This is a genomic window from Rhizobium sp. AAP43 (assembly GCF_001296045.1).
Taxonomy (GTDB): domain Bacteria; phylum Pseudomonadota; class Alphaproteobacteria; order Rhizobiales; family Rhizobiaceae; genus Allorhizobium.
In genome coordinates, this window is the sequence record NZ_LJHS01000055.1 from 1 (window position 1) to 168,406 (window position 168,406).

Here is a 168,406-nt window from a genome sequence, read left to right on the forward strand (position 1 = left end):
CGCATGTTCTTTCCAGAAGTAGGTATCTCCACCTTGGCCACCGGCCAGGGTCTGGTTAATCGCGGTTGTCTCGATAGTATCAGCCGCGTTGGTACCTCTCAGCCACCCAGCACTGGTGATTTCGGCTGCCCCCCAGGTTGTCCCGTTGGCGAACAGGATTTGTTCAATAGCTGCACCCGCAAAGTGGTTCTGAACCGTGAGCAATTCACCGGTGGAGTTGACCTTGACTACGAGGTCTCGATCGGCACGCGAAACCGTGACATCTGCGACGTTCAAGTTCGTCAAGACCAGCCTGTCGATGTCTTCGGCGGCGCCTTGATCAAGAACGGTATCATTGCCAAATCCGCTCCCCCATAGATACCTGTCTGAGCCTCTACCACCAGCGTAACGGTTTGACCCGACGGCGGCCTCAAACGTGTCTGCGCCCAATGTGCCTCTGAACCAAGATTCCGTTTCTATCCTCGCTCGGTCCCATCTGGTGCTGTCACGCACAAAGCTTATACGCTCCAGTCCCGTCTCTTGGGACAGGAAGTGATCCTTGACTACGGTACCATTCGTTGAGGCAAGGTCGAGCGACGCTTGTATGATGAGGTCGTTGCCGGCGCGAGAGAACCAACGGCCGCTCGATGCACTCAGGAGTAGCTCATCAAAATCCAGAGCCGCTCCGTTCTCAACTATGAAGGCGTTGCGTCCCGAACTGAGATCGTAGACGTCTGAGCCAGTTCCGCCAGCAAGCGGGTGTTGGTTGCTGCCTGCTACCAGTGTGTCGTTGCCAGTGCTCCCCATGATCCAGGTATTGGCATTGATGTCAGCCGTGTTCCACGCAGATCCATTGCTGAACCGGATTTCCTCGATCGCATAGATAGCCGATATGAAATGCTGCTTAACCGTGAGTGTCTCACCACTTGCCTTGATGGTGAGGATAAGGTCGTACCCTTCCCGCCGAGCGCCGACATCATCGGGAACAAGGTTAGCCAAGACCACCTTGTCTACTTCACCAGCGGTTCCCTGATCGAAAATGGTGTCACTGCCGTATCCGGCGCCCCACCGATACTCATCTGACCCAAGGCCGCCAGCAAGTCTGTTATTGCCTGATCCGACTTCCAGAATGTCGTTACCGGAGGTCCCCCGATACCATGTCTCGGCCTCGACTTTGGCCCGATCCCACGTGACGCCCTCCCCAACAAACCTCACGGTTTCGATGCCAGAGGCTTTGGAAAGGAAATGATCCTTGATCAAAAGGCCATCGGTCCCATCGATCCTGATTTGTCCGCTCTGAATGAAGAGGTCATTCCCCGACCGCGAGAACCAGAGGGAAGACGATGAGGTGAACCGTAGCTCATCCACATCGGCTGCAGCCCCTTGTTCAACGATTGTCCCTTGCCAAGGACCAGTCAGATCATAAACATCTGATCCGAGCCCGCCCGCAAGTGTTTGCGAATAGTAATCCTGTGAGAGAAGGTCATTGCCGTTTCCGCCGCGTATCCAGGCATGCGAATAGATCTCAGGCAGATCCCATGTCGTGCCATCTGCGAAGATGACAAACTCAACCCCGCTTGGAACAAGACTGAATTGTCCTTGAACCCGCAGTTGCTCACCCGTAGCATTAATGGAGACCACGAGATCGTTACCGGAACGCGCGACCGTAACGTCCGAAGGCAGCAAACCCGCAAGAATAAGCTTGTCCTGATCTGAAGGTGAGTTGGTCTCTTCGGCGATCAGATCGTTGCCATAGCCGGAACCCCAACGATATGTATCTGAACCGCGCCCGCCGGACAACTTGTTGTCCCCCGCGAGTACCTCGATCGTATCGTTTCCATCTGTACCGCGGTACCAGCCTTCGGCTTCAATGCGTGCACGATCCCAGACTTCAGCTCCGCTGTTGAAGCGGATTTGTTCGAGTCCGGCCGCGTTGGATAGAAAATGGTCCTTGATAACAAGGGTCGCAATTCCGTGGACTACAACAAGATCTGTGCCTTGGCGCGTGAAGGAGTAGGCACTCGGTTGCCCATCAAGCTGGAGAACGTCTATGTCCCCCGCCTGCCCTTGTTCAACAAGAGTGGTCGTTCCGCTGGAGTTTGACCACGTGTAGACTTGTGATCCTGTCTTCCCCGTTATCGTCTGGTTTGCAAGCTTGCCGAGAGCATTCACCTCGGCAACCTGTGTTTGAGTAATGCCAGTGGTCGGAGATGTTGTCGTTGTTGTCTTCGTCACTTCACCATTTGCGTGGGTTACCGACACTTCTCGATACTCAAGGTATCCGTCGTTGTTGCCATCCCTTTCCAGAACAGTGGTTCTGCCGTCGTGGCTTGTGCGATATGTGCCCTTCGATTTGATCGTGCCATTTGCGTTTGTCTCAGTGATATCGGTGACTTCACTGCCGTCAGGCAGTTCTGTTGTCACCATGGTCACTTCGAAATAGCCATCGCCATCCTGGTCAACACGAACCCTTCTTGTCTGCCCCGATGGGTCTGTGACGGTTTCTGTTACAGCTGGGATTGCGCCGTTCCAGTAGATCTCACCATCTCGTTTTTCGCTATTGGCGCGCGCTGTCGCGTTGTTGGTGATACGTGTCGTGCGTGTTCCCGATGGAGAGGCTAGCTCGGTCACGATCTGATCGGCAACGCCGTCGCCGTTCAGATCGGTTTCTTCCGAGTAAGCCATTCCGTCGGCACTTTTACGGCTCTTGGTCAAAGACTTGACCTTACCCGACTTGAGGTCGGTTTCTGTGATGGCAGTCTCCTCACTGCCATCGGCAAAGAAGGTATTTTTCTGGACTCGCCGGATGTCGACGGTCCCATTGCCGTCCCAATCGAAATCGGTTGTCTTCGTCAGCTGATCAGCCGAAAGGCTTACCACGGTGCGGCTGTTGACGGTGCCGTTAGCGGCATAGCCGGTGGTGGTCGTCAGAGTCCTCCCATCGAGCATCCGCACGACTTCCTGACGCTGATTGACCGTGCCATCCCCGTTGCTGTCGGTAGTGGTGGTGATACGTCTTCCGTCTTCCGAGACACTTTTCTCTACACGTTCCAGAAGTTGCCCGGTGGCCCCCTTGAGGGTCACAATCTCTATCGTGCTACCGTCTGCCAACTGCCGTGTTTTGACTTCCGTGCTAGTTGCGGGCACACCTTGGATGGCGGAGACATCACTTAGTGTCTTGCTGCGGCCATCGGCACTGACGGTCTCAACTGATGTGGAAAGCGTGGTGCCCGCTGCATTCGTCGTAGTCACCGTCCGGGTGGTTGAACCATCCAAGTTAAGGGTGGTGACGTCTGTTCTGGTAACATCGAACGTTCCATTGCCGTCGGCATCGATCCGTATTGTCTTGTTGAGGCCGTTTGCGGACACAAGCGTCTCTGTCAGGTGAGTTTTCTGCCCACCAAGGCGCCAGGTGTCGACCAAGGAAGTGGAGCCATCTGCTTCGAGCTGGGTCGCCTCGGTCCGCGTGATCGTATATTCACCAGTTCCTGTATCGTTAAATTGTGACGTGCGGGTCAGCCCATCGCCACTCTGCACGATTTCGGCCTTGCCTTTCAGGACCCAGGTACCGCCGCTATTCTCGCGATACTCCTTGGTTTGAGTCATTCTGCCGTCAGCGCCGAGCACCGTCGCCTCGACGAGCTGTTTTTCTGCAGTGCCGTTACCATCTGTATCGTAGGTGTAGGTTTTAGTCAGGCCATTGGCACTGACTTCCATCGTACGGCTCTTGGCAATCGCAATGCCATCAGACTTGAAATCTGTCGAGGTTTGAGTGGAGATGCCGCTGGCTGCCAGGGTCGTGACGGTTTTCTGATCGGCGACGCCATCCCCGTTGACATCTTTTGTGATGGTGGATGTCCGCTTGTTGCCGGACACTTCGGACACCGTTTTGCTTTCAAGGGTGCCGTCTCCCTTGTTCACCTGGACGGTTGACCGTGTGGCACCGTCCTGGAAAATCTCGGAGGTCTCTTGAATGCGACGCAAGCTTGCTCCAGCACCATCGGTAAAGGTGATTGTCTTTCGCTGGCCGTCGGCACTCTCGGTCGACGTGCTTCGTTCGACCAATGTAGAGAGGCCTTGAAACTCCGAAAAAACAGTGGTCTTGGTACCATTTGCCGAAAACGTCGTTGCGGTCGTTCGCGTTGAATCAACAGTGCCGTCGCCATTTTTATCGACTGTCTGCGTGATGTTTAGCCCACTCCGATCGGTTGTCAGCGTAGACTTGGACAGGATCGAGTTTGATAATCCGACCTCTGTTATGACAGAGGTCTTGATGCCTGAGACCGACAGTGTCTCCTCGACCTTTCGGTCGGTGACGCCATCGCCGTTTTCATCGATAACCGAGAGGACGGACATCCCGTTCGCAGCGCTTGTCTTGGTCACCTTGGATATGAGGGCGCTGTTGCCATTCCGCTCTTCTGACGTTTCAGAGATAGAGCCGTCAGATGCTAGAGATTTGGCGTATTTTTGCGTCAAATCTATGGTGCCGTTGCCATCCAGGTCTTGGGTCTGACTTGTTCTGTACCCATCAGCGGATGTGCGGGAGGTTGTGATGTTGACGATGGCTGAACCGGCTTTCGTGACCTGAGTGGCCACCTGCGTGCCGTCAGCATCAATGGATTTCGACGTGGTGATCGTTTGATCAACTATGCCGTCGCCATTTTCGTCCACCTCAACGGACGTAACCATGCCATTGGCGCTGACAGATTCAACCTGACGCTTTAGAAGCATCCCGTTCTGGGCCGAGCTGGTGCCAACCTTGATTGTCCTGCCGTCGGTCGGCAGTGTGGTGACCGCGGCTTTGACGATGTCAATATCGCCATCGCCATCCTCATCGACCGACTGATTTACAACCAGGCCGTTGGCAGAGGTTTCCGTCACTGTCTTGCTGATCAACGAGCCGGTGTTGGTGGTTTCACGGACCTCAACTGTTTGAGCTCCATTCGCCCCGACGCTCGTTGCCTCGGTCCAGTCAGTCTGGCCATCGCCGTCTGCGTCTCTGTTAGTCGTAACGGTGCGACGGTCTGAGCTAACCGCTGTGGTTTCGCGCGACAGGATCGTTCCGTTCCCACTCAATCCTTCCACAACAATCGATTGGCTTCCATTGGCGTTCAAGGTGCGGACGGTTCTTGTCGCACTATCGACGAGGCCGTCACCGTTGATATCCGTCGATTGCGCAACAGCAAGACCATTCGCACTCGTGACTACGAGCTCACGGCTGACAAGTGAATTATCCTCCGTTCGTACCTCGATGGAATGGCTAGAGCTTCCGTCTGAGTTTTTATTCGTCGCATCCACGACGATTTGGTCCACCAAGTTGCGACCGAAGCGGTCAAGTTGGGTGGTGGTCGTCAGGCCGTCTGCGGACGTCGTCTTCACACTGCGGCTTATGAGAGAACCATTTGCACTGGTCGACGTTGCGGTCTCGGTCACGACGCCGGAGGCATTCTTTGTTGCGGCAACGACCAGTTCATTCACCCCGTCGCCATTGGCATCGGTAGAGATCGTCCCGACAAGCCCATCTGATGCACGCTGCTCAACGGTCCGGGACAGCAATGTGCCATTAGCGCTCTTGGTTTGCTGCGTGCGGGTCTTGCTGAGATCTGCTGCAATGACGGTGACGTCCGTCATCTCCCGATCGTTCGTGCCATCACCATTCATGTCGAGAAGAACGGTTTTCGAAAGGCCGTTTTGCGAGGTGGTCGTGGTGGTTCGTGTGAACATGGAGGAGTCGCGAGCGGCTGACGTCTCAACGACCGTTGTGTCCCCTGCCCCATTGCGGCTAGTCACCCCAGTCATTGTAAAATCCGTCGTGCCGTCGCCATCGACGTCCGCCGTTTCGGTGCGGCTGAGATTATTGGCGGCAATCGAAACTTCTGTCCGGGACAGGAGCTGGCCAGTTCCGGAGAACACGCTGTCGCGCTCCACGCGACTGCCATCACCATTGCGGATCGTGCGATGCTCGCTCCGGCGTTCGAAAGAGGCATTGCCATCAGCATCGATGTTCATCGTCCGTGTGAGGCGATCGCTGCTGAGCACGTTTGAAACCTGGCTGACGATGCTGCCGTTCTGGGCAAGTTGAGCAATGGTGATGGTCAGGCTGTTGTTTGCGGCAGTTACACGGGTCTCGCGCTCGGTCGGATAACCTCCCCCGCGCTGGTCGCGATCAATGCTAACTGACTTGCCGTCGGAGCTGGTCTGCGTCGTTTTTGACCATGTCAGGATTCCGCCGCCGTCGCGCATCATCTCTGTCTGCGTTCTGGAGCCACCGGCGTTGATCACTGTGACGTCGGTCAGGACACGATCGAGAACGCCATCGCCGTCATCGTCGAAGCTGGTTGTGACCGAGAGACCATTGGCACTGGCCGTGCGCGTGGTGACAGAGACGAGCTGGCCGGCTTTGTCCACCGCCCGGTTCACCACTGTCTTGTTGCCGGAGGCGTCGGTCGACTGTGTTTCGGTCACCACATAACCGCTGGTATCCACGGCAACAGTGACCGTGGCTGCGAGGCCGGTAGAGCCGTCAGTTCGTGTAAAGCTCGTTTGCCCATCAATGGACGAGCCTCCGTCAAATCCGATCTTTGTTTCGTCGACCGCCAGATTGATCGACTGAATTCCGAGTTCTGCGAGCGTCTTTTGGGTGATTGTCCCGTCGGGATTTGTCATCATGATCTTGAATTCTGACCAGCGCGCATCGCCGGCATCCAACAGTCCATTCCCATTGTTGTCGAATACTTGGCGAAGCGCCTGCATGTCCGTCTCGGAAGATGGATCCCAGTCGGTAAAGACCACTTCTTTCCGATCGGAAATCTTACCATCCCCATCGACGTCGATCATCAGGACCCCGTCCCCGGCGCCTACCCAGGCCGTGCGGTACTTGTAACCGTCCCCGCCAATGTCAAGAAACAGGTTGGACGTCGAAGCATCCGTTATCGTCAGACCGTTGCCATTGAGGTCGAGAAACACCGGAACGCGACCCATGCGGCCATTGTTGCCCTTGCTGCCGCCGCTGCTGTCCCAGCCTGAATATGACTTCGAGCTGGAGCTCTTTGAACTGCTGCTTGATTTCGAGGTGCTGGACTTGGACGCGCTGTTGCGTTCGTCGCGCTCTGTGGGAGAAAGTCCACCGCTTGTTTTGCCGGAAGAGGACGTTTTGGAGCCGCCAGAGCTTGAGCCGCCAATTGAGCTCGACTTGCCGCTTGAAGATTGTGTTCGCTCTCCGCCACCAGAACGCCTCTCAGACGGTGAGTCGAGACCCCAACCTGGCTTGGCATAGCTTGTGCTACCGCTGCTTTTGTTTTTCGCGTCCTTCTGTGCTTGCTGTGCACCTTCAGAGGCAGGTCGGGGGCGTGAAGCTGCGGCGTCAACTTGTGCTTGCTGAGCGCCTTCGGAGGCCGGCCTGGGGCGAGACGCAGCAGCTTGGCTTGCGTTGTAATCACGCAAATTGTTCATGCTCGCGATTTCAGATTGGCGGTGGGTTTGTGAAGCGACTTCGTTAGGGAAGTGGGATCCTGGCTGCCCTGCATACCAGTTTTTGAGAGCGGTAGGGTTGCCCATGGCGTCAACTTCCCAAGCATCAGGGTTTGCAATGACCCCGTTCACTGCATTGGCAATGCCATCCTTAACTAACCTTCCGTACGCATCATACAACCTCTCATAAGTGTCGGTTAGATTGTACTTTTCACCAACAATGAAATAGCCGAGCGCGCCACCAATTCCGCCGATAGCCCCGCCTATAGCGGCCGCTTGGGGTCCTAAAGATGTACCGATGGAAGCACCTAATTCGATGCCACCTTTAACGCTAACTAACGCAGCGCCGAAGTCCACAAAGTTGGCTACAGTGCGTGCCTCTTTGTCTTCCGAATTCCAAACATCTATGGAGCGTAGCCCAAGATCCAACGGAAATCCTATCTTTCCAAAAAACTGAACATAGCCCAGCGTTTGGCTAAGTTTCGCTCCGGGACTCAATCCTTTACTAATGGCCTCAAAATCCAATTCTTTGAACTGATTGGAGACAGTCGAACTCCATTTGTTGCGTACCGCGTCGAAGTTCGAGGCAGGCCCATTGTAAGCGTTGTACACAGACCAAGCCGCCCATGAATTAATTGCCGACTCGGCAGAACTCATGAACATGGAAACATAATCATTCCACTGACGATTGATTGAGAAAGTTATTTCATCGGTCATCGCGCTCCCCCCTTTGTCTCACGACCATAAACTCGAAAATAAATCAGTATTATTGCTCCGCTAATGCAAAGCAAACCAAAGAAAGAACCAGGAACAAAGCCCGGAGATCCAACTAAAACGGAGATTGATTTACATCTTAGGCTGCATTCACTTTCAAAGAAATTGTAATTTATGGCGGTAACGCCGATAAAAAACATAATTATCAATCCGATTGCAAATTTTACTTTCTCATTTATGTTTCGAGAAATCGTAATTGTAGCCTTGTATCCGAGCGTCGTTATCAATATTATGTATGAAATTGTTATGGCAAAGCATACAGAAATAATGAATAACACATTCGATGATGAAGCATAATTCGCGTTTATGTCGTATACTGAAATGTAAATAAATATTGAAATACAAGGACAAAAAAGAGGCCCAAAAATCATTGGATGTGTAATTGTTTTTGTTCTTAATTGCATAATAAATAATCGAAACGAAAATAAAAATCCAATTATGAATAGTGCGCCAGAATCAAATATGAAGCTTAATATTTTCACTTCAATTGCTCCCCAGTTCTTTTCCTAAGTAAATATTAATGACTTAGCCATTGTTCGCAAGTCTGTTGCAATATTTACCTAGATACCCATAATTCGCCTATCTCTCATGTCCCGCCTCACTGAGTATGGCGGTTACAGGAGACATCACATAGTCGATGATCCGCCGGCTCTCGGTTTCAATCTCTGCGCGTACTGTCATACCTGGTTCCAGACGCAGCCGCCCTTCCCCTATTTTAAGCTCCGGACTATCCAGCGCGATGCGCGCAACGAAGAAGAGATTGCTGACCTGCGGCAGCCCGGCGGCTGTGGCATTCACCCGCCCCGCAGCCTTGGCGCTGGTATCCTGCAGCGCAAGCGCATTGTCGGCGTTGACTGCATCGTCGGAGAGCGACACGACTTTGCCGCTGAACGTACCGTACCGGGTAAAGGGAAAGGCATCCGCCTTCAGGGTCACAGGCTGGCCCTCGCGGACAAAGCCGATTTCGGACGATGGGATAAGCGCGTCTACCACTACCTCGGTGCCGTCCGGTACAATCACCATAAGTGACTGTCCCGCGTTGACGAATTGTCCGGCGCCTGTCGTCGCCAGCTGCTGGATGGTACCGGCGATGGGTGCCCTAAGTGTGCGTTCGCTCAGGCGGGCTGTAAACTTTACGATTTCCTGATCCAGTTGCTCGATCTGCCGCTCGGCTGCCTGGATGCCCTGGAATTGCTCTGAACGAAAATTGGAACGGGTCTGCCGGTCGAGTTCGCTAAAGTTCTCCAGATTGGCGCGCACCTCGTGCATCTGGCTTTCGTTCTCTGCGAGGTCCGATTGGGCGCGGGCTGTCGCTTCCTGTGCGTTCAGGAGCGCGCCCTTCGAGGCGCTGCCCTGAGCAACCAGCCCAACCAGCATCTCGCTCTTTTCGTTGAGGATCCGGATCAGGTTCCGCTGAGCCTCTGCTACAGAACGGAAGCGCTGTATCCGGGCCTCTGCTTCACGCTTCTGCGCCGAAATTGAGGCGAGTGCCGCATGGATTGTCCCAGCGTCCGCATTGAAGGCGGCGAGTTCACGACTGGCGACGGTAGTGGGGATCTCGGCCGGAAACTCCGGCGCGGCCGGCAGGTCTGGCTGATCGACAGCCTTCAGTGCCGCCCGTCGTCTAGCGACCTCTGCCGCCCAGGAATGCCGAGCAGCCCTTGCCGCATCGAGGCTTGCGCGGATATCGACATCATCCAGCGTAATCAGAGGCTGGCCGAGGGCAACGTGTTGGTCGTTCTCGATATTGATCGAGAGGACACGCCCAGGTTCGGTAGGCTGAACCACCGTCGGCTGGATCGTTGCCCGAACACGCCCCGGCGCGTTGGTGAACACCTGTAGACTGAAGAACCAGCTCCAGAGGAGTGCGCCGGCAATGGTGCTGATCAGCACAAGCAGCAGGACTGGGACTACGCGCGGAACGGGCCTGGCCGCGATCTCGATGGCCGCGGGTAAGAATTCGGCATAGGCGCGATCGGAGCGGATGGCGGTCGCGACCAGATCGATCTCTTTGGGTTTGGCGACCGGATTGGCTCTGGCGTTCATACGAACACCTGCTGGTTCTGATGGTTCAGCATGCGGGCGAAGAAGCCGGCCTCGTCCTTGATGAGATCGCCAGGCTTTCCGTCCTCGGTGATCTTGCCCCGCTCAAGTGAGATGATGCGGTCGCATTTGGTGACAGCGGCCAGACGATGGGCAATCACGATCACGGTTCTCCCCTTGGAGATCTCGCGCATGTTGCCCTGAATTGCCTCTTCGCTCTCATAGTCAAGTGCGCTGGTCGCCTCGTCGAAGATCAGGATCCGCGGGTTGGTGGCAAGTGCGCGCGCAATCGCGATGCGCTGCCTCTGTCCACCGGAGAGATTGGCGCCACGTTCCTCGATTTGCGTGTCATATCCTTCCGGCATCTGACCTATGAAGTCGTGCGCGCCAGCAAGTCTCGCCGCCTGGATGACTTGTGCGCGCGACAGGGAAGGATTCGAGAAGGCGATGTTCTCGTGGATTGTCCTGTTGAACAGAAAGTTTTCCTGCAAGACGACGCCAACCTGTCGCCGCAGCCACGCGGGATCCACTTGGCTGATATCGAGGCCATCGATGAGGATCTGCCCCCGTTCGGGAATGTAGAGGCGCTGCACGAGCTTCGACAGGGTCGACTTACCCGATCCGGATGGCCCGATAATGCCGATCGATGTCCCGGCCTTCACCCGGAACCCCATCCCTTCCATGACCGGGGCACGGTCAGGCCGATAGCGGAACGTGACGTCGGAAAAGACAATCTCTCCCTTCGCCGGGGGTAGCGCGCCGAGCGAACCGTTGCGCGGCTCCTGTGGGTGCTGAAGGATGTCACCCAGTCGAGCTGCGGAGACCTTGACCTGCTGGAAGTCCTGCCAAAGCTGCGAGAGACGAAGGACGGGACCGGTGATCTGCCCCATGATCATGTTGAAGGCGATGAGCGCGCCAACCGTCAGTGCACCACCGATAACCTGATAGGCGCCGAGAAATAGGATCAGCACCTGGACCGTTCTCACGACCCATTGGATCAGGTTCTGGCCAATCGCTGCGACCGTGATGCCGCTGAACGACGTGTGGATGAAGTCGGCGAGCTTGTCTTCCCATTCGGCGCGGACCTGCGGCTCGGCCGCTGACGCCTTGACTGTCTGGATGCCAAGAACCGTTTCGACGAGGAGCTGCTGGCTCAGTGCACCTTTGTTGAACCGCTCCTCTGTTTTACGCATCAGGATCGGCTGCAGAACGATTGCAATGACGACATAGACCGGGATCGACAGCGTGACGATAAAGGCGAGCAGCGGCGAGTAGATGTAGAGAATGCCGACCAACACAAAAGCGAATACGAAATCCAGGCCCGCTGTCAGCGCCTGGCCGGTCAGAAACTGACGGATCTGGTCGAGCTCACGGACGCGTGCGACGGTCTGGCCGGCGGGCCGGGTTTCGAAGTATGAGACCGGCATGCGTATGAGATGATTGAACACCCCTGCCCCAAGCTCGACGTCGACGCGGCTTGCAGTGTGCGACAGTAGATAGGTTCGCAAAAACTCGATCAGGGCCTGGAAGATGTTCACCGCCATCAATCCGATGACGACGGCAGTCAGCGTGGCCACGCTGTTGTGGACCAGAACCTTGTCGATCACGATCTGGAAAAGCAGAGGGGTGGCCAGGCCGAGGATCTGGACAAAGAGCGATGCCAGAAGCACCAGCGCCAGCTCTCGCTTGAATTTCTTCAGGGCTGTCGTGAACCAACTCAACCCGAAGCGATCTGCGAGCCCGTCCGGACGGCGCGTAACCAGGATGAACGTGCCGGTCCACCGCTCCTTGAATTCGTCGGTTGAGATGACTTGTGCCGCCCTCAAGTGCGGGGCGAGGAGTTGGAGTCTATCCCCTTCGACCGCAAGGAGCAGGAAGAAGTCAGAGCCCAGCTGCACGATCAAAGGTCGTGGTGCTGCTAGGAGGTTCGCGAGGCTTTTACCGGCGAACAGTTGTGCCTTAAGACCGACCATGCGGGCGGCCTTCACCAGTCCCTTTGCGTCAATCAACCCGTCGTTCAGGTTGAGTTCGTGACGCAGATGTTCGCGATCAACAGGACGGCGGTAGTGCGCGCCAATGGTCGCCAGGCATTCGAAGCCGGTATCGACTTGTTGAACGTTTTCAGTTTCTTGCTGGACTGTAGTCACGGCAGGGTGAGTATTCACAGTTCAGCTCTGAGCTCTTAGAAATCACAACGTGGAGTAATTGGTATCAAGTAAACCCGATGCACTCAAGAGGTGCGTTCGTTCATTTTTCACAACTACGGGCGTTGCGAGTTACTGGCGCTTTAGCGAGGTGAGAGATTATTCTGTTGTTTTATGAATTATTGCGCGTCAACCGGACTGAGGGAATGTGATGTCCTGATCCACCAGGACATTGAAGCGGTATCCCGGTCTGATCTTGATGGTTGGCTGCATATTAAGATTTTTCGAGATTGTCTGTTCCGCAGCCCGGCCGAAGGACTCAGCGAAATTCCGCCGCGCCGCATCCGATGCTGTGCTCTGGGTGCTGAGTGTCGAACTTTCGGGCACGGCCATATCGATGCCGGTCCCGATCAGTGCAATAAGGGCCGCTGAACCGAAGGTGCGGACATAGTGATTATCGACCTTATCCTTGAAGCCACCATAGCCTTCCGCATCCGCGCCGGCCATTCCCCCGATTTGTATGGTTGAGCCGTTCGGGAAGATGATATCCGTCCAGACAACGAGCACGCGGTTCTGCCCGAACGACACCTTGCTGTCGTAACGCCCGAAGAGCTTCGCGCCTTGGGGAATGAGCAAATGGCGACCTGTTGCACTGTCATAAACGTTTTGACTGACCTGCGCCGAGATGCGCCCAGGAAGATCCGAATTGATCCCCGTAATCAAGGTGGCAGGGATGACCGAGCCGCGTTTGAGTTCGTATGGAGACTGTTGGGGCACGACCTGATTGGGGAGATAGCCAAGCTCCTTCAAATCCGAGTTAAAAAACTCCTCCTTGGTAATCTGCCCGTTTGGATCACCCCCCTGCCCAAGGGCCGCCGACTTCAATGCGGAACCATAGAGATCGGTTGCGGTACTCGACTCCACGGCTGATCTTGTTTGCGTTGTCGCTCCGGTCGGTTGATTGCTCTGCTCAGCAACGTCACTGATGTCGACCTCAAGCGGTGAATCGAGCGCTGCACCCTTCGCCTGAAGGCTTGCCATCCGCTGACGCTGCTGCTCCCGCAAGATCTGTTCCTGCTGTTCGCGGATCATGCGAGCATTCCATTCTTCTTCGGATTCCATCCGCGGCTGGCGGGTGGCACGGGGCTCGCTCCTGACTTCCGGTGCTGGTGCCAGCTGAGCAGGGGTTTGGACGACCGCAGGAGTAGGCTGAAACGTCGTTTGCTCTGCCCGATCACCAATGATCCCGTCTTTCACCCCGCGTTTCATCTGTTCGGCAAAGTTTGAGGCCGAGACGCCGGATGCGTTGTCGGCCGACTGCTGCCCGAACTTGAGGCCACGTGACGACAGGCCATAAATGAGGACTGCGAGGAACAGCGCAATGAGGCCGATGCCAACGAAGACCGGCACGCGATTGAGCCGTTTCATGCCCCGCTGCTCGCCGACGTGAGCAGCATTTCCAAGTTTCAGCGATTGTACCATTTTTGTCTCCCCCTCACTCGAACGCCATGACGGACAGGGGACTGACCGGGGCTGCCGATCCGTTGCTGAGCGAATAGACGCGACCGAGGGCAAGCTTGTCTGTCGATAGTCGGGCGAGCACCTGTCCACCTTCGGAACCGATGAAGTAGCTGAGTTCCGTCGGTTTATTCCCTTTCGCCTCAAGCTTGGATGGGTTGGCGTGGACGACAGTGTAACCCCAACCTTTAAGTGCGGACTCAAGTGCAATGGAGAACTCTGAACTCTCCTTCTCCATTTTGAATGACGAGCCAGGTGGCCCGGCATGTTCGGCAAATCGAGCTGCCATATCGCCAGCGATCGCGCTTGCGGCCGGCCCGGAAATGTCTGCCGATGAGATGCTCGTTGCTGATCCCGTTGGGGTCGTCTGACACCCTACGAGAAACGCGATTGCGAAGAGGGAAAAGAACAGATGCTTTCGCATTCGTTACCCTCCCCGCCTGATCGTAATTTTCTGCTGCCGCCAACCAACTCCCGACAGGAGAACGGCCTTGTCGATATTGTAGTCGACGATCATCATGTCATTCTTCATCCGGTAGTTCACGACCCGGTTCTGGCCACCGGAGACGACAAAGAGAACCGGGGCATCCTGGCCTGCGATCGTGCGCGGAAACTGGATGTACGTCTTTTGCCCATCTGAATAGACACGTTTCGGCCGCCAGGGGGCGTTACCAGTCATCGAATAGGAAAACGAGAGCTGCTCAGGTGAGGTGCCGCCGTCCGCGCCATTCATGGTTTGAATCCGAGCATTGATATCTGCCAGCCTGGTTGCAGCGTCCTCTGGATATTCGAACCCAACGCGCGCCATATACTGGCTCGGGTGGGACTTGAGCTGGATGTGGTAAGTCCGGCGCGAGGTTGTAATCACCATGGAAGTGACCAGACCTGGTTCCGACGGTTTGACGATCAAGTGGATCGCTTGTCCGCCCGCAGCGCCCGAGGTTGCAGGTTCGACCTTCCAACGAACCGTGTCGCCAACCAGAACGTCGCGCACGATCTCGCCACCCTGGAGCTCGATGTCGCAGACCTGCAGAGGCGAGCAGACCACCGATGGCTGAGTCTCTCCAAATAGGAAGATGACCTTGCCATCAGGTCCGCGCGTGACGAGCCCGGTTTGCCCTCTCCATTTGCCTGAGAGATTGGTGGCTTGAGCCTCCTTGTTTGACAGACTTTGTCCAGACGCGGGGACTGTCATCGCAACCGTGGCCGTGAGCGACAGTAGGACGGGAAGGGCGATATGGCTTTTGGCACTGTTCACTGCAGATCTCCTGCCCTTAAAGTTGCGCCGTCCAATCGAAGTCCGTGACATAGACACCGATCGGGTTGAGACGAATGGTTGCTTCATCCTGCGGAGAGGTGATCGACACAGTCGCGATGCCGCGAAACCGGCGTGTTGCTATTTCCTTGCCTTTGCGATCGCGCTCATACTCCGTCCAGTCGAGCTGGTACGTGTGGTTGGACAGGGCCACGATGTTGTTGACCTCAATCGCAACGGTCGCGCTGATGGCCTTTTCGAAAGGCGAGTTACCACGGAACCAGGCATTGACCTTCTGCGTGGAAGGATCACTCGTCCTCAAGTGAGCGTAGGTGCGGTCAATATACTGTTTCTGGACGACCGCATCGGGTGTGATCGAACGGAAGCTCGCGACAAAACTCCCAAGAGTTGCACGCACGACGCGCGCGTCGGCATATTCGATCTGTTGAGGGAAACCGCCGGAGACGGTGTTGCCGAGTTTGTCGACCTCGACGATGTAAGGCACCAGCTTCACCTGAGTGCTGAGATAAAGTGCATATGTAAAGCCGATCACTGCAAGAGTGAGGCTCAATAGGCCGACTGCACGCCACGTCGCTGCAGCCTTAACATAGGAGCCGTATCGTTCCGACCATTCCTGCCGCGCGGCAAGATACGGGTTGTCGGGTGCGCGTTGCGCTGCCATCCAGATGTCCTATCTCTATATCAAGATTTTTTCGGAGAGCCCGAGGTGGTTCCAACCGTTGGTGGACCACCAGTCGAGGCATGGCCTCGGGCCGCGTCGAGTTTTGCGTTCGCCAGTCCAAGCAAGGTACTGGCATGTGCACCGGGCGCACCGATTGCCTTGTCTTTTGCGGCAGAACCTATCGCAGAGAAGCCTGAGCCGAGGCTTGCCCTGGCTGCCTGATATGCCGCTGCGGCCGGTGGAGCGCCTGATGTGTGAGCCGACTTCGCTGCGGCATATCCCGATATGGCAGCGCCGGCGCCAAGCGATATGGCACCCAGTCCGGCCGATGCTGCCTGGCCCCCATGCCGGATTGTCTCCATGCCGCCAGTGACAGAGGCACCCTGAACCACACCCTGCATGATGTTCGGCACATACATAGAGATGATGAACACGACGACGGAAATCCCGGCAATGGCAAGCGTCGTGATGAACTGGTCGGTTTCTGCGGTTGGCGCCTCTGCCAGACCAAGCAGAACTTCGGAACCGATCTTCGAAATCATCACCAACGCCATCAGCTTCATGCCGACACCGAAGGCATAGACGAGGTAGCGGATCGCAAAATCCTTGGTGAAGGAGGACCCGCCAAGGCCCAGCATGATCATCCCGGCCAAGAGGCCGACATACATTTCCACCATGACGGAGACGAAGATCGCAGCAACAAGGGAGAAGCAAATCACGACGATGCCCATGGCAAGGACTGCCGCAATTGCCAGTGCATTGTCCTCAAACACGCCAAACTTGGCTTGCTCGGACATTTGTGCGGCAACCCGGATCCCGGCGTCGAAGACTTCTGCTGGCGATGCCGTCCCGCTCCCAGACCCAATCTGGAAGAGGCTGTCGACCACGGCTTTTGCGAAGGTCGGCCCCTGAGCGAGTACGAAAGCAAAAAAGCCTATGAACATGATGCGGCGGACAAGTTCTGCAAACCAGCTGTCGATTGAGGCGGCCTGGATTGCCAACCACACTGCCGCGATCCCAACCTCGATGCCGGCAAGAATCCAGAACAGTGATCTAGCCGCTTCCATGATGGTGGTTTCCCATCCCTTGGCGGCGGCAGACACCTGGTTCTCGAGTTCTGTCAGGACCTGACCAGTTTGCCCCAATGCCGGCGAAACCAGCACGGTACAAAGCGCGGCGGCCGCTATGAAGGTGCGAATGAGGGACTTCACCATCGCGGTCGCATCTCCTGGCCTTTTACGATGGGAGCCAGGCTCTTCTCCGTCCCAAAAAACTTCTGGCGGGTTGCGCGTTGTTCTTCGGTCATCCCAGGCGTCGTAGAGGGAGATCGCCAGTCAACGTGTACCGCGGCGATTGCAGTGGTCAGTCCAGCGATGGTGATGAGAGTGATGATGAGTTTGATAGTGAGGCTCACCAGCGCGGCTCCATTTTCTGACCTTCTGGAATGTCCTGGACGTTGGCATTGAAGAAAGCCTCACGACGCGCCTGGGCGAGATCCTTGTCGGTTTGCTCGCTCTGCAGCCAAGTTCCCATCATCGTTGTTTGTTGCGAGACGATGCCTCGCAGCTTCTGCATCTGGGCGACCTGCTGTGCTGCAATTTGATGGCCAACCTGCAGTGCCTTCATCTGTCCATCTGCCGACTGAGACATCGAGCGAAGCTCGCTCATCGTCGTCTCCTCGCTATCGAATTGCTCGGCCGTCAGGGAGGCAGCCCTCAGCGTGCCGGAAATCGTGTCGCGATTCGTGTCAGACCAGGCTTGGTAGGTGGTTGAGAAGCTCTCGGCATTGGGGAGAACCGTCTTCAGATCCGCATAGCTTTTAAACCTCTGCTTGAGTAGGTCGTCCGCATTGCCCATGGAAAATGCGATCCCCTGCCCCTGCTCGACGATGTCGCGCAACTGACCGAGGTCTTTCTCCACTTGGCCCCAGACGTGGGAGGGCAGCTGGGCCGTGTTCTGCAGCATATTCTGGTAGATGTTCAGCTGGTTCTGGATTTGCTCGGCAAGCTGGCTGATTTGGGTGATCTGGTTCTGGATCTGCTGACCCGACTGACCGACGAGAGAAACAAGCTCGCCATTGTTAAGGAGCTGCGTCCACTCAGTGGCGCCGCCGGTCGCCGCACCCGCATGGGATTGGGCCGAAGACATGATGAGGTAGCTTGCGGCAAGCAGGCAAGCAAACGCCCTGCCCGTCCGGGAATGCGGGTGGTTTCTACGCATGATGATTGATCCCTCTTTCCTTGAGCCACTGGCTCGGCCAGTCCTTTCCATGTGTCGAGAACAGTTCCCGGATGCGGGTGAGATCTGCCTTGCCTGAAGAGCCGACAAAGGAGAGCGTCACAGGGCCGAGGGCCATGTCGAACAGCCGCCGGCCATCGGCAGAGGCGACGTAGTACTCGCGCTTAGGGATAGCATTCGCGACGATCTCAATTTGTCGCTCGTTGAACCCGATCCGCTCATAGAACTCCCGCGTGCCGGTCTCGCGGGCGGCACCGTTCGGAAGGCAGATCTTGGTCGGGCAGGATTCCTTCAGAACATCGATAATTCCGGATCGCTCAGCATCCGAAATCGATTGCGTCGCAAGAACAACGGCGCAGTTAGCCTTTCGAAGAACCTTCAGCCATTCCCTGATCTTGTTGCGAAACACGGGATGGCCGAGCATCAACCAGGCTTCGTCAAGGATGATGAGGCTTGGCGAGCCATCGAGCCGTTTTTCGATCCGACGAAAGATGTAGGTGAGCACAGGAACGAGGTTTCGCTCGCCCATGTTCATCAATTGCTCAAGCTCGAAGCATTGGAAGCGACCGAGCTCGAGACCATCTTTCTCAGCGTCAAGGAGCTGTCCCATGGGGCCATCGACCGTGTAGTGATGAAGCGCTTCCTTGATCTCGCGCATCTGCACACCGCTGACGAAATCCGACAATGAGCGTCCTGGTGCCGATGCCATCAATGCGATCTGCCTGGAGATCGCGTTGCGATGGTCGGGCGTCAACGCGATCCCCTGCATCGAGATGAGGGTCTCGATCCACTCATTGGCCCAGGCCCTATCGGTGGCAGAGGAAAGGTCAGCAAGGGGGCAGAAGGCGAGATGCCTTCCCTGCCCTGCATCACCGCCAATCTCGTAGTGATCGCCACCGACCGCAAGCGTTAGAGGTTGCATAGAGCAGCCTTTATCAAAGGCAAAGATCTGTGCGTGGTCATAGCGGCAGAACTGGGCGGCAATCAGCGAAAGCAGCGTCGACTTTCCGGATCCGGTTGGGCCGAATATCAGCGTATGTCCGACGTCATCGACATGGAGGTTGAGGCGGAACGGCGTCGACCCAGATGCCACCTGCATGAGCGGCGGTGAGCCCGGCGCATAGATCGGGCAAGGAGCCGTCGGATTGCCAGACCATACTGAATTGAGTGGGACCAGATCCGCAAGGTTGCGGGTGTTGATCAGTGGTTCTCGTATGTTGGAGTACCAATTGCCTGGTAAGCTTCCAAGAAAGGCGTCCGTGGCATTCAAGGTCTCGATGCGTGCACCAAATCCCTCGGCCTGGATCAAACGGCGGACGGCCTCGGCCTTGTTCTGTAAGCGAGCCCCATCTTCATCGAATATCACGATGACCGGTGTATAGTAGCCATAGGAAACCAGCTGCGATGATGCTTCGGCGATTGCATCCTCGGTTTCCGCCACCATGGCCATTGCATCCTGGTCTAGTGAACGCGACTTCGTCTGAAAGATCTGGTCGACAAACGGTCGGACCTTCTGGAGCCATTTCTTTCGCGTTCGCTCCAGTCGCTGCCTCGCTTCTTCGGGATCGAGGAAGATGAAGCGCGATGACCAACGATAGGTCAGCGGCATAAGGTCGAGGGAATTGAGAATTCCCGGCCAGCTTTCTGCGGGCAATCCATCGATGGCGACGACGGCCACGAAACGCCCCTCGATCTTCGGCGTTAGACCATGTTCAAGCTCAGCAGTGGCAAGCCAGTCCAGATACATTGGGATTTCGGGGAGGCGAACAGGGTGGTTCTCGCCCGTTATCGCAAAGCGGATAAACTGAAACAGGTCGTCATAGTGAGCGCAACGGGTGCCGTCCCTCTCGGGTACCTCGCGTGTCTGCATCCGCTGCATTGAAACAACGTTGCAGAGATACTGTTCGATCTCGCGGATCGAGCGGCGGAAGGTGTCCAGCACTGTATCGGCATAGCTCGTGTTGCGGCTCTCCGTATCCGAGTAAACATACCGCGTCAGGCCGGCCTGGCGCGGCTCCGCTGGGCGATAAGTCAGGATGAGCGCATGACGGCTTTCAAAATGGCCGGCTTCTTGGCCGAAGTGGCTGCGCCTTTCCTCATCGATCAAGCGCGTGACCATGTCAGGAAAACAGCTACGATCTGCGGGAGGATATTCGGTGGTGGGCACACGAGCGGCTTCAAACTGGATCATCCAGCCGCTGCCAAGTCGAGATAGGATAGCGTTGATCTGCCTCGAAAGTTCGTTTCGTTCGAAATCGGTGGCGCTTTCGCAGTCGGGGCCGGCGAAATACCAGCCCGCCATCAGGCTTCCGTCCTTCAGCAGCATGATCCCGTTGTCGACGAGACCTGCATATGGGACGAGATCGGCGAAGGATGGACCTGAGATTCTGAAGCGTCGTAGTGCGACCATTTCCGCCTCCTCAGTATCGCCGCCAGGGCGATGAGGTGGGCCGATAGTGAGCGCGGTATGTCAGATGCCGAATGTAGATTCGGCGTATTAGCGGGTCCGCTTTTGCCATCATGCGCAACACACCAATCAGGCCAAGCCAGAGGGCGACACCGAAGATTGCCGAATAGACAGTGAGGACCACGAAAATCAGGATGACAGCTGCAAGGCCCGTCATAAGCACAAGCTCTCGGTCGCCACCTAGCAGGAGGTTTGGGCGAGACAATGCTCGGTGAATGCGATTGCGCCGGAGCGCGCTGGACGCTTCAGGCACAAGCCCACTCCCCTACCTGTTTCGGGGGAAAGACCGGGCATACCGTCACAGGGTTGGACGCTATTGAAGCTCCGGTTGCACCGAAAAGACCGACGATTGTTGTGGCGCCCAAAAGGAGGCCTGCGACCATGACGATATAGATCAGGCGACGAGCAAAATCGTTGAGTTCGCCTCCGAAAATCAGCATGGCACCGGAGATGGCCACTGCAGCGAGTGCGATGTAACCGGCGACCGGTCCTGTGATGGACTCCTGAATCTGCTCAAGCGGACCTTCCCATGGCAAGCTGCCACCGGATCCGGCCCAGGCCGGCCCGGACATCCATGCGATGTAGACCGCAATGGCGATCCCTCCTTGCAGGGCGCGACTATGCTGCATGGCTGTTCTCATCGAGCTGCGGATAGTGTTCGGTCTGATATCGAGACCCGTTGAAACCCTCGACATGGAGGACTTCGCGAACGCGCCTGCCCCGCCCTGCCCGCTCGATCGAGATCACCAAATCCACTGCTTCCCCGATGACCGCCTGCATTGGCTGATGGCTGACCTCGGCGGTTAGTTGCTCAAGGCGCCGTAGCGCTGACATCGCGGTGTTGGAGTGAATGGTTGTGATACCGCCCGGGTGACCCGTGTTCCAGGCTTTGAGAAGGGTAAGAGCCGCACCATCGCGAACTTCGCCAACAATAATGCGGTCAGGTCGCAGCCGCATCGTACTCTTCAGCAAGCGGCCCATGTCGATGCCATCGCTCGTATGCAGGCTCACGGCATTTTCCGCTGAGCACCGGATCTCGGCCGTGTCCTCAAGGATGACAATCCTGTCGTCGGGCGTGGCGCTTGTGATCTCGGAAATTATAGCATTGGCAAGTGTCGTCTTGCCCGATCCCGTGCCGCCGGCAATCACGATGTTCAAACGGCTCTCAATCGCCGTGCGAACAATTGCTGCCTGTGCCTCCGTCATGATGTTGGACGCCACATAGTCCGCCAGAGGTATCAATCTGGAGGCTCGGCGCCGGATCGTAAACGTTGGAGCCTTGACGACCGGAGGCAAAAGTCCCTCAAAACGGTGCCCACCAATCGGCAGTTCTCCTGATACGATGGGACGATCTGCATCTGCTTCGGATTGCAGCGCATGAGCAACCGAGCCAATGACAGTCTCTGCTGCGGTCGCGCTCATTTCGCCTGCTGCTGCCACACCGTGCCCGAGGCGTTCGATGAAAAGCTTGCCGTCCGGATTGAGCATGATTTCGACGACAGTTGGATCTTCCAGGGCAATGCATAAGCGTTCGCCAAGGGCGTCCTGCATTTTGCGTAGGAGGCGTGAGTGCGATTGAAGCATGATGGGCACCGTCATCTTTCGAGGTTTCGGTGGCAAACAAGCTAAATCGGGTTTGAAAGTCGAGGTGCAGATCTGCACCTCGCCCCAGCTGACTGATTCCTGCAGAGTTTGCCCGAATCGGTGAGCAAGCGGCGATGGTGCAACGCGCTGACATGTCATGAGTCACAGGAAATTACGGAGCCCATTCGGGACGTATGTCGCGGTAAAGGACGGAAAAATAACGCTTAGTAGCGCCAGAGCACGAACGAACCGCCGGGAATTAAGGTTTTGTTAACTTTAAATTCCTTGCCGCTTTTGCGGAATCGGCTGATAGTTGCGAAATTGATGGCTGCACGGCCATTTTTTCGAAAGTGTAGCCTTCTCGGGACATAGTTTGCAAAATGAATCAGCCACCGATCAACCGATTTGATTTTGAGATCGCGCAGCAGGGCGCGAAGATCTCCAGCGCGCTGCATATGTTGCGCAGCCAGCAATACCCTCCTGACGCCAGAAAAGGTCTTCGAAAATTTCAACTCGGAGAAGTCGCCGAGTTCATGGGCGTGACGCAGAGTCATCTCCGGCAGATCCACTCCGAAGGGAAAGGCCCCGAGATTGAGTCGGTGTCCGGCCGTCGATACTACACCGCCGAGCAGATGCTGGAGCTTCGGGATTTCCTCGAAGCCAACAAAAAATCGGACAAAAGGGTCTATCTGCCTAAACGCCGAGAGGGCGAGGCACTTCAGGTCGTTTCTGTCGTCAACTTCAAAGGCGGAAGCGGGAAAACGACAACAGCGGCGCATCTTGCGCAATACCTCGCTCTGACTGGTCATCGCGTACTGGCAATTGATCTCGATCCCCAGGCATCTCTGACGTCACTGTTTGGGATTCAGCCGGAATTGGATGAGACATCTTCGCTGTATGAAGCGCTGCGTTTTGATGGCGAGCAAAAGCCAATTGCCGATGTCATTCAATCCACAAACATTCCCGGTCTAGATGTCGTGCCGGCCAACCTAGTCCTGCAGGAATACGAGTATGACGTACCACTCGCGATATCGTCGAAGAATGGTAGCGAAGGTCGGCTGTTTCACATGCGCATTGGGAATGCGTTGAAGCAGGTCGATGATCGCTATGACGTTGTTGTCATCGATTGCCCGCCCCAGCTTGGCTACTTGACGATTACCGCCCTCATGGCCTCGACGGGCATATTGATTACAATTCATCCGCAGATGTTGGACATCATGTCGATGAGCCAGTTCTTGATGATGCTCGGCGGTATCATGACGCCAGTTGCTGAAGCGGGTGCTGAAATCAAAGTCGAGTGGTTCCGGTACCTTGTCACTCGATTTGAGCCGACGGATATCCCGCAGGCGCAAATGGTTGGCTTCATGCAGTCAATGTTCGCCCAACATATGCTCCGAAATCACGTGCTTAAATCAACGGCAATTTCTGATGCCTCGATCAAGAAACAGACCCTTTATGAGGTCGAGCGGGGCGACTTCGTCCGTTCGACTTATGACCGGGCAATGGAAAGCCTCAACTCGGCCAACGGCGAAATTATGGACCTGATCCACGGCGCTTGGGGGCGAAAATGATGCCTTTGTCAGCCGTTCTTTTTCCGAATTTTGTATTGCTCCACAATGGCTTGCACGAAGTGAACACTTGTTCGGAGGTTGGACGTGTCACGAATTAATCCCTTCGCCTCTTTGGATCTCGCCTCGATTCCATCCGGGCCAGCACCTACGAAGCCGGGCTATGCGATGACGGGTGCGGCCAAGACGGTCGTTCGTTCAATAGAAGACCTGGCAGAAAACACTAAGAAGCTGATGGAAGGCGAAGTCATTGTGGAACTCGATCCACAATTGGTCGACGTTTCCTTCGTTCCCGATCGGCTTTCGCATGACGATGAAGAGTTTGAGGAACTGAGGCAGGCGATCGAGGAGACGGGCCAGTCGACGCCTATCCTAGTGCGCCCCAGCTCGACAGATGACCAACGGTACATGGTGGTGTTCGGACACCGCCGCTTGAAGGTCGCCCAAGAGCTTGGGATCCCAGTGAAGGCAGTCGTAAAGAAGCTTGACGACGTCGCTTCCGCTATTGCCCAGGGCCAGGAGAACTCCGCCCGATCAAATCTGTCATTCATAGAGCGGGCGTTTTTTGCGCAAAATCTCTTGTCCTCCGGCATGGCGAAAGAAGTGATCCGATCATCGCTAGCCGTTGATGAAGCGCTGCTTTCAAAAATGCTTGGTGTGGTGGATGTCGTGCCGGCGGCTATCATTACTGTGCTCGGGGCATCCAAGAAAATTGGGCGTGATAAATGGTTGAGCCTACGGCAGCTATTGTTGGCCCCTGCCCTCCTCAAGGTTGCCACCGATTATGTTGGTACCGCCGAGTTTGGTGCAATTGCCGAAGACAAACGCTTTGACGACCTTCACGACTACCTGAAACGCTACAAAGTCAAATCTGCTGCGAAGAAGCCGAAGGCAGCTTCAGCTGTATCCGAATGGACATCACACGACAGTTCCTTGGGGTTCTCGATGTCCGCTAAGGCAAAGAAAGTTTCTATCGAACTTACCAACACTGAAGCCAAGCCTTTCAGCAGCTGGCTCTCAAGCAGGATGGATCGTCTGTATGAGGAGTACAGGCAGTCGAAATCTGATCAAAACGGAGACTAAACCGCAAAAGAAAAAGGCCCCCAATCGGAAAACCGTGGAAGCCTCTCTCGTCATCTGTAGCAAGATCGAGAATCGCATTTCCCGGATTCACAGTCAAGAGCCTTTGGCACCGATTTGGTGAGCGTAATTCTTTTGCCTAAAGAAAGGTGAGAGAGATGCAACGGGGAAATGTAACGACGCCCTTTGGGCGGCGGCCAATGACGCTTGGGCTCGTACGAGCGCAGCTGCAGACGGCCGAATCACGCCCGAGCCGGGGTGTGGACAAATGGAAAGTGTTTCGCGACGTGGCCGAGGCCCGGCCTTTGCTCGGCTTGCAGGACCGCGCCATCGCGGTTCTCGACGCCTTGTTGAGCTTCTATCCGCAGAACGAATTGAAGCCCGACGCTTCGCTGGTGGTCTTTCCCTCTAACGCGCAGCTATCTCTACGTGCCCATGGCATTGCCGGCACGACGCTGAGACGCCATCTGGCGAGCCTGGTCGAGGCCGGGCTGATCCAGCGGCGCGACAGCCCGAACGGCAAGCGCTATGTGCACCGCGACCAGGACGGCGCGATCGAGGAGGCATTCGGCTTCGACCTTTCCCCATTGCTGGCACGGGCGCATGAGCTTGCCGGCATGGCGCAGCAGGTGGCCGAAGAAGCCCGACGCTTCAAGCGGGCCAAGGAAGCGCTGACGCTGTGCCGCCGGGATGTGCGCAAGCTGATCAGTGCGGCCATGGAAGAGGGCGCCGGCGGCGACTGGGCGGCGATTGAGGCCGTCTATGTGTCGATCCTTGCGAAGCTTCCGCGCACACCGAGCCGGACCGCCATCGAAGCTATTTCCGAAGACATGGCGCTCTTGCGCGAGGAAATCCTCAACCAGCTGGAAGATCAGCTGAATTCTGAAAAAACGGACGGCAATGCAGTCCAGAATGGCTGCCACATACAGAATTCAAAATCCGAATCCACATATGAACTTGAACCATGCTCAGGAGAAGAGCAGGGGGCGAATGCCGAGCGAGAAAAGATCCGGGTGGCAGATCCGGTAAAGGCCTATCCGCTTGCAATGGTGCTGCAGGCTTGCCCGCAAGTGATCGATTACGGCCCGGGCGGGCAGATCGGGAACTGGCGCGACCTGATGGCCGCCGCCGTTGTGGTCCGCTCCATGTTGGGCGTCAGTCCCTCGGCCTACCAGGAAGCCTGCGAGGTAATGGGCCCTGAAAACGCGGCCGCGGCCATGGCCTGCATGCTGGAACGAGCGCATCTGATCAATTCTGCCGGCGGCTATCTGAGGGATCTGACACGGAGGGCCGGGCGCGGCGAATTCTCGCTCGGACCGATGATCATGGCGCTGATGAAGGCGAGGGCATCCGAGAGACTGAGGGTGGGATGACTAGCGCATTTCATTCCAGACACCTACTGAAACGACACGGGTGCTCGCTATCCACGAGCGGAGTGGGTTTCGCCGCACGCCTTAGACGGCCGGAGCGGCGCCTGTGATCGCGTGTTTTAGGACTTGGGGGTGACGCCGGTGTGCATGAATTTCTCCGGTCGTCATCCAGGGAGGCTGTACGTCTTCTGTACTTGTCCACACAATGGGCCACCTCCAGCTCAAATTAGGCGAATTCTCGTTGAGTAGCCGTGGGAGTGATAACCTCACTTAAGGACCAAAGAGGTCTCAGCTTGAGGTGCACACAGGAGGCAAGTGAATTGTCAGCCGTTTTTTTTCGTAAATTGTTATTTTAATTCATTGAGTTACAGCGTTTGAACCTTCCTTTTTATCGATTGAGCATGATGCGGGTAGACTTGGGCGGGCTTCCCGTGCATCGGCAAAAGGCGCGGATTGTCTGTGAAAAGAAAATTCGCCGCGGCGAACTAGCGCAAGCCTTTTAAAACACGTCGCTTTTTAAAAGTCATTTTCCCGTGCGGAATCTGAGTCTGCCAGGGAGGACTTCGGCCGCCTTTTTAGACGGGCTCAGGTGAGGAACACAGGAAGTCGTGTGCGCCGATCATGTTCTTGTTCATCTGCGGCGACAGGACCGCTCGACGTTTCTCTCTCGTCCTTTGAAGCTGGAAACGGCGATCGATGACAGGAATCTCCAAAAGACCGCCTTGGGTGACAAGAGCGGACGGAGGTCGGAGGATAGAGTGACCTTGTCCATCAACTGAGACCCAAATCATGGATGAGAACTACGAATTACGATTGTCACGCAGGCAAGTCATGCTCGCGGGGGCCACGCTTTCGCTGGCAACGACAGTTCCGGTCTTTGCCTCGGGAACTTCGATTGTGCACCAACAGGAAGGAAAAATTTCAATGACCGAGAATTTTGTGACGACCAAGGACGGCGTCGAAATCTTCTACAAGGACTGGGGTCCGAAGGACGCCCAACCGATCGTTTTCCACCACGGCTGGCCGCTCTCATCGGATGACTGGGACGCGCAGATGCTGTTCTTCGTCCTCCACGGATACCGCGTCGTTGCGCATGACCGTCGCGGCCACGGTCGGTCGCAGCAGGTCAGTGACGGTCATGATCTCAACCACTATGCCGCGGATGCTTCTGCCGTCTTCGAAAAGCTCGATCTGCGAAACGCTGTTCATATCGGTCACTCCACTGGTGGTGGCGAAGTAGCTCGATATGTCGCACAGTTCGGCGAACCACAGGGGCGCGTGGCCAAGGCCGTACTGGTCAGCGCCATTCCGCCGATCATGTTGAAAACTGCCGCTTATCCTGGTGGACTGCCAATCGAGGTTTTCGATGGTTTCCGTTCTTCCCTCGCGGCTAACCGTGCTCAGTTTTTCCGGGATGTGCCGGCCGGGCCGTTCTACGGCTTCAATCGCCCGGACGCGAAGGTCTATCCCGCAGTCATCGACAATTGGTGGCGACAGGGAATGATGGGCGGCGCCAAGGCCCATTACGATGGTATCAAGGCGTTCTCGGAGACTGACCAGACGGAGGACCTGAAGGCTATCACGGTCCCCACACTCGTTATGCACGGCGCCGATGACCAGATCGTTCCGATTGCCGCTTCGGCAGAACTATCGGTCAAGCTTTTGAAGAATGGCACGCTGAAGGTCTATGAAGGCCTCTCGCACGGGATGCTGACCGTCAATGCAGAGGTCCTCAATCAGGATCTGCTGGCATTCGTGAAAAGCTGAGGCAGAGCCGAGAGGCCAGGACCGCCGCCACGACAGCGGCGGTCTTCAAGCACCACTATTGTCGTCTTCGTCATGGAAAAGGTCAGAACTCACGCGCAGGCGATGCGTGCGAGATTTGGCTTGTAAATGTGGTCTTCTACCGAATAGCGCGTCTCCACTGAGCAGGCGTGGACCCGGCCTTGGCCGTGAAAGTCCTAGTCAGGTGCGCCTGATCGAAAAAGCCACACAGATATGCTATTTCCGAGATCGAAAGGTCGGTCGAACTGAGGAGCTCTTTTGCTCTTTCAATCCTCTTCAGAACTACCCAACGATAGGGCGGGTGACCGAGTGACCGCTTGAAGGCTTTGATGAAATGACCTTGTGAGAGCCCACAGGCGGCCGCAACAGTTGCAAGGGAGAGATCGGCGGCAAGGTCTGCCTCCAGCAGTTCCAGGGCCCGCCTCACCTGCCAAGGTGCAAGGGCTCCATACACCGGCATTGAAGCCTTCACGCTGCCATACGTCGTGCAGAGATGGAACGTCAGAATGGCCGCAACATGGTCCTGAAATAGGCGACTTGTGGCGCCAGGCTGGAGAAGCGCAGGCAGGCGCTGATCAAGCCCTGCACTACGTGATCTTCAATGTGATGCCCGGGTTTTGCCTGCAAGGTTTCGATGTGCTTGCCACCGAGATCTTCCTCATAGGCTTTGAGCGCAGACCGCGGGATGTGGAGCCCCAGACCATCAAATGGCGACTTCATGTCGGCTACCCACGTCCTGCGGTAGTCGTAGATGGTGAAATTGCCGCGCTTTGACAGCTTGTAGTCGACCTTCTTGCCGTCGACCCAGAGATCGCCGTGATAGTCACGGAGATTGTAGGCCAGCAGGAACGCATCTTCACTTACGTGAGGATCCACGAGCCCGTGACCGGGGCTATCGCAGTAAATCCTCGTCATCGTCACTTCAGACTTGCCGAATATCGGAGCGATAACGGCTTTAGCCTCTTTGGTCCGGAAAATGCCCATGTCACGGTTGCTGATCGTCGTCTGGTGCATCTGCCTAACTTGTCGTCCCAATATTCTACAGAAATGGTAACGCGCCGGCTTTGGAGTAGCTAAGCTATCAGTCTGGCAGCACGTCCGCTCCGTCGTTGAGCGTCGTTGTAATATTCCGAAGCTTGCTGGATGGACCGATGACGCGACTGCTCCATGGCTTCAGGGAGAGGAATGCCGCGATTGGCAGCTTCCGTCAAATAGCCTGAGCGCAGGCCATGGGCTGAAAACTCCGTCGGATCGAGTCCGGCCAATTCGGCGCGCTGCTTGACGATGTCGTTGATGGCCTTCGGATCAAGTGCGCGCCTTGAGACATTTCCCCAGCGATCAATGGCCCGGAACACGCTGCCGCTTTCGATCTTGGCAAGCTTGAGCCAGGCATTGAGCGCCTCGATGGGACGGCCGGTCAGATAGACAACGTCCTCGTTGATGGCGCCGCTGGTCTTGGTTCGGCCGAGATGAATGGAGAGGGAGGGCAGGGGAGGGCTGTCCTCGACCTGGAGGGGTTCTTCCGTCTGCAATTGCTCTGTCCTCAGGGACGCGATTTCGCTGCGGCGACGGCCGCCCGAGGCAAAGGCGACCATCAGAATGGCCCGGTCCCGGACATCACGTAGGCCGGCCGTTTGGCACGTCGCCAGGAGGCTTGCCAGTACATCGCCGGTGACCGCCTTCCCGCTCTTTCGTCTCCTCTGTCGCGGCGTTGCTCTGATCGCAAGTTTGATGGCGGAACGGATAGAGGGCGAACCGAAGGAACCCTGAAGCCCACGCCATTTCGTCAGCGTAGACCAGGTGGCTAGTCTCCGGCGAACGGTGTCTGGCGCATGTGGTCCTGCCGTTCGTAGGAACCCCTGAATGCGAAGCTTGTCGTCGACGTCTGCCGGCATGCCATGTAACGGATCCGCCAAGCGCTTTTCCGGATCCCAAAGATGATGAGCGATGAACTTCAGCAGCAGCGCTTCGGGCGCGGGCCAAGGAAGAGAGCGTCCGGTAGCCGCGAGGGACCAAGCCTGTAGGTAGGTAAGATCCGATGAGAGAGCACGAAGTGTGTTAACGCCCATGCCCTCATTGACGAGGTGACGAAGCGTTTCGACATCCTGATCCGTCAACAATTCGGCCAGTTCATCGCGGCGTTCCATGGGGAGCACAGCGGCGATGGTGTCGAGTTCTTGCTCACGCAGAGAGACTGTATCTCTGGTTGATTTGGGAGTTGACGGCTTTCGTGTCACTGCATTTTCCCAGTTTAGCGGCAGGTTGGCAAAAGTTCCGTAAAACCCTCATATTCCGGAACAAAGGAGATTTGCCATGACCTCGATCGTGACAGCAGCTGCCGTGTCGAAGGATTTTGGCGCCTATCAGGCCGCCGCCGTGCGAGAGCCGGTGATCATCACCAAGAACGGCCGACCGCGCACAGTGCTCATGGCCTATGAGGACTATCTTCGCCTCGCCAAGAGGGACCGTCGGGTCGATCTCACGGCTTCGATCAGTGATGACGAGCTTGCCGCGATCGAGGCTTCGACGATGGAGACGGGCCTGGATCATCTCAATGCCGAACTTCGGATGGACAATAATGCTGCCGACTGAGCCGAGGGTCGGCTGGGTTTTCCGTTATTCTTGATCCTGGCATTGGCAGCATCTGGACGGACGGAAAGAGGGTGACAAGGACCGCCCGGCGCTCGTGCTGGCCATTATTGCGACGCTTGACGACGGAACACCTGCAGTACGTGTCTTGCCGATCACGCATTCGCCACCGTCCGATCCGAGCGAAGCAATCGAAATCCCGCCTGCCACCAAGCGCCGCCTTGGCCTTGATGATGAGCGGTCGTGGATCGTGCTGACCGAAAGCAACCGTTTCGTCTGGCCAGGGCCCGACGTTCGCCCTGTTGACAGCGAGTGCGGGTATCACGGGCCGCTACCTCCTGCACTCTTTGAAGAGGTGAAGCGCCGGTTCGTTGAGCTCGCCAGGAGCCAGCGGCACAAGGCGACCATTCGCAGCGACTGAGCTGCTCTCTACTCTTTTGTTCGCCTTCAAATCCGCCCATCCAGCTGACGTTCTCACCGTGATTTGCCCCGAATCTACGCATTCAGGACCCTGAAATCAATCACTTCCGATAAGGGTTACTTATCGGCGGTGAGCCACCGCGGGCACATCAATGAGAAGTAAGGAACTGTAAGCCGTATATAGCTTTTGCTTAACGAATCATTTACTATAAATTCAATGTCTTACGATCCTGCCAAATTGCCCATCCAGAACCTGTTGCGGCCAATCTCAGACGCCGCCGTCGCGCTTGCCCGTCTCGATGAGCGCATCGCTCGCTCTCCCGTCGGCGAAGGCTTTCTCGAACGCTCGCATTTCCTCGATGCGTATGCCTCGCTCTGGGTCGATGGGGAACTTGTCCATCTCGAAGACCTCGTCCTGCATGATGCCCTTCGCGACATCCGCGCACCGACCCACGAACTCACCATCGCCCGCGACATCCTGAAAACCCGCCGTCGCATCGCCGCCCATCCACCCGCCTGGGCGCTCTCTGCTCAAGGCCTCGCCTCCCTCCGCGGGCAGGCGTGGCCTGCAGCATCATCGGGGAACGACGGGGAGGGTTTGCCGGATGGGAATATTGTCAGCGACACTCGGGGTGGGGTAGGGGAGTCCGAAGATCCTGATGCCGACGGTCTTAGTGATGCGTTTGCCGCGATCGATGCGGTTCTTGCCCGCTCGGACGCCGCGATCGAAGAAGCGAAGAAGCCGGGGCGCGCGAAAAACGCTCCGGACAAGGATCCGTTCGTTTACGACCTTGATTGGGATGAGGACGAGCGGCTGGGGGAGTGGCGGGCCGTGCTGGATCGAGCCCAGGACTTGCCGCCGGTTCTCCATGCCATTGTTGCCTTGGATGCCTGGAATGAGATCGCCGTTCTCCAGCACGCACCCTGGCTCGGCAGGCTACTGGCGGCCTCGATCCTTCGTGAGGGTGGCGTCACCACCGGCACACATGTCGCGGCGATCAATCTCGGACTGAAAGCCATTCCCGTCGATCGGCGCCGGCATCGTGATCGTGAGACGCGGTTGCTGGCGATATCAAGAGCGCTGAAAATCTCCGCGGAGACGGGGCTGAAGGAGCATGACCGGTTGGTGCTGGCGCGGCAGATGATGCTGCGCAAACTGGAGGGGCGGCGGGCGTCGTCCAGGCTGCCGGAGCTCGTGGAGCTCGTCATTGCGCGGCCGCTGATCTCGGCTGGGATGGTGGCAAAGACGCTTGAGGTCACGCCGCAAGGCGCGCGGCGGATGGTGCAGGAGCTTGGTCTTCGCGAGATGACGGGGAGGGGGAGGTTTCGGGCTTGGGGCGTAGTGTAGGCCTGCCGGTCTATATAGTTGGGGGTAACGTTGTAGCGCAGGAGAATAATACTGCATGATCTTCTATTGATGATACGATTTCGCCGGGTAATTTAACGTTTCATACAACTGATTCAGTCAAGACTGGTGTCGATGGGTTTTTCATTGATCAGTACCTTGAAGTTCGATCGCTCACGGCAGGCATTGATCATTGGAACTGCAATTCTCATCCACTGCCATAAGCAATGTGACGCTAGACAAAGACGAGGCTCTCAGACTATTGGGAGCCAGCCTGACAGCGAGTTATCATGCATTGGTTGCGGATATCAGAGAAGCTCTCTTTTTGGGCGAATTGCCTGATGTCCCGATAGTCTCGCGCCAGCAAGAGAATGTATGTTTATCGTATCGCATCGAAGGCGACACGTTTTTGGAAGTTGAACCGATCGGCAAGTCAATCGTTCGTCAGAGTGAATGGCAAAAAGCTTATCGTGTTCGGTTGCGAAACATAAGTTCGGCCGGGAAGGTTTTGATATGAGTTTCGAGCCAAACTGGGCTTCTCCTCCAGGTGCCACAATCCAGCGATTGATGGTGACGCGGGAAATTGATGCAGACGATCTCGCTGACGGCCTCGGCCTTGATCGGCCTCTTCTCAGTCTGCTTCTCGAAGGGAACGCCCGGATAACACCGACGCTCGCCTCGGCGTTGGCAGATCAACTTGGGTCTACACCTAGATTTTGGCTTACACGCGACAAAACTTACTTGTCCGATCTAGCGCGCCTCTCGGCTGCTGCTGACACCGATGCTAACTGGGTCAAGGCCATGCCGGTGGCTTCGATGCGAAGGTATGGGTGGATTACCAGGAGCGCGAAGAAGGAAGAACTGCGCGAGGCACTGCTGTCATTTTTTGATTGCACGAGTCTTCCCGATTGGAATTCTCGTTATTCTGGCGGTATCGGCGCGGTTGCTTTTCGACGCTCGTTTGCATTTGAGGCCGATGAGATGGCGACGCTCGTCTGGTTACGGGCCGGAGAACGGCAAGCAGCTACCACTGATCTCCCATCGTTCAACCCAGAAGGATTCGTGAACATACTGCCTCGGCTTCGAAAGCTTTCGGTATTTAAGAAGCCGTCAATCTTTCTTCCTCGTCTGACTGAGGCTTGCCGCTCGGTTGGCGTAGCCGTAACCACTGCACGTGCACCGGACGGCTGCAGAGCGAGCGGCGCGACGTGGAAGCTGGCGAGCGGCAATCCGATTATTCATCTCAGCTTCCGTCATCGAGCTGAAGATCATTTCTGGTTCACCTTTTTCCACGAAGCCGGCCACGTGGTTATGCACGGCGACTCTCACCTTGATCTCGATGGCAGCGATCCGTCTCTCCATGGCTCGTCCAAGGAAGAGATGGAGGCGAACCTTTTCGCTCAGGATTACTTGCTCCCCAGAGAGGTGAGGAATGCGCTGATTGGTAAGCCAAATCCGCGAGCTATTTTGCGTGCCGCGAAAATGGTGGGGGTGTCGCCTGGGATAATCGTTGGTCAGCTTGAGAAAGCGAAGGCACTGGAACCTGGGAAGCTAAGCAGAATGAAGCACCGTTATCGGTGGGACGACAATCCTCACGTTCCAGAGCTAACTAGCCCTTGAAGTAGATGTAGTGATCTGGACTCTTCTGCCAGTTACAGAGGCTGTCTTCTAGGACCTGTTTGCCGACGCTAAGGTAAGCGTCCATCTCGTCGACTCGCTTCTGTAACGACGACGACGAAACGACGGCGGTCGTGCTGTTATGAAAAAGTAGCTTCGCTCCACCAAGAGGACCAGTGGCCCCGACAAGGTAGGTGCTGCCGGCATCAATGGGCGCAAGGTTCAACTTAGCTAACATCGTGAGAAAGTCGAAGTTGCCCAATCTTCCGAAGCCGAAAACTGGCTTGAGCGACCGGTAGAGCTGATCGAACACGTCGGTTGGGTTTTGCCCGTGCGTTTTATGTATGGCTTGTACTCTCGCGGTAAAACCGCCTTGCGCACATTGCCAAGCGTGAAACGAGCTGAAGACCGTGCTGATCGTTTTTGGGTTTTTGCTCTGGTACTGCCGATGATTTGAGAAGCGGCCAGATGCAACCTTATCCTTCAAGGCCGCTCCGTTCGCTACAAGCATGGCATCGAACTGCCCTGCCTGGGCCGAATACGTCGCGAAGTCCCATTTAGGACCATGCCCAAAAGAACCCATGACGTTCGACGCCAGCTTCCAGCCGTCCGTGACATGCTTGCCGAAGTGGGTCGCTACGAATGTTAGCCATACGGCCTCGTCTATTTGCCCCTTTCGGCCCAAGAGAGCGGCGCCCTTAAGAGGGTCGAACAACACATTGTTGGGGTCTAGCCGCTTCGGACTGATATTTTGATTGTTGAGGAGCCGTATGAATTCTATTCGCCGTAAACTCGATATCATCTGAGCGACCCACGTGCTTCGTCGTGCAGCGGTCGTCAATCCAGGGAGCTGACCTTTGTCTGCTTCATAGGCGGCTAGTGCTGCGAGAATGTCGGTTGTCCGATCAGCATGATGGCGCAAGGGCAAATCAGTGGTTCCTCAATATATCGAAAGCTGTATGCTCAGATCCGGCCCACCGATCAACGTGATCGACAACCAGAACTCGGTAGCACGGATGCAGCGCTGAGATCATTCCATCGTAATCAACGCCTTCCACTTTTCCCTTGATGATTGAATGGAGCTTTGGGATCATTGCAAGGTCATGCCAGTATTGCGGAAGAGTGCTTGATGGCTCAAAATCGACATTGCCAGCCCGATACTCGCGCTCACAATTCAAGAATTCTCGGATTGATGGCCACGGATCGCCCGCCGGCATTTTCGGCATTGCAATTTCTTCAAAGGTGCCCTCGTCGCAATACTGCTGCGCAAACGTCCTGGATGCCTTAAACTCGTTATCATCGTATAGGTGAAGACTGGCCACGGAGTGCTGATAAGTTCCAATTTCACATTGCAGCTCGGCCGCTGCGATTTCCTGAAGCATTGTGAAAGAAAAAATGTCGTGCGGTAGCCCAATCCAGGCGTCGTTCGACCGCATATGCACATGTAAGTTAAGTGCCGCCCCGCGGATCACAAAATGGAGCGTGCAGGTGCACGGGATGTCATTACTATCTCTCGCCGCGTCGTCGTTGGAGAATACCTGGATGACTGCGTTACGAGAGCCGGGTCGCTGGCGGAGAAGGTTTATCACGCGATCCCATTGGCTTGCGCCATGCGGTAGAAAGATCCGCTTTCCATATGCCCCATTGGCGGTGATGCCACCATCATCAGAAAATTTGGCGTATATTCTGCCAAGATAGTGCGAGATGAATGCGATTGTGTCGTCGCCGGCGAGATACCAAGCAAGTTCTCCTACCGCGCTGAACAGGATGGATCGGCCCATTGCTCGACTTAGGCGGGCCCTAGGGTCTGTTAGCTGCAGTAGTGCTCCAAAGACCTCAGTGCTGTCTCCCTTCTTTGAGTTTACGCGATTATTCTCGGGATGGTCTCCCAAGAGCTGACCGTAGGTCTTTCTAAGTAGCTTATCGATATGATTTTCTGATGCGTAAAACAACGCCAGTTTCCACCCAATGATCCGGAAGAAAATAGTAAAGGGCGAAGCTCAATACAACGCTGGGTTCGGAAATTTTCGCGTACAGGCGCACTTCCCCTTCATGAACGCCTCTCGATAACGGTCGGGTATCGTCTTGGTCGTCTCGAGTGCTGAATTGAGGTGATGGCATTGAAAGATCGCCATATTTGCTTGGAACCGATAGCGGTCCAGTAGTGCATTGGTGGTCGCTTTATTTTTCTCATCCATGCCGTCGACATATGGATAGATGAAATGCACGCCGAGGCCATTCGGATGGGACATTTCCGAGAGGAAGTCATAGTTCTTCATCGCGGATAATGTCTGTTCAGGCAGATCAGGTTCAGCTCCCTTCTTCCTTAGTGCTTCGAACAGCACGGTGGAAACGCGATACTTCTCATCAAGGTATCGAACATACTTTCCATCAACCTCCTCGAAATAACGCAAGGCATCGTTGACGTGGACAGGCTTAATACCTGTTTGCTTGGAGCCTTCCCAGAATGAGGTGAAGCGCTTTTCCAAGTTCTCCAATTTGCCGTGTGCAATTAGCCGATCCATTTCGGATATGAAGAAGCTGCCCATGGCGATGGTCTCGATTAAAGCTCGTCCAACGATCGTTGCTGGAACGATGTGAAGAGCTGGCTCGGGAAATCTGCACAGTGGGGATAAGTGGAATTTCTGCCTGACTTCGGCTTAGATGCCGGGAACAGGAGATACCATGACGAGACGACCGCGCCGGAACCACAGCCCGGCTTTTAAGGCGAAGGTGGCACTTGCCGCCATCCGAGGTGAACAGACGCTGGTGGAATTATCCCAGCAGTTCGATGTGCACGCCAACCAGATCAAACAGTGGAAAGATCAGCTCCTAGAGGGGGCGACGGGCGTTTTCGGCGATGAAGCCAAGGCTGAACCGGCAGGCCCGACCGTGGACGTCAAAACGCTGCATGCTAAGATCGGCGAACTGACACTGGAGAATGATTTTTTATCCGGTGCGCTCGGCAACGCGGGATTGCTGGGCGGAAAGAAATGATCGACCGCGAGCACAAACTCTCCGTCGTACGCCAGGCGAAGCTTCTCGGCTTCAGCCGTGGCAGCGTCTATTATCTGCCTCGTCCAGTATCCGACGGCGATCTGACCTTGATGCGGCGGATCGACGAACTGCACCTCGACTACCCCGTTTGCCGGAAGTCGGATGTTGCAAGGGCTCTTGAGAGGAGAAGGGTTGGAGACCGGGCGGCTGCACGTCGCCACGCTGATGAAGAAGATGGGCATCGAGGCGATCTACCGTCGCCCGAACACCTCCAAACCAGCGCCGGGTCACAAAATCTATCCCTACCTCTTGCGCAAGTTGGCGGTCACTCGACCCAACCAGGTCTGGGCCATGGACATCAGCTACATCCCCATGGCGCGGGGCTTTGTCTATCTCTGCGCCGTCGTCGATTGGTTCAGTCGCCGCGTGCTCTCATGGCGGCTGTCGATCACGATGGAAGCGGCCTTCTGTATCGAAGCAGTCGAGGAAGCTCTGGCCCGTTATGGCAAACCCGACATCTTCAATACGGACCAGGGATCGCAGTTTACCTCTGTCGACTTCACGGCGGTGCTGAAGAAGGTGGAAATCGCCATCTCGATGGATGGCAAGGGTGCGTGGCGCGACAACGTCTTCGTCGAGCGGCTCTGGCGGTCGATCAAATACGAGGAGGTCTATCTCCACGCCTACAAAACAGTGTCCGAGGCCCGCGCTGGCATCGGTAGATATCTAAGCTTCTACAACAGTCGACGCCCTCATTCATCCCTTGACCGGCAGACGCCGGATCAGGCCTACTTCAACGCGCTGACACCAATTATGGTGGCGGCATAATCGGGGCGGAAATCCACTTAGCGACACGCCAGAAACTGTTCAAACGAACCGAGCCACCTCTATTCGATGCGCCGTATCGCGCAGTTTTCGGCGGCGTGAGCAGAATTCCTTGAAGGGCGACTCAACCCCGAGGCTCTGCAGGCCATGGGCATGGCGGCGCCTACACCGCGCTATGGCGGTGGGGCGAATGCAGAGTATCTTGCCGAACAACAGCGCACGGGGCATCCAACCCATCAGTGAAAATAAATACGCAAGCCATTGAGATGGCATCTTATGCGGCGGTCGGTAGGTACAATGCCTCTAACGCACATATAGCTGCTGGATGCTTAGGTATCCGAATGAGACTCGATCAAGTTAGGTAGATTGCACGTCGCGTCCCACGCCGGACGTTGCCCATGGCAGGCCTTCGTATTAAGCGATGCGCTGAAAAACTGGTTGCCGTCCGCTGACTTGCTTGTCCTAAAATAGGGCGAAACCTCCCACTGCGTAAACGTGGCAGATACTCACCGGAGAGGCATCTGCATGAACGCTATTTGCTGCTTGACAAGGTGCGTGAGCCGCATCAGATTGCACCAATGAATTGTGCTGCGGTAAACAGCTCGCGTTAGCCGTTCTAGTTATCCCGTTCGTGTTCAAGCTTCACTGAGCTTCCCCAGGCGCTTAAAGAAAGCAATACGCACCTCGGATACTGAGATTGGAAGTTTTTCGTTTGGTGCCGTGTATCTCGTCTCAAACTTGCAAGCATTTGTTCATGGAAATTTCGCAAATGAACATTCGGGATGCCCAATCCAATATCATGTAACCGGAGAGTGGAATTGTTTTGGCGGATATTATTATGTTTATCTATTCTGCTTAACGCCGTTACATCTGTATTTTTCATTTCAGTTGGTTATCCTAGAACAAATGTTCCATTTATGTCATGTAGCGATGCTGGAAATGAAATACGGAATAAGATCGCTGCCCAGAAATTTGCGGAAATGAATAAGTATTCATTTGTGATGCTGAACTCATTCTTAACATCCAGCGGATTTGGAATATCGAGCGTCCTCGCCACTGGGTCAGATATCACATTTTCTTACACGACGGATGTCAGGTACAAGATACGTTGCTTGAAATTATTTCCGATTGATAGCTCTATTGTGCGCGTCAATATTAATGCATCGGACTTGCAGCGTGTGGTTCGAGTACTGTAGTAAAACCAAATAGTTACAAGATATGTATAGATAGCGCTTCAGAGGATAAGACTATGGCGAGGCTTTATATTGAGTCAAAAGCTGTGCAGCAGATGACGGTGTGGGATCATCTCTACATCGTTTATGAGGACGATTTCGGTCAGGAGTTTGTTCTGAGAGCTGGCCCTACTAGCGATAGTCCCCTGGATTGGGGCAGCATGGAGGTGGAAATCGGTGTCCCAATGGCTCTGTCAGAAGACGCCCGGCCGATAGAAGATAGGGCGCTGCACGGCAATGCGCTGCTTGATCTTGCGGGGAGAGATGCGACAGCCGTATTCCAAACAATGATGCACCACGCAGGAAATATTGCACAGTCTTTGTTGCCGTATTCCGCAGCAACTCAGAATTCTAATTCGTTCGTGGCTTCGTTGCTGCACGTTGTTGGAATTGATGTGGCCAATGTGGCACCTGATACAGGCGGGATAGACTGGACTCCAGCGTCGGGCAACATTTTGGACTCTATAGAGTTCAACGTGGTAGGAGGCTACGATGATTTTGAGGATCATGGAGATATTCTGCGCGGGGGCGCTCTCAATGATGCAATCTCTGGGCGTGCGGGTATCGATCAGATCGACGGCGGCGATGGTGATGACACATTGTACTCTGGATCCGTCGAAACGCCGGATTCCGATGCTGATTACCTAACTGGTGGAGGCGGAGTAGATAACTTCTACGTTGGTAATTCAGACTACGAAACGGGCCTTTTCCGCTATGATGTTGATTCTGGAGTGATGTACTTCAACTCGGAATCGAGAGGCCGGTACGACGTCATAGTGGATTTCGAGAGTTCGGATGCTATCCATGTTTCAGGATTTGGAGTCTGGGACTATACTGAGTTCTCGAGCATTACTATTGATGATGCCGGTTATGCCATCGACGGAAAGGATGTTTACGTTGCCAACGGCTCGGGACTGGAGTTATTTGCAGTTCGAGACAGCTATTTCGACGTAAATCTGGAGCGCGACATCGATGTTATGGTGTTCTGGTATCAGATTTCTTCAAGAATGTCCGGAATGGATGACGTCCTTATTGATGTAAATATTCCGCTTTTTGCCATCGATTACGGATCGCCGTGGTTTCAACAGTCTTCGAGTAGTAGCTTTTCAACAGCTGATGCAAGCGGTTCATCCGACTCCATAGTGTTCCAGCCCGAGCTAGTGGCGGAGGCCCCTTCAAATGGTTATGACCAATCAGACTTCAGCGAGTTGGATGGCTTAAGCGAATTCGGCGTGAGCCATATAACCGATTCCATCTACTTTGAGGATGGATTTTCTGGGATACAGGTTCACGATGGTTTGGAATCAACCCACCAACGCTTGGATGTCGATGAGTTCCGACTGGTAGCATGAACTCAACCCGATGAATCCGATTCATACGCTCGGGCGGCGGCCTCTGGTCGCCGCATCTCTCAACCGGGTCCGATCGGCGTTGCTCCCGATCGCTGCCATTAGCGCAGCGACAAATTTGCTGATGCTTACTGGCCCGTTGTTCATGATGCAGGTCTATGACCGTGTTCTGGCGAGCCGAAGCGTGCCGACGTTGGTGGCGCTGTCCGTGCTAGCGGTCTGTCTATATGTCTTCCTTGGCATTCTGGAACTTCTACGCTCTCGTATCCTGACACGCGTTGGACAGCGGATCGAGGAGGACCTCGGCGACGCGACCTTCCGCGCGGTGATGGTGTTGCCGCTCAGGATGTCTCGCAAGGAAGCGGTGTCACAGCCGATCCGGGACCTCGAGCAGATTCGGCAGTTCATGGGCGGACCTGGGCCGGTAGCCATCTGCGACATGCCCTGGCTTCCGCTTTATGTCGGCATCCTCTTCCTCTTCCACCCGCTTCTGGGCTGGCTTGCTATTGCCGGAGCGGTGATCCTGATGGCGCTCACGATCACCAGCGAGTTCCTCTTGCGTGATCCGATGCGGCGTATCGCGCAGTTTTCCGCGGCGCGTGCGGAATTCCTTGAGGCTGGGCGACGCAATGCCGAGGCCCTGCAGGCAATGGGCATGCGGGGTGCCTATACAGCTCGATGGCGTGGGGCGAATGCAGAGTATCTTGCCGAACAACAGCGCACGGGGGATGCGACCAGCAGCTTCTCAACCACGTCAAAGATCTTCCGACTGGCGCTCCAGTCTGCCGTTCTTGCACTCGGCGCCTGGCTTGCGATCAACGGGATGGCGTCTCCGGGCGCAATGATTGCAGCCTCGATCCTAACCGCACGGGCATTGGCCCCGATCGAACAGGCAATTGGCCAGTGGCGGGGCTTCGTCAATGCAAGGCAGGCGCGGGATCGACTGTACAAGCTTCTGGAGCAGTTCCGTGAGGATGTGCCGCGCATGTCGCTACCGAAACCAGGGGCTTCACTCACTGTTGCGGGCCTGACCGTCGTGGCGCCTGGTTCCAACACGCCTGTAATCCGCGACATCAGCTTCAGCGTTAATGGAGGGCAGGGTGTCGGCATCATCGGGCCTAGTGGTTCTGGCAAGTCTTCTCTGGCGCGGGCGCTAGTTGGCATCTGGCCGCCGGCGAGGGGCAGCGTGCGACTGGATGGTGCAGAACTTGACCAGTGGGATCCGGAGGCGCTTGGGTCTTCCATCGGTTATCTGCCCCAGGGCGTCGAACTGTTCGACGGTACTATTGCCGAAAACATCTGCCGCTTCTCTACCGACGCGACGCCGGACCACATCATCGAGGCGGCAAAGCTTGCCGGCGTGCATGCTCTGATCCTGTCGATGCCGGACGGTTACGACACCCGGATTGGCGCAAGTGGCGCGATTTTATCGGCCGGCCAGCGGCAGAGGGTCGGGCTTGCGCGTGCACTGTTTGGCAAGCCTTTCCTCATCGTGCTCGACGAGCCAAACGCCAGCCTTGATGCGGCGGGAGAGACAGCGCTGGCAAATGCCATGCTGGCTCTCCGGAAGCAGGGATCGATCGTCATTGTCATTGCGCATCGACCGAGCGCGCTGGCGGCGGTCGATCAGGTTCTGGTGGTTGCGCAAGGCGCCATGGTAACCTTCGGGCCGCGCGACGAGGTGCTGCGCAAGACGACCATGCGGGCGGTGGGCGAGAAATGACAAACAAGCATAGCATGACGCCAATCGCGCGGTCCATCCGGAATTATTCCCTTCTGGCCTTTGTGACCATGCTGATCCTGGTAATCGGCTTCGGCGGCTGGGCCGCAACGGCGAAGCTTTCAGGGGCAGTGATAGGTCACGGTGTCGTGGTGGTGGATGGCAATGTCAAAAAGATCCAGCACCGGGCAGGCGGCATTGTCGGCGAAATCCTCGTTCGCAACGGTGCTCGCGTCGCGTTGGGTGATCTCCTTATCCGGATGGATGACACGATCACGCGCGCCAACCTTGCGATTGTCACCAAGCAGATCGATCAACTGTCCGCCCGAAGACTGCGGCTTGTCGCCGAGCGTGATGGGCTTGCTGCCATGGCTATGTCCGACATCAGCGAAACGGAAGATGGTGGGAGTTATGTCCGAGCCGAGGAGGCGCTGTTTGCAGCGCGCCAGGAGGCGCTTCAGAGCCAGCAAAGTCAGCTACGACAGAGGATTGACCAGATCGGGCAGGAGACTGCTGGGCTCACCGTGCGGCTGAAGGCGAAGGAGCAGGAACTGTCCTGGGTCGAACAGGAGCTCGTGCGGGTGCGCAGCCTCAGCGGCCAGCAGCTCATCCAGTTCAATCGGCTTGCCGAGCTTGAGCGGCTGAAGGCACAGCTCGACGGTGAGCGAGGACAGCTGATCGCCGAAATAGCCCGGGCGGGCACGCGGGTCACCGAGACCGAGTTACAGATCCTCCAGTTGGACCAGGATCGCCGGACCGAGATCGTCACGGAGCTCCGTGATGTCGACAACAAGCTGGCCGAGCTCGAGGAGCAGCAGATCACGGCTGAGGATGAGTTGAAGCGAGTGGACATCCATTCACCCCAAGACGGGATCGTGCATGAGCTTGCCGTGCACACGATCGGTGGCGTGGTCGCTCCGGGCGAAACTGTAATGCAGATCGTGCCCAGCAATGACAGCCTCGTCGTAGAAGCCCGTATTCTACCGGGTGATATCGATCAGGTTCATCCGGGGCAGGATGCCGTTCTGCGCTTTTCTGCCTTTAACCAGCGCACGACGCCAGAGGTTTTTGGCAGGGTGGAAACGGTCACTGCCGATCTCGTGAGCAATCCACAGACCGGCGATGCCTGGTATTCGATTCGGACCCGAATCCCGGTCGAAGAGATGGCCAAGCTCGGGAACCTAACCCTGCTTTCAGGTATGCCGGTGGAGGTGTTCGTCAAGACAGGTGAAAGGACGGCATTGTCCTATCTGCTCAAGCCGTTGTCGGATCAGTTAGCAAGGGCGATGATTGAGGACTGAGGCGTCGGCGAAATGCTAATATTTCAGATACTTAATTGTTTGAGAAGCGCGCATTAGGTTCTATTCCTTTCAAGGCGCTTGGATTTTCTAAAACAAGCGGAGGCGCGGCCGCTTACCATCTCATTGCTGTTGATTGAATTTCATCTCGTCAAGATGGAGATCTGAGGCAGCAAATTTTCCAGACGTAGGGCTTTAAAAGAATAGGCTATTTGCAGTTTATCGTGACAAAGGACAACTCGAGTTTTTCTCTCAGGCAACGGACTATGAGAATGGCCACCCTTTTTGGCCTTTCTGCCTCATGCGATCGGGCGGCGAAGGACATCTCGATCACGAAACGCACATCTTTTGCGAGAAAAGCCCATTTTATCAGAAACGATGGCCGGCATCACTGGTAATCGTCGAAAGTTGCGTAAAAGCATTTTACTTTTGTAATCATTTAATGCAGTTTGAATCAGCTCGGAGGAGCTCGAAGATATGTGGAGGATTACATCATGCGAAAGCTGCTTAAATTATGTCTCGCTGCGACGATCGCCATCGCTAGTGCGTATTCACCGGTTCATGCACAGAGCCTTGAATTGACCATCACGGCGCCAGCAGGCGCTGGCGGCGGCTGGGATTCCGCTTCCCGCTCCCTGCAGGAAGTGATGATGGCCACCGGCGCCGCCAAGAGCGTGCAGGTCGTCAACGTTCCGGGCGCCGGCGGTACGGTCGGACTTGCCCAGTTTGTGGGATCTGCCAAGGGCAGCCCCAATCAGTTGCTCGTTGCTGGCATCACGCTCGTCGGTGCAAGCATTTCCAATGCCTCACCGGTTGATCTGACGCAGGTAACACCGGTGGCCCGCCTGACAGGTGACCCGCTGGTTATCGTCGTGCCAAAAGACTCGCCAATTAAGACGATGGCAGACCTGAAGGCGACTATTGCCAAGGATGTTGCCAAGACCATTTGGGTCGGCGGTTCCGCCGGCGGCGCAGATCATATCCTGGCAGCACTCGTGACCAAGGGCTCTGGCCAAGATCCCGCCAAGGTAAACTACGTGGCCTATTCCGGCGGCGGGGAAGCCCTCGCAGCCATGCTCGGCGGTCAGGCGACAGCCGGCGTTTCGGGTTATGGCGAATGGGAAGGCCAGATCAAATCCGGCGACCTTCGCGCGCTCGCAATTTCTTATCCCGAGCCTATCTCCGGTATTGAGGCTCAGCCTCTCAAGGCACAGGGTTTCGATATTGAACTGGTCAACTGGCGCGGTGTATTCGCCGGTCCCGGCGTTGAGGGCAAGGATCTCGATGCCATCAAGGCTGCGGTCGAAAAGACCGTAAAGTCCGACCGGTGGAAGGAAGTCCTGAAAGCCCGCGGCTGGACCGACTACTACGCGCCATCCGACGAGTTCAAGACGTTTATCGGTTCTGAAACAGAACGGGTCCGCGCCATCCTGACGTCCATCGGCCTTGCGAATTAATCCAATCTGAGAGCGGGAGGCGGCTTGTCGCTTCCCGCCGACGAGGACCATCATGACATCCAAGACATTGTCTGTCGCCAACCGGCCTGCCGCGGTGGTTGCGATCTTCCTGCTTGCCATTGCAGTGATTACATGCTGGGACGCAAGTCACATGAAAGTTCGTGCCAGTTACGGCATGAGTGCAAGTGCTGCATCCTATTTCGTGGCGATCCTGTTTGCCGCCTTGGCAATTGGACATCTCGTCAGCGCTTTCCGGCCACGCGATGTGGAGGCGGAAGTTACCGACTGGAAGGCCGTGAGCTGGATTGGCTTGGGGCTGGCCGGACTGATCGGCTCGATCTGGCTGGGTGGCGGTTTCATCCTTGGATCGACGCTGCTGTTTGCTCTGACCGCCCGTGCGTTTGGTAACAAGGCGATCATCAAGGATCTCTGTCTTGGTGCCATCATCGGTGTGATCATTTTCCTGATGTTCAACAAGCTGCTGACGCTTGCGCTGCCCCAGGGGCCGCTTGAACGACTGTTCTGAGGCTGCCCATGGATTCCCTGTTTTATCTTTTTCATGGTTTTGCGACCGCGATCGAGCCGGCGAACCTGATCTATGCCGCCGTAGGCGTCATTATCGGCACGGCCGTTGGCGTTCTGCCGGGCATCGGACCAGCGCTGACCGTCGCTTTGCTTCTGCCCGTTACCTTCAAGCTCGATCCGGGCGGTTCGATCATCATGTTCGCCGGCATCTATTATGGCGGCATGTATGGCGGATCGACGACGGCCATCCTGCTTAATACGCCGGGCGAAAGCGCATCGGTGGTGACGGCTCTCGAAGGCAACAAGATGGCGCGTTCCGGGCGAGGTGGACCTGCTTTGGCCACCGCCGCGATCGGATCCTTCGTTGCGGCGCTGATTGCCACGATCGGGCTGGCGTTTCTGGCCCCGATGCTGGTCAAGGTTGCCGTCAAATTTGGCCCATGGGACTACTTCGGGCTGATGCTGATCGCTTTCGTCACCGTGTCGGCGACATTCGGCTCTTCTCCGCTGCGGGGACTGACAAGTCTTGCTTTCGGCCTGTGGCTCGGTCTAATGGGCATCGATCAGCTGACGGGTCAGGCACGGCTGACGTTCGGGGTTCCGGAATTGCTTGATGGCGTGGAAGTCACGACGCTGGCTGTTGGCCTCTTTGCAATCGGCGAGGCGCTGATCGTCGCATCACGCCATCTCTACAAGCCGGAAAAGCCCATTCCCGTAAAGGGCTCAATCTGGATGTCGAAGGAAGACTGGAAGCGCTCCTGGAAGCCTTGGTTGCGCGGTACCGTGATCGGTTTCCCGATCGGTGCGCTGCCTGCCGGTGGCGCGGAAATTCCGACCTTCCTAAGCTACAATGTCGAGCGCAAGCTCTCCAAAAAGCCTGAGGAATTCGGGCATGGTGCAATCGAAGGCGTCGCAGGACCGGAAGCTGCCAACAACGCGTCTGCCGCCGGCACATTGGTGCCGCTGCTGACGCTTGGCCTTCCGACGTCTGCCACGGCCGCCGTGATGCTCGCCGGCTTCCAGCAATATAATATCCAGCCAGGTCCGCTGCTCTTCACCCAGCATGCCGATCTCGTCTGGGGGCTCGTCGCCAGCCTGTTCATTGCCAATGTCATGTTGCTGGTGCTGAACCTGCCTCTGGTCGGGCTCTGGGTGAGGTTGCTCAAGATCCCGCTGCCATGGCTCTATGCCGGCATCCTGGTCTTCGCCTCGATGGGAACGATCGCTGCAAACCCATCCGTGGTAGAACTGCTGCTGCTCACCGGCTTTGGCGTCATCGGCTTCTTCATGCGCAAGTTCGATTATCCGATCGCGCCTGCCGTGGTTGGGTTGATCCTCGGGCCACTGGCCGATAGCGCACTTCGCCGGTCCATGCAGATGAGCCTCGGCGATCCGATGATCCTGTTCCAGCACTGGAGCTCTGCGATCATGATCGGCATTGCCATGATCGCACTGGTTGCTCCGTTTATCTTCAAGGGCCTGTCCCGTTTCCAGCAGGATGAAGACTGAGAATTTCTGCGGCGGCTTCACTGGCCGCCGCTTTTTTCGCTTACGCGACGATGATAGAAGGCAGACGAATTCAACAGAGCGAGCCCCATGGCGCGAAACAGTCTGACGCCTCAAATTACCGAAAACATCATCGAATACGCCAAAACAAACGGCATGGGTGAGGGTGACCGCCTGCCGCTTCAGATGCTGGCGGATGCCTTTCGTGTTTCCAGGGCGCCAATCATGGGGGCGCTCAAGAGCCTTGAGGCGCAAGGCATAGTGCGCTCGGAACCCAACCGCGGTTTCTTCCTTGCCGTCGATGCGCAGGCCCTCGATGCCGCCAAACCCACCGGCCCCGGCGATGCGGAGGGCAATGAAGACGTTTATTTCCGGATGGCGGACGACCGCCTGTCTGGAGCGCTTCCGGACAAGGTGAGCGAAAACGAGTTGATGCGGATGTACGATCTTCCGCGTACGAGATTGCTCAAGATCCTGCACCGAATTGCCGACGAGGGCTGGATAGAGCGTCTTCCCGGTAACGGATGGGCATTCACACAGGCGCTCACCTCTCGCAAGAGTTACGAGGACGGATATGCATTCCGTGCCGTCATCGAACAGCAGGCGATGCTCCTGCCGACCTTCGAGCCGAATCAAGAAGGGTTCAAGCGTGCTCGCGAAACCCAGAGCAATCTCCGCGACGGTGGTTACGAAGCGTGGTCACGCGCCGAGATCTTCAAGGCCAATAACGAGTTTCATGAGATGCTCGTCGCTTGCTCGCAGAATGAATTTTTTCTCGATGCGATCCGACGCATCAATCGTCTGCGCCGCCTCATCGAATACCGCATCACGATAGATCGGACGCGCCTGCCGCGGCAAACCAACGAACACCTGCATATCCTCGACCTGATCGAGGATGGACGCAGGAACGAAGCCGCTGCGTTTCTTTACACGCATATCCTTGGCGCCGGACGCATCAAGACCCCGCAAGCCTGACGGCGCCGCCGCGTCTACGCCCGCGAGGCAAATATGCAGGGCAAAGTCAGGCACGTCCTTGCGAAGATTGCATTTTATAGTTATATAATGTCGAAATCGATACGGATGCCTTAGGCCTCCGTCCCTCACGATGACATGTATTGAACCGGGCAAGACACGCGGATGAAAATTGAAATCAATGACGTCTCTTACGAAGTCATAGACCTGCCTGCGGAGGCCGGCGAAAAGCTTGCGCGCATGCCGTATATTCACCGCATCCTGCTGGAAAATGTGATCCGGACCGGAGGCGATGATGCGGCCGGCGCGCGCAAGGCGATCCTCGATTGGGTTGATACGGGCGAAAGCGATGTCGAGATCCCATTCCTTCCCAATCGCGTCCTGATGCATGACACGACCTGTGGCCCGGCGCTGGTCGATATCGCCGGGATGCGTTCGGCCCTGGCGGAGGCTGGCGGCGACCCTTCGCTGCTCAATCCCGTCGTTCCCGTGGATGTTTCGACCGACCATTCCGTCGCCGTCGATGCGTTCGGAACATCTGCTGCCTTGGCCCGCAACATGGCGCGTGAGTACGACCGCAATTCCGAGCGCTACAGCTTCATGAAATGGGCGACCAACACGCTTTCGGATTTCCGCGCCCATCCGCCCGGTACCGGCATCATGCACACGCTCAATCTCGAGCGGCTGGCCACGATCGCAACGCCATACCGCCGCGAAGGACGCCTCTGGGCCGTGCCGGACACGCTGATCGGTACGGACAGCCACACGCCGATGATCAATGGCATCGGTGTGCTGGCTTGGGGGGTGGGCGGCCTAGAAGCGGAAAGCGTGTTTTTCGGCATGCCGGTGGCGCTGCGCGTCCCTGACGTTGTCGGTGTCAAGTTGACCGGCGCACTGCGCGAAGGCGTTCTTGCCACCGATCTCGCGCTCGTCATCACCCATCTGCTGCGAAAGATCGACCTGCAGGACAAGTTCGTCGAGTTTTACGGACCGGGCGTCTCCGCTCTGACAGCGGGAGAACGTGCGGTCGTTGCCAACATGACACCGGAGTTTGGCGCCAACAGCGGCTATTTTCCGATCGATAACAGATCGATCGACTACCTGCTGCAGACGGGCCGCAGCAAGGAGCACGCTCTCTTTGTAGAAGCCTATGCGAAACGCGTCGGGCTGTGGTTCGACCCGCAAGCCAATCCCCGTTATACGTCGATACTTGAACTCGACCTCGACAGTGTCGAGCCAAGCCTTGCCGGTCCCCGCCGCCCACAGGACAGGATTGCGGTCAGCGGCACCCGCGTGGCCATCAGTGATATGAAGACAGGTGCTGTTGCAGTCGAAGGCGAACCGAACGACGGGGCTGTGGCGATTGCGGCGATCACCAGTTGCACCAACACGTCCGATCCCGGCCTGCTCATCGCGGCAGGCCTGTTGGCAAGAAAGGCACGACAGTTCGGGTTGCGCCCGCCGCACTGGGTCAAGACGTCCACCGCGCCGGGTTCTCCAACGGCCGAACGCTATCTGGTCCGCGCCGGGTTGCTGGACGATCTCGAATCCGTCGGTTTCGGCATTGTCGGTTACGGCTGTACCACCTGCATCGGCAATTCCGGCCCGCTGACGGAGCCTGTCGCGAAAGCAATGGCTGAGCGCGGCATTCTGCCCGCGGCAGTGATCTCCGGAAACCGGAATTTCCCAGGTCGCATCCATCCGCAGCTCGAAGCCGGCTTTCTGGCATCACCGCCGCTGGTCGTCGCGTTCGCGCTGGCGGGCACCGTCGAGATCGACATCATGACCGACGTGATCGGTGCTGCTACGGATGGCACTTCGGTAACGCTTGCCATGCTCTGGCCGAGCGCTTCCGAGATTGACGAAGCGCTCACCCTGGCATCCAGCATTGCCGATTTCGCTCCGGCCTATGATGCGGCGGAGGCGAGCAAGGCGTGGAAGGACTTGTCTGCGCCCACGACCACATTGTTTCCGTGGGACGAGAATTCGACCTATATCCGCCGTCCGCCATTTGCGAGTTTCGGCAAGGGCACGCAGCTCGGCACCTATCAGGCGCATCCGATCCTCGTTCTCGGCGACGACATCACGACGGACCATATCTCGCCGGCAGGCGCGATCCCCGCCAAGGGCGATGCCGGCCGTCACCTGATCGAGCGCGGCGAGAACCCGACGGACCTCAACGTCTTCTCATCGCGCCGCGGCAACTGGGAAGTGATGATCCGCGGCCTGTTCACCAACAAGACGGTGCGCAACCTGCTGGGCGATGTTCCGCCCGGATCGACAATCCACTCCCCATCGGGTGCCGTGATGTCGCTCTGGGATGCGGCACAGAGATATCAGGATGAAAAGCGCTCGGTCGTCATCGTCGCCGGCGAGCGGTACGGCATGGGGTCTTCCCGTGACTGGGCGGCCAAGGGTGCGGCGCTGCTCAGCGTTCGCGCGGTGCTCGCCAAGAGTTTTGAGCGCATCCACCGCTGGAACCTGATCGGAATGGGCGTGCTGCCGCTTCGCCTGCCCGAGGGTTTTGGCCCCGATGAACTGGCATTGGTGCCCGGCGATCTCCTGACGGTCGTCGCCGAACCCGACACCATTTCGCCGCGCTGCCCCGTCGAGGTGCGGCTCGAGCGCAGGTCCGGCGAGACGCTGACTTTCTCGGCCAGCGCCGCCATCGAGACCAATGCGGAGGTAAACATTCTGCGCGCGGGAGGAATCCTGCCGATGATCCTCGCCAGATTGATGGCGGATGATCGCCGCAAGCGATCCGACGCCTGATCGAAGGCAGGAGGCTGGGAGAAGAAATGGCAAGTGGTGATATCGCCAGCGCGCGACAGGCGCTTGCGCCGTCGGGCACCCTGCGGGCAACAATCAATGTTGGAAACCCGGTGCTTGCACGGCGCGACGACACGGGTGCGGTAAGCGGCATTTCCGTCGATCTGGCACGTTTGCTTGCAGATGATCTGAAGGTGCCGTTGCAGCTCAGTGTATTCGAGACGGCCGGCAAAGCTGTGTCCGCGGTCGCGGCCGGCCTTGCCGATATCGGCTTTTTCGCCCGCGATCCCGATCGCGCCGGCCTGATCGCGTTCACCGAGCCTTATCTGTTGATCGAAGGATGTTATCTGGTGCGCGAGGGCTCCAGCCTGCAAAGCATTGCGGAAGTGGATGTGCCGGGACTTTGGCTGACGGTCGGTCGGGCGAGCGCCTATGATCTCTTTCTCTCGCGTGAAATCCGGCATGCCGTGATCGAGCGGGCACCGACATCCACGGTGGTCGTCGAGACTTTCTTGCACACAGAGGCGGATGTCGCAGCCGGCGTTCGCCAGCAGCTTGAAGCCGACGCTGCGCGGTTTGGTGGATTAAGGCTGCTGCCCGGCCGTTTCATGGTGATCGAGCAGGCCATGGGGGTGGCGCGCTCGCGTGGAAAATTTGCTGTGGACGTGCTTGCCGACTTCGTTGAGCGCATGACGGCAGAGGGCATAATTGCCAGCCTTCCAAAATCCTGCCAGGTCGCGGAAACGGCTGTTTCTCACGCTCCGAAGAGCTGAGTGAAGGTTTTAACCTTCTCTCACGCCCAAATCTCCGTGTGTGGCTACACGTAGAGCAGATTGCGCCGATCATTGATGATCTTGCTGCAATGGTGTGTAATTTGTATTTTATAATTACATACATCAATATTTAAACGAAGCTGTAATGGTTGCCTGGCTAGTCTCGTCTCTCTGCGTGGAATGATGTCCATGCTCGGCATATCTGCCACTCTCCAGGAGGGGGAGGACATGGGGGAGCTTTCATCAATGAATATCAGCAATCTTTCGATCCTGAAAAAGATCAGCCTTGTGGTCTTGTTGATGGGAGCTGCCGCCGGCGCCATCGCTGCGGTCGGCGCGCAAGGTCTCAACACGCTGGGCGCGTCGTTGCGTGACACCGGTGCGCGAGAGGAAGTCGCCCGCGAGGCCATGGATCTGCGCATCGACATCATTTCCATCCAGCGCATGAGCTACCAGCTGGCAATCGCACCCGAAAAAGCCGCCGACTTCGCCGCAGAGACTGACCGGCGCGTCGCCGAGATGCTGGGCAGGTTGCCGAAGATTGCTGCCACCGCAGATGCTACCGAGACGCAGATCCTCGGCAAGATCCGCAATGCACTGGACGCCTATTTTAACCAGATCCGCACGATGGTCTCTGTTGCCTCGACACCGGCCGGCCAGGATCTTCCCGCAATGAAGGCTGAACTGGCAAAGGTTCTGGAAACTCAGAAGCTAGTGACGGCCACGGTCAAGGAATACTCGACCTATTCGGCCAATACGCTCGCCGGGGCCCGCGAACACGCATTGTCCGCTTCCGGTTTCACAATGATGGTTTTGATGCTGACGGCTGCTTTCTGTATCATCGCCGGCGTGGCTGTTTCCTTTGTTCTCGCCAGACGCGGCATCGTCAATCCAATCCGCAGCTTAACCGCTATCATGACCGAAATGGCCGGTGGCAAGCTTGCCGGCCTGATCCCCGGTACAGCGCGCAAGGATGAGATCGGCGAGATGGCGCGTGCGCTGGAGGTCTTCCACGCCAATGAACAGCATATGCGCACGATGGAGGCCCAGGAGGCAGCCCTTCACGCGCAAAGTAAGGACCTGCAGTCGTCAATCAGCGGCATCGTTTCGGCGGCTGTTGCTGGCGATTTCTCCAGGCGCATCTCGAAATCCTACGACGATGCTGACCTCCAGAATTTTGCAGCAAGCATCAACGAGCTCGTCGCAAGCGTCGATCAGGGCGTAACCGAAGTCCGGCGTGTCATCGCATCGCTTTCAGAGGCCGATCTGAGCCAGGAGATGCACGGTGATTTCCAGGGGGCTTTTGCCGAGCTCCAGTCCAATGTCAATGCGACGATGGCGACCCTTCGCTCCACGATGCAAGGCATCCGCAATGCCGCAGGAACCATTACCGATAACTCCGGAGAGCTGTCTGCCTCGGCAAATCAGCTTGCACGGCGCACGGAACAACAGGCCGCAGCTCTGGAAGAGACAGCAGCGGCCCTTGATGAAATCACCACCACCGTCAAGACCTCGACAGCGCGCGCCGGCGAAGCAAGCCAAATGGTTCGCGAAACCAAGGCAAGCGCCGGCAAGTCGGGCGACATTGTCCGTAACGCGATTGATGCCATGGGCCGCATCGAACAGTCCTCGCAGAAGATCAGCCAGATCATCTCGGTGATCGACGAGATCGCATTCCAGACGAACCTGCTGGCCTTGAATGCCGGCGTCGAGGCGGCGCGCGCGGGTGAGGCCGGCCGCGGTTTCGCAGTCGTGGCGCAAGAAGTTCGTGAACTTGCCCAGCGTTCAGCCAACGCGGCCAAGGAGATCAAAACGCTTATCAATACCTCTGCAGAGGAGGTGAAGGGCGGCGTGACGCTGGTTCTGTCCACCGGGGAGTCGCTGAAGGAAATCGAGTCCTTGGTCAACCGCGTCAATGATCACGTGGTGTCGATTGCCAAGGCTGCGCAGGAACAGTCGCTGGCGCTGGGCGAAATTAACTCCTCCGTCAATCACATGGATCAGATGACCCAGCAGAATGCGGCGATGGTCGAGGAAACCACGGCGGCCAGCCAGGTTCTCGCAAGCGAGGCACGCCTGCTACAAGATAAACTTCAGCGTTTTCGTCTTGAGGCAAGCGCCGGGCAAGGCCGCCAATATTTTCGGGATGCAGCCTAAGGCGAGATTACCCTTCAATCATCGAAGAGGGGAGGTCCTGGCTCACCGGCCCCTCTTCGCTTTTGATTGTCGAGACCTTGGCTTCCCCCGCGGCGAGACGTTTAAGAAACAATGTTTCCAAGTTAGCTAGACATTCCACTGTTTTGCAGGCTCGGGTTGTTTAAAGCGCCCTCGCGGCCAGACCGGTGCATGGGAGTGATTTTCGCATCGAACCCACGGAAAGCGTATGCCGAAAAGGACCAATAAGGGGAGGTCGTTGAGAACCACCAAGCGGCAGACTGCAAGATCGCGGGGAGGTCCGTTTTGCCCCGCCAGGCGCGGAACTATGCCAGGTCGGTCACGCTTTTTCAGGCGAAACCGCGATGCACTTCAATTCCAGAAGGAGAGCGGGATGCGCCAGAGCGGTTACACCAATGGCTGTCCATGTCGACCGGGCTCTTGGCAAGAACCTGTCCCTGACGTCCTTGTAGAGCTGCAGATGATCCGCACTATCGACATGGTAGGTAGTTAGTTCGACGATGTCGTCGAAGGAACACCCTCCTTCGTGCAGTACAGTCTTCAGGTTCTGCCATGCGGCGACAAGCCCCTGTCAAAACCACGGTGGCCGACAAGACCGCGCCATGTCCGCTCGACCGGGTGAACCGGCAGTTTTTCGCGCCAGCGCCGAACAAGCTCTGGCTTTCAGATTTCACCTATGTGGCCCCTTGGCAGGGCTTCGTTTACGTCGCGTTCGTGATCGATGCCTTCGCTCGCCGCATCGTCGGTTGGCGGGCAAGCCGGACGGCCCATTCGGGCTTTGTGCTCGATGCCCTCGACCAGGCACTACATGATCGGCGGCCAGTCCATCGTGGCGGGCTGGTTCACCATTCCGACCGCGGCTCGCAATATGTGTCCATTCGCTATTCCGAACGGCTGGCGGAAGCGGGCATCGAGCCGTCTGTGGGGAGTGTTGGCGATTCTTATGACAACGCTCTCGCTGAAACGATCAACGGTCTTTACAAGGCCGTGCTTATCCATCGGCGAGGACCGTGGAGAAACTTCGAAGCCGTGGAGTTCGCCACGCTGCAATGGGTAGATTGGTTCAACAACCGCCGCCTTCTGGAGCCCATCGGCAACATACCGCCAGCCGAGGCCGAAGAACGATACTATGCCATGCTGGACGCGCCAGCCATGGCCGCATAACTTAAACCAAACGGTCTCCGGCAAAGCCGGGGCGGTTCATCTTGCCCTGAAAGCGGTAGGGTTCAAGATATCGATTGATGATTTCGGCACTGGTTTCTCCAATTTGGCGCAGCTGTCCAAGCTTCCCTATGATTGCTTGAAAATCGATCGCTCGCTGGTCAGAGATATTGCTTCAACCCATGAGACCCGGTAATCCCCCCATTTTTAACGGGGCTCCGCAGTAGAATTCACGCGGCCATTTTCAGTTTCTGCGCGGGCGTTATGCCGCCGATGCCCATATTGGGCCGTTCGTTGTTATAGGTCCATAGCCACTGCGTGGCGAATTCCTGCGCCTCCTCGATGCTTTCGATGATGTATTGGTCGAGCCATTCGTGTCGGACGGTGCGGTTGTAGCGCTCGACATAGGCATTCTGTTGCGGCTTTCCGGGCTGGATGTGGCTCAAAGCAATTCCTTGCGTTGCTGCCCATTCCATCAGTTTGCCACTGACATACTCAGGTCCATTATCCACACGAATGGCGAACGGTTTGCCGCGCCATTCGATGATCTGGTTCAGACTGCGGATGACGCGTTCAGCAGGCAGCGAAAAGTCCACCTCAATGCCCAGCCCCTCGCGGTTGAAGTCGTCCAGGACATTCAACAGCCGGAATTGCCTACCGTCTTCCAAACGATCAGCCATGAAATCCATGGACCAGACCAGGTTCGGCGCATCAGGCACAGTCAGAGCGTCGGGCTTGTCCCGCTTCAAACGCTTGCGTGGCTTGATCCTGAGGTTCAACTCCAGCTCACGATAGATGCGGTATACGCGCTTGTGGTTCCAGCGATGTCCTCGGACATTCCGCAGGTAAAGGAAGCACAGGCCAAAGCCCCAGGTCTTCTTCGCCCGCGTCAGTCCGATCAGGAGATCGGCGATCTGCTCGTTCTCGTCGTTCAGCTTGGCGCTGTAACGATAGCAGGTCTCGCTGACCTCGAAGGTGCGGCAGGCAAGCGCAATGCTCACCCCGTGCAACGCCACTGCTTTCCCGGCCATCTCTCGGCGTTGAGACGGCCGTGTTATTTTTTTCCCAAAGCCTCCTTCAGCAGTTCTGCCTGCATGCTCATCTCGGCATACATCTTCTTCAACCGACGGTTCTCATCCTCCAGAGCCTTCATCTGGCTGATCATCGACGCGTCCATGCCGCCGTATTTGGATCACCATTTGTAAAAGGACGCTGTGCTCATCCCATGTTCCCGGCATAGCTCGGGCACAGGGACCCCACCTTCTGCCTGGCGCAGGATGGCAAGGATTTGCGGTTCGCTGAATCTGCTCGTCTTCATCAAAATCTCCTCGATCATAAAGCCCGAGAAAATTCTACTTTTGAAGCCCGTTAATTTGCGGGGGGATTACCACCCAAATTGTGGTTTCGTCAATAATCGCGATGGCCCACGGCTTAGGGCATGTTGTCGTGGCAGAAGGGGTGGAAGACTATGATCAACTTGAGCACATCAAGCGGCTCGGTTGCGACAGTGTTCAGGGATTTCTGTTCAGCAAACCGCTCCCAATTGGGGAATTAGTTTCAGGGTTTTCGCTGCCCGTGAGCGCTGCATGCTAGATGGAAGAGGAGGGAGATAGCACTTCAAGGCGCGGTACTGCCCACCGAACTTTCTCCCGCGGCGGGCTTTTTCGTCTCCTATCTACAGATTGAAATCCAGCTGCGGTCGCGTGCGCGCATCAGCGCTCGTCAGCGACGACAGTGTCACCCCGAGAAGACGCACCGATCGCCTGAATGGATAGACAGTGGCCAGCAAGCTTGAGGCAGCATCGAGAACGTCGTTGCCGTTTGCAAAGGGAAGAGCGCTGGTTTTGCTTCGGGTCGCCTGCGTGAAATCCGAAAACTTGATCTTCACCGTGACCGTCTTGCCGCTAAACCCCTTGGCCTCGCAGTAGGACCAGACCTTTTCCGCGAGCGGCTTCAGCTCGCTGGTGGCGAGATCCAGATCGTCGATATCTGTCACGAACGTATCCTCGGCGCCGACGGACTTTCGCTCGCGGTCCGGACAAACCTCTCTGGTGTCCAGCCCGCGCGCGATACCGTAGAAATAGGGCCCGGATTTTCCAAAGTGCTGCGTGAGAAACTGCAGCGATTGTGCTTTCAGATCGAACCCTGTCTCGATACCCAGCCGGTGCATCTTCTCTGCAGTCGCCGGCCCGACACCATGGAATTTCTTGACGGCAAGCTGTTCGACAAATGCCGGGCCATTCTTGGGTGTGATCACCGCCTGACCGTTCGGCTTGTTGAGATCGGATGCCATCTTGGCCAGAAACTTGTTGTAGGAAATGCCGGCGGACGCGTTCAAGCCGGTGACGGCCTTGATCTTCGCCCTGATTTCGAGTGCGATCTCGGTGGCGATCGGCATGTCCTTCAGGTTTTCTGTGACATCGAGATAGGCCTCATCCAGAGAGAGAGGCTCGATTAGCGGCGTGTACTCGGCAAAGATTTCACGGATTTGCTGGGAGACGGCGCGGTAGACCTCAAATCGCGGCTTGACGAAGATGAGCTCCGGGCATTTGCGCGCCGCCGTGACAGACGGCATGGCAGAGTGGACGCCGAACTTTCTTGCCTCATAGCTGGCGGCCGCAACGACACCACGCGCGGCTGCACCGCCGACAGCGATTGGCTTGCCGCGAAGCTCTGGATTGTCGCGCTGCTCCACCGAGGCGTAGAACGCATCCATGTCCACGTGGATGATTTTTCGGACTGGGACCGTTTCATTCATTGGGTCACCGGGAGACGGATCCATATTCAGTAAGAACGAAACAAGAACTTATCATCCCAGCTATAAATCGCAACAGCCGAATATCGGGCGTTCTGATGCGATTGACGTGCGGTCAAAACAGGCTGGCCTGGTCGAGCGGTTCTCCATCCTTGGCAACGATCGAAGATCCATAGGGCTCGCGCGATGTCACGATCAGCGCGTCATCCGGGAGAGGGCAAGCGAGATCCTTGGCTTCATCCCAGGGCGCCTCCATCCAGACACGGGTTTGCTCCTGCGTCAGAAGCAGAACAGGCATGGCCTTCTCGTGGATTGGTTTCACAAGCGCGTTCGGGTCCGTCGTCAGAAACGCGTAGAGATCGTCGGTGGTAAGGCCGTCTTTCACCTTCCGCACGCTTTGCCATTGAGGCACATGAATGCCGGCGAAAAACATCAGCGTCCTGGCTTCGTCTCGAGCAAACCAGGCATTGGGGACTTTCCCTCCGTCCGTCTGGCTTTTCGGATCCGGCTCGGCAAAACTCGTCACGGGAACCAGGCAGCGATGTTCGACACCAAACCAACGCTTCCAATGCGGAAAGGTCAGCTTGCGCACATTCGTCGTGCCCCGATCCGCCTCCATGCGGATCAGCTCTTCGAGATCTGCCGGCTTGCCTTTGGCGATCAGCTTCTCGGCTTTTGCCTTGGCGGCCTTTTCAAGCGCGAACCGCGGGGAGGGTAGACCCCAGCGCGCGTGCACAAGCTGTTTCTTACCGTCGGCGGTATTGCGAATGATCGGCCCTAGCTGATCCGGATGTATCTGGTAAGCGTGCATTGGATTGATAAGGCTCTCGACATCCCTTGCCCAGGTGCTGACCCAGTCCTTGTCTTCCATCCGGTAGAGATTGCACACCGATCCGCTCCTATTTCCACATGGCTCGCATTCGTTCCGCGACATCAATGCGTATTTGCTGGACGCTTCGCTCAGACTTGGCGGCCGGCACGGTCGGCCAGGTCATGGCCTCGAAATATTGCAGCAGCATTGCCGGAATGAACCGGGTTCTTGCTGCATAAACGTGCCTGTCGCCCTGGAGGTTCTGTCCACGGGTGAAGAAACGTTGCGGCGTCACCAGCGCCAGATGGTCCCGGGCGCGCGTCATGGCAACGTACAGCAGTCTGCGCTCTTCTTCGAGTTCGTGGGTAGTGCCGGTCCCGAGGTCAGAGGGGATACAGCCGTCGACGACGTTCAAGAGGAAGACGGCACGCCATTCCTGGCCCTTGGCCGAATGGATGGTCGACAGGATCAGATAGTCCTCGTCGAGCAGAGGCACGCCTGCCTGATCGCTGGTGGCATCTGGCGGATCGAGTGTCAGTTCCGTGAGAAAGCGTTCGCGCGAAGGATAGCCACTGGCAATCTGCTCAAGCTGAAGCAGGTCTGCCTTGCGGGTCTCGGCATCTTCGTGAATGCGGTCAAGATGCGGCTCATACCAGAGGCGCGCTTGCCCAATATCTGCGGGCCAGCCTGCGTCCGCGTTGCGCAGGCTCAGCAGCAACCGAACGAAGGATGTCCAGTCGTCGCCTGTCTTCGGTGGGGCTGGGATCTCTGCAAGGGCCAGCAACGGTTCCGGGTCGGCTGAGATTGTCTCCAGAATGGTCCCAGCCGTCTTCGGTCCGACACCCGGCAACATCTGCAGCAGCCGGAACCCGGCCACACGGTCTCGCGGGTTCTGTGCGAACCGCAACACGGCTAGCATGTCCTTGACATGCGCGCTGTCGAGGAACTTCAGGCCACCGAACTTGACGAAGGGAATGTTGCGGCGGGTCAGTTCGACTTCAAGCAGGCCGCTGTGACTGGACGTGCGAAACAGAACGGCTTGCTGTTTGAGCGTCATGCCGGTCTCGCGATTGGCGAGCACCTGGTCGATGATGAAGTTTGCCTGCTCGGTCTCGTCTTTGACGGTGACGAGTTTGGGTCGCTCCAGCGATTGCCGATCGGTCCAAAGGTTCTTGGTATATCGCTCGCGCGCCAATCCGATGACGCCGTTTGCCGCAGCCAGGATCGGCTGGGTTGAGCGGTAGTTGCGATCGAGCGTGATGATGTCGGCGGGTGGGGTGAACGAGTCCGGGAAATCGAGAATGTTGCGAACTGTGGCTGCCCGGAACGAATAGATCGACTGAGCATCGTCGCCGACGACAGTCAAGCCACGGCCGCCCGGTTTGAGCGCCATAAGCACCGAGGCCTGCAGCCTGTTGGTATCCTGGTATTCATCGACCATCACATGATCGAAGCGATCGCTGATGTCTTCGGCGAGAGCCGGATCGCTGACCATTTGCGCCCAGTAGAGCAGGAGGTCGTCGTAATCGAGGACGTTCTGGGCCTGCTTGGCCTCAACATAGGCTGCGAACAACTGTTTGAGCTGCTCTTCCCAGGTGGCCACCCACGGATAATGCTGGCGCAGGATTTCGTTCAACGGCGTCTGCGAATTGACGGCACGGGAATAGATCGAGAGACATGCGCCCTTGGTTGGAAAGCGGCTTTCCGTCTTGGAAAAGCCGAGCTCATGACGGGCAAGGTTCATCAGATCGGCACTATCTTCGCGATCATGAATTGTGAAATCCACATTCAGCCCAATTTGCTCCGCGTAAATTCGCAACAGCCTTGCACCGATTCCGTGAAATGTGCCGGACCACGAGAGCGCGTCGGTCAAGCTACCGGCGTTGGCACCCAGAACCTGCTTGCAGATCCGCTCGACGCGGCGCGACATCTCGGACGCGGCACGCCGCGAAAATGTCATCAGAAGCATGCGCCTGGGATCGGCACCATTGACGATCAGGTGCGCCACCCGGTGGGCAAGGGTATTCGTCTTGCCAGACCCAGCACCCGCTATGATCAACAGTGGACCAGCTTTCTGTTCGCTTGGCAGTCCAATGCCGTACTCTACGGCGCTGCGCTGTTGCTCGTTCAACTTTTCCAGATATGCAGCCGTCATACTGTCCCCTGAGGAAGCTTGCTTGTCCCCCTGCGCGCCGCAGAAGCCAATCGCTCGGTCTGGTCCGTGTTTTTGACCTAGTCGCGTAGCCGAAGGTTATCAGCAGGGCGGGCCGGACTCCAGAACAAATAATGAACGGGTTGAGGCCGGCTGGGAGGGGTCATTTCGATTGGCATGCACACAGTTGGCGAAGCGGTCAATTGTCGTCCGAGAAACCATGCCGCCGAGCAGGCGCTCCCAGGTATGGAACCGGGCGGGACGTCATTGCTACCTTGTGGATTGTATCGTGGGCTGCACGTGTGGGGGCGCTCTTGACGGCCTTGAGCGTCAGCCAATCTCGATGACATCAACCCGAAGGCCTCGTATAGCGAAGTCCCCGCCAACATTGCGGAAACGTGGACCAGCAGCTCATTCAACTGCTGCCGCGGAACTGACGCGCAAGACGCTGGTTGGTCAGGCGGCCTGGCCTGCGAACAACATCTGTCGGATGCTCAGGGCCAGATTGCCGGGCCAAATGACAGGGCTTAAGGCTTGTCCGGCCCAATGTCAGCCTTAAGCGCCGGTGCTTCGACCCCCAGGTTCGCTTTTCTCGACAATCTGAAGCGCCGCAAGCAAAAATTCCTGTGCTTCAGCCCTATCTTCAGCCCGCTCCGACGTGAGCAATCCAATTGTGTGGACGTGAGTGGGGTCTGGCGGCCACGGAACCTTCGACCATGGATCTGAAGCGCCATTGCGTGCCGCGATCGAGAATGCTTGCAACGTCCTGTAAAAGCGATCCACGTCTTGCTTGTCAGTCGGCCTGCGCATAGAGAAATCCTAATCTAGAGATGCGCAACACGTAGAGTCCCGATTTCGCGAGAACAACAATAAATCACCCATTAGTTTTTATATGGTTGGTAAAAAGTAAAGATTGAAGCGAAGCGCCATGCGCCTTGTCGCGGGCCTATATCGCGGCCGGCGCCGTTCCTTCTAAACAAGCGGAGTTCTGCGGTAATTGGTCTCGCCTGCTGCCGCCCGGATCTCTTTTAAGTTATTCATCGCAAACAGCTTTTTGCCCGAAAACCTGTGGCTGCCACGGCCATCGAACCGATTTTATTGATATCGTGATTGCTGCAATCGGCGCGGCAATGCCAAGTTCTCAAATACGCTCAGTCCGACAACTAACATCCAGCTTGCAGCAATCATGGAGCTGAAGGTCTGCTTGAGGCGCGGCCAAGCGTGATGCCCTCCACAAAGCGCCACTGGCCTGTCGCAAAGGGCAGGGGAACACCAGGCGTATGGCGAATGTCTCGTTATGCAGTTTTGCCCCCGAAGGTGCCGGTGGCTCCCTGATGGAGACCAAAAAAAATCTCAGCGGCCAGCGCATTGATTCCGATAGAAATTCGTCTCCATTCTAATGTTCAGGATAATATTCCCAAGCTTCGAGTTGCTTGACTCTTCGATGCGCCGGGAACAGAAGAAGAACATCCGCATTTTGTCCAGCATGATGCTGGTCCTGAATTCCGTCACCACGACCTTGAAGGGAGCCGTGAACAATGACCATTGCCCGCGCCCCGGTGAGGTCGGCTGTAATCGATGATCTGCGCGAGCGGATCTCCGCCATGGAAGGCATCGCTGCCCGCAGAGCCGGCTGTCTGGCTTTCGGTGTGCCCGAGATGGATGCAGTTTTGCCTGGCGGTGGCCTTGCCTATGGCGCGCTCCATGAGTTCGCAAGCGGCGGTGCGGGCACTGTCGATGGAGCCGCGGCCGCTCTTTTTGCAGCGGGAATTGCGGCTCGGACCAAGGGGCCAATCGTCTGGTGTCTCACGCGGCCGGATCTGTTTTTCCCGGCGCTTGCGCAAGTCGGTCTTCATTCCGACCGGGTGATCTTTGTCGAATCCGACAAGGATGAGGACGTGCTTGCAAACATGGAGGAGGGGCTGTCCTTCGGCGGCCTCGGCGCCGTCGTCGGTGAGCTTGTCCGCCTGCCCATGGTTGGATCTCGGCGCCTGCAGCTTGCGGCAGAACGGACCGGCACGATGGCACTGGCCGTGCGCCGTTGGAGGCGGCAGACGGAAGCCAATGACTTCGGCCAGCCGACGGCTTCGACAACACGGTGGAGAGTAAGCGTCATGCCATCCGAAGACCTGCCGGTTCCGGGCGTCGGTCGACATCAATGGTTCGTCGAGCTGATGCGGGTCAAAGCGGGTGAGTGTGCTGAGTTTCTAGTGAGGGCATGTGATGAGCAGGGTCGTGTCGATTTATCTTCCGGATCTGCCGACCGATCGCATTCGCCGCGACGATCCCAGCATTCCGCCTGAACAGGCCATCGCGGTCATTGCCAAACGTGGCGCGAAACGATGGGTTTCTGCTGCCGATGTGGCTGCAAAACAGGCCGGTGTTCGTGTCGGCATGCCAGCCGCCAAAGCCCAGGCGCTTTTCCGCGGACTGATGATGGTCGACGCCGATGCCATGGCCGATGCGGCAGCGCTTGAGCGCATCACGCTTTGGGCGCTCACCGTTTATTCTCCGATCGTCGCCGTCGATGGGATCGACGGCATCGTCATGGACACGGAAGGTGCCGACCATCTTCAGGGTGGGGAACTGCCGATGGTAACGAAGATAGCCAATCAGTTCCTTGCGAGGAAACTGACCGCACGCGTGGCGGTCGCCGACACCTGGGGAGCGGCGCATGCCTGCGCGCGTGCAATCACGTGGGAGACGGTGATCGTGCCGGTCGGACAGACAGTTCGGGCGGTTGAACGATTGCCAATCTCGCTACTGCGCTTGCCCTGCGACATCGTCGGTGATCTTCGCACGCTCGGCTTCCAGTCCATCGGTGAACTGGCCAATACCCCGCGGGCCCCTTTGAACCTGCGCTTCGGTCCTGAGATCGGTCGTCGTCTCGACCAGATGTTCGGGCGGGTTTGTGAACCGATCGAGCCCATTCGCACCGCCGAGTTGGTCGAGGTCACGCGCGCATTCGCGGAACCGATCGGTGCTGCCGAGACCATCAACAAATATGTCGGTCGCCTTGTCGTACAGCTTATAGAGGAACTGCAGAAAAGGGGCCTTGGCGTGCGACGCGCGGATCTCATCGTAGACAAGGTCGATGGTACCCGCCAGGCGATCCGCGCCGGAACCGTCAAGCCGGCGCGCGACGTGGCATGGTTGACCAAGCTCTTCCGCGATCGAACGGAGAAGATCGAGCCCGGTTTTGGCATCGAAAAACTCACCCTTGTTGCCGTCATGGTGGAGCCGCTCGAAGACCTGCAGAAATCGTCGTCCCTGGTGGAAGAAGAGGTGACCGACGTCTCTCCACTGATCGACGTCTATGGCAATCGCGGACACAGGGTCTATCGCCTCGCACCCGTGGCTTCAGACGTGCCGGAGCGCTCCGTACAGCGCATCAGTGCGGCGGCCGACCCGGTCGGGGTGTCCTGGGTTCACCACTGGCGGCGACCGGTCAGGCTGCTTGCGAGACCTGAACTGATCGACGTGATTGCCCTTCTGCCGGACCATCCGCCCGTCTCCGTCACCTGGCGGGGCAAGCGCCGGAAGGTGAAACGTGCCGATGGCCCAGAGCGCATCTTCGGCGAATGGTGGCAGCGCGATAGCGAGATGGAGGCTGTGCGCGATTACTTCGTCATCGAGGACGAAAGCGGAGAGCGGCTCTGGATATTTCGATCTGGTGATGGTGTCGATCCCGAGACCGGCAGCCACCGTTGGTTCTGCCAGGGGATCTTCGCATGAGATATGCCGAGCTCCAGGTGACAACGCATTTCTCGTTCCTGCGCGGCGCAAGTTCGGCGCAGGAGCTGTTCGAGAGAGCGAGCGATCTCGGTATTGATGCCGTCGGCATTGTGGACCGCAATAGTCTGGCGGGGATTGTTCGAGCACTTGAAGCGTCCCGCGGCACGGGTCTGCGCCTGGTCGTCGGCTGTCGGCTCGATCTTGCTGACGGCATATCCATTCTCGTCTATCCGACCGATCGTGCCGCGTATTCCCAGCTGACTCGGCTCATTACGCTTGGAAAGTCGCGCGGCGGCAAGAACAACTGCATTCTGCATTGGGACGATGTGATCGCCTATTGCGATGGGATGATCGGCATTCTGGTGCCCGATCTGGCAGACGAGACCTGCGCGGTGCGGCTCCGGAAAATGCAGGAGGTCTTTTCTGATCGCGCCTATGTTTCGCTTTGCCTGCGCAGGCGCCCCAATGATCAGCTGCGGCTGCATGAATTATCCCAAATGGCTGCCCGCTTCCGGGTGAAGACGGTCGTCACAAACGATGTCCTGTTTCACGAGCCGGGGCGCCGGCAGTTGCAGGATATCGTAACCTGTATCCGGACCGGAAAGACAATCGATGACGTCGGCTATGAGCGTGAGCGTCATGCAGATCGGTATCTAAAGCCGCCTGAGGAAATGGAGCGCCTGTTTCCCCTTTACCCTGAGGCGCTGGCTCGAACGATGGAGATTGTCCATCGTTGCAAGTTCTCGCTGGAGGAGCTGACATATCAGTATCCAGAGGAAGCGATTGTTCCGGGCAAGGACGCACAGGCTTCCCTTGAGCACTATGTCTGGGAGTGTGCCCCGAGCCGCTATCCCGAAGGCCTGCCGCCGGAGGTTCTCAAGACCGTGCGCCATGAGCTCGATCTCATCCGCACCATGAAATACGCGCCTTACTTCCTGACGGTATTCTCGATCGTTCGCTACGCCCGGTCGCAGGGCATTCTCTGCCAGGGCAGGGGATCGGCTGCAAACAGCGCCGTTTGCTACATTCTCGGCGTGACCAGCATCGACCCCTCGACCAATGATCTTCTCTTCGAGCGGTTCGTTTCTCAAGAACGCGACGAGCCGCCTGATATCGACGTGGATTTCGAGCACGAGCGGCGCGAGGAGGTCATCCAGTGGATCTACAAGACCTACGGCCGGGAAAAGGCAGCGCTTTGTGCAACCGTCACCCGCTACAGGGCAAAGGGCGCGATCCGCGATGTTGGCAAGGCGCTGGGCCTTCCAGAGGATGTCATCAAGGCTCTGTCATCCGGAATGTGGTCTTGGTCAGAGGAAGTCCCTGACCGGAACATTCGCGAGCTCAATCTCAATCCCGATGATCGTCGGCTTGCCCTCACGTTGAAGCTCGCCCAGCAGTTGATGGGCGCTCCCCGCCACCTCGGCCAGCATCCGGGCGGCTTTGTGCTCACGCACGACCGACTGGATGATCTCGTCCCGATAGAGCCAGCGAGAATGCAGGATCGTCAGATTATCGAGTGGGACAAGGATGACGTCGAGGCCCTGAAGTTCATGAAGGTCGATATCCTGGCCCTGGGCATGTTGACCTGCATGGCAAAGGCGTTCGATCTGATCCGCGAGCACAAGGATCGCGACCTTGATCTCGCCAGCATCGAGCAGGAGGATCAGGCAACCTATGCCATGATCCGGCGTGCTGACACGCTCGGGACGTTTCAGATTGAAAGCCGGGCCCAGATGGCAATGCTGCCTCGCCTGAAACCACGGACATTTTACGATCTCGTTGTGCAGGTGGCGATCGTGCGGCCCGGCCCGATCCAGGGCGATATGGTTCACCCCTACCTGCGCCGGCGTGAGGGCAAGGAGCCCGTTGAATATCCAACGCCGGAATTGGAAGCTGTGTTGGGCAAGACCCTGGGCGTGCCGTTGTTTCAGGAAAGCGCAATGCGGGTTGCGATGGTCTGCGCTGGCTTCACCGGTGGCGAGGCTGATCAGCTCAGAAAATCCATGGCGACCTTCAAGTTCACAGGCGGTGTCAGCAAATTCAAGGACAAGCTGGTCTCCGGCATGGTGAAAAACGGCTACACGGCCGAATTTGCCGAAAAGACCTTCAGCCAGCTCGAAGGGTTCGGCTCATACGGTTTCCCGGAAAGTCACGCAGCTTCGTTCGCCCTGATCGCCTATGCCTCAAGCTATATCAAGTGCCACTATCCCGAGGTGTTCTGTGCGGCGCTGCTCAATTCTCAGCCCATGGGGTTCTACGCACCGGCCCAGATCGTGGGGGACGCACGGGCACACGGTGTCGAGGTGAGGCCTGTTTGCGTCAACCACTCTCGTTGGGACTGCAAGCTGGAACGGATAGGCGGTACAGATCGACATGCTGTCCGGCTTGGATTTCGGCATGTGAAGGGCCTGGCCTTGAACGATGGCGCCCGGATTGTTGCGGCCCGGATGGGCAACAGGTTTTCGTCCATCGATGACATGTGGCGCCGATCCGGCGTGCCCACAGAGGCGCTCGTCCAGCTCGCAAACGCTGACGCCTATCGCCCGTCGCTTCGGTTGGAACGACGCGACGCACTTTGGGCGATCAAGGCGCTGCGCGACGAACCGCTGCCATTGTTTGCAGCAGCCGCCGAACGCGAGAGGGTGACGATCGCGGAGCAGCACGAGCCGGAAGTCGCGCTGCGGCAGATGACCGAGGGTCACAATGTCATCGAGGATTATGGTCACACGGGACTGACCCTCCGTCAGCACCCGATCGCATTCCTTCGGAACGATCTCGCAGCGCGCAACATCATCACCTGCGCCGAGGCGATGAACGCCAGGGATGGCCGGTCCGTCTATACCGCCGGGCTGGTCCTCGTGCGTCAAAAGCCGGGGTCAGCCAAGGGCGTAATGTTCATCACGATCGAGGATGAAACGGGCCCCGCCAATATCGTGGTATGGCCGACCTTGTTCGAAAAGCGCCGGCGCGTCGTCCTTGGCTCCTCAATGATGGCGATCAACGGACGGATCCAGCGGGAGGGTGAGGTCGTGCACCTGGTGGCGCAGCAACTCTTCGATCTCTCAGGCGATCTTTCGGGCCTGGCCGACCGCGACATCGCGTTCAAGCTTCCGACGGGCAGGGGAGACGAGTTTGCCCGTGGGGGCGGGCCCGAACCACGCGACAAGCCCCGGCCCGTCGTGTCCCCAAGAGACATGTTCACGCCCGATCTTCACATCGATACGCTGAAGGTAAAAACGCGGAACTTTCATTGATTTCGGGCGAGCTATCTGCTGGTCCTGAGTTCAGATCCCGTCAAGAGCTTCGAGTTACGAATATCCGTATGCAGCCCAAAGGGCACCAACCATCGATTTAAAGCAAGAGCCTGAATTATATCCGCGAACGCCGGGTGGACTAATCGTGAGATGAGAGATCCCGGCGGAGAGCTTCTATCAAGCGATCCACCGCGGGGCTGTTGGCCAAAGGGCTCCGAAGAACACCAATCTCCAAATCGTCGAGCCTTGGCAGACCTTCATTTTCCCCGATGATCGTGAGCGTGTCGGGTACACTGCACAGGGCAAGTGCTGCGACCGATAATCCGGTCTGAACCACGGTAATCATACCGAGTAGGCTGGGGCTGGAATAGGTGCAGCGGTAGCTCCGTTCCGCCTCGCTCAGGCCCTTGATCGCGTTGGCGCGCGCCGAGCATGCGTCGAACAGGGCAACTGGCAGCGGATCGTCCCGCCATGCGTCGTGCGTGCGAGAAGATACCCAAACCAGCTTCTCCCGTCTTAATACCTCGATCTTCTGGCCCGGTGCACGGGTGACGATGGCGAGGTCTATGCCGTTTTCGGCAATGGCGAGGTTGAGTTTCCCCGAGGGTTCACAGACCAGCTCGACGACGATCTGCGGATATTCGTTGGCGAACCTTCGCAAAACCTGCGGCAGAAGCGACGCGGCGTAGTCGTCGGGAATGCCCAGTCGGACAGTACCGGCTTCCGGCTGCTTCGTCACTGTCATCCAGGCTTCATCGGAAAGCTTCAACAGCCGACGCGCATAGGAGAGGAGATCGTTTCCGGCCGCGCTCGGGATGACCGCTTTCGGCGTTCGATGGAGAAGTTGTGTGCCGACGGCCTGCTCCAGCCGCTGCATCTGCATGCTAACGGCCGACTGGCTTCGGCCCACGCGTGGCGCGGCACTGGTGAAACTGCCCGTTTCAGCAACGGCCACGAACGTCTGCAGGAGATCGAGATCAAGGACTTTGCTCATATCTCTATCAGCATATCGAATAGCGATTGCCAAATCTATTCGTTTGTTTCACTGGCTTTTCCAAAGGTAAGGTAGAGCTTGGCGGAGTTTTTGGAATATGTCTACCGGATTTCAATCAGAGCCTTTGAAGCTCGCGATGGGTATGGCCGATCATCGGCACAGTCGGTGCGTTTGGCGTGGAGAGTGGCGCTGATCCGGTGACCATCGTATTCTGGCGATGTGTATTCGGGGCGACGTTTATGCTCCTCTGGTGCGTGGCGTTGCGCTACCTTCCCGACCGGTCCCTGTCGATCAGGAGCTTGGTGCTCAGCGCCATGGGCGGCTCATGCCTGGTCCTCTCGTGGGCCGCGTTTTTCGCCGGGCTCGAAATGACATCGATCGCCACGGCGACGATTGTGATGCATGTGCAGCCGTTTATCATCGTCCTGATCAGCGCCTTCTTCCTGAAAGAGCGATTGACGAGCGATCAGGTGCTTTGGATCGTTGCGGCGTTCATCGGTCTCATTTTCGCCAGTGGCGTTGGTGCGGGTGTCGGCCTGGTCGACCGGACCTGGCTGCTCGGGATCGGAATTACACTTATCGGCGCAGTCTGTTACGCATTGACCGCCATGATCGGCAAACAGCTCGCAAATCAGCGACCCGAGGTGACGGCACTTTGCCAGACGGTGATGGGCATACTGATCTTCTTGCCGTTCATCGATCTCCACCAGACGATCACATTGCCCTCCTGGGGATGGCTGGCGGCAATCGGCATCATCCATTCCGGCATCGCCTGGGTGATTATCTATTCCGCACTTCCGAAGGTGCCGACCCCGGTCGTCGCCATCCTGAGCTTCGTCTACCCGATCGTGGCGATCTGTATCGATTGGGCGATCTACGACCATCCGCTGGGTCTTCTCCAGGCAGGCGGCATGATCGTGATCGGCATCGCGACCCTGGGCGTCCGTCTCGGATGGCGGCTAGGCGGAAAACGCAGGTCGGTATCGTCAGGCTACTAGAATCGAATGAACATGAATTCTCAAACATCTTCCCATCAGGGGTTCGGTCAGCGCGCGCTTCTGGTTCCGATGATGGCCATCCTCGCGCCAGTTGTGCTGTCGACGATCGATATCTCGATGACGAGCACATCACTGCCGTCGATCGCGCGCAGCATCGGTATCGCAAGCGCGACGTCTGTGTGGATTATGAACAGCTATTACCTGATCGTGGTCGCAGCGCTTCTGCCATTCGCCGCACTCGGGGAAATCTACGGTCATCGTCGGGTGTTCCTGATTGGAACCATGCTCTTCCTGGTCGGCGCCCTGGCATCGGGTCTGGCAGGGTCCCTGCCAACCCTGATCGGATCGCGCACCATACTGGCGCTTGGATCGGCGGCGATCTCAGCTGTGACACCAGCGCTCGTGCGATTCATCTATCCGCCGTCGCGTCTCGGCCGGGGTCTGGGCACCTACGCCCTTGTAGTGGCACTGGCCTTCACGGCGGGCCCGACCATCGCATCTACCGTTCTGGCTATCGCCGGCTGGCGCTGGCTCTACCTCGTCCACCTGCCATTCGGTGTCGTGGCGTTGGTTGTGTCCGTGTACTACGTGCCGGCCACACCACGCAGCCATAGAAGGTTCGATATCGCATCTGCCAGCCTCAGCGCCGCATTCTTCGCAGCAGCGCTGTTCGCCTTAGCCGGAATAGCTCATCACTTGGACTGGTCGGTCATTGCCCTGTCGGCGATTGCGTCTATTGCGTTGGGTTATCTGCTGCTGCGGCGGGAACAAGGGCGGTCGGCTCCGATCCTTGCCGTCGACCTTTTCAAGCTTCCACTGTTCTCGCTATCGTCGGCTACCTCGATCTGCGCTTTCACGGTCCAGGGATTGGCATTCATCGTGCTGCCGTTTCTGCTCCATGAGCAGTTCGGATTCGGCCAATCGGAGACAGGCCTGCTCATTACGCCCTGGCCTGCGGCACTGGCGGCAACCGTACTGGTCGTCGCTCCTCTGGCGGATCGCTTCTCGCCAGGCATCCTGGCCACTGGTGGGCTGGTCATCCTGGCCGCAGGTCTCGCCAGCGTTGCCTATCTGCCCGTGGATGCCACCTCGATGGATATCGTCTGGAGGCTTGCAGTGTGCGGTTTAGGATTCGGGTTCTTTCAGTCGCCGAACATGCGAGCGATCATGGCAAGCGCACCTCCATCACGCAGCGGAGGTGCAAGCGGGATCGTCGCTGCCTCGCGCCTGTTCGGCCAGGCAATCGGCGCGGCCATCGTCGCGCTGTGCCTCTCGCTTTCCGGTTCCGGCGGTGCGGTTCTGGCGATATCGATCGGCGCGGGCGTGGCGATTGCCGGAAGCTTGATCAGCGCCATGCGCCTGTTGGCGCGGGTCACCAAGGGAACGAGTTAAGTCATGACCCTGAACTGGATACTTTCCGTCGTGCTGTTCACCATCGCGTCTTCCGGCTCGCCGGGGCCGAACAACATGCTGCTGACCACGACCGGCGCCAACCACGGTTTTGCGCGATCGCTGCCGCATGTATTTGGCACGGGCGTGGGCATCTGCCTTATTTTTCTCGGGTTGGCTGCATTTGGCAGCCAGTTGCTACAGAACGAGACCTTCAGGGACGTGCTGAAGTGGGGAGGCGTTCTTTACCTCGCTTGGCTGGCATTTAAAATCGCCACAAGCCGACCCGACACGTCATCTGCGGATGGAGACAGCGCGAAACCGTTGACTTTCTTCCAGGCGATCCTGTTTCAGGGGCTGAACCCAAAAGTCTGGCTGGGCGGTGCAAGTGGCATTTTAAGTTTCGGTTCGAGTTCCGAGGGATGGAGCGCGCTCGCCATGAGCTCTGCATTCGCCGTATTGTTTGCGGTCATCAGCATGCCGTGCGCAGCAGTCTGGGCGCTGTTGGGGTCGTCGGCGCGTTATCTTCTGAAGTCGACCCGTTCGCTGCGGATATTCAACATCTCGATGGCGGCCTTGCTTCTCGCATCACTCGTTCCCGTTGTCTTGAGCTGAAGAATGCCGATAGGGTTCTGTTGAAAACAAGACTACCGGACATCGAAATGCAACCCATTGAAATTATTACTCGTTCCAGGCTTCATGGCCACAAAGGCTCTCTGGGAGGACGTTGCAGCGGACTTCGAAAAGGTCGGCCCGCTTACCTATGCCGACCTCAGCGAAGGAACCTCGATCTCCGACATGGCCGAGCGGGCGATCGAGGCCGCCCCGGAGACGTTCGCTTTGATAGGGTTCTCGATGGGTGGATATGTGGCAAGAGAGATCGTCCGAAAATTCCCCGATCGCGTCCAGACGCTTGTCCTGATCGCTACTTCTGCCCGCGCTGATACGCCGGAACAGGCCCTTAGGAAATCGCGTGCCGCGGACCAATTGCGAGCTTCCAGTTACGCAGGTCTAAGCCGGGGGACTGTATCGCAATCGCTTCATCCTGACCGCGCGACCAATGGCGAGATGATCGATCGCGTCAGGCAGATGAGCATCGATCTGGGCAAAGACGCATTTCTGCGCCAGACCGTGCAGACGCGAAAAAGCGATCTGGACAGGCTCGACGAGATCAGTTGCCCGACACTGATCATCGCCGCCGCGGAAGATCGGCTGAGAAGCCTCGAAGAGGCCGAGGAACTGCAGGCCGGAATTTCAGGCGCGGAACTCTGCGTTATCCAGGGATCGGGGCATATGCTTCCCATCGAAATGCCACAGGCTCTGGTCGGGGTTGTCGTTCCCTGGTTGCTGTCTGCTCCCGTCATCCGGCACGCATAAGCTGGAAGACCTTTCGTATTGTCTCGGCCAATCCTTAGACCGCTTCTATGGAGTAGTGGGCGTTGCGGCGCTTCTGAACTGATGGGGTGGATGCCCCCTCCAGCCGGCATCTGCGTATGATGCCTACCCAGCGCCATTCCGGCGCTCACGGACGGAAAGCAGATGACACAGGTGCATATCCTTGCGATCGACCTCGCGAAGCGAAGCTTTCAAGTCTGTGGAACAGATCGCGGCGGTGCGTGTGTGGATGCCCCCGGTTTGGCAAGGAGATTTTTTGACGGTAGTCCGCGGACGAGGAATTCTATCGGTCGTGTGTCAGGCCTCTTGATGTGGCCTGATTAGCCACGTGCCGGGATGCAGTTCGAAGAACAGAGACCGCATCGGTTCAGAGAGGGGGCATCCACCCCATCAGTTCAACGCCTCCGGTGTCACCCAAAGTGTCAGGCTACCGCGCCGACGAAGCCCTGCCTCATACTCCGCCCAATTCGTCACTTTGAACTTCATCTTGCCGATACGATTGCGGCGGGACGCATAATGTTTGAAAGGCATCGTTGTGGAAGAGGCAAATAATTGTGATTGCCGATCACCTACGAAACCGCAATTAACGGTCCGCGCACCAACGCCCACTGGCGCTAACTCCAATGGCGATTAGCCATCCGCCATAACGAAACGCTATGGCGGCAGAAAGGAGTTGTGTTGGCCAATCCTACCAGCGTGAACCTAGTGTGTTAGGAAGTCAGCATTCAGACTGACACTTAAGAACCGTCAAACGGCAATTCGCGCTTGGCATCGGGCCAGCGTGGTCATCCGAACACGGAGTGGGAACATGACACACAACATCACTCGCAGATTGCTCTGCGTCTCGGCCGCGGTCCTTTCAATTATTGGAGCGATGCCAGGAGGCAATGCACAAGCCGCAGACACAATCAAGCTCGGGCTCGTTGCCCCGATGAGCGGACCGAACGCACGTTATGGCGCCTTTTCGATGCATGGTGCCGAACTGGCCGTGAAAGACATCAACGCCGCTGGTGGCGTCAACGGCATGCAGATCGAGCTGTTCAATGCCGATAGCCAGGGTACGCCCGTGGAAGGCGTTTCTGCTGCCCGTCGCCTGATCGACCAGGACGGTGTCGACTTCCTCATCGGCGATGTTTCCAGCTCGGTCACCCTGGCCATTCAGCCGGTTGCTGAAGATGCGGAAGTCCTCCTGCTGAACGCGGCTTCGTCCAATCCGAAGATCACCTATCAGGCCGGCGTCGGCGGGTTCAAATGGACCTATCGCAACTATCCGACGGACGAAAACCGCGCGCTTGTGATCACCAAGTATGCCGCCGAGAAGCGCGGCTTCACCAAGTTCGCCGTTCTCTCCGTCGACAGCGACTATGGTCGTTCGGCGATCACCTTCACCAAGAAGTATCTGCCCGACTACAAGGGCGAAATCCTCAGCGAAGATTACTACAAGGAAGGCGAAGTCGACTTCCGCAGCGTTCTCGCCAAGATCCGCGATGGCGGTGCGCAGGCGATCATCATGTATGGTCTTGCTGATACGACTCCGATCATCGCCCGCCAGATGATCGAGCTGGGCATGGCCGGCAAGGTGACGCTGATCGGCAATGGCGAATTCAACACGGAAAAGACCATCAAGTCCGGACCGGCCGCCCTTGAAGGCGCAGTCGAAGCCGCTGCATGGCTACCCCAGTTCGATTCTCCCGCGAGCAAGGCCTTCGTCGAGAAGTTCACCACGACCTATAGCGAAGCGCCGAACAACCACGCCTATGTCCACTGGGACACGGTCAATCTGCTCGCGGCCGCGATCAAGCAGGCTGGCAGCGCGGACAAGGTGAAGGTCCGTGATGCTCTCTCTGCAATCAAGTATCAGAGCCCCGTCGGCGAAGTCACGTTTGACGACCACAACCAGGCGCGCCTGCCGATGATCCTGCTCCAGATCGAGAATGGTACGCCGAGCATCAAGGGTGCCTATTCGGCGGACATCCAATATCCTGCCAACTAAGCAGCGGCGAGGAGTGAACCTATGCTCTCGACCATAATCGAGCAGGTCGTCAACGGGATCATCACCGGTTCCGTCTATGCGATCGTCGCCGTCGGCATGACCATGATCTTTGGTGTGCTGAGGGCCATCAACTTCGCCCACGGCGAATACTACATGCTCGGCACGTTCGGAGCCTGGTTCGCGATCGACTATCTCGGCCTCTCCTATGAAGCGTCGATCGTCGTCGGTGTGCTTTCGACGATCGTCGTTGCCTATGTCGTTGGCCAACTGGTCATGCGGCGCATGGTCGGCGCGCCTCCGGAGTCGGGGGTGCTTGCCACCCTCGGCATCGCGCTCATCCTTCAGAACGCGGTTATTTTCATCTTCGGCGGAGGCTACAAGTTCTTCTCAGGCGGCTATATCGAACCGGTTTCTATCCTGGGCTTCAGCCTCGCCCAGCAGCGGGTGATCATTCTGGTCGTGTGTCTTCTGGTGTTCATTGGCCTTGAGCTGATGGTGACCTATAGCCGCCTCGGCATGGCCATGCGTGCAGTATCGCAGAATGTAGAATGCTGTGGCGTTGTGGGCATCGATGTGCCGCAGGTGGTGCTCAGGACATTTATCCTCGGCGCAGGTCTGGCCGCCCTTTCCGGGGTCCTGACGGCACCTGTAAACGTCAGCGTATACGGGGGCATGGGTGAATTGATCACCTTCAAGACGCTCCCGATCATCATCATGGGCGGTCTTGGCAATGTGCGGGGTACGCTGTTCGCCGCCATGATCCTCGGCATCGCCGAAAGTCTCGTGGCCACCTATGTCGGCTTGCAATTCAGAGACACCGTCGGCTTTGCCACGCTGATCCTGATGCTGATGTGGCGCCCGCACGGCCTCTTCTCGACGCAGGCGCGCTTCTAAAAGCCGCGCCCGCCGGATAGTCTCGAACTTCGAGGACCTCACATGTCTCTGACAGACACAGTTCAACCAACACGCAGACGCGATCTACGGCTACCGCTTGCCGTCATCCTGGTCGTTCTCGCTCTGGCGTTTCCGTTTATTGGTACGCGTTACGTCACCCATTCGTTGATCATCGCGCTCATCTTCATGCTGCCGGCCCACGGCCTGAACCTGCTCGTCGGCTATACCGGCCTGCTTTCTCTGGCACAGGCCGCATTCTTCGGTGTCGGAGCCTATACGGCCGGCCTGCTTGCCGTGAATTACGGGACGCCGTTCTATGTCAATATTGTCGCTGCCGGTGTCGTTTCCGGTGCCCTTGCCCTGCCGCTCGGCATTCCGGCCCTTCGGCTGCGTTCCACGTCCTTCGTCATGTGTACGCTTGGCTTTGTGATCATCGGCCAGGCGATTTCCAAAAACTGGATTTCGCTGACGCGCGGCGACATGGGGCTTTCAGGTATTCCGAAGCCGTATTTCGAGCTTGGGCCCTTGTCGTTTACGGTCAGCGGCACAACCAGCTTCTACTACCTGGCGCTTGCCATCGGTGTCCTTGCGACTGTCGCGGTTTGGGCGATCGTCCGCTCGCCTGCCGGCCGCAACATGGTGGCGATTCGGGAAAATGAAACCTTGGCGGAGTCTCTCGGCATTCCCACTTGGCGCTACAAGCTGATCGTATTCATAATCAGCGCCGTCTTCGCCGGCGTTGGCGGATGCCTCTACGCCTACTATCTCACGGTTGTCAGCCCGCTGACATTCCAAATGTACTACTCCACCACCATGCTAATCATCGTGCTCGGAGGCGGGGCTGGCATGATCTCCGGCACGGTGTTCGGCAGCCTCTTGTTTGTCGGATTGACCGAAGCACTGCGAATTGCGCCGGAACTGCGCATGATCGTCTACGGTTGCTGCCTCCTGGTTTTGGTCTTCTGGTTCAAGAATGGCTGCGCGCCGCTGATCAACCGGTTCTGGAATGCGATTGGGGGAGCGAAATGAACAGTCATCTGCCAATTCTCGAGATCCGCAATCTTTGCAAATCCTATGGCGCAATCCGTGCGGTGAACGATGTCTCGATCCAGGTTCAGCGCGGCGAGATCGCCGGATTGATCGGGCCCAATGGTTCAGGAAAATCGACGTTCTTCGACTGCAGTTCCGGCCTTGCCCAGCCGGATTCCGGCACGGTGATCCTGGATGGCCAGGACATCACTGGCTGGTCGCTCAACCGGATTGCGAGGGAAGGGCGTATGCTGCGGTCCTTCCAGAAGACGGTTACGTTCAAGTCCCTCGATATCGAGGAAAACCTGATCATTGCCGGTCAGATGTTCACCTTCCCGACGCTTGCCTCGACCTTCGGTCTCGGAAGATTGTCAAAGGGCCGCATCAACGGTCTTCGTGAGAGGGCGCGCGAACTGATCAAGATGGCGGGGCTTTGGGATGTACGTCACCAGCCGGCGGGAAATCTCTCCGGTGGCCAGCAGAAATTGATCCAGTTTGCCTCGATGCTGATGCCGGAGCCGAAGCTCATCATGCTCGATGAGCCAATGGCCGGCATCAATCCCAAGATCATCGAACGTGTCGTCGACACGATACTTTATGCGAACAAGTCGCTCGGGGTCAGTTTTCTCGTCATCGAGCACAATATCGACGTCGTGACCAGCATCTGCCAGCGTGTGATCGTTCTCGACCAGGGCGCCAAGCTCGTCGAGGGCCTGCCGCATGACATTATTCAGGACCAGCGCGTGAGGGAGGCCTATCTTGGTGGCTAGCTCCAATCTTTTGATCCGTGACCTGCGAGCAGGCTACGGCAATCTCGACATCTTGAATGGTGTCGATCTCGACATTCCGGCTGGCCAGTTCATCGCCCTGATGGGCCCGAACGGTGCCGGCAAATCCACCCTGTTGAAGACACTATACGGCATGACCACCGTCAAGGGCGGCGGCATCGACTGGCAGGGCAAGGACATTGCCGGTGCAAAATCGCGGGCGATCCTCGGGGAGGGGATCTCCTTCGTTCCGCAGGGGCGCTGCAATTTCCCGGTTATGACCGTCGATGAAAACCTGCAGATGGCGGCCTACACCATCCGTGACGCCAAGGTGAAGGCGGATCGAGATTATGTCTATGATCTGTTCCCGATCCTGAAGACGCGCAGGTCCACCCTTGCCGGCAACATGTCGGGCGGCGAGCAACAATTGCTAGAAGTGGCCATGGCCGTTCTGCAGCGACCGAAGGTTCTCCTGGTCGACGAGCCATCGGTTGGACTTTCGCCTGCCGCGATCGGGATCGTCTTTGACGAACTTCTGCGACTGCACGCCGATGGCATGACCATCCTTCTCGTGGAACAGAACACGAAGAAGGCGATGGAAGTGGCGGAACGGGCCGTCATCCTGCGCCTCGGCAAGGTCATCTGGGATGGCCTGCCCAAAGACATTACGCATGATGAACTCGGTGAGCTCTTCCTGACCGGCAAGATGCGTGGCGAGACCGAAGCCGTCCACTGACGGCTTCCAACCCCTTTTCAGAACAGACCATCGAGGAGATCTGCCATGAGCACTTTCGTGCCAGCAACACGCGTTTCCAAAATCAAGGTTTCGCCGAGCACCGCGGCGGCGGCGCGGGCGCGTGAACTCAAGGCTGCAGGTCGAGATATCGTCGACCTCACAGTCGGTGAACCGGACTTCGATACACCGGAGAACGTCAAGGCCGCGGCGCATGCCGCGATCGATCGGGGCGAGACGAAGTACACCGCTGTCAACGGGACCCCCGCGCTGCGCAAGGCGATCATCGGCGATTTTGAACGGCGCCTCGGTATTAGCTACGCCGACAATGAAATCTGCGTTGGCGGCGGCGCCAAGCAGATCCTGTTCCTGGCGCTGATGGCAAGCGTCGAGAATGATGCCGAAGTCATCATTCCGGCGCCGTACTGGGTTTCCTATCCCGACATGGTCATTGCCAATGACGGCAAGCCTGTGATTGTTGAATGCCTGCAGGAAATGGGCTTCAAATTGACACCCGAAGCGCTCGAAAAGGCGATCACGCCGAAGACGCTGTGGCTGATCCTCAATGCCCCGTCCAACCCGACCGGCGCAGCCTATAGCCGAACAGAGCTTCAAGCACTGGGTGAAGTCTTGTTGCGGCATCCACATGTCTTCGTGCTTTGCGATGACATCTATGACCAGGTCTGGTTCCGGGATGAGCCTATGACGACGCTTGCGGCCGCCGTACCTGAGCTGAAGGATCGTATCCTTTTGGCGAATGGCGTTTCCAAGTCCTATGCTATGACCGGATGGCGGATCGGTTACGCAGCGGGACCTGCGCCCCTGGTGGCGGCGATCAACAAGCTTCAATCGCAGATGTCGTCCTGCCCGTCCTCGATCAGCCAGGCAGCGGCCGCCTATGCACTTGCCGGCGACCAGTCGTTCATCGAAACCAGCACCGCCGTCTACAAGGAACGGCGCGATTATGCCTGCGCAAGGCTCAATGCCGTTCCGGGCCTCTCCTGTGCCATGCCGGATGGCGCCTTCTACCTCTATCCTAATTGTAGTGGCGTAATCGGCAAGAAAACGCCCGATGGCAAGCTGATCGAGAACGATCTCGATTTCGTACTCTATCTCCTGGACGGGGTAGGCGTGGCAGCGTTGCAGGGAGCGGCCTATGGGCTCTCCCCGCATTTCCGGCTGTCCTTCGCGACCTCGATGGAGATTATCCAGGAGGCTTGCGACCGCATCGAACAGGCGGTCAGGCAACTTCAGTAATCCTGACAATGCCAGCAGGAGGCCTTGCAATATGCTTCCTGCTGGCCTTAGGTTCCGGCCAAAGGCTTGAGAACCATGAGCGTTGATTTCAAGAAACTGAGAAGCTTCGTCAAGATCGTCGACACCGGCAGCGTGTCGCGCGCTGCGGGCTTGCTACGCATTGCGCAACCGGCCCTGTCGCAGCAAATCGCCTCGCTGGAGGCCCATTTCAAGCATCAGCTTCTGATCCGAAGCAATGTGGGTATCGCGCCCACCGAAGCCGGAATGATCCTCTATCGCCACGCGCAGATCATGCTTCGGCAGATTGACCAGGCACAGACCGATATCGAGCAATCGGCGAAATCCGTGGCAGGTCGCGTGTCTATCGGCCTTGCGACCTATTCTTCGTCGAGTGCGCTTTCGCTGCCGATCCTCAAGGAGATCAGGTCCCGATACCCGCAGATCATCGTCCACATCAATGACAGTTTCGGGCATATCCTCAGCGAACTCGTCATGACCGGCAAGATGGACATGGCTTTGATCTATACCTCCAATCCGATCAAGGGGGTCACTCTGCAGCCCCTGTTTCGAGAAGAGATGTTCCTCGTTTCTCCTGCAAACATGGAGCTACCGGGTGAGGCGGGTCAACCATTGCCGCTTGCGGCGCTCAACGATCGCCCCCTGCTGTTGCCCAGCAAGAACCATTTTCTGCGACGCCTGATTGACGACGCTTTGCATAGAGCCCGCGCGGTTCCCGATGTCGTCTCGGAAATCGAGTCCGTACCTGCTCTAAGTGCGGCAGTTCTGGATGGGCTCGGTTCGACCATTCTGCCTGCTTCAGTCGTCTCCGAGACATCCAGCTTTGCGGGGGCACAGGTTCGTGCGCTGACGACCCCGGTCATTGATGCCACTGTCTCGCTTTGCGTATCGGATCACCTTCCTCTTTCTGAGCCCGCACTCGCTGCACGTTCGATCCTGCTCGACATTGTCGGCAAGCTCCTCGGAAGCCGCCACCCGGGCATACGTCCGATCTGAATCGTCATAAGCAAACCCTATGGCGGCAGACAGTAGTTGTGTTGGCCAATAGAAGCACCCCTCGCCTAACCTCATGACAGACAAGGGTCGGAAGAGATCGACCCCTTCACAGCGGCCTGACCGCTGGTCAAGTCGCATCGAGGGAAACATGGCAAAACTGGCTTTCGACACCGGCGGTACTTTTACCGATTTCGCGCTCCTGGATGACATGGGCGACCTCCACCTTCACAAGGTCCTCAGCACGCCGAAGAACCCGGCCGAAGCGGTCGTGCAGGGCGTTTCCGAGCTTCTGGAAAAATTTGCTGACACCATTTCGATCGAGAAGCTGCAGGTGCTCGGCGCAACCACCGTCGTCACCAATGCTGTTCTGGAGCGCAAGGGCGTGGAGACCGGATTCGTCACCACGGATGGTTTTCAGGATATGCTGCGCATTCGTAACGAAGGCCGCTACGACCTTTATGATCTGAACATCAAATATCCGGACCCGCTGGTCAGCCGCGCGAACAGCTATGGCGCAAAGGAGCGCATCGCAGCGGATGGTTCGGTGATGACCGAGCTCAAGGAAGAGACGGTTCGCGAGATCGCCGGGCGTCTCAAGGAAAAAGGCATTCGCTCCGTCGCAGTCTGCCTGCTGCATGCCTACAAATATCCGCAGCATGAGCAACGCGTCGCTGCGCTGCTGCGCGAGGAATATCCCGACGTCTTCGTGTCCCTGTCTTCGGAAGTTTGCCCGGAGATGCGCGAATTTGATCGCGCCTCCACCACCGTCGTCAATGCCTATACGCGGCCGCAGATGGCGGGCCACGTGGCCCATCTGCAGCGCGAATTCGCGGAAAAAGGGATTGATCGGCAGGTTCTCTGGATGACCTCGTCCGGCGGTCTTGTGCCCAGTCGACGTGCCGCGGAACTGCCGGTACGCCTGATCGAATCCGGTCCTGCCGCAGGGGCCGTGGCGGCTGCTGAATTCGGCCGTACGGCCGGGGAAGACAGCGTGCTCTCCTTCGATATGGGCGGCACCACCGCCAAGCTTTGCCTCATCCCAAATGGCGAGCCGAACGTCGGAACCGATCTGGAAGTTGCCCACTATCAGCGTTTTCGCAAGGGCTCGGGCTTCCCGCTGAAGATCCAGTCGATCCAGATGATCGAGATCGGTGCGGGCGGCGGCTCGATCGCCGCGAAGAACCCGCTGGGACTGCTCGATGTCGGCCCGCACTCCGCTGGCGCCATGCCGGGGCCGGCCGCCTATCAGCGTGGAGGCACTCAGCCGACCGTCACTGATGCGGATATCCTGCTCGGCTACATGGGCACCGAATCCTTTGTCGGCGGATCGTTCAAGGTGTCGAAGGATGCGGCGCGTGAGGCCATGGCCAAACTCGCAACTTCGCTTGACGTGTCGGTGGAACGTTGTGCCTGGGGTATCCACGACCTCGTCAACGAATCGATGAGCAAGGCCGCGGCCATGCATGCTACGGATCTCGGTGTCGATCCGCGTTCGCTGCCCATGGTGGCTTTTGGCGGCGCCGGCCCGGTCCACGCCTATGGCATCGCACGCAAACTGGGGATCAGTCGCATTATCTGCCCGACCGGCGCTGGCGTCAGTTCGGCTATCGGCCTTCTGATCGCGCCGGTCGCCGTGGATCTTTCCGCAAGTCATCCGATGGCAATCGACGCCTGGGACATGAACGCGATGAACGGGCTTCTGAACGAGCTCGCATCCCAAGGCGCGGAAGTGGTCTCGGCTGCGGGCGTTCCCAAGGAAACCATCACGAACCGCTACACGGTCGACATGCGCCATGTCGGCCAAGGGCACGAAATTACGGTCGTTCTTCCGGATCGGAGCTTGCCGCAGGACCAGTTCCTCGAGGAATTGCGCGAGGCCTTCTTCAAGCTGTATCGCGAGCTGTTCGGTCGCACCGTTGCCGCCCCGCTCGAAGTCATCACCTGGCGCTTGCGCGCCAGCGGCGAGAAGGATCAGGTGACACGGCCGCATGAGACACTGGTTGCGGACGCGAAAAAGGGCAGCCGCGCGGTCTATTTCCAGGAAGCCCAAGGCTATCTCGAGACTGCGGTCTACGATCACTACAAGCTTCCGGTCGGCGAAGCCGTGCAAGGCCCGGCCATCGTCGAACAGCGTGAGTCCACGGCGGTCGTTGGACCGAGTGGCGTCTTTCATGTCGACGCTCACGGCAATCTCGTAATCAACATTCTCTGAGGGATCCAAGATGTCGAAGCCCGCTACCGATTTCAACGACCCGATCAATCTTCAGGTCATGTGGAACCGCCTGATCTTCATCGCTGACCAGGCAGACAATGTTCTAGGAAAGACGGCATTCTCGCCGATCGTGCGCGAGAACCACGACTACGTCACCGTGCTTCTGGACGCCAAGGGCCGGGCTCTTGCGCAGTGCACGTGGTCGATTCCTGTCTTCATCACCTCCCTGCCGGCCGCGGCGCAGACTTACTTCCTGCCGAAGTTTCCGGCCGACACGCTCGTCGAGGGTGACGTCTTGGCAACCAATGACCCGGAGATCGGTACGGGCCATCTCCCTGACGTGACGATGATCACGCCGATCTTCAAGAACGGCAAGGTCGTCGCCTATGCCGGCTCCATCGCCCATCTGCCGGATATCGGCGGTGCACCGTTGCATTCCGAGGCGAGCGACATCTTTGCCGAGGGCATCCGCTTTCCGATCGTCAAGCTTCTCAAGGCGGGCGTCCCCAACGAGGACGTTTTCGACATCATCGAAGCATCCGTGCGTCTTCCCACGGAAGTTCGCGGCGATCTGGAATCGATGATCGCTGCCAATGACGTGATGGGCCGAGAACTGGTCAAGTTCCTTGATGAGTATGGGCTTGATGATGTCGAGGGCCTGGCGCAGGCCATTCATTCGCGGTCGGAGGCGCAGACCCGCAAGGCAATCAAGGAATGGCCGAACGGCACCTACAGCGCCGAGGTCCTGCTCGACGGTTACGATGTCGATGTCACGCTTAAAGCCTCCGTCATCGTCAGCGACGATTCGATCCACGTGGACTACACCGGCACATCCGATCAGGTCCTGCATTCGATCAACTGCCGCACCAACTATCGGTATGCCCATTCGGTCTATGCGCTGAAGTGCCTGCTTGATCCGGAAACGCCGAACAACGAGGGATGCATCATCCCGATCACGGATGAAGCCCCTCTGGGCTCCATTCTCAATCCGCAATCATGGACAGCCGGCAATTCTCGAAACCTGATCGGTCATGTCATTCCCTCGCTGATCTTCAAGGCGCTGGAAGGTGTCGTGCCGGACAAGGTCATGGGCGACAGCGGTGGTGCGCCGATCTGGGCGGCGAACTGTGTTGGTCGGCGTGATGACGGCTCGCAATATGGCTCGGTGCAGAATTTTCATGGCGGGCAAGGCGCGCGCTCGGAATTTGATGGGCTGGATACGCTCAGCTTCCCGTCCAACTGCAAGGTGACCGCAATCGAGATGTTCGAGGTCGCTGTGCCCGTACTGACCGAGCGCAAGGAGCTGATTGCGGATTCCGGTGGGGCTGGAAAGCATCGGGGCGGCCTCGGCCAGCGCGTCATCCTGCGCAATCTCGGCCGGAACCCGATGAACATCTATCTGGCGTCTGAACGTGTCCGGCATCCGTGCTTTGGCGTTGTCGAAGGCCAGAACGGCACCGCCGGCAAGGTGATGAAGGACGGGCAACCGCACTTCCCCAAGGGCAAAGTCGTGCTGAAGACGGACGAGCGGCTCGAGGTCGAGACGCCCGGTGGCGGCGGATGGGGACGAGCAAGCGAACGTTCGCATGAGCTCATCGCGCAGGACCTTTCGGAAAATCTGGTTACAGCAAAGGCAGCCAGAGATACCTATGGATATTCCGGAGCGCCGGCCGTGGCCGCTGAATAGGAGGACGTCATGGGAAATCTTTCAGGCAAAATCGCCCTGGTGACGGGGGCAGGGTCCGGGATTGGCCGGGAGACAGCCTTGCTTCTTGCAAAGGATGGCGCAACCGTCGTGCTCGCCGGCCGCCGCCTTGAGCCACTTAGGGACGTCGCGTCATTGATTGAAAAGGCAAGGGGCCGTGCATTCACCCGGGTCCTGGACATCGGTTCGCGAGACGACATCCTTGAGACGGTGAAATGGATCAAGGAAGGCATCGGTGCCGTCGACATTCTTGTCAACAATGCGGGTAGCGCCAGCAAGGTCCTCAACGCGCGCTTCATCAGCGAGGAGGAATGGAATGCCACGGTCAATGTGAACCTGACCGCGGTGTTTAACCTAACCCAGGCCGTTCTCACCGACATGATCGCTAAGGGCGACGGAACGATCATCACTGTTTCTTCGCTGGCTGTGGTCAATCCGAACCTCTTGGGCGGAGCAGCCTATGGTGCAGCAAAGGCAGGCGTGAAGAACTTCATGACCTTCCTGCACAACACCTATCGCAATCAGGGGATCCGGGCGACAACCATCCTTCCGGGCGAGACCAATACGCCGATCATGGACAATCGTGCGCGGCCACCTCTCGAGGCGGAGCGTGCCGTCATGATGGATCCGCATGACGTGGCCCGGGCCATCACTCTTTGCGCGAGCCTGAACAAAAGCGCGGTCATTCCGGAACTGCATATCTGCCCGACCTTCATGCGCGACACGTCCCAGGACATCGAGATCGCACGCTGGGTCGGCGCGCCGGCGGACACGCCGGACATGCCGAAGAAATAGGAGGAATTCATGAACGGGGCGAAGCTACGCTCGCGGCTTTTGGCCGGCGAGGCTGTCACCATGTACAACACCCACCACGTATCGTCAGGCCTGGCATCCCGCCTGATCGAGTTGGGGGCGGACTCCGTTTTCGTTGATTGCGAGCACGGGACCTGGAGCTTTGAAGACGTCCGCATGACCGGACAGATCGTTCGGGCCGCAGGCGGCGCTGCGATCGTCCGGCCGCATTCTCACGAACGACCTGTCATCATTCGCTATCTGAATTCAGGTGCGGACGGCATCATGGTGCCGATGGTCGATACGGCCGAGCAGGCGCGGGCGATTGTGGATGCTGTGCGTTACGCGCTGCCTTCCGATCACGATAAACGCCTTGTCGTCGCGATGATCGAAACTGCGGATGCGATCGATCGTCTCGACGAGATGCTGGCCGTCGAAGGTATCGACGTCTTCTTCATCGGTCCGGGTGACCTGTCTCAGGACATGGGTTTCCCACCAGCACCTCCCTTTGGCGAGCCGCGCCCTACACCTGTGGTGGACAAGGTTGCGGTTGCCGTCGAGAAGATCCGCGAGGCGGGCAGGATTGCCGGCACATTGGTGACTGCCGAGGAGCTGCCACACTGGCTGGAGCGGGGCGTGCAGTATTTCTACATCCACACCGACCCCTTCCTGCGTCGTGGCATTGCCGGGGTGAAGCAGACGCTTAAACAATAGGATGCCATCATGACCAGTCCATTATTTGACCTTACGGGTCGCCGTGCTTTGATCACGGGTTCGTCGCAGGGCATTGGCTTTGCGCTTGCTGCGGGTCTGGCGGCGCATGGGGCTGAGGTTGTGCTGAACGGCCGTGACCGGGTGAAGCTGGATGCGGCGGTGACGTCACTGCAGGATGCCGGTTTCAAGGCCTCGGCGAGCGATTTCGACGTGACGGATGGCGAGGCTGTGGCGGCGGGTGTTGCCGCGATTGAAGCCGATATTGGTCCGATCGACATCCTGATCAACAATGCCGGCATGCAGTTTCGGTCGCCTCTCGAAGACTTTCCGGCCGACAGCTGGGAGCAGTTGCTGAAGACGAATGTGTCGAGCGTGTTCTATGTCGGCCAGGCTGTGGCCCGCCACATGATTGGCCGCGGTCGGGGGAAGATCGTCAACATCGCCTCGGTGCAGAGCGAACTCGCCCGTCCCGGCATCGCGCCTTACACCGCGACCAAGGGAGCGGTGAAGAACCTGACGCGCGGCATGTCGACCGACTGGGCAAAGTACGGCCTGCAGGTCAATTCGATTGCGCCGGGCTATTTCAAGACGCCGCTCAACCAGGCGCTGGTCGACAATCCGGAATTCTCCGCCTGGCTGGAAAAGCGCACGCCGGCCGGTCGCTGGGGTGACGTGGAGGAACTGGTCGGTGCGGCCGTGTTCCTGTCGTCGAATGCTTCCTCCTTCGTGAATGGACACACGCTTTATGTCGACGGCGGCATCACCATTAGTCTCTGAAATGCCGGTCTCTGAAGTGTCAGTCTCTGACGAGGCAGTCTCCGGCCCGGCCTATTCCCCCGGCCCGATCGTGGTGATGGGGGTGTCGGGCTGCGGCAAGTCCTCGGTCGGCGCAAGGCTTGGCGATTATCTCGATGCCGCCTTCGTCGAGGGCGACAGCCTGCATCCACCGGAGAATGTGCGCAAGATGCGGCTCGGCACGCCGCTTGACGATCAGGACCGCTGGCCCTGGCTTGAGCGGATTGGCCAGTTGTTGTCGGGCGGCGGGCAAGGGGGGCTGCCGGTGGTGGTCTCGTGCTCGGCGCTGAAGCGCGCCTATCGTGATCGGCTGCGCGAGCTGGCCGGGCAGCCGGTGACCTTCGTCTTCCTGCAGGGCGACCGGACGCTGCTCGCCGCACGCATGGCGGGCCGCAACCACGACTACATGCCGCTGTCGCTGCTCGACAGCCAGCTTGCGACGCTGGAGCTGCCCCAGGCGGAGCCCGACGTCGTGACGATCGACATCAATCAACCGCTCGAAGCCATCGTCGGACGGGCCATGACCGTGCTTGCGCTGCGCAGCCGAAGAACGAGCTGAACACAACATATCGGAGGACACCATGAGCAAGGCCGAACTCCTTCTGGTCGGGCCCTATCCGGAATGGGATATGGTCGAACTGGAAGCCCATTACACGGTCCAGAAGCTGTATGAGGCAAGCGACCGCGACGCCTTCATCCGCAGCCATGCGGACAAGATCCGGGCCATTGCCACGCGCGGCGAACTGGGCGCCTCGGCAGAACTGATCGCGGCCCTGCCGAAGCTGGAGATCATCTCGGTCTACGGCGTCGGCTTCGATGCGGTCAATCTGGAGGCGGCCCGCGCCCGCGGCATCCGCGTCACCAATACGCCTGATGTGCTGACCAATGACGTGGCCGATCTCGGGGTTGCGATGATGCTGGTGCAGTCGCGCGGCATGATCGGTGCCGAGACCTGGGTGCGCGACGGCAGCTGGGCGCAAAAGGGCCTCTATCCGCTGAAGCGCCGCGTCTGGGGTCGCAAGGCCGGCGTGCTCGGCCTCGGCCGCATCGGTTACGAAGTGGCCAAGCGCCTGAAGGGGTTCGACATGGACATCGCCTATAGCGACGTCTCGGCAAAACCCTATGCGGAGGGCATGACCTATATCGCCGATCCGGTGGAACTTGCCCGCCATGCCGATTTCCTCTTCGTGACGCTGGCGGCTTCTGCCGACACGCGCCACATCGTCGGCCGCCAAGTGATCGAGGCGCTCGGCCCGGAAGGCATGCTGATCAACATCTCGCGGGCGTCGAACATTGACGAGGCAGCCCTCCTGGACGCGCTGGAGAAGGGCACGCTCGGCTCGGCGGCGCTTGATGTCTTCGAAGGCGAACCGAAGCTCGACCCACGGTTCCTGGCGCTTGATAATGTGCTGGTTCAGCCGCATCACGCTTCTGGTACGATCGAAACCCGCAAGGCAATGGGCAAGCTGGTGCGCGACAATCTCGCTGCCCATTTTGCCGGCGGCGCCCTGCCGACCCCGGTGCTGTGAGGAGCCTTGCCATGAAAGCCATCGTCATTCATGCCGCCAGGGATCTGCGGATCGAAGAGCGCGCGGTCGAGGCGCTCGGCCCCGGCCAGGTGGAGGTCGCCATCGAGGCCGGCGGCATCTGCGGCTCGGACCTGCATTACTACAATCACGGCGGCTTCGGCACGGTCCGGATCCGCGAGCCGATGATCCTCGGCCATGAAGTGGCCGGCACGATCAAGGCGCTCGGATCCGGTGTCTCGCATCTGGAGATCGGCGACCGTGTGGCCGTGTCCCCGAGCCGGCCCTGCAATGCCTGCGACTACTGCCTGGAGGGCAAGCAGAACCATTGCTTCAACATGCGCTTCTATGGCTCGGCCATGCCCATGCCGCATATCCAGGGGGCGTTCCGCCAGCGCCTGGTGGCAGACGCCTCGCAGTGCCATCCGGTCGATGACGGCATCTCGATCAACGAGGCGGCGATGGCGGAACCCTTTGCGGTGACGCTGCATGCGGTGAAGCGGGCAGGGCCCTTGACCAACAAGCGCGTGCTGGTCACCGGCTGCGGGCCGATCGGGGCGCTGGCAATCATTGCCGCACGCGCCCATGGCGCACGTGAGATCGTCGCCACCGACGTGATGGATGCGGTGCTGAAGAAGGCGCTGCAGGTCGGCGCCGACCGGGTGATCAACAGCGCCGAGAACCCGGAACGGCTTTCGGACTACGCCGCCAACAAGGGCTATTTCGATGTGCAGTTCGAGGCCTCCGGCAATGAGCGCGCCATGCGCTCGGGCCTCGAAGCGCTGCGTCCGCAGTCGACCCTGGTCCAGCTCGGCCTCGGCGGTGACATCTCCTTCCCGCAGAACATGGTGGTTGCCAAGGAAATCGAACTCAAGGGCACCTTCCGCTTCCACGAGGAGTTTGGCCTTGCGGTCGATCTGATCAACCGACGCCGCGTCGATCTCGCACCGCTTCTGACCGGCACCTATCCGCTGGAAGATGCGGTCCGTGCCTTCGAGGTGGCGGGCGACCGGACGCAGTCGATGAAGGTGCAGCTCGCCTTCTGACCTTACGAAAGACGACAGGGAAACATCATGCAGCAAGCGGAAATCGGTCTGATCGGTCTCGGGGTCATGGGCTCCAATCTCGCCCTCAACATTGCCGAGAAGGGCAATCGGATCGCAGTGTTCAACCGCACGCCGGCGCGCACCGACGAATTCCTCGGTGAAGCAGGCGATCTTGCCGACCGGATCATCGGTTGCCACACGATCGAAGAATTTGTCGCCGCCATCCGTCCGCCGCGCCCGATCATCATCATGATCAAGGCCGGTGAGGCCGTCGACCAGCAGATCGAAGCGCTGATGCCGTATCTTTCGAAGAACGACATCATGATCGATGCCGGCAATGCCAATTTCCGCGACACGGTCGCGCGCTTCGAGCGTCTGGCCGGCACCGACTTCACCTTCATCGGCATGGGCGTCTCGGGCGGCGAAGAGGGGGCCCGCCATGGTCCCTCGATCATGGTCGGCGGCTTGGAGGAGAGCTGGAAGCGCGTCGAGCCGGTGCTGACCTCGATTGCCGCCCGCTTCAATGACGAGCCTTGCGTCGCCTGGCTCGGTACCGATGGCGCCGGCCATTTCGTCAAGACGATCCACAACGGTATCGAATATGCCGACATGCAGATGATCGCCGAGATCTACGGCATCCTGCGCGAGGGCCTGACCCTGTCTGCGCCCGAGATCGGCGAGATCTTCGGCACCTGGAACAAAGGCCGCCTCAACTCCTATCTGATCGAGATCACCGAGAAGGTCCTGAAGGCGACCGACCCGGAAACCGGTAAGCCGATGGTCGATATCATCGTCGATTCCGCTGGTCAGAAGGGCACGGGGAAATGGTCGGCGATTGAGGCACAGAACCTCGCGGTGGCGGCCACCGGCATCGAGGCGGCAGTCGCCGGCCGCGTGCTCTCGTCGCTGCGCTCGGAGCGCTTGGCGGCGGAAAAGCTATTCGGCCTGCCGGCTCTGGCCGAGGCGCCGAAGGACCGCGCCGCCTTCATCGCCGACCTGGAAAACGCGCTGCTCGCCGCCAAGATCGCGGCCTATGCACAAGGCTTTGCCGTGATGTCGGCCGCCTCGGCCGAGTTCGGCTGGTCGCTGCCCATGCCGACCATTGCCCGTATCTGGCGCGCCGGCTGCATCATCCGCTCGCAATTCCTCGACGAAATCACCTCGGCCTTCACCAAGGATCCCGGTGTCGCCAATCTCGTCATCACGCCTGCCTTCTCGGCGATGGTAAAGGAAACCGACGGCGCACTGCGCCGGGTCGTCTCGCATGCAGCGCTTTCCGGCCTGCCGGTTCCGGCGCTCTCCTCGGCGCTTGCCTATTTCGACACCTACCGCCGCGGCCGTGGCACGGCCAACCTGATCCAGGCCCAGCGCGACTTCTTCGGCGCCCATGGCTTTGATCGTCTCGACGGCAAGGTTGCTCTTCACGGGCCTTGGAGTAGCCAGGGGGCGTAGGACCTTTCGATCCAAACGCAATTGGGTTGGATGGGCATCGACCATCCGGATTCAATGGGACCCATCCTTACTGGTGACCACCCGTCAGTTACACCACCCCCTAAGGATACGATCCAGGTTATTCTCAAACGTTCGTTCATCGAAGCCATTGATAACCCAGAATAATGGCTTCTCGCGGGCACCTAGTGCTGGGTTGCAAGTTCATATTGGTTCGGCGCCTGCGCGCCAAAAGTCCCATAATTCAATTATATGCCGCTCGTGTCGATATTTGGCCTAACAGATAGATCGACTGCAAGCAGATTGCTCTCCGCACTGGTCTGCAAGTACAGTAAAAGCAGCGCTTCCCATCGGTTCTCGCTTCAATTTGCCTCAAATCGACCTGATTTGATCATTCGGCGAACAGGATTAGACCGTAATCCGTTGCGCCGTGCATGATATGGATAATGACCACTTTGGTGGGCTCAACGCGATAGAAGATCAGGTAGTTGCCGTGAACGCGTCGACGGATTCCATGATGCTCATAGCGAGGGACGAGAGCGAAGCTGTTGGGATTACTAATAAGATCTTCACATCGGCTCCGCAGCTCTCGAATGAATGAAAGAGCGCGCCGTGGATTGTGCTCGGCAATGTAATCGGCGATCTGCTCAAGATCGCGTTCGGCCTCGCTGGTAAACTCAAGGATCATGCGGAATTTTCGGCTCTATCAGCCATTGCAAGATATTTGGCGTCGAGGCGGTTGAACACATCGTTGGCCGACTTAGTTCGACCGGTGTCCGCATCAGAGATGCCGCGCATGATCGAAGCATCCAAAGCGGCCAGTCGCGTTTCGCGGTCCTGAACCAGTCGTACGCCTTCGCGCAGGACTTCGCTCTTCGAGCCGTAGCGACCTGAATCTACGAGCTGCTGAATATAGCTTTCGAGCTGCTTTCCCAGATCTGCGCTGATCATAAATATCTCCTGCAAAGGTGATCGGTATAAATAGTCGACTTATCAACTATTATCAAGGGAGCAAGTTCTCGCCCCACGGTTCAGCGTTGGCCAATTCCCCCTCTCCCAATGGCGACAAAAGAGAACTTTGGCGACAATCGCAGTCGAGCGAACTCAGCAGAGGGGAATGAGGGGAAATCCTCCGGAATGTGAGCCCTGTCTCGGTCCGGGATGGATTTGCGCTACTCAATCTTGAGAGCGCAAAGGGCAGGTCGACGGTTCGAATCTATTCAAGGCGGAGACGATGTCCGCTCAGGCGATCGACAAACGCTTCAATGCCTTGGCACATATGAGCAACATTGTGGCTGCAGCAACGAATGTGTATGGGACGCCATAAGATGTGGATATCAATCCCCAAGTCCAACTACCTGACATGGTGCCACCATACATAGCCATGAGATAGACCGAAATTGCTTTGCCGCGGATCTCGACGGGGAACATCGCCTGTGCCGTTCCGTTCAGCCCGGAAACGATGAAAGCCCATCCCGTTCCAGTTAATACCATGGCGAGCCAGAGCGCGAAGTAGTTCACGTTGCAGGCTGCCAGGATTAACGCAAGGCCTAGCAGTGCGGCAGCAATACGCGTCAGACGGTCTATGCCAACTCTTGCTTTGAGTGAGGGCAGCAGCATGCCTCCAACGATAGCACCTGCTCCAATTGTGCCCATCAAGAGGCCAACGGACGAGGCATTCATGTGCAGCTCGAGCCCAGCGAACGCGGGAAGTAGGCTCCACATGCTGCTTGCACCAAAGAAAATGAGAAACGTCCGTACAAGCAGTGCTATGAAGCGCTCGTACTGCAAGATGTGGCCAAACCCGTGAGACCTGCTCTTTCTCGGCGCTTTTGGTCGTGTGATCGCGTTAGCTGACGTTGAACGCCACCTCCAAAATACGAAGATGAGAGCAAGATACGAAGCTGCGTTCATCCAGAATATCAGGGAAATGGCCGATATCTGAGCGATGAGGCCTGCTAAGGCAGGCCCTAAGGTCCTGGCGAAATTGAAGCTCATGCCGTTCAGAGCTGCAGCGCTGTGTATTTCCGTCGATTCGACTAAAGAGGATGTTGCCGCTTGCCACGCTGGCATCGTCATGGCTGCGCCGCATCCCAGCAAAAATGTGCCCAACAGAAGTAGGCTTGGGGTCACCGCTTCCAGGGCTATGATTATGCTGAGGCCGAAGGCGGCAATAGCCATCGCCACGTGCGTGGCGAGAAGGTAAGATCGGCGATCAAATCGGTCCGCGAGAATTCCGGCTGGTACGACGAGCAGGAAGATTGGCAGCGTCATCGCTGTTTGAATCAACGCCACCATCTGGGATGAAGAACTTAAATGAACCATCAACCATGCGGCGCCCATGCCCTGCATCCAGGTGCCGAGGTTTGAAATGCCGTTGGCGATCCAAAGCGATCTGAAGCGCTCGTTGTACAGAGGCGCCCAAAGCCGGGCGTCAGCTTCTTCCAGAGGGGAGACGCTCATAGTGCCCACATCGTTTTGGAGTTGAACCAGCTATCCAGGTCTAGCGCCCGCGACCTCAGTTCTTCCTCATTCTCGCCGCCAAAGACGAAACTGGCGACTTCGGCATTTGTCATAGATGCGCCGCCGTAACGGCGGCCGACGACACCATAGGGTTTGTAGATGTCGATCCAGTCATGTTCTGCAGCCAAGGGGAGGCTCTCTAGAACACCATGTTTGGGTGGTATGATTATGCGCGCCGTTGGCCGGAAGTCCGCTGCAGCGCGACGTTCTAATGTATCTCCGCCACCTATCGAGGCCTTGACGTATCCCATCTTCATATTTATGCCCGTCGCAATCAGCACTTCCTCGTTGATCACACCACCTCCCAGACGACTGGCCACTTCACAGAGTACCAGTCGATCATCAGGCGTGTGGAAGATTTGAAGATGGAAAATCGATGTAGCGGGGAAAGGAAGGGCTTTCTCCAGCAGGTATCGTGTGAATTCTTCAATCCTTCCGACGAGCGGGTTGCCGGCATCAAGGCTATGAGTGCCGATAGTCTCTCCTCGGATAAAAGCGAGGCAGTCCTTCAGATAACGGGCTGCATGAATAACTACTGGGCTGCCGTCAACGTATAGCCCGTCGACCCTGAACATCTCTCCCTGCACGAACTGCTCGACCGTGTACCGGAGCGTACTGGACGCACCGCTCTCTAGAAAGGAGACCACATCCTGCTCGGTAGAGAGAACCGCAACGCCTGACGAGCCCCGGCCATCGAATGGTTTGACTACGACAGGCAAGCCGTGTGCGGAGATGAATTCTGTAAGGTCGGTGGCACTTGTGATTTCTGCGAAACGGGGAACGTCAACGCCCCGCTCCCAAGCTCTGCGTTTCATCAAGATCTTGTCTCGGAAGAATTGAGCTGCTTCAGGCATCTGGCCCTGTAACGCAAGCTTGTTGCGGATCCGAGCGGCGCGAAGCACATCTGCTTCAGAGAACGCCAACACGCGACTGAATCTCGTTCGAAGATGTAGATCGATCGCTGACTGCTCGATCAACTCGCTATGCTCGTAATTGTGAAAGAACTCAGACTGCCGGAATGCCCGAGTGGCAAGCTCTTCAACGGCTTTGGAAGTTTCAGCATCGGCGAGACCAGTAAACAGCACGGCATCACCGCCAGTAGCTTCAAGCCATTCCTCCGGAGTGTTTTGCAGCAGCACCTTTGGAGTACACAAAATAAGTGAGGTCATTGATCGTCTCTTGGGATGGTCTGAGATTTAGGCGGCCGAGGATTCCGGCGTCGTAGGAATGCGTGTTGCATCCCCACGGGCTGACGGCACAGCTGCGGAAAGGGTTTGGGCAGTACGCAGGATGTCTTCCGCGCACTCTTGCGCCTCCTGTAGCGGGGACCTTGCGGCACCAGGCGCGGATAGAACGAACGTGTAGAAGCGAGGCCCCTCAATCGGCGTTCCAAGGGCCCAAATGGGCGATGTAGAGTGTCCTTCATGAGATACCAGCCGGTGTTCGGGCGTCACATCAAGTCCGCCCGGTTCGTAGCCACCATTTGTGAATGCTCTCGCCACGCCGGCACGAAGCAGCGCTTGGATGATGCCCCCTCGAAGCGAGACGGCCGGCGCGAGCGGAAGATGTGCATGGACCAATTTGTCGACTTGGCGCGTGCCAGCCGATCCGTAGATTTTAGTTTTGCCGGCTGTTGGAGCTTCCACTGAGAGAGCCCGGCCAAGGCCGACATCCACAATCTCGGCCTCTACAAGTGCCGCCAGTTCTTCAATTTTTTGAAGTGGTGGCCCGACAGCGAGCCGGTTCATGACTGGCACGAAATCCGTAAGGAATGACTGGTGTGATTCCGGCGTAAGCCCGCCATGTTCCACGACATGTCGTAGAATGGGCCGGATGTCGCGCAGCACGTCACAAGCTGCCTTGATTGGGCTGTCAATGTTACCCACACGCGCCTCGTCAACATCGTCACGCATTTTCTTGATCAGCCACTGGCGGTAACGGGTGCCGTCGACCATCACATCTTGCGGCGCTGGTGCTATAAGTGATGCAAGATCCCAACGAGATTCAGTGGGTAGTGCAGCTAGAATAGCCTGTACCTCGGCGGATTTTGGGCCTCCTGAGAGATAGGATACGACATATTTCTCTGCTCTCTCGGCGCACATGGTCCTGCGGATAAGCGTGCTATAATACATCAACTCCATCTCAGAGTTGACCAGCGGCAAAACCTCACGAGCGAAGTCGAGTTTTCGTTGAGTTCTAGAGCCTCCACCGTATGGATCTCGAAGGCGATCAATTGCCTGTGTCGTCAAAAAAAAAGGCTGATAGTCCCAGTTTAGTGGCTTTTGATTGCGTGCTCGTGCGAGCAGAGGCACGCCGCTTCGCGAGAAGCAGACGAGTTTAGGTTCGCGACCAGATGGTCGGTACCTTAATCTCCTGCCCTCGCGTGTAAACTGGCCTCCGCGACCAACTGTTGCCGCTGTGATCGTATCAAGCGCGGTCAATCCCATGCCCTCGATGCCGATTTGATCAGTGCTGCCGACGCGGTCCATCATTCGATCTACGGGGTAAGCGGGAGCATGAACGGATCTCGGTGAACGACCGGGGGCCCCACACGAGGAGTGGCCCGTAGTAATGGCAAGCCCGTTAACTTCGACACGCAGGCCATTCGTGCCGAGGATGTGATATTTGTGCCGGTCAAGCACGCGGATGTCAGTAACCTCTTGCTCATGAAGAGTGACATTGATGCTGTCAGGTAGGTTCCGAACGATGTATTCGAACGCCCAAGAGAGGTATTTTCCCAGCACCGCTCGTGGAAGATAATCGTTTTCATGCACCAAATGATTGACGCCGTCGCCCTCAGTGACCTCATACTGCCGTGCTCGCGCCCACTCAAACAGGGAGGGAGAGCCAATCGGTCGCGTGATGGTTCGTTTGTTGACTCCAAATGCAGTTATCTGAGAGCAGACTGTGTTAGCGAGAAGATACTCTGGCTGATTGGTTGCATGTACTCCGCAACCCGGTAGCCCTGGCTCGAACAGATGAAGTTCAATTGGTTCAAAGTCATCCTGCTGAAGGCTAGACAGTCTCTCCAGCAGAGAGAGACCACGTGGCCCAATTCCTACTATCCCAAGCTTCCAAGGCATCCCGTACCGCCATCTTGTGTGCAACCTGCGGACGATCTCCCATTGATCAATTACATGGTCAATCTTGATTGATTGAATCAATGTATGGTGCTACTCAAAGGCATGGACGAAGCCGGATACATGACCGCGACGGAGGCGGCGGCGGAGCTCGATGTGAGCGTGGCGACGCTTTACGCCTACGTGAGCCGCGGGATTATCCAGTCGGAGGCTCGAACTGGCACGCGGGCAAGGCGGTATCGTGCAGCTGACGTCCGCGCTTTGGCCAACAAGCACAAGGTTGCCACAAAGCATGGTGACTCAAGCAAGCTGCTCTCCTTTGGGGCCCCACTGCTGGATTCGGAAATAACGTTCACCGATGGGCTGAAACTGTATTTCCGCGGGCGCGATGCCTCGCAGTTGGCCGCGAGCAGTGGGAGCCTTGAATCGGTCGCAGCTTTGATCTGGGGTTGCGATGACGCACCAAAACTTTCAGACGGCTCAATTGAGCTCCCCCCAGAATATCTTGACCTTGCCGGAACTGTAGATCCTGACTACCCACTCGTTACCTGCCAAGCTCTGCTGCCTCTAATGGGGCAGAGAGATGTTCGCGCGTATGACTTATCACGAGAAGGTGCATCACGAGCTGGCTTGAATGTACTGAGAATTGTAACTGCCCTGGTGTCGGGCGTGACGCCGACCACCCGCCCAGTACATGCGGTATTGTCGTCCGCCTGGAAGGTCGAAGAACATGCTGACCTGTTACGCTCAGCGCTAATCCTCGGAGCAGATCACGAATTGAACGCATCTACGTTCACAGTGAGGGTAGCGGCGTCCGCCGGGGCGCCAATATACCATGCCGCAGCGGCCGGATTGGCGACGCTGCAGGGCGCAAGACATGGCGGGGAAATTGAGAGGACATATCGTTTGCTGCAGGAGATTCTGGACAGCAGACAGAAAGATGCTGAAGTGGTTGCAGGTTGGATGAGGCGAGGTGAGAGTGTCCCGGGCTTCGGCCATCCGCTTTACCCCTCAGGCGATCCCCGAGCGCAAACTCTGTTGGGTCTATTGAACCGCCACAGCAGCTCCCGCGGGGCAGCGGATGTCATCCAGGCGGTGAATACCGCACAGTCAGTCACCGGCAAGCTATTGAATTTCGATGGTGCCTTGGCGGCGCTTTCGCTACACCTTGGTCTGGCCGCGCCCGCAGGTCTTTGTATCCTTGCAATAGGGCGTGTCGTTGGTTGGGTGGGGCATGCGATTGAGCAATACCACGATCAGCGCCTTATTCGGCCCCGGGCACGATATGTCGGGCTTCGATAGAACGACTGACCTCCTCCTCGGTCTCATTGAACCGCTTGATTGCCATTCTTGGAATGGAGCCTGCGCTGAGGGCTAAACGACTTGCTAAGACGGGTGTCATCCGAAAAGCGCCACGTGCCCGTGAGTTAAGTTACCCAGCAGGATGACGAGCTTGACTCCAGTCGAACAGGTCGATGGTTCATATCCTCTCAAGGCGATGGGTCTTTTCGAATTGCGAAGTTGGGCTCGCAGCGAAGAGAACAACTGGCAGAAAAGGCAACAATAAAATGACGGACAGCACGAAACCTGTTGCAGCGAATACACCGGCGGGCACTCCAGCCGAAGTCTTTGCAACGTTCCTGAAGCTCGGCCTAACATCCTTTGGTGGACCAATTGCCCATCTTGGGTATTTCAGGGAAGAGCTGGTCAATCGGCGGGCATGGCTTTCCGACCATGCCTATGCCGACCTTGTCGCCCTTTGCCAATTCTTGCCTGGTCCTGCATCTAGCCAGGTCGGCTTCGCTCTCGGGATGATACGTGCTGGTTGGCCCGGGGCACTTGCGGCTTTTACAGCTTTTACCCTTCCATCGGCACTGATCCTCCTGGTATTTGCCCTATCGGCTGCAAGCATATCCGGGCCAATCGGAACTGGCGCGTTGCACGGTCTGAAGATTGTCGCGGTTGCCATCGTCGCTCAGGCTGTGTGGGGGATGGCAAAGAACCTCTGCCCGGACAAGGAGAGGTCAGCGATCGCGGTCGCTGCCGTTGCGGTCCTGGCCTTCCTGCCGGGCGCTTTCGGTATGATCGGCGCGATCGTGGTTGGCGCCGTTGCAGGTCTTCTTCTCGGTCGTGGCACGGGCACGCCCGTCAGTGGTCATGTCACGATGCCGGTATCACGCCGCGGCGCAGTAGTGGCACTCATCGCCTTTATCGGCTTGCTGGTGATTCTGCCTTTACTTGCCAAATACGGCCAGACATTCGCTATCGCCGATAGCTTCTATCGCGCAGGATCACTAGTGTTTGGCGGAGGTCACGTGGTCCTGCCTCTTCTTGAGGCCGAAGTCGTCCAGCCGGGCTGGGTCACACCTGATGCCTTCTTGGCGGGCTACGGAGCGGCACAAGCGGTTCCGGGACCGCTGTTCACCTTTGCCGCCTATCTCGGCGCCGCGCTGGGTCCCGAGCCGAATGGCATCGCAGGCGCAATGATCGCGCTTCTGTCCGTCTTCCTGCCCGGCTTCCTGCTTCTCGTAGGCGTTCTGCCGTTCTGGGACCGCTTTCGCTCAATGGCGAAAGCGCAGGCCGTGATGCAAGGTGCCAACGCTGCTGTCGTCGGTATCCTCGGCGCAGCCCTGTATTCCCCAGTGTTCACCAATGCCATCGACAACATGCGCGACTTCACGCTGGCGCTGCTGTGCTTCGTGCTGTTGGTGGCATGGAAGCTTCCGCCGTGGATCGTGGTCGTAGTGGCTGCGGTCGGCGGCGTGGGACTGTCCCTGATCGTGTCCGGCACGAATGTAGTCACTCTCCCAACGTAACGTTCGACTTCTTTCAAGGCAGAGATTGTTCGGCGTGGCATATTCAAGTGGAACGAAGCCGTCACTGCAAGTGATTGCAAACACAGTTGCCACTTCACTGTTGTACTTTATCCATCGATCTGAATTTTCTCTTAGGGGCGGCGGCGAGCAACGGCTTTGGTGCCGAGATTGACTCTCAGAACTGCTGCGTGAATTCACTCATTTTCAGGACTTCTCATTTAACGTCAAATCCGGAAATCTTGTTTTTAAGTTGCCACCTCAATGAGACAGCTCTGACCCGAGCCGATGGCAAAATGCGAGGCATAGATCTTTGTCAAACCTGACATCTTCTTTTTCCAGTATAGCCCTTGGTCTGCTTCTCGTGGCGGTCGTGTCCAGCGCCACCATGTTCGGCCTGATTGAAGGGGCAGGACACGTTGCTTGGTTGCTTGGAGCGACTTTCGCCGCCGGTTTCTTTGCGTCCTGCTTATTCTCGACTGAGCCCAAGGTGTTGTCGGAAAAGGCGGGATTATCTCAGCGACCCGTCGACCTAGATGATCTCACGGGGGCTCTCTCTAGAGGTGCGTTTCTTGATCGTCTCGAGTTGCAAATGAGAATGATCAGGGACGCTGAAAGCAGAAATCAAGCTCCGCCGGAACTGACACTGCTGTTGATTGATGTCGATCGGTTCAAACAGCTCAACGATGGCTTTGGTCACTCGACTGGTGATGATGTGTTGGTCGAGCTCGTGAAGCAAGCACAGACGCGGCCCGGGTGGCAAATCGGTAGGCTTGGAGGAGATGAGTTCGCGGTTCTGGTTGCAGGACATGACCACCGGGAACTTGGAAACAACGTTGCTGCATACTGTGCGGACCTCCGTGATGCCCTGCACAGAAGAAAGGGTATTCTGGCATTTTCCGGTGTCACGGTTGGTGCCGCATCGGCTCCCATGAACGCGAGTTTCGCCGATGAACTCCTGAAACTTACTGACTTGGCTCTCTACCAAGGAAAGAAGGAAAACCGAGGAGGTCTCACTTTCTTCAATCCTGAGATGCGCGAGGAATACGGGCGCGCTCGACAGGTGGCCAGAGATCTGAAGGCCGCGGTCCTATTGGACGAGTTTCAGCTGCATTATCAGCCGATAGTCTCCCGTGAAGGAGAGCTAGCGTCGTTTGAGGCGCTCCTGAGGTGGAAACATCCATTGAGCGGCATGATTCCGCCAGATCAGTTCATTCCGATCGCAGAGCAGTCGGGTATCATAGATCGTTTGGGTGCCTGGGTTCTGAGACGCGCTTGCGAAGACTTGAAATCCGGCGTGATTGAAACGGTCGCCGTCAATATTTCTGGAGCGCAGTTTCGCCACGGTGAGTTGCCCGACCAAATTCTAAAAATACTTCGGGAGGAGGGCGTCAAAGCCGACAAGTTCATCTTGGAGATAACCGAGACGGCCTTGATTTCCGCAACGCCCTTCGTGCTTGAGCAGATCAAAGCTCTCCGACAGCTTGGTTTCAGGATCGCCCTGGACGACTTTGGGACGGGCAACAATTCATTCAATATGTTCCGTTCCATACCGGTCGATATCGTCAAAATCGACAAAAGTTATTCACAAGGCATGGCGACAGATCCCATCGCTCAGGTTTTTGTCACGGCAGTGTGCCAGGTGTGCAAAACGCTTGGAATTTGCGTGGTTATGGAAGGTGTCGAGACAGAAGAACAACATAGCCTCGCACTTCTGGCTGGCGCGGATCGGATTCAAGGCTATCTGATAGGGAAGCCTGCAGCTTTGAGAGATATACCGAGCCGTCGTCGCTCGTTTGGAACTCTGAACTCTCGGATTTGAAGCAGTCTATCGCGCCAATTGCCCTATGAGTTGTTCGTTTTCGCGGATGCCGCGTCATCGAGTGTAGCAACGATCTTGATGATATCGTGTTTTAACGCCTTGAGGCTGGGCGCCTCATCGTATGCGTCATCCTCCTCATCATAGGCAGCGTCCGGGTCAACGGGATTGAGGCGATGCTTGATCGCCAAGGCATATACGGTGTCGAGGATGTGTCTATCCGTAATATCGTCATCGGTCAGCGCGAGCAGAGCGGACCTTACCAATTTTTTGCTGGTGACCTTTGGGCAGCGTTTTTTGATGTACTGGAACAACTGATCCCCGGACAACCCCTCGGTCGCCCCATCGACCAGAGCTTCGTAAACGCGCTTTCGCTTCTCACCCACTCTATAAAACTCCGTGTTGAACCTATCCGGATTAGCCGGAGGTCGTTTCGTTTAGTCACGCAGCCATGGCTGCTTCGTCCAGCATGGGTAGTCCGATCCTCGGCTGTGTCTGGCGGTATATTGCCGATGTGGGTGGGAATGATCAAGGCAACCCTCCTCGTCCGGATGCAGAGTTCGTAGGAGTATTCATGCCAGTCCCAAATGACTGACATGAAATCGGAAGCAGTTATGGAGGTCGCCCACTCTCTGTGGCAGCTATTTCAACCTCATGCACCAAGACCGGATTGTCGGGAAGCGGCCCCATTTCGGGAATAATTTCCGCTTTGCGCCTTCAACCCGGTCATAGAGGCCACCGTCGCGCTTCCATAGAAGAGTCCATCGTGCCGGCTGTCGTGCCGCGTCGCTTGCGCACCAAAAGCAGCCGGATGATTTCCTTGGGGAACGGCGGCTTCGTAAAAACTTTACGACTGGATGGACCTACATCTGTTAGACTCGCATTCCGAACAGGAACGACTTTATGGCAATTCAAGACCGACAGACGCACTGGCAAGGGGTATACACTACCAAGTCTGACAACGAGGTCAGTTGGTATGAGGAGGCCCCGGACCTATCGCTTAAGCTGCTGCATGAAGCGGGACTGATACCGGGAATGTCAGTAATCGACATTGGTGGTGGTGCGTCCCGGTTGGTAGATGCGCTGATGGACGCCGGTCAGGCCCACGTTAGCGTCCTCGATCTTTCTAGCGCGGCCCTCGGGGCAGCCAAGTCCCGACTGGCAGACACGGCTCATGTGCAATGGGTCGTATCGGACGTGACCGCATGGACGCCTGACCGCGAGTATGATCTCTGGCATGACCGGGCCGCTTTCCATTTCCTGACAACAGCCGTCGATCAGCAAGCCTATGTCCGCGTGCTGGCACGGGCACTCAAAGTCGGTGGCAAGGCCGTGATTGGCACCTTCGCAATGGATGGGCCAGAGAAATGCAGCGGCTTGCCTGTTACCCGTTACGATCCGGAGAGCTTGCAAGCTGTTCTCGGCGAACAGTTTGGGCTGGCGACGACGCGGCGGCATGAACACACAACCCCATGGGGGACGGTGCAGAAATTCCAGTTCAGCACTTTTGAAAAGGTCGGAGGCCAAGCGCCCCGCCATTAGCTTTGATCCCATAACGACGGTCCGCTATGGGCTGAACTCGGGCAACATTACGAGAAGCGCGAATTTCGACCATCGGCGGAGGGCACCAAAGATCGGAGCGCGCCCCTCTGGCGGTCCCATTGCCTCCAATTCGGGTGTTCATGTTTCAGACTGGCGCTCCCTGAAAACCGTCATTCAGCTTGCTCGATGGTGGCGATACCGATTGATCACTGACCAAGCGAGAAGCGGATCATGCTTCCGTCTTGAGGCAATGGTCGGCATATCATTTTTGACTGCAGGAGGTTCAAGCCTCCAAAGCGAGAGGCCGTTGAACTATACGGTTTTCCGTTTCGATCTGCCGAAGCTTGTAAAGCATGGCTATTCTGGACCTCTATACAGACGGCGTCGTGACCCCGGCTGATATCGGTCGCTAAACGTTGGGCTTGCGTGGCTTTGTCGCATCTTTCCTGGCCAGACATCCGCTTGGATGTCTGGCCACGCTCACAAATGCACGATACCAAACAATGGAAATATACGCCTCGTCATATGTGTAGCGTTGCAGCCTGAACGCTGAGGTATCCTTGCCGGTTGGCAAGACCGTGACGAAGGTACTGAAGTCAACGTCCCATTCAAAGATCGACAGGAACGAGTGACCTGCAATGTCAGCCACTGATGAAAAAAGCCTCCCGATCAATTTGAATCTGTCCGAGCCAAAAACACCTCGGCAGCGCCGCTGGTTTCGCAAGCGGTACCTGCTGGTGTTGCTGGTCCCTGTCTTCATGTTCTCGGGCGCTGTGCTGGGGATGTATTTTCAGCCGACGGGTTTGCAGAAGTTTTACGCGCTGACGGGGCTTCAACCCGGCGGCGGCTCTGACGCACCCATTGCCTTGCCGCCTGACATCGAGCTGCCGCCCAAAATGGCAGAAACCTTGCTGCCCTCCGATGTGATCGGATTGGCGCGGGTGATGCCCCGTGGCGACGTTTCGGTTGTCGCAGCACCCTATGGGGCTGGCGATGCGCGCATCGCGGACATCCTCGTTTCCGTGGGCGATCGCGTGGAAAAGGGCACCGTGCTGGCGCGGCTCGACAATCACACAGCTCTCGCTGGTGCAGTGCTCACCGCAGAGGCAAATCTCGCCGTGCGCGAAGCAAACCTCATCCAGACGCGGGCGGCGGTAGAGGCAAGCCGCAAGGAAGCAAAGGCAGCACTCGATCAAGCCGTGTCCACTGCCGCAGAAGCTGCATCGACGCTGGTAAGAACGGAGGCGCTCGCCTCGAGCGCCGTCAGCACGCAAGCCGCACTCGATGCAGCCCGCGCCGCGGCAGAGGGCGCCAATCTTTCCGTCGTACGCGCCGAGGCAACGTTGACGCGCTATGCCGCAGTCACGCTGGACGAACAGCCCGATGTGATCGTCGCCCGTCGCAATGTCGACGCCGCCCGATCCGAGCTGGCCCGGGCTCGGCTCGACCTTGCACGTGCCGAGGTCGTGGCGCCCATCACCGGCACGATCCTCGACATCCATGTCACGCCCGGACAGCGACCACCAGCCGACGGGATCATGGATATGGGGGACACGGATCAGATGATGGCCGAGCTTGAGATCTGGCAGGACCGCATCAGTACCGTCATGGTCGGCCAGCCGGTGGAACTGGTAACTCCGGCTCTCGGTGTGACGTTGCAAGGCCGGGTGGACAGGATAGGCCTGACCGTGGGACGGCAGGGCCTGATTTCGGACGATGCTGCGGAAAACAAGGATGCGCGCGTCATCCAGGTCTTGGTGGTCCTGGACGAGGCCTCCTCGGATGTCGCCGCCCGCTTCACAAATCTCGAGGTCATCGCCCGTATTGACACCACGGTACGGGCCAATCCATGAGCTACCTGCTGCAACGCCTGTTCGGGCGGCTGCCCATCGGCTGGCTGCAATTGACCCACAACCGGACCCGCTTTGCGGCGGCACTTGCTGGGGTGGCCTTTGCCAATGTGCTGGTCTTCGTCCAGCTTGGGATCATGAACTCGATGGGTGCCGCAACCTTGCGACCCTATGAATTCTTCCAGGCGGATATCATGATCTCGGCTGGCGATGCGAGTACCCTGACCGACGGTGGCAATGTGGCTCGGCAATGGTTGCTGCAAGCGCTGGGGGATCCGGATGTCGCCGCTGGAATGGGTCTTTTCATCGCCAATGTTCCCTGGGACCGTGGCGAAAAGGACATCAGTCTGACGACCTTCGGCGTGGATCCGATCAAGACCGAGTTTCTGTCTCAGGATATTGCAGGCGATCTCAATCTCCTGCAGGTGCGAGACGCGGCAATACTCGATCGGCTCGCGCGAGGTCTCGCCAAGGACGAAGCTGCTTCAATCCGTCCGCAAACGCCTCAGTCCTTTGAAACGCAAGGCCGTACAATTACCGCCTATGCCACGTTCTCCGGCGGCGGAGGCTTCGGTGGCGATGGCTATATGCTGGTTTCGGACCAGACATTCCTGTCGCTGTTCCCGACGCGTAGTTCCTCGGCACCCGACCATATTCTCCTGAGCCTGCGCTCCAGCGCGCAGACAGACGTCGTAATCGCGCGCCTGAAAACCCTGATTTCCGACCCATCCCTTCGCATACGCAGCTACCAGGATGCAGCGCAGGAGGATCTGCGCTATCAGCAGACGAAGCGTCCGACGGGCATCATCTTCGGGTTCGGCGTGCTGATCGGCGTTCTCGTCGGCATTGTCATCGTCTATCAGGTGCTGTCAACCGACGTGGCCGACCACCTGCGCGAATACGCAACCTTCAAGGCCATGGGCTATGGCCCGCGTTTCTTCCTCGGCATCGTCTTCGAAGAAGCGCTGGTGCTCGGGATAATGGGCTTCATTCCAGGACTTGTTGTCGGGACGACCATCCTGACGCTGATGGGCAAGATTACGACCCTGCCTCTGGGGATGACACCTTCAATGGCAATGACCGTTTTTCTCGGCACCATTGTCTTTTCCGCCCTTTCCGGCGCCATTGCGACCCGTCGGCTTGGCGCTGCCGACCCTGCCGATCTGTTCTAGGAGGCTGCGATGGACAGCGAGACAATCGTCGAGGTGCGTGGATTGAACCATTGGTTCGGCAGTGGCGACGTTCGCAAACAGGCGCTGTTTGATGTGAACCTGACGTTGAAGCGGGGCAGCTTTACCGTGCTGATGGGGCCTTCCGGGTCTGGTAAGACGACGGTCCTTACGCTTGTCGGCTGTCTCAGAGCTGTGCAGGATGGATCCGTGCGGCTTCTGGAGAGAGAGTTGAATGGCGCATCGCAGGCACAACTTGTCAGTTTGCGCCGCCGCCTGGGCTTCATTTTTCAGGCACACAATCTGCATGAAAGCCTGACGGCATTGCAGAATGTGATGATGGGCGTACAGGTGCATGGCGAAGTGGCCGATAGCGCGGCGCAGAGCGCGGCTGAGCATGCGCTTGGCCTGGTCGGCTTGAGCGACCGTATCACGTATCTGCCCGCAAACCTGTCAGGCGGTCAGAAGCAGCGCGTGGCCGTGGCCCGAGCTCTGGTCTCAAGCCCGGCGCTCGTGCTAGCCGACGAGCCCACAGCCGCCTTGGATAAAGATAGTGCGGCGGATGTCGTCGACCTTCTGAAACGCATAGGTGAAGCACGGGGCACGACGACATTGCTCGTTACCCACGACAACCGGATCCTCGACCGTGCTGACCGTATCCTGACCCTGGAGGATGGTCGCATCGTCAAAACAGAGGACAGAATGCATAATCAACGTAGCTATTAGCGTATGCGCCAGACGAGCCGACATATCATGAAGTCAGGTCCTGTGGTTCCACAAGTCCGCCTGATGCAGCAGTACCGTCTTTCAGTGACCTGGATGAGTGATTTGGAGGGTTAGCGGGTTGGATCGCTCCAGTGAGTCGGGATCGGGCACTACGGACACCAGGTGTCCACCTAGTTGCAACTACGACGAGCACGGTCTACAGCGCTTCCGATATGTGAAAATAGCATTGAAAAATGCGATCGTTAGTGTCGATCCGCTCGCATTTTGTTGAATGATGTCCCTCGCCAAACTGGCTGACGATTGAAATTTTGATCATTTGCTGAAAGTTTGTGCTTTCGATCGATCGGAATCATTCAATTGCAGTTCTTACGTTCATTTGGGCCGGCAGTGACTGGCACGGCTCCGATGGAGGCTCTGCGCGCGGGCCTTGGAGCTTTCATCGGGCTTTGGCTGACCGGCTATTTCTTGCTGTCTCCCGGCGCCGATCTCGAATATGGCCTCTACCTTGTCGCACCGCTCGGCGCGAGCGCCGTTCTCCTGTTTGCCGTTCCCAACAGTCCGCTTGCTCAGCCATGGTTTGCAGTCATCGGCAATACTGTCGCAGCTCTTGTCGGCGTGGCCGTCTCGATGTTCATCCACGAGCCGGCGTTACGGATCGCCGTTGCTGTCGCTCTTGCGATCATCGTGACGTTCATGTTGCGAGCGGTACATCCGCCGGCAGGAGCCGTTGCCATGACGGCTGCCATGAGTCCGGAAGCTGTGGAGCATCTTGGCTTCTGGTTCGCGCTTGCGCCAATTGCCACGGGCACGGCCAGCCTCGTCCTGATTGCGATCGCCTATGCCAGGCTGACAGGGCGGCGCTATCCATTTCGTCAATTCGACCAGCAGAACAGGCATGGGACATCTGACAGGATCGCTGTTGAACGGCTGGGCCTTTCCGAAGCTGAGCTAAGCGACATCCTTCAACGGTATCGACAGTCATTCAATCTCGGCGTTGAAGATCTGGCACGTCTTATCGGTGCAGCGGAGCTCCAAGCGGCAGCACACCAGACCGGCACTCCAACTGCGGCCGCCATCATGTCCTCGAACCTGATTACGGTGAAGGCAAACACAGATTTGGGCACAGTCGCTGATCTCTTCCGGCGTCATCGTTTTACATCGCTACCCGTGGTCGACGAGAAGCAGCGGTTCCTAGGCATCATCTTCCAGGTGCATCTCATCAGCCGAGCAAGGGAAGATGCACTTCGCCTTGATCGAGGTCTCATCCCCGCTCTGCGAAGGCTAATAGATCATGAACGGGATAAACCAGTGCTGGCGATCGACATCATGAGTGTCACGGTCCCTCGCGCTATTGCAACAACGCCACTCGGGGCGTTGTTGCCTTTGTTGGGTGATACAGATGTCGATGCGGTTCCCATCCTGGAATATGGGAAGCTCATCGGTATCGTCACGAGAACCGACTTGATCGCCGCGATGGCCCGAGGAATCGCTCGAGCAGACGTTTGATGGCGTCAGTTAGAAGGGCTCAACGCTCCGAACTACGAACGGCATGAGCACCGGCGACGGATCGCTGTGTCGTCCGTCGTGCTTGAGGATATCTGATCTAAGTCGTTTCAGGCCCTCATCCTTTCTCGGACCATGTTGCCATCGGCAGGTGAGGTCAAGCGGAAGCCAAGAAGCAGGCTCTGAAGGATGGCGCTTTCGCTGGCCAAGGCTGCGCCGGCAGCGTTCATCTCTTCCACCATGGCCGCGTTCTGTTGTGTCGATTGATCCAGATGGTTCACCGCGACATTGACCTGCGAAAGGCCGACTGCCTGTTCCTGCGCTGCGATCGCGATGGCGTCCACATGGCTTGCGGCTTCCTGCACGAGCTCACCAATTTCGGCCAGTCCGGTGCCGGTCTCGGAGACCAAGTCGACGCCTTGGCGAACAGCCAACTCAGAATTGCCGATGAGCCCCGAGATTTCCCGGGCTGCCTGCGCCGAACGCTGGGCCAGCTCCCGGACTTCCTGGGCAACCACAGCAAACCCCTTGCCGGCCTCGCCGGCGCGGGCTGCCTCGACGCCCGCATTGAGAGCGAGCAGGTTTGTCTGGAAGGCAATCTGGTCGATCACACCGATTATTTGACTGATCTGGCTCGATGCCTGCTCGATCTTGTCCATCGCCGCCACGGCGTTTTGGACCACTTCACCGGATCGACTTGCTCTTTCGCGTGCGCTCTTCGTTACGCTGCGGGCCAAGTCTGAGCGTCTGGACGTGGCCGTCACATTGGCTGTGATCTGTTCCAGTGCAGCGGCCGTCTCTTCAAGCGAGGCGGCCTGCTGCTCGGTGCGCCTCGACAGGTCATCCGATGCCGAAGAGACCTCGGATGCTCCGCCGGTGACAGTCGCCACCGATTGGCCAACGCCGACCAGTGCTTGCCGCAACTGCACCACAGAGCGATTGAAGTCATGGCGAAGTTCTTCGAACTGCGGTGCAAAGGCCTCGGTCACCTCGCAAAGAAGGTCGCCGGAAGCAAGCTTTCTCAATGCCTGGGCCAGTGTGCCGGTTGCCTTGTTCATGCGTGCTTCGGCCTCAGCCTCCGCTGCGATTTGCATGTTAACTCGGTCGCGTTCGGCCTGGTCGCGCGCACGCTTTGCCTCCAGTTCCAGTTCGCGATTTCGGATCGCAGAAAGGCGGAAGACTTCTACCGCTTTGACCATGTCTCCGACTTCGTCCTTACGGTCGGCAGATTGCCCGGTGGGTTCGAGGTAACCCTCCGCCAATCTGCGCATCGAATTGACGAGTGCCTTCAGCGGACGGCTGATGGTTCCTGCTAGAAACACCGACAAGGCGATGACCAGAATGGCCCCGACAATGCAAAGGATCAGAACCGTTCCGAGCCGAGTGAATGCGGCTGCGGCGATAGCGCGTGCCTCGTTGCCGAGACGTTCGAGGCTTGCCCTTTCCAGAGCCTTCATTGCGTCAATGCGCTGACTGGCGGCTGCAAACCAGCGATCGGCACTCAAGTCGCTGGCCGCTGTTGAACCAGCCCCAATCAAGGTCGATCGCGTGGTTTCGATCTCTTTCAATGCGGGTATGGATAGCTGGGAAGCGTAGGCGGACTGCCGTTCCTTCTGTTGCAGGGCGAGGAAATTGTCGATCAGAATGTTCTGCGCACCAGCCATGCGGGCAAAGGGAGCGATGCGCTCGGGGTCAATGTCGCCTGACGTGATGAAACCGTTGCCGGTGGCGCGCTCCTGGCCCGCAATCTCCTTTGCCTGCATGAGCAGGTTATAGGCAATCATTTCGGCGGCGATCCTCGAGCCGACACCCTGGAGGGACAGTTCCGAGGCGATGCCTGAAAGCTCGCCAATCAGGCCGCTGTAGAAATCGAAGGACTGTTTTCCGGTGAAGGAAAGCTTGTCGATGGATCGCCTGGTGTCGGCGAGGCTTTTCAATGTGTCCTGTGCGAGGCTCCAGCGACGGTTAAGCTCCGTGTTGTCGACGTCCGCCAAGGCATCAGCGAGATCTGGCAATTTTGCCAGAGCCTCATCCGTCATTTGGCGCGCCTGGTCCAGCGGTTGCGTGTCCGTGCTGCCCTTTGATCCGATGTATCCAGCGCTCTGCCCCCGCTCTCCCTGAAGCACGTGGATCATTTCGCCCATCGCCGAAATGTTCTCGCTCACTTTGACGACGATTTGCATCTGCTTGTAGGAGCGCCACGAGTTCAGAAACTCCATCGAGGCAAGGGTGAGTGCTGCAACCAGAGGGATCATGATCGCAAGCCAGAGGCGTTTGCTGATCGAAAAGTCGGTGATGCGCATCTTTCAGTATGTCCTGAGTTGAGGCATCATGCCGAGTATCGTAACATCATGATACGATGTGAATTTTAGTGATTATTTATGTGATTCAGTAAACACTTATCTAATGGATCCGGCGCGGTTTGACGAATGCCAAGCTTCGAATAAATAAACCCCAGCTTGCGTCAATCCACCGCGTATCTGGATCAGGCTTCAGTCAAAAGCTGCACGTCTTACGCGCAAACTCCAGATGCAAGGACGTTGGTCGATATGGAGAGGCGGATCATCGCCCGTCGCCGTGTCGTGGTTTAAGCGACAGCATTCTGTCCATAAGATAGCCGACATTATCGGCTCCGGCACAGCCACTGATCACACATTCATGCATGTCGCAGATGGTGTCACAGGCTTGTTCGCGCTGCGATCTCGAAACGACCGGAGGAGCGAGCCTGCCGCGCTTCATGCCTCGATCCGGCTTCTGGTTCTTCACCATAATCCCTCATCCTCGGTAGGTTTGTTTTAGGGCGTCCCGCCGGTAAACCGTACAAAGAGCACTTCATTTTCCAGATGCATGTGCTGGACCAGGTCGTCGGCAAACTTCTTTGCGCCTGTGTAGAGCGCGCGCCATGAATTGCAGGCACTGTCCGGCAGATGAAATCCGCCCGTCACGTGCTCGAGTTCTGCCAGATGGTCTGCCTCGACGTCATGTTCATGGCGCATCTGTTCAATGGGTCTCGTCAGAGCTTGATGGTCGCCGCGTTCCATGAGCGGGAAGAGCATAAGCTCCTCGCGATGCATGTGGCTGTGGAGGTCGCTCTGGATACGCTCGAGGAGATTTGCCAGGCCGATTGGTGCATCGGGGTGGTCGCCATGCACCCGTTCGACCTTGGCCGCGAGAGGGATCAGCGAGATGAGTTCCGCGCGGTGGGTGTCGTGGTAGCGTGTCCTGATATGATTGATCAGATCAACGGTTCCATCCGGTGCTTCTGTCGCCGCGGCGTCAACAAGGCCCTGCAATTCGCCCACCAGGGTTTCCTTCGAGAGTCCGGCAGCTTCGGCCGCGGCCTCAATGCTGGCAGAGCCACCGCAGCAGAAGCTGATGCCGTGACGACGGAAAAGTGCGGCTGCACCGGGAAGGGAGGTCGCGATCTTTCCGACCGTCTGGCTTGCGTTAAGTTCCATCGAATTCACCTTGCTTGCGCTTCACGCGTTATCGCTGTGGTGCCGACTATGGTGAGGAACGCAGATCCGGTCGTTGCGCTTTCGCAAACAAGATGTGCTCGTCTCCCCTCGCGTATCAGGGCGCGCTGGCATTGTTTTTCGCCCGCGATACCCAGGCCGCTCCCAATCGCGCGTGATGAAAGCCGTTGGAGAAGTTGGCTGTGGGATAAGTATGCCCTATCAAAGCGGCGGCCTCTTCGGGTTCCATGCTGCCCGACAGTGTTTCCTGGAAGATGACGGCGATGCGCGCCATGTCACAGTCCTGTGGTGAGAGACGGAAGGCGTTGACCCCAGCTTCCTGCAACTCCTTCAGTTCGCTGAGCAGGAGTTGGCACGTATGCGACATTGTCTGCACGCCATTGAGCACCAGGAATGACTGGCGATCGAGTGTCTTGATTGACAGGCCGTCGGGCTCTTCGCCACAGACAAACTGGCAATTGTCCTTGATCCTGCCCTTGGAACGGGCATGGGCGCAGCGAGCCGATATGGCAAGCGGCATGCGACCGAATACCATGACTTCGAGAGCCACATCCGGCGCGTCCGCGACGATCCTGGCGATCGAGCTGAAGGGAAGTTCGGGCGGAAGACATATGCGGTCTGCCCCGCGTTGTGCCATCAGGCGTGCAGTTGGACCGTTATAGACATTGACCAAGGGACCGACGAGGTGTCGGCGGCCCTTGATCAGGCCGATTGCGGAGAGATCGTTGACCTCAATGGGGTGGTCCGATGTCTCGATCAGGTCTTTCACGATACGGCCTTCGCGCTCCAGAGTGACGAGCGCCAGTGACGAAAAGGCCACTGACTTTCCCGCCCGTTCCAGCCGTTCCACCACGTCCGCGAGGTAGGGTTCGATGAAGTGCTGACGTTTGGAGCATACGGTCTCACCGAGGATGACGCGATCCACAGGCGCTTCGTCTGCGATCCGCAAATAGAAATCGCGCCACTTTGGGCCGTCCCAGAGATAGTATACGGGGCCCAGTGTCAGTTCAGTCATGCTCATCTCCAGCGCTTCTCATAGGCGCCGACCGTGGTCTTCTGTCCTTCGCTCAGCGCTCTCAGCCGGGCCAATAGGGGTGTACGCCCTGAGGGGGCGGTTGCGAGCGCTTGGCGCAGCGTCGACACGACTTCGGCGACATAGGCTTTGCCGCGCTGGCGTCCTTCAATTTTTAAGGCGGAGACGCCGGCATCCTTCAGAGCTTCTATTTCGCCCATGACGTCGAGAGACACGGGATCTTCAAAGGCATAGCCAAGGGCATCGCCGATGTCGAAGCGTCCCTTGCACAGGGTGGGATAGCCGGCGGCCTCGCCATGGCTGAACCGGTTGATCGTATAAGTACCGAGCTCCGAAACCATGTCGGAGCCGTCCTGTCGGTATCGCACATGGCTCGCGGGCGAGCAGACGCCGTTCATGTTGGGCGATTTGCCGGTGGCGTAGGAGGAGAGCGAGCAGCGCCCCTCGGCCATGATGCAAAGCCCGCCGAAAACAAAGACCTCGATCTCGCATTTGACCTTGCGACCAATACGAGAAATGTCGCTGATTGTCAGCGTTCTCGGCAAGACGACCCTTTTTGCGTCGAAGGCTTCGACGAGAAAATTAATTGCTTCGGGATTGGAAGCAGACGCCTGGACGGAAACATGCAGGCGCTGCTCTGGATAGTGCTCCCTGACATGGGCCATGAGACCGAAATCGGCTAGTATCAGCGCATCGGCACCGAGCCGCACAGCGTCAGCCGCCGCTCTATACCAGATCTCTTCGTCGCCGGCCCGCATGAAGGTGTTGAGAGCGACGAATGTCATGCAGCCTTTTTTGTGGGCATAGGCAATGGCGTCTCGGAACTCGTCGCGGCTGAAATTGAGGCCGGGGAAATTGCGGGCATTGGTCTCGTCGCGGAAGCCGCAATAGACTGCGTCAGCGCCTGCATCGACGGCTTCACGAAAGGCGGCTGGCGTTCCCGCCGGACAGATCAGTTCCATCACTGTATCTCCTTCAGCGACTGGCGTCGTATTCCCTCGACCAACCTGTGAACGATGGGCGCGGCAGGTCCCCCTATCCGCGCGAGATCACGCGGAAGGTCGATATCGCAGTCATCGAGGGCGCTTCTCATCGCAAGCATGGCCTCCATGTCCCCGATCACGCGCAGGTCGCGGGAAAAGAACAGTGCATCAGCATCGCAACGCCCCTCGAGGAGCGCCAGCAGCATGACGAGCGGGGCCTCGACACCCGCGTCCGCCGTGAAGGTCTCGCCTTGGCGCACCACCTTGAGACGAGGCAGGTCGGGCTCGATCAGGAAGATGAGGGGCAGATCAGTCGGAGCAAATGAAAACCGGCTGCTCTTGTATGTGCCAAGGCGCTCGAACATGTCGCCATGGGCTAAGAGGAGGAGCCTGAAGAGGCGACTTGCCACGAGCTCAATCGCCATGAGCGGCATGAGCGGCACGGCTTTCAGCGGGAGAGCTAGAATGGATGTTATCTGCATTGCGCCAATTTTGATGGTTTGAACCGGCGCAAACCTATGAGAACGCCCGGCAATCCAGATTGCTCCAGCGCAAAGACGCAACCGAATTCACAGGTCATAGCGGTCCGCATGACACAGAACGCACCGCCTCGTCGCTACGACGGTCTTCAAGCTTTCATGACCGAACTGGAAAAGCAGGGACGGCTTATCCGCGTCGCGCAGCCGGTGAGCCTTGTTCATGAGATAACCGAAATCCACAGGCGCGTCCTGGCAGAGGGAGGCCCGGCCGTGCTCTTTGAGCGCCCGGTCCGGTCGGACGGTGCAGTGTCAGAGATACCGCTGCTTGCCAATCTGTTCGGAACGCGCGAGCGGATCGAACTTGGCTATGGCATCCCAGGCGGCAAGATCGGCGATCTCGCGGACCTTCTGGCCGAATTGCGCGAACCGAGACCGCCGGCGTCGCTCCGGGATGCCTTGAAGAAACTGCCTGTGCTTCGCTCCGCCATGGCGCTGGGATGCCGTAGGGTGTCTCATGCCGGATGCCAGGATATCGTGTTCGAAGGCGAGGCCGTTGATCTCAATCGCCTGCCGATCCAGTGGTGCTGGCCCGGCGAACCGGCACCGCTGATCACCTGGGGGCTGGTCGTCACCGCGTCGCCTTGTGATCCCAAGGATGTCAATGTCGGCGTCTACCGCCTGCAAGCGTTGGACCGCGGGCGACTGATTACGCGCTGGCTTGCCCATCGTGGTGCTGCAAAACACTTCCGGCAGTGGCGGGCCGTGGGGCGGCATATGCCCATTGCGGTCGTGATCGGCGCTGATCCTCAGACAATCCTCGCAGCCGTTATGCCGTTGCCAGAGACCATGAGCGAGCTTTCATTCGCTGGTGTGCTCCGAGGAAAGCGTAGCCGCGTGGTGCGGGCGCTCACCCAGCCCCTAGATATTCCGGCCACTGCGGAAATCGTGCTGGAAGGGACTGTTTCCATCGCGGAGACTGCGCTCGAGGGGCCTTATGGCGACCACACGGGCTACTACAATTCTGTCGAGCCGTTTCCCGTCATGAAGTTGAGCGCGATGACGATGCGGCAGAATCCGGTTTATCTCTCGACCTTCACCGGCCGCCCCCCGGATGAACCTTCTGTGCTCGGAGAGGCAATGAATGCTCTCTTCCTTCCCCTCGTGAAGCGCCAGTTTCCAGAGATTGTCGATCTCTATCTGCCTCCAGAAGCCTGTTCCTACCGGGCGATCGTCGTCTCGCTCGACAAGCGCTATCCGGGGCAAGCCCGCCGGATTATGCTCGGGCTTTGGTCGATGCTGCCGCAGTTCAGCTACACCAAGCTCATCATCGTGGTCGATGCCGATGTTGACGTCAGAAACTGGAGCGATGTCATCTGGGCGCTTTCCACGCGGTTCGACGCCTCCCGCGATCTGGTGGTGGTGGATAACACGCCCATCGACTACCTCGATTTTGCCTCTCCCAAGCCTGGGCTCGGTGGAAAGCTCGGTCTCGATGCGACCAACAAACTTGGCGCAGAAACCGATCGGGAATGGGGCCGCGTGCTGCAAATGGCGCCGGAGGTTTCGGCGCGCGTCGATGCGATCTGGCTCGAACTTGGACTTGGATCCCTCAAGACAAGGGAAGGTGAGCCATGATGAGGCGTGTCATTCTCGGCATGTCCGGTGCTTCGGGGGCGGCGATCGGTCTTCAGGTCGGTCGGCTCCTGGCGGCCATGGATGATGTTGAACTGCATCTCGTCGTCACGTCAGCAGCGCGCCGGACAATCGCACATGAGGCGGGCAACGAGGCGCTGGGGCGGCTAATCGGGCTCGCCGCTCATTTCCATTCGGAAAGCGATATCGGTGCATCGATTGCCAGCGGATCGTTCCGCACGGCCGGTATGATCGTCGCCCCTTGTTCGATGCGATCTCTTGCCGCTATCTCGACCGGGATCACAGACAATCTTCTCACTCGCGCCGCCGATGTGCAGCTCAAGGAGCGTCGCAGGCTGGTTATCCTTGCCCGCGAAACGCCGCTTCACCTCGGGCACCTGCGCAACATGGTGGCGGTGACCGAGATGGGGGCCGTGGTGATGCCGCCGGTCCCCTCTTTCTACCGCAATCCAGCGAGCGTAGAGGATCTCGTCGCCCATATTGCGGCTCGTGCCGTGGATCTGCTCGGGTTGACGGACGCACCCTTGATGCCGGAGTGGAGAGGGTGAGGGCGCTCATGGCTCCCTCCTATCCCTTTCGCGCTATCAACGGCATGTAAAAGACCACGTATCCCAGAAATGCCACGATCCAGGCAAGGCCTGCGATCGGCAGTAGCAGCATGGTGTGCTGCGGCCAAATTGCGACCAGGATCCTCAGCAGTGCCGAGAGGATGATTGGTGCATAGATGAGCCAGGTTGTCGAGTGCGGGGACGTCAAAGCCTGGCCCGTATGGCCTCTCGTGGCGCGGGTCATTACCGCCAGCGTCACGACCCCGACCCCACCTGTCGTCCAGGCATGGATGCCTGCCGAGGCGAAGCCGGAGTGGTCCAACAGCATCGACAGGCCGGTCAGCAAAAAGCCTAAGGGAATGAAGAGATAGCCGACATGCAGGATCGCCACGAGGGGCTCCCCGAGCGTGCGCTCGGGGCACCATCTTGCCTGTCGCACGAGATGAGCAAAGCTGGCGACGAGCATCGCCAGCCCCGTGGGAAACCGGAGGCTTTCAAGACCGCCGCCGACAGCGATCCACATCGCCAGTGAAAGGCTTCCAAGAACCATGACGGAGAGATCGAAACGGACGAAATTCTGCGGCAGCCGCCCTGGATTGTTCGCCTTCAGCCAGTTGCCGGTAAATGCAGGAATAATGCGCCCTGCAACCAGAGAGATGAGGATGAGGATCGCAGACAGCGCCAGACGGTCGGCCATTTCGACGCGACCGTAGCGCTCGATCTCGTTATGGAAAAACATCTGAGCGGCGCTCAGGAGCGCGAGAACGGCGACGATCTTGTAGTTGCGTCGGTTCGAGGCAGCAACAAGTTCTTTCAGAACAAAGATGGCGAGCACTGGCAGGAAGGCCAGTGCGACGAGTGTCGCGCCGAGCATGCCGGTCCATTCTGAAAAACTGATCGTCAGCCGCCCGGCGATCCAGAGAAGAAACAGCGCCAAAAGCGGTGTGCCCTTCAAACCGGGCCTGCCGGTCCAGTTCGGCACGGCGGTGAGAAGAAACCCTGCGATCACGGCCGGGACAAAGCCGAAGAGAAGCTCATGCTGGTGCCAGGCAACCGGGGGCAAGAGGGTTGGAACATGCATGAAGCCGAGGAACCACGGGACCCAGATAGCGATGGAGACGGCGGCCAAAAGCGCGCTGCCCGGAAAGAACAGCCGGAAGCCTCCAGATAGGAGACGCTGTGGGATGGACGGGCCCGGAAATTTGGTCATGTCAGCACCTTTCCTGATCGACCGTTTCCGGTGACCAGAGCAGAGGAATATAGGCCTTGGCCCAAAGGAGAAATGAGAGCGAGAACAGCGCAGAGGTCAGACTGTAAGCGCCGATGGGCAGGAAGAGGGATGGCGCGAATTCCGGGAGGACCCGGAGAAGCACCGACAGGACCAGAAGGAGGATCGCCATCCGGGTTGTCTTCGAAAAGCGCAGTGGTTGGCCGGTATGGAGCAGGCCTGCAATCGAGAGAACCTGCAGCACACCAAGACCCAATCCCCCCATCAACGCCAGATGCAGTCCGCCCAGCCAGGGCAGAGGCAGGCCAATAAGCGAGAGGCCGCAGACAAGAAGGCCGGTGCCGGCCAGCGCACTCGACAGCCAAAGGCCACCCAGTTCGAAGGAAAGGCCTTCGCGACCGACAAAGCCCTCGGCGACCCGGTCGAGAAAGGCTGCACCTGCAGCAATCATCAGATAGCCGCGCACGGCGTCCGACAGCGTGGCTGCCTCTGCCAGGATGACCAGCATGGCTAATCCCGCCGAGAGATGGATCCGGCCGGGATGCGGTCTGTAGGGCGAGGTCTTTTCCGTCGGATCGAGGATCAGGTTGGTCACCGGCACGGTGATGCGGGCAAGGGCGAGACCGAGCAGGCCCAGAAGCGCGAACCCGAGAATTCGGATCGCACTCTCCGACAGATCGTAGAGTTTCAAGGCCATTGCGATCCGCAGCATGGCCGCAGCCGCGGCAAAGGCAGTGACGAACAGGATAAAGCCCAGGAGATCTGTGCTTTTATTGGTCCAGGACAGGCGCAGCGCATAGGCGAGCAGGAACAGTATCCAGGCCTGATCGAAGATCAGGCCGATGATCCAGGCGTTTTCCAATGCAAGGAGCCCGAGTATACGGGCGAGCGCCCAAAGACCTGCAAGCAGAAACAGGGTGCGTCCGCTGACGCGCCGCGTGTCCGTCCATTCCGGCAGGGCAGATGTCAGGAAACCTAAAAGCGCGCCTCCAAAGGAGCCGACCAGCATTTCCTGGGCATGCCAGTGGCTTGGAAGAGACGTAACTGCGAAGGGCAAATCGAGAGACCAGACCACCACCCAGAGAAACGGCCAGAGGGCCGCATGCAAGGCGGCAAGTGGAAACATCAACCTCAGGCCTTCGGCGGACATGGCCTTGGCGAGATCGGGCGAGGGAAGCATGCGCATGGCTGGAAGCACACTCATGCTAGCCTCCGCTCGTCATGTTCGTCCACGACAGCAAACAGCGGATGATCTGAGATGAGCCGTCGCGCCGTCTCAAATATCATCTCTTCGCTGCGGTTTCCGGGCGTCTCGGGGACGGTAACGCAGTCGAGTATTCCTTGGCCGTGGCGATCGAGAACCGCGATCCGGTGGCAGATCCGCAGCGCTTCATGCAGGTCGTGGGTGATGAAGAGCCCGCCCTTGCCGCTGTTTGAGACAGTCGAGACGACCAGGTCCTGCATCCGTCGCCGCAAGGCCGCATCGAGCGCGGTGAAGGGCTCGTCGAAATAGAGGAAATCGGGATCGCCGACCAGCGCGCGGGCGATCGCCGTGCGCTGGCGCATGCCACCCGACAACTGCGATGGAAACTTTTGCCGGTCGCTTTCTTCCAGCGAGACCCGGCGGCAGGCATCCGCTATCCTCGCCTGACGCACGGGGCGCCGAAGAGCATGACCGGACAGGGCGAGCGCCACATTAGCCTCGACAGTCGCCCAGGGTAGGAGGCGTGGTTCCTGGAAGACGAAAGCGCAGCGAGCATATCCTCGCATGACCTGGCCATGTCGCTGGGTAATCAGCCCGGCTGCAATCTGGGCCAGCGTGCTTTTTCCACAGCCTGACGGCCCAACCAGCGCGACCATTTCCCCTTGGCTGACCTGCAGGCTAACGTTTTCGAGAACGGCGCGGCCGAGAAAGACGTGGCCGACGGCCTTGAGCTGGAGGAGGGTCATCGGCGCACGCCCCAGGGTTGGGCCGCTTCCCGCCATGCCTCGGCTTCGGCGCGCAAGGGCTGAACAATTCCATATTCGACGCTGATCAGGGCGATGACCGAGAGGAGGATCCAGGCAAGTGCTGTTTCCACATCGAGTGCGGAACGGGCATTGGCGAGAGCGCCTCCGATGCCGCCGGCATTGGCCAGAAGCTCGGCCATGACGGCTGCCTTGAAGGCCGTGCCGAGGGCCATGACCAGAGAAGGGAATAGGGAGTGCAGCATTTGGCGCAGCGATATCTTGAACAGACGGACGAGCGGCGACAGGCCGGCCATGCGAGCCATGTCTTCCAACGCTCGATCCCGCGTCTGGATGCCCTCGGCTGCACCCATAAAGACAAGCGGCAAGGCGGCGATAGCTGCGGTGGCAATAACCGTTCCTGCCCCCATGCCGAACCAGATCATCAGAAGGACGATCCATGCGATCGGCGGGACGCCGATCAGCAAGGTCACCTGCGGACGCACGAGGCGCATGATCGCCGGATGATATCCTGCCACCACGCCTGCCATCGTTCCAAACACGGCGGCTAGTGAAAAGCCGGCGAGCGCCCTCAGGCTCGTTGATAGCACCAACATCCGTTTGTCGGGATTTGCCGCCAGCTTGAACAAGGTCTGGATCGTCTCGGCTGGTGCAGGCAACACGAAGCTGCCATAGGCTTCGGCTCCGAGCTGCCAAACGGCGGCAAAGACGGCAAGGCCGCCAAGACCCGCCCAGCCGGACCAGAGAAAGCGCGCGACCCTTCCCGCACGACAAGCCACGCCCATGATGATCCTGCCTTACAGATAGAGTGACGCGTCCGGCATGCGACCGCCCACCATTTCAGGATGCCGCTGTGCCACGGCTTTGAGCAGGGTCTCGATCGGTCCGCGAGCGTCCCGAGCCGCAATGGCGACGAGGTTCGAATAGGGGATCGACGCCTCCAGCACAGGCCAGGGCAGTTCAAGTGCCGATGCGGCCTGGCCTGCAGCCGCTGCCGGGTCGGCGTTTACCTCGACGGCCGCCCGCGCAAGTCCCGCAAGAAGTGCTGTCGCCTGTTCCGGATGATCTTCCAGGAAGCTCTGGGTGACGGCGAGACCAGCCTGGGGCATGACCGGCGTCGTTGCGGTGACTGCGCCCCATTCCTTCTGCATGTCGATGACGCGGTGAAGCGCCTGACCGCCGGTCTTGGCCTTGAATATGGCGGCAGAGACCGCCGGCTCAGGCAGGAGCGCCGTGTCGATACGCCCTGCGAGCAGCATCTGCACGGCTTCGATGGGCGTGCCTGCCCGCTCCACCTTGACTTTGCCGCTCATCCCGTGATGGGCAAGGGCCGCGTCGAAGACGAGTTCCGGTGTGTCATTAGGAAATGGCATGGTTACGCTTTGACCTTCGAGATCGGAGAAGGCGGCGATCGTTTCATCGCGTGACACCATGTAGAGAAGACCGTTAGTCATGACGTTGGCCAGTTTGAGACCAAGCCCGCGTGTATGCAGGTTCGCCGCCGCTGTCGTCGGCATCACCACGGCTTGCATCGAACCGGACGATAGGCCTGCCCGCATTTCATCGGGCGTGCGCCATACCTTAAACTCCACCTTGTCGGCGACATCGCGCAGCAGGCCTTTGCCAACTGCATAGGCGAGCGTGATCGACGGTCCGGCAGGAGGGCCGTAGAGGACGAGGTGGTCAAGGGAGGAAGCGCGTGCCCGCGTGTTGAGAAAAGGGAGGGCAAGGGTCGCTGCGAAGCCAGCGCATAATGTGCGACGAGTTGGTGCATAGCCTGCCGCATCGGCTTCAATAATAACCGTCTTGCTGACCTGTTTCATGTTGTTCGGCATCCCGCTCTACAAAAATTGATTTGAGTACTCATGTTATAGCCCCGCGCGCGCGGATGTTTGACTTAGAGCAAGTAGTGTGTGGAATTGCCGGCTGGAATCGTTCTCAGATGTCGAGCGCGAGGATGGGATCTGCGCCAAACAGTACGGCATGGCCTCCCGCGAGCAGCCAGAATGTGACAAGCAGCGTCACGGCGAGCGCGGCTACCAAATGTCCATCCAGACGCAACTTGGCGCGTCCTGAGAACAGGGCGCTCAACGGAAATATGGATGTTGATCTCTCGATTGGTGACCAGTGGGGCCCCATCCTGCGCCTTGCGCGCTTTTCCGTGACGCCAATACCGACAGCAGAAAACAGGCCGAGCCCGCCGAAGACGAGCAGTGATCTCATGTCGCCGTTAGCCGCGACATGGCCGACAGACCAGAGCAGGAAACCCCATAAGACTGGATGGCGCGTAATCGTCGTTATCGCTCCAGGCACGGTGCCTTTCATGAAACTGACAGATGCTGGGTTTGGGCTGATAAGGCCTGCCGTGACCAGGAAGAGCCCGAGCAGCGACAACACGAAATTGGCAAGGGTGTTCCGCGAATCTGGCCGCCAGAGTTCGACATATTCGGTGCTCCAGGCCGCATGCAGGACCCAAATCAGGAGTGCCACGGATGTTATCGAATAGACCAGAAGGTAGAGCCGCAATCCAAGCGCTGCGGTCAGCTTTCCCCGGATGGTTGGTAAGGCAGGCACCGAATGCAACACCAAGAATACTGCAAGTGCCAGAACGACCTGAGTCATGCTGGGAACACCTGCGTTTCGGGTTCCACGTTTAGGAGCTGCTGCAGCAGCATCTGCTCCGCAGTTATATGGCGCCGGACAGCTTCCTGAAAACCGCGAACCATATGGGCCACCGTTTCCAGGCTCAGCCTGCATCGTTTGCGAGCGACAGCGGCCAAAGTGAGGGATAGCTCACGGGCCGCGCGACGGTCGACGCGATGTTCGGACTTGACCTGATCGAGAAGAAGGGAGCCGAAGCATGAGCCGGCATGCAGCTCAAGGTCGGGATAGAACTTTTGCTCCTCCAGCGTGTGGGCGGCGGCGACCAAAGGTTCAATGTGCTTGGCAACCTTCTGGATACCACGTGGGATCTCACCTGTGTCAAAGTCTGCGGCCAATTCCTCCAGCTTCAAGCAGAGAATGAGAAGATCGCGGTGCTTGTCCTCGAGCGCCCTGACCTCGGTCGCCGTCAGGCTGGATCCATTCATTTTCATGAGTTCCTCCTTATTGGCCAAGAAACAGGACGACGCCGATGGCAAGCGAAGCCAGGACGGCGGCTAGTGTGCCTCCGCCCTGGAGTACGCCCATGCGTTTCAGCATCAAGGCAAAGCCCATGATGATAGGCGTCGCAACGACAAGGCCGATCTGTGCATCCGTCATTTCAGTCGTTTCCTTCTGTTCAGGAAGCAGTCTGCCTTGTCTTTCGTCAGTCTTCTTTGCGCTCCCACAAAGAGCGCTTCGGATTTTTCTTTAGAACCGATCCCGACCAACGGGAGATCTGACCATGGCTATGCAAACGAGCCTCCAGGACGAGGCAAAGGACGACCACCTGCTGCTCTGGATACTGGTGTGGAGCGAGCTGATCGCTTTCGGCATCCTGATCCTTGGCTTCCTCGTCGTGTCGACCTTTGATGCCCAGGCCTTCGAACTGGCGCGTCTGCATTTAAGGCCGGGGATCGCCGGCGCGAACACGCTTATCCTGCTGGTCAGCGGGTACTTTGTCGCCGTGGCGATGCGAAGTCGGCTTGATCTTGAGGCGGTGAAACGGCCGTTGACGATTGCAGCCCTGCTCGGCTTCTGCTTCGTGGCGGTCAAGCTCTTCGAATACTGGGGTGAGGTTCGCTACGCTCAGGATGCAACGCTCGACACCTTCTTCGAGCTCTATTTCATCATCACCGGCTTCCATCTGCTGCATGTCTTTTTCGGCGCTATTGCTCTTCTTCTTGTCGCCTGGCGCCCGGCACGGGAAAACCTCACTCTGATCGCCACACTCTGGCATGTGATCGACCTCGTCTGGTTGGTCATCTTTCCCATTCTCTATCTTGCGTGAGGCTTCTCATGACCCGCAGACAGCGTGAGGATTTGGTGGGTGTGCTCGCCATGCTGATGACCTTCGCAATTGGTGGCGCGATTGTTACGGCGCTCGCCGGTCCAACGATCGTACCGATTGCTGCCGTTCTTGCGATTGCTTTTGCCAAGGGACGGCTTGTGGTTCTCGACTTCCTCGAACTCAGGGGCGGACATCATCCCATGCGGATTGCGCTCATATGCTGGTTGAGCATCATTCTGATCGCCGCACTCTCTCGGTCGCTGGTGGTCCTTCTTTTGGGCTGAACATTCGCGCCGTTGCTTGCCAAAGCGCAAAGAACAACTCCGCTCACTCTCTATGAAAAGGACATCCCGCAGAGCCGGCGAGGGGATCGCCGAAGCCTTCGAGGCGGGGAAACCAGGTCGGGCCTTTCAAGCCTGGCAGACGGAAGGACAAGGGCATGGCAGAGCGCCTGACCAAGACCGGAGCGCGCAACGTCTTCTATGGCGGCTCCATTTTCTTTTTTGCGATCTTCGTGGGGCTCACCGCCCACAGCCATTACTACATCCGCACTACTTCAACAGATGAATCGACGCTGACCGACAGCGTCGCGCGCGGCAAGCATATCTGGGAAAAGAACGCCTGTATCAACTGCCACTCGATCTTGGGTGAAGGCGCCTACTTCGCGCCCGAACTCGGCAATGTCTGGACGCGCTGGGGTGGCCAGGACGATCGCGACGGTGCACGCGAGACGCTTCGTTCCTGGATGGCGGCACAGCCCTCTGGTGTCGAAGGTCGCCGCCAGATGCCGCAATTCAATCTGACCGACGAAGAGATCAACGACCTCGCAGACTTCCTCGAATGGACCAGCAAAATCAAGACGCAGAACTGGCCGCCGAACGAGGCGGGCTGAGCCCTTCGTGACCCAAGGAGACACAAAATGAAATATCAAAGCCAGAAGGTCGCGATGCTGTATTTTTACGGTGCGCTCGGCCTCTTCATCGCCCAGGTCCTGTTCGGGGTCGTCGCGGGTACGATCTACGTGCTGCCCAATACGCTCTCCGAGCTACTCCCCTTCAACATCGTGCGCATGATCCACACCAACGCCCTGATCGTCTGGTTGCTGATGGGCTTCATGGGCGCCACCTATTATCTGCTGCCGGAAGAGGCGGAGACGGAGCTCTACAGCCCAAAGCTCGCCATCGTGCAGTTCTGGATCTTCCTCATTGCCGCCGCCGCCGCTGTCGTCGGTTACCTCTTTGGCATTCATGAGGGCCGCGAGTTCCTCGAACAACCCTTCATCATCAAGGTCGGAATCGTCATCGTCGCCCTGATGTTGCTGTTCAACGTCACCATGACGTCGCTGAAGGGCCGCAAGACCGTCGTCACCAACATCCTGATCTTTGGGCTGTGGGGTGTGGCGATCTTCTTCCTCTTCGCCTTCTACAACCCAACGAATCTGGCACTCGACAAGATGTACTGGTGGTATGTCGTCCACCTCTGGGTCGAAGGCGTATGGGAGCTGATCATGGCCTCGGTGCTCGCCTTCCTGATGATCAAGCTCAACGGCATCGACCGCGAAGTGGTCGAGAAGTGGCTCTATGTCATCATCGGCCTGGCGCTGTTCTCCGGCATTCTCGGCACGGGCCATCACTACTATTGGATCGGCGCGCCCGGCTACTGGCAGTGGATTGGGTCGCTCTTCTCGACCCTTGAAGTCGCACCCTTCTTCACCATGGTCATCTTCACCTTCGTGATGACCTGGAAGGCCGGTCGCAAGCATCCGAACAAGGCAGCTCTTCTGTGGTCGATCGGCTGCTCGGTCATGGCCTTCTTCGGTGCCGGCGTCTGGGGCTTCCTGCACACACTGTCCTCGATCAACTACTACACCCACGGCACGCAGGTGACGGCAGCCCACGGACACCTCGCGTTCTTCGGCGCCTACGTCATGCTCAACCTTGCGATCATGGCCTATGCCATCCCGGAAATGCGCGGCCGCCAACCCTATAACCAGTGGCTGTCGATAGCGAGCTTCTGGATGATGTGCACGGCGATGTCGGTGATGACCTTTGCGCTCACCTTTGCCGGTGTCCTGCAGGTGCATCTGCAGCGCGTGCTCGGCGAAAGCTACATGGCTGTCCAGGACCAGTTGGCGCTGTTCTACTGGGTGCGCCTCGGCTCCGGTGCCGTCGTGCTGGTCTCGGCCCTGATGTTCGTCTGGGCCGTGTTGATGCCGGGCAAGGCAAAAGAGCCTGCCTTCGGCGGCTATGTCGAGCCTGCCGAGTGAAATAGCGGCCCCGCTGTTTCAAACGCGGCAGGGCTCTCCCCAATTTTAAGGATCAGCAACATGAATATCATCGCCCGCAACATTCAGCCGGATATCCCGACCTATTCTCCAGCAGGCAACGAATGCACTCTCTTCGAGACAGCCTGGACGCGGCAGTTGCCGCTTCTCCTCAAAGGACCGACAGGCTGCGGAAAGACCCGTTTCGTCAGTCATATGGCGCAAAAGCTTGGGTTGCCGCTGACCACCGTCTCCTGCCACGACGATCTGGCGGCTGCCGATCTCACTGGCCGTTTTCTTCTGAAGGGAGGTGAGACGGTCTGGGTCGACGGACCGCTGACCCGGGCAGTCCGTGAGGGCGGTGTGTGCTATCTCGACGAGGTGGTCGAGGCGCGCAAGGATGTCGCCGTCGTGCTCCACCCGCTCACCGACGACCGGCGCATCCTGCCATTGGAGCGGACAGGCGAAGAGCTTGAAGCGCCGCCGGCCTTCATGCTCGTTGTCTCCTACAATCCTGGTTATCAAAGCCTCCTCAAAGCGTTGAAGCCCTCGACTCGCCAGCGTTTTGTCGCCATCGAGTTCGACTTCCTGCCCAAGGCAAGGGAGATCGAGGTTGTCTCGGCAGAAAGTGGATTGCCTGCCACGGCTGTAGAGCCATTGGTCGAACTGGCGCGGCGGCTGCGGGCGCTGAAAGGTCATGACCTGGAGGAGGGCGTCTCTACGCGTCTGCTGGTCTACTGCGCGAGCCTCATCGATGCCGGTCTTGCGCCACGCGACGCCGTTCGCGCCGCCATGATCGAGCCGCTGACCGACGAACCTGACGTGCGTACTGCACTCCTGGAACTGGCACAGGCGGTCATCCGCTAGGAGAATGTCATGCTGGACTTTTTGGAGCTTGAGGAGACGGTCGGGCGTGCCTGGCACAGGCTTGCCGGTGATACCCGCACCTGGCCGCGTTACCCCGATGCGGCTGTCCTGCTCGAAGACGTGCTTCCGGTACTCTCTGTCTGCTTTCGGGGCTTCGGCGGTGAACGGACGGTTCAACTGGTACCGGCGCGGGGCAAGACATCGCAACATCGGCTGAAGTTTCGGCAACGCATGGGGCTGGGCGAAGAAAAGCTCATTCATCCGGCGCGGGACGAAGCTAGCGTGATGTTGCCCCCAGTCTTGGATCTCATGCCGGAGCAGTCGCTCAATCTTGACCTCTATGTCTGGCTGGCCGCCGCCATGGCCGTGATGCCGCTTCAACCGATGGCCGAGACTGATCCCCTCAAGGCAGATCTTGCACTTTTGGACGCGGCGTCGGCGCTTGAAGCGCAGGTCCTGAAGACCTTCCCCGGTCTGGTCGATCGCTATAGTCGGCTTTGCCGCGCCCTTCTGTCGGAGCGCCGCCGCGGCTCGCTGCCTCGGGTTGAGGGGCTGCTGGAGGACTGCATCATTGATCTCCTGCGCCGTGGCGCGGGGCTTGCCCCGCTCTCTACAGGCAATGATGTGCCGACGCAGGCGCCTGCAGGCTATCTGCCGATGTTGCCCGTGCCGCTCTGGCCGCAGGCAATTCTTAGGGAGGAATGGGCCGGTCGCCAGGAATTGGACCAGCCGGTCGGCTCCAGCCAGGCGGATGCGCAAGCGGCAGGACGCCAAGCGGCGATCCGCGAAAAGGATTCCGTAGCCAAGGGCGAGCGCAGCCCCTTCATTCTCAATCGTTTCGAAAAGATCCTCGCCATGGCCGAAATGGTCAATGTCGACCGTCCCGCAGACGACAGTGACGATCACGATGCGTCTGCCGCTGACGAACTTGACGAGATGGTGCTTGGTGAACGCAAGGGCCGGCCAGCCGCGAAATTTCGGTTCGACCTCGACCTGCCGCCGGAAGTGCTCATCCATTCCGCGATTGAGGCGGAACTCACCTATCCCGAATGGGACTATAGGCGTGGGGTCTATCTCAAGAACCACTGCCGGGTCATTGCAGGTCCGGCGTCTGACGAAGGCCCTTCGCCTGTCCTGTCGGCAGAGATGAAAGCGCTGGTTCGTCGTGTGCGGCGGCAGTTCGAGGCGATGCGCCCGCGCCATGAGGTGCTGCGTGCACAGGTCGACGGTGCCGATCTCGATCTCGACGCCGTGGTTCGTAGCCGCACGGAACTTGCCGCGAGCGGTGAATGCTCCGACCGCATCCACCTCGCAAGCCGGCCCCAGACCCATGATCTCGCAGTGACCCTGCTGGTCGACGTCTCATTGTCGACTGATGCCTGGTTCAACGACAGCCGGGTTCTTGATGTCGAAAAGGAGGCCCTGTTGGTGTTGGCCGAGGGGCTTGCCGCCTGTGGCGACATGCATTCAATCCTAAGCTTCACGTCGAGACGGCGGGATTGGGTGCGTGTCGAGACGATCAAGGACTTTGACGAGCCGATGAGTGCGATAGTGCGCCATCGCATCGCCGCGCTGAAACCCGGTTACTATACCCGCATGGGAGCAGCACTCCGTCACGCGACGGCCAAGCTTGCCGAGCGCCCCAATCGCAAGCACTTGCTGCTTGTGCTGACCGATGGCAAGCCGAACGATGTCGATCACTATGAGGGACGTTTTGCGCTTGAAGACACGCGTCGGGCCGTGAGCGAAGCAAGGCGACGTGGCATCCATGTCTTCGGCGTCACCGTCGATCAGGATGCCAAAACCTATGTGCCCGCCGTCTTCGGCCATCACGGCTATGCCGTCGTGCCCGATATCCGGCGCCTGCCGGCAGCCCTGCCGCAGATCTACCGCGCGCTCGTTCGCTGATCCGCGATCGCGCAAAGGGAAAGCCCGGACCGAGCAGTCGGACCGGGCTTTCTGGTCTATCGCCGTTTTGTCTCAGGCCGCGGTGGCGTGTGTTCTGCCCGCTTCTCCCAGATAGGCGTCAAAGCAGGACGCTACCGTTCTGACCAGGAACCTGTGCTGTGTGTCCACGCTCAGCACATCGCCACGCCAGGTCACAATGCCTTCGTCCAACAAGGTCTTGAGCAGCAGATTGGCTTTTCCAAAGCTCTCCTCGGGAAGTTCAAAGCCATCCGGCTTGGCTGTAAAATCCACCTGGAAGTCACACATCAACCGCTCGATGATCCAGGCGCGGACGCGGTCCTCCTGTGTGAGGCGGTAGCCTTTCGATGTGGCAAAGTTCCCGGAAGAAATGAGGCTGGCATATCGTCCGATGGCGACATCGTTTTGCGCATAGCCTTCGGCAAGACGTCCGATCGCCGACGAGCCGAACCCGATCAGCGTCGACGCAGTGTCGGTCGTATATCCCTGGAAGTTGCGATGCAGCGCCCGGTGATCGGCGGCAATCGAAAGCTGATCCTCAGGAAGCGCAAAATGGTCGAGACCGATCCGTCGGTATCCGGCTTCGCACAGCGTCGCCGCGATGGCTTCCGCCTGGGCGTGTCGATCATGTGCGTCGCCGAGCGCTGCCGTGTCGATCAGGCGTTGGTGCTTCTTGAAGGCCGGGACATGGGCGTAACCGAAGACGGCGAAGCGTTCAGGGCGCATAGCAGCAGCCATGCGCGCAGTTTCAATTGCAGAGTCGACGGTTTGATGGGGCAAGCCATAGATCAGGTCGAAGTTGACGCTTCTGGCTCCAGCCCTGCGCAGGTTCGACAGGGCCGTTGCCGTCTGCTCTGCCGACTGTATGCGGTTGATTGCTTTCTGCACCTTGGGGTCGAAACTCTGCACGCCAAGGCTCGCACGGGTCATTCCCGCTTCTCCGAGTGCTTCTGACATCCCGGGGCTAAGCGTTCTCGGATCGATTTCCACCGCCAGTTCGGTCGCGCCGCCGATACCAAAGGCCGCTGTGAGCGTGGTAGTCAGATCGAGGAACTCCTCCGGCGTCATGATCGTGGGTGTGCCGCCGCCGAAGTGAATGTCGCTGACATCCTGTCGCCGCCCGATGGCTTTTGCTACCAGCCTAATTTCCTGTTTCAGCACGGTCAGATAGTCGAGGATCGGTGCGTCTTTCTGGGTGATCGTGGTGTGGCAGCCGCAATACCAGCACATGGATCGACAGAAGGGCACGTGAAGGTAAAGCGACACCGGTTCGCTTTTGGGGATGTGCGCCAGCCAATCACGATAGGTGCCTGCTCCAATACTGGGCGAGAAGCGGGGCGCCGTCGGATAACTTGTGTAACGGGGCAGGCGGCTTTCGCCATAACGGCGGATAATCTCTGTGTTCATTGTATCGCTCCGGTTCGGTGCCCTAACGATAGTGCCAGGTGCCATCGCTTCGTTGTCGAAAGGCAAACAGGAACACTGCTTTCCTGGTTTTGCTTGTTACAGCACAACGAAGCCTAGGCGCCGGTGCTTCAGTATCCTGCGGTGCAGATTACGCTGCATGCGACATCCGCAACCCGCATTGAAGAAAGCCAGCGAATGACTGTTGTTGAAGATCATATTCTCAAGCTCGACGTGCGCGAAATACCGCACGTGGAAAGGCATCCCCGTATATTCGGGATGTTGAATTCACTGCTTCCGGATTATCAGTTGATCCTGACCGTCGATCATGATCCGGTTCCGCTCTACTACCATCTCGAGATGCATTATGATGGGATGTTCGGGTGGGAATACCTTTCCCGTGGGCCTGAGATATGGGAAGTCCGCATTCGCCGGAAGAAGCACGAAGGCTGCAACTGCAACTGCGGTGGTGGTCATTGAACTTCATGGGAGCGACCGGGCGATAGCGGTCGCTCCCATGCAGGTTCATCGTGATCAGACAGGTGAAGTCGAAAATTGGGAGGTCAAGTGTCGACAACAGCCAGTTTCAAAGAACTTGACGTGCGGCCCATCCTTCGTGACGGAGGGGAGCCATTTCCAGCGATCATGGAGGCAGTTCAGTCGTTAAAGCCAGGGGAAGGCTTGCGTCTGCTTGCGACCTTTCGCCCGGTGCCGCTGTTGAGTGTCATGGCGCGCCATGGTTATACGGCCGAACTCAAGGAGTTGGATGGCGGCGAGTGGGAGGTTCTGTTTATCCCGGCTGCCGAGGCATCGCCAACGGTCCTCGTATCGTTGGGTGCCGAAGAAGCCGCTGCTTGGCCCGATCCGTTGTGGAGGATCGATCTCACTGAACAGGAGCCACCGGCACCTATGGAGAAAGTTCTCTCGCTTATCGAGCTTATGGAGCCGGGCGAAGTGCTTTTCGCCGTGTTTTCAGAAGAGTCGCGCTTTCTTGGCGCCGAGTTGGAAAAACGCGGTCACCAATGGGTGGGCAATCTCGATTCGTCAAAGCGTGCCTATCGCATGTTGATCCGAGTTGGCGGTGAGGGCTGACGACCTTGTTGCCGCTGAACATGGCACAGGAGAACTGCATTGTCGCTTAGAAAGCATACAAGGGCGGCAATCCAGAAAAGGCCAGACGTTGCGATAAGCGCCCCATAGTATCCCGGAACGATGTCGGCTGCGGTGCGGCCGCTTGCTGCGAGCAGCAAGAATGGGACGGACAGCCGTTGACACCAAGAGAAGTTTTCATCTCGACCCGTATGAAGCCGGATCGAACGATTCATGATCGCAATCATCATTCCGGTGACGGCTCCGATAGCAAGAACATGCATTGCAGCGAGCGGGCCGAGTATATCGAGCGCGGTTGCTGCAATTCCCAGCAGGCCAAGAGGGATGAAGCCGTAGCAGACCTGCATCGCTGCGATCATGGACGATCGTAGGATGATTGGCCTGAACCATCTTCTTGCGCGGACGAAGTGCGAGCCGGCTGCCACAAGTGCCAAGATTGCCGTGAGTGGGCCGGACAGTTCAAAGGTCCAGGCCGTCGCAGCAATGAGAGTGGCAATAAGCACGAACCGATCGATCACGCGATTTCCGGGGGCGAGGCGTGGCCTGCCTGCCTGGGCAAGCCAGTTGTTTGTAAAGCTCGGGATGAGCTTGCTCGCGGTCGCCGTGATCAACAGGATATAGACAGAAAGGCCTGCCCGCGCCCAGGCCCCCACATCCCCTCCTGTCATGGCAACGATGTGGTACCCGGCATTGATCAGGGCGAGAGACGTGAGGCAAAGGATTGGCTTCGCATCCGCGACCCTCCTCGCAACCCATACTTCCCTCACGCAGAAATACGCGAAGAGTGGAAGGAAGATCCAATCGATCAGGAGCGTGATCAGGGCCGTTGTGTCTGCGACCATCAGCATGGAGATGCGGCCGGCAATCCAGGTGAGGACGAGGCAACCAAGCGGCTTGCCTGACAGTGGAAAGCGTCCGGTCCAGTTTGGAACTGTTGTCATCAAGTATCCGACGAGAACTGCCGGCATGAAGCCGAACAAAAGTTCATGCGCGTGCCAGATGGATGGACCATAGACTTCCGCCACCTGGAGCCAGCCGTTCATCGCGCAAATCCAGATTGTGATTGTCGCGATGGCCCACAGAGACGCCCCGAGATAGAAGGGCCGAAACCCATAGGACAGCAGGATGAGACCGTCGCGTGCCAGGCCTCGCGGGATCCCGCGACTGGTCGATTGTTCCTTTTGGTCCATGGAAGCGGTTCTCAAAAATTTTCGATTGATCCTGCCTGAGAGATCTTCAGGTATAGTAATTGATCTCGATCAAACGGCTCCGGTAAATCTATTATTTGGTCGGCGGCTGAATGACGCACTGCTTACTCAGCAGCTCATTGTTCCAAGTCAAATAGAACGGCGCATCATGAAGTAAAACAGTGTCAACAGTTAGAGCGAGACGCTCGCTGCCGGACAAGGAGAAAAGATCATGACCCAGTGCCTGAATTTGACCAGAAGAACAATGCTTGCGGGGGCTGTCTTTGCAAGCGCGCTTGTGCCCGTTTTGACCGGGACAGTGGCACGCGCCGAAGGGGGCGACATCAAGACCAATGCCGCAGCCGTTGCCGCAGACATCGCCAAGCTGGAGCGAGTGAAGGTCGATCTTGTCGCACCTCCCTTTGTCCATGCGCACACGCAAAAGGCAGAAGGCGCTCCGAAAGTCGTCGAGTTCACGCTGACGATCGAGGAGAAGAAGATCATCGTCGATGATGCTGGCACGGAGGTCCATGCCATGACTTTCAACGGCTCGGTGCCTGGCCCGATGATGGTCGTCCACCAGAATGACTACGTCGAGCTGACGCTGATCAACCCCGACACCAACAGCCTGCAGCACAACATCGATTTCCATTCGGCAACCGGTGCGCTGGGCGGTGCTGCGCTGACTTTGGTCAATCCTGGCGAGAAGGCTGTTCTGCGCTTCAAGGCCACCAAGGCAGGCGTCTTCGTCTACCATTGTGCACCTCCCGGCATGGTGCCGTGGCACGTCACCTCGGGCATGAACGGCGCGATCATGGTCCTGCCGCGTGAAGGTCTGAAAGACCACAAGGGCAATGACCTGCCTTATGACAAGGTATATTATGTCGGCGAGCAGGACTTTTATGTCCCCAAGGATGCCGACGGCAACTACAAGAAGTACGAAAGTGCCGGTGACGCCTATTCGGACGTGCTTGAAGTGATGAACACTCTGACCCCGAGTCACATCGTTTTCAATGGCGCGGTCGGAGCTCTGACAGGCGATAATGCGATGACGGCACAAGTCGGCGACCGGGTATTGATCCTGCATTCGCAGGCCAATCGTGACACCCGTCCGCATTTGATCGGCGGCCATGGCGACTATGTCTGGGCAACCGGCAAGTTCGCCAACCCGCCGGAACTCGACCAGGAAACCTGGTTCATTCCTGGTGGTGCCGCTGGCGCTGCCTACTACACCTTCCAGCAGCCGGGCATCTACGCCTATGTGAACCACAACCTGATCGAGGCTTTCGAGAAGGGGGCGGCCGCCCACTTCAAGGTCACCGGCGACTGGAACGACGATCTGATGACCGCCGTGGTGAAGCCGGAAAGCTGACCGTCGTGAACGCACGGGGTGCTTGTTGAGCACCCCGTGAACTTCCTCTCTAACTCGTTGGAAATCGCCATGCCCGGCGCCGTTCTCACCCCCAGGCAGTCCAATTCTATAGGCTCAGTGCTGCTGCCAGTTCTGCTCATCAGTGCTCTGTCCACCGCAGTCGTGTTCCAGTCCGGCATCGTCCGGCTGAATGGCGGCGCCGAACTGTCGCCGCCTCCCACCATCTCGGTGGCACCAGGCAGTTTCGCCTATCGTCAGCCCGGCGAATTCTACCGCGCTGGATACGCCGTCGATGGGCCGAAGGCCGACGTTTCGATGACGTCGCCCGTCACCATTATGAAATATCAGGTCAGCACCCAGGACTACGATGCCTGCGTTGCCGACAGTGCGTGCCCGGCCCGGGAGTCGACCACCCCATCGCGCCCTGACATGCCGGCAACCGGCGTGAGCCATGACGACGCGACACTTTATGCCCGGTGGTTTTCGGAAAAGAGCGGGGGGATCTGGCGCCTGCCGAGTGACGTTGAGTTGGCTTTTGCCGCTGGTGAAAAGTTTCCGGATGACGCCCTTGGTATAGATCCGGACAATAGGAACCCGGCCTTGCGCTGGCTTGCCGACTACGAGCGTGAGGCGGCACGCAAGCGATCCAAAGATCCGCAGCCGCTTCCCTATGGAAGCTTCGGCGAAAGCGAGCATGGCCTTGCCGATTTTGCCGGCAATGTCTGGGAATGGACGACGACCTGCAATCGACGTGTCGATCTCGTCAAGGAAGGGCAGCCAGTCACTACCGAAGCCTGCGGCGTCTACATAGCCGCCGGGAAACACAGATCGCCGTTGAGCTCGTTCATACGCGACCCCAAAAGCGGTGGCTGTTCTGTCGGAGTTCCCCCTGATCATGTCGGCTTCCGACTGGTCGAAGATCGTCGCTGGTACGCTCCTTTACTCTTTTCGATCGGTGCCTTGTGAGGTAGGTTGCCCTCGATTTGGACACTCGCCATGGCAGCCACTATTGGGCATTGGGGGCCCTGAGAGTGCGCGTTGTTGGCGGGAGAGGGATTTGTTTTGAAACTTGATCGAACGATCATCAAGTCTCTGTCATTATTCGACAAGATGACCGATGACGAGTTGGACGCGCTGCTTGTTCCAGCGCAGACGCGGCGGCTGCCGATCGGGGAATCGGTATTTGAACAGGGGCAGCCCGCCTCATATTTCTTTCTACTCCTGCATGGTCGCCTCAAGGTCACCCAGGTGACGAGCGCCGGTCAACAGATCATCGTGCGTGTCGTCCATCCCGGCGACCTGTTTGGGTTCGCTAAGGCTCTGCAACGACACGACTATCCAGGCACTGCACTTGCCGCTGCTGAAAGCATCGTTCTGTCCTGGCCAACAGAGTTGTGGCCGAGATTCGTAGAGCGAAATCCAAGACTTGCCGTCAGTGCAATGGAGACGATCGGACAGAGGCTAGAGGAAGCGCATGTCCGCATTCGCGAAATGTCCACGCAAGAAGTCGAGAAGAGAGTTGCGCATACCGTGTTGAGGTTGGCGCAAAAGGCTGGCCGCTCGGAGGCTGCGGGAATACGGATCGATTTCCCGATCTCAAGGCAGGACATTGCCGAGATGACCGGAACGACAATTCATACGGTGTCGCGCATATTTAGTTCATGGGAGAGCAAGGGCCTGATCGAAGGCGGTCGGCAGAAACTCCTGGTGCGCGATATGGCTGAACTTGCGTCGCTGGCGGATTCTCTTCCGGAGCGTCGATAATCAGATGAAGCGTTGCCGTACTTGATATTGCGCAAAGAAGGCTTGTTCATCCTGGCCTATCACTTCTCCAAGGGAACGAGGTGTTCCTGTCCAAGGAGATGAAAATGAAACTGCGTAGTGTAACAATGGCAGCCTTTCTTTTGCTTTCGGCCCCGGCGCTCTCGATCGCTGCCGATTTCGAAGTCAAGATGCTGAACAAAGGTGCAGAGGGTGCCATGGTGTTCGAGCCTGCTGGCTTGAAGATTGCTCCCGGTGATACCGTTACCTTCATCCCGACCGACAAGGGCCACAACGCTGAAATCATCAAGGGCATGATCCCTGACGGTGCCACCGAGTTCAAGGGCAAGATGAACGAGACGATTAAGGTGACTTTTGACGTGCCGGGGCTGTACGGTGTAAAATGCGCACCTCATGTCGGCATGGGTATGGTCGCCGCCATTGTCGTTGGTGATGGCCCGGCAGCCAATCTCGACGCCTTCAACGCTGCCAAGCTGCCGAAAAAGGCCCGTGAGCGGATTGACGCCGCCGTCGCTGCAGCTCAGTAAAGCCTTGTTCTAGCAGATGTTGTTCGACCGACGCCGCCTGGATGTGATCCCCGGCGGCGTCAACATGTCTGGGCCGTCTTGATAGGCGGTCGAGACAAGTATCAGATCCCGCCTTCAGCCAGAAGTCCGCTATGCGCTCAGTCGATTGCGTCTCGTAGCTCGCCGACCGGAGATGCGGTGGGAAGCTCTTTGCCTTCCAGTTCTTCCGGCACCTTGCAGCCGGGGTCTATGCCTTGCATGTTTGGTAGTTCGTGGGCGATGCCCTTGTGACAGTCTATACACGTCGCCTTGCCGTTTAGGAGATAACGCGTGTGGATCTCCGCAGCACGTTCCGTCTGTTTCGACAGGTCCATGGCAACCGAAGAGTGGCAGTTTCGGCACTCAAGACTGTCATTCGCTTTCAGTCTCGCCCATTCGTGTTGCGCCAGGCGCAATCGCTCATCGAGGAATTTCTGACGTGTATTGATCGTTCCGAAGATCTTGCCCAGACTTCCTTGGAAGCCTGTATCTTCATGACAATCTTGTCCGTCCATTCATGGGGCATATGGCAGTCTGGGCAGGATGCCCTGACACCGGAGCGGTTGGAGAAATGTACCGTCCTCGCCATCTCCTCGTACACGTTGGTCTTCATTTCATGACAACTGACGCAGAACTCTTCTGTGTTGGTTAGCTCGAGAGCCGTGTTGAACGCACCTCAGAACATTACGCCACCGACAAAGCCGCCCAGCGTCAGGAAAGCGAGGCTCAGCGTTGCCGCTGGTGTCGTATTTTTCGGTCTCCGCCTTGGGTGCGCGAAAGGCTGCCCAGAGATATCGTCTCGGCGAGACGTCTGCCTACATCTTTCATTATCGCATTATGCAGTGGTTGCTATCGGAATGGTTGTTCTGGAGCATGATTGCTGTGGCGCTGCTGTTGGCGGACAAGGACCGAGAAGTAATTAAAATCGGGCTCAAAGCCTATACCCGCCGGAGCCGCCTAACTCGTCTAATTGCTGAGCATTCGAAGCTTTTCTGGTTTCACGATCTCGATGCTGCGGGCATTGCGAAGCTTGACGATTCCCATGTCGCGCAGCTTCGAAATCGTGCGCGAAACCGTTTCGATGGTCAGGCCGAGGTAGTCGCCAATGTCGATCCGGCTCATGGGCAGGTCGATCACATCCGTGCCACCCTGGCGATCGGCCAGGTCGACCAGGAAAACGGCAATCTTCTCAAGTGAACTCTGACGGCCGACGACCAGCAGGTGCTCTTGAGCGCGAACCATGGCCTTCAAGGCAACGCCGACCAGACGGTCGTTGAGGTGGCCACTCGCTGCGCGTTCGACGCTGGTCAGGCCCGTGTTCACCATGGCCTCCGCATAGAAACTGTGGGTCTCGTTGATCTCGAAACCGAAGGTTTCGCCGACGAGATGAAAGGCGACGATCTGCCTGCGGCCATCAGCGAGGAGACGGTAAATGCGCACCGCGCCGTATTCGATCTGGTAGAGCGATCGCGTGCGCTCGCCCTGCGCGTAAATCACGCAATCCGGCGCATGGAAGGTTACCGGCCTGATATGCGCCTGACACCGTGCACGTGGAGATGTGGAAAGGCGCGAATTGAGTGTGATGGAAGCGGCGGTTTGCATCGGCATGTTCCCTCTGGTTGAAGGGATCATGTTGGATCGGCGGCTTCGCCGCTATTGAGTTCTTCCACTACGGGTTCTTACGTAGGGTCGATACTGCATTGGCAATGTCAGGCCCGTTGAGGGGTTTTGACAGCACGCAGATGTCTTGCCTGTTTCCGCTGCCGTAGTCCTTGTCGTCCTCCGCCAGGACGACGAGCTTTATGCCGCGGTCTGCCAGGCTGAGGCCGGCCGTCAGATCGGCGGGCGGCAGGCAGGTGTCGAGGATGACGCATTCCGCACGACTGATCGCCTCGGTTGCCATGGTCCAGTCGTTGAACTGTTCCACCGGCTGGCCGTGCGTGTTGAGCGCAAAGCTGATCGACCGCAGCAAAGCCGGGTCTTTGACTACAGCAACAATTGCAGACAGCGTGGACAATGGGATCCCAGAAGCTCGTTCGTGATCTTTCACCAAGCTTGCAGATCGCATCTTGGCCGACGCGCCACCTTGTCATGGATCAAGCATATTGTCGGATTGCTCGGGGATTCGGCTAGATGCTGACGGTCAGTGACATGCGCACCAGTTCGGGCAGGCTGCGCGCCCTCATCTTCGTCATGACATTTGCGCGATGGACTTCGACGGTTCGCGGGCTGATGTCGAGATTGAACGCGATGGCCTTGTTCGGCTGGCCGGCGACGACGGCCGCCAGAATTTGCCGCTCGCGTTCGCTCAGGCTGCCAATGCGCGAGCGGATGTCATCGACGCTGAGCGTGCCCGCCGACGAGTCCGCCAGCCTCTCGGCCGCGCGCCGCACCGCCTCGATGATGACGGCCTCTTCAAACGGCTTCTCGATAAAGTCCACGGCACCCGCCTTCATCGCTTCCACGGCCATGGGAATGTCGCCATGTCCTGTGACGATGATCGAGGGTATCGGGGGCGAAATGCTCGAGATTTTGCGCACCAGATCGAGGCCACTCATGTCCGGCATGCGCATGTCGGTAACCAGGACGGCGTTGCGAAGGCTCGGGGCGATTTCCGAAAAGGCCGTTGCGGAGACATGAAGCCTAACGCCGAAACCGTTCACCGTGAGCACGAACCCCAGTGATTTTCGAAGTGCCTCTTCGTCGTCAACGATATGGACGGTGAAGTCATCAGGCTGCATTCTGGTCCTCGTCGTGCTGGATAAGGGTGAAACAGAAGGAGGCACCGCCGAGTTCACTCTTGGAGACGGTCATTTCTCCGCCATGGGCTTCGACGATCCGCCTGGAAATCGACAATCCGATCCCCATGCCTCCAGCCTTTGTCGTCGTGAACGGCTTGAAGATATCCTCGGCGATTTCCGGAGAAATTCCGGGACCTGAATCCTCCACCGTCACGGTCAGGAGCCCCATCTTGTCGGAATAGACGCTGACGCGGATTTCCTTTTTCTCGGTTTGCTTCATCGCCTCAATCGCATTGCGCATGAGGTTGGTCAGCACCTGCTGAATCTGGATCCGGTCGACGAAGACCTGATCGTTGTCCGAGGTGAAATCAAACACGGTGCGCACGCCCTTTTCCCGCGAGCCGACAAGAGCGAGTGCTCCGGCCTCTTCGACGAGTTGACGCAGGCTCTCCGTGCGCTTTTCCGTCTCGCCCTTGGTGACGAACTCGCGCAGGTGTCGAATGATCTGCCCGGCGCGAATGCTCTGTTCGCCCGCGTCCAGCAACGCGTCGCGGACCTGGATGTCGCGATCGCCAACCGCGTTCTCAAGCAGGCGCGCACAGCCATGCACGTAGTTGGCGATGGCCGATAATGGCTGGTTCAACTCGTGCGCCAACGTCGATGCCATCTCTCCCATTTCGTTCAATCGGCCGAGCCTTGCGAGCTCGGTCTGGATTTCCTGCAGGCGGGCGGCGGATTCTTCTCGCTCGGTGAGGTCGCGAACGAACCCGGTGAAGAACCGCTTTCCGCCCCGTTTGATCTCGCCGACAGCGAGCTTCATCGGAAAAGTAGAGCCATCCTTACGCTGGCCAACCACGACGCGGTCGACGCCGATGATCCTCTTTTCGCCCGTTTCCATGTAGCGGCGCATGTATCCGTCGTGTTCAACCTTGTAAGGCTGAGGCATGAGCAGCTTCAGATTTTGCCCAAGCGCTTCAGCTTCCGAGTAGCCGAACTGGCGGACGGCTGCGGAGTTGAAGGAGATTATGACTCCGTTCTCGTCGCTCACGATGGTGGCATCAAGAACCGTGTCGAGGATAGACCCCATTCGGGCTTCGCGATCGTCAAGCGCTTCCCTGAGTTCCGCCAGCATCTCTCGATTTTTGTCTGCTCGCCTGGCAAACCAAACAATCAGCGCTGACAACACGGCAAGTGCGAGTGTTTGCACGCTAGCTGTTTCAAATAGAAGAAAATGACCGGAAAGAAGCCAAAGGGCTAAGCCGAAGACGGCTGCCAGCAAGGCCGGGCCCGCTCCCCCGATCAAAGCTGTGGCGACGACCAAAATTGGTACGAGTAGGGAGAGCGTTTCTGAAGCGGCATGGCGCATAGCAAATAGCGCGCCACCAATAGCTGCGACCGTTCCGAAAACCGCGACGACATACCCTTTGGCGTTGGGGAACGATCGGTTTTTCTTTCTTTTCGAGCTCACCATTTCGACCATGATTTTGAACTTACTCTACCCAATCGATTCGGCTCCATGGTCGGGAACGTAGCCGTTGCCACCGGTTGATAGAAGTCAAATAGTGGCCATCACAAGTATTCTCCACGACCTCAAGGCAACACGTTGCTTCGGGCTGAAGCATGGCCGTCCTGATGCAGCGTAACTACCGAATTCCAGCGCTATTGGGTGACACGCCGTTAGCACGGCTTTTGTCGATTGCAGACTGCGGGGCTTGGATCGGACAAACCGGTTCCGTGGTTTCCCGAAGACCATGGATTTCAGTTTGTTTCCGCTTTCATTCCGTCCCCGAGGCTCTGCTCGCGCAGATTTGTCTCTGGGCTCGATGAATGGAAATGCCTCTACCCGAGATCTCGGTTTCACATCGCGGTAGCAGCTTGTTCCAAATCAATCACGACCAGCTTTTGCCATGCTAGATACTTCGCCAGAGTTTAACGCAAACCGGGCCACGGGCGTCGTGCATAAAACAGTCAGGATCATCCTCGCACTTCTGCTCGTCATGGTCGGGCTGTCACACCAGCCCCCGCCAGGTGTTGGTGATATGGCGACGCTCGACGCGGCCGCCTATGTACTGCCCGATGGCACGCTGCCCGAATTGTGCGTTTCGACCGACGATGGTGAGGTCCCCCACCACGATGCAGCTACCATCTGTGAAGCCTGCTTGATTGCATCATCGGCCATGCTGCCGACTCCGGTCGATGTTGTCGGTCGCCGCATGGTCGTTGCGCTCGACATGTCGGTGCCTTCGCTAAGCGACAAGGGCTATCACCGTCTTTTTGCCCCGAACACCGCGCCGCGTGCGCCTCCGGTGCCGAACTTCGTCTGAGTCCGGTCCGAAATCGACGTCAACAGTCCGGACCGATCTAGTTCTATCGCCGGTGGATGTCGTTGCATCGTGACCGGCCAACTTCCGGTATCGTCATGTTGCACGTTGTGCCTGTCAGCACTTCACCAAGTTCGCAATCCAGCATTCCCGTCCCGTGTTCATCAAAAGCCAGGTTCTTGAAGGGGCGTGATTTTGTCGAGCCTGGCAGAGTCCTTTTTCACCAAGGCCAGCCGACAGTTCATCAGCTTTGGTTATCTGAAGGCTGTATCGCGCTATCCCAGACCCTTGCTGACGGGCGTCGTCAGATCGTCGACATCATCGGACCCGGCGGGCTGGTCGGAATTGCTCTCGGTGATAGGCACCGGATGACTGCCGAAACGCTGAGCTATTGCTACATCGAGCGACAACATGCCGACGATGTCGCCAAGATCTGCACCGCGATTGGCGAGGCCATGAAGCGGATCGAAGCGCACACCGTACTCCTGGGGCGGAAGACAGCGCTTGAACGAGTGGCGAGCGCAATCCTCGATCTTTCAAAACGTTTTTCACGACCGCAGCGCGCGGGCAGCGAGAGCCGTGTCTTCAACCTCTATCTTGGGCGGGGTGATCTGGCCGATTGGTTGGGCCTCTCGCTGGAAACGGTAAGCCGCTGCTTTACCAAGCTCAAACGGGCTCAGCTAATCGATTTCGATGAGCCCGAAATCGTCACCCTGCTGAATCTACCGGTACTCCAAGCGATTGCCGATGGCGCAGCATCCGTCTGAGCGGGAAGTCATCGCTCCAATCTTTTCATTCCCCACGGGTCAAAAGTGTCAACCCGTTACAAATCTAAAGGAAAGTCTCATGAAAAATCTGTTGCTTTGCACATGCGCCCTGATCGCTCTTGCGGGGCAGGCTCTGGCCGATATCAGTGTGACCGACGTGAAGGGGCGAACCGTCACTATTCCAAAGACACCTGAACGGGTTGTTCTGGGCTTCTATTACGAAGACTATCTTGCAATCGTCGGTCCTAACGCGATCGACAAGGTGGTCGCCCTGTCGCTGTCGACCTGGAAGGATTGGAGGCCGAGCCAGTTTGCGGCCTATGAAAAGGCACTTCCGAAACTCTCTTCCATTCCCGATGTTGGAAACACGGAAGACAATACCTTCTCGATTGAAAAGGTGATCGCGGCGAAGCCTGATCTCGTCATCCTTGCGGCTTGGTCTTATGACGCGCTCGGCGAAAGCGTCAAACAGTTCGATGACGCGGGAATCCCGGTTGTAACCCTCGACTACAATGCCCAGTCCGTGGAGAAGCACGTTGCCTCGACGCTGGTACTCGGCACGCTGATGGGCACAAAAGACAGAGCGCAGGAGCTAGCGGACAACTACCAAGATGCCATGGCCGATATCGTGGCCCGGGTCGAGGCTGCAGGTCCTTCAAACAAGAAGGTCTATGTGGAACTCGCCCAAAAGGGACCCTCGGAGGTTGGAAACTCCTACGGTGACACCATGTGGGGAGCGCTGGTCGACAGGCTTGGCGGCGACAACATCGCCAAGGGGCAGGTCGGCAATTGGGGCCCACTGAGCCCGGAATATGTTCTCGCGCAGAAGCCGGACCTGATCTTTCTGGCCGGGTCGGAGTGGTTGAACAAGCCACAGTCGGTGTCAGTCGGTTTTGGTGCGTCCAACGAACTCGCCCGCGAACGGATGAAAGCCTATCTGGGACGCCCCGGCTGGTCAGAGCTTCCCGCGGTGAAGAATGGTGGCGTTCATGCCATCTATCATGGTGGCGCGCGCACCTTGTCCGACTATGTCTTTGCGCAATACATCGCCAAGCAGTTGCACCCCGACGCCTTCAAGGATGTCAATCCGGAGCAGAACCTCAAGGACTACTACAAGGCCTGGCTGCCTATCGAAGCTGATGGCACCTTCGTCTTGCCGTATCAGGCTGTCGGCCAATGACCATTGCTCTCAGCAAGGTTGATTTCGTGCGCGGCGACTATCGCCGCGCCTCCCGGCGTCGGCAGTTGGGCCTAGCCCTGTCCGTCCTGGCTCTGATCGCTCTGATGCTGCTGGATCTGACGACGGGTCCATCCGGGATGCCGCTCAACGATGTGCTGAAGGGCCTTATTGCAGGGCCAGCCGGTGAGGATAGGATGACAGCAACCATTCTATGGCAGTTGAGAATGCCGCAGACGGTGATGGGGCTGGTGGTTGGAGCATGTCTGGGGCTTGCCGGACTTCAGATGCAGACAATCCTCGACAATCCGTTGGCTAGCCCGTTCACGCTCGGCTTTTCGGCCGCAGCAGGGTTTGGTGCCGCACTTGCCATCATGTTCGGCGGGGCTCTCGCCATCCCGGACTATTTCGTCGTTCCAATCTCAGCCTTTGCCATGACGCTTGTGGCCTGCGGCTTGGTTTACCTCATTGCCACCTTGCGCGGCGCATCGCCTGAAATCCTTGTGCTGGGCGGGATTGCCGTTTCCTTTTTCTTTCAATCGATCCAGTCGCTGTTGCAGTTTCTCGCCTCGCCGGAGGTGCTGCAGCAGATCGTCTTCTGGCTCTTTGGCAGTCTGCTGAAGGCGACATGGACGAGCGTGTCGGTCAGTGGTGCAATCCTGCTGTTCTGCCTGCCATTTGTCGCCCGCAACTGCTGGGCACTGACCGTGCTGAAACTTGGCGACGGCAATGCTCGCAGTCTTGGCCTATCTGTCGAAAAAGTGAGGCGGGAAACGTTTGTCCTCGTGGCGCTGCTCACCGCAGCGGCTGTATCCTTTGTTGGCACCATCGGATTCGTCGGTCTGATTGCGCCGCATGTCTGCCGACTCATCGCCGGTGAAGATCATCGTTTTGCCCTGCCATTGTCTGCTGTTATCGGCGCAGTGATCCTCGTGGGGGCTTCCGTGTTTGGAAAATTCATTTCACCGGCCGCGGTCATCCCGGTCGGTATCGTCACTGCTATTGCAGGCATTCCTATGCTGTTTGCCGTGATCCTGTCTCGCGGCAATCAAGGAGGTATCAAGTGAGTGAAGGTCTGATCTTTGATCGGGTCGGTGTCCAGTTCGGAAGCCGTATCGTCTTGAGCGATGTTGAAGCCCAGTTTGCTCCCGGTCAGATCATCGGTCTTGTTGGACCCAATGGCTGTGGCAAATCCAGCCTGCTCGGCGCGGTCGCGGGACTATTGTCTCATCGAGGTGAGATTACTTTCAATGGCCGTGGTGTCGATGCTCAAAATCTTGGTTACATGCCGCAACACGGCCAGATCCGCGCCAGCCTTTCGGTTCTTGAGGTTGTGTTGCTCGGGCGGCATGAGCAGCTCGGATGGAGAGTGAGCGCCGATGTGCTGGAGGCGGCTTATGATGTTCTCGGCTCCTTTGGTATCGAGGATCTGGCATCGCGTCCTATCCACGCGCTTTCGGGTGGACAGCAGCAACTGGTGTTACTGGCGCAACGACTGTTGCGTGCGCCGAGATTGCTGTTGCTAGACGAAGCCACGAGTGCGCTTGATCTGGCGCATCAATTGCGGGTCTTCGAAATACTCAGAGCCTATGTCGATCGCACGGGTGCTCTGGTGATGATTGCAATTCATGATCTCAACCTGGCTGCCCGTCACACCGATGGCATCATGTTGCTGCGCAATGGCGGACTGGCTGGCTCAGGCCGATTTGATGACGTGGTAACGCCGCAAGTGCTTCGTTCAGTCTACGGTGTCGAAGCGGAAGTGCTGACCTCCTGCAGGACCGGCTCGGTCATCGTCCCGCTGGCGCGGGTGCGCTAAGGGTCAGTGGCACCAATTCGGCTTAGTCTTTAAGGATCGAGGCGCGCCGACTTACCTCGAGCGCCGCAACGACGGCACCTGCCAGAACCAGTGGTAGGGCGAGGAGAAAGGGATGTGTCAGTGGCTCGCCAAACAGGATGAGATCGGCCAGGATCGGCCAAAGGATTGCCAGATACTCGAAAGGGGCAAGACGCGAGGCTTCCGTGTAGCGAAAGGCCAGCGTCATGCAGATATGTGCAAAGCCCCCGAAAATGCCGGCTCCTACCAGGTAGAGAAATTGAGATAGGCTCGGCGTCGCCCAGCCGAATGGCAGCGTCGCGATGCCGCCGATCATGGAGGCCACGACAAAATAGAATGCGATGGCGCCTGGACTTTCTGTCCGACTTAGGCTGCGGACCATGATCAAGGCGAATGCGGTGAGCAGACCCATTAGGAGACCAAAGCCGAAACCGATCAGGCGGGTTTCGTCCGCCGTTGATTGACCAAGTTCGGGCCATACAAGTGCCACCACGCCAAGAGTGCCCAGGATCACCCCTACTGCCCGCCAGACCGTGGCCCGTTCTGAAAGGATGACTACGCCCGCAATCGCTGTGAAAATCGGAGAGAGGTACCCAAGCAAGGTTGCCTCCGCGAGTGGCAGACGGGCAATCGAGGCGAAGGATGCAAACATGGCCGCTGCGCCGAGTGCCGATCGCAGCAGGTGATCGAGCGGCCGCCTTGTCGCTAGCCCGCCAGGAAACTCCCCTCTCATCCAGAGGAAAACGACGAGCGGAATGAGCGCAAACGCTGACCGAAAGAACACGATCTGTCCGACCGGGACATCGGCAGACACCGCTTTGACAAATATGGCCATAGCCGCAAACAGCGCACCGGAGAGAATGCGCAATGTGACGCCGAGGGCAGGGCGGTCTAAACGCTCCCGCTTCGCGCTGCTCTCATTTTTCATGTGTCACCGCCACTGACTGTCTAAACTCTAGATGGGACCCGGCTCTGCTCGTCGCCGAAGCCTGCAATGTCACTGTTCGTCGGGGAAGTCGAGAGGTTGATCGCGGCCTGGCGGCAGCAGTCTGCCGCTGTCTCGTTGCGCACTTGACCGACGTTTGTCAGTCGCATGCAATCATTCGCGAATTGTCTGTATGCTTGATCTAGCGCAACGATCCTGCGCCCGGAAGACGCCAATGCTCCTGCAACGATTTGCGGGAAATCTGGAATGAAACTCTTCCGTCTGGTCATGCTGCTCTGCGCCTCCCTATGCCTGGCTTACTCAGCCAGCGCGGCATCGGTGCTGCAACAGTATCTGCCTGCGGCCAAGGTCTCTGATCTCGTGCCGGACGCCGACAGTTTCGGTCCCATCCGCGCAGACCTGGCGGCCGCGCCCGTGTTGAAGGGCGGCGAGACTGTGGGCTGGGTGTTTGCTACCTCTGATTTCGTCGGCACGACTGGCTATTCTGGCAAGCCGATCCACACGCTGGTGGCAGTTGGTCTCGACGTCAAGATCATCGGCGTGCAATTGGTCAAGCATTCTGAACCCATCGTGCTGATCGGCATCCCCGAAGCCAAGGTCAAGGGCCTGGTTTCCGCCTATGCTGGACTGGACCTCGCCGCGGAGGCGAAATCCGGCGGTACCGCACATGATTTGGACATCATCTCCGGCGCCACCGTTACCGTGATGGTGATTGACGATTCCATCGTCCGGTCTGGCTTGAAGGTGGCGCGCGCGCTTGGGCTTGGCGGCCTGGCACCGGAAAGCGAACAGTCCGGCCCGCGATTCACCGTTGATCTTGATGCCACCTCACCGTCCGACTGGATCGAGGCCGAGGGTGACGGCACCATCCGCCGATTGTCCCTCGATGTGGCGCAGGTCAATGCAGCCTTTGCCGAGCATGCTGATGCGCGGGCGCGCGAGCGGGCCCTGACAGAGCCGCCGGAAACCACATTTATCGACATGCATGTGGCGCTGGCCTCAGTGCCATCGATCGGCAAGGCCCTGCTCGGGCAAGCCGAGCAGGCCAATCTGGAGACTTGGCTGAAGGAGGGCGAAAACGCCATCGCCATCGCCGGCAGAGGGCTCTACTCCTTCAAAGGATCTGGTTATGTGCGCGGCGGCATTTTCGACCGCATCGTTCTGATCCAGGACGACGTCTCGGTTCGCTTTCGCGATCGTGATCATCGTCGTCTGGGAGGGATTGCGCTTTCCGGCACGCCCGAATTCACTGAGATGGACGTCTTTCGGATTCCCGCCAATGTCGGCTTCGATCCGACCAAGCCTTTCCGTATCCAGCTTCTGGCGCATCGCGAGGTTGGACCGATCGAAAAGGTTTTCCATACCTTCGACCTCGGCTACCAACTGCCGCAGAAATACCTGAAGGCCGTCGCCCAGCCGGCGCTCGAGGTCGCTAGCGTCGCGGATCGTGACGAGGGCTCTGCCCAAGCGGACCTGTGGAAGCGCATCTGGCGCGACAAAAGGCTGGAGATCACCGTTCTCGGCGCCATGCTGTTCTTGCTGACGGCAGTGTTCTTCTTCCAGACCTATGCCGTCAGGAATGCGAGAGCCTTTTTCATTTTCCGTATCGCCTTCCTCACGGTGACACTGGTCTTCCTCGGCTGGTATGCCAATGCACAGCTCTCGGTGGTCAACCTGATGGCCCTGTTTGGCAGCCTGGTCACCGGCTTTTCCTGGCAGGCTTTCCTGCTCGATCCGTTGACCTTTATCCTCTGGTTCTCGGTGGCGGCTGCGCTGCTATTCTGGGGCCGCGGTGCGTATTGCGGGTGGCTTTGCCCGTTTGGCGCATTGCAGGAGTTGACTAACCAGATCGCCCGCAGGTTGCACATCCCGCAATGGACGCTGCCGTGGTGGCTGCATGAGCGGCTGTGGCCGCTCAAATACATGATCTTCCTCGGCCTGTTCGGGGTCTCTCTGATGAGCGTCGAGCAGGCCGAGCACTTGGCCGAGATCGAACCCTTCAAGACGGCGATCATCCTCAAGTTCATCCGGGCCTGGCCATTCGTCGCCTATGCGGTAGCGCTTCTGGTCGCCGGCCTGTTCGTCGAGCGCTTCTACTGCCGCTATCTCTGCCCGCTTGGTGCAGCGCTCGCGATCCCGGCGCGCATGCGTATGTTCGACTGGTTGAAGCGTTACCACGAATGCGGCAACCCCTGTCAGACCTGCTCCAATCAGTGTCCGGTACAGGCCATTCACAAGACCGGCGAGATCAACCCCAACGAGTGCATAAACTGCCTCCACTGTCAGGTGCTCTATCAGTCCGAAACCGTCTGTCCCGTGGTGATCAAAAGGATGAAGTCGCGGGCAAAACTTGCAGCGAGCCCCGGCGGAGCATCGATCAGCCCATCCCCAGCCAAAGTCTAACCGAAGCAAAATCTAACTGAAGAAGGACACCGACGATGGAAACGAAAGAAACCAAAGGCCTGAGCCGGCGAGAGCTGTTCAGCGCCACGGCCGGCACGGCCGTTCTTGCCGGAAGTATGGGGGCCGGCGCGCTAGGCCTTGGAGCCGCAGTTGCGGCGACACCGGCGCTCGCTGCTGCCGAAGGCGATGGCTCCGTCTCGCCTGGCAAGCTCGACGACTATTACGGCTTCTGGTCCTCTGGGCAAACGGGCGAAATGCGCATTCTTGGCATCCCCTCGATGCGCGAACTGATGCGTGTTCCGGTGTTCAACCGCTGCTCGGCCACCGGCTGGGGCCAGACCAATGAATCGATCCGCATCCACCAGCGGACCATGTCTGAGAAGACCAAGAAGCAGCTCGCCGCCAACGGCAAGAAGATCCATGACAATGGCGATCTGCACCACGTCCACATGTCCTTCACCGAGGGAAAGTATGACGGACGCTTCCTGTTCATGAACGACAAGGCCAATACCCGCGTGGCCCGCGTTCGCTGTGACGTGATGAAGACCGACGCCATCCTGGAAATCCCGAATGCCAAGGGCATCCATGGCATGCGTCCGCAGAAGTGGCCGAAGACCAACTACGTCTTCTGCAATGGCGAGGACGAAGCGCCGCTCAACAATGACGGCTCGACGATGACGGACGTCTCGACCTATGTGAACATCTTCACCGCCGTCGATGCTGAAAAGTGGGATGTCGCCTGGCAGGTCAAGGTTTCGGGCAATCTCGACAATTGCGATGCGGACTATGAGGGCAAATGGGCCTTCTCGACCAGCTACAATTCCGAAATGGGCATGACGCTGGAAGAGATGACCAAGTCCGAAATGGACCATGTCGTCATCTTCAATCTGGCCGAGATTGAGAAGGCGATTGTTGCCGGTCAGTTCGAGGAGGTCAACGGCGTCAAGGTGCTGGATGGCCGCAAGGAAGCCAAGTCCCTCTTCACTCGCTATATCCCGATCGCCAACAATCCGCATGGCTGCAACATGGCGCCGGACAAGAAGCATCTGTGCATCGGCGGCAAGCTTTCGCCGACTGTCACCGTGCTGGACGTGACCAAGTTCGACGCGCTGTTTTATGACAATGCCGAACCGCGCAGCGCGGTCGTCGCCGAACCGGAACTCGGGCTCGGCCCGTTGCACACGGCCTTTGACGGTCGCGGCAATGCCTATACCTCGCTCTTCCTCGACAGCCAGGTGGCCAAGTGGAACATCGAGGACGCGATCAAGGCCTATGCCGGCGAGAAGATTAATCCGATCAGGGACAAGATCGACGTCCAGTATCAGCCGGGCCACCTGAAGACGGTCATGGGCGAAACGCTCGACGCCACCAGCGACTGGCTGGTGTGCCTGTGCAAGTTCTCCAAGGACCGCTTCTTGAACGTCGGCCCGCTGAAGCCGGAAAACGACCAGCTGATCGACATTTCCGGCGACAAGATGAAGCTCGTGCATGATGGCCCGAACTTTGCCGAGCCGCACGACGCGATCGCGGTCGCGCCGTCGATCCTGCCGAACATCCGCTCGACCTGGGACCGCAAGGACCCGCTCTGGGCCGAAACCCGCAAGCAGGCCGAGGCCGATGGCGTCAACATCGACGAGTGGACCGATGCGGTGATCCGCGACGGCAACAAGGTGCGCGTCTACATGACCTCGGTCGCTCCGGCCTTCAGCCAGGAGAGCTTCACGGTCAAGGAAGGCGACGAGGTCACGGTGATCGTCACCAATCTCGACGACATCGACGATCTGACGCACGGCTTCACCATGGGCAATCACGGCGTGGCCATGGAGATCGGCCCGCAGCAGACCAGCTCGGTCACCTTCGTCGCCGCCAATCCGGGCGTCTACTGGTACTATTGCCAGTGGTTCTGCCATGCCCTGCACATGGAAATGCGCGGACGCATGTTCGTCGAGCCGAAGGGCGCCTGAGCCATGCGGTTGCCCGTTGTCCTGATCGGTCTTGTTCTCGCTTCGCCGCTTGCTGCGGAGGAGCGCATGGTCGCGCCGGGCACGGGCAGTCTTGCGGCCGCCATCGCCGGGGCGGCGCCCGGCGATGTGCTGACACTGACCGACGGGGCCTATCTCGGCCCCGTCACCATCGGCCGGTCCCTTGTCATCACCGGCCCGCGCGGCGCGGTCGTCGATGGCCAGGGCTCGGGCAGCGTGATGACGATTACCGCGCCCGATGTCCGCCTGGCCGGGTTCACCGTGACCGGCTCGGGCCGGATCAATGAGAACCTCGACGCCGGCGTGAAGATCGAAAAGGGCGCCGACCGCGCCCATGTCGAAAAGCTGCGCGTCACCGGCAACATGCATGGCATCGACGTGCATGGCGGCCGCGACGCGGTGGTGACCGGAAACGAGATCACCGGCACCAACAGCCCGCGGATGAACGAGCGCGGCAACGGCATCTATGTCTGGAACAGCCCCGGCACCTTGCTGGAGAACAATGTCATCCGCTTCGGTCGCGACGGCATCTTCTCCAATGCCAGCTCCAACAGCACCTATCGCGGCAATGTCATGCGCGACCTGCGCTTTGCCGTGCATTTCATGTACACCCGCAACACCGAGGTCTCCGGCAATATCTCGATCGGAAACCATCTCGGCTTTGCCATCATGTTCTCGAACCAGGCAAAAATCCTGAACAATTTGAGCCTCGGCGACCGTGAGCACGGGCTCATGCTGAACTATGCCAACAATGCCGACGTCACCGGCAATCTGGTGCGCGGCGGCACGAAGAAATGCTTCTTCATCTACAACGCCCACAAGAACCTGATCTGGGACAACCGGTTCGAGGGCTGCGACATCGGTATTCACTTCACCGCCGGTTCGGAGAAGAACGTTTTGACCGGCAACGCCTTCATCGCCAATCGCGAGCAGGTGAAATATGTCGGCACCCGCAACATGGAATGGAGCCATGAGGGCAGGGGTAATTTCTGGTCCGACCATCCGGCCTTCGATCTCAATGGCGATGGCGTCGCCGACAGCTTCTATCGCCCGAATGACATGATGGACCAGATCCTCTGGTCGCAGCCCGCCGCAAGCCTCCTGATCGGATCGCCGGCCGTGCAGCTGGTGCGCTGGAGCCAGAGGGATTTCCCCGCGACACTGCCCGGCGGGGTGCGTGACAGCGCGCCCTTGATGCGCCCCCTGAGGATCGCCGTCACTCCCGAAATACTCGGCTACGAAGCCGAGGCCGCCGACCGCTGGGCCGAAGGAAATTATGATGACACCGACCCTGACAATCTCTCGGCTCACTAAGCGCTTTCAGGCCGTAGAGGCGCTGAAGAAGGTCTCGCTGACCTTGCAGCCGGGAAAGCGTGCCGCGTTGCTGGGACATAACGGCGCCGGCAAGTCGACGATGATGAAGATCATCCTCGGGCTGATCCCGTTCGACAGCGGTGAGGTTTCGGTCTGCGGCGAGGCGCCGGGTTCGGCTGCCGCGCGCATGCAGGTGGCCTATCTGCCGGAAAACGTCGCCTTTCATCCGGCGCTTACCGGCGAGGAACAGATCCGCCACTATCTTTCGCTTCGCGGGGAAAATCCCCGTATCGCGCCGGAGCTTCTGGCCCGCGTCGGCCTTGCCCATGCGGCGCGGCGGCGGATCGGCACCTATTCCAAGGGCATGCGCCAGCGCGTCGGCCTCGCCCAGACCCTGATCGGCCGGCCGCGTCTTCTGGTGCTCGACGAGCCGACCTCGGGCCTCGATCCGGTTTCGCGTCGGGATTTCTACGACCTGCTCGACGGTCTTTCGGCAGACGGCACCGCGATCCTGTTGTCCTCGCATGTCCTGACCGAGGTCGAGGCGCGCACCGACAGCATCCTGATCCTGTCCGGCGGACAATTGGTAGCCGAGGGCACGCTTGCCGATCTGCGCGCACGGGCCGCCCTGCCGATCATGCTCCTCGTTCGCCCGGCGGCAGCCCATGCGGCACCGCTCGCGGCCGCCTTTCCGGAGGCCGTTGTCGGCGCCGACGGGCTGCTGCGCATCTCCTGCGCGCAGGCGGAGAAGCTGCCGCTGCTCGCCCGGATCACGGCGCGTGGCGCGGACGTCGCCGACTTCGATGTGATCCCGCCGAGCCTCGAGGATATCTACAGCCATTTCAGCCGGAGGGACGGGCAATGAGCCGCATCCTCGCCACCGCCACATCCGAATTCCGCATCGCCTTTCGCAATCGTTGGGTGCTGATCGCCACTGGCATGATGGTGCTGTTCGCGCTGGTGCTGGCCGCCGCCGGTTCCGCGCCGACTGGCGATGTCGGCGTCGACCGGCTGTCGGTAACGGTCGCCTCGCTGACCTCGCTGGCCGTCTACCTCGTGCCGCTGCTCGCGCTGTTGATGAGCTTCGATGCCGTGGCTGGCGAGGTGGAGCGCGGCACGCTGCCGCTGCTTCTAACCTATCCGGTGTCGCGCCTGCAGATCCTGCTTGGCAAGCTTCTGGCGCATCTGGCAATCCTCGCACTGGCCGTGACGCTCGGTTATGGCGCGGCGCTGGTGGTGGCGGTGTGGTCCGATCCGGGCGCGATCCAGGGCATAGGCTCGCTGTGGCGGCTGATCTGGTCCTCGGTTCTTTTGGGCGCGACTTTCCTTGGTGCGGGTTATGCGCTGTCGGCTCTGGCACGGCGTCCCTCCGGGGCGGCGGGTCTTGCGATCGCGCTCTGGCTGCTCGCCGTCGTGCTCTACGATCTGGCGCTTCTGGCACTGATCGTTACCGATGGCGGCGGGTCGTTCACCACGCAGGCCCTGCCGGTCGCCCTGCTGACCAATCCCGCCGATGCCTTCCGCGTCTTCAATCTGTCTGCCGGTCAGGCGGTCGCGGCCGCCGGCGGAATCGGCGGTGCCGCGGACGCCATCCCGCTCTGGCAATCGGCCGCCTCGCTGTTTGCCTGGCCGCTGCTGGCGATCTCGCTTGCGCTTGCCGCGTTTCGAAAGGTGACGCCATGAGACGGCGCATGAGACATTCGCTTCACTCCCTCGTCATCCTCGCCTCGCTGGCGCTGCTTTCCGCCTGCCAGGAGAAGGCCGCGCAGGATACGACGCCCAGGGACATGACGGCCGAGACGCTTGGCCATTACTGCCAGATGAACCTGCTGGAGCATCCGGGTCCCAAGGGCCAGGTTTTTCTGGAGGGCATGCCGGCGCCCCTGTTCTTCAGCCAGGTGCGTGACGCCATCGCCTATATGCGCGGGCCCGAGCAGATGGCGCCGATCGTCACCGTCTATGTCAACGACATGGCGGCACCGGGCGCGACATGGGATCATCCCGGCGACGGCAACTGGATCGCCGTCGACAAGGCCGTCTATGTCGTCGGTTCGGTCCGGCAGGGCGGCATGGGTGCTCCGGAGACCGTGCCGTTTTCAAGCCGCGAAAAGGCGGAGGAGTTCGCCCGTGTCGAGGGGGGGCGGGTGTTGTCCTTTGCCGAGATCACCGACGATATGGTGCGGACCCCGGTCGAGGTCGAGCCCCACCCTAACCCCGAGAGCGGCGACAGTGATTTTGAGAACCGCCTGCGCGCCCTGCCCAACAAAGCTGGAGGCTGAGCCATGCCGATAACCCGCCGCCGAATGATCACGATTTCCGCCGCTTTGGCTCTTCTGCCAGCCGTGGCGCGGGCCAATCCGCAGACCTCGAAACTCTGGACCGGGCAGGCGCTTGGCGCGCGCGCCTCTATCCGCATCGACCATCCAAACAGTGAAGCTATTGCCGCCCGCGTCATGGCCGAAATCGATCGGCTGGAAGATATTCTCAGCCTTTATCGAGCAGATAGCGCGCTGACACGGCTCAACCGGCAGGGTCATCTTGTCGAGCCGCCTTTTGAACTGCTGGAGTGTTTATCTCTTGCCAGCTCCGTTAGCCGCGCAAGCGGCGGGAGGTTTGACCCGACCGTGCAACCGCTCTGGGTAGTCTGGGCAGAAGCCGCGGCTCGCGGCAAGCAGCCAGATGTCCGCGCTATCGAGGCGGCGAAAGCGCTTGTTGGCTGGGGAAAGATACAGATCGATTGGGCGAGAATTAGTCTGCACCCGGGCATGGCACTGACTTTGAACGGCATTGGCCAAGGCTACGTCGCCGACCGGGTAGCTGCCTTGCTGGAGGCCGAAGGCCTTACAGATATTCTGATCGACACAGGCGAGTTCCGCGCCCTTGGTGGCAATCCGGCTGGAGACGACTGGCCCGTTCGACTCGAAGGCGGTGGGTTTGTCGACTTGCGGCAACGAGCTCTCGCCACATCGTCTCCTCTCGGTACAACATTTGACGCTGCCGGACGACAGGGGCATATTCTCGATCCCGTCAGCGGAACACCAGCATCGGCCCTTTGGCGCGCCGTGTCGATCTCAGCACCCAATGCGGCGCTTGCAGACGCGCTCTCAACGACAGCTTGCCTTCTGAGCGACGTAAACCAAGTCGAGCTTCTTTTACAAAGCTTCCCAGGTTCTCGCTTGGAATTTGCAGCATGATGGTCTTTGGCGGTCCGTAATTTGATATTTCGCCGGATCATTCTTCTCAGATGCGGAATCGGATTTACGTCAAATTATCTGCTACACGCATGGACAGAGCTAACTTGTAAATGCGGACAATAAGGGTGGCAGGTCACCACTGGCATCGTTGAAGAGAAACTGACTATTAGCTGCGGTACGCCGCCGTACCGTCGTCAACGCATTGAAACGCCTCTGGATGTGGTCAATCGCATAGCCCCACTCGGCTGGCAGCCTATCAGCGTGACCGGAGATTACATCTGGACCCCGACCGACAGCCCCGATCTCGGGCCATTCGGCGAAAAACATCCATCCTCGCCGCGTGGTCACCATATGTTCTTAAAAGTGGGACAAATTAGCCATCGTAGTCGCGTGACGCAAAAAAACGCCTACCGGATTTGTCGGTTTTCGGACCAGCGACTCGGAAGAACGCCCTTGTGTTCGCGAAACGCCTTGCTGAAATGGCTGAGATTGTCGAAGCCGACGGCATAGGCGGCCTCGGTGACGCTGGCGCCCGCTGACAGCAGGGCCGCCGCCGCATCGAGGCGCGTGGTTCTAAGATAGGCGTGGACCGACTTGCCGATCGCGTGGCGAAAGCCTTCCTTGAGACGGCGCTCGTTGAGACCGACCTCGCGGGACAGGCGGGCTATGGTCCAGTCGGTGCTGTATTGCCGCTCAATCAGCGCCACGGCCAGATCGAGCCGCCGTCGATCGTCCTCGCTCGGCGGCTTGACCTTCGTTCCGGCTTCCATCCGGGTGACGGCTTCCAATCCCAGGCTCAGGGCCTCTATCGCCTTGCTGTACAGATAGGCACGGCGCGCCACGCCTTCCTCGAAGCGGCATTGCAGCAGGTTCGTGGCCACGCTCATCAGTTCCGGCGGGGCCTTGAAGCCGATCAGGAATACGTCCTGGTCGGGAAGGCTGTGCTCGGTGATCAGGGCGCCGCCGAGCCGCGCCAGCGAAATGCCGCCCAGACGTTCGAGCAGGGGCTTTTCCACGCGAATGTCGACAACGCGCAGGCGTTTGCCGAACCTCACCCTGTTCTCCCCCCGGGTCTTGCGGTTGCAGGCAAAGAAGATGGCCGAGCCGGACTGCATCGCGAACGGCCGCGCGCCATCGACCGAAAGCGTGCCGGCTCCGTCGAGGAAGATCGACAGGGAGAATGTGGCAGGCCCTTCCGGGTGGAAGACCAGATCCTCCTCCGGCATCACGTCGATCATGTAGATCGTCACGTCACTGCCGGGTTGCTCCACCCGTGTCGCCGCGCGCCAGCCGAGCTGGTCGATCTCAGAATCAACGCTTTCCATCCAGCCGTGCGGGATGGAATCCGCCCCGGCGATCTCGTTTGCACTCTGTGACCTATCGGAGAAATTCATCTGGCCTGGCTTTCGTAAACGGTTTTAGTCCGGCTTCCGTCAATTCCAGTCCGGAAAACGTTAGCCCCCGGCGGCATAAACTGGAATAGAAAAATCAAGTTTATTTCGATCGCTGTGGGGTTTCAATATGTCGCGCTTGTCAAAACTGGTTCTGATGGCCTCTGTCTGCCTGCCGGCATGGGGTGGACCGCCGGTGCTCGCCCAGGATGGTGGCGGTGAAACCGTTCTCGATGCCATCACAGTGACGGCCGGCAAGCGCGAGCAGGAACTCGGCAAGGTCGATGCATCCGTGACGGTTGTCAGCGGCGAGGAGCTGGCCGCGCGCGGCATCGCCACCGTCGAGGATCTGCAGAAAGTGTTTCCCGGTTTCAGCATGGGCAATCGCGGCAACCGGGTTTATGCCAATGTCACCGTGCGTGGCATGTCCTCGCCCGATTATTTCAATCCGACGGTGCAGGTCTATGTCGATGGCGTGCCGCAGCTTCCCTCGGCCTATTCGCAAATGCTGGCCGATGTCGAGCGGGTCGAGCTGCTGCGTGGTCCGCAGGGCACGCTTTACGGCGCCAATGCCTATGGCGGCGTCATCAACATCGTCACCAAGAAACGTGATGCCAATCGCTTCTACGTCGAAACCAATGTTTCGCCGGACGAGCCTACGGTCGAGGTCGGTGGCGCCGCTGTCCTGCTGCCGGACACGCTCTATCTCGATTATGCCGCGAAGTTTGAGCACTTTTCCGGAGATATCGACGATGCCGCCACCGGAAAGGACGACGTCAATACCTCCAACAACGGTTATGGTCGCGCGACGCTGCGCTATGCGCCGGTCGGCGGGGATTTCGATGCCGCGCTGAGCTATTCCAGGGAGCGGCTCTCGTCGCACGAGGAGCTTTATTCCTTCGATGCCGATGTCGACGACCGCATCTATCGCAGCGATCTCTACGGCGATATTCCGCTTCTCGAGCGCGATCTCACCAGCGTGTCGGGACAGTGGAACTACCGGTTTGGCGATTTCACCCTGTCCGGCATCACCAGCTACCAGAACAGCGACGTGCGCCGCGATTTTTCCGCCGGTGCCGGTTCGCGCTATGCGTGGCCACAGGAGGACGAAACGATCTCGCAGGAGTTGCGGCTTGCCTATGAGGGCGAGATCGTCAGCGGCGTCGGCGGCGTGTGGTACAGCCACAATGATTTCATGGGCTGGAAGAGCGCGATCGCGCCCTATTACGGTGCCTCGACCAACAATGTCGTGAGCGACAGCGTCGCTGCCTTCGGCGAGCTGACATGGCACGCCAATGACCGGCTGGACCTGACGGGCGGCCTTCGCGCCACCTATGACAGATCGAGCATTGATGCCTACCGCGCCGACAGCTTTGGCACCGGCATGGGGTTTGATTTCGAGGAAAAGGCTGATTTCACCAGCCTGCAGCCCAAATTCGCGGCCGGCTACCAGTTGTCGCCGGACATGCGCCTGATCGGCGTCATCTCGCGCGGCTACAAGCCGGGCGGCTTCAACCACAGCATTTCCTCGACGATCGATGCGGCGTCCTACGACGCCGAAACCGCCTGGAATTTCGAGGCCGGGGTGAAATCGACGCTGCTGGACGGCGATCTGGATCTGTCCGCGACGGTCTATCACATCCGCTCCTCCGACAAGCAGATCTATGTCGGCATGATCGGCCAGCAGTTCATCCGCAATGCCGGCGTGGCCGTCAGCACCGGCATCGAGCTCGAGGCCGCGTGGCGGGCGACGGATCGGCTGACCTTGACCGGCAATGCGGCGTTCGGCCGCTCGGAGTTCACCGATTTCACCGATCCCTACACGGGCGTTTCCTACGACGGCAACAGCGTTCCTTACGCGCCGGATGTGACCGCGCACGTCAACATCGCCTATCTCGTGTCGGGGGAATGGTTCGACGGGCGGTTGACGGCCAATCTCGGTGCCAATGCCTATTCGCAGACCTATTTCGACGAGGCCAACAGCAGCGGCCAGGATGCCTACGCCACGTTCGACGCCAGTTTCGACTTCGCCAAGGACGACGGTCTGTCCGCCAGGCTCTATGTCCAGAACATCGCCGATACGCCCTACAAGACCTCCGGCTATTCCAACGGCACTTACGAACTCGGCACGCTGGGCAAGGGACGCACCTTGGGCCTGACCCTGCGCAAGGAGTTCTAAGGTCCATGACCCGGCCGGTTCCTTCGTCGCTGTCGCGGCTGCTCGTCGCCGCGGGAGGCGTCTATACCGCGCAGAGCCTGGTCGGCGGGCTGACCTTTCTCGGCCTGCCCGCCGTGCTGCGCGCGGAGAACGTCGCGCTCGACCGGATCGGTCTCGTGTCGCTGGCCATGCTGGTCTGGGCGCTGAAATTCCTCTGGGCCGCCCCGGTGGAACGCTTCCGCCTCGGTCGAGGCGGTCGCCGCCGCTCACGCCGGATGATCATTGTCGGCGAGGTCGTGGTGGCGCTCGCCTTGATCGTGATCGGGTTCAATGGCGAAGTGTCGTTCAATGGTCTTTTGGCGCTTCTGATCCTGATGGCGATTGCCTCCGCCACCGTCGACATCGTCTGCGACGCCTTCCTGATCGAGCAGTTCCCCGAACACCGGCGCGGCCTCGCCAACATGGCCCAGGTCGGCGGCGGCTATCTTGGCATGATCTTCGGCAGCGGGTTGTTCGTGTGGGCCGTGTCGGCGTCCGGTTGGCAACAGGCCTGTTTCATGCTTTCCGGCATTGTCCTTCTGCTCAGCCTGCCGATCGTGATCGCGCGGGAGGAGATTGGCCCGGCGCTTGCGACCACGGCGACACCGGGATTGTTGAACGGTTTGCGAAACCGTGAGGTCCGGATCGGCATCGCCATGACGATCGCCTTCGAGTTTGGCGGGCGGATCGCCCAGGCGCTGGCGGGTCCTTTTCTCATCGACGCGGGCCTGTCGCTGGCGACGCTCGGCCTGGTCAATGGTGTCGGCGGCGTGGCCGCCGGACTGTGCGGCACCGTGATCGGCGGGATCGGCGCCCAGCGCCTCGGACCGCGTCGCGCCATGCTTGCCGTCTCTGGCCTTGGTGGAGTTACGCTCGGACTCGTGGCGCTGTCCATGGTCGTCGGCGTTCGCAGCCTGCCGCTGCTTGTCGGGTTGTTCGTGCTGCAGGGCGCGGTCATGGCGGCCGGCTTCGTTGTCAGCTACGCGCGCCTGATGTCGCTTGCCTCGCCGTCGCAACCGGGCGTCGACTTTACCCTGTTTCAATGCGCAAGCGCCATCGCCGCGGCGTTCTGCGGCCTCTCGGCCGGCCTGATCGCCGCGCGGGCCGACTACGCGGCGACCTTTGCTCTCGCGAGCCTCGCGGCCGTGGCGGCAATACCTCTTCTCGTCTTGCTCGAACGTCGTCTCAACAAAGGAAGCCCCTCATGACCAGACCTCTTGCCGTGATCGTTGGCGCCGGTGTCGCCGGCCTTGCCGCCGCGTGGTGGCTGGACAAGGCCGGATGGTCCTCGCTGATCGTCGAACGCGCCGAAAACCTGCGCGAGAATGGCTATATGCTCGGCCTGTCCGGCCTTGGTCATGAAACTCTCAGGCGCATGGGATTGCACGACCGCCTCGCAAGCGTTGCCTATACGATCGACGAGAACGTCTACAAGGACAGCCGTGGCCGGGAACTGCTGCGCCTGCGCTACCGCGATTTCATCCGCGATCTGCCCTATCTCGCCGTGCGGCGGAACGATCTTGTGCGGGCGCTCGCCGAAATCCTGCCATCGACCGTCGAAATCCGCTTCGGCGAAACCGTGGCGAACTTCGAGGACGAAGGCGATTGCGTCGCTGTCACGCTGGCAGGAGGGGAGACGGTCAGGGCCGACCTCCTGATCGGCGCCGATGGTTTTCGCTCCTTCGTTCGCCAGAGGATCTTCGGTGCCGATGACCGCTGTCTGCAACCGCTCGGCTACTATTTCTCGGTCTATGACATCGGCGCCCCGAAGAACTTCACCAGCGATTTCGTCTCCTATGCCGAACCGGGCCATCTGGCGGAATATTATGCCCTGCATGACGGGCGGCTCGCGGCCATGCATGTCTGGCGCGACGGCAGGGCCAATCTCGAACGGGCGAGCGATCGTGTCGACCTGTTGCGTGGCGTCAGCGCAAACAGCAACCCCCAGGTTCGCGAGTTGCTGGATCAGGCGGCCGGCGAGGGAGAGCCGATCATCGTCGACAGCCTGACCATGGTCGATCTTCCGGCGTGGTCGAAGGGTCGGGTGCTGTTGCTGGGCGATGCGGCCCATTGCCTGACGCTGGTGTCGGGTCAGGGAGCCGGCATGGCGTTGGCCTCCGGCGAAATGCTGTCGCGCGCGCTGATGGAAGCCGGCAGTCTTTCCGACGGCCTGGCGATCCACGATGCGCGGCTGCGCCCGATCATCGGCCGCCTGCAGGCACGCAGCCGCAAGATGGCAGCCGTGTTCATTCCGGAGGGTGCCCTGGCCTTTCATGTGCGCAACTTCGTCATGCGCCACATGCCGCGCGCTTGGCTCGGTCGCTATTTCAGCAACGCGATCAGGTCGGAGATCGAGCTGGCGCAGAAGTGAGATCTTGAGCTGTAAAGAATAAGGATCGCACCTCATTCAACGCCGTCAATGTAATACTCACGGCATTTCACAAAAACCGCAACGAACGCGAAATAGCCCAATAGCTCCATCATGCAAGTGTTTGATCATGTGCGTGCCGGATTGTGCCAAGGATTCCGTACGTGGTTTAGGGTATCAAAATGGCAAGTTTTCACGTGCTATTTCATTCTTCGATTGCAACGCCTTTGTGAGATTGATTGAGCCTCCAAGGCGAAATACTGCTTCCGCGATACCACGTTGCGTCTGCAGCTGAAATTCCGACGCGTCCCCAGGTAACAGAACCGCAACGTTTTTGACGCCAAGATCTGCCAGCTGTGCCGGAGTCCCATGGCCATATTCCAAATGGCCACGTCCGATGATGCCGACGACCAGAGCCGACGGGTCCGCCTCAAGCGCAGTTGCGATATTGCAGGCAAACGCCCGATCCCAAGTCTGCTGGGCCCGAATAAATCGATCGAACTGAGGATCATCCGGATGTTGTGCGGCGCGTTCCGGCCTTGAGCCGCCCGTATAATCGAACAGGAACTGGCGGTAGGCTGCTGACGCAGGTCGTGCCGGCGTCAACCCGTCCCGTTCCGCCTCCGGGATTGCCTCCCACCCGAGCTTGCCAACTTCCGTCACCAGCGGTCGGTGGCAATTGAGTGCTTTCATCGGCAGACGAAACTGCCGGCAATAGTGGAAGATCGGCAGGTAAAGTTCGGCCGGGAAGCCCCAGACTTTTGCCCATTCCGCTTCATCGAGAAACTGCTCGACGGTGAGCACGCCCGCCACCCATCGATCCAGTGCGGGTTGAACGCGTCTTGGAAACATCTCAAAACCGACGACGATATCAGCCTTGTAAGCATGGAGTGCTGCAATGACGTGCAGCTGCCAGCGGTGGATATCATATCGGTCATGGGTCTCGCCAAGCAAGACTGCCTGCTTTCCAGCAAGCGTCTGCATCAGCGCCTGATGCTGCAGGATCTCGCCCGTATGGCCGTCCCGCCAACTGCCCGGCTCATGGTCCAGCATGTGCGTCTCCCCGTCAAACTGCATCTTCAAGTGCTGGGACCAGCAGGGTCAAGCCGACCTGTTCCCCGTCCGGGTTGATGGCGGCAAGCCGCATCCGCCCCTCGGCTACCTCTGTCTCTTCCCAACGCGCGACAGTGCCGCCGAGCAGATGCAGATGAAAATCCTCGGTCATGATGTTGATGAAGCCCATACCAGGGCTGACCTTGGTGACCTGTCCTGTCCAGCTCTGGCTGAAGCCGGGCTCGTCATAACGAATGGTAATCGTAGAGCCCTCGGCCAAGGCTAGATCAAGTGGCAGACGTCCCGGATCGGCAGGGTCCAGATCCGGTCTGTCAGGCCGGGTGAGGTCCCGCTTCTTCGGATCGGCAATCCTTTGCAGATCCGACAAGGCGCTTGCAAAAGGTTCGAGCCCTTCGAAGCCGACCACTGCGAAAAGCGTGCCGCCGTCAGCCTTGTTGAATTCCAGACGCGGATACACCTGGTTCTGCATGATGCTGGAGATATCGAAGACGATCTCGGAGACCAAGGCCGGATCGATACTGGACTTGTGATGAGCGCCACCGCAGACGAAGCGGCCCGAGACTTCCCCGACCATCTCGACCTTGCCGATGCGTTCGTGGGTCGCGCCATTGCCCTTTCCGATGATCATCAACTTGCCCATGTCGGGGAGCCGCCGGATGATATCCTCTGCCTTTGCCTGCAGGTGGTGTCGGGTTACGGGTTCGTTGGTGGTCATGTCTGTTTCCGTCACGGGTTCGATGGAGGATGGAGTCAGCTGGCGACAGCCAGCACTTTCGGATGGTTGTCGATATCGTGGATCTGCATGTCGGATGGCGTCTGGGGGACGCGATGTGAGATCAGGATCAGGATCAAGTCCGGCAAATGCTCGCGGATCCGTGCCATAAGCTCGGTTTCGGCCGCCTGGTCGAGCGCACTGGTCGCCTCGTCGAGGATAGCAATATCCGGTCGTTGCAACAGAATACGGGCAAGTGCGAGCCTCTGCATTTCACCGCCCGAAAGCGAGGCAAGGTCGCGTTCGGCTTCGATCGAGGCACGTTCCTTCATTCGGTCGAGACCAACAGCGTGCAAAGCCGTTGTCACGGTTTCCTGTCCGAAATCATCGACCGTGCAGGGATAGGCGGCGGCATCGGCCAGGGAGCCGAGCGGCATGTAGGCCTTCTGCGGCAGGAAGAGCACTTTGTCCGAGGGAAGTGTGATTGAGCCGGAGCCATGCTGCCAGAAACCGGCGAGAAGCTTGACCAGCGTCGTCTTGCCGATTCCAGATCGCCCCCGAAGCAGCAAGGTGGAGCCGGGATCGAGCGAAATATCAGGCAGGCTCAGGAGAAGCTCATCTTGTGCCGAGCAAACCTGTATCTCCTGGAGCTTTAGGGACTGTGATTGGCTTACCCTCGCAATTGGGGATGGATGCGATCCGTGACGCTCAGCGGCTTGAAGGAAACCGTCGAGGCGCGATGCCGTGGCCACAAGTTCGGCGAGATCCCGATAGGAGAAGATGAACCAGGACAGTGTGGTGACTACTTGGGAGAAGGCCATGCTGAGCTGCATCAAACCACCGAAGGCAACATGACCGGCCAGATAGCCCGGCAGCGCCACGAAGAGCGGGATGCGGAGCACAGAATGCCGGAACGGGAAGGTAAAGCTGCCCAACACGAGCTCCGCGCGGATCAGTCGCCGCCAGTTGGCAGCCAGCTCGTCGAAGCGGGCAGAAAAGCTTCGCCGTTCGGCCGCCTCGCCATTCGAAAGTGCGACCTCGTCGAAAGCCGTCCGCCAGCGAGCAAGGCCGAACCGAAAGCTCGCCTCCTTGTGCTGTTGCTGGGCAAGCAGACCCTTGAGCGGCTTACCCAGCTGATGCGTAATGAGGCTGCTGATCGCCACATAGAGGAAGGCCGCCCAGACCATGTAGCGCGGGATCTCGAGGTCCAGCCCGAGGGGAGCCAGCGACAGGGCAAAGTTGGACAGCCCCCAGAGCACTGTCAGATAGGAAAACAGGCCGACGATCTCGCCGATCAAATCCAATGTCTCGCCGAGCAGGCCGCGCGCAAACAGGCGGCAGTCTTCCGCAATTCGCTGGTCGGGATTGTCGATGCGATCGACCGGGTCAGCCGCCATGTGCCAGAAGGCCTTGTTGCGGGTCCACAAGGCGATCGCATGGTCAGTCAGAGCCTTCCGCCAGCGGATCTCCAGCACCTTGCGCAGGTATTCGTAAGACAGGCCGCGCACGGAATTCAAAGCGATGATCAGGGCAAAGATACCGATCTGCCGGAGCACTTCGGGTCCGTCCACCCTTTCGATGGCAGAATAGAATTGACCCGTCCACTCGACCAGACGAACTGCAGCATAGACGCTGCCGAGATTGAGGGCGATGGCCAGGGCATAAAGCGCAACGCTGAACTTGCCTCCCGGAGCCGAGATGCAGATGCCGATCAGACGTTTGAACTGTTGAAACAGGGTCGACATGATGTTCCCTCTGAAAAGGGTGGTGCCGGCTGCTGAGCCGGCACCGGTATGGCTCAAAACTTGACCGTCGCGCCGACCTTGAATGTGCGACCGGCCCCCGTTTGCAGTTCCAGCGGATTGACATTGGCAACCGCAGCCGAGCCGGCGACGGTGTTGTAGCCGGTCAGCGTGTTCGGGAAGTATCGGCGGTCGAAGATGTTTTCGATGCCAAAGGTCACTTCCAGATTTTCTCGCGGGGTCCACTTGGCATAGGCATCGAAGACCGCGTAGCCGGAGGGCAGGTAATAGGCGGTGTTGCTTGCCTCGGTTCGGCCGGCAGCGAAGGTGCCGAACAGCTCGAATTGCAGGTGGTAATCCGGCAGTTCGTGCTTCACGCCGAGGACTGCGGTAAAGGGTGTCGCACCATCGAAGGCCGTCTCAGCAGAGGATGCGCTGACTCTCTGGCGCCCCTGGCTCCAGCTCAGATTGGCCGAGAGCGTGGTGTAATCCAGAACTTCGTATTCGCCACCGAACTCGATACCCCAGAGCCTGACATCCTCGACATTGTTGGAGGTATAGGCCGTGACCGGTGTGCCGCTGCCATCGAGGATCGTTGTTTCTTGAAGGCTGCGAATGAAGTCCTTGTAGTCGGCATAAAAGCCGTTCACGCTGAAGAAGCCGCGCTCATACTCACCACGAAGTCCAATCTCGTAGCTTTGAACCGATTCTGGTCGCAGGTCGGGATTGGGGATGATGGAGGAGCCGCTGAAGATGTCCGTGCTCGACTGGAAGAGCTGCGCCGATGTCGGCATCTTGAAGCCCTCTCCGTAGGACGCATAGACAGAGTAGGTCTCGTCGAGCTTGTAGGTTGCGCTGAAGGCCTTCAGCAGCTCGGTGCTCTCTTTTTTCGCGGGCGCATAGCCGGGTAGCCCCGGGTATGTCGCATCCCCTGTCGGGTCGATCGAATAGGTGGCGAGCCTGAGGCCCGGTGTCAGGGTCAGGCGATCGTCGAGAAGCCCGATTTCGTCCTGGATGTAGACGTCGGCTCGCTGTGTCTCGACGCGGGGGAAGCTGAAGCCCTGGTTGGTGGCCACCGTCGTCGTCCCGGTCAGGGAGTTGTAGGTGGTGTTGATACCCGCGTAATCACCCTTGGTATGATCGCCATCGAAGCCGTAAGTCAGGCTGTGACGGGTTGGACCGAGATCAAAGCTCGACTTCAGCTGGATGTCGCCTTCCAGGAAAGTCTCGCTGTAGTCACGATACTGATTGCGCAGTTCGACGCGGTTCGAATAGACGCGGCGCTGATCGCTGTCGGTTACGCGCTCCTGGGGCGAGTAAGACAGGCGCCAATTCAGGCTGTCGAGCCAGGGCAGATCCGCCAGCCACTCGTGCTCAAGCGCGATCCGCTTGCGGCTCATGTCGAGATCGCGGACATAGGGGTCGTTGATATAGGCGCTGGTGGACGGGATGCCCGTGGCCGAGGCGCTCATGTCGTAGAGCTGGAGAACTTCCGTCGCGCGACCGAAGAGCTCTCCCGTCAGCTTCACCGTGTTCTGGGCATCCGGCGTCCAGACCATCTTAAGAAGTGCGTTGTCGACATCAGTGTCGGCGGGGAAGAGCTCGTTGCATCCCAGATAGAGCCGGCTGCAACCCCAGATCCCGCCATCGGCTCGCGCGTTGCTGAACTCGGCCTCATGCGAGGATGTCTGGCCGTAGCTGCCGAGGATCTGCAGGTCTCCGAAATCATAGGCGCCGGTGACCTGCTTATTCCAGCTATCGTCGAAGCTGTCATAGCTGGTCTTCATCTCCAACGCCCAGGGCTTGTCGCCATCTGCAAGTAGATCCGAGGGATCTAGCGTGCGGAACATGACGGAGCCACCGAGCGCGTCGGCCCCCCACAGGACCGAATTGGGGCCACGGACGATCTCGACCGCCTTGAAATTGCTCATGTCGAAGAAGTCACGACTGCCGTCGGTGATGAGTTCCTGAACGCGCGAACCGTCGACCATGGTCAGCACGCGGTTTCCGCTCATGCCACGTATCGAAAAGCTCGTCAGCTGTCCCCAAGGGTTGACGCTGGATGTCTGCCTCGCGACCGAAACGCCGGGTTCCCGCCGCACGAGATCCTGAATGTCTCGGATGTTGTAGTCGTCCAGCTGCTCCTGGGTCACGACCGTGATGTTTTGCGGCACATCGAGGAGCTTCTTGTCAGATCGCGACGAAACCACGATCTGATCAAGGACGGTGTCCTCGGCCAAGCCATTGGCCGGCTGGCAAAGACTGATTGCAGCAACGCCTGCTGCCAAAATCTGGACATGGTGGAGCGTGGACGCGCAAGGCGTCGCTATGGCCCGCAATAGCATGGTTCTAACCCCTCAGAACTGGTGGACTGAGCGGGTCGTATTAAAGGATACCAAAAGAGTCAAGTTTAAACTTGATGAGTAATTTCATGTTTTTTGGAGTCTCTTCTGTGACAGCCTGTTGAAGAAAAAGCTAACAATACTTGATCTTAGCGCGGAACCACCTCCGCATATTGGGAGGAGTTCGAAACGCTCAGATCAATCACACGATCAGTGTCGCGACCCCGGCAAGCCAGTTAGGGGGTGTGAATATCCGGTAAAGCGATCGGCATGGCCGATCGATTAGTGACCGTAGTTTGGGCGGCGGCTAGGAGTGAAGAACGGGGCCGGTGTTGAGGTCATCATCCTCGCTATCGATGACCGCATCCTCTTCTTCTGCCTCTTCGATCATTTCGCTGACCGCTTTGGATATGCTCAGTTGTATCGCCAGACCGAGATGCAGCATGAGCTCTATTTCCTGATATTCAAACGCAATCAGATAAGCCTGCTCAACCAGGTTGCAGACTGTCTGCATAGGGGACTCTGACATGGTTTCGGACCGCTTCAGGCTGCTATCGCCATCGCCATTTGGCGACCGGCAACAGGATGATGGACGTAGAGTGGCTCGGTGATCCCAGTTGCCTGCCGCATTGAGTTCAAGACGGCGCCTGAGACTTCAAACGCACCGCAGCAAACAGGCAAACGGCCATATCCTTCTGCCCGACCGAGTTCGTCGACCGCGACCCCCGCTCTGCGGTAAACACGCCGCATGTGGGGTTCATAGTTGGATAACATCATCCCAATTCCGTGATGGAGCGCGCATTCGCACAGCGCCAGCAACAGGCGGCTGAAAGCATCAGCCGGCGAAAGATCCGGAAAATCTTCAGCGATCGCGGTCTCGTCAATGCACATGCGCGTTCCTTCCCAAATGCCGGGCGCAACGAGATTGACATCGGTCGGCAATGTTGCGTGGAAGACGTCATAGAGAAGTGTTGGACCGGTCGTTGGCATCAGCCGCATCGAACCGTAAAGTCGCGTCCCCTGGTTGTTGCACCAAACAAGATAGACTGGGAAAAGGTCGTCATAGCAGTCTCGCTCGTGGTCGCCACAAACAGGAACCGACCAACCGAGCCGATCCGCGAAGACCTCTTTTCGCAGCCGGAACATGTGGTCGACGAGTTCGGGAAACTGGGAATATTGGTGAGCCTGAAGTGTGATAAACATATTAAACCCCCTCAACTGGATTGTGGGGACATCATGTGGGCTTGTGCCTTCATTCGATATTCCCACCCCTGCGCCGCCGCAAATGAGGGGGTCAAATTGGATTGATGAGCCGGAGCTTGATTGCCTTGGCAATCGCCTGCGGGATATTCGCGCAAGCGAGCTTAAAACGCGCGGACTTCAAATACCCGCGCGCCGTGTGATCCGAGATGCCGAGAATGATAGCAATGTCTTTGTGATCCTTGCCGAGTGCTGCCCAATGGAGACATTCTCGTTCCCGCGGCCCAAGTGGCGGGGCAGGATCATCCTCGCCATAGAGTTCGACCAGAGCCTTCGAATGCAGCAGATGGGCGAGTTCAAGCCAGTGGCCTCGATTCGCGAAAACCTGAAGTGCCCAAGGCTCAGGCGCAAGGTCAGCATTAAGTGACACAATTGCCCGTCGGCCAGCTCGGTCGATGATAGGCATGGAATATCCTGCACCCGACAGCCCGTGACGGCCAGCATCTTCGAACATGCGCATCGCGGCAGGGCCAGCAGTGAGTTCGCTCCAAAAAAACGGAAGTGTCCGCGTTACCCCCTCAATTGCGACAGGATCGACGTTGACGTATCCTTGCAAAAGATACCGGCTCACCCAGACGGGCGGGTAGGTGGTTCTGACGAACGGCGCATCAATCTTGGATGCCACAGTCTGGGCCATGTGGTAGGTCACATGCGCCAGCTGATACACCTCTCGGATGGCCTGGATGGACGTTTCGACGTCAGGTGCATTTTGCACCCAGCCAAAGGCAGTTTCAAACAAGACGTTCGTTGAAATCAGCTCTTCCATGAGGCCCCCACCCCGAAACAACTACCTGCAATCTGAGGGTGAAATTTCCTATTTGCAACCCGCTGTCCCCTCATATGCGGGGACTGACAGCACAAAGCGCGCCTGTTACTGCTTTTGCCAGGAGGTTTCGGTCCATGCGCCATGCGAAATCGAACAAGCAACACAGCGAACCGGAAGCCAGGGAAGCTGCCGCAGTTCTCTCCGACGTCTTCATGGATCTCGCACGCTCGGAGGCGCTGACACGAGCATTGACGGATGAGCGAAACGGCAAACCAGAGCGCGCCGATTACTGGGTCGGAGTGTTTTTGGCGATACCGACGCTGGCTCGCGACTGAGGCAATCCAGAGGAAGTTGATGGAGATATCGGGTCACGTGTCGGCCTGTTTCGGCGCACTGAGTTTGCGTCGTCTGCAAAGACGAAACGATCTGTTGGTCTGAGAATTCGAACATAGGCTGCGTCAAGGTCGTGTAGCTCTCGCCATGTGCACGGCAACATCCTGCTACAAATGAGCAAATCAGCTGCGTGCTATCTTCTTCGACGGTGCATGCCATGCATCGCGTCTTACTCCTGCCGAACGTCGGGCCAGCCTTTGGCACTTGTTCGATACGCGGCAGGACGTTTTGGGACCCTCCATCTCAGCGCGTTGACGCAGCCTAGCGTCTTCTACTCAACAGATACATCAAACACGGCGCGCCAAGCAGGGCAGAGACCAGTCCGGCCGGGATCTGGTAGGGTGCTGCGATGGTACGGCCGACGAAATCTGCGATGACCATGAGTCCCCCACCGATAAGGGCTGCGCCGATCATTTGCGGCAGAGCACGTTTAAGACCAGCTTCTCTTGCAAAATGAGGAGCCATCAGGCCGACAAAAGAGAGCGGACCAACGGTCAGCGTTGCTGCGGCCGTCATCAGGCCAGCAAGCCCAAACAGCATCAATCTTGATTGCGCCAGCGGTATGCCCACCGCAGTTGAAGGTGCCGGGCCGAGCGGCAGGAT

General features: G+C 58.3%; 141 protein-coding genes and 5 pseudogenes. 83 read left to right on the plus strand and 63 right to left on the minus strand.

The window, feature by feature from the left end:
- The 14 genes from IP76_RS20485 to trbB form a co-directional block, all read right to left on the minus strand.
- Positions 1-8,166 (minus strand): calcium-binding protein (locus IP76_RS20485; protein ID WP_156318668.1); only part of this gene is annotated, 8,166 nt, incomplete at its 3' end.
- A 636-nt stretch (positions 8,167-8,802) separates the two neighbouring features.
- Positions 8,803-10,269, minus strand: a complete 1,467-nt coding sequence (locus tag IP76_RS20500; RefSeq protein WP_054160101.1) for an HlyD family type I secretion periplasmic adaptor subunit — start codon at positions 10,267-10,269, stop codon at positions 8,803-8,805.
- On the minus strand, positions 10,266-12,431 hold the full coding sequence (locus IP76_RS20505; RefSeq protein ID WP_156318669.1) for a peptidase domain-containing ABC transporter: 2,166 nt from the start codon (positions 12,429-12,431) through the stop codon (positions 10,266-10,268). The genes IP76_RS20500 and IP76_RS20505 overlap by 4 nt, the downstream gene beginning before the upstream one ends.
- Positions 12,432-12,599: 168 nt before the next feature.
- Entirely contained in the window at positions 12,600-13,892 is a 1,293-nt protein-coding gene (gene trbI / locus IP76_RS20510; RefSeq protein ID WP_054160103.1) for an IncP-type conjugal transfer protein TrbI, read from the minus strand.
- Positions 13,893-13,905: 13 nt separating this feature from the next.
- Complete coding sequence (locus IP76_RS20515) at positions 13,906-14,352, minus strand: conjugal transfer protein TrbH (protein WP_054160104.1); 447 nt, start codon at positions 14,350-14,352, stop codon at positions 13,906-13,908.
- Between the two features lie 3 nt (positions 14,353-14,355).
- On the minus strand, positions 14,356-15,147 hold the full coding sequence (trbG, locus tag IP76_RS20520; protein ID WP_306765499.1) for a P-type conjugative transfer protein TrbG: 792 nt from the start codon (positions 15,145-15,147) through the stop codon (positions 14,356-14,358).
- 55 nt (positions 15,148-15,202) lie between these two features.
- Positions 15,203-15,865: a conjugal transfer protein TrbF gene (locus tag IP76_RS20525; RefSeq protein WP_054160106.1), complete on the minus strand. Its 663-nt coding sequence runs from the start codon at positions 15,863-15,865 to the stop codon at positions 15,203-15,205.
- Between the two features lie 20 nt (positions 15,866-15,885).
- Entirely contained in the window at positions 15,886-17,079 is a 1,194-nt protein-coding gene (gene trbL, locus IP76_RS20530) for a P-type conjugative transfer protein TrbL (protein WP_054160107.1), read from the minus strand.
- Positions 17,073-17,279 carry an entry exclusion protein TrbK gene (trbK, locus tag IP76_RS20535; protein ID WP_054160108.1) on the minus strand — a complete coding sequence of 69 codons (207 nt, stop codon included), beginning with the start codon at positions 17,277-17,279 and terminating at the stop codon, positions 17,073-17,075. The genes trbL and trbK overlap by 7 nt, the downstream gene beginning before the upstream one ends.
- A complete protein-coding gene (gene trbJ / locus IP76_RS20540; RefSeq protein ID WP_054160109.1) occupies positions 17,276-18,085 on the minus strand; it encodes a P-type conjugative transfer protein TrbJ in 810 nt (269 codons plus the stop codon). Before trbJ ends, trbK begins: the two co-directional genes overlap by 4 nt.
- Positions 18,078-20,513 carry a conjugal transfer protein TrbE gene (locus tag IP76_RS20545; protein ID WP_054160110.1) on the minus strand — a complete coding sequence of 812 codons (2,436 nt, stop codon included), beginning with the start codon at positions 20,511-20,513 and terminating at the stop codon, positions 18,078-18,080. The genes trbJ and IP76_RS20545 overlap by 8 nt, the downstream gene beginning before the upstream one ends.
- 10 nt (positions 20,514-20,523) lie before the next feature.
- Positions 20,524-20,823 (minus strand): conjugal transfer protein TrbD, encoded by a 300-nt coding sequence (locus tag IP76_RS20550; RefSeq protein WP_054160111.1) that lies wholly within the window; start codon positions 20,821-20,823, stop codon positions 20,524-20,526.
- Positions 20,816-21,199, minus strand: coding sequence for a TrbC/VirB2 family protein (locus IP76_RS20555; RefSeq protein WP_054160112.1), 384 nt, complete (start codon positions 21,197-21,199; stop codon positions 20,816-20,818). Before IP76_RS20555 ends, IP76_RS20550 begins: the two co-directional genes overlap by 8 nt.
- Positions 21,189-22,154, minus strand: coding sequence for a P-type conjugative transfer ATPase TrbB (gene trbB, locus IP76_RS20560; RefSeq protein ID WP_054160226.1), 966 nt, complete (start codon positions 22,152-22,154; stop codon positions 21,189-21,191). The genes IP76_RS20555 and trbB overlap by 11 nt, the downstream gene beginning before the upstream one ends.
- Positions 22,155-22,534: 380 nt before the next feature.
- Here trbB and repA point away from each other — a divergent pair, with 380 nt between their 5' ends.
- From repA to IP76_RS20580, 4 genes are all read left to right on the plus strand, one after another.
- On the plus strand, positions 22,535-23,725 hold the full coding sequence (repA, locus tag IP76_RS20565; protein WP_054160113.1) for a plasmid partitioning protein RepA: 1,191 nt from the start codon (positions 22,535-22,537) through the stop codon (positions 23,723-23,725).
- 84 nt (positions 23,726-23,809) lie between these two features.
- On the plus strand, positions 23,810-24,805 hold the full coding sequence (gene repB, locus IP76_RS20570; protein ID WP_054160227.1) for a plasmid partitioning protein RepB: 996 nt from the start codon (positions 23,810-23,812) through the stop codon (positions 24,803-24,805).
- 155 nt (positions 24,806-24,960) lie between these two features.
- On the plus strand, positions 24,961-26,175 hold the full coding sequence (gene repC, locus IP76_RS20575; RefSeq protein ID WP_054160114.1) for a plasmid replication protein RepC: 1,215 nt from the start codon (positions 24,961-24,963) through the stop codon (positions 26,173-26,175).
- A gap of 786 nt (positions 26,176-26,961) precedes the next feature.
- A complete protein-coding gene (locus IP76_RS20580) occupies positions 26,962-27,939 on the plus strand; it encodes an alpha/beta fold hydrolase (protein WP_054160115.1) in 978 nt (325 codons plus the stop codon).
- 136 nt (positions 27,940-28,075) lie between these two features.
- Here IP76_RS20580 and IP76_RS23725 read toward each other — a convergent pair whose 3' ends face one another.
- From IP76_RS23725 to IP76_RS20595, 3 genes are read right to left on the minus strand one after another with little or no spacing between them, the layout of a single operon-like run.
- Complete coding sequence (locus IP76_RS23725) at positions 28,076-28,417, minus strand: AraC family transcriptional regulator (RefSeq protein ID WP_054160116.1); 342 nt, start codon at positions 28,415-28,417, stop codon at positions 28,076-28,078.
- A gap of 41 nt (positions 28,418-28,458) precedes the next feature.
- Positions 28,459-28,971, minus strand: coding sequence for a hypothetical protein (locus IP76_RS20590; protein WP_054160117.1), 513 nt, complete (start codon positions 28,969-28,971; stop codon positions 28,459-28,461).
- A gap of 59 nt (positions 28,972-29,030) precedes the next feature.
- The gene (locus IP76_RS20595) at positions 29,031-30,146 is read right to left on the minus strand and encodes a site-specific integrase (protein ID WP_245281534.1); all 1,116 of its coding nucleotides are present in this window, start codon (positions 30,144-30,146) and stop codon (positions 29,031-29,033) included.
- A 124-nt stretch (positions 30,147-30,270) separates the two neighbouring features.
- Here IP76_RS20595 and IP76_RS20600 point away from each other — a divergent pair, with 124 nt between their 5' ends.
- From IP76_RS20600 to IP76_RS20615, 4 genes are all read left to right on the plus strand, one after another.
- Complete coding sequence (locus IP76_RS20600; RefSeq protein WP_054160119.1) at positions 30,271-30,549, plus strand: type II toxin-antitoxin system Phd/YefM family antitoxin; 279 nt, start codon at positions 30,271-30,273, stop codon at positions 30,547-30,549.
- Between the two features lie 52 nt (positions 30,550-30,601).
- Entirely contained in the window at positions 30,602-30,967 is a 366-nt protein-coding gene (locus IP76_RS20605; RefSeq protein WP_245281535.1) for a plasmid maintenance toxin (PemK-like), read from the plus strand.
- A gap of 216 nt (positions 30,968-31,183) precedes the next feature.
- Positions 31,184-32,314, plus strand: coding sequence for an RHE_PE00001 family protein (locus IP76_RS20610; RefSeq protein WP_054160120.1), 1,131 nt, complete (start codon positions 31,184-31,186; stop codon positions 32,312-32,314).
- A gap of 510 nt (positions 32,315-32,824) precedes the next feature.
- Positions 32,825-33,931, plus strand: a complete 1,107-nt coding sequence (locus IP76_RS20615) for an ImmA/IrrE family metallo-endopeptidase (RefSeq protein ID WP_054160121.1) — start codon at positions 32,825-32,827, stop codon at positions 33,929-33,931.
- Here IP76_RS20615 and IP76_RS20620 read toward each other — a convergent pair.
- Genes IP76_RS20620 through IP76_RS20630 form a run of 3 tightly spaced genes read right to left on the minus strand, consistent with a single transcriptional unit; the run spans position 33,921 to position 36,477 of the window.
- A complete protein-coding gene (locus IP76_RS20620; RefSeq protein ID WP_054160122.1) occupies positions 33,921-34,856 on the minus strand; it encodes a hypothetical protein in 936 nt (311 codons plus the stop codon). The two genes, IP76_RS20615 and IP76_RS20620, sit on opposite strands and share 11 nt — an antisense overlap.
- A gap of 1 nt (position 34,857) precedes the next feature.
- Positions 34,858-35,880 (minus strand): thymidylate synthase, encoded by a 1,023-nt coding sequence (locus tag IP76_RS20625; protein WP_054160123.1) that lies wholly within the window; start codon positions 35,878-35,880, stop codon positions 34,858-34,860.
- A 48-nt stretch (positions 35,881-35,928) separates the two neighbouring features.
- On the minus strand, positions 35,929-36,477 hold the full coding sequence (locus IP76_RS20630; RefSeq protein WP_054160124.1) for a hypothetical protein: 549 nt from the start codon (positions 36,475-36,477) through the stop codon (positions 35,929-35,931).
- 136 nt (positions 36,478-36,613) lie between these two features.
- Here IP76_RS20630 and IP76_RS20640 point away from each other — a divergent pair.
- The 11 genes and pseudogenes from IP76_RS20640 to IP76_RS20690 all read left to right on the plus strand — a co-directional run bounded on the left by IP76_RS20640 (position 36,614) and on the right by IP76_RS20690 (position 53,508).
- Positions 36,614-37,753 (plus strand): annotated as a pseudogene (locus tag IP76_RS20640) (IS3 family transposase).
- 1,246 nt (positions 37,754-38,999) lie between these two features.
- Positions 39,000-40,334, plus strand: a complete 1,335-nt coding sequence (locus tag IP76_RS20645; protein ID WP_054160126.1) for a hypothetical protein — start codon at positions 39,000-39,002, stop codon at positions 40,332-40,334.
- 10 nt (positions 40,335-40,344) lie between these two features.
- On the plus strand, positions 40,345-42,054 hold the full coding sequence (locus IP76_RS20650) for a type I secretion system permease/ATPase (protein ID WP_054160127.1): 1,710 nt from the start codon (positions 40,345-40,347) through the stop codon (positions 42,052-42,054).
- Entirely contained in the window at positions 42,051-43,352 is a 1,302-nt protein-coding gene (locus IP76_RS20655) for an HlyD family type I secretion periplasmic adaptor subunit (RefSeq protein WP_245281526.1), read from the plus strand. Before IP76_RS20650 ends, IP76_RS20655 begins: the two co-directional genes overlap by 4 nt.
- Positions 43,353-43,843: 491 nt before the next feature.
- Positions 43,844-44,806 carry a tripartite tricarboxylate transporter substrate binding protein gene (locus IP76_RS20660; RefSeq protein WP_054160128.1) on the plus strand — a complete coding sequence of 321 codons (963 nt, stop codon included), beginning with the start codon at positions 43,844-43,846 and terminating at the stop codon, positions 44,804-44,806.
- Positions 44,807-44,858: 52 nt separating this feature from the next.
- Positions 44,859-45,332 (plus strand): tripartite tricarboxylate transporter TctB family protein, encoded by a 474-nt coding sequence (locus IP76_RS20665; RefSeq protein WP_054160129.1) that lies wholly within the window; start codon positions 44,859-44,861, stop codon positions 45,330-45,332.
- Between the two features lie 8 nt (positions 45,333-45,340).
- A complete protein-coding gene (locus IP76_RS20670) occupies positions 45,341-46,840 on the plus strand; it encodes a tripartite tricarboxylate transporter permease (protein ID WP_054160130.1) in 1,500 nt (499 codons plus the stop codon).
- Between the two features lie 87 nt (positions 46,841-46,927).
- A complete protein-coding gene (locus IP76_RS20675; protein ID WP_054160131.1) occupies positions 46,928-47,812 on the plus strand; it encodes a GntR family transcriptional regulator in 885 nt (294 codons plus the stop codon).
- A 162-nt stretch (positions 47,813-47,974) separates the two neighbouring features.
- Positions 47,975-50,581, plus strand: coding sequence for an aconitate hydratase AcnA (gene acnA / locus IP76_RS20680; protein WP_054160132.1), 2,607 nt, complete (start codon positions 47,975-47,977; stop codon positions 50,579-50,581).
- Between the two features lie 26 nt (positions 50,582-50,607).
- Entirely contained in the window at positions 50,608-51,351 is a 744-nt protein-coding gene (locus tag IP76_RS20685; protein ID WP_054160133.1) for a transporter substrate-binding domain-containing protein, read from the plus strand.
- A gap of 246 nt (positions 51,352-51,597) precedes the next feature.
- Entirely contained in the window at positions 51,598-53,508 is a 1,911-nt protein-coding gene (locus tag IP76_RS20690) for a methyl-accepting chemotaxis protein (RefSeq protein WP_054160134.1), read from the plus strand.
- 337 nt (positions 53,509-53,845) lie between these two features.
- On the opposite strand, the gene IP76_RS23730 is transcribed toward IP76_RS20690, so the two are convergent.
- The gene (locus IP76_RS23730) at positions 53,846-54,070 is read right to left on the minus strand and encodes a Rid family hydrolase (RefSeq protein ID WP_156318678.1); all 225 of its coding nucleotides are present in this window, start codon (positions 54,068-54,070) and stop codon (positions 53,846-53,848) included.
- A 23-nt stretch (positions 54,071-54,093) separates the two neighbouring features.
- Here IP76_RS23730 and IP76_RS20695 point away from each other — a divergent pair.
- Positions 54,094-54,690, plus strand: a pseudogene (locus IP76_RS20695) (IS3 family transposase); the annotation flags it as partial.
- Positions 54,656-54,883: an EAL domain-containing protein gene (locus tag IP76_RS23665; RefSeq protein WP_082352652.1), complete on the plus strand. Its 228-nt coding sequence runs from the start codon at positions 54,656-54,658 to the stop codon at positions 54,881-54,883. The pseudogene IP76_RS20695 and the gene IP76_RS23665, both read left to right, overlap by 35 nt.
- A gap of 34 nt (positions 54,884-54,917) precedes the next feature.
- On the opposite strand, the pseudogene IP76_RS20700 reads toward IP76_RS23665, so the two are convergent.
- Positions 54,918-56,005: pseudogene (locus IP76_RS20700) on the minus strand (IS3 family transposase).
- Positions 56,006-56,106: 101 nt separating this feature from the next.
- On the opposite strand from IP76_RS20700, the gene IP76_RS23735 reads away from it, so the two are divergent.
- On the plus strand, positions 56,107-56,280 hold the full coding sequence (locus tag IP76_RS23735; protein ID WP_082352653.1) for an EAL domain-containing protein: 174 nt from the start codon (positions 56,107-56,109) through the stop codon (positions 56,278-56,280).
- A gap of 82 nt (positions 56,281-56,362) precedes the next feature.
- Here IP76_RS23735 and dinB read toward each other — a convergent pair whose 3' ends face one another.
- The 3 genes from dinB to IP76_RS20720 all read right to left on the minus strand — a co-directional run bounded on the left by dinB (position 56,363) and on the right by IP76_RS20720 (position 60,408).
- Positions 56,363-57,445 (minus strand): DNA polymerase IV, encoded by a 1,083-nt coding sequence (gene dinB / locus IP76_RS20710; protein ID WP_054160229.1) that lies wholly within the window; start codon positions 57,443-57,445, stop codon positions 56,363-56,365.
- Positions 57,446-57,557: 112 nt separating this feature from the next.
- Positions 57,558-58,331 (minus strand): SOS response-associated peptidase family protein, encoded by a 774-nt coding sequence (locus tag IP76_RS20715; RefSeq protein ID WP_054160136.1) that lies wholly within the window; start codon positions 58,329-58,331, stop codon positions 57,558-57,560.
- Between the two features lie 10 nt (positions 58,332-58,341).
- Entirely contained in the window at positions 58,342-60,408 is a 2,067-nt protein-coding gene (locus tag IP76_RS20720) for an ATP-dependent helicase (protein ID WP_054160137.1), read from the minus strand.
- 1,535 nt (positions 60,409-61,943) lie between these two features.
- Here IP76_RS20720 and IP76_RS20730 point away from each other — a divergent pair.
- Genes IP76_RS20730 through IP76_RS20740 form a run of 3 tightly spaced genes read left to right on the plus strand, consistent with a single transcriptional unit; the run spans position 61,944 to position 67,394 of the window.
- On the plus strand, positions 61,944-62,708 hold the full coding sequence (locus tag IP76_RS20730) for an ImuA family protein (RefSeq protein WP_054160139.1): 765 nt from the start codon (positions 61,944-61,946) through the stop codon (positions 62,706-62,708).
- Positions 62,629-64,140 (plus strand): DNA polymerase Y family protein, encoded by a 1,512-nt coding sequence (locus IP76_RS20735; protein WP_054160140.1) that lies wholly within the window; start codon positions 62,629-62,631, stop codon positions 64,138-64,140. Before IP76_RS20730 ends, IP76_RS20735 begins: the two co-directional genes overlap by 80 nt.
- Positions 64,137-67,394, plus strand: a complete 3,258-nt coding sequence (locus tag IP76_RS20740; RefSeq protein ID WP_054160141.1) for an error-prone DNA polymerase — start codon at positions 64,137-64,139, stop codon at positions 67,392-67,394. The genes IP76_RS20735 and IP76_RS20740 overlap by 4 nt, the downstream gene beginning before the upstream one ends.
- A 139-nt stretch (positions 67,395-67,533) precedes the next feature.
- Here the strand turns inward: IP76_RS20740 and IP76_RS20745 are convergent, their stop codons facing one another.
- Positions 67,534-68,421, minus strand: coding sequence for a LysR substrate-binding domain-containing protein (locus tag IP76_RS20745; protein ID WP_245281527.1), 888 nt, complete (start codon positions 68,419-68,421; stop codon positions 67,534-67,536).
- Between the two features lie 164 nt (positions 68,422-68,585).
- Here IP76_RS20745 and IP76_RS20750 point away from each other — a divergent pair, with 164 nt between their 5' ends.
- From IP76_RS20750 to IP76_RS20765, 4 genes are read left to right on the plus strand one after another with little or no spacing between them, the layout of a single operon-like run.
- Positions 68,586-69,386, plus strand: a complete 801-nt coding sequence (locus tag IP76_RS20750; RefSeq protein ID WP_245281528.1) for a DMT family transporter — start codon at positions 68,586-68,588, stop codon at positions 69,384-69,386.
- Between the two features lie 12 nt (positions 69,387-69,398).
- Complete coding sequence (locus tag IP76_RS20755; RefSeq protein WP_197278395.1) at positions 69,399-70,778, plus strand: MFS transporter; 1,380 nt, start codon at positions 69,399-69,401, stop codon at positions 70,776-70,778.
- A gap of 3 nt (positions 70,779-70,781) precedes the next feature.
- Positions 70,782-71,390 carry a LysE family translocator gene (locus tag IP76_RS20760; protein WP_054160144.1) on the plus strand — a complete coding sequence of 203 codons (609 nt, stop codon included), beginning with the start codon at positions 70,782-70,784 and terminating at the stop codon, positions 71,388-71,390.
- 57 nt (positions 71,391-71,447) lie between these two features.
- A complete protein-coding gene (locus tag IP76_RS20765; RefSeq protein ID WP_054160145.1) occupies positions 71,448-72,152 on the plus strand; it encodes an alpha/beta fold hydrolase in 705 nt (234 codons plus the stop codon).
- 414 nt (positions 72,153-72,566) lie between these two features.
- Here the strand turns inward: IP76_RS20765 and IP76_RS23200 are convergent.
- Positions 72,567-72,701, minus strand: a pseudogene (locus IP76_RS23200) (IS5/IS1182 family transposase); the annotation flags it as partial.
- Between the two features lie 277 nt (positions 72,702-72,978).
- On the opposite strand from IP76_RS23200, the gene IP76_RS20770 reads away from it, so the two are divergent.
- The 16 genes from IP76_RS20770 (at position 72,979) to gndA (ending at position 90,099) form a co-directional block, all read left to right on the plus strand.
- Positions 72,979-74,163: an ABC transporter substrate-binding protein gene (locus IP76_RS20770; RefSeq protein ID WP_054160146.1), complete on the plus strand. Its 1,185-nt coding sequence runs from the start codon at positions 72,979-72,981 to the stop codon at positions 74,161-74,163.
- A 21-nt stretch (positions 74,164-74,184) separates the two neighbouring features.
- Positions 74,185-75,057, plus strand: a complete 873-nt coding sequence (locus tag IP76_RS20775; RefSeq protein WP_054160147.1) for a branched-chain amino acid ABC transporter permease — start codon at positions 74,185-74,187, stop codon at positions 75,055-75,057.
- Between the two features lie 42 nt (positions 75,058-75,099).
- Positions 75,100-76,086, plus strand: a complete 987-nt coding sequence (locus IP76_RS20780; RefSeq protein ID WP_054160148.1) for a branched-chain amino acid ABC transporter permease — start codon at positions 75,100-75,102, stop codon at positions 76,084-76,086.
- Positions 76,083-76,856: an ABC transporter ATP-binding protein gene (locus IP76_RS20785; protein WP_054160149.1), complete on the plus strand. Its 774-nt coding sequence runs from the start codon at positions 76,083-76,085 to the stop codon at positions 76,854-76,856. The genes IP76_RS20780 and IP76_RS20785 overlap by 4 nt, the downstream gene beginning before the upstream one ends.
- Positions 76,846-77,589 carry an ABC transporter ATP-binding protein gene (locus tag IP76_RS20790; RefSeq protein WP_054160150.1) on the plus strand — a complete coding sequence of 248 codons (744 nt, stop codon included), beginning with the start codon at positions 76,846-76,848 and terminating at the stop codon, positions 77,587-77,589. The genes IP76_RS20785 and IP76_RS20790 overlap by 11 nt, the downstream gene beginning before the upstream one ends.
- A 45-nt stretch (positions 77,590-77,634) precedes the next feature.
- The gene (locus tag IP76_RS20795) at positions 77,635-78,843 is read left to right on the plus strand and encodes an aspartate transaminase (RefSeq protein ID WP_054160151.1); all 1,209 of its coding nucleotides are present in this window, start codon (positions 77,635-77,637) and stop codon (positions 78,841-78,843) included.
- 75 nt (positions 78,844-78,918) lie between these two features.
- Complete coding sequence (gene nac, locus IP76_RS20800) at positions 78,919-79,857, plus strand: nitrogen assimilation transcriptional regulator NAC (protein ID WP_054160152.1); 939 nt, start codon at positions 78,919-78,921, stop codon at positions 79,855-79,857.
- A 148-nt stretch (positions 79,858-80,005) separates the two neighbouring features.
- The gene (locus IP76_RS20805) at positions 80,006-82,069 is read left to right on the plus strand and encodes a hydantoinase/oxoprolinase family protein (RefSeq protein ID WP_054160153.1); all 2,064 of its coding nucleotides are present in this window, start codon (positions 80,006-80,008) and stop codon (positions 82,067-82,069) included.
- 10 nt (positions 82,070-82,079) lie between these two features.
- A complete protein-coding gene (locus IP76_RS20810; protein WP_054160154.1) occupies positions 82,080-83,756 on the plus strand; it encodes a hydantoinase B/oxoprolinase family protein in 1,677 nt (558 codons plus the stop codon).
- A 9-nt stretch (positions 83,757-83,765) separates the two neighbouring features.
- Positions 83,766-84,569: an SDR family oxidoreductase gene (locus IP76_RS20815; protein WP_054160155.1), complete on the plus strand. Its 804-nt coding sequence runs from the start codon at positions 83,766-83,768 to the stop codon at positions 84,567-84,569.
- A gap of 9 nt (positions 84,570-84,578) precedes the next feature.
- Complete coding sequence (locus IP76_RS20820) at positions 84,579-85,280, plus strand: HpcH/HpaI aldolase/citrate lyase family protein (RefSeq protein WP_054160156.1); 702 nt, start codon at positions 84,579-84,581, stop codon at positions 85,278-85,280.
- Between the two features lie 9 nt (positions 85,281-85,289).
- Entirely contained in the window at positions 85,290-86,057 is a 768-nt protein-coding gene (locus IP76_RS20825; RefSeq protein WP_054160157.1) for an SDR family oxidoreductase, read from the plus strand.
- A gap of 76 nt (positions 86,058-86,133) precedes the next feature.
- On the plus strand, positions 86,134-86,634 hold the full coding sequence (locus tag IP76_RS20830) for a gluconokinase (protein ID WP_054160231.1): 501 nt from the start codon (positions 86,134-86,136) through the stop codon (positions 86,632-86,634).
- Positions 86,635-86,656: 22 nt separating this feature from the next.
- Positions 86,657-87,604 carry a 2-hydroxyacid dehydrogenase gene (locus tag IP76_RS20835; RefSeq protein WP_054160158.1) on the plus strand — a complete coding sequence of 316 codons (948 nt, stop codon included), beginning with the start codon at positions 86,657-86,659 and terminating at the stop codon, positions 87,602-87,604.
- An 11-nt stretch (positions 87,605-87,615) separates the two neighbouring features.
- Entirely contained in the window at positions 87,616-88,647 is a 1,032-nt protein-coding gene (locus IP76_RS20840; protein WP_054160159.1) for an L-idonate 5-dehydrogenase, read from the plus strand.
- 27 nt (positions 88,648-88,674) lie between these two features.
- The gene (gndA, locus tag IP76_RS20845; protein ID WP_054160160.1) at positions 88,675-90,099 is read left to right on the plus strand and encodes an NADP-dependent phosphogluconate dehydrogenase; all 1,425 of its coding nucleotides are present in this window, start codon (positions 88,675-88,677) and stop codon (positions 90,097-90,099) included.
- A 388-nt stretch (positions 90,100-90,487) separates the two neighbouring features.
- On the opposite strand, the gene IP76_RS20850 is transcribed toward gndA, so the two are convergent.
- The 5 genes from IP76_RS20850 to IP76_RS22970 all read right to left on the minus strand — a co-directional run bounded on the left by IP76_RS20850 (position 90,488) and on the right by IP76_RS22970 (position 95,702).
- Positions 90,488-90,784, minus strand: a complete 297-nt coding sequence (locus tag IP76_RS20850; protein WP_054160161.1) for a type II toxin-antitoxin system RelE/ParE family toxin — start codon at positions 90,782-90,784, stop codon at positions 90,488-90,490.
- Complete coding sequence (locus IP76_RS20855) at positions 90,781-91,047, minus strand: type II toxin-antitoxin system ParD family antitoxin (RefSeq protein ID WP_054160162.1); 267 nt, start codon at positions 91,045-91,047, stop codon at positions 90,781-90,783. Before IP76_RS20855 ends, IP76_RS20850 begins: the two co-directional genes overlap by 4 nt.
- A 291-nt stretch (positions 91,048-91,338) precedes the next feature.
- Positions 91,339-92,559 (minus strand): MFS transporter, encoded by a 1,221-nt coding sequence (locus IP76_RS20860; RefSeq protein WP_054160163.1) that lies wholly within the window; start codon positions 92,557-92,559, stop codon positions 91,339-91,341.
- The gene (locus tag IP76_RS20865; protein WP_054160164.1) at positions 92,556-93,788 is read right to left on the minus strand and encodes an acetyl-CoA carboxylase biotin carboxylase subunit family protein; all 1,233 of its coding nucleotides are present in this window, start codon (positions 93,786-93,788) and stop codon (positions 92,556-92,558) included. The genes IP76_RS20860 and IP76_RS20865 overlap by 4 nt, the downstream gene beginning before the upstream one ends.
- Before the next feature lie 27 nt (positions 93,789-93,815).
- Positions 93,816-95,702, minus strand: coding sequence for an FAD/NAD(P)-binding protein (locus IP76_RS22970; protein ID WP_082352655.1), 1,887 nt, complete (start codon positions 95,700-95,702; stop codon positions 93,816-93,818).
- Between the two features lie 84 nt (positions 95,703-95,786).
- Between IP76_RS22970 and IP76_RS20875 the strand changes: the two genes are divergently transcribed.
- From IP76_RS20875 to IP76_RS20885, 3 genes are all read left to right on the plus strand, one after another.
- On the plus strand, positions 95,787-97,001 hold the full coding sequence (locus IP76_RS20875; protein WP_082352656.1) for a citrate synthase family protein: 1,215 nt from the start codon (positions 95,787-95,789) through the stop codon (positions 96,999-97,001).
- Positions 97,002-97,267: 266 nt separating this feature from the next.
- The gene (gene chrA, locus IP76_RS20880) at positions 97,268-98,515 is read left to right on the plus strand and encodes a chromate efflux transporter (protein ID WP_054160167.1); all 1,248 of its coding nucleotides are present in this window, start codon (positions 97,268-97,270) and stop codon (positions 98,513-98,515) included.
- Positions 98,516-98,885: 370 nt separating this feature from the next.
- Positions 98,886-100,334, plus strand: a complete 1,449-nt coding sequence (locus IP76_RS20885; protein WP_156318672.1) for a bifunctional diguanylate cyclase/phosphodiesterase — start codon at positions 98,886-98,888, stop codon at positions 100,332-100,334.
- A gap of 23 nt (positions 100,335-100,357) precedes the next feature.
- Here the strand turns inward: IP76_RS20885 and IP76_RS20890 are convergent, their stop codons facing one another.
- A complete protein-coding gene (locus tag IP76_RS20890; RefSeq protein WP_054160169.1) occupies positions 100,358-100,717 on the minus strand; it encodes a hypothetical protein in 360 nt (119 codons plus the stop codon).
- 649 nt (positions 100,718-101,366) lie between these two features.
- Between IP76_RS20890 and IP76_RS20895 the strand changes: the two genes are divergently transcribed.
- The 5 genes from IP76_RS20895 (at position 101,367) to IP76_RS20915 (ending at position 107,124) form a co-directional block, all read left to right on the plus strand.
- A complete protein-coding gene (locus IP76_RS20895; protein ID WP_306765498.1) occupies positions 101,367-101,873 on the plus strand; it encodes a trans-aconitate 2-methyltransferase in 507 nt (168 codons plus the stop codon).
- A 638-nt stretch (positions 101,874-102,511) separates the two neighbouring features.
- Positions 102,512-103,726, plus strand: a complete 1,215-nt coding sequence (locus IP76_RS20900) for an HlyD family efflux transporter periplasmic adaptor subunit (RefSeq protein WP_054160171.1) — start codon at positions 102,512-102,514, stop codon at positions 103,724-103,726.
- Positions 103,723-104,895, plus strand: a complete 1,173-nt coding sequence (locus IP76_RS20905; RefSeq protein WP_054160172.1) for an FtsX-like permease family protein — start codon at positions 103,723-103,725, stop codon at positions 104,893-104,895. Before IP76_RS20900 ends, IP76_RS20905 begins: the two co-directional genes overlap by 4 nt.
- Positions 104,896-104,904: 9 nt before the next feature.
- Entirely contained in the window at positions 104,905-105,618 is a 714-nt protein-coding gene (locus tag IP76_RS20910) for an ATP-binding cassette domain-containing protein (RefSeq protein WP_054160173.1), read from the plus strand.
- 405 nt (positions 105,619-106,023) lie between these two features.
- A complete protein-coding gene (locus IP76_RS20915) occupies positions 106,024-107,124 on the plus strand; it encodes an HPP family protein (RefSeq protein ID WP_082352657.1) in 1,101 nt (366 codons plus the stop codon).
- 107 nt (positions 107,125-107,231) lie between these two features.
- Here IP76_RS20915 and IP76_RS20920 read toward each other — a convergent pair whose 3' ends face one another.
- The 5 genes from IP76_RS20920 to IP76_RS20940 form a co-directional block, all read right to left on the minus strand.
- A complete protein-coding gene (locus IP76_RS20920) occupies positions 107,232-109,424 on the minus strand; it encodes a methyl-accepting chemotaxis protein (protein WP_054160174.1) in 2,193 nt (730 codons plus the stop codon).
- A 492-nt stretch (positions 109,425-109,916) separates the two neighbouring features.
- Positions 109,917-110,579: an iron-sulfur cluster repair di-iron protein gene (gene ric, locus IP76_RS20925; protein WP_054160175.1), complete on the minus strand. Its 663-nt coding sequence runs from the start codon at positions 110,577-110,579 to the stop codon at positions 109,917-109,919.
- 115 nt (positions 110,580-110,694) lie between these two features.
- Positions 110,695-111,618: a U32 family peptidase gene (locus IP76_RS20930; protein ID WP_054160176.1), complete on the minus strand. Its 924-nt coding sequence runs from the start codon at positions 111,616-111,618 to the stop codon at positions 110,695-110,697.
- Positions 111,615-112,592 carry a peptidase U32 family protein gene (locus IP76_RS20935; protein WP_054160177.1) on the minus strand — a complete coding sequence of 326 codons (978 nt, stop codon included), beginning with the start codon at positions 112,590-112,592 and terminating at the stop codon, positions 111,615-111,617. The genes IP76_RS20930 and IP76_RS20935 overlap by 4 nt, the downstream gene beginning before the upstream one ends.
- Complete coding sequence (locus IP76_RS20940) at positions 112,592-113,095, minus strand: SCP2 domain-containing protein (protein WP_054160178.1); 504 nt, start codon at positions 113,093-113,095, stop codon at positions 112,592-112,594. The genes IP76_RS20935 and IP76_RS20940 overlap by 1 nt, the downstream gene beginning before the upstream one ends.
- A gap of 108 nt (positions 113,096-113,203) precedes the next feature.
- Between IP76_RS20940 and IP76_RS20945 the strand changes: the two genes are divergently transcribed.
- Positions 113,204-114,727, plus strand: coding sequence for a UbiD family decarboxylase (locus IP76_RS20945; RefSeq protein ID WP_054160179.1), 1,524 nt, complete (start codon positions 113,204-113,206; stop codon positions 114,725-114,727).
- Positions 114,724-115,293, plus strand: a complete 570-nt coding sequence (locus tag IP76_RS20950; protein WP_156318673.1) for a UbiX family flavin prenyltransferase — start codon at positions 114,724-114,726, stop codon at positions 115,291-115,293. Before IP76_RS20945 ends, IP76_RS20950 begins: the two co-directional genes overlap by 4 nt.
- A 19-nt stretch (positions 115,294-115,312) precedes the next feature.
- On the opposite strand, the gene IP76_RS20955 is transcribed toward IP76_RS20950, so the two are convergent.
- The 8 genes from IP76_RS20955 to IP76_RS23390 all read right to left on the minus strand — a co-directional run bounded on the left by IP76_RS20955 (position 115,313) and on the right by IP76_RS23390 (position 121,750).
- A complete protein-coding gene (locus tag IP76_RS20955; RefSeq protein ID WP_054160180.1) occupies positions 115,313-116,503 on the minus strand; it encodes an NnrS family protein in 1,191 nt (396 codons plus the stop codon).
- 1 nt (position 116,504) lies between these two features.
- Positions 116,505-117,725, minus strand: coding sequence for an NnrS family protein (locus tag IP76_RS20960; protein ID WP_197278396.1), 1,221 nt, complete (start codon positions 117,723-117,725; stop codon positions 116,505-116,507).
- On the minus strand, positions 117,722-118,471 hold the full coding sequence (locus IP76_RS20965) for an ABC transporter ATP-binding protein (RefSeq protein WP_054160181.1): 750 nt from the start codon (positions 118,469-118,471) through the stop codon (positions 117,722-117,724). The genes IP76_RS20960 and IP76_RS20965 overlap by 4 nt, the downstream gene beginning before the upstream one ends.
- On the minus strand, positions 118,468-119,274 hold the full coding sequence (locus IP76_RS20970) for an ABC transporter permease (RefSeq protein ID WP_054160182.1): 807 nt from the start codon (positions 119,272-119,274) through the stop codon (positions 118,468-118,470). Before IP76_RS20970 ends, IP76_RS20965 begins: the two co-directional genes overlap by 4 nt.
- A 12-nt stretch (positions 119,275-119,286) precedes the next feature.
- Positions 119,287-120,312, minus strand: coding sequence for an ABC transporter substrate-binding protein (locus IP76_RS20975; RefSeq protein ID WP_054160235.1), 1,026 nt, complete (start codon positions 120,310-120,312; stop codon positions 119,287-119,289).
- 115 nt (positions 120,313-120,427) lie between these two features.
- Positions 120,428-121,111, minus strand: coding sequence for an NnrU family protein (locus IP76_RS20980; protein WP_054160183.1), 684 nt, complete (start codon positions 121,109-121,111; stop codon positions 120,428-120,430).
- Positions 121,108-121,584 (minus strand): hemerythrin domain-containing protein, encoded by a 477-nt coding sequence (locus IP76_RS20985; protein ID WP_054160184.1) that lies wholly within the window; start codon positions 121,582-121,584, stop codon positions 121,108-121,110. Before IP76_RS20985 ends, IP76_RS20980 begins: the two co-directional genes overlap by 4 nt.
- A 10-nt stretch (positions 121,585-121,594) precedes the next feature.
- Positions 121,595-121,750: a hypothetical protein gene (locus IP76_RS23390; RefSeq protein ID WP_166599144.1), complete on the minus strand. Its 156-nt coding sequence runs from the start codon at positions 121,748-121,750 to the stop codon at positions 121,595-121,597.
- Between the two features lie 124 nt (positions 121,751-121,874).
- Here IP76_RS23390 and IP76_RS20990 point away from each other — a divergent pair, with 124 nt between their 5' ends.
- From IP76_RS20990 to IP76_RS21015, 6 genes are all read left to right on the plus strand, one after another.
- Complete coding sequence (locus IP76_RS20990; RefSeq protein ID WP_054160185.1) at positions 121,875-122,420, plus strand: cytochrome c oxidase subunit 3; 546 nt, start codon at positions 121,875-121,877, stop codon at positions 122,418-122,420.
- 8 nt (positions 122,421-122,428) lie between these two features.
- A complete protein-coding gene (locus IP76_RS20995) occupies positions 122,429-122,704 on the plus strand; it encodes a cytochrome C oxidase subunit IV family protein (protein ID WP_054160186.1) in 276 nt (91 codons plus the stop codon).
- 155 nt (positions 122,705-122,859) lie between these two features.
- Positions 122,860-123,312 (plus strand): c-type cytochrome, encoded by a 453-nt coding sequence (locus tag IP76_RS21000; RefSeq protein WP_054149255.1) that lies wholly within the window; start codon positions 122,860-122,862, stop codon positions 123,310-123,312.
- A 27-nt stretch (positions 123,313-123,339) separates the two neighbouring features.
- Positions 123,340-124,686 (plus strand): nitric-oxide reductase large subunit, encoded by a 1,347-nt coding sequence (locus tag IP76_RS21005; RefSeq protein ID WP_054160187.1) that lies wholly within the window; start codon positions 123,340-123,342, stop codon positions 124,684-124,686.
- Positions 124,687-124,746: 60 nt separating this feature from the next.
- Positions 124,747-125,550, plus strand: coding sequence for a CbbQ/NirQ/NorQ/GpvN family protein (locus tag IP76_RS21010; RefSeq protein ID WP_054160188.1), 804 nt, complete (start codon positions 124,747-124,749; stop codon positions 125,548-125,550).
- 9 nt (positions 125,551-125,559) lie between these two features.
- Entirely contained in the window at positions 125,560-127,458 is a 1,899-nt protein-coding gene (locus tag IP76_RS21015; RefSeq protein WP_054160189.1) for a nitric oxide reductase activation protein NorD, read from the plus strand.
- A gap of 72 nt (positions 127,459-127,530) precedes the next feature.
- Here the strand turns inward: IP76_RS21015 and hemN are convergent, their stop codons facing one another.
- Positions 127,531-128,883: an oxygen-independent coproporphyrinogen III oxidase gene (gene hemN / locus IP76_RS21020; RefSeq protein WP_054160190.1), complete on the minus strand. Its 1,353-nt coding sequence runs from the start codon at positions 128,881-128,883 to the stop codon at positions 127,531-127,533.
- A gap of 195 nt (positions 128,884-129,078) precedes the next feature.
- Between hemN and IP76_RS21025 the strand changes: the two genes are divergently transcribed.
- Both IP76_RS21025 and IP76_RS21030 read left to right on the plus strand, forming a co-directional pair.
- Positions 129,079-129,360: a DUF2249 domain-containing protein gene (locus IP76_RS21025; protein ID WP_054160191.1), complete on the plus strand. Its 282-nt coding sequence runs from the start codon at positions 129,079-129,081 to the stop codon at positions 129,358-129,360.
- 120 nt (positions 129,361-129,480) lie between these two features.
- The gene (locus IP76_RS21030; RefSeq protein ID WP_306765500.1) at positions 129,481-129,972 is read left to right on the plus strand and encodes a DUF2249 domain-containing protein; all 492 of its coding nucleotides are present in this window, start codon (positions 129,481-129,483) and stop codon (positions 129,970-129,972) included.
- Here IP76_RS21030 and IP76_RS21035 read toward each other — a convergent pair.
- On the minus strand, positions 129,936-131,180 hold the full coding sequence (locus IP76_RS21035; RefSeq protein WP_054160193.1) for an NnrS family protein: 1,245 nt from the start codon (positions 131,178-131,180) through the stop codon (positions 129,936-129,938). The two genes, IP76_RS21030 and IP76_RS21035, sit on opposite strands and share 37 nt — an antisense overlap.
- 229 nt (positions 131,181-131,409) lie before the next feature.
- Between IP76_RS21035 and nirK the strand changes: the two genes are divergently transcribed.
- The 4 genes from nirK to IP76_RS21055 all read left to right on the plus strand — a co-directional run bounded on the left by nirK (position 131,410) and on the right by IP76_RS21055 (position 134,858).
- On the plus strand, positions 131,410-132,549 hold the full coding sequence (gene nirK / locus IP76_RS21040; protein WP_054160194.1) for a copper-containing nitrite reductase: 1,140 nt from the start codon (positions 131,410-131,412) through the stop codon (positions 132,547-132,549).
- 69 nt (positions 132,550-132,618) lie between these two features.
- Entirely contained in the window at positions 132,619-133,515 is an 897-nt protein-coding gene (locus IP76_RS21045) for an SUMF1/EgtB/PvdO family nonheme iron enzyme (RefSeq protein WP_054160195.1), read from the plus strand.
- A gap of 96 nt (positions 133,516-133,611) precedes the next feature.
- Positions 133,612-134,313 (plus strand): Crp/Fnr family transcriptional regulator, encoded by a 702-nt coding sequence (locus IP76_RS21050; protein ID WP_054160236.1) that lies wholly within the window; start codon positions 133,612-133,614, stop codon positions 134,311-134,313.
- Positions 134,314-134,411: 98 nt separating this feature from the next.
- Positions 134,412-134,858 carry a pseudoazurin gene (locus tag IP76_RS21055; RefSeq protein WP_054160237.1) on the plus strand — a complete coding sequence of 149 codons (447 nt, stop codon included), beginning with the start codon at positions 134,412-134,414 and terminating at the stop codon, positions 134,856-134,858.
- A gap of 137 nt (positions 134,859-134,995) precedes the next feature.
- On the opposite strand, the pseudogene IP76_RS21060 reads toward IP76_RS21055, so the two are convergent.
- The 5 genes and pseudogenes from IP76_RS21060 to IP76_RS21080 all read right to left on the minus strand — a co-directional run bounded on the left by IP76_RS21060 (position 134,996) and on the right by IP76_RS21080 (position 138,983).
- Positions 134,996-135,669: pseudogene (locus tag IP76_RS21060) on the minus strand (NapC/NirT family cytochrome c).
- A gap of 173 nt (positions 135,670-135,842) precedes the next feature.
- On the minus strand, positions 135,843-136,484 hold the full coding sequence (locus tag IP76_RS21065; RefSeq protein WP_054160196.1) for a helix-turn-helix domain-containing protein: 642 nt from the start codon (positions 136,482-136,484) through the stop codon (positions 135,843-135,845).
- A gap of 61 nt (positions 136,485-136,545) precedes the next feature.
- Entirely contained in the window at positions 136,546-136,893 is a 348-nt protein-coding gene (locus IP76_RS21070; protein ID WP_054160197.1) for a hypothetical protein, read from the minus strand.
- A gap of 112 nt (positions 136,894-137,005) precedes the next feature.
- Positions 137,006-137,617, minus strand: a complete 612-nt coding sequence (gene fixJ / locus IP76_RS21075) for a response regulator FixJ (RefSeq protein ID WP_054160198.1) — start codon at positions 137,615-137,617, stop codon at positions 137,006-137,008.
- Entirely contained in the window at positions 137,607-138,983 is a 1,377-nt protein-coding gene (locus IP76_RS21080) for a PAS domain S-box protein (protein ID WP_245281537.1), read from the minus strand. Before IP76_RS21080 ends, fixJ begins: the two co-directional genes overlap by 11 nt.
- Before the next feature lie 589 nt (positions 138,984-139,572).
- On the opposite strand from IP76_RS21080, the gene IP76_RS21085 reads away from it, so the two are divergent.
- The 5 genes from IP76_RS21085 (at position 139,573) to IP76_RS21110 (ending at position 143,701) form a co-directional block, all read left to right on the plus strand.
- On the plus strand, positions 139,573-139,941 hold the full coding sequence (locus IP76_RS21085) for a hypothetical protein (RefSeq protein ID WP_156318675.1): 369 nt from the start codon (positions 139,573-139,575) through the stop codon (positions 139,939-139,941).
- Positions 139,942-140,117: 176 nt separating this feature from the next.
- Positions 140,118-140,705: a Crp/Fnr family transcriptional regulator gene (locus IP76_RS22975; RefSeq protein WP_197278397.1), complete on the plus strand. Its 588-nt coding sequence runs from the start codon at positions 140,118-140,120 to the stop codon at positions 140,703-140,705.
- 79 nt (positions 140,706-140,784) lie between these two features.
- Positions 140,785-141,885, plus strand: coding sequence for an ABC transporter substrate-binding protein (locus IP76_RS21100; RefSeq protein WP_054160203.1), 1,101 nt, complete (start codon positions 140,785-140,787; stop codon positions 141,883-141,885).
- The gene (locus IP76_RS21105; RefSeq protein WP_054160204.1) at positions 141,882-142,949 is read left to right on the plus strand and encodes an iron ABC transporter permease; all 1,068 of its coding nucleotides are present in this window, start codon (positions 141,882-141,884) and stop codon (positions 142,947-142,949) included. The genes IP76_RS21100 and IP76_RS21105 overlap by 4 nt, the downstream gene beginning before the upstream one ends.
- Positions 142,946-143,701 carry an ABC transporter ATP-binding protein gene (locus tag IP76_RS21110; RefSeq protein WP_054160205.1) on the plus strand — a complete coding sequence of 252 codons (756 nt, stop codon included), beginning with the start codon at positions 142,946-142,948 and terminating at the stop codon, positions 143,699-143,701. The genes IP76_RS21105 and IP76_RS21110 overlap by 4 nt, the downstream gene beginning before the upstream one ends.
- A gap of 22 nt (positions 143,702-143,723) precedes the next feature.
- On the opposite strand, the gene IP76_RS21115 is transcribed toward IP76_RS21110, so the two are convergent.
- The gene (locus IP76_RS21115; protein ID WP_054160206.1) at positions 143,724-144,647 is read right to left on the minus strand and encodes a DMT family transporter; all 924 of its coding nucleotides are present in this window, start codon (positions 144,645-144,647) and stop codon (positions 143,724-143,726) included.
- 264 nt (positions 144,648-144,911) lie between these two features.
- Here IP76_RS21115 and IP76_RS21120 point away from each other — a divergent pair, with 264 nt between their 5' ends.
- The 7 genes from IP76_RS21120 to IP76_RS21150 are packed head-to-tail and all read left to right on the plus strand — an operon-like array spanning position 144,912 to position 153,558.
- Positions 144,912-147,068 (plus strand): NosR/NirI family protein, encoded by a 2,157-nt coding sequence (locus IP76_RS21120; protein ID WP_054160207.1) that lies wholly within the window; start codon positions 144,912-144,914, stop codon positions 147,066-147,068.
- Between the two features lie 35 nt (positions 147,069-147,103).
- On the plus strand, positions 147,104-149,032 hold the full coding sequence (nosZ, locus tag IP76_RS21125) for a TAT-dependent nitrous-oxide reductase (RefSeq protein ID WP_054160208.1): 1,929 nt from the start codon (positions 147,104-147,106) through the stop codon (positions 149,030-149,032).
- Positions 149,033-149,035: 3 nt separating this feature from the next.
- Positions 149,036-150,364, plus strand: coding sequence for a nitrous oxide reductase family maturation protein NosD (locus IP76_RS21130; RefSeq protein WP_054160209.1), 1,329 nt, complete (start codon positions 149,036-149,038; stop codon positions 150,362-150,364).
- Positions 150,330-151,229, plus strand: coding sequence for an ABC transporter ATP-binding protein (locus IP76_RS21135; RefSeq protein WP_054160210.1), 900 nt, complete (start codon positions 150,330-150,332; stop codon positions 151,227-151,229). Before IP76_RS21130 ends, IP76_RS21135 begins: the two co-directional genes overlap by 35 nt.
- A complete protein-coding gene (locus tag IP76_RS21140; RefSeq protein ID WP_054160211.1) occupies positions 151,226-152,047 on the plus strand; it encodes an ABC transporter permease in 822 nt (273 codons plus the stop codon). The genes IP76_RS21135 and IP76_RS21140 overlap by 4 nt, the downstream gene beginning before the upstream one ends.
- An 8-nt stretch (positions 152,048-152,055) precedes the next feature.
- Positions 152,056-152,643 carry a nitrous oxide reductase accessory protein NosL gene (locus tag IP76_RS21145; RefSeq protein ID WP_054160212.1) on the plus strand — a complete coding sequence of 196 codons (588 nt, stop codon included), beginning with the start codon at positions 152,056-152,058 and terminating at the stop codon, positions 152,641-152,643.
- Positions 152,644-152,646: 3 nt separating this feature from the next.
- Positions 152,647-153,558 (plus strand): FAD:protein FMN transferase, encoded by a 912-nt coding sequence (locus IP76_RS21150; RefSeq protein ID WP_082352660.1) that lies wholly within the window; start codon positions 152,647-152,649, stop codon positions 153,556-153,558.
- A 407-nt stretch (positions 153,559-153,965) separates the two neighbouring features.
- On the opposite strand, the gene IP76_RS21155 is transcribed toward IP76_RS21150, so the two are convergent.
- A complete protein-coding gene (locus tag IP76_RS21155) occupies positions 153,966-154,952 on the minus strand; it encodes an AraC family transcriptional regulator (RefSeq protein WP_054160213.1) in 987 nt (328 codons plus the stop codon).
- A gap of 127 nt (positions 154,953-155,079) precedes the next feature.
- Here IP76_RS21155 and IP76_RS21160 point away from each other — a divergent pair, with 127 nt between their 5' ends.
- The 3 genes from IP76_RS21160 to IP76_RS21170 are packed head-to-tail and all read left to right on the plus strand — an operon-like array spanning position 155,080 to position 159,517.
- Positions 155,080-157,128: a TonB-dependent receptor gene (locus tag IP76_RS21160; RefSeq protein ID WP_245281530.1), complete on the plus strand. Its 2,049-nt coding sequence runs from the start codon at positions 155,080-155,082 to the stop codon at positions 157,126-157,128.
- A 5-nt stretch (positions 157,129-157,133) separates the two neighbouring features.
- Entirely contained in the window at positions 157,134-158,354 is a 1,221-nt protein-coding gene (locus tag IP76_RS21165) for an MFS transporter (protein ID WP_054160215.1), read from the plus strand.
- The gene (locus IP76_RS21170) at positions 158,351-159,517 is read left to right on the plus strand and encodes an FAD-dependent monooxygenase (RefSeq protein ID WP_054160216.1); all 1,167 of its coding nucleotides are present in this window, start codon (positions 158,351-158,353) and stop codon (positions 159,515-159,517) included. Before IP76_RS21165 ends, IP76_RS21170 begins: the two co-directional genes overlap by 4 nt.
- 174 nt (positions 159,518-159,691) lie before the next feature.
- On the opposite strand, the gene IP76_RS21175 is transcribed toward IP76_RS21170, so the two are convergent.
- From IP76_RS21175 to IP76_RS21205, 7 genes are all read right to left on the minus strand, one after another.
- Entirely contained in the window at positions 159,692-160,567 is an 876-nt protein-coding gene (locus IP76_RS21175; RefSeq protein ID WP_054160217.1) for a ChaN family lipoprotein, read from the minus strand.
- A gap of 13 nt (positions 160,568-160,580) precedes the next feature.
- On the minus strand, positions 160,581-161,303 hold the full coding sequence (locus IP76_RS21180) for a hypothetical protein (RefSeq protein ID WP_054160218.1): 723 nt from the start codon (positions 161,301-161,303) through the stop codon (positions 160,581-160,583).
- Between the two features lie 35 nt (positions 161,304-161,338).
- Positions 161,339-163,045 carry an ABC transporter ATP-binding protein/permease gene (locus tag IP76_RS21185; RefSeq protein WP_054160219.1) on the minus strand — a complete coding sequence of 569 codons (1,707 nt, stop codon included), beginning with the start codon at positions 163,043-163,045 and terminating at the stop codon, positions 161,339-161,341.
- A gap of 53 nt (positions 163,046-163,098) precedes the next feature.
- On the minus strand, positions 163,099-165,387 hold the full coding sequence (locus IP76_RS21190; protein ID WP_054160220.1) for a TonB-dependent hemoglobin/transferrin/lactoferrin family receptor: 2,289 nt from the start codon (positions 165,385-165,387) through the stop codon (positions 163,099-163,101).
- 304 nt (positions 165,388-165,691) lie between these two features.
- On the minus strand, positions 165,692-165,898 hold the full coding sequence (locus IP76_RS21195; protein ID WP_054160221.1) for a hypothetical protein: 207 nt from the start codon (positions 165,896-165,898) through the stop codon (positions 165,692-165,694).
- Positions 165,899-165,927: 29 nt separating this feature from the next.
- A complete protein-coding gene (locus tag IP76_RS21200; protein WP_054160222.1) occupies positions 165,928-166,587 on the minus strand; it encodes an acyl-homoserine-lactone synthase in 660 nt (219 codons plus the stop codon).
- 91 nt (positions 166,588-166,678) lie between these two features.
- The gene (locus tag IP76_RS21205) at positions 166,679-167,410 is read right to left on the minus strand and encodes a LuxR family transcriptional regulator (RefSeq protein WP_054160223.1); all 732 of its coding nucleotides are present in this window, start codon (positions 167,408-167,410) and stop codon (positions 166,679-166,681) included.
- Positions 167,411-167,544: 134 nt separating this feature from the next.
- On the opposite strand from IP76_RS21205, the gene IP76_RS21210 reads away from it, so the two are divergent.
- Positions 167,545-167,745 (plus strand): hypothetical protein, encoded by a 201-nt coding sequence (locus IP76_RS21210; RefSeq protein ID WP_054160224.1) that lies wholly within the window; start codon positions 167,545-167,547, stop codon positions 167,743-167,745.
- Positions 167,746-168,064: 319 nt separating this feature from the next.
- Here IP76_RS21210 and IP76_RS21215 read toward each other — a convergent pair.
- A partial coding sequence (locus IP76_RS21215; RefSeq protein WP_156318676.1) for an iron chelate uptake ABC transporter family permease subunit occupies positions 168,065-168,406 on the minus strand: 342 nt, incomplete at its 5' end.

Excerpts from the sequence above, each read along its gene's own strand:
- IP76_RS21005 (WP_054160187.1), top strand. The coding sequence starts at position 123,340 with ATGAAATATCAAAGCCAGAAGGTCGCGATGCTGTATTTTTACGGTGCG.
- IP76_RS20665 (WP_054160129.1), top strand. The coding sequence starts at position 44,859 with ATGACATCCAAGACATTGTCTGTCGCCAACCGGCCTGCCGCGGTGGTT.
- IP76_RS21000 (WP_054149255.1), top strand. The coding sequence starts at position 122,860 with ATGGCAGAGCGCCTGACCAAGACCGGAGCGCGCAACGTCTTCTATGGC.
- IP76_RS20720 (WP_054160137.1), bottom strand. The coding sequence starts at position 60,408 with ATGACGGCTGCATATCTGGAAAAGTTGAACGAGCAACAGCGCAGCGCC.
- IP76_RS20915 (WP_082352657.1), top strand. The coding sequence starts at position 106,024 with ATGGAGGCTCTGCGCGCGGGCCTTGGAGCTTTCATCGGGCTTTGGCTG.
- IP76_RS20545 (WP_054160110.1), bottom strand. The coding sequence starts at position 20,513 with ATGGTCGCACTACGACGCTTCAGAATCTCAGGTCCATCCTTCGCCGAT.
- IP76_RS20755 (WP_197278395.1), top strand. The coding sequence starts at position 69,399 with ATGAATTCTCAAACATCTTCCCATCAGGGGTTCGGTCAGCGCGCGCTT.
- IP76_RS20995 (WP_054160186.1), top strand. The coding sequence starts at position 122,429 with ATGACCCGCAGACAGCGTGAGGATTTGGTGGGTGTGCTCGCCATGCTG.
- IP76_RS20690 (WP_054160134.1), top strand. The coding sequence starts at position 51,598 with ATGAATATCAGCAATCTTTCGATCCTGAAAAAGATCAGCCTTGTGGTC.
- IP76_RS21130 (WP_054160209.1), top strand. The coding sequence starts at position 149,036 with ATGCGGTTGCCCGTTGTCCTGATCGGTCTTGTTCTCGCTTCGCCGCTT.
- IP76_RS20615 (WP_054160121.1), top strand. The coding sequence starts at position 32,825 with ATGAGTTTCGAGCCAAACTGGGCTTCTCCTCCAGGTGCCACAATCCAG.
- IP76_RS20930 (WP_054160176.1), bottom strand. The coding sequence starts at position 111,618 with ATGAGCATGACTGAACTGACACTGGGCCCCGTATACTATCTCTGGGAC.
- IP76_RS20825 (WP_054160157.1), top strand. The coding sequence starts at position 85,290 with ATGACCAGTCCATTATTTGACCTTACGGGTCGCCGTGCTTTGATCACG.
- IP76_RS21150 (WP_082352660.1), top strand. The coding sequence starts at position 152,647 with ATGCCGATAACCCGCCGCCGAATGATCACGATTTCCGCCGCTTTGGCT.
- IP76_RS20600 (WP_054160119.1), top strand. The coding sequence starts at position 30,271 with ATGACCTCGATCGTGACAGCAGCTGCCGTGTCGAAGGATTTTGGCGCC.
- IP76_RS20685 (WP_054160133.1), top strand. The coding sequence starts at position 50,608 with ATGGCAAGTGGTGATATCGCCAGCGCGCGACAGGCGCTTGCGCCGTCG.
- trbJ (WP_054160109.1), bottom strand. The coding sequence starts at position 18,085 with ATGCGTAGAAACCACCCGCATTCCCGGACGGGCAGGGCGTTTGCTTGC.
- IP76_RS20760 (WP_054160144.1), top strand. The coding sequence starts at position 70,782 with ATGACCCTGAACTGGATACTTTCCGTCGTGCTGTTCACCATCGCGTCT.
- IP76_RS20740 (WP_054160141.1), top strand. The coding sequence starts at position 64,137 with ATGAGATATGCCGAGCTCCAGGTGACAACGCATTTCTCGTTCCTGCGC.
- IP76_RS20940 (WP_054160178.1), bottom strand. The coding sequence starts at position 113,095 with ATGCAGATAACATCCATTCTAGCTCTCCCGCTGAAAGCCGTGCCGCTC.
- IP76_RS20660 (WP_054160128.1), top strand. The coding sequence starts at position 43,844 with ATGCGAAAGCTGCTTAAATTATGTCTCGCTGCGACGATCGCCATCGCT.
- IP76_RS20830 (WP_054160231.1), top strand. The coding sequence starts at position 86,134 with ATGGGGGTGTCGGGCTGCGGCAAGTCCTCGGTCGGCGCAAGGCTTGGC.
- IP76_RS22970 (WP_082352655.1), bottom strand. The coding sequence starts at position 95,702 with ATGCCTTGGAAGCTTGGGATAGTAGGAATTGGGCCACGTGGTCTCTCT.
- dinB (WP_054160229.1), bottom strand. The coding sequence starts at position 57,445 with ATGAATGAAACGGTCCCAGTCCGAAAAATCATCCACGTGGACATGGAT.
- IP76_RS21080 (WP_245281537.1), bottom strand. The coding sequence starts at position 138,983 with ATGCGCCATGCCGCTTCAGAAACGCTCTCCCTACTCGTACCAATTTTG.
- IP76_RS20670 (WP_054160130.1), top strand. The coding sequence starts at position 45,341 with ATGGATTCCCTGTTTTATCTTTTTCATGGTTTTGCGACCGCGATCGAG.
- IP76_RS20815 (WP_054160155.1), top strand. The coding sequence starts at position 83,766 with ATGGGAAATCTTTCAGGCAAAATCGCCCTGGTGACGGGGGCAGGGTCC.
- IP76_RS20770 (WP_054160146.1), top strand. The coding sequence starts at position 72,979 with ATGACACACAACATCACTCGCAGATTGCTCTGCGTCTCGGCCGCGGTC.
- IP76_RS23735 (WP_082352653.1), top strand. The coding sequence starts at position 56,107 with ATGGCCCACGGCTTAGGGCATGTTGTCGTGGCAGAAGGGGTGGAAGAC.
- IP76_RS20735 (WP_054160140.1), top strand. The coding sequence starts at position 62,629 with ATGAGCAGGGTCGTGTCGATTTATCTTCCGGATCTGCCGACCGATCGC.
- IP76_RS21210 (WP_054160224.1), top strand. The coding sequence starts at position 167,545 with ATGCGCCATGCGAAATCGAACAAGCAACACAGCGAACCGGAAGCCAGG.
- IP76_RS21180 (WP_054160218.1), bottom strand. The coding sequence starts at position 161,303 with ATGACCACCAACGAACCCGTAACCCGACACCACCTGCAGGCAAAGGCA.
- IP76_RS20850 (WP_054160161.1), bottom strand. The coding sequence starts at position 90,784 with ATGATCCTTGAGTTTACCAGCGAGGCCGAACGCGATCTTGAGCAGATC.
- IP76_RS21200 (WP_054160222.1), bottom strand. The coding sequence starts at position 166,587 with ATGTTTATCACACTTCAGGCTCACCAATATTCCCAGTTTCCCGAACTC.
- IP76_RS20875 (WP_082352656.1), top strand. The coding sequence starts at position 95,787 with ATGGTGCTACTCAAAGGCATGGACGAAGCCGGATACATGACCGCGACG.
- IP76_RS20855 (WP_054160162.1), bottom strand. The coding sequence starts at position 91,047 with ATGATCAGCGCAGATCTGGGAAAGCAGCTCGAAAGCTATATTCAGCAG.
- IP76_RS21190 (WP_054160220.1), bottom strand. The coding sequence starts at position 165,387 with ATGCTATTGCGGGCCATAGCGACGCCTTGCGCGTCCACGCTCCACCAT.
- IP76_RS20515 (WP_054160104.1), bottom strand. The coding sequence starts at position 14,352 with ATGCGAAAGCATCTGTTCTTTTCCCTCTTCGCAATCGCGTTTCTCGTA.
- IP76_RS20985 (WP_054160184.1), bottom strand. The coding sequence starts at position 121,584 with ATGAAAATGAATGGATCCAGCCTGACGGCGACCGAGGTCAGGGCGCTC.
- IP76_RS21010 (WP_054160188.1), top strand. The coding sequence starts at position 124,747 with ATGAATATCATCGCCCGCAACATTCAGCCGGATATCCCGACCTATTCT.
- IP76_RS20955 (WP_054160180.1), bottom strand. The coding sequence starts at position 116,503 with ATGACCAAATTTCCGGGCCCGTCCATCCCACAGCGTCTCCTATCTGGA.
- repC (WP_054160114.1), top strand. The coding sequence starts at position 24,961 with ATGCAACGGGGAAATGTAACGACGCCCTTTGGGCGGCGGCCAATGACG.
- IP76_RS20580 (WP_054160115.1), top strand. The coding sequence starts at position 26,962 with ATGGATGAGAACTACGAATTACGATTGTCACGCAGGCAAGTCATGCTC.
- trbI (WP_054160103.1), bottom strand. The coding sequence starts at position 13,892 with ATGGTACAATCGCTGAAACTTGGAAATGCTGCTCACGTCGGCGAGCAG.
- IP76_RS20960 (WP_197278396.1), bottom strand. The coding sequence starts at position 117,725 with ATGAGTGTGCTTCCAGCCATGCGCATGCTTCCCTCGCCCGATCTCGCC.
- nosZ (WP_054160208.1), top strand. The coding sequence starts at position 147,104 with ATGGAAACGAAAGAAACCAAAGGCCTGAGCCGGCGAGAGCTGTTCAGC.
- IP76_RS20990 (WP_054160185.1), top strand. The coding sequence starts at position 121,875 with ATGGCTATGCAAACGAGCCTCCAGGACGAGGCAAAGGACGACCACCTG.
- IP76_RS20810 (WP_054160154.1), top strand. The coding sequence starts at position 82,080 with ATGTCGAAGCCCGCTACCGATTTCAACGACCCGATCAATCTTCAGGTC.
- gndA (WP_054160160.1), top strand. The coding sequence starts at position 88,675 with ATGCAGCAAGCGGAAATCGGTCTGATCGGTCTCGGGGTCATGGGCTCC.
- ric (WP_054160175.1), bottom strand. The coding sequence starts at position 110,579 with ATGGAACTTAACGCAAGCCAGACGGTCGGAAAGATCGCGACCTCCCTT.
- IP76_RS20500 (WP_054160101.1), bottom strand. The coding sequence starts at position 10,269 with ATGAACGCCAGAGCCAATCCGGTCGCCAAACCCAAAGAGATCGATCTG.
- IP76_RS21160 (WP_245281530.1), top strand. The coding sequence starts at position 155,080 with ATGTCGCGCTTGTCAAAACTGGTTCTGATGGCCTCTGTCTGCCTGCCG.
- acnA (WP_054160132.1), top strand. The coding sequence starts at position 47,975 with ATGAAAATTGAAATCAATGACGTCTCTTACGAAGTCATAGACCTGCCT.
- IP76_RS23390 (WP_166599144.1), bottom strand. The coding sequence starts at position 121,750 with ATGACGGATGCACAGATCGGCCTTGTCGTTGCGACGCCTATCATCATG.
- IP76_RS21115 (WP_054160206.1), bottom strand. The coding sequence starts at position 144,647 with ATGAAAAATGAGAGCAGCGCGAAGCGGGAGCGTTTAGACCGCCCTGCC.
- IP76_RS20970 (WP_054160182.1), bottom strand. The coding sequence starts at position 119,274 with ATGGGCGTGGCTTGTCGTGCGGGAAGGGTCGCGCGCTTTCTCTGGTCC.
- IP76_RS20980 (WP_054160183.1), bottom strand. The coding sequence starts at position 121,111 with ATGACTCAGGTCGTTCTGGCACTTGCAGTATTCTTGGTGTTGCATTCG.
- IP76_RS20965 (WP_054160181.1), bottom strand. The coding sequence starts at position 118,471 with ATGACCCTCCTCCAGCTCAAGGCCGTCGGCCACGTCTTTCTCGGCCGC.
- hemN (WP_054160190.1), bottom strand. The coding sequence starts at position 128,883 with ATGAACACAGAGATTATCCGCCGTTATGGCGAAAGCCGCCTGCCCCGT.
- IP76_RS21120 (WP_054160207.1), top strand. The coding sequence starts at position 144,912 with ATGAAACTCTTCCGTCTGGTCATGCTGCTCTGCGCCTCCCTATGCCTG.
- nac (WP_054160152.1), top strand. The coding sequence starts at position 78,919 with ATGAGCGTTGATTTCAAGAAACTGAGAAGCTTCGTCAAGATCGTCGAC.
- IP76_RS21205 (WP_054160223.1), bottom strand. The coding sequence starts at position 167,410 with ATGGAAGAGCTGATTTCAACGAACGTCTTGTTTGAAACTGCCTTTGGC.
- IP76_RS21165 (WP_054160215.1), top strand. The coding sequence starts at position 157,134 with ATGACCCGGCCGGTTCCTTCGTCGCTGTCGCGGCTGCTCGTCGCCGCG.
- repA (WP_054160113.1), top strand. The coding sequence starts at position 22,535 with ATGAATCAGCCACCGATCAACCGATTTGATTTTGAGATCGCGCAGCAG.
- IP76_RS21015 (WP_054160189.1), top strand. The coding sequence starts at position 125,560 with ATGCTGGACTTTTTGGAGCTTGAGGAGACGGTCGGGCGTGCCTGGCAC.
- trbB (WP_054160226.1), bottom strand. The coding sequence starts at position 22,154 with ATGCTTCAATCGCACTCACGCCTCCTACGCAAAATGCAGGACGCCCTT.
- IP76_RS20525 (WP_054160106.1), bottom strand. The coding sequence starts at position 15,865 with ATGGCAGCGCAACGCGCACCCGACAACCCGTATCTTGCCGCGCGGCAG.
- fixJ (WP_054160198.1), bottom strand. The coding sequence starts at position 137,617 with ATGCAGCCTGATGACTTCACCGTCCATATCGTTGACGACGAAGAGGCA.
- IP76_RS20840 (WP_054160159.1), top strand. The coding sequence starts at position 87,616 with ATGAAAGCCATCGTCATTCATGCCGCCAGGGATCTGCGGATCGAAGAG.
- IP76_RS23665 (WP_082352652.1), top strand. The coding sequence starts at position 54,656 with ATGCCATGCTGGACGCGCCAGCCATGGCCGCATAACTTAAACCAAACG.
- chrA (WP_054160167.1), top strand. The coding sequence starts at position 97,268 with ATGACGGACAGCACGAAACCTGTTGCAGCGAATACACCGGCGGGCACT.
- IP76_RS20795 (WP_054160151.1), top strand. The coding sequence starts at position 77,635 with ATGAGCACTTTCGTGCCAGCAACACGCGTTTCCAAAATCAAGGTTTCG.
- IP76_RS20910 (WP_054160173.1), top strand. The coding sequence starts at position 104,905 with ATGGACAGCGAGACAATCGTCGAGGTGCGTGGATTGAACCATTGGTTC.
- nirK (WP_054160194.1), top strand. The coding sequence starts at position 131,410 with ATGACCCAGTGCCTGAATTTGACCAGAAGAACAATGCTTGCGGGGGCT.
- IP76_RS23725 (WP_054160116.1), bottom strand. The coding sequence starts at position 28,417 with ATGCCGGTGTATGGAGCCCTTGCACCTTGGCAGGTGAGGCGGGCCCTG.
- IP76_RS21175 (WP_054160217.1), bottom strand. The coding sequence starts at position 160,567 with ATGCTGGACCATGAGCCGGGCAGTTGGCGGGACGGCCATACGGGCGAG.
- IP76_RS21135 (WP_054160210.1), top strand. The coding sequence starts at position 150,330 with ATGACACCGACCCTGACAATCTCTCGGCTCACTAAGCGCTTTCAGGCC.
- IP76_RS21035 (WP_054160193.1), bottom strand. The coding sequence starts at position 131,180 with ATGGACCAAAAGGAACAATCGACCAGTCGCGGGATCCCGCGAGGCCTG.
- trbL (WP_054160107.1), bottom strand. The coding sequence starts at position 17,079 with ATGGTGAAGTCCCTCATTCGCACCTTCATAGCGGCCGCCGCGCTTTGT.
- IP76_RS20975 (WP_054160235.1), bottom strand. The coding sequence starts at position 120,312 with ATGAAACAGGTCAGCAAGACGGTTATTATTGAAGCCGATGCGGCAGGC.
- IP76_RS20630 (WP_054160124.1), bottom strand. The coding sequence starts at position 36,477 with ATGGGCAGCTTCTTCATATCCGAAATGGATCGGCTAATTGCACACGGC.
- IP76_RS21185 (WP_054160219.1), bottom strand. The coding sequence starts at position 163,045 with ATGTCGACCCTGTTTCAACAGTTCAAACGTCTGATCGGCATCTGCATC.
- IP76_RS21055 (WP_054160237.1), top strand. The coding sequence starts at position 134,412 with ATGAAAATGAAACTGCGTAGTGTAACAATGGCAGCCTTTCTTTTGCTT.
- IP76_RS20610 (WP_054160120.1), top strand. The coding sequence starts at position 31,184 with ATGTCTTACGATCCTGCCAAATTGCCCATCCAGAACCTGTTGCGGCCA.
- IP76_RS20900 (WP_054160171.1), top strand. The coding sequence starts at position 102,512 with ATGTCAGCCACTGATGAAAAAAGCCTCCCGATCAATTTGAATCTGTCC.
- IP76_RS20920 (WP_054160174.1), bottom strand. The coding sequence starts at position 109,424 with ATGCGCATCACCGACTTTTCGATCAGCAAACGCCTCTGGCTTGCGATC.
- IP76_RS20805 (WP_054160153.1), top strand. The coding sequence starts at position 80,006 with ATGGCAAAACTGGCTTTCGACACCGGCGGTACTTTTACCGATTTCGCG.
- IP76_RS21065 (WP_054160196.1), bottom strand. The coding sequence starts at position 136,484 with ATGCCGATGCAAACCGCCGCTTCCATCACACTCAATTCGCGCCTTTCC.
- IP76_RS20820 (WP_054160156.1), top strand. The coding sequence starts at position 84,579 with ATGAACGGGGCGAAGCTACGCTCGCGGCTTTTGGCCGGCGAGGCTGTC.
- IP76_RS20555 (WP_054160112.1), bottom strand. The coding sequence starts at position 21,199 with ATGCAGCATAGTCGCGCCCTGCAAGGAGGGATCGCCATTGCGGTCTAC.
- IP76_RS20775 (WP_054160147.1), top strand. The coding sequence starts at position 74,185 with ATGCTCTCGACCATAATCGAGCAGGTCGTCAACGGGATCATCACCGGT.
- IP76_RS20655 (WP_245281526.1), top strand. The coding sequence starts at position 42,051 with ATGACAAACAAGCATAGCATGACGCCAATCGCGCGGTCCATCCGGAAT.
- IP76_RS20835 (WP_054160158.1), top strand. The coding sequence starts at position 86,657 with ATGAGCAAGGCCGAACTCCTTCTGGTCGGGCCCTATCCGGAATGGGAT.
- IP76_RS20785 (WP_054160149.1), top strand. The coding sequence starts at position 76,083 with ATGAACAGTCATCTGCCAATTCTCGAGATCCGCAATCTTTGCAAATCC.
- IP76_RS20590 (WP_054160117.1), bottom strand. The coding sequence starts at position 28,971 with ATGCACCAGACGACGATCAGCAACCGTGACATGGGCATTTTCCGGACC.
- IP76_RS20945 (WP_054160179.1), top strand. The coding sequence starts at position 113,204 with ATGACACAGAACGCACCGCCTCGTCGCTACGACGGTCTTCAAGCTTTC.
- IP76_RS20865 (WP_054160164.1), bottom strand. The coding sequence starts at position 93,788 with ATGACCTCACTTATTTTGTGTACTCCAAAGGTGCTGCTGCAAAACACT.
- IP76_RS21170 (WP_054160216.1), top strand. The coding sequence starts at position 158,351 with ATGACCAGACCTCTTGCCGTGATCGTTGGCGCCGGTGTCGCCGGCCTT.
- IP76_RS20650 (WP_054160127.1), top strand. The coding sequence starts at position 40,345 with ATGAATCCGATTCATACGCTCGGGCGGCGGCCTCTGGTCGCCGCATCT.
- IP76_RS20950 (WP_156318673.1), top strand. The coding sequence starts at position 114,724 with ATGATGAGGCGTGTCATTCTCGGCATGTCCGGTGCTTCGGGGGCGGCG.
- IP76_RS20675 (WP_054160131.1), top strand. The coding sequence starts at position 46,928 with ATGGCGCGAAACAGTCTGACGCCTCAAATTACCGAAAACATCATCGAA.
- IP76_RS21105 (WP_054160204.1), top strand. The coding sequence starts at position 141,882 with ATGACCATTGCTCTCAGCAAGGTTGATTTCGTGCGCGGCGACTATCGC.
- IP76_RS21195 (WP_054160221.1), bottom strand. The coding sequence starts at position 165,898 with ATGCAGACAGTCTGCAACCTGGTTGAGCAGGCTTATCTGATTGCGTTT.
- IP76_RS20895 (WP_306765498.1), top strand. The coding sequence starts at position 101,367 with ATGTCAGTAATCGACATTGGTGGTGGTGCGTCCCGGTTGGTAGATGCG.
- IP76_RS20905 (WP_054160172.1), top strand. The coding sequence starts at position 103,723 with ATGAGCTACCTGCTGCAACGCCTGTTCGGGCGGCTGCCCATCGGCTGG.
- IP76_RS21045 (WP_054160195.1), top strand. The coding sequence starts at position 132,619 with ATGCCCGGCGCCGTTCTCACCCCCAGGCAGTCCAATTCTATAGGCTCA.
- IP76_RS21140 (WP_054160211.1), top strand. The coding sequence starts at position 151,226 with ATGAGCCGCATCCTCGCCACCGCCACATCCGAATTCCGCATCGCCTTT.
- IP76_RS20780 (WP_054160148.1), top strand. The coding sequence starts at position 75,100 with ATGTCTCTGACAGACACAGTTCAACCAACACGCAGACGCGATCTACGG.
- IP76_RS21155 (WP_054160213.1), bottom strand. The coding sequence starts at position 154,952 with ATGAATTTCTCCGATAGGTCACAGAGTGCAAACGAGATCGCCGGGGCG.
- IP76_RS20730 (WP_054160139.1), top strand. The coding sequence starts at position 61,944 with ATGACCATTGCCCGCGCCCCGGTGAGGTCGGCTGTAATCGATGATCTG.
- IP76_RS21100 (WP_054160203.1), top strand. The coding sequence starts at position 140,785 with ATGAAAAATCTGTTGCTTTGCACATGCGCCCTGATCGCTCTTGCGGGG.
- IP76_RS20645 (WP_054160126.1), top strand. The coding sequence starts at position 39,000 with ATGGCGAGGCTTTATATTGAGTCAAAAGCTGTGCAGCAGATGACGGTG.
- IP76_RS21025 (WP_054160191.1), top strand. The coding sequence starts at position 129,079 with ATGACTGTTGTTGAAGATCATATTCTCAAGCTCGACGTGCGCGAAATA.
- IP76_RS21145 (WP_054160212.1), top strand. The coding sequence starts at position 152,056 with ATGAGACATTCGCTTCACTCCCTCGTCATCCTCGCCTCGCTGGCGCTG.
- IP76_RS20860 (WP_054160163.1), bottom strand. The coding sequence starts at position 92,559 with ATGAGCGTCTCCCCTCTGGAAGAAGCTGACGCCCGGCTTTGGGCGCCT.
- IP76_RS20935 (WP_054160177.1), bottom strand. The coding sequence starts at position 112,592 with ATGGAACTGATCTGTCCGGCGGGAACGCCAGCCGCCTTTCGTGAAGCC.